This window comes from Nocardioides sp. (assembly GCF_044226305.1).
Lineage (GTDB): Bacteria > Actinomycetota > Actinomycetes > Propionibacteriales > Nocardioidaceae > Nocardioides.
This window is the reverse complement of the sequence record NZ_JBGAHF010000004.1, coordinates 1-223683: the sequence shown is the minus strand read 5'-3', so window position 1 is coordinate 223683 and position 223683 is coordinate 1. Positions and strand designations below refer to the sequence as shown.

Below are 223683 nucleotides of genomic sequence, written 5' to 3'. Positions count from 1 at the left end.
ATTCCTGGGCCGGCTGCACCACCTGATGCTGGACGCCGAGGACCCCGGTGACTGGGACCGCTTCCACGCCTTGCTCAAGGACCGGCCGCAGCCGGAGGAGGCCGTGCGGGTCTTCTACCTGGCGGTCTCCCCGACCCTGTTCGGCGCGATCTGCCAGCGGCTCGACGAGATCGGCGTCGTCGACGAGCGCGCCCGCGTCGTCATCGAGAAGCCGATCGGGCACGACCTGGCGTCCGCGCGCGAGGTCAACGAGTCGGTGGGGCGGGTCTTCGACGAGTCCCAGATCTTCCGCATCGACCACTACCTGGGCAAGGAGAGCGTCCAGAACCTGCTGGTCACCCGGTTCGCCAACACCTTCCTCGAGCCGCTCTGGAGCTCGCACTGGGTCGACCACGTGCAGATCACCGTCGCCGAGACCGTCGGCGTCGGCGGTCGCGGCGGCTACTACGACCACGCCGGCGCGCTGCGCGACATGGTGCAGAACCACCTGCTCCAGCTGCTCTGCCTCGTCGCGATGGAGCCGCCGACGTACGTCGGGCGCGAGACCGTGCGCGACGAGAAGCTCAAGGTGCTCCAGGCGCTCAAGCCGATGACGCCGGCCGACGTCGACCACGACACCGTCCGCGGCCGGTACGTCGCCGGGCTGGTCGACGGGGCCGAGGTGCCGTCGTACGCCGACGACCTCCGCCCCACGGTCGGGCACGGCCACGGGTCCAGCACGGAGACCTTCGTGGCGCTGCGCACCGAGGTGCAGAACTGGCGCTGGGCCGGCGTGCCGTTCTACCTGCGCACCGGCAAGCGGATGGACCGCCGGGCCTCGGAGATCGTGGTCGTCTTCAAGCACCCGCCGCACCCGATGTTCCCCAACGCGGAGGGCGTCACGACGCCGAACCGACTGCACATCCAGGTCCAGCCCGACGAGGGCATGCGCCTGCACCTGACCGCCAAGGAGCCGGGTCCCGGCGGGATCCGGTTGCGTCCGGTCTCCCTGGACCTCAGCTACGCGACCGCGTTCGAGCAGCGGCTCCCCGACGCCTACGAACGGCTGCTGATGGACGTGATCAAGGGCAACCCGACGCTGTTCATGCGTCGCGACGAGGTCGAGGCCGCCTGGACCTGGGCCGAGCCGATCCTCCAGCGCTGGTCTGCCTCGCCCGAGCGCCCCGAGCCCTACCCGGCCGGCACCGACGGGCCCACCGCCGCCACGACGCTCCTCGAGCGCGACGGCCGCTCCTGGCAGGAGCCCGACCGGTGAGCCCGCAGGTGCACCCGACCGTCGCCGCCGTCACCGAGCGGGTGGTCGAGCGCAGCGCGGCGAGCCGGCAGCCGTACCTGGCCCGGATCCGGGCGGCCGGCGAGGCCGGGCCGGCACGGGGCCGGCTGGCCTGCGCGAACCTCGCGCACGGCTTCGCGGCCTCCGGCGCCGACGACAAGCGCGCGCTGCGGGGCCGGACCAAGCCGAACCTCGCGATCGTCACCTCCTACAACGACATGCTCTCGGCCCACCAGCCGTACCGGGACTACCCCGAGGCGCTGAAGAAGGCCGTCGTGCGGGCCGGCGGCATCGCGCAGGTTGCCGGCGGCGTGCCGGCCATGTGCGACGGCATCACCCAGGGCCGCGACGGCATGCAGCTCTCGCTCTACAGCCGCGACGTGATCGCGATGTCGACGGCGATCGCGCTCTCGCACGACATGTTCGACGGCGCACTGATGCTCGGCGTCTGCGACAAGATCGTCCCGGGTCTGCTCATCGGCGCCCTGTCCTTCGGCCACCTGCCGACCGTCTTCGTGCCCGCGGGGCCGATGGCCTCCGGCCTGCCGAACGGCGAGAAGGCGAAGGTGCGCCAGCTGTACGCCGAGGGGAAGGTCGGTCGCGAGGAGCTGCTCGAGGCCGAGTCGGCGTCGTACCACTCGGCCGGGACGTGCACGTTCTACGGGACGGCCAACTCCAACCAGCTGCTGATGGAGGTGCTCGGGCTGCACCTGCCCGGGTCGTCGTTCGTCAACCCGGGCACACCGCTGCGCGAGGCCCTCACCGCGGCCGCCGGCCGCCGGGCGACCGAGCTGACCCGCGCCGGCGGCGAGCCCACGCCGATCGGCGAGGTGGTCGACGAGAAGGCGGTGGTCAACGCCTGCGTGGCCCTGCTCGCCAGCGGCGGCTCGACCAACCACACCATCCACCTCGTCGCGATCGCCCGGGCGGCCGGCATCACGCTGACGTGGGACGACCTGGCGGACCTGTCCGCGGTCGTGCCGCTGCTGTGCCGCATCTACCCCAACGGCGAGGCGGACGTGAACCACTTCCACGCCGCCGGCGGGATCGCCTACCTGGTGCACACGTTGCTCGGGGCCGGCCTGCTGCACGAGGACGTGCGCACGGTCGCCGGCCGGGGGCTGCACCACTACACGACCGAGCCGGTGCTGCGCGGCGACGCGACCACCGGCGCCCTGACCTGGGAGGAGGGGCCGAAGCGGTCCCTCGACACCTCGGTCCTGCGGCCGGCCACCGACCCCGTCCAGGCCGACGGCGGCCTGCGCGTGCTGCGCGGCCCGCTCGGACGTGCGGTCCTCAAGACCTCGGCCGTGCGGTCCGAGCACCGCCGGGTCACCGCGCCCGCCGTGGTCTTCGACGACCAGCACGACCTGCTCGCCGCGTTCGGCGCCGGCGAGCTCGACGGCCGCGACTTCGTCGCCGTGATCCGCTACCAGGGCCCCGCGGCCAACGGGATGCCCGAGCTGCACAAGCTCACGCCGGCCCTCGGGGTGCTGCAGGACCGGGGCCAGCGGGTCGCGATCGTCACCGACGGCCGGATGTCCGGGGCGTCGGGGAAGGTGCCCGCGGCGATCCACGTGACCCCCGAGGCCGCGCTCGGCGGCCCGCTGTCCCGGGTGCGGGACGGCGACCTGGTCACCGTGGACGCCGACGCCGGGGTCCTCGACCTGCACGTCGACCACGACGAGCTGGTGCGCCGGCCGGCCACCGGCCGCGCCCCCCAGGGTGCCGAGTGGGCGGGCACCGGCCGCGAGCTGTTCGCCGCCTTCCGCGCCACCGTCGGCTCCGCGGAGACCGGCGCCAGCGTGTTCCCGGGCGTCACCGTCCCGCCGCAGGAGGTCCCCGTTGTCGAGCCCGTCTGAGTCCTCGCTCCTCGACGTGGTGCCGGTGCTCCCGGTCGTCGTCGCGGAGGACGCCGCGCAGGGCGTCGCCATCGCCCGCGCCCTGGTGGCCGGCGGGCTGCCCGCCATCGAGCTCACGCTCCGCACCCCCGCCGCCCTCGAGGCGATCCGGGCGATCACGGCCGAGGTGCCCGAGATCCTGGTCGGTGCCGGCACGATCGTGGCCCCCCGCCAGGCCCGGCTCGCCGCCGACGCGGGCGCCCGGTTCCTGGTCTCCCCCGGCACCACCCGGTCGGTCCTGCACGCGATGCAGGAGACCGGGCTGCCGTTCCTGCCGGGCGTCGCCACCGTGTCGGAGGTGCTGGCCGCCCTCGAGGCGGGCTGCTCCGAGCTCAAGCTCTTCCCGGCCGAGGCGTCCGGTGGCACCGCGTTCCTGAAGGCGGTCGCCGGCCCGGTGCCGCAGGCCCGCTTCTGCCCGACCGGCGGGATCACGGCGACCAGCGCGCCGTCGTACCTCGCCCTGCCGAACGTCGGCTGCGTCGGCGGGTCCTGGCTCACGCCGGGCGACGCGGTGGCGTCCGGGGACTGGGAGCGCGTCGCGAAGCTCGCCGCGGAGGCCGCCGGTCTGCTTCGCTGACCGGGTGAGCCCAGCGCCGCGCGCGTACGACGTCAGCCTGCCGACCCACGCCGTCGGGGTCCTCGAGTGGGGACCTGCCGACGGCCCGCTCGTCGTCGCGCTGCACGGCTTCCCCGACACGGCGCAGACCTGGCGGCGGGTGGCGCCGCTGCTGGCGGACGCGGGCTGGCGGGTCGCGGCGCCGTACCTGCGCGGCTACGCGCCGTCGGGCATCCCGACCGACGGCGGCTGCTCGGTCCGCGCGCTGGTCGCCGACGCCCGGGCGCTTCACGGCCTGCTCGGCGGCGACGGCCGCGCGGTGCTGCTCGGCCACGACTGGGGCGCGATCACCACCAACGCGGTCGCGGGCGACCCCGCGTCGCCGTACGCACGGCACGTGGCGCTGTCGGTCCCGCCGTTCCCGGCGATGAACCCGTCCCCGCGCACGCTCGGCACCTGGGCGGGCGCGATGGTCCGCCAGCCGCTGCACTCGTGGTACATCGCCTTCAACCAGGTGCCCGGTCTGGCCGAGCGCGACTTCCACCGGCTGGCCGCCCGGCTGTGGCGGCAGTGGTCGCCCGGGTACGACGCCACGGAGGACCTCGCCCACCTGCGCGACGCGGTCCCGGACCGGGAGCACGCCAGGACCGTCGTCTCCTACTACCGGGCCCTGCTGGGACCGGGCATCACACCGGCGCTCGCGGAACCCGTGCACCCGCTGCTGCTGCTCCACGGCGACCGGGACCGGTGCCTGGAGCCGGGTCTGGCCCGGCTCGCCGGGGCCACCACCGTCGGCGGCGCCGGGCACTTCGTGCAGCTCGAGCAGCCGGAGAAGGTCGCGGCGTCGGTGCTCAGCTTCCTCTCCTGAAGCACCCGAGGAGGTGCGGGTCGAAGACCCCGATCGCCTCCATGAGCGCGTACATCGTCGTCGGGCCGACGAAGGCGAACCCGCGCCGCTTGAGCTCCTTGCTGAGCGCGGTCGACTCGGCCGAGGTGGTGGCCATCTCGGTGGTGTCGCGCCAGCCCGGAGGGTCCGCGGGCGCGAAGGACAGCACGAAGGCCTCCAGGCCCTCGGCGTCGCGGAGCGCGACCGTGGCGCGCGCGTTGGTGACGGCGGCCTCGATCTTCATCCGGTTGCGCACGATCCGCGGCTCCTGCATCAGCCGCTCGACGTCGTGAGGCCCGAAGGCCGCGACCGCGTCGGCGTCGAAGCCGTGGAAGACCTCGCGGAACGCCGGGCGCTTGGCCAGGATCGTCGACCAGGACAGGCCGGACTGGAACGCCTCCAGCGTCAGTCGCTCGAGGTACGCCGACTCGCCGCTGACCCGCCGGCCCCACTCGCGGTCGTGGTAGTCGCGCATCGCCCCCGGGCCGCCGGCCCAGGGGCAGCGGGCGACGCCGTCCTCGCCGGCCACCGGTCCCATGCAGCCATCCAAGCGCACCGCACCGACAGCCCCTGAACCGCGGAGCCGCCCCGGCCGTGTCTCCAGCAGGACCGATGAAGGGAGACACCATGTCGATCCACCTCCGCCGGCTGGCGGTCGCAGCGAGCGGTCTGGCGCTCGTCGCTGCAGGCGCCGGGGTCCTCAGCCCGACGCAGGCCGCACCCGCCCACCGGGCCGCGGTGCAGCGGCTCGAGGCGACCCTGCGGCCCAGCGGCGACCCCGACGGCTCGGGCGAGGCGCACTTCACGCTGAACAAGGCACGCCACAAGGTCTGCGCCACGGTGTCCTGGGAGCACATCGCCACCCCGGACTCCGCCCACATCCACCGGGTGTCGGACGGCGGGATCGTCGTCGACCTCGGCGGCTCCGTGACCGGCGGCCCGCACTGCGCCACCGGGGTGTCCAAGCGGGCGATCGCACGGATCCTGAACAACCCGGGGGCCTACTACTTCAACGTCCACAACTCGACCTACCCGGCGGGCGCGATCCAGGGGACCCTGCACCGCTGACGCTGGGTCCCCGGTCGGTCAGCGGTACTCGGGGTTCTCCCAGTCGAAACGGGTCCCGGCGTCCCACGCCGAGCGCTGGTTGCCGTACGCCGGGAAGCCGCCCTCGTCGCGCAGCATCCGCGCGAGGTGCATCAGGTTCCAGGTCATGAACGTCGTGTTGCGGTTGGTGAAGTCGTTCTCGGGGCCACCGCTGCCGGGGTCGAGGTAGGACGGCCCGGGTCCCGCCTCGCCGATCCAGCCGGCGTCGGCGTTCGGCGGGATGGAGTACCCGACGTGCTGGAGGCTGTAGAGCACGTTCTGCGCGCAGTGCTTGATGCCGTCCTCGTTGCCGGTGATGAGGCAGCCGGCGACGCGCCCGTAGAAGAGGTACTGGCCGGCGTCGTTGAGCATCCCGCTCAGCGAGTAGATCCGCTCGATGAACCGCTTGGTCACGCTGCTGTTGTCGCCGAGCCAGATCGGCCCGGCCACCACGAGGATCTGGCTGTCCAGGATCCCCGGGTAGAGGTCGGGCCAGGCGTCGGTCTCCCAGCCGTGGTCGCGCATGTCCGGGTACACGCCGGTCGCGACGTCATGGTCCACGAACCGGATCACGTCGACCTCGACGCCGTGGGCGCGCATGATCGCTGCGCTCGCATCGACGAGGCCCTGGGTGTGGCTGCGCTCCGGGCTGCGCTTCAACGTGCAGTTCACGAAGGTCGCACGCAGGGCGGTGAAGTCGGGGGCATCGGTCATGGCGACCACTGTCCTGCGCTGCGACGAAGGCGGCAACCGCCTCGTCGTGACGGTTCGGTGACGTCGCGTCAGCGGCGCTCCTTGAGCCGCGCGTTGGGCAGCGGCGGTGCCGGGATCGGCGGCAGGCGCTCGCCGACCGGGACGCCGAACCGCCCGTCGACCAGCCCCGCGTCGGTGATCTGCTGCTGCCACTCCGCGCGGAACCCGACGATCTCCTCGTGGCTGCGGCCCACGAAGTTCCACCACATGACGATCGGCTCGCCGAACGGCGGCCCGCCGAGCACCAGCAGACGCACCGGCTCGTCGTACGACGTCAGGGTGACGGTCGAGCGGCCGGGCGGGACGTAGGCGAGGTCGGCCGGCTTGGCGTCGGTGCCCGCGACACCGACGACGCCGGCGTCGACGAGGACGCCGTGCTCGTGGGCCGGGTCGACGGAGAGGGGCAACGTGGTGCCGGGCGCGAGCCGCAGCTCGGCCCCGACGAGCGGGGTGGCGGTGGGGACCGGCGAGGTGTCGCCGAGCAGCGACCCGAGGAAGACGCGCGCCTCCCACCCCTCGCCGGTCACCGGAGCCGGCGCGTGGTGGTCGAACCGCGGGGCCGTGTCCCGGTGGGAGTCCGGCAGCGCCACCCACAGCTGCGCACCGTGCAGGGTCGTCGTCGACGACGTCGACACCTCGGAGTGGCTGATGCCGCGACCGGCGGTCATCAGGTTGACCTCCCCGGGCCGCACCATCGCGTGGTGGCCGGCGCTGTCGCGGTGCTCGACCTCGCCGGTGAACAGCCAGCTGACGGTCTGGAGCCCGGTGTGCGGGTGCGGCGCCACGCGCATCCCGCCGGTGTCGCCGACGTCGTCCGGGCCGTAGTGGTCGACGAAGCACCAGGCGCCGACCAGCGAGCGCTGCCGCTGCGGGAGCGTCCGCCGCACCCGCATCGCCCGGGGGCCGCCGAGCGGCACGTCGCGGGGGGTCATGATCTCGACGCCCGGGGTCACCGCCGGTCCGGCGGTGACCTCCTCGGGCCGGTCCTCGAGGTTGCTCACCGGGACATTGTCCCGCGCGCACCCCAACCGCCCGCAGCAATAGCCCCATCGGACCCTGTCCGACCAGGCCGCTGAACCGCTAGGTTGCGAACGCCTTCCTTGGGACGAACAGGAGCATGGGATGTCAACGAACGAACCACCTCCCGAACAGCCTCCGGCCGGCGGAGCACCGCCACCGCCACCGCCACCGCCTCCCACGTACGGCGATCCCGCCGGCGGGTACGGCGGCGGCACCACGCCGCCCCCTCCCCCGGCCCCGCCGGGCGGGGGCAACCCGGGCGCCAACGGCTACAGCGTCGGCAACGCCTTCTCCTACGGCTGGAACAAGTTCACCGCCAACATCGGCCAGATCCTCATCGCGGTGCTGATCCTGGTCGCGGTGATCATCTTCTTCCAGGTCGTGGGCTTCTTCATCGGCCGCGCGGTGGCGTGCGACCCGAAGGTCGAGTTCACCGACAACGGCATCAAGACCGAGGACTGCGGCGGCATCTTCGTCGCGCAGAACATCGTCAGCTGGCTGTTCAGCCTGCTGACCTGGATCATCTCGATGATCATCGGGGCGGGCATCGTCCGCGCCGCGCTGGACATCACCGACGGCCGGCAGCTCGAGGGCACCTCGATCCTGAAGCCGCACAAGCTCGGTGACGTCATCCTCGCCTCGGTGCTGATCGGCATCGCGACCTTCGTCGGGTTCATCCTCTGCGTGATCCCAGGACTCCTGGTCGCGTTCTTCACGTCGTACACGCTGTACTTCCTGATGGACCGGCAGGAGCTCGGTGCGATCGATGCGATCAAGGCCAGCTTCGAGTTCACGAAGAACAACGCCGGCAACGTGATCCTCTGGTTCCTGATCAGCCTGGTCGCGTGGTTCGTCGGCGCGCTGTTGTGCGGCATCGGACTGATCGTGGCGCTGCCGGTGGTCCTCATCGGAACCGCGTACACGTACAAGACGCTCAGCAACCAGCCGGTCGCCCCGTAGCACCGTTCAGAGCAGCTCCAGCGTGACCCGCGCCGAGTCCCCCCCCTCGAGGGACTCGGCGCGGCGTACCGCCTTCTTGACCGGCAGGGCATAGCCGCGAGCGTCCGGGAACACCGAGGTGCGCCAGGTGGTGCCGCCGACGGTCACCTCGACCCGCACCGAGCCGAACCCGCGTGGCGGGCCTGACCGCAGCCGGATCTCCTCGGTCTCGTCGGGCGGCACGGTGACGAAGACCCACGACGTGCCGTCCTGCGCGGCGTCCCACTCCCAGAGCTCGGCGTCGAACGCGCAGGACCAGCCCATGGACCGATGGTCTCAGCTGTTCGAGAAGACCGCCGGGTCGTCGCCGCCGCGGCCGGCCCAGGTCCACGCGTACGCCGGGTGCTCGACCGCGAGGGCGCCTTCGCCGAGGTCGAGCGGGGCGAAGGTGTCGACCATCACCGCCGTCTCGTCGAACTCCTCGACGCCCAGCGACGCCTCGATCGCCGACGGCTGTGGGCCGTGCGCGTACCCGCCCGGGTGCAGCGAGATCGACCCGATCCCGATGCCCGAGCCCTTGCGTGCCTCGTAGTCCCCGCCGACGTAGAACATCACCTCGTCGCTGTCGACGTTGGAGTGGTAGTACGGCACCGGGATCGCCAGCGGGTGGTAGTCGACCTTGCGCGGCAGGAAGTTGCACACGACGAAGTTGTGGCCCTCGAAGACCTGGTGCACCGGCGGCGGCTGGTGGACCTTGCCGGTGATCGGCATGTAGTCCTCGAGGTTGAAGGTGTAGGGGTAGAGGCACCCGTCCCAGCCGACGACGTCGAACGGGTGGGTCGCGTAGGTCATCCGGGTGCCGACGATGCCGGCACTGGTGCGGTGCTTGACCAGCACGTCGACGTCGGCGCCGTCCGCGAGCAGGACGTCGTCCGGGCCGTGCAGGTCGCGCTCGCAGTACGGCGCGTGCTCGAGCAGCTGGCCGTAGCGGGAGAGGTAGCGCTTCGGCGGGGCGACGTGGCTGTTGGCCTCGATCGGGTAGAGCCGGCTCGGCTCGGCGGGGACCCAGCGGTGCGTGGTCGCCCGCGGGACGAGCACGTAGTCGCCGGTGCGGTAGCCGATGGCACCGAAGACGGTCTCGACGACGCCGCTGCCGGACTCGACGTAGACGCACTCGTCCCCGGTCGCGTTGCGGTAGAGCGGCGAGGGCTCGGTCCCGGTCACGACGTAGGAGATCCGTACGTCGTTGTTGCCGAGCACGAGGCGCCGGTCGGTGACGGCGTCCGGGCCGGTCTCGAGGTCGTGGAGCCGCAGGTGGCGGGGCTTGAGCGGGTGGTTCGGCGTCCGGGTCTGGTCGCGCAGCTCCCAGACCTCCGAGGCCACGATCGCCGAGGGCACCCCGCGGTGGTAGAGCAGCGAGGAGTCGGAGGAGAACCCCTCCTCGCCCATCAGCTCCTCGTAGTAGAGCCGGCCCTCGGCGTCCCGGTGCTGGGTGTGCCGCTTCGGGGGGACCGTGCCGATCCGTCGGTAGTGGACCATCTCCCGCTCCGTCCGATAGTCGAACGCTTACGTCCGTTATGCGCTTCGCGGCTACAGTAGCCCGCGTGTCAACGCACCCGCTCCCCGCCGCACTCCCTGCTGCGTGGCGGGGCCTCGTCGACGACGCCGCGATCTTCCCACCCGGCGACGCGCCGCTGCACGAGGCGTCGGCGGCACACGCCGAGCGCCGACACTCCCCCTACGCCGACCTGGTCGGCACGTTCGTCGTGCGCGACACCGACGTGCCGCTGCTGCGCGGCACGCCGCTCGCGCTCTCCGTGGTGCTCACCGGGGGCGCCGGCAACGTCGCCGGCCCGGCGGCGCTCGGCCGCAAGCTGCACGTCGCGGTGGAGGGGATCGAGGTTGCGCTGCGCGACCTCGACGACCTCGCCGGCAACGCCCGCCGGGTGGTCGCGGCCGTCGACGCCGCCCGCGCCGACGGCGTGCTCGACGAGCACGTCCCGGTCTACCTCGAGCTGCCCGCGATCGACCCCTCGGCCGGCTGGCGGGCCGCCGCCGACGTGGTGGCCGCGGCCGAGCTGCGGCTCAAGCTCCGCACCGGCGGGCTGACCGCCGACGCCTTCCCCACCGCCACCACGCTCGCGAGCTGGATCGACGCGGCGCTCGACCGCGAGACGCCGTACAAGTGCACCGCCGGCCTGCACCACGCGGTCCGGCACACCGGTGAAGACGGCTTCGAGCACCACGGGTTCCTCAACGTGCTGCTCGCCACCCGGCGCGCCTTCGACGGCGCGACCGCCGGCGAGGTGGTCGCGACGCTCGAGGACCGCGACGGCGCGTCGCTCGCTGCGGCGGCCGCGACCGAGGACCTGGACGGCGCCCGGCGCTGGTTCACGTCCTTCGGCTCCTGCTCGGTCAGCGAGCCGCTCGACGACCTGATCGCTCTCGGACTGCTGGAGGACCTGTGACGACCCTGCCGACCTGGGTGCCCGGAGCCGCGGGGACGCTCTTCGACGTCGACAACCTGCCGTACGGCGTGTTCTCGCTGCCCGGCGAGGGCCCGCGCGTCGGGGTCCGGATCGGCGACCACGTGCTCGACCTCGCGCCGGTGGCCGCGGCCGAGATGCTCGACGTCCACCACGTGTTCCAGGAGGGCTCGCTCAACGCCCTGATGGCCGAGGGCCACCGGGTCCGCAGCTCGGTCCGGACCTGGATCACCGGCCTGCTCACCGAGGAGCCGGAGCGCGACCTCGTGGAGCCGCACCTGGTCCCGCTGGCCGACGTCACGCTGCACCTGCCGGTCGAGGTCGCGGACTACGTGGACTTCTACGCCTCCGAGCACCACGCCTCGAACGTCGGCCGCATCTTCCGTCCCGACGCCGAGCCGCTGCTCGCCAACTGGAAGCACCTGCCGGTCGGCTACCACGGACGCGCCGGCACCGTCGTGGCGTCCGGCACGCCGGTCGTGCGACCGTCCGGGCAGCGCCGGGGCGACCCGGCACCGACGTACGGCCCGTCGACCCGGCTCGACATCGAGGCCGAGCTCGGCTTCGTGGTGGGGGTGGGGTCCGAGCTCGGCACCGCGGTCCCCCACGACGCGTTCGCCGACCACGTCTTCGGCGTCGTCGGCCTCAACGACTGGTCCGCGCGCGACATCCAGGCCTGGGAGTACGTGCCGCTCGGCCCGTTCCTCGGCAAGTCCTTCGCCACCTCCGTGTCGCACTGGGTCACGCCGCTCGAGGCGCTCGACGCCGCCTGGGTCGACCTCCCGGCGCAGGACCCCGAGCCGCTCCCCTACCTCGGGCCCGGGCAGGTGCAGGGCCTCGACATCGACGTCGAGGTCGTCGTCAACGGCGAGGTCGTCAGCCGGCCGCCGTACCGCACGATGTACTGGTCGCCCGCCCAGATGCTGGCGCACATGACGGTCAACGGGGCCTCGCTCCGCACCGGCGACCTCTTCGGGTCGGGCACGGTCAGCGGGCCGGCCGAGGACCAGCGCGGGTCGCTGCTCGAGGTGGGCTGGGGGGAGGAGTCGGCGTTCCTCGACGACGGCGACGAGGTCACGCTGCGCTACACCGCGCCCGGTACGGCGGGCGGCCGGATCGCCCTCGGCGACGTGGTCGGACGGGTCGAGCCCGCCCGCGGCTGAGCGCCGGCGGCGCTGCTCAGAGGAAGGTCTGGGCGCCCACGAAGGTGGTGACGGCGCCGGTGATCAGCGTGGTCGCCACGACGAACGCCGCGGCACCGCTCACGCCGAGCAGCTTGCGCCCGGCCGAACCGTCCTTCGGGAGGGTCTTCTCGCGGAGCCACGAGGCGCTGCGTCCACCGGCGGCCAGCACGGTCCGCGCCCACTCGTACTCGAGAGCCATCAGCGCCATCCCGAGCGCGATGACGACCAGGCCCGGACCGGGCAGCACGAGCATTGCGATCCCCGCGGCGATGACGAGGGGTCCACCGAGGGTCACCCCGACCTTGACCGCCACCGACCGCACCGGGCTCCGGTCGGCCCACGCGTCGATGCGGTCGAGGAGGGCCTGGGAGCGCGGGGACAGGTGCGGCATGGCTCCATCGTCCCGTGGCGGACTGAGAGGTTTCTGAACGTCGGGAACCGTCGCCGCCGGACGGTGCTCATCGCCGAGAAGGGCCGCCCAGCCAGGTCCAGGCATGGGTCTTACCCCGCCGGCCGTGGCCGGCGGGGTCCGGGTCAGCGGGTATGTCGCGCGGCGGGCTCGGGCGGTGGTTCGGTGACGAAGGAGGACACGTAGGTGCGGCCCATCGGGGTGGTCCACACGAACCCGACCCCGGCGATGCGCTGGTAGTCCCAGCCGGCGTGGGTCTTGAGGCGGTGGTGGGTCCGACAGGCGGGGGCCAGGTTGGAGGAGGCGGTGGGGCCCTCGGGCCACGGGACCTGGTGCTCGGCGTCGCAGCGCCGGGCGGGGCGGGCGCAGCCGGGGAAGCAGCACTGCCGGTCCCGCAGCCCGATCTGTTCCTTCATGAGCTCGGTCGGCTCGTAGCAGTCGGTGGACAGCTCGGCGTTCAGGTCGATGACGGGCCGGATCGTGACCTTGGTGCCGGCTTGCTGGCACCAGTCCTTCAGGTGGCCGGGGGTGACCGAGGACCTCGTGTTGTCGACGTCCACACTCGACTGCCCGGGACGGACGTGGGCGTAGACGACCACCTCACGAGTGGTCGCGTTGTCACCCTCCGTCGCGCCGAGGAGGCCCGCGGCCATCGACCGCCGCACGTCCAACGGCAGCTGCAGGTCCAGGGTCGCGGCCTTCGCCCGGATCTGCTCCTCCAGGGCGACCGCGTCCGCCAGGTCGAGCTCGCCCTCGACGTGCACCAGTCCGTCGGGGGTGGCGTGGTCGAGGTCGATGTCGAACCGGCGCTTCTCCAGCGCCGCGACCCGCCGCTCCTCCGCGGCGTCGGGGTCGTGCTCGGCGCGTGCCTTCTCGACCTGCCGCTCGATCTCGGCGAACGAGCACCGGTGCGCGCACCACGCCAACCGCTGGTCCACCGCGGCTGCCGCGTCGGGCGGGAGGCTGGTGGTGGCCTGGGCGACCTTCCTCGCCTTCCACACCGCCACCTCACCCGCGACCACCCGAGCCCACAGTCGCGGGAGCCGGTAGCAGAGCTCGACCGCGTCGCCGAGGTAGAGCCGACCGGCGTCGGTGGTCTTCCCGACCGCGAGCGCGAACTCCGCGACCGCAGCCTCGTCGATGGTCGGGGCGCCGTCGCCGGCGATCTGGAGGTCCCGCATCCCGAACTCGATCGAGGTGTCCACCTCCTCGCCCGGGTGCAGCGTGACCCAGTCGGTGGCCTGGATCAGCTGCTGGACCTCGAGGTCCGCGATCGCCTCCCGAGTCGCCGCAGCCGCGGTCAGCACCGACTCGACCGACGCCGCAGCGGCGAGTTCGCTGGTGTCGGTGCCGAGCTCGGTGGCGGTGCTGGTCATGGGTCTACTCAAGCACTCGCCACCGACAGTCAGAGGCGAGAATCCCCTGTATCCACAGGGATCTGAGAACTTCTTTGGTAAAGATTCCGAGACCGCTGGGTCACCGCCCTGCCTTGCCTTCCGGGGTCTCGACGACGCTCGCTGGCGCTCGCTGCTCGACCACCGGCGAAAGCGACCGTGAGTCGGGAGGCGACCGTGACCCGACGCACGCCGTACCCGGCGTTGCTGCCCGTCGGTCGCAACCCGAGACCACGGCGAGATGCCGACAGCACCGCCCTGCGCACCTCCCGGGGTCTCGACGACGCTCGCTGGCGCTCGCTGCTCGACCACCGGTGACGACGCTCGCTGGCGCTCGCTGCTCGACCACCGCAACACCGCCGACCGCGAACCGTGAGCCGGGAACCAGCCGCACTCAGAAGATTTGCCGCCCCTCGTTGCTGCCTGTCGGTCTCAACCCGAGACCACCGGCGAGCTGCCGACAGCACCGCCCTGCGGACCTCCCGGGGTCTCGACGACGCTCGCTGGCGCTCGCTGCTCGACCACCGGTGACGATGCTCGCTGACGCTCGCTGCTCGACCACCGGCGAACGCGACCGTGAGCCGGGAGGCAACCGCGACCCGCGCGCGCCGTATCCGCTATGCCGCCATATCGGTCGCAACCAGAGCCGACGGCAAGATGCCGGCAGTCAGCCCGAGGGCTACGCTCAGCGCCATGTACGACGGGCCGCCCGTGGTGGTCGTCGGGAACGGGCCGGTGGGGCAGACGACGGCGCTGCTGCTGGCCCGGTGGGAGATCCCGACCCTGGTCGTCGACGCCCACGAGCGTCGCGAGGTGGTCGGCTCGCGCTCGATCTGCCAGCAGCGGGACACCCTGGACATCTGGGACTCCGTCGGCGCGGGCCGGCGGATCGCGGAGGAAGGGGTCACCTGGCGGGTGGCGCGCACCTACTACCGCGAGCACGAGCTCTTCCACGTGGAGTTCAGCGACAGCGGCACGAGCCCCTTCCCGCCGTGGGTGAACATCGGGCAGGCGCGGGTCGAGCAGGTCCTCGACGAGCTGGTCGCGGAGCAGCCGGCCATCGAGGTCCGCTGGGGCACCACGGTGACCGACGTCGCCGACCACGGCGACCACGTGAGGGTCCGGACGGACGGCGGCACGGTCGAGACGCCGTACGTCGTCGGCTGCGCCGGCGCCCGCGGGGAGGTCGTCCGGCGGGCGATCGGCGCGGACTTCGCCGGCCGCACCTTCGACGACCGGTTCCTGATCTGCGACATCCGCTGCGACCTGCCCGACCGCGAGCTCGAGCGCCGCTTCCACTTCGACCCGGAGTGGAACCCTGGCCGCCAGGTGCTCATGCACCCCTGCCCGGACTCGACCTACCGGATCGACTGGCAGGTCGCGCCGGACTTCAACCTCGAGCGCGAGCGCGCGACCGGCGAGCTCGACGGTCGGGTCCGCCGGATCGTGGGCGACCGCCCCTACGAGGTCGTCTGGTGCACGGTCTACCGCTTCCACTCCCGCTGCGCCTCGACGATGGGCCGGGGCCGGGTGCTGCTCGCCGGCGACTGCGCGCACCTGGTGGCGCCGTTCGGGGCACGTGGGCTCAACTCCGGGGTCGCCGACGCCGAGAACGCCGCCTGGCGGATCGCGTTCGCCCTGCACGGCTGGGCCGGTCCGCGGGTCGTCGACGGCTACGACGCCGAGCGCCGCGCCGCCGCGCTCGACAACCTCGCGATCACGACGCGCACGATGGACTTCCTGGTGCCGCAGACGGAGGAGGGCTGGGCACACCGCCGCGCCGTCCTCGGCCGCGCGGTCACCGACCCCGCAGCCCGGGCCGAGATCGACTCCGGGAGGCTCTACGCCCCGTTCCGGTACGGCGACGCCGTCCATCCGGCCGTCGGCGCGATCCTCCCCGACCTGGCCGTCGACGGGACCCGTCTGCGGGAGCTGGCCCGGCGCCGGATGCTCGTCCTGTCGAACGAGCCGGTCGCCGTGCCCGACGGCGTCCGGGTCGCGCCGCTGCCGCCGGAGCTGTCGGTCGAGGAGGGTGAGGCCTGGCTGGTCCGCCCCGACGCCCACGTCGCCACGGTCGGCACGGTCGGCGAGGTCGAGACCGCTCTCCGGACGGAATGGGGTTGAGCCGCGGACCGGCCAGACGGTTGTCTGGACCCATGGGTGAGATCCGGGTGGACGTCGCGACCGACGCCGAGCGCTTCATTTTCACCGACACGGTCGTCTGGTTCCAGGAGGTGCTGCCGGCCCCCGCCGAGGACCAGCTGACGGGGCTGCCGACGGACCAGCGGTTTGCCGCGGAGGTGGAGGAGCCGAGCGACCCCACGACGTACCCCGGCGTCTACGGGGTCTACCCCCTCGAGCTCGCCGTGCCGGGCGACCGGCTGGTGCCGTGCGCCGGTCTGACCTGGGTCGGCGTGCACCCCGACCACCGGCGCCGCGGCGTCCTCTCGGCCATGCTGCGCCACCACCTCGAGCAGGTGCGGGACACCCCCGGCACCCACGTCTCCGCGCTGCACGCGAGCGAGCCGGCGATCTACGGCCGGTACGGCTACGGCCTGGCGTCGCTGGAGCTGCCGATCACGCTGTCGCGTGGCGCCACGCTGAGGGCGCCCGGTCTCGACGACGCCGCGGCCGCGGTCACGACCCGGATGGCGACCACCTCCGACCCCGGCACCGCGCAGCGGATGCACGCCGCCCACCGCGCGCACCCCGACGAAGGTGCGATCGTCGGGGCGCCGGCCTACTACGAGCGGATCTGTCGGTCGTTCCCCGAGTGGCTGCGCGACAAGGAGCCGTGGCGGGTCCTGTTCGCCCAGCGCGACGGCCAGGACCTCGGCTTCGCGATGTTCCGGCGCGAGCAGAAGTGGGAGTCCGCCCGCCCCAGCGGCACGCTCTCGGTCTTCGTGCTGGTCGGCGCGCCCGCCACCCGGCTCGCGCTGCTCCGCCGGCTGCTCGACTTCGACCTCGTCGGCAGCGTCACGCTCCGCACCGGCAGCGCCGACGACCCGGTCCTCGCCTGGGTCGGTGGTCCCCGGTCGACGTCCCGCGTCGAGACCTACGACAGCCTCTGGGTCCGCCTCGTCGACCTGCCGGAGGCGCTCGCGGCGCGCAGGTGGAGCGCTCCCTGCGACGCCGTCGTCGACGTCACCGACACCCACGCCCCCTGGAACGCCGGCCGCTGGCGGATCCACGCCGACGCCGACGGGGCGGCCGTGGTCGAGCGCACCGACGCCGACGCCGACCTGCAGCTGTCCGTCGACGCCCTGGGCGCGGCGTACCTCGGGGGCGGGAACCTGGTCGCCCTGGCCCGGGCCGGCCTCGTCACCGAGGCGCGTCTCGGCGCCGCGTCCGAGCTGTGGCGCGCGCTGCGCACCGACGTCGCGCCCGGCGCCTCGATGATGTTCTAGGCCTAGCCGGGGACCATCCAGCCCAGGACCGGGGTCGCCTGGAGACCGACGATCGCGCACATGAGCACGAGGAGCACCATGCTCCAGAGCAGCACCTTGCGCAGGATGTCGCCCTCGCGCCCGGCCATGCCGACGGCCGCCGCCGCGATCGCGAGGTTCTGCGGGCTGACCATCTTGCCGAGGACGCCGCCCGAGGAGTTGGCCGCCGCCATCAGCACCGGGTCGAGCCCGGCCTTGGCGGCCGTCTGCACCTGGAGCCCGCCGAACAGTGCGTTCGAGGACGTGTCCGACCCGGTCACGGCGACCCCGATCCACCCGAGGACCGGCGAGATCAGCGCGAAGGCGCCCCCCGCACCGGCCAGCCACGCCGCGATCGAGGACGTCTGCCCGGACAGGTTCATCACGTAGGCCAGGGCGAGCACCGCCATCACCGTGACGATCGCCGAGCGCAGCTCGACGTACGTCCGGCCGTAGGCGCGGACGGCGGTCGCCGGGGACACCCGCAGGATCACCGCCGTGATGACGCCGGCGAGCACCATCAGGGTGCCCGCGGCCGGCAGCCAGTTGAGCGCGAAGGTCGTGGTCGCGACGGGGTCGCCCGCGGGGTTGAGGACGTCGAGCCCCGGCCACGCGAACAGGTGGGTCCACGGCTCCTCGGCCAGCGCCTCCTTCACTGCGGTGATGTTGGTGATCGAGAAGATCGCGATGATCACGGCGTACGGCGCGTAGGCGCGGAGCACGTCGGCACGGCTGTCGGTGACCGGGCGGGTGCCGACCGCGACCGACCCGCGGCCGCCGACCGGCTCGCCGCTCCCCTGCCGGCTCCCCGTCCCGGCCGTTCCCGCACCCGCGCCGGGCGCGGCACCCGGCTCGCTGCCCGGCTCGGTCGGCGAGGTCGCGAGCAGCTCCTCGCTCGGCGACCAGACCTGGAGCAGCAGCACGACGGACGCGGCTGCGACGAGGGAGGCGACGATGTCGGCCAGCGGCACCGAGATGTAGTTGGCGGCGACGAACTGGGCCAGCCCGAAGGCGAGGCCGCACACCAGCGCCGGCAGCCAGGTGCGCCGCAGGCCGCGGGTGCCGTCGACCACCAGCACCAGGATCAACGGCACCACGACGGCGAGGATCGGGGTCTGCCGTCCCACCATCGCTCCCAGCGTGTCGACGTCGAGCCCCGGGTCGTTGCTCGCGCCGGAGGTGACGGTGGCGAGGGTGAGGATCGGGGTGGCCAGCGCGCCGAACGCGACCGGCGCGGTGTTGGCGATCAGCGCGACCGACGCGGCCTTGAGGGGCTCGAACCCGAGCGCCATCAGCATCACGACGGTGATCGCGACCGGCGTGCCGAAGCCGGCCAGCGCCTCGAGCAGCGCGCCGAAGCAGAACGCGATGATGATCGCCTGGATCCGCTGGTCGGCGCTGACCTTCTCGAAGGAGCGCCGCAGCACGTCGAAGTGCCCGGACTCGACGGTGAGGTTGTAGACCCAGATCGCGTTGATGACGATCCACAGGATCGGGAAGAACCCGAACGCCGCGCCCTCGGTGCCGGCGAGCAGCGCCTGCCCGAGCGGCATCTCGAAGAGGACCACCGCGACCGCCAGGGCGACCGCGAGCGCGACGAGCCCCGCGACCCAGGCCCGGACGCGGAGCCCGCCGAGGAGGACGAACAGCGTGAGCAGCGGGATCGCACCGCACAGCGCACTGAGGACGAGCGAGTCGCCGACCGGCTCGAGGTTCTGCTGGAACATCGTGACCACTTCCCGAGATGGATGTGCCGAGATGGATGTGACGGGGTCTAGAGGGGCCGCCCGCTGATGGAGGCGTCGAGGACCTCGACGGTGTGAGCGAGCCGCATCGGCCGGTCGCCCGCGGCCTCCGCGTGCCGCTCGACCGCCGCGGCGACCTGCATCAGGCAGCCGGGGTTCGCGGTGACCAGGACGTCGGCCCCGGTCGCCACGATGTTGCGCGCCTTGCGGTCCCCGAGCTCGCGGGCCGGCTCGGGGTGCAGCACGTTGTAGATGCCGGCCGACCCGCAGCACAGCTCGGCTTCGGCCACCTCGCGCAGCTCCAGGCCGGGGATGCCCTCGAGCAGCCGGCGCGGCGGCACCCGCACGCCCTGGGCGTGCCCGAGGTGGCAGGCGTCGTGGTAGGCGACGGTCACCTCCAGCGGGTGCCGCTCGGCGACCGGGCCGAGCTCGTCGAGCACCTCGCTGATGTCGCGGACCTTGTCCTGGAAGGCCTGCGCGCGGGCGGCGTACCCGGGGTCGTCGGCGAGCAGCGCGGCGTACTCCTTCATCGTCGACCCGCACCCTGCGGCGTTGACGACGATCCGCTCGACCTCGGTGCTCTCGAAGGTCTCGACCAGCCGTCGCGCGTAGCGCTTCGCCTCCTCCGCCCGCCCGTTGTGCACCGAGAGCGCGCCGCAGCACCCCTGCTCGGGCGGCACGACCACGTCGCAGCCCTCCGCCTGGAGCACCCGGGCGGTGGCGGCGTTCACGGCCGGGAAGAAGGCGCCCTGCACGCAGCCGGTCAGCATCCCGACGACGGCCCGGCGCTCGCCGGTGGCGGGCAGGCGTGCGGCCAGCGGCTCGGACCGGGAGAGCCGGGGCGCGAGCCGCTCCATCGCGGCGAGCGAGGGTGCCACCCGGTCGAGCAGGCCGGTACGCCGCAGGGCGCGGTCGAGCCCGGTGCGCTGGAGTCCGCGCAGCGGACCGGCGAGCAGGCGCAGCCGCTTCGGGTGCGGGAACAGCGCGAAGACCAGGCCGCGCAGGGCCCGCTCGGACGGCGAACGACGGTGCTCGCGCTCGACCTCCGCCCGGGTCTCCTCGATCAGCCGGTCGTACTGCACCCCGGACGGGCAGGCGGTCACGCAGGCCATGCAGCCGAGACAGGCGTCCCAGTGGGAGACCATCGCGTCGGTCATCGGCTCGCCGTCGGCGAGCTGCTGCATCAGCTGGATCCGGCCGCGCGGGCTGTCCATCTCCTCGCCCCACAGCACGTAGGTCGGGCAGGTCGGCAGGCAGAAGCCGCAGTGCACGCAGTCGTCGAGGAGCTCCTCCTTGGACTCGTGGTCGGCCACGTCAGATCCCTCCCACGAAGCGTCCCGGCGCGAGCCGCCGGTCGGGGTCGAACTGGTCCTTGACCCGGCGCATCAGGTCGAGCGCCGGCACCGGTCCCCACACGTCGACCGCGGCCTTCACCTCGTCGGGGGCGTCGACGACCACGACCGTGCCGCCGTGGCGGGCCGCGACCTCGCGCAGCCGCGCGAGGGCGTCCGGTACGGCGTCGGGGTCGGCGAGCGCGGCGTACAGGACCCCGGTCCCGGCGGACCCGCGCACCCGGGCGCCGACGTCGGCGGCGCAGGAGAGCACGTCGTGCAGGCCCGAGAGCACGCACGTGATCTTGAGGCCGGTCTCGGACGGCTCCCACGGGTAGCGACCCCAGCCCGCGGGCGCGGTGTCCGAGACGGTGCCACCGACGAGCTCCGCCACGGTCCGGGCGCGTGCCTCGACCCCGGCCGCCCGGCCGGCGAGGAGCACGGCGAGGGTGCCCCCGTCGACCTCGACGGCGCCGGGCACGGCCTGGGAGTGGACGACCGCGTGGACGAGGTCGTGCAGGCGACGCGGGTCGCCGGCCTCGACGCTCACCCATCGGCGGACCTCGGGCTCGGGGTGCAGCCGGAACAGCGCCTCGGTCACGACGGCGAGGGTCCCGAACGACCCGACCACCAGCTTGCCGACCTCGTAGCCGGCGACGTTCTTCACCACGCGCCCGCCGGCCTTCGCGACCACGCCGTCGGCGCGGACGACGGTCACGCCGATGAGCAGGTCGCGGGCGGTCCCCGTGGCCAGCCGCGAGGGGCCGGAGGCGTTGGTGGCGAGGGTGCCACCGACGCTGGCGCCGGGCACCGTCTCGTCGAGGGCGAGCCGCTGGCGTGCGGCCCCGACCGCGTCCTGCACGTCGACCAGCCGGGCGCCGGCCTGCACCTCGACGACGAGGTCGCCGGCCTGGTGGTCGAGCACCCGGTCCATGCCGGACAGGTCGACGACGAGGTCGGGTGCGACCGGGCACCCCCAGGACTGCTTGGTGCCCCGCCCCCGGGCGACGACGGTGCGACCCCGGGCCGCGGCGTCGCGCATCACGTCCGCCACCTCGGCGGTGGTCGTGGGGCGTGCGACGTCGGGCATCAGAACGCCTCCGCGAGGCCGGCCGCCTGCGCCGGGTGCACGCCCTGGCGCCGACCGGGCACCTCGCCGCAGAGCCGGGGCGTCGGGAAGACCTTGCCGGGGTTGGCGATGCCGTCCGGGTCGAACGCGCAGCGGACCAGCTGCATGGTGTCGAGGTCCTCGTCGCTGAACATCCGCGGCATGTACTTGGCCTTGTCCACCCCGACCCCGTGCTCGCCGGTGATGGAGCCGCCGTGGCTGATGCACAGGTCGAGGATGGCGCCGCTCACCTCCTCGGCCGCCTCGCCCTCGCCGTCCTTCGACTCGTCGAAGAGGACCAGCGGGTGCAGGTTGCCGTCGCCGGCGTGGAAGACGTTCGCGACCCGGACGCCCGAGGAGGTCGACAGCTCGGCGATCGCGCGCAGCACCTCCGGGAGCGCGGTCCGCGGGATCACGCCGTCCTGGACGATGTAGTCCGGGCTGATCCGGCCGACGGCGGCGAACGCCGACTTGCGGCCCTTCCAGATCAGCGCGCGGTCGAACGGGTCGGTGGCCAGCCGCTGCTCGAAGGAGCCGTTCTCCCGGCACAGCCGCTCGACCTCGTCGTACTCGGCGGCGACCTCGGCCGCCGGCCCGTCCAGCTCGATGACCAGCACGGCGCCGGCGCCGGCGGGGTAGTTGCAGTGCACCGCCTCCTCTGCGGCCTCGATCGCCAGGGCGTCCATCATCTCGATTGCCGCGGGGACGATGCCGGCGGCGATGATCGCCGAGACGGCGGCGCCCGCGGCATCGGTGGACTCGAAGCCCACGAGGACGGTGCGCACCTCCTCGGGCAGCCGCACCAGGCGCACGGTGACCGAGGTGACGATGCCGAGCGTGCCCTCCGAGCCGACGACCGCACCGAGCAGGTCGTAGCCGGGGGCGTCCGGCGCCGCGCCGCCGAGGGGGACGACGTCGCCGTCGGCCGTCACGAGGTCCGCGCCGAGCACGTGGTTGGTGGTGAAGCCGTACTTCAGGCAGTGCGCGCCGCCGGAGTTCTCGGCGACGTTGCCGCCGATCGAGCAGATCTGCTGGCTGGAGGGGTCGGGCGCGTAGTAGTAGCCGTGCGGCGTCGCAGCGCGGGTGACGTCGAGGTTGATGACCCCCGGGTCGACGACGGCCCGCTGGTCCTCGGGCCGGAGCTCGGTGATCGACCGCATCCGCGAGGTCACGACCAGGACGCCCTCGGCGTGGGGCAGCGCGCCGCCGGAGAGGCCGGTGCCGGAGCCGCGGGCGACGAACGGCACGCGGTGCTCGGCGCAGGCCCGCACCACCGCCGCCAGCTGGGCGGCGTCGTCCGGGATCACCACCAGCGCCGGGACGACGCGGTAGTGCGCGAGGCCGTCGCACTCGTAGGTCCGCAGCCGGGCGCGGTCGTCGATCACCGCCTCCGGGGGCAGCAGCTCCCGGGCGCGGGCGGCGACGGCATCGACCCCGGTCAAGGCATCTGCTCGTAGGCGGCGAGCGTGAGGAAGTCGGCGTACTCGTCGGAGAGCGCCATGTCGGAGTAGAGCGCGACGGCGTCGTCCCAGCGCCGCCCGTCCTCCCCGGCCTCGCCGCGCGCTCGCTCGAGCTCCTCGGCGATCACCTGCTCCACGAGCTCGCGGGTCACCTTCTCGCCCTCGGCGAGCACCACGCCGTTCGTCCGCCACTGCCAGACCTGGCTGCGGGAGATCTCGGCGGTCGCGGCGTCCTCCATCAGGTCGAAGATGCCGACCGCGCCGGAGCCGCGCAGCCACGACTCGAGGTAGCGCAGGCCGACCGCCACGTTGTTGCGCAGGCCCTTCTCGGTAGCCTCGCCGGGCGTGGAGCGCACGTCGAGAAGCTGGTCGGCGGTGACGTGCACGTCCTCGCGCAGCCGGTCGCGCTGGTTCGGCTTGTCGCCGAGCACCTCGTCGAAGGCCGCGCGGCAGGCCTCGACCATCCCGGGGTGGGCGACCCAGGAGCCGTCGAAGCCGTCGGTCGCCTCGCGGATCTTGTCCTCGGTGAGCTTCTCGAACGCGAAGGCGTTCTGCTTCTCGTCCTTGCTCGGGATGAAGGCCGCCATGCCGCCGATCGCGTGCGCACCCCGCTTGTGGCAGGTGCGCACCAGCAGCTCGGTGTAGGCACGCATGAACGGGACCGTCATCGTCACCGAGTTGCGGTCGGGCAGCACCCAGTCGTCACCGCGGGTGCGGAAGGTCTTGATCACGCTGAACATGTAGTCCCAGCGGCCGGCGTTGAGGCCGGCCGAGTGCTCGCGCAGCTCGTGGAGGATCTCCTCCATCTCGAAGGCCGCGGGGTAGGTCTCGATGAGGACCGTGGCACGGATCGTCCCGCGCGGGATGCCGAGGTGGTCCTGGGCCAGGAGGAACGCGTCGTTCCACAGCCGCGCCTCGAGGTGCGACTCCATCTTCGGCAGGTAGAAGTACGGGCCCTGCCCGCGGTCGATCTGCAGCTGCCCGCAGGTCGCGAGGTAGAGCGCGAAGTCCACGAGGCTGCCCGAGGTCTGCTCGCCGTCGACCAGGACGTGCTTCTCCGGCAGGTGCCAGCCCCGCGGCCGCACGACGATGGTCGCGTGCTCGCCGTCGTGGAGGTGGTACTCCTTGCCCTCCGGGCTGGTGAAGTCGATGTTGCCGGTGATCGCGTCCAGCAGGTTGAGCTGGCCGCCGACGACGTTCTCCCACAGCGGGGTGTTGGCGTCCTCGTGGTCGGCGAGCCAGACCTTCGCGCCGGAGTTCAGCGCGTTGATCGTCATCTTCCGGTCCGTCGGACCGGTGATCTCGACCCGCCGGTCGACCAGGCTCGGCGCGGGGTCGGCGACCCGCCACGAGTCGTCCTCGCGGACCGAGCGGGTCTCCTCGAGGAAGCCCAGCCCGCCACCGTCGGCGATCGCCCGCACCCGCTCGGCGCGCTTCGCGAGCAGCTCGCGGCGTCGTACGTCGAAGGCGCGGTGCAGCTCGGCGACGAGCCCCAGCGCGCGGTCGGTGAGCACCTCGTCGAAGCGCGCGTGCATCGGGCCGACGACCTCGACCCCGTCCGGCAGTGCCATCTGTCTCCACCTCGTCCCGAGAAGCTTGGACCCGGTGCGTACGCGACCGAGCCTTGCAGAGACAGTGACCGGCGTCACGTGCGTGGAAACCCCCTGATGCGGAGAGACTGCCGGCATGGGCCTGATGACACCCCTCGCGATCCGCATCGGCGCGATCCCCTGGATGCCCCGGCTGCTCCCCCAGATCGTCTGGACCGACCGCACCCTCCAACGCGTCACCCGGGGCCGCGTGAGCGTGCTCGACCTCGCCGGGCTGCCGAACCTGACCCTCACCGTCGTGGGCCGCAAGAGCGGCCTCCCGCGCTCGACGCCGCTGCTGTGCGTCCCCGACCAGGGGACCTGGCTGATCGCGGGCTCCTACTTCGGCGGGCCGGACATGCCGGTCTGGGTCCACAACCTCCGTGCGGCCGGGCAGGCCTCGATCACCTGGGAGCGCCGGCAGGTGCCGGTGACCGCCGAGGAGCTCGGACCCGAGGACCGGGCGGCGGCCTGGCAGGTGATGCTGCGCACCTGGCCCAACTTCGCCAAGTACGAGGAGCGCACCGACCGGCTGATCCCGGTCTTCCGGCTCACCCGGGCCTGACTGGCTCGCGGAGCGGACCGTTTCCGCGCAATTGCTGGGCGAGGTACCGATTACCGATGGGTAGGGGTGGCCGGACGGCGCAATTGAACGGAAACCAGCCGCCCGCCCACACACCCCGAGCGGGCCGCTAGCGTGTCCGCGTGCAGTTCGGCCAGTACCCCGCCCCTCGCCACGTGGTTGCGCACCTCAGCGACCCGCACCTCCTCGCGGGCGGCGCGAAGCAGTACGGCGCCATCGACACCGATGCCGGCCTCGAGCTCGCCCTCGCCCGGCTGAGCCGGCTCGACCCGCTCCCGCAGGCCCTGGTGTTCACCGGCGACCTCGCCGACAAGGCGGAGCCGGCCGCCTACGCCCGGCTCCGCGAGATCGTCGAGCCGGCAGCCGCCGCCATCGGCGCCGAGGTCGTCTGGGTGATGGGCAACCACGACGAGCGCACGGCGTACTCACGCGAGCTGTTCGGGGCGGAGTCCGACGCGGACCAGGACCGGGTGCACGACGTCGCGGGGCTGCGGATCGTGTCCCTCGACACCAGCGTGCCGGCGTACCACCACGGCGAGCTGAGCGACGCACAGCTGGAGTGGCTCGCCGACGTGCTCGGCACCCCGGCCCCGCACGGCACGCTGCTCGCGCTGCACCACCCGCCGATCCCGGTGCCGATGATGCCCGCCGCCGAGATCATCGAGCTGCTCGACCAGCAGCGGCTGGCCGACGTGCTCCTCGGCACCGACGTGCGGTGCATCCTCGGCGGGCACTTCCACTACTCGACGTACTCGACCTTCGCCGGCATCCCGGTGTCCGTCGCGTCCGCGACCTGCTACACCTCCGACCCCGCGCCGCTCGAGCGGTTCGTGTCGGGGGTCGACGCGCACCAGGCGTTCACGATGATGCACCTCTACGACGACCGCGTCGTGCACACGATCGTCCCGGTCGAGCCCGGGCCGGAGGTGAGCGGCTTCCCGTCCGACGTCCGGGCCCAGGTCGAGGCGTTGAGCCCCGAGGAGCGGCGCGAGCTGCTCTCCCGCAAGGACTCGCCCATCTACACCGGTGAGATCGAGGTGCCGGGCAAGATATGACCCAGGCGCTGCTCTGGGGCCTGGTCGCGGCGGGTTCCCTCCTCGTCGGGCAGCTGCTCGCCACGCCGCTCGGGAGGTCTACCAGGACCGTCGGCCTGATGATGGCGTTCGGCGCAGGCACGCTGATCAGCGCCGTCGGCTACGAGCTGATCCCCGAGGAGAACCTGCAGCTCGGCTGGGAGATCGGCGCGTCGTTCCTCCTCGGCGCCCTCATCTACTACGCCGGAGCCCGGATCGTCGACCGCGGCGGGAGCTCGGGCCGGGCGCTCTTCCTCGGTGCCCTGCTGGACGGGATCCCCGAGTCGTTCATCCTCGGCCTGGGTCTGGCGCTCGGCGGTTCGATCAGCGTGGCCTTCCTCGCCGCCGTGCTGCTCTCCAACATCCCCGAGGGCCTCGCCGGCACGACCGACCTGCGGGCCGCCGGGGTCACCGAGCGTCGGGTGACGCTGATGTGGTCGAGCCTCGCGGTGGTCTGCGGCTTCGTGTCCCTGGGGGGCTACCTCGTCGCCGACCACATCACCCGCGCCGGTGAGCTCGCCAGCGCCTTCGCCGGCGGCGCGGTGCTCACGATGCTGGCCGACTCGATGGTGCCGGAGTCCTACGAGCGGGCGGGGCGGGTCGCCGGGCTGCTCACGGTGCTCGGGTTCCTCGTCGCCGGCATCCTGTCGGCGCTGCAGTAGGCCCGTCCCGGCGACCCGTCAGGCGGGTTCCTGGCCGAGCGCCTCGTCGAGCACCTCGCCCCAGGTGCCGACGACCACCGGGCGGACGTCCCCGCGGGTGCCGACCCAGCCGACGCCGGGCTCGAAGCGACGGATGACGCGGGCCGGCGCCCCGCCGACGACGCTGTGGTCGGGGACGGGGCCACGCACGACCGACCCCGCGGCGACCACCACGTTGCGGCCGATGTCCGCGCCGGGCAGCACGATCGCGCCGTGGCCGAGCCAGGAGCCGGTCCCGATCCGCACCGGCTGGTGGCCGCCGAACTGCTCACCGATGGGCCGGCTCGGGTCCTGGTAGCCGTGGCCGGAGTCGGAGACGAAGACGTCCTGGCCGAACCAGACGTCGTCCTCGATGACGACCGAGGTGTGCGCCAGCACGGTCACCCGGGCACCGAGCACGCAGCGGTCCCCCACCACGAGACCGCGCTCGGGGAGGTTGGGATCGCCGGGCCCGTAGCCGACCGCGAGGGTCGCGTGCCGGCCGACGAGCGTGCCCGTGCCGATGTGGATCGAGCGGGTGCCCATCAGCGTGCCCGCCGGGAAGCCGATGCAGGCGTCGGCCCCGAAGCTGCCGAACCCGTCGGCGGCGCGGGTGCCGGGCACGATCTCACCGGCCCGGTCCAGCCACCGCCAACCGGCCAGCACGCCGGCGTTCAGGAGCCGCTTGAACCTCACGCCCGGAGGGTATCGGGGTCTCCGACCGGGCGTCCGGCGTATCGGCAGCTGTCCGGTCAGCCCGCGTCGGCCTCGGGGGCGAGCGCGGTGAGTGCCGCGATCTCCGCGGTCAGCCCGGCGACCAGCACCTGGGGGTCGGGAACGGCCGTGGAGTCGACCTTGAAGCCGACGTGCACCTCGCCGCCGTACCCGATGATCGAGGTCGAGAAGCTCTGGTCGGCCGACATCGGCGCCCAGCCCCAGAGCCGGGAGATCGGGAGCCCGGCCAGGTGCAGCGGCCGGTCGGGCCCGCGCACGCTGGTGGTCACGCCGGTCGCCTTGCGGGCGAAGAAGTCGGTGGCCAGGACGCGCACCCGCGGATGCAGGAACCCCATGCCCTGCAGCAAGGAGTAGGTGACCCAGGCCTCGGGCGAGTCCTTGATCGACCGCATCCGGGTGGAGGTCTCGACCAGCCGGCCCAACGGGCTGTCGACCGAGGTCGGCAGGTCGAGCAGGACCAGGGCGAACTGGTTGCCGAGCTCGTCGGGCCGCATCGCCGAGGAGCCACGCAGGTCGACCGGCACCATCGTCGGCACGTCAGCGGGGTCGGTGTCGCCGTGGACCGCGAGCCAGCTGCGCAGCGAGCCGGCCAGCGCCGACATGACCACGTCGGTGACCGTGGCCCCGGTCGCGCGGCGGAGCGGACGCAGGCTCGCGACGTCGATCCCGGGCGCCCAGACCGCGTGCTTGTCGTGGTGCGGGGCCACCGCCAGCGCCGACTCCGGCCGCCGGGCGAGCACGAGGTGCTCGGCGACGACCGGCGCGGTCACGAGGCGGCCGGCCGCGGGCAGCGCCTTCACGGCGTGGACGGCCGAGCGCAGCAGCGGGAAGGAGGTGCCCCCGGAGTCCTCCGGCACGACGCTGCCGAGGTCCTCGTCGGCCAGCGACATGATGACGCGGAAGAGCGCGGTCCCGTCCGCGAGGGCGTGGTGCAGCCTCGTGTAGACGGCGGTGCCGCCCTGGTAGCCGTGGATGAGGTGCGCCTCCCACGGCGGGTGCTGCTGGTCGAGGGCGCGGGACATGAAGCCCGAGACGTGGTCCTGCAGGGCCGCGTCGTCACCGGGCTCGGGCAGGGTCGCCTCGACGACGTGCCGCTCGATGTCGAAGTCGGGGTCCTCCTGCCACCACCGCGACGGCCACGGGAACCAGGACCACACCGCGCGCTGCTTGAACCGGGGGAAGCGTTCCGCGACCCGCTCGGCCAGCAGCCCGACGTACGTCTCGCGGTCGAGCTCGCCGTCCACGACCATGAGCCCCTCGACGACCATCAGGTTGTCGGGCTGATCCATCTCGAGCCATACGTCGTCAACCGGCCGTACGGCACTCCGGGTACCGGTCATGCCCTCACCGTGCCTGCGGGCGCGATCGGCGGGCAGGGCCGGAAGTCACGCACGCACGGGTCCTGCGCCTCCGGACTGGACCGCGGCCGCCCGGGAGACTGGCAACCGGAGGTGACCGATGGAGCGCCTGAGCCCACTTTCCTACGCGTTCCTCGCTGCCGAGGACGCCGACCCCGCAGCCTGCCTGGTGATCGGGTCGATGGCGGTGATCGACGGACCGATGCCCTCGGTCGAGGAGGTCCGCGACCTGGTCGCGGAGCGCCTGCCGTCCGTGCCGCGCTACACCCAGCGCCTCGAGCCGAGCCGCTTCGACCTGCGCGCGCCCGGCTGGGTCGACGTGCCGGACATCGACCTGTCGCAGCACGTGACCGCGCTCGCCGTACCCGCGCCGGCCGGGCGGACCGAGCTCGCGGCCCTCACCGCGGAGCTCCTGTCGCAGCGGATGGACCGCTCCCGCCCGTTGTGGGACATCACCCTCTGCGACGGCCTGCCCGAGGGCCGCTGGGGCCTGGTCATGCGCGTCCACCACACGCTGGCCGACGGCATCTCCGGGACCGGCCTCTACCACGTGGTCTTCGACTCCGACGGCGCCCGCGACGAGCCGCCGCCGGCCCCACCCCGGGCCGCGCCGGGCGTCACCCGGCAGGGCCTCCTGCGCACCGTCACCTCCACGGCACGCGGCGCGCTGGCGCTCGGTACGGCGATGTGGCCGACCTCGAGCGCCGGGCTGCTCGGGCCGCTGGACGGCAACCGTCGCTACGCCTGGGTCGAGGTGGACATCCCCTCGACCACCGCGGTGCGCCACCAGCTCGGGGTGAGCCTCAACGACCTCGTCCTCGCCGCGATCGCGGGCGGGCTCCGCGAGCTGCTGCTGGAACGCGGCCGTCAGCCGGACCCGCACGCCCTGCGCTCGCTGCTGCCGGTCTCGTCGCGGGCACCGGGCACGTCGGGATCCCCTGACAACCAGGTGACCCTGATGCTCTCGCTGCTCCCCGTCGAGGTCGCCGACCCCCTCGAGCGGGTCGCCGCGGTGCACGAGCGGGTCGCCGCCCTGCGGGCCTCCCACGAGCCCGAGGCGGGGGTGGCGATGCAGAGCCTCGCCGGGCTGCTGCCGTTCCCCCTCGTCAAGTGGGGCCTGCGGTCGATCTTCAGCCTGCCCCAGCAGCAGGTCTCGACGGTGACCACCAACGTCCCCGGCCCGCGCTCGCCGCTCAGCTGCCTGGGTCGGCCGGTCCGGCAGCTGCTCCCGGTCGTGCCGATCGCCGAGCGGGTGCAGCTCGGCTTCGCCGTCCTCAGCTACGTCGACAACCTGACCTTCGGCATCACCGCCGACGCGGCCAGCAGCCCCGACGTCGAGGCCCTCGCCGACCACATCGGGGCGTCCTGGGAGGCCGTCCTCGACGCCGCGCCGGTGGTCGGGTGACCCCGGGGACGGTCTACAGCACGGTCGCGCACCTCTAGCGGCAGGCGAGCACCCGGATCCGGCCGTCGGCGGCCGCGCCGGCGCTGAACCGCAGCACCCGGTCGCCCCGGTCGTAGCGGAACGGCACCTGCACCCCGTCCGCCTCGACGGAGCACGGCTTCCAGGCCGGGTCCAGCCCGGCGAGGGTCGCCTGGACGTCGTACGTGCGGGCCTGGTCGGCGTCCAGGGTGAGGGTCCACGAGCGCCCGGTCACCGCCGACGTCAGCGACTCCCCCGCACCGAGCGTGCCACGCCGGTCGCCGAGGGTCGGGGCCGCGAGCAGGCTGCGCTCGTCGGCGACGTCCCCGACGTGCACGACGCCGTCGCCGTAGTCGCTGAGGGTGTCGACCGACGTGGGCAGCATCGGCACGACGGCGCCGCCGCGCAGGAACAGCGGGATGGTCCGCAGCGGAGCTTTCGCGGTGACGGTCCGGCGACCCTGCCGCACCTCGGCGCGGCCCAGCGTGACGGTGCCGTCCCCGGCCAGCCGCCAGGCCCGGGCCAGCTCGATCCACCGGCCGCGGGGCAGGTACACGTCGCGCGAGGTGACGTCGGGCCTGGTCACCGGGGCGACCAGCAGGTCGCTGCCGAAGAGGTACTCGTCGTCGGTGGCCACGGCGGTCGGGTCGGTCGGGTCGACCAGCGCGAGGTGCCGCATCAGCGGCAGGCCCTGCGCCTGGTAGGCGTCCTGGCTGCCGGCGACGTAGGGGTAGAGCATGGTGCGCAGCCGGCTGTAGCGCTTCCAGACGGGTGCCACGTCCGGGTCGGTGACGAGCGGGATGTCCACCCCGGGGTGGATGCCGTCGGCCTCGGTCCGCATGACACCGGTGAAGGCGCCGTACTCGATCCAGCGGTTCAGCAGCTCCGCGGTCGGCTCGCCGTCCCCGGGCAGGGAGAAGAACCCGCCGATGTCGGGGCCCCAGACCGAGACGCCCGACAGTCCCATCCCGAGCCCCTGGCGCACCGATGAGGTCAGCCCGTCGAACCCCCAGGTCCGCGTGGGGTCGCCGCCCCACACGATCGAGGACTCCTTGATCGCGTCGGTCCACCCGGAGCGGTTGAAGCGCAGGAGGGGACGCGGCGCCTCGGCCTCGAAGGAGCGGGCGGCGGCGTGGTACTGCTCGACGTAGCGGTTGTGCATCGTCGGGCCGGGCGTCCCGTCGTCGGAGAAGGCGCTGTCCGGCGTGTACTCGCCGAAGTCCTCCATCCAGCCGTCGTAGCCGTCGGCCACGGCCTCGTCGAGCAGCCCCTGGAAGAGGTCGACGCCGGCACTGCCGGAGAAGTCGATCTGCGACACCACGAAGTGCGTGGCCGTGGAGTAGGGGTAGACGAGGGGCGAGCCGTCCTCGTTCTGCGTGTAGGCGCCGGTCGCCACCCCGTCGTCGTAGACGGGCTCGTAGGTCGTGCAGACCATCGGGTTGAAGTAGGTCGTGATGGCAGCGCCGCGGTCGTGGACGGCCGACGTCCTCGCCCGCTCGCGGGCGGAGTCCTGCGAGCCGCACGGGAGGTAGTGCGTGTAGGTCTGCACGACCGAGATCGGGACGCCTCGGGCGCGCTGGTCCTCCAGGTCGGCGACCGCGTCGTCCTGCGGCTGGAACCACACGCCGTAGAGGGCCGGCGTGGAGGGGGCCGGCTGACGTCCGACGGCCGCCGTCATCCGGGCGAGGGCCTGGGCCGGCGTCGGTCCGGCGAAGACCCGCAGGTCGAGGTGGTCGGACTCCACCAGCAGCCGGTTCACCCCCGGGTGGGCCGACGTGGCGAGCTCGAACCAGCTGTCCTCGTCGTCGTCGACGAGCACGCCGTAGCCGGAGGTCGAGAGGATCCACGGCACCGGGAAGTACGTCGAGTCGCGGCGCAGTCCGAGGCCGGGGGCCGGGACCACGCCGGTCACCGCGATCGCCTGCCGCTTGGTGTACGGGCCGTCGAGCACCCGGTTCTGGACGGTCCGCCCCCGGTGGTCGAGGACGTCGGAGCGCTCGCCCAGGCCGAGGTACCGCTCCCCGGCGGGTGCGCGGAGGTCGATCGACATCCCGGTGATCCCGCTGCCGTGGCCGACCGCCTGGACGGCGTACGCCCCGTCGCCGGCGGGCTGGACGCCGACGGTCACGGTGAGGTCCGGGTCGGGCGTGCCGACCTCCACGACGCCGTCGGTCACCGACACGACGTGGTCGGCGCGCACCCGGCCGCTCGCGGTGCGGAGCGCGAGCGCGTTCTCCGCGACGGTCGTCAGCACGGTCCCGCGCCCGTCGACGACGCGCACCGACCAGTCACCGCCGACGGGGGCGGTCACGATCGCCCGGAAGCCGTCGGACGACCCGGCCATCGGCGCGGTCGGAGGCGCGGTCGCGGCGGTGGGTGACGAGCCGCTCGAGAGGACTCCGCCGGCGAGGGCGAGGGCGGCGACGGAGACCAGCAGGCGGCGCATGGGCCGCATGCTGGCACGCGGGCGATCTCGTCCGGACCCTTTTCCGACCGGCCGCGACGGATTTAACCCGCGCGGTCCGGCACGTCGGTCCTGGGCGACAGCCGCCGGCCGTCGGCGTCTTCACCCGACTGGGGTGAGCCGACCGGCCGCCCGGCTGACCTAGGTTCTGGCGAGGCGGGATCACGGTTCGCGGGCACGAGACGTCGGGAGGCTCCGGTGGACATCAGTCAGCTCGACCTGTCGCGCCTGCAGTTCGCGACGACGACGATCTTCCACTTCCTCTTCGTCCCCGTGACGATCGGCCTGGCGTTCCTGGTCGCGATCCTCCAGACCTGGTGGCACCGCTCCGGGCACGAGGAGCTGCGCCGGCTGACGCGCTTCTTCGGAACCCTGCTGGTCATCAACATCGCGATCGGCGTGGTGACCGGGATCGTCCAGGAGTTCGAGTTCGGGATGAACTGGTCGCAGTACTCCCGGTTCGTCGGCGACGTCTTCGGCGCACCGCTGGCGATGGAGGGCCTGGTCGCGTTCTTCCTGGAGTCGACCTTCCTCGGCCTCTGGCTGTTCGGCTGGGACGTCCTGCCGAAGCGGGTCCACCTGGCCTGCATCTGGGCGCTGGCCATCGGGTCCGCGCTCTCGGCGGCGTTCATCATGGCCGCCAACTCGTGGATGCAGCACCCGGTCGGGATCGACACCGACCCGACCACCGGGCGGCCGGTGCTCACCGACATCGGGGCGCTCTTCACCAACCCGGTCTTCACCTGGGGCTACGCCCACGTCCTCCTCGCGTCGCTGGTCACCGGGAGCGTCCTGATGCTCGCCGTCTCGGCGTGGCACCTGCGGCGCGGGAGCAGCCCGGAGGCCTTCGTGCGGACGGCCAAGCTGTCGCTGCTCGTCCTGCTGCCGTCGTCGCTGCTGGTGCTCCACGTGGGGAGCCACCTGGGCATCGTCGAGACGACGTACCAGCCGATGAAGGTCGCGGCGATGGAGGCGCAGTGGGAGACCTGCTCGCCCTGCTCGTTCTCGGTCGCGCAGACCGGGGGGTGGACCAGCAGCGACCAGGACGCCACGAAGATCATCGAGGTGCCGCACCTGCTCTCCATCCTGGCGACCGGCTCCGCCGACGGCCAGGTGACCGGGCTGGACGAGCTCCAGTCGCAGTACGAGGAGAAGTACGGCCCGGGCGACTACACCCCCAACGTGCCCGTCCAGTACTGGTCGATGCGCACCATGGCCTACCTCGCCACCCTGCTCCCCCTGCTGGCCCTGTGGGGCGTCTGGCTGTGGTGGCGCAAGAAGCTCCTGACCGCGCGGGTGTTCCACTCCGTCGCGACCTGGTCGGTCCTCACGCCGTTCGTCATGAACACCGCCGGCTGGATGCTGACCGAGAACGGCCGGCAGCCGTGGATCGTCCAGGGCCTCCTGCTCACGAAGGACGGCAACTCGCCGTCGGTGAGCACCGGCGAGGTCCTGCTGACCCTGGTGGTGTTCTGGGTGATGTACCTCGTGCTCGGCGCGGTGTGGGTCCACCTGATGCGCCGCTACGCCCGCCGCGGGCTGGACGAGACCGGTGCCGGCGTCGACGACGACGGCGACCCGTCCGACAACCGACCCGTCGTCCTGACCTACTGAGCCGGGAGGTGCCCTCGTGAGTCTCGCCACCACCTGGTTCGTGGTCGTCGCCGTCTTCTGGGTCGGATTCTTCGTCCTCGAGGGCTTCGACTTCGGGGTCGGTGTCCTGCACCGGTTCCTGGGGCGGAACGAGGGCGAGCGCCGGCAGGCGATCGAGGCGATCGGCCCGGTGTGGGACGGCAACGAGGTGTGGCTGATCGTGGGCGGCGCGGCGATCTTCGCCGCGTTCCCGGACTGGTACGCGACCTGGTTCTCGGCCGGCTACCTGGCCCTGATGCTGGTCCTGGTGGCGCTGATCCTCCGCGGGATCTCCTTCGAGTGGCGCACCAAGCTCGACGGCGCGCGCTGGCGCTCCACGTTCACCTGGACGATGGTCGTCGGCTCGGCCCTGACCCCGCTGCTCCTCGGCGTCGCCCTCGGCGACCTGCTCGCGGGCCTGCCCATCGACTCCTCCGCCGAGTTCACCGGCGGCTTCGTCGACCTGCTGACGCCGTACGGGCTGCTGCTCGGGGTCACGCTGCTGGTGCTGTGCCTGGTGCACGGGGCGACGTTCCTGGCGCTGCGGACCGACGGCGCGGTGCGGCAGCGCGCGCACGGCTTCGCGCGCCGTGCGGTGTGGCTCGCGCTCGTGCTCGTCGTCGTCTGGGCGGTGTGGACCGTGACGATCTCGGACGGCGGACCGTGGCGGATCGCCGCGGCGTGCGTGTCACCCGTGGCGGCCGCCGTCGCGGTCGTGCTGCTGCGCGAGCAGCGGGACGGCCGGTCGTTCGCAGCCACCGCCGTCACGATCGGTGGCGTGGTCGGAGCGCTCTTCGCGAACCTCTACCCCACCGTCATGGTGTCCTCGACCAGCGCCGCGAACGACCTGACGGTCTCCGGGGCCGCCTCGGGCGACTACGCGCTCAAGGTGATGACGGTCGTGGCGCTCGTGATGCTCCCGGTCGTCCTGCTCTACCAGGGCTGGAGCTACTGGGTGTTCCGGCGCCGGGTCACCCTGCCGACGGCCGGCGCGCACGCCGGCTGACCCGGGCGGGGCGTCAGTCCGCTGCGCGCTCGACCAGGTCGACGACGTGCTCGGCGATGGCCAGGCTGGACGTGGCGGCCGGGGACGGTGCGTTGCGGACGCTGGTGACCCGGTCGTGTTGGTGGACGACGAAGTCGTCGACGAGCGACCCGTCCCGCTCGACGGCCTGGGCGCGCAGCCCGAGCCCGCTGCGCCGCACGTCGTCCGGGCCGATGTCCGGCACGTAGCGCTGCGCGGCGGCCATGTAGGCGCGGGTCGACAGCACCCCGCGGAGCTCGGTGAGGCCGGTGCGCCAGTGCTGCCTCGAGAACCGCCAGAAGCCGGGCCAGGCCAGCGTCCTGCCCAGGTCGGAGGGTGCGACGGACGCGCGGCCGTAGGCGCGGCGGCTCAGCGCCAGGAACGCGTTGGGTCCGACCTCCAGCCCGCCCCCGACCCGTCGGGTGAAGTGCACGCCGAGGAACGGGTACCGCGGGTCGGGCACCGGGTAGACCATGCCGCGCACGAGGTCCTGCTTGGCCGGGACGACGGACATGTACTCGCCGCGGAACGGCACGATCCGCGGTGCCGCCCCGCCGCCGACGAGCTCGCCGAGCCGGTCGGACTCCAGGCCGCCGCAGACCACCAGCCGGTCGAACCGGTGGCACTCCGACCCGGCCGTCACGAGGACACCACCCGGCTGCCGTCGTACGGCGGTCACGGGAGCGGACAGCAGCACCCGACCGCCCGCAGCCTCGATCTCCTCGCCCAGCCGTCGCGCGACCGCCACGTAGTCGGTGATCGCCGTGTGCGGGGAGTGCAGGGCGGCGAACCCGCGCGCGTGCGGCTCGATCTCGCCGATCGCGGACCCGTCGACCCGGCGCAGACCGGGGACCCCGTTCTGGCGGGCGGTCCGCTCCAGGGCGTCGAACCGGGCGGTCTCGGCGGCGTCGACGGCCACCACGAGCTTCCCGCACTCGTCGTAGGGCAGGTCGTGCTCGGCGCAGTAGTCCCGCAACAGGCCGCGGCCGCGCGCGCAGAGCTCGGCCTTGAGGCTGCCCGGCCGGTAGTAGAGGCCGGCATGGACCACGCCGGAGTTGTGGCCGGTCTGGTGGGCGGCGAGCCGGTCCTCCTTCTCGAGGACGACCACCCGCGTGCCCGGCCGGCGGCGCACCAGCTCACGACCCACCGCCAGGCCCAGGATCCCGCCGCCGACGACCCCGACGGTCTCCTCGCCCACGGCGGTCACGGCCGGCTGCCTCCTCCAGGTCCACGGTCGAACCCGACGGTAGGCCATGGCGAAGGTCCTCGGATCGTCGGTGCCGAGGTCCCTGGTGCCAGGCCCCGGCTCCCGCGAGCGTGGAGGTGGACGGCGACGTCGCCGCATCACCTCGCGTCCCGAGGAGGCCGCCATGAGGTCGAGCCACCAGTTGCACACGTCCACCGGGACCCGCCACGACCAGCTCGAGGAGTGGGTCGAGGCCGGTCTGATCTCCGCCGAGCAGGCCACCGGCATCCGGGCGCACGAGGAGGCGCGGCACTCGCGCCGGCGGCTGACCGTCGTCGAGCCGACGCACGCGCCCGCCGGGACCTCGTTGGTCGTCGAGGCACTCGGGTACCTCGGCGGCGTCATCATGCTGACCGGCGCCGGCATCCTCGTCGGCCTCTACTGGCAGGACATCGCCACCGCCGGCCGGCTGGTGCTCACCGGCGGCACCGCGGTCGCCCTGGTGGGTGCGGGGCTCGCCGTGCCCGACCGGTACGGCGAGGCGGCCGGCCGGCTGCGGTCGCTGCTCTGGGCGCTGGGCGTGGCGGCGACCGGCGCGTTCATGGCGGTCCTGACCGCCGACGTGCTGGACCGGCACGACGAGCAGGCCCTGATCGTGGTCTTCCCGCCGACCGCGCTCGTCGCGCTCACGCTCTGGTGGGTGCGCCGCACCTGGCTCCAGCAGCTCGCCCTGATCTTCCCCCTCGGGATGTCCGCCGCCGCCGTCGGTCTCCAGCTGAGCGACACCGACTCGGCGCCCGCGCTCGCGATGTGGGTGCTCGCCGCGGCCTGGACGGCCGTGGCGTGGACCGGCCGCCTCCAACCGCGTGCGAGCGGCCTGGTCCTCGGTGGCCTCGCCGCCGTCGTCGCGTCGATGACGGTGCCGGGCCAGCCCGGCGTCCTACTGGGGCTCGCCACCGCGCTGGCGGTCCTCGGGCTCGCCCTGGCCGAGCGGAGCCTGCCGTTGCTCGGCGTCGCCGCGCTCGGGCTGCTGCAGGCGACCCCGCGTGCGGTCGTGGAGTGGTTCCCCGGTCGGCTGTCGGCCTCGCTGACCCTGATCGCGGTCGGTGGCCTGCTCGTCGTGGCGGCCGTCTGGGTCGCCCGGCACCAGCGCGAGAAGGGGCCGAAGCCCGGCGGGACCGGCTGACCAGGACCCGCCGGACCTCAGGCCACGCCCTCCAGGGCATGGCGGGGCGTGGCGCGGCCGGCACCGATCCGCCACTCCAGGACCCGCCAGAGCGCCTCGACCGCGATGGCCGTCGACATCTTCGACCGACCGGCCCGGCGCTCGACGAAGGTGATCGGCTCCTCGGCGACCCGGAGCCCCGCCCGGGCGACGCACCAGGTCGTCTCGATCTGGAAGGAGTAGCCGTCGGCGTGGGTCCGGCCCTGGGCCAGCACGTCCAGGGCCGCCGGCCCGAAGGCCCGGAAGCCGGCCGTCGCGTCGTGGACCGGCAGCCCGAGCACCAGGCGCACGTAGGCGTTGCCGGCCCGCGAGACCAGCCGGCGGCGCCACGGCCAGTCGACCGTGCGACCCCCGGGCACGTAGCGCGAGCCGATCACCAGGTCGGCCTCGTCGAGGCGGGACAGCAGCCGCGGGACGGCGTCGACCGGGTGCGAGCCGTCGGCGTCCATCTGCACCACGGTCTCGAAGCCGTGGTCGCGCGCCCACCCGAAGCCCGCCCGGTACGCCGGGCCGAGTCCCTCCTTGGCCGGACGCTCCAGGAGGTGCACCCGGGTGCCGGCCTGGGCGTGTGACCGGACGATCGCGGCGGTCCCGTCCGGGCTGCCGTCGTCGACGACGAGCACGTGCGCACCGGCGAGCCCGGGTTCGGAGAGGAGCCGGTCGAGGAGGTCGCCGACGGTCAGCGCCTCGTCGTAGGTCGGGACGACGATCAGGGTCACGTCACCACGGTGCGGGCGCGGACCTGCACCCCACCTGACCGCCGGTCCCGCTCAGCGCAGGCCGAACGCCTGCAGCAGGGACGGAGCGTCCGCGGCGTTGCCGAGCGGCGGGAACCCGGCGGCCTCGGCGTAGGCGCGCGACAGCGAGTAGTGGTCGAGCCGGCGGGTGACGACCTCGTGGCGCAGTGCCGGGTGCGCGACCACCGTCAGCACGCGGTTGCCGTGGTGCTCGTCGTCCTCGTCCGCGGTGACGACGACCGCGAGGTGACCGGAGGCGAAGTCCGGTCCGGCGAGCACCGCCCCGACCTGGTCCTGGAGCCACGCGTCGGCCTGGGCCAGCGAGCAGTCGTGCGCGTCGTTGCAGGTGTCGGGCACGACGAGGCCGACCTGCGGGAGGCTGCCCGACCGGACGTCGCCGGCGAGCTCGGTCAGCGGCAGGTCGTGCTGCCGGCAGAGGTCCGCCTCGGACCGGACGTACGCCCACGGGTTGTGGCGGACGGCGTACCGGCCGCCGTTCACCTGCTGGCACGGCTCGGTCATGCCCTCGGCGTAGGTCGTGGCGGTGCCGCCGGCAGCGAGGGCCCGCCCGAAGACGCTCGGCCCCGGCACCGGGTGCGCCGCGGGCGGCAGGTCGTCGGTGACGCCGAACATGTCGCCGCCGGCGATCGCCAGGTAGTTGGGCAGCGAGGGGTGGGCGAGGGCGCGGTAGTCCGTGGCGTAGCCGTACCTGGTCGCGAGCCCCGCGAGCCAGGGCATCTCGGCGCGCATCTGCTCGAACGAGTGGTTCTCGACCACGAAGACCAGGAGCTCGGTGACGTCCGGTCGCGGCGCGGCGGACGTCGGGGCGGGCGTCGACTCCGGCGCGGTCGGTGAGCTCGGGGTCCCGGGCGAGGAGGACGGGGCGGACGTCGAGGGGCTGGCGCTTTCGCTGCCCGGCGTCGGCCGGCCGCCGGAGGCCGGCTCGCCGGGCGACGAGCCCGAGGAGCAGGCGGCGAGGACGGCGACGAGGACGACGGCGAGGACGGCCGCCGCGGCGACGACGGCGCCGCGGCGGGCCTGGACCCGAGGCATGAGCACCTCTCTCAGATCGGGAGCGGACCGAGGAGGGCCGCCCGCCACGATCGTCCCACCCGGGTGGTCACCGGTGCTCGTAGACGTGCCAGTCGCCGACCACCGTGACCTCGCGGTAGTGCTGCGCGAGCACGGCGTCCGCCTGGGTCGCATCGATGCCCCAGGTCGCGAGCGAGTCGCCGTCGACGACGATCCAGCGCGGCGCGTGCGCCGTGGTCATCAGGCCCGTCAGCTCCTGCAGCCGGGGGTCCCGGACCCGGGCGGTGAGGCTCCACAGGTGCTCGTACGGGCTCTGCAGGCCGGCGGCCCGGACGATGTCGGGGTGCCCGAAGGCGACGGCCATCGTGTCGGTGGGTCCGGAGCGGGCCCGGACGTAGTCGGCCACCGCGTTGTCGGACGCCATCCGGAGCGGGTGCGCCAGGGCGAGCACGAGCGTCAGCCCGGCACAGGCCACGGCGTAGCCCGTGGCGAGCCGCAGCCAGCGGCCGCTCCCCGTCGCGGACACCAGCAGCACCAGGCCCGGGACGAGCGCGATGAGGTAGTGCGGCCAGTAGCTGCCCCCGAGCAGCGCCCCGGCGGCCTCCCAGACGAGCACGACCACGGCGGCCGTCAGGACGGTCGGCTCCCGGAGCGGGCGCCGCAGGTCGGCCAGCGCGGCCGCGACCACCGCCGGCACCCCGGCGAGCAGGCCGGCCAGGAGCAACGTGTGGAACCGCTCCGGCGTCGAACCCGCAGCCGAGGCGTGGATGACGGCGGCGGCCTGGGCGCGGAACGTCACCAGCGCGTCCCAGAGGCCGCGCGGGCTGGTCCCGCGCCGGTCGGCGTACCCGAGGGCGAGGGCGGTGGCGGCGAGCGCGCCGGCACCGAAGGCGGCCGCCCGCGTCCCCGCGTCGCGCCACCGGCGCTGGAGCACGAGGCCCAGCAGGAGCACCGCGGCGACGACGACGCCGTCGACGATGTTCTGCTTCACCAGGGCGGCGGCCGCGGCGAGCAGACCGGCGGCGAACGGCGCGAGGTACCGGTCGGTCTCCGTGCGGCCACGCACCGAGCGCAGGACCAGCAGGAAGCTGCCGAGCACGAGCGGCACCGCGAGCAGCTCGCCGTCGATCTCCAGGCCGTCGAACAGCGGTGTCGACAGCAGCGCCGCGCACAGCACCGCGGCGGTCGTGCCGCCGAGCCGGCCGGCGAGCAGGACCGCGACGACCACCGCGGCGATCCCGAGGAGGCGGAGCGCGACGGTGCCGCCGAGCTGGTCGGCCAGCCCGAAGAGCGCGACCAGCAGCGGCGGGCGGTCCACGAAGTACGCCCCGTAGAGCGACCGGCCGGGCGACCACTGGGACGCGACGAGCAGGTAGCCGCCCTCGTCCGGTCCGAGCGGTCGCGTGAGGAACGGGACCCGGACCAGCGCCGCGACCAGGGCGGCCACGGCGGCCCACCGGACGCCGGGCACCGCGGCGGCGCGACCCGGTGCGGGCCGGACCTGCGCGACCGTGGTCATGGTGGCACTGTCCGCCGGTCCGCCTGCACGTCACCTGACCGCGCGGGCCCCGGTCGGGGCCGGCCTAGGCGAGCGCCGCGTCGATCGCCGCCTCGACGTGCAGGGCCGTGGTCGGCAGCACCGGGACCGGGCTGTCGGACGCCGCGATGAGGAGCTCGATCTCGGTGCACCCGAGGACGATCCCGTCGGCGCCCCGGCCGACGACGTCGCCGATCACCTCGCGCACCCGGTCACGCGAGGTCGCGCTGACGACGCCCCGGCACAGCTCGTCGTAGATGATCCGGTGGACGAGCGCCCGGTCGTCCGGGTCCGGGACCAGCACCTCGAGGCCGTGCGACTCGAGGCGCTCGCGGTAGAACGGCTGCTCCATCGTGAACGCCGTGGCGAGCAGCCCGAGGCGACGGGTCCCGGCGCGGCGGGCGGCGTCCGCGGTCACGTCGGCGATGTGCAGCAGCGGGATGTCGACGGCGGCCTGGATCTGCGGAGCGACCTTGTGCATGGTGTTGGTGCACAGCACCAGGAGCTCGGCACCGGCGCCCTCCAGCTCGCGCGCCTTGCCGGCCAGGTCCGCGGCCGCCTCGTCCCACCTCGACTCGGCCTGGAGCCGGGCCATGGGCGCGAAGTCGATCGACATGAGGACGCAGTCGGCGGAGTGGAGGCCGCCGAGGCGCTGGGCGACGCCCTCGTTGAGCAGCCGGTAGTAGAGCGCGGTGCTCTCCCAGCTCATCCCGCCGAGCAGGCCGATCCGCTTCACGTCAGCGCCCGCGGGCGACGGAGGTCCTCACCCCGGCACGGTACGGCGGACACCGCCTCGTCCGCACGAGGATCAGGCCCGCGCTCGGGCGACGGTGCCGCCGAGCACCGCGGTGACCAGGGCGACGCCGGCCGCCGCGGTGAACGCGGCAGCGAACCCGGCGCCCGGTCCGGCCGCGAGCGCGATCGCGGTGAAGGTGGCGGTCCCGAGCGCCGCGCCGACCTGGGTGGCCGAGCTGGCCAGCCCGGACGCCAGCCCGGCGTGGGTCGCGGGCGCTGCGGCGGCGATGACCATCGTCGTGGGCGTGAAGCTGAGCGCGACCCCGGTCGCCACGAGGAGCAGGCCCGGGAGCACCGCGACGGCGTACCCGAGGTCGTGGGGCGCCCAGGCCAGCCAGGTCTGGCCGGCGGCGAGGACGACCAGCCCCACGACCAGGCTGCGCCGCGGGCCGAGGACCCGCAGCACCCGGGGCAGCAGCGTCAGGGAGACCACGAACCCGGTCGCCGACGTGGGGACCATGGCCAGGCCGGCGTGCTCGGGCGACAGTCCGAGGGACTTCTGGAGGTAGAGGGCCACCAGGACGAAGCTCGAGGCCCGGGTGGACCCGCCGAGCACGGCGAGCGCCACACCGGTGCTGAGCACCCGCGAGCGGAAGAGACCGAGCGGGACGAGCGGGTCCCCCGCGCGGCGCTCGACCGCGACGAAGGCGGCGGCGAGCACGGCGGCGGCCCCCAGCGTGGCGAGCGTGGTCGGCGAGGTCCACCCGGACTCGGCCGCGCCGAGGGCACCGTGGACGAGGGCGACGACCGCGCCGGTGACGGTGACCGCGCCGGCGGCGTCGAACCGGCGGCGGCTGCCGCGCGGGCTCTCGTCGAGCAGGCGACGGGCCAGGAGGGCGGCGGCGGTCGTCGCGGGGACGGTCACGAGGAACACCGACGACCAGCCGAAGGTGCCGGCGAGCAGCCCACCCGCGAGCACCCCGGTCGCGCCCCCGACGGCGGAGGCCGCGCCCCACAGGCTCATCGCCCGGGCGCGCCCGTCACCCGGGAAGGTCAGCATCAGCAGGGACATCGCCGCCGGGCTGAGCGCCGCGGCACCGGCACCCTGGACCACCCGCGCCGCGACCAGCAGCCACTGGTCGGCCGCGGTCGCCGCGAGGAGCGTCCCGACGGTGAAGACCAGCGACCCGGTGACGAACATCCGTCGCCGGCCGACGAGGTCCCCGACCCGGCCGAACAGCAGGAGCAGCCCGCCGAACGCGAGGACGTAGGCGTTGACGACCCAGCTGAGGCCGGTGCCGCTCAGGGACAGGTCGGCCTGGATCGAGGGCAGGGCGACGTTGACGATCGAGGTGTCGAGCATGACGACGAACTGGGCCGACACCAGCAGGGCGAGCGCGGCCGTACGGCGGCGCGCGGTCACCACCCTGGAGGCGGGACGGACGGCGGGCTCGGGGCGGGCGGTCAGGGTGGTCATGCCTGCCACGGTCGCGCCGCGGGGCGGTCGCTCACACCGGGAGAACCGCCGGGATCCGCCCCCCGGGGATGCCTGACGGCGCCGTCGGCAGCCCCGGTCCGGGTCCGCCCGCGACCGGCCGCACCGTCCTCGACGCGCTCCGTCCCGCACGGCTCCCCCGGCGAAACCCGGTGATTTCACCGGCGCGGGCGACCCCCGGCACTCGACAGGCTCAGGACATCGCTGGTCACCACGGCCGGCACCCCGCCGTACCAGCCCCACCGACCCACCCGAACCGACCAGGAGGTCCGAGATGTCCACCGAGCTCCACTCCCCGCCCCCCACGGGCCAGCACCAGCCCCACGGCCACGGCCACGGCCACGGCCACGGCCACGGCCACGGCCACGGCCACGGTCACGGCCACCAGCCGGTGAGCGACGGGCCCAACGGGCCGCGCCGGCCCTGGACCGTGCTCGCCCTGATGCTCGCCGCGCAGGTGATGGTGGTCCTCGACGTCAGCGTCGTGAACGTCGCCCTGCCGAGCATCGGCGCCGACCTGCACCTGTCGTCGAGCGACTACCAGTGGGCGGTCAGCGCCTACGTCCTGCTCAGCGGCGGGTTCCTGCTCCTCGGCGGTCGGATGTCCGACCTGTTCGACCGCCGCCGGATGTTCCTGACCGGGCTCCTCGTGTTCACCCTCGGCTCGCTGGTCTCCGGGCTCGCCGGTTCCGCGCTCACCCTCATCGCCGCCCGCGGCGCCCAGGGTGCCGGCGCCGCCATGCTCACCCCGGCGGCGCTGTCGATCGTGATGACGAGCTACGCCGGGCGCCAGCGCGCCACCGCCCTCGCGCTCTGGGGCACCGTCGCCAGCATGGGCATCGCCGCCGGTGTGCTCTTCGGCGGCATCCTCACGACCGTCTTCGACTGGCGGGCCGTGTTCTTCATCAACGTCCCGATCGGCGCCGCGGTGCTCGCCGGGGTGCTCCACAAGATCCCGGCCATGCCGCGCACCGAGGCGCAGGGACGCCGCCGCCTGGACGCCTCCGGCGCCGTCCTCCTCGTCACCGGCCTGCTGAGCCTCGTCTTCGCGGTCGAGTCGACCACCAGCCACGGCTGGACCTCGACCCGGACGATCGTCGCGGCGGTCGCTGCCGCTGCCCTGCTCGTCGGGTTCCTCGTGAACGAGCGCAAGGTCGCCGACCCGATCGTCCCGCCCGCCACCTGGCGGATCCGGTCCCTGGTGTCGGCCTCGGTCGTCATGGCCGGTGTCACCGGCGCCGTGGTCGGCGCGATCTTCCTCAGCTCCCTGTACCTGCAGCAGGTGCTGGGCGCCTCCGCCCTGGTCGCCGGCCTGGAGTTCCTGCCGCTGGCCGCCTTCATCACCCTGGGCGCGGCGTTCGCGTCGAAGGCGCTGCCCCACGTCGGCGCCAAGCGGCTCATCGCCCTCGGCCTGGTGGTCGCGGCGGCCGGTGCCTACGTGCTGTCGGCCATCGACACCGACCCGAGCTACCTCACCGACGTGCTGCCGGGCTTCGCCCTGCTGGGCCTCGGGGTCGGCCCGATGTTCGTGGCCGTCTCGGTCGCCGCGATGGGTGACGTGCCGGAGGAGCAGGCCGGTCTCGCGTCCGGGCTGCTGATGACCGGGCACGAGATCGGCGCCGCCCTCGGCGTCGCCGCGCTGACCGCGATCGGCGGCGACCTCACCACCAGCGCCGGGATCGTCGACGGGAGCCAGGACGCGTTCCTCGCCGTCGCCATCGGCCTGGCCGCGCTGATGCTGCCCACGCTGCTGCTGCCGGCAGCCGACCCGGCCGCCGCTGCCGGCCACCCCCGGCCACTGACCGTCGTCGCCACCGAGGGGGTCCGGCCAGCCGGACCCCCCTCCTGCACCCCCCGATCCCCTGAAGGAGACCGCCATGCCCACCGCCGCCACCGCCGTCCGACCCACCGTCCGCCGGGCCGGCGTCGACGACGCCGCCACCGTCCACACCCTGCTCGTCGAGCTCGCCGAGCACGAGGGGACCGCGCACGCCGTCCGCGCCGGCGTCGACGACTGGCGCCGGATGCTCGCCGACCCGGACGTCGTCGTGCTGCTCGCCGACGTCGACGGAGCGCCGGCGGGCTACGTCAGCGGGGTCCGCCAGCTGAACCTCTGGTTGGGCCGCGACATCCTCGCGATGGACGACCTCTACGTCCGACCGGCAGCGCGCGACCGCGGGGTCGGCGGGCAGCTGATGGCCGCGCTCGCCGAGCACGTCGTCGACCTCGCGCGGGTCACCGGACAGGATCTCGTCGTGACCTGGGGCGTCCGCGCGGACAACGAGGCCGGGCAGCGCTTCTACCGGCGGCTGGGGGCCCGCCTCCGCACCAAGGTGGTCGCCTCGTGGCAACCCCGCGACTACCGCGACCACCTGCGTCGCGCCCGCGCGTGACCCGCCACCGAGCCGCCGTCCCCCGGCGCCCGGTCGGTGCCCCGGCGCCGGGCGGGGATGCGCGATGATGCGACAGACGCCGCGCACCTTCGTCGGACCGGTCGTCCTCCGGCTCGAGGAGGCGGTCCCGCCCGCCGTGGCCGCACGCGTCCGGCTGGCGGTCGCGGCGGTGCCCGGGGTCGCCTCGTGCGAGCTCGACGCGGACGCCGCGACGCTCGTCGTGTCGGCCGCTCGGCCCGTCGACCGCGCCGACCTGCTGGACCTCCTCGAACGCGTCGGGTGCCGGGTCCGGAGCTGACCGGTCCGGGCGACGTGCCCGCGCGGGACGGCGCGTCTCACTAGGGTGACCGACGTGCTGTGGGGCAGGGAGCGGGAGCAGGCGGCGCTGGCCGCCCTGGTCGACCGCGTCCGGCGCGGGGACGGCTCCGCGCTGCTGCTGCGGGGGCAGCCGGGTGCGGGCAAGTCCGCCCTCCTCGACGCCGCGGTCGCGGACGCCACCGGCCTGACCGTGCTCCGAACCCGCGGTGTGGAGTCCGAGGCCCCGTTGCCGTTCGCGGCCCTGCACCGGCTGTTGCGGCCCGTGCTCCGCGGGCTCGACGACGTGCCCGGACCCCAGGCGCGTGCCCTGCGGGCGGCGTTCGGGGAGAGCGACGAGGGTGCCGGCGACCGGCACCTGGTGTTCCTGGCCACCTTGAACCTGCTGTCCGAGACCGCCGGCGACCGGGGCGTGCTGGCCGTGGTCGACGACGCCCACTGGCTCGACGACGCGTCGGCGGCCGCGCTGCTGTTCGCGGCCCGACGGCTCGAGGGTGAGCCCGTCGCGCTCGTGTTCGCCGTCCGCGAGGGCGAGGACGCCGGGTTCGACTCGCGCGACCTCCCGGTCCTGACCGTCGGCGGGATCGACGAGGCGGCCGCGACCGCCCTGGTCGCCGCGCAGGCCGACACGCCGGTCGCGCCCGAGGTGCGCGCCGAGCTGGTCGCCGTCACCGGCGGCAACCCCCTGGGCCTGCTCGAGCTGACCCGGGCACTGACCCCTGACCAGCTCTCGGGTCGCGACCGGCTCCCGGACCGGCTCCCGGTGACCGAGGGCGTCGAGCGCGCCTTCCTCGACCGCTACCGGCGGCTCCCCGCAGCCGCGCAGACGGTGGTGCTCGTGGCCGCGGCCGACGACTCGGGCCACGCGGGCACGGTCACGCGCGCGGCGGCCGCCCTCGGCGCCGACGCCGCCGCGCTCGACGCTGCCGAGGAGTCCGGGCTGGTCACCGTCGACGGCACCGCCGTGTCGCTGCAGCACCCGCTGGTGAGGTCGGCCGTCTACGGCGCGGCCACCAGCTCGCGGCGGCGGCAGGCACACCGGGCGCTGGCCGAGGCCCTGGCCGGCACCCCGCAGGAGGACCGGCGCGCCTGGCACCTCGCCGCGTCCGTCGACGGGCCGGACCAGCAGGTCGTGGCAGCCCTGGACGAGACCGCCGAGCGGGCGCGACGGCGCGGCGGGCACGAGGCCGCGGCCGCGGCATGGACCCGGGCCGCCGAGCTCACGCTCGACCCGCAGGCCCGCGCGGTCCGGCTGTCCTCGGCCGCCGGGTCGAGCCTGGCCGCCGGCCGTCCCCTCGAGACCGAGCAGCTGGTCCGCGCCGCTCTCGTCGACGCCGCCGACCCGCTGCTGCGGGCCGACCTGCTGCAGCTCCAGGGTCAGGTGGAGTGGAACACCCGGTCGGTCGACGAGGGCTACCGCATCGTCGTCCAGGCCGCCGTCACCGCGGCGCCGCACGACCCTGCCCGCGCCCGGGTGCTGGCCATGCTGGCCGCCTCCCTGGCCGCCTTCGGCGCCCGCGCCGCCGACGCTCCCGACCCCGCCGGGATCGTCCCGCCGCCGGCTCCGGACGCCCCGGTCCAGGAGCAGGTGACCGGGTGGCTGCTGGACGGGTTCTCCGCCGTCCGCGCGGAGGACTGGCCGACCGCGGCCGGCGCGCTCCGGCGCGCGTGGGCGGCGCCGCTCGGACCGGCCACGCCGCCCCTGGTGCAGTCCAACCTGGCGATCGCGACGATGCACCTCGGCGACGACGAGCGCGCCATCGAGCTGCACGACCAGCAGCTGCGCCAGGCCCGCGACGCCGGCGCCGTGAACATGATCGAGCACGCGCTCACCCGCGGGGTCGTCTTCCGGATCGCGACGGGCGCCTGGAGCGAGGCGTCCGCGGCCGCGCAGGAGGCGGTCCTGCTGTGCCGCAACCTGGAGCTGCTCGAGCTGGTGGCGTTCCCGATGGCCGAGCTCGCCGTCGTCGCCGCCCTGCGCGGCGACCCGAGCGCCGCGACGCGGCTCCGCGAGCTGGAGGAGGTGCTGCGCGAGCACCCGCCCCGCGGCGTGGTCACCCGATTGGTCACCGGCCTGACCCACTGGGCCGCCGCCCGCCAGGCCGACACCCCGCCCGCGACCGCGCTGCACCACCTCGAGCAGATCGACCTGGCCGTCGTACGCGGGATGAGCGCGCTCGACCGCATCGAGACCGCCGTCCGCGCGGACCGCCGCGACCTGGCCGAGGAGTGGCTGGCCGAGCTGCGCACCTTCGCCGAGGGCACCGACATGGCGTGGGCGCGCGCCGCCGTGCACCACGGCCAGGGGGTCCTCGGCGGGCCCGGGACCGAGGAGGAGTTCCGGCGTGCCCTGGAGTGGCACGCCCGCTCGCCGCGCGTCCCGGCCCGGGCGCGCACCCAGCTCGCCCTGGGCGAGCACCTGCGCCGCCACCGGCGGCGTACCGATGCCCGCGTCCCGCTGCGCGACGCGCTGGACACCTTCGAGACGCTCGGCGCCGACCTCTGGGCCGAGCGCGCCCGCCAGGAGCTCCGCGCGTCCGGCGAGACCGCCCGCCGCGGCGACGACCTGGTCCCGACCGGGCTGACCGCCCAGGAGTCCCAGGTCGCCGGGCTGGTCCGGCAGGGCCTGTCGAACAAGGACGTCGCCGCGCGGCTCTTCATCAGCCCCCGCACGGTCGACTTCCACCTGCGCAACGTCTTCACCAAGCTCGGGATCTCCTCCCGCACCGAGCTCGCCGCGCTCGACCTCGACCCGGCCTGACACCGCCGGGGCCCGACCCGGCGACCGACCCGGCGAACTCACTGGCGAATTCACCGGCGCGACCACCCGGGGTCGCGCAGCACGCTGGCACTCCCGACGAACGAAGGAGAACGCCATGAACCCCAGCACCCGCGACCTGGCCCGCCACGAGATCGACCGCCGGCTGCGCGACGCCGCCGCCGACCACCGCCGCCGCGAGGCACGGACCCGCGCCACCCGTCTCCGCCTGCTCCCCAGCGTCGCACGGCGCTGAGCCCTCGCCTGCGGTCAGCGGATGCCCAGGCGCGTGACGAACTCGTTCACGAACCGGCGCTCGGGGTCCAGGCGCTGTGCCAGGTCCCGGAACTCGGGGAGCATCGGGTAGGTGCCCTCGACCTGGTCCCGGTCGAAGCCGAGGAAGTACTTGCCCCAGTGCGGCCGGGGCTCGAAGGGCGCCAGGACCCGCTCGAGCCGTTCGAGGGCAGGGCGGACCACGCGGAGGTCGGAGATCCAGGTGGCATGCACGGCGAGCGTCTCGCGACCCCGGAACGGGCTCAGCCACATGTCGTCGGCCGCGACCGTGCGGATCTCCATGACCTGCACCGCCGAGGAGAACTCGTCGGCCCTCTCCGCCACGGTGGACAACACCTCGGCGGCGCGGTCGATCGGGACGAAGAACTCCGACTGGATCTCCTCGCCCGCGCTGGGCGTGAACGACGGCTTGAAGTGGGGCAGGCGCTCGTGCCACGGACCGGAGGACCCCAGCTGGTCGGTGGCGGCCTCCGCGTCGATGCCGACGATCGGGTGCACCTTCGCCGGCGCGCGTCGGCCGCCCCACACGTCGCCGAGGTCGGCCGGCGAGGCGCCGCGGTGCTTCAACCACACCGAGTCGACGACCGCGCGGTCCCTGAACGAGATGAACAGGCTGACGCTGTACGCCGACCCGAGGACCTCCGCGACGTTCTCCACCACGGATCGGACCGGCACGTCCAGGACCACCTCCTGGCACACCTGGTAGGAGCGCTCGAGCTGCACCGCCAGCCTCGTCACGACCCCGAGCGACCCAAGGGCCAGGACCAGACCCGGGAAGTCCCGCTCTCCGGCACGACCGGTGACCAGGTCGCCGGTCCCGGCGACGAGCTCCACTGCGACCACGCGCGAGGCGAGACAGCCGTTGCCGACACCCGAACCGTGGGTCCCGGTCGAGCAGGCCCCGCCGACCGAGATGTGCGGCAGAGAACCCATGTTGTGCAGGGCCCAGCCGGCTGCGTCCAGGGACGGGACGACGTCCGCATAGGTGGCCGCAGCGGGGACCCAGGCGATCCCCGAGGTCTCGTCGATCTCGAGAGCAAGTCCCAGTCGTGCCGTGCTCACCAGGGCGCCGGTGGTGTCGACCACCGTCGAGAACGAGTGCCGCGTCCCGGTGGCACGCACCGGCGAGGTCCCCGCGACCAGCTCCTGCAGCTCCTCCAGCGTCGCCGGGGCCCGCACGTCGTCGGTCGAGTAGTCGACGTTGCCGGCCCAGTTCCGCATGGCGACGAATGTAGGCGACGCCGAGGGGCGGTGAGCTGGCCGACGGTCCCCAGGAACAGCACGAGGACCAGGCCCGCGACCGTCGACGAAGCGGGCGAGATGGTGGCGCAGCACAGAAGGCCCCGCACAGTGACCTGTGCGGGGCCTTCGGTCCCGTGTGGCAGGTGAAGGATTCGAACCTTCGAAGGCAAAGCCGACGGATTTACAGTCCGCTCCCATTGGCCGCTCGGGCAACCTGCCGGGGGGCTCCACGGCGGGCCGTTTGGTCCGCCGCCAGCAAGGCGAAACAATAGCGCAGGCAGGTCCGCATCTCGAAAATGGCCGGCACCGACCGGCGCACGCGAAGGAGCACTCCCCCATGGCCGACTCGTCGTTCGACATCGTCAGCAAGATCGACCGCCAGGAGGTCGACAACGCGCTGGGACAGACGGCGCGCGAGATCGCCACCCGGTTCGACTTCAAGGGCACCGGCGCCACGATCGAGTGGCAGGGCGAGCACGCGATCGAGATCTCGGCCTCGGCCGACGACCGGGCCACCGCCGTGCTCGACGTCTTCAAGACCAAGCTGGTCAAGCGCGACGTGAGCCTGAAGATCCTCGACGCCTCGGAGCCCCGCCAGTCCGGGCAGCAGAGCAAGATCTCGATCGCGCTGAAGGAGGGCATCTCCTCCGAGGACGCCAAGAAGGTCTCGAAGCTGATCCGCGACGAGGGACCCAAGGGCGTCAAGGCGCAGATCCAGGGCGACGAGCTCCGGGTGTCGTCGAAGAAGCGCGACGACCTCCAGGCGGTCATCGCCCTGGTGAAGGCCCAGGACTACGACTTCGCGGTGCAGTTCACGAACTACCGCTGACCGATGCCGCCTCGGGCCCGGTTCGTCTCGACTCTCGCCGTCCTCGTGCTGGCGGTGGCGGGGTGCAGCGACGACGGCCCCGGGCAGGCGGCCGCCCCGCCGCCGGAACCGGCGACGCCGTTCGACGCTGCGGCGCCACCTCCCGCAGGGTGGCAGGTCTCCCAGTGCTCGGACCTGCGCTCACGCAGCAGCAGCGGGCTGGCGACGCGCTTCGCGGTGCCGCCGTCGTTCGCCTGGCTCTACCGCGACGGCCCGACCTGCGAGTTCGGCGAGGGATTCTCCCGCGAGCTCTTCGTCACGCTCGAGCCCGCGACGACGCTCGCCGAGACGAAGGAACAGGACGTCGACCCCTACACGGCGCCCGGCCAGGGGGACGGACAGCTCGGCGAGGTCTCGTACGCCGCGGACGTGCCGGTCTTCGGGACCCGGACCGGTGAGCGCCTCGACTACTACTGCTTCTGCGACGGGCAGGAGCTCGACTACCGGATGCTGCAGGCGTCCGGGGTGCGCGTCACCTGGATCAGCCCGCACGGCCGCTCGCGCCACGCGGACGAGCTCACCGCCGTCACCGACACGATGGCGCTGCTCCGCAGCAGCCGCAGCACCTGCTCGGCGCGAGGCCTGGACCGCGCGGCGTCGTACGCGCCACCGATCCCCCAGACGGAGTCGATCGACAGCTCGGGCGACGGCTGCCACCTCTACCTGCAGCCCGGCCGGAGCTCCCTGCACCGGTACGCCGAGGTGGTGCCCGAGCCGCGCCACACCGTCGACCGGCTGGCTGCCGCCCTCCGGCACGACCGGCGCGCGAGCGACGTCCGGGTGACCCGCGACGCCGTCGAGCTGGACGGGCGGCGCGCCGACCGGCTCTCGTGGCACTACCGCGACAGGGGTCGCACCTGGCGGGGCGTCACCCTGGCGAGCCCGGCGCTCCAGGTGACCTGGAGCGCGACCCCGCGGCAGTGGCGGCAGGAGGCGGACCTCGTGCGACGGTTCGTCGGGTCCGTCCGCCTCCTGCGCTAGGGCGTCAGCCGGCGGTCGCGGCCATGGTCGGCACGGTCGCGCCGGTCACCGGGGTCACGAAGACCCGGATGCCCTCCTCGAGCTCGAGCTGGCGCGCGTGGGTCCGGGTCAGCACCACGTGCACCTCCTCGCCGTCGTCGGTCAGCACCGTCGCCCGCACCTCGAAGCCGACACGCAGCAGCCGCGAGATCGTGCCCTCCGAGGCACCGGCGAGCTGCGGCGTGCGCGAGATGTGCACGTCGTGCGGACGCACGGTGACACCGTTGACCGTCGTGGTCTCCCCGAGGAAGCCCATGACGAAGGCGTTCGCCGGCTCGTCGTAGAGCTGGTCGGGGGTCCCGACCTGCTCGACGCGGCCCTCGTTGATCACCACGATCTCGTCGGCGACCTCCATGGCCTCCTCCTGGTCGTGGGTCACGAAGACCGTGGTCACGTGCACCTCGTCGTGGAGGCGGCGCAGCCACTCGCGCAGCTCCTTGCGGACCTTGGCGTCGAGCGCACCGAACGGCTCGTCGAGCAGCAGCACCGACGGCTCCACCGCGAGCGCCCGGGCGAGCGCCATCCGCTGGCGCTGGCCGCCCGAGAGCTGCGCCGGCAGCCGGTGGGTGAACTGCGAGAGGTGCACGAGCCCGAGCAGCTCGTCGACCTTCGCCGCGATCTCCGCCTTCGGCCGCTTGCGGATCTCCAGCCCGAAGGCGACGTTCTTCGCCACCGTCATGTGCTTGAAGACCGCGTAGTGCTGGAACACGAAGCCGACGTTGCGCTTCTGGGGCGGCAGGTGCGTCGCCTCCGTGCCCTCGATGGTGACCGTGCCGGTGTCGGCGGAGTCGAGCCCCGCGATGATCCGCAGCAGCGTCGACTTGCCACCGCCGGAGGGTCCCAGCAGTGCGGTCAGCTGACCGGTCGGCAAGGAGACGTTGACGTCGTCGAGCGCGACGAAGTCCCCGAACTTCTTGCTGACTCCCTTGACCTCGATACTCATCTTTCCTGGCCCTCCTTCGGGCGGAGCAGCGCGACGACGACCAGGCACAGCACGGCCGCGAAGACCAGCAGGAACGCCACGGAGTACGCCGTCTGCTGCTCGAAGTTCTGGTACTTCTGCTGGACGAGGACGGTGGCGACCTGGGTCTCTCCGCCGACGTTGCCGGCGACGACCTTGATCGCCCCGAACTCACCGAGGGCGCGGGCGAGGCTCAGCACCACGCCATACACGACCGCCCACTTGATGCCGGGGAGGGTCACCCGCCAGAAGGTCTGCCACGCGTTCGCCCCGAGGCTGCGCGCGGCCTGCTCCTGGTCGTCACCGAGCTCCTCGAGCACGGGCACGACCTCGCGGATCACCAGCGGCAGGATGACGAAGCAGGTCGCCATCACCATGCCGGGCCGCGCGAAGACGACCTGGATGCCGTTGTCCTCCAACCACGGCCCGAACCAGCCGAACCGCCCGTTGTAGACGAGGACGAGCGCGAGGCCGACCACGACCGGCGACACGGCCAGCGGCAGGTCGATCAGCGCGGACAGGGCCCGCTTGCCGATGAAGTTGTAGCGGACCAGCAGGATGGACATGCCCACGCCGAAGACCGTCGTGATGATGACCGAGGCCACCGCCACCTGGACCGTCAGCGTGAGCGCGTGCACCACGTCGGGGTCCGACAGCGCCTCCTGGAGCCCGGTGAAGCCGTCCGCGAACGTGTGCTTGACGACGTACGCCGTGGGCCAGACGACCAGCATCACGAGGTAGCCGACGACCAGCGCGCGCAGGGTCCACTTGACGGCGACCGACCCGGTGCCGACTGCAGTGCTAGCCACGGCGCGCCACCCGCCTCTGGATCACGTCCAGCGACACGATCGCGAACAGGGCGACCAGCAGCATCAGCGTCGCCACCGCAGCCGCCGCCTCGGTGTTGCCGCCCTCGAGGAACGAGAACAGCCGGACCGAGACGACCTCGGTGCGGTTGGCGAGGTTGCCGCTGATGAGCACCAGGGCGCCGTACTCGCTGATGCCGCGCGCGAAGGACAGCGCCGCACCGGCGAAGATCGCGGGCACCAGGGCCGGCAGGATCACCCGCCGGAACGTCGTGAACCGGCTGGCGCCGAGGGACGCCGCGGCGTCCTCCACGTCGGTGTCGAGCTCCTCGAGCACGGGCTGCACGGTGCGCACCACGAAGGGCAGGGTCACGAAGGCGATCGCGAGATACACCGCGTAGCGGGTGTTGTTGACGTGCACGCCGATCGGGCTGTCCGGCCCGTAGAGCGAAAGCAGGACGAGGCCGGCGACGATCGTCGGCAGCGCGAACGGAATGTCGATCACCAGGTCGAGGATCGCCATGCCGGGGAACCGGTCGCGGACCAGCACCCAGGCGATGATCGTGCCCATCACCATGTTGACCAGGGTGATGGCGAACGACGAGACGACGGTGAGCTGGAGCGCCGAGCGGGTCTGCTCGTTCGACAGCACGTCGATGTACGTGCTCAGGCCGCCACCGGACGCCTTGACGACGATGGCGGAGAGCGGGATCAGGACCAGCAGGCTGAACCAGATCATGGCTACGCCCAGCCCGAAGGCGGGCCAAGCAGTCAGAGAACCGGACGAAGCCGACCGGCGCTTGCGCGCCGGCCGGCTCTCGACCGCAACGGATGCGGAAGCCATCTGCTACTAGCTCGCGTCAGCCTGGATCTGCGTCAGGATGCCCATCGGAGCGCCGTCCGTGCCGTCGCCGAAGAACTTGTCGTTCGCGACGCCCCAGCCCTCGAAGTCGTCGTCGATGGTGAGCAGCGTCTGCGGCTCCGGGAACGGGTTGCTCGGGTCGTTGGCGCCCTCGACGGTCACGTCGCCGACGTCGACGAGCGGGCGGTACCCGGTCTCGGCGTAGAGCTTCTGGCCGTCCTCGCTCTTCTGGAAGTCCATGAAGTCCTGGGCCTTGTCCGAGGCGTCCTCGGTCAGGGCACACGGGTTGTCGATGCGCAGGGTGGTGTCCGGGACGACGTAGTCGAAGTCCTGGCCGCTCTGCCGGGCGAGGATCGCCTCGTTCTCGTAGGAGAGCAGGACGTCACCGGTGCCGCTGGTGAAGGCCGTGGTCGCGTCGCGGCCGCTGTCGGGCAGCGCGGCGATGTTGCCGAAGAACTTGGTCATGTACTCCTTGGCGGCCGCCTCGTCGCCGCCGTCGGCGATGACCGAGCCGTACGCCGCGAGCAGGTTCCACTTCGCGGAGCCGGAGGAGGCCGGGTTGGGGGTGACGATGCCGACGCCCGGCTTGACCAGGTCGTCCCAGCTGTCGATGTTCTCGGGGTTGCCCTTGGGCACTACCATCACCACGACCGACGACGTGCAGATGCCGTTGGTGTCGTTGTCCTTCCAGTCCTTCGCCACGATGCCCTCGTCGACCAGACGGGTCACGTCGGGCTCGAGGGAGAGGTGGACCTCGTCGGCCTTCTGGCCGGCGACGACCGCCCGGCTCTGGTCGCCGGAGGCGCCGTAGGAGCCCTTGACGTCGACGCCCTTGCCGGCGTCGGTGTCGTTGAAGGAGCTGATGACCTCGGTGTTGGCCTGCTCGAGCACCGAGTAGCCCACCACGTTGATCGTGTCTTCACTGTCCGCGGACGAGTCGCCAGAGCACCCCGCCAAGGCCAGCACCCCGACAACCGAGACGGCTGCCGCAACCTTGAACGTCCTGTTCATCGTCTTCCTCTTCTGTCTCCGCGGGCTCCCGGTTGGAGCTCACGCTTCTGCCTTATAACCAGCAGACTACTCGACTTACCCGAGTCAATCCGAATTGAGGTCGCAATTCGGGCGCGTGTCTCGGGTCACAGGACCGGCAGGAGAGACGCCTCCGGTCCGCGGGGGGCGCCGACTATCGTGGGAAGCCGTGCCGGACCCGGCCCCGAGCAAACTGGAACGTGTTCCAGTTCGAGGCGTACCGCGAGTACGATCCGGGGGACGGCGGACCAGGACGAGGAGTGCGCAGGCAGTGTCGAAGCAGGTCAAGCAGCTGGACCGGGTGATCATCCGGTTCGCCGGTGACTCCGGGGACGGGATGCAGCTGACCGGGGACCGGTTCACCCAGCAGTCGGCGGTGTTCGGCAACGACCTCGTGACGCTGCCGAACTTCCCGGCCGAGATCCGGGCGCCCCAGGGGACGCTCCCGGGCGTGTCGTCCTTCCAGGTGCACCTGGCCGACCACGACGTGCTGACCCCCGGCGACGCACCGGACGTGCTGGTCGCGATGAACCCGGCCGCGCTCAAGGCGAACCTGGCGGACCTGCCCAAGGGCGCCACGATCATCGTGGACACCCACGACTTCACCGCACGCAACCTGGCCAAGGCCGGCTACGACACCAACCCGCTCGACCTCCTCGGCGACGCCGGCGACCCGCTCGGGGAGTACGCCGTGCACCCGGTCGACCTGACCGGGATGACCGTCGGCGCGGTGAAGGAGTTCGGGCTCTCGCGCAAGGACGCGGCCCGCGCCAAGAACATGTTCGCGCTGGGTCTGCTGTCGTGGATGTACGGCCGTCCGACCGACCCGACGGTGACCTTCCTCGAGAAGCGGTTCGCGAAGGTGGCCGACATCCGCGACGCCAACATCGCGGCGTTCAAGGCCGGCTGGAACTTCGGCGAGACCACCGAGTCGTTCGCGGTCTCCTACGAGATCAAGCCGGCCCCGATGGCGCCCGGCGTCTACCGCAACATCACCGGCAACCTGGCGCTGGCCTACGGCCTGGTCGCCGGCGGTGTCCGGTCGGGGCTCCCGGTGTTCCTGGGCTCCTACCCGATCACGCCGGCCTCCGACATCCTCCACGAGCTGTCGAAGCACAAGTCGTTCGGCGTCACCACGTTCCAGGCCGAGGACGAGATCGCCGGCATCGGCGCCGCGATCGGCGCGTCGTTCGGGGGCTCCTTGGGCGTCACCACGACCTCGGGTCCCGGGATCGCGCTGAAGTCCGAGGCGATCGGGCTCGCGGTGATGACCGAGCTGCCGCTGGTCGTCGTCGACGTCCAGCGCGGTGGCCCCTCCACCGGGTTGCCGACCAAGACCGAGCAGGCCGACCTGCTGCAGGCGATGTTCGGCCGCAACGGCGAGGCACCGGTCCCGATCGTCGCGCCCCAGTCCCCCGGCGACTGCTTCGACGCCGCCATCGAGGCTGTCCGGATCGCGGTCACCTACCGGACCCCGGTGATGCTGCTCTCCGACGGCTACCTCGCCAACGGCTCCGAGCCGTGGCGGATCCCCGAGGTCGACGACCTGCCCACCATCGACCCCGACTTCGCGAAGCCGCTGGCCGAGGGCGAGACGTTCCACCCCTACGCACGCGACCCCGAGACCCTCGCCCGGCCGTGGGCACCGCCCGGCGTGGCCGGCCTGGAGCACCGCATCGGCGGGCTGGAGAAGGCCGACATCACCGGCAACATCTCCTACGACCCCGCCAACCACGACTTCATGGTCCGGACCCGGCAGGCGAAGGTGGACCGGATCGCCGAGTCGCTGCCGCCGCTCGAGGTCGACGACCCCTCCGGGCAGGCCCGGGTGCTGGTGCTGGGCTGGGGCTCGACGTACGGGCCGATCGGCGCCGGCGTGCGCCGGGTCCGCAAGGCCGGCTACCACGTGGCCCAGGTCCACCTGCGCCACCTCAACCCGTTCCCGAAGGACCTCGGCGAGATCCTGAAGCGCTACGACAAGGTGCTCGTCCCCGAGATGAACCTCGGCCAGCTCTCGCTGCTGGTCCGCGGCACCTACCTCGTCGACGCGATCGGCTACAACCAGGTCAACGGCATGCCGATCAAGGCGGCCGACCTCGCCGAGGCGATCGGCGGCCTGGTCGCCGACGCCGAGGGCATCGAGGTCGACCTGACCGACACCCCTGCCGAGGAGGCACTCCAGTGAGCACCCCGACGAGCACCGAGCTGCCCTTCCCCGGGCTGCGCTCCGGCGTCGAGCTCGTCCCGGCGACCGACGAGCCGCAGACCGGGAAGGACTTCACCTCCGACCAGGAGGTGCGCTGGTGCCCCGGCTGCGGCGACTACGCCGTGCTCAAGGCCGTGCAGGGCTTCCTGCCCGACCTGGGGCTGCGCCGGGAGAACATCGTCTTCGTCTCCGGGATCGGCTGCTCCTCGCGGTTCCCCTACTACCTCGACACCTACGGCATGCACTCGATCCACGGCCGCGCGCCGTCGATCGCCACCGGGCTCGCGACCTCCCGCGAGGACCTCTCCGTGTGGGTCGTCACCGGCGACGGCGACGCGCTCTCGATCGGCGGCAACCACCTGATCCACGCCCTGCGCCGCAACGTCAACATGACGATCCTGCTGTTCAACAACCGCATCTACGGGCTGACCAAGGGTCAGTACTCCCCCACCTCCGAGACCGGCAAGATCACCAAGTCCACCCCGATGGGATCCCTGGACCACCCCTTCAACCCGGTGTCGCTCGCGATCGGGGCCGAGGGCACGTTCGTGGCCCGCACCATCGACTCCGACCGCAAGCACCTGACCTCGGTGCTGTCGGCGGCGGCGGCGCACCGCGGGACGTCGTTCGTGGAGATCTACCAGAACTGCCCGATCTTCAACGACGGCGCGTTCGACGCGATCAAGGACAACGACACCAAGGCCGACGCGATCATCCCGCTGGTGCACGGGGAGCCGATCCGGTTCGGGGCCCTCGACGAGACCGGGCAGGGCACCAAGGGCCTGGTCCGCGACAGCGCCACCGGCGGCGTACGGGTCGTCGAGGTCGGCTCCGACCACGGTCAGGTCGCCGCCGAGGCGCTCCTGGTCCACGACGCGCACCACGCCGACCCCACCACGGCGTTCGCGATCTCGCGGCTCACCGACTCGGGCTACCTCAACCGCTCGCCGATCGGGATCTTCCGCCAGGTCGAGCGCCCGACGTACGACGACCAGGCCCGCGAGCAGCTGGCCACCGCCCAGCAGGGTGCTGCCGGCGACCACGGCGAGCGGCTCGCCGCCCTCATCGGCGGCGGCGACACCTGGACGGTCGTCTGACCTGGGGGCCTCCGACAAGGGATCCCCGCCCGAGAGCGGGGACCCTCCGTCGACGGGGGTTCCAGACGGGGCTTACCCGCTGCGGGAGGGCCGCTAACCCGGTGTGGACCGCCCTTCCTATGCTGGTCGGGTGCCGGACGCGCGACGGGGTCTCCTCCTGGGCGCCGCGGCCTATCTGATGTGGGGGGCGTTCCCCCTCTACTGGCCGCTCCTCGAGCCGGCCGGGGCGGTCGAGATCCTCGGACACCGGGTGATCTGGTCCTGCCTGGTGATGGGGGTGCTGATCCTCCTGCTGCGCAGGCGCGAGCAGCTCGCCGCCATCTGGCGCGACCGGCGGGTCCGGCTGGTGCTCACCGTCGCCGCCGGCGTGATCTCGGTGAACTGGGCGACCTACATCTGGGGCGTCAACAACGACCGGGTCGTCGAGACGTCGTTGGGCTACTTCATCAACCCGCTGGTGACGGTGCTGATGGGGGTCGTCATCCTGCACGAGGTGCTGCGGCCGCTGCAGTGGGTGGCGCTCGGGATCGCGTCCGGCGCGGTCGTGGTGCTCACCGTGGACTACGGCCGGCCACCGTTGGTCGCGCTTGTCCTGGCCTTCTCGTTCGGCAGCTACGGGCTGTGCAAGAAGACCGCCGACGTCGGTGCGGTCGAGAGCCTGACCTACGAGACGGCGGTCATCGCACCGTTCGCGGCGGCGTACCTCGTCTGGCTCGGTGTCACCGGCGGGTCCGGCTTCGCCTCCCAGGGGGTCGGGCACTCGATGCTGTTCCTCACCACCGGCATCGTCACCGCGGTCCCGCTGATCTGCTTCGGCGCGGCCGCCACCCGGGTGTCGATGGTGAGCCTCGGGCTGCTGCAGTACCTCGCCCCGATCCTCCAGTTCGCCCTCGGCGTCCTCTACTTCCACGAGGCGATGCCGCCCGGCCGCTGGATCGGCTTCATCCTGGTGTGGATCGCCCTGATGATCTTCACCGTCGAGGCGATCAACCACCGGCGCCGCCAGCTGCGCCTCACCGTGGAGGCCAGCTCGGCCGCCTAGCGGGGACGCGCCAGCGGACCCGCTGACGGTGGTCGAGCAAGCCGCGCGACCGGGGAACGAGGTCGCGACCGGCGTGTCGAGACCCAGCGAGCCGGGAAGCTACGCCGTACGGCTCGCGACGACGTCGGCGAACGCCTCGAGGGCGGCGCGGACCGGGCCGGGCGGGACGACGGCCAGCTGGTCCTTCGCCTCCTGGGCGCGGGCGACGACGTAGGCGCGGGCCTCGTCGAGGGCGGGGTGCTTGCGGAGCAGCTCCAGCGCCTCGGCGTGTCGGCCGTCGTCGCTGAGGTCCCCGTCGAGGAGCTCGATCAGGCGGGCGTCGCCCGGGTCGCCGGCCGCGCGCGCCATCAGCACCGGCAGCGTCGGCACACCCTCGCGCAGGTCGGTGCCGGGGGTCTTGCCGGACTCCACGGAGTCCGAGGCGATGTCGAGGATGTCGTCGGAGAGCTGGAAGGCCGACCCGACGATCTCGCCGTACGCCGTCAGCGCCTCCTCGACCTCGCGGTCGGCGCCGCCGAAACGCGCGCCGTAGCGCGCCGAGGTCGCGATCAGCGAGCCGGTCTTGCCGGCCACCACGTCGAGGTAGTGGGCCAGGGGGTCCTCGCCCGGTCCGGGCGCCACGGTCTCCAGGATCTGGCCCTCGACCAGCCGGGTGAACGTCTCCGCCTGGATCCGGACCGCGTCCGCGCCGAGCGCGGCGGTCAGCTCGGAGGACTTGGAGAACAGGAAGTCGCCGGTGAGGATCGCGACGTGGTTGCCCCAGCGGGCGTGCGCGGTCTGCGCACCGCGGCGCAGGTCCGCCTCGTCCATCACGTCGTCGTGGTAGAGCGAGGCCAGGTGCGTCAGCTCGACCACGCAGGCCGCCCGGATGACCTCGTCGCTGCCGGGGGTGTCACCGGTCTCCGCGGCCAGGAGGACGAGCAGCGGCCGGAACCGCTTGCCGCCGGCGTCCATCAGGTGGCTGGCGGTCTCGGACACGAACGCCGCCCGGCTGCGGACGTGCTCGGCGAGCTCGCGCTCGACCACGGCGAGCCGCTCGCGCAGCCGTGCGGCCAGCGCCTCGTCCGTGACGGGGAGGGCCAGAGCGGTCGTACTCGTGGTCACCTGACGAATTGTCCCGCATTCGCCGCGAGATCGAGCACCGGGCCGGGCACGACGCCCAGGACCAGCGTCGCGGCCACACCGACGAGGATCGTCGCCGAGGTCAGCACCGACGGCTTGGTGACCGTGGCCACCTCGCCGCTGGTGTCGCCGTCGAGGAAGAACATCAGCACGATGACACGGACGTAGAAGAACACCGCCACGATGCTGCACAGGATCGCGGCGATCACCACCGGCCACGCGCCGGCGGAGAGGGCGACGGTGAAGACCGCCCACTTGCCGACGAACCCGGCCGTCAGCGGGATGCCCGCCATCGACAGCAGGAAGAAGGCGAACAGTCCTGCGACGAGGGGTGATCGACGGCCCAGGCCCTGCCAGCGGGCGAACGTCGTGGCCTCGCCGCCGGAGTCCCGCACCAGGGTGACCACGGCGAACGCACCGATCATCGCGAAGCCGTAGGTGGTCAGGTAGAACAGCACGGCCTGCAGCGACGTCACCTGGCCGTCCGACAGCTCCGAGGCCTGCTGCACGCCCAGCACGCCGGTGAGCAGGAAGCCCGTGTGCGCCACCGACGAGTAGGCGAGCATCCGCTTCATGTCGGTCTGCACGACCGCGAGGAGCGCGCCGACCACCATGGTGAGGATCGCGATCACCCAGAGCATCGGCTGCCACGACCAGCGGTCGGACCCGAACGCGACGTAGTAGAGCCGGAGGATCGCGCCGAACGCCGCGATCTTGGTGCCGGCCGCCATGAACGCCGTGACCGGCGTCGGGGCGCCCTGGTAGACGTCGGGCGTCCAGGAGTGGAACGGCGCGGCGCCGACCTTGAACAGCAGGCCGACGGAGATCATCCCGATGCCGAGCAGCAGCAGGGTCTGGTTGCCGATGTCGTCGCGGACGGCCTCGTTGATCTCCGAGTAGCCCATCGAGCCGGCGAACCCGTAGGTCAGCGCGACGCCGTAGATGAAGAAGCCCGACGAGAACGCACCGAGCATGAAGTACTTGAGCGCGGCCTCCTGGCTCAGCAGTCGGCGACGACGGGCCAGCCCGCACAGCAGGTAGAGCGGCAGCGACAGCACCTCGAGGGCGACGAAGAGCGTCAGCAGGTCGTTGGCCGCCGGGAACAGCAGCATGCCGCCCACCGCGAACATCAGGAGCGGGTAGACCTCGGTGTGCTCGAGGCCGCGGGTCGACGCCTGTCGCTCGGCCTCGGTGCCGGGGAGCGCCGCGGCCTGGCCGGCGAAGGCCGAGACCCCGCCCTCGAGCCGGCGCTCGGCGAACAGCAGGACGCCGCCGATCGCGAAGACGAGCAGGATGCCCCAGAAGAACACGGTCGGGCCGTCGACGACGATCGTCCCCTCCACGTCGACCGAGCCGCGGGCCGCGCCGTCGCCGAGCACGTCGAGGTCGCTCGCGACCCAGATCGTTCCGCCGAGGGCGACCACGAGGCCGACCAGGGCGAGCAGCGTCTGGACGCGGAAGCGCAGCTCACGCGGGACGAACGCCTCGACCACCACGCCGGCGCACGCGACGCCGTAGATCACGAGCAGCGGCCAGAGCTGGCTGTACTCGATGGTGGGCTTCACGAAGTCCATCAGGAATCGCCTTCCTCGGCAGTGTCGGCGGCCGGGACGGTCGGCGCGTCGTCGGAGACACCCACGTGGACGAGCAGCTGCTCCACGGTCGGGTTCGCGGCGTCGAGCAGCGGCATCGGGTAGAAGCCGAACAGCACCAGCCCCACCACGAGCGGTACGACGGCGACCAGCTCGCGCCGGTTCAGGTCGGTGACCACCGGGTCACCGGGCCGGGGCGGCCCGGTCATCGTGCGCTGGTAGAGCCAGAGCACGTAGATCGCCGCCAGGACGATGCCGGTGACGGCCACCGCACCGGCCCACCAGTGGTAGTCGAAGGCCGCGATCATGACCAGGATCTCGGAGACGAACTGGCTCAGGCCGGGCAGGCCGGCCGTGGCGAGCCCGGCGATGAGGAACAACCCGGCCAGGACCGGCGCGGTGCTCTCGACTCCGGTGATCTCGCTGATGAGCGAGGTGCCCTTGCGCCGGATGAGGTACCCGGCGATGAGGAACAGTGCCGCCGTGCCGACGCCGTGGTTGACCATGTAGAGGATCGACCCGGAGCCGCCCTGGGTGGTCAGCGCGAAGATGCCGAGGGTGATGAACCCGAAGTGGCTCAGCGACGTCAGACCGATCAGGCGCAGGATGTCGTCCTGGCCGATGGCGAGGAACGCGCCGTACACGATCGAGATCAGCGCGATCGTCACGACCACCGGCGTCGCCCACTGCGAGGCGCCGGGGAACAGGCCCAGGCAGTAGCGCAGCATCCCGAAGGTGCCGATCTTGTCGAGCACGCACACCAGCAGCACGCTCGTGCCCGGCGTGGCCTTCTCGGTCGTGTCGGCCAGCCAGGTGTGCAGCGGGAACAGCGGCGCCTTCACGGCGAACGCGATCATGAAGCCGACGAACAGCCAGCGCTCCCACGTCGTGCTCATGTCGACCTGCTGCAGGTCGGAGATCAGGTACGACGGCGTGCCGGCCCGGGCCGAGACGACGTAGAGACCGATCACGGCGGCGAGCAGCACCAGGCCGCCGCCGAGCTGGAACATGAGGAACTTCAGCGCGGCGAACGCCCGGCCCGGCCGGCCGAAGCGACCGATCATGAAGTACGCCGGGATCAGCGTCGCCTCGAACATGACGTAGAAGAGGAACACGTCGGTGGCGAGGAAGACGGCGAGCGCGAGCGACTCGAGGGCGAGGGCCCACGCGAAGAACACCGCGGGACCGCGGTCGTCGGCCTCGTGCCAGGACGCGATGACGACGATCGGCACCAGCGCGACGGTGAGCAGCACCAGCAGGAGGCCGAGGCCGTCGACGCCGAGCGCGTAGTGCACCCCGAACGCCGAGATCCAGTCGTGGGTCTCGGTCAGCTGCATGCCGTCGCCGGGGTCGAACTGCACGGCGACCGCGACACCGACGAGGAGGGTCAGCACCGAGAAGCCGAGGGCGACCTGCTTGGGGAGGGCGGCGCCGCGCGAGCCCGGAAGGAAGGCGGTGCCGACCGCTCCGACCAGCGGGACCACCCAGAGGACGGTGAGCCAGGGGAAGTCGTTCATGCGAGGTTCACCGCCAGCAGGGCCAGCGCGACGATGAGCGCGCCGACGAGGAGGGACAGGGCGTAGGAGCGGACGAAGCCGTTCTGGGCGCGCCGGGCGACGCCGGCGACACCACCGATGGCGACCGGCCCACCGGTGAGCACGCCGTCGACGACGTACCGGTCGGTGGCGAGCAGTCCCGTGGTGAGGTGCCGTCCGGGGCCGACGACCAGCGTGTCGTTGACCTGGTTGCCGTAGAGCTCCTCACGCGCGGCCCGGGTCGCGAACGAGACGTCCTGGGGCGCCGTGCGCGGCACGTCCCGCCGGCCGACGAGGAACCAGGCCAGGGCGACCCCGGAGAGTGCGACCGCCAGGATCAGCACCGTGGTGACCGCCACCGGGATCGCGGGCGTCTCGTGCTCGGCGACACCGACGACCGGCTGGAGGAAGTCGATGATCCAGTCGTTGACGATCATCAGGCCACCGAGCAGGGAGAGGGCCGCGAGCACGATCAGCGGGAAGGTCATCACCTTCGGTGACTCGTGCGGGTGGACGTCCTTCTCCCAGCGCTGGTCGGTGAAGAAGGTCATCAGCATCAGGCGCGTCATGTAGAAGCCGGTGATGCCGGCACCGATCAGCGCGAAGATGCCGGCCACGAGGTTCTGCTCGAGCGCGACCTCGATGATCTTGTCCTTGGAGAAGAACCCGGCGAACGGCGGGAAGCCGATGATCGCGAGGTAGCCGAAGGCGAAGGTCACGAAGGTCACCGGCATCGCCTTGCGCAGCAGCCCGTAGTGGCGCATCTCGACGTCGTCGTTCATGCCGTGCATGACCGAGCCGGCCCCGAGGAACATGTCGGCCTTGAAGAAGCCGTGCACCAGCAGCAGGAAGATCGCGAGCGGGTAGCCCGCGACACCCAGGCCGGCGCCGAGCATCATGTAGCCGATCTGGCTCATCGTGGAGCCGGCGAGCACCTTCTTGATGTCGTCCTTGGCGCACCCGATGATCGCGCCGTACAGCAGGGTGATCACGGCGATCACCACCACGACGGTCTGCGCGTCGGGTGCGCGCTCGAAGATGAAGTTCGAGCGGACGAGGAGGTACACGCCCGCGGTCACCATCGTGGCCGCGTGGATCAGGGCCGAGACCGGGGTCGGACCCTCCATGGCGTCGAGCAGCCACGCCTGGAGCGGGAACTGGGCCGACTTGCCGCAGGCACCGAGCAGGAGGAGCAGGCCGAGGATCGTCATCTGCGTCTCGGACGCGCCCCCGGCCGCGTTGCTGATCACGTGGAAGCTGGTCGAGCCGAAGAGGACGAAGAACATCATGATCGCGAGCGACAGCCCCATGTCGCCCACCCGGTTGATGACGAACGCCTTCTTCGCCGCGGCCGCCGCCGACGGCTTGTGCTGCCAGAACCCGATGAGCAGGTACGACGCGAGGCCGACGCCCTCCCAGCCGAGGAAGAGCACCAGGTAGTTCTCCGCCAGCACCAGCACCAGCATCGAGGCGACGAACAGGTTGAGGTAGCCGAAGAAGCGGCGACGGCGCGGGTCGTGCGCCATGTAGCCGATCGAGTAGATGTGGATCAGCGAGCCGACGCCGGTGATCAGCAGCAGGAAGAGCGCCGACAGCTGGTCGTAGAGCAGGTCCGCCCCGACGTCGAGGCGGCCGGTCTGGAACCAGGTGTAGAGGTGCTGCTGCACCTGGCGGTCGTCGTCGGACCGGCCGAGCAGCTGGATGAACATCACCAGCGAGATGACGAACGACCCGATCGGCAGGGCGGTGCCGAGCAGGTGTCCCCACCTGTCGGTGTGCCGACCGCCGATCAGCAGCACCGCGGCGCCGGCCAGCGGCAGCGCGATCACCAGCCACAGCAGGCTGAAGACGCCGTCGGCCGAGGTCGGGTCGATGACCGGGATGGTCTCGTGCAGTGCGTACATCAACCCGTCCTCAGTACTTCAGCAGACTGGCGTCGTCGACCGAGGCCGAGCGACGCGTCCGGAAGATGGTCATGATGATCGCCAGCCCGACCACGACCTCGGCTGCGGCGACCACCATCACGAAGAAGGCGGCGACCTGACCGTCGAGGTTGCCGTGCTGCCGCGAGAAGGCGACGAGTGCGAGGTTCGTGGCGTTGAGCATCAGCTCGATGCACATGAACACGACGATCGCGTTGCGGCGGGTGAGCACCCCGACGCAGCCGATCGTGAACAGGATCCCCGAGAGGACCACGTACGCCGTGATGTTCATCGGTGCTCGTCACCTCCGGTGGCCGGGGTCGTCTCGGTGGTGGTCACCGGGGCCTCCTGCTCGCCGCCCGCGTGGGTCGCCCCGCCGAGCTGCCGGTCGATGGCCTCGATGTCGTCGGCCAGGGCCGGACCCGAGCGCACCGTGCCGCGAGCGGCCAGCACCCGGGAGACCGAGGACTCCGCCGCCGTGCCGTCGGGCAGCAGGGCGGGCGTGTCGACCGCGTTGTGGCGGGCGTAGACACCCGGTGGCGGGAGCGGCCCGAGGTGCGTGCCCTTGTCGGCGTAGTCGCGGACCCGCTGGGCCGCGAGCGACGCCTGCGTGTCCTTGGGCGTGAGCCGCTCGCGGTGCGCGAGCACCATGGCACCGACCGCTGCGGTGATGAGCAGCGCGCTCGTGACCTCGAAGGCGAAGACGTACTTGGAGAACAGCAGGTTGGCGAGCGCCTGGATGTTGCCGGCGCCGTTGGCCTTGTCCAGCCCGACGGCCGTGCCGAGCGAGATCTGCCCGAGGCCGAGCACCAGCACCAGCCCGAGGGCGAGGCCACCGAGGGCGGCGAGCACCCGCTGGCCGCGGATCGTCTCGACCACGGAGTCGGACGCGTCGACGCCGACCAGCATCAGCACGAACAGGAAGAGCATCAAGATCGCGCCGGTGTAGACGATGATCTGCACCGCGAAGAGGAACGGGGCGTCGAGCGCGGCGTAGAGCACGGCCAGGCTGATCATGACGACGGCCAGCAGCAGCGCCGCGTGCACGGCCTTGCGCACGAAGAGGATGCCGAGCGCGGCGATCACCATGACCGGCGCGAGGATCCAGAAGACGGTCACTTCGAGGTCTCCTGTCCGGAGGGGGCAGGGGCACTGAACTCGCCCCGGTAGTAGGCGCCCTCGTCGTCACCGAGCCGCATCGGGTGCGGCGGCTGCTCCATGCCGGGCAGCAGCGGGGCCAGCAGGTCCTGCTTCTCGTAGATCAGGTCGGCGCGGTTGTTGTCGGCCAGCTCGTACTCGTTGGTCATCGTGAGCGCCCGGGTCGGACACGCCTCGATGCACAGGCCGCAGAGGATGCAGCGCAGGTAGTTGATCTGGTAGACGCGGCCGTACCGCTCACCGGGGCTGAACCGCTCGTCCTCGGTGTTGGACGCACCCTCGACGTAGATCGCGTCGGCCGGGCAGGCCCAGGCGCACAGCTCGCAGCCGACGCACTTCTCGAGGCCGTCGGGCCACCGGTTGAGCTGGTGCCGGCCGTGGAAGCGCGGGGCGGTCGGCATCTTCTCGAACGGGTACTGCTCGGTGACGACCTTGCGGAACATCGTCCGGAACGTCACGCCGAACCCGGCGACGGGGTCCCAGAACTGCTCCTTGAGGGACTTGGACTGGTCGTCGGCCATCAGATCTCCTCCCCAGCGCCGCGGGTCGCGGCTGCGGGCTCGGTCATCGGCGTGCGGGACTCGAAGGTGAGCGGCTTGGCCGCACCGCGGACCGCACCACCGGCGGGCATCGGCGGGACCGGGAAGCCACCGGTCGGAGCCGGCGGCTCGACCGCCGTCGGCTCCTCGCCGCGGTCACCGACGAAGAACAGCACCAGGAACAGCACCGCGAGGATGCCGATGCCGATCAGCAGGTAGCGGCGGTCGATGCCGCCCTCGAGCGAGACCGCCCGGATCGTCGCGACCGCGACGATCCACACCAGCGAGACCGGGATCAGCCGCTTCCAGCCGAACGCCATGAACTGGTCGTAGCGCAGCCGGGGCAGGGTGCCGCGCAGCCAGATGAAGAAGAAGATGAAGAACAGCAGCTTGCCGAAGAACCACAGCACCGGCCAGTAGCCCTCGTTGGCACCGGGCCAGATCTGGTCGATCCAGAACGGCGCCCGCCAGCCACCCAGGAACAGCGTCGTCGCGAGCGCGGACACCGTGGCCATGTTGATGTACTCGGCGAGGAAGAACAGCGCGAACTTCAGCGAGCTGTACTCGGTGTGGAACCCGCCGACCAGCTCGCCCTCGGCCTCGGGGAGGTCGAACGGCGCCCGGTTGGTCTCGCCGATCATCGCGATCACGTAGATCACGAACGAGGGCACCAGGATCAGCCCGAACCAGAGGTCCTTCTGGGCCGCCACGATCTCGGAGGTCGACATCGACCCGGCGTAGAGGAACACCGCGACCAGGGCCAGCCCCATCGCGACCTCGTAGGAGATCATCTGCGCGCTCGAGCGGAGGCCGCCGAGCAGGGAGTACGTCGACCCGCTGGACCAGCCGCCGAGCACGATGCCGTAGATGCCGACCGACGCGATCGCCATCACGAAGAGCACGGCGACCGGCATGTCGGTCAGCTGCAACGGCGTCTCGACGCCGAAGAAGTTCACGACCGGGCCGAAGGGGATCACCGCGAAGGTCACGAAGGCAGCGGTCGCCGAGATGATCGGCGCCAGGACGAACACGACCCGGTCCGCCGCGGTCGGGACGATGTCCTCCTTCAGCGCGAGCTTCACGCCGTCGGCCAGCGACTGGAGCAGGCCGAAGGGACCGTTCACGTTGGGGCCGATGCGGTGCTGCATCCGGGCCACGACCCGGCGCTCCCACCAGATGTTGAACAGCGTCAGCAGCACCAGGACCAGGAAGATGAGCAGCGTCTTGAGGCCGATCACCCACCACGGGTCGTGGCCGAACTCGGCCAGCGTGTCGTCGGCCATCGGCAGCACCATGGTCACTGGTCCGCTCCGTTCGTGACGGTCACCCGGCTGCCGGGCGAGGCCAGGTCGGCCAGCACGCCGTTGCCGAAGGAGTTGGCGGGCACCCACACCACGTCGTCGGCGAGGTCGGCGGGCTCCGCCGGCAGCGTCACCGAGCCGCGGTCACCGGTGAGGGTGACGGTCGGCCCGTGGGCGTCGTACACCGCCTGGCTGAGACGGGCCACCGGGGCCCGGCCGGTCGCGCGGTAGGGCTTGTCGCCGTCCTGCATCGACCCGTTGTCGACGAGGAGCTTCCAGGTCGACAGGGCGAAGTCGTCGGGTGCCGGGCGCGCCCAGCGCGGCTCGGGACGGGCCAGCGCGGCGCGCTCGCCGTCCCACGGGCCCATCTCCTCCATCTGGGCGCGAGCCTCCGCGACGGTCCGGAACCCGAGCGGACTGCCCGCGCCGAGCGCGCTCAGCTCCTCGGCGATCCCGGCGAGGATCCGCAGGTCGGGCAGCGACGCGGGGTTCGAGAACACCTGCTCGAAGGGCCGCGGGCGACCCTCCCAGGTGACGAACGTGCCGGCCTTGTCGGTCACCGGTGCGACCGGGAAGACGACGTCGGCGGCCCGGGTCACGTCGGTCTCGCGCAGCTCGAGCGAGACGACGAACGACGCCGCCTCGATCGCCGCGCGCGTCGCGGCCGGGTCGGCGGTGTCGTCGGGGTCCACGCCGCCGATGACGAGGCCGCCGAGCTCTCCGGACAGCAGCGCGGCGACGATGCCGTCGGCGTCCCGGCCAGCAGCCTCGGGGAGGTGGTCGACGCCCCAGGTGGCCGCGACGTCGACGCGGGCGCCGGCATCGGCCGCCGGCCGGCCGCCGGGCAGCAGGTTGGGCAGGCACCCGGTCTCGATCGCGCCCCGGTCGCCGGCACGGCGCGGGACCCAGGCGAGCCGGGCTCCGGTGCGGGCGGCGAGCCCGGCCGCGGCGGTGAGGGCACCGGGCGAGGTCGCCAGGCGCTCGCCGACCAGGATCACGGAGTCCTTGTCGACCCCGTGCTCGGCGTGCTCGACGAGGGACTCGAGGACCGCGGCCTCCTCGCCCGGCGCGGTGCGCAGCAGGTGGCCGTTCATCTTGGCCAGGCCGCGGGTCGTGCCCGGTGCGATCGCGACCACGCGCGTGGTGCCGTGGCGGGTCGCCTTGCGCAGCCGCAGGAAGACCATCCCGGCCTCGTCCTCGGGCTCGAGCCCGGCGAGCACCACCGTGGTGGCGCGCTCGAGGTCGGCGTAGGTCACCGTGCTGCGCAGCGCGACCTCGGCGGCCAGGAACGAGGTCTCCTCGGCCGAGAGCGGGCGCGAGCGGAAGTCGATGTCGTTGGTGCCGAGCGCCACGCGCGCGAACTTGCTGTAGGCGAACCCGTCCTCGGCCGTGATCCGGCCGCCGGTCAGCACGCCGGTGGCGCCGGCCGCGTGCAGGCCGCGCGCCGCGACCGCGAAGGCCTCCGGCCAGGACGCCGGACGCAGCTGGCCGTCACCGCCGTCCTCGACCCGGTCCCGCACCTGCGGGTAGGTGAGCCGGTCGGCCTCGGTCGCGTAGTGGAACGCGAACCGGTCCTTGTCGGTGATCCACTCCTCGTTGACCTCGGGGTCGTTGCCGGCGAGCCGGCGCATCACCTTGCCGCGCCGGTGGTCGATCCGGATGGCCGAGCCGCACGCGTCGTGCTCGGCCACACCCGGGGTCGAGACGAGGTCGAACGGGCGGGAGCGGAACCGGTAGTCCTCGCTGGTCAGCGCACCGACCGGGCAGATCTGGATCACGTTGCCGGAGAAGTAGGAGAGGAACGGCGCGTTCTCGGCGATGCCGATCTGCTGCATCGCGCCGCGCTCGACGAGCGAGATGAACGGGTCGCCGGGGATCTCCTCGGCGAAGCGGGTGCAGCGCTGGCACACGATGCAGCGCTCCCGGTCGAGCAGCACCTGCGGGGAGAGGTTGATCGGCTTGGGGAAGGTGCGCTTGTAGCCCTCGAAGCGGGTCTCGCCGCGGCCGTTGCTCATCGCCTGGTTCTGCAGCGGGCACTCGCCGCCCTTGTCGCACACGGGGCAGTCGAGCGGGTGGTTGATCAGGAGGAACTCCATGATCCCCTGCTGCGCCTTGTCGGCGACCTCGCTGGTGGCCTGGGTGTTGACGACCATGCCCTCGGCGACCGGCAGGGTGCAGGAGGCCTGCGGCTTGGGGAAGCCCCGGCCGTTGCCCGCGTCGGGGATGTCGACCAGGCACTGGCGGCACGCGCCCACCGGGGCGAGCAGCGGGTGGTCGCAGAACCGCGGGATCTGGACGCCGACCTGCTCGGCCGCCCGGATGACCAGGGTGTCCTTGGGGACGCTGACCTGCACCCCGTCGATCGTGAGCGTGACCAGATCGGTCCGCTCCGGCGCGGTCGTCATGCGGTGACCTCCTGTCCGGCCCAGGCGGTGGAGCGGGCGGGGTCGAACGGGCACCCGCCCTGGGTGAGGTGGGCGACGTACTCGTCGCGGAAGTACTGGATGGAGCTCGCGACCGGGCTGACGGCGCCGTCGGCGAGCGCGCAGAACGAGCGGCCGAGGATGTTGTCGCACTGGTCGAGCAGCAGGTCGAGGTCGGCCTCGTTGCCCTGGCCCTTCTCGAGCGCCGCGAGGGTCTGCACCAGCCACCAGGTGCCCTCGCGGCACGGGGTGCACTTGCCGCAGGACTCGTGCTTGTAGAACTCGGTCCACCGCAGCGTCGCGCGCACCACGCAGGTGCTGTCGTCGAAGATCTGCAGGGCCCGGGTGCCGAGCATCGAGCCGGCCGCGCCGACCGCCTCGAAGTCCAGCGGTACGTCGAGGTGCTCGGCGGTCAGCAGCGGCGTGCTGGACCCACCGGGCGTCCAGAACTTCAGCTCGTGGCCGTCACGCATGCCACCGGCCAGCATGATCAGCCGGCGCAGGGTGGTGCCGAGCGGCGCCTCGTACTGGCCCGGTCGCTTGACGTGGCCGGAGAGGGAGAAGATGCCGAATCCCTTGGACTTCTCGGTCCCCATCGACGCGAACCACTGCGGGCCGCGCCCGACGATGCTGGGGACGGACGCGATCGACTCGACGTTGTTGATCACCGTCGGGCAGGCGTAGAGGCCGGCGACGGCCGGGAACGGCGGGCGCAGCCGGGGCTGGCCACGACGGCCCTCGAGACCCTCCAGCAGCGCGGTCTCCTCGCCGCAGATGTAGGCGCCGGCACCGGAGTGCACGACCACGTCGAGGTCGAAGCCCGAGCCGTGGATGTCCGTGCCGAGGTGGCCGGCGAGGTAGGCCTCCTGCACGGCGCGCTGGACGCGGCGGATGACGTGCAGCACCTCGCCGCGGATGTAGATGAACGCCTTGTTGGCGCGGATCGCGTAGCTGCTGATGATCACGCCCTCGAGCAGGGTGTGCGGGCTGGCCATCATCAGGGGGATGTCCTTGCAGGTGCCCGGCTCCGACTCGTCGGCGTTCACGACGAGGTACTTCGGCCGCGGGTTGTCCTGCGGGATGAAGCCCCACTTCATGCCGGTCGGGAAGCCGGCGCCGCCGCGGCCGCGCAGCCCGGAGTCCTTGACCGCCTCGATGACGGCGTCGGGCGCCATCGCGAAGGCGGTGTCGAGCGCGGCGTAGCCCCCACGGGCCTCGTAGGACTCCAGGGTCCAGGCGCGCTCGTCGTCCCAGTTGTCGGTGAGGACCGGGGTCAGGGCGTCAGGCATCGCTGTCCTCCTGCTGGGTCTCGGTCTCGGCGCGACCCGTGTCGGCCTCGTCGACCGCGTCCTGCTTGGTGTCCGGCACCGCCTCGGCGCTGCCGCCGGTCAGGGCCCCGCCACCGGTGGGCGGTGCGGTCCAGCCGTTCGCGCGGGCCAGGCCGAGTCCGACCAGCGAGGCCGGGCCCGCGGCCGGGCCCTCGTCGGCGAGGTCGTCGGGGAACCCGGCGAGCACCCGCTCGGCCTCGCGCCAGGTGACGACGCGGGGACCGCGGGTGGAGTGGACCTCCCGGCCCTCCCGCAGGTCGTCGACGAGCTCGACGGCGGACTCCGGGGTCATGTTGTCCATGAACTCCCAGTTGACCATCATCACCGGCGCGTAGTCGCAGGCCGCGTTGCACTCGACGTGCTCGAGGGTGACCTTGCCGTCGGCGGTCAGCTCGTCGTTGCCGACGTCGAGGTGCTCCTTGAGCCGCTCGAAGATCACGTCGCCACCCATCACCGCGCACAGCGTGTTGGTGCAGACACCGACGTGGTAGTCGCCGACCGGCCGGCGCTTGTACATCGTGTAGAACGTCGCGACGCCGCTGACCTCGGCCGCGGAGATGCCCAGCACCTCCGCGCACGCCTCGATGCCCTCCGAGGTCACCCGGCCCTCGGAGGACTGCACCAGGTGCAGCATCGGCAGCAGTCCCGAGCGCGCCTCGGGGTAGCGGGCCGCGATCTCGCGGAGCTCGGCATACGTGGTCTCCGACAACGTCATCTGTCGACGCCTCCCATGACGGGGTCGATGGACGCGATCGCGACGATGACGTCGGCGACCATGCCGCCCTCGCTCATCACGCTCGTGGCCTGCAGGTTGGTGAACGACGGGTCGCGGAAGTGCGCCCGGAACGGGCGGGTGCCGCCGTCGGAGACGACGTGCGCGCCGAGCTCCCCGCGCGGGGACTCCACCGGCACGTACGCCTGGCCGGCCGGGACCCGGAAGCCCTCGGTCACCAGCTTGAAGTGGTGGATCAGCGCCTCCATCGACTCACCCATGATGTGGCGGATGTGGTCGAGGGAGTTGCCCATGCCGTCGCTGCCGATGGCCAGCTGGCTGGGCCAGGCGATCTTCTTGTCCCCGATCATGACCGGGGCGCCGTCGAGCTTCGCGAGCCGGTCGGCCGCCTGCTCGACGATGCGCAGCGACTCCCACATCTCGTTGAGGCGGACGCGGAACCGGCCGTAGGAGTCGGCGGTGTCCCACGTCTGCACGTCGAAGTCGTAGGTCTCGTAGCCGGAGTAGGGCTGGGTCTTGCGCAGGTCCCAGGGGTAGCCGGTGCTGCGGAGCACCGGGCCGGTGAGGCCGAGCGCCAGGCAGCCCTCGAGGTCGAGGTGGCCGACCCCCTCGAGCCGGGCCTTGAAGATCGGGTTGGCGTTGCACAGGTCGGCGTACTCGGGGAGCCGCTTGCGCATCAGCGCCACGAACCCCCGGATCTCGTCGAGGGCACCCGGCGGGAGGTCCTGGGCGACGCCGCCGGGGCGGATGAACGCGTGGTTCATGCGCAGGCCGGTGATCAGCTCGAAGAGGTCGAGGACCAGCTCGCGCTCGCGGAAGCCGATCGTCATCACGGTCAGCGCGCCGATCTCCATGCCGCCGGTCGCGATCGCGACGAGGTGGGAGGAGATCCGGTTCAGCTCCATGAGCAGGACCCGCATGACCTGGGCCTTCTCCGGCACCTGGTCCTCGATGTCGAGCAGCCGCTCGACGCCGAGCACGTAGGTCATCTCGTTGTAGAACGGCGAGAGGTAGTCCATCCGCGTGCAGAACGTGACGCCCTGCACCCAGGAGCGGAACTCCATGTTCTTCTCGATGCCGGTGTGGAGGTAGCCGATCCCGCACCGCGCCTCGGTGACGGTCTCGCCCTCGAGCTCGAGGATGAGCCGGAGCACGCCGTGGGTCGACGGGTGCTGCGGGCCCATGTTGACCACGACCCGCTCGTCGGACTCCTCCGAGAGCCCCTCGACGACGGAGTCCCAGTCCTGGCCGGTGACGGTGAAGACGCGGCCCTCGGTGGTGTCCGAGCCGCTCGCGTAGTAGTCCTGATCCGTTGTCATGCCACATCCCTCCGAAGGGGCGGGGTCCCCGCGGCGTTGTTCGACGGGGGAGCGAAGCGGAGGAGAAGAAGAACGTCGTGGGGTGCCATTAGTTGTAGCTCCTGCGCTGGTCAGGAGGCGGGATGGTGCCGCCCTTGTACTCCCCTGGGATGCCGCTCGGACGGCAGAGCGTCCTTGCGCCGCGCAAGGACCGCGAGCGAAGCGAGCGAACAGACGAAACGGTGCTCATCAGTTGTACGACCTCCGCTGGTCGGGCGGCGGGATGGTGCCGCCCTTGTACTCCACGGGGATGCCCCCCAGCGGGTAGTCCTTGCGCTGAGGGTGGCCGGGCCAGTCGTCCGGCATGAGGATGCGGGTGAGCGCCGGGTGGCCGTCGAAGACGATCCCGAACATGTCGAACGTCTCCCGCTCGTGCCAGTCGCTCGTCGGGTAGACCGCGACGATCGACGGGATGTGCGGGTCGGCGTCGGGGGCGGTGACCTCGAGCCGGATCCGTCGGTTGTGGGTCATCGAGAGCAGGTGGTAGACCGCGTGGAGCTCGCGCCCGGTGTCCTCGGGGTAGTGGACGCCGCTGACGCCCGAGAGGAGCTCGAAGCGCAGCCGCTCGTCGTCGCGGAGCAGCCGCACGACCGTGAGCAGGTCCTCGCGACGCACGTGGAAGGTGATCTCGCCGCGGTGGATGACCACGCGCGGCTCGGCGAGCTCGAGACCGCCGGCGGCCGCCGCGCTCACGAGCGCGTCCGCGACCTCGTCGTACCAGCCGCCGTACGGCCGCTGGGCCTCGCCGGGGTAGGTGATCGCCTGCGTGAGGCCGCCGTACCCGCTGGTGTCACCGGTGCCGTGGACGCCGAACATCCCCTGCCGGACGCCGACCTGCTGGACCTCGCCGGTCGGCGCCGGCACGTTCTCGGGCAGCTTGTCCGTGCTGTCGTTCTCCGTCATCGCAGCTGGCCCTTCATCGCCGAGGTGGGCAACGCCTTGAGGGCGGCCGACTCGAGCTCGACGATCTCCGCGGCACGGTTGCTGCCGAGCTTCATGTGCTGGATCTCGTCGTGCAGCTTGAGGATCGCGTCGATGAGCATCTCCGGCCGCGGCGGGCAGCCCGGGAGGTACATGTCGACGGGCACGACGTGGTCGACACCCTGGACGATCGCGTAGTTGTTGAACATGCCCCCGCTGCTCGCGCAGACGCCCATCGCCAGCACCCACTTGGGGTTCGGCATCTGGTCGTAGATCTGGCGCAGGACCGGTGCCATCTTCTGGCTGACCCGGCCGGCGACGATCATCAGGTCGGCCTGGCGCGGGCTGGCCCGGAAGACCTCCATGCCGAAGCGCGCGAGGTCGTACTTCGGGCCGCCGGTGGTCATCATCTCGATCGCGCAGCAGGCCAGGCCGAAGGTCGCCGGCCAGAAGGAGGCCTTGCGCATGTAGCCGGCGACGCCCTCGACGGTCGTCAGCAGCACCCCGCTCGGGAGCTTCTCCTCAATTCCCATGGACATCTCCTCCAGCTGAGGGTCGCGAGGTTCGTGTCATGCCAAGGCCGACGAGGGAACGCGGCCGTCGTGCGGAGCGCAGCGGAGCGGCCGTCGACCGAGGAGTACACCGGCAGGGCGCGGACATCGCGATCCTCAGTCCCACTCGAGGCCGCCGCGGCGCCAGACGTAGGCGTAGGCGACGAAGACGGTGGCGATGAAGAGGACCATCTCGACGAGCCCGAAGATCTTGAGCTGGTCGAACTGCACCGCCCACGGGTACAGGAAGATGATCTCGATGTCGAAGACGATGAAGAGCATCGCGGTGATGTAGTACTTCACCGGGAACCGGCCACCGCCGACCGGCTGGGGCGTCGGCTCGATGCCGCACTCGTAGGAGTCCAGGCGGGCCCGGTTGTAGCGGCGCGGCCCGACCAGCGAGCTCATGATCACCGAGAAGATCGCGAACGCCGCCGCCAGGACGATCAGCGCCAGCACGGGCGTGTAGAGCTCCATCCTTCGCCCCTCTTCCGAGCAGTCTTCGACAGCCGTGTTTGTGACCTTGTGAAACGAATCACGAAGTGGTCCGTCGCACATCTAACCACTCGCCCCGCCCCCTCGCACGCGGGGGGCGCGAATGCCTCCGTCAGGACTGCGGCCGACCGAAAATGACACCTGACCTGGGCATTTACATGAGGAAGGCGTGCCCTAAATCCCCGAGGGTCAAGGTCAGCGGACGGCGCGGTGCAGGGCGACGACGCCGCCCGAGAGGTTGCGCCACTCCGGGTGCTGCCACCCGGCACCGGCGACCATCGCCGCGAGCCCGGCCTGGTCCGGCCAGGCGCGGATCGACTCGGCAAGGTAGACGTAGGCGTCCGGGGAGGAGGAGACCGCCCGGGCGATCGGCGGGAGCGCCCGCATCAGGTACTCCAGGTACACCGTCCGGAACGGCGCCCACGTCGGGTGGCTGAACTCGCAGACGACGAGCCGGCCCCCGGGCCGGGTCACCCGCAGCATCTCGCGGAGCCCCGCGGCCGGGTCGACGATGTTGCGCAGGCCGAAGGAGATCGTCACCGCGTCGAAGGTGCCGTCGGCGAACGGGAGCCGGGTCCCGTCGCCGGCCGTGAACGGCAGGTGCGGCCGGGCCGCCTTCCCCACCTGCAGCATGCCGAGGGAGAAGTCGCACGGGACCACCTCGGCACCCCGCTCGACGAACGGCTGGCTCGACGTACCCGTGCCGGCGGCGAGGTCGAGCACCCGCTCCCCCGGCCGCGGGTCGACCGCAGCGAGCACGGCCGTGCGCCACTGCCGGTCCTGGCCGAGCGAGAGGACGTCGTTGGTGAGGTCGTAGCGGCGCGCGACCGCGTCGAACATGCGACGGACGTCGGAGGGCTGCTTGTCGAGCTCGGCGCGGACCACGGCGCAGACCTTACTGAGTGGTGGTCGCCGGAGGTTCATCGCGGACGGCCCGGGGGCGACTGCTCGGGTCGCAGGTCGGGTCGCAGGTCGGGTCGCGGGTCGGGTCGCAGGCCGGGTCACAGGTCGGGTCACAGGTTGGTCACGGAGACGGGGCGCGCCGGGCGAGGTGCAACCGAACGCGCCCGCCGAGCGTCACCCTCGTGTCCGGTACCTCCACCTTCCCCGGGAGTCCCCATGCTGATCGCGCGCCGTCTGGTGCTCGTCGTGGCCGTCGCCGCCCTGCTCGTCGGCGCCGCGTTCCTGACGGGGTACGCCGTCACCGACCGCGCCGACGACACCTCGACCGCGTCCGGAGCGGGTGCCGGCGGCGCCGGCGGGTCGGACCCGAGCCGCACGCCCACGCCCACCCCGGTCGCGACCCGGACCCCGGAGCCGACGCCGACGGTCACGCCGACGCCCTCCCGGACCCCCACGCCGAAGCCCACGCCCACGCTCGAGCCCGGCCCCCGGCTGCTCGGCCCCGGCGACGAGGGCGACGAGGTCCGCGACCTCCAGGCCCGGCTCAAGCAGATCTACTGGTTCAACACCGACGTGAGCGGCGTGTACGGCGACGTCACGACCGCGGCGGTCCGCGGGTTCCAGGCCAAGCGCGAGATCCCGGTGACCGGCGTCGTCGACCAGCGCACGCGGGACCGGCTGCTGGCCATGACGTCGGAGCCGACCGAGGCCGAGCTGCACAACCGGGCGAACCAGCCCGGTGCCCTGGACCCGCGGTGCCGGACCGGCCGGGTGCTCTGCGTGGACAAGACGAGCAGCACCCTGCGCTGGGTCGTCGACGGCCAGGTGCTGCAGACCCTGGACGTGCGCTTCGGAGCCTCGACGACGCCGACCCGCGAGGGCGTCTTCCACGTCTACCTCAAGGACGCCGACCACGTCTCGCGCCTCTACGGCTCGTCGATGCCGCTGTCGATGTTCTTCTCCGGCGGGCAGGCCGTGCACTACTCCTCGGACTTCGCCGCCGTGGGGTACGCCGGGGCCTCGCACGGCTGCGTCAACGTGCGCGACTACGACGGCCTGGCGCACCTGTTCGGGCAGGTCCGCGTCGGCGACACCGTGGTCGTCTACTGGTCCTGAGCCAGGTCCTCGATGATCCCGTCGGCGACGCCGACCAGGTCCTCGGCGGCCACCCCGCTGGACACGATCTGCACGGTGAGCCCGTCCTGCGACACCTGGCAGCGGCTGGAGGTCGGGTCCCCCGTGCTGCCGTCGGTGCCCTGGCCGTACTCGAGGATGCAGGCCCCGTCGCCGACCGCGGCCATCGTGGTGCCGCCCGCACCGTTGGTGGTCGCCGGGTCGGTCAGCGAGTCCGGGGAGAACGCGCCGCCGTCGGACTGGAACACCTGGACGAACACCGCGCTGGTGCCGTTGACGACGTAGCTGCGGGTGACCGCGGGCGTGCCCAGGACGTCGGGCAGCACCTCGTTGCCGTACTCGGTGCTCGCCGCCTGCTGCTTCGCGATGGTCTCGGCCTGCTGCGCCAGCTCGCCGTCGGCGAAGGAGGCGGGGTCGTCGGCCGCGAGGTAGCCGCCCGGCAACGTGTCCGGGAGGGACAGCTCGACGTCGGCCTCGGCGGCCGACGCCTCGTCCTTGGCGGCCTTGGGCAGCCCGATCGCGAACGCGGCGACCAGTCCCAGCAGGACCACGCCGACGGCGATCCCGACCCACGTGGAGGTGTGGCTGCGAGAGGTGGAGGTGCTCACGACCTGCGACGCTACTCGCCCGCCCGACGCCGGGAAGCGGGGGGTCCGTGGGTACGCTCGGCACGTGTCGCTCACCGTCCGCACCGTCCGGCTCGACCTCGAGGAGGCCACCCGGCTCCTCGATCTGGTCCCCGCCGACCGACCGGTGACCTGGCTCCGTCGCGGTGACGGGCTCGTCGGCTGGGGGGTCGCGGCCGAGGTCCGGACGCTCGGCGTGACCCGGTTCGCGGACGCCGCGAAGTGGTGGAGCGAGACCACCGTGCGGGCAGTCGTCCACGACGAGGTCAACGAGCCGGGCAGCGGGCTGGTGTCCTTCGGGACCTTCGCGTTCGCCGACGAGCCCGGGCACTCCGTGCTGGTGGTGCCGCGGGTCGTGGTCGGCCGCCGAGGCGACGTCGCGTGGCTGACGACCGTCGGCGACGGCGACGCGCCCGACCTGGTCCCCGCCGCGCCGCCGGCCGCGCCGGTCGGCGCCAGCTTCGCGGACGGTTCGCTCAACGGCGAGCAGTGGATGTCGGTCGTGGCGGACGCGGTCGGCCGGATCAACCGGGGCGACCTGGAGAAGGTCGTGCTCGCGCGCGACCTCGTGGTCACCGCCGACGAGCCGGTCGACGTCCGCTGGCCGCTGCACCGGCTCAGCGAGGGCTACCCGATGTGCTGGACCTTCCATGTCGACGGGATGTTCGGCGCGACGCCCGAGATGCTCGTCCGCCGGGAGCGCGGCCTGGTCACCTCCCGGGTGCTCGCGGGCACCATCCGGCGTACCGGCGACGACGACGGCGACCTCGCGCTGGCCGCGGCGCTGGCCCGCTCGTCGAAGGACCTCGAGGAGCACGAGTACGCCGTCCGCTCGGTCGCCGACGCCCTCGAGCCGCACTGCTCCTCGATGAACGTGCCCGAGGCGCCGTTCGTCCTCCACCTGCCCAACGTCATGCACCTCGCGACCGACGTCGCGGGCGTCGTGCACGACGCGGCCACCGTCTCCTCGCTCCAGCTGGCCGAGGCGCTGCACCCCTCGGCCGCGGTCGGCGGGACCCCCACCGGCACCGCGACCGACCTGATCGCCGAGATCGAGGGCATGGACCGGGGCCGCTACGCCGGCCCCGTCGGCTGGATGGACGCCTCCGGCGACGGCGAGTGGGGCATCGCGCTGCGCTCCGCGTCGGTCTCCGGCTCGACCGTGCGGCTGTTCGCCGGGTGCGGCATCGTCGCCGACTCCGACCCCGAGGCCGAGCTGGCCGAGGCCCAGGCGAAGTTCGTGCCGGTCCGGGACGCGCTCACCGCCGACTGACCCCTCGGCTCGGCCCGGGGGACGTCGCGCGGCCGGGGCGGGCGGGCGTTCGCGGTCACAGGTTCACCATGGTGAACCCGCACGGCACCCGCGCTACAGGTCCTCGCCGTCGGCGCGGCGGACGTACTCCAGCCCCTCCTTCGGGAGGAACGCGCCCATGTGGGTGTCGACGATGCCGAGCCCGGCCTCGCTGTAGACCCGGTCGTGGATGGCGAGGTTGCGCGGCGCGCGGACGGCGCGGGCGAAGTCGATCGCCTCCGAGACCCGCATCCACGGCGCCGAGACCGGGACGCAGAGCACGTCGACGGGCTCGCCGGGCGCGGTCAGCGCGTCGCCCGGGTGGTAGACCTTCGTGCCGCCGGCGTCGACGACGTACCCGCTGTTCGTGATCCTCGGGTACTCCGGGTGGATGACGGCGTGCAGCTCACCGACGGCCCGCACCGGCAGGCCGACGTCGAACGACGACCCGGGGGCGACCACCGTCAGCCGCTCGCCGACCGCCGGGGCGTCCACGCGGATCCGCGCCGCGACGGCCTCGATCGTGAAGACAGGCGCGGCGACCGCCGCGAGGTGGCTGGCGAGGTAGTGGTCGGGGTGCTCGTGGGTGATCAGCACCGCATCCGCGCCGTCGACCGCCTCGGGGTCGGTGAAGACCCCGGGGTCGAGCACCACCGTGGTGCCGTCGTGCTCGATCCGGACACAGGCATGACCGAACTTGGTGATCCGCATGGTCCCTACGATGCCACCGTGGCCAGCCCGGAGGTGATCAGCCCGGACGTGCTCGGCGCCGCCCTCTCCGGGCTCGTCACCGGCTGGGCGATCGCGATCCCGATCGGAGCGGTCGGGGCGTTCCTCGTCACGCTCTCCTCGCGCACGTCGTTCCGGGTCGGCGCGGCCGGCGCGCTCGGCATCGCCACCGTCGACGGCGGGTACGCCGCCGTCGCGGTCGTCGCCGGCTCGGCCGTCGCCGCGCTGCTGGAGCCGGCGGCCCGCGCCCTGACGATCGCGTCCGGCGTCGTGCTGCTCGTGATCGCGGCCGTGACCGCCACGCACGCGCTCGGCACTGCGGGGCGGGTCCGGGAGGTGCGGCCCGTGCGGCCCGCGACGGCGTACGCGATGTTCGTCGGGATCACCGCGGTCAACCCGACCACGGTCGTCTACTTCGCCGCGGTCGTGCTCGGCAACCAGCACCTCGTCTCCGGCCCCGTCGAGGGGGCGGTCTTCGTGCTCGCGGCCTTCGTCGCCAGCGCGTCCTGGCAGCTGCTGCTCGCCGGCGGCGGGGCGGCGCTCGGCCGGGTCGCGACCGGGCACCGGGCGCACACCGTCACCGGCCTGGTCTCGGCCGTCGTCATCGCCGGGCTCGCCGTCCATACGATGCTCACGTGATGCCCACGCTCCGGCTCGCCGTGCCCGCCGACGCCGTCGCCGGCGCCGCGATGCACGCCGCGTGCTGGCGCGAGGCCTACGCGCCGTACGTCGACGAGGAGCTGCTGGAGCGCCGGCTGGCCGACGTGGCGCGCTGGAACGCCGCCTGGTTGCGGCACATCGTCGACGGGCCGCCCCGCCTGCTGGCCGAGGCGGACGGCGAGCTGGTCGGGTTCGCGGCTGCGGGGCCGTCGCGCGACGACGACCCGCCCACGCCGCACGAGCTCTACGCGATCTACGTGCGGGCCTCCTGGTGGGGCACCGGGCTCGGCCAGACGCTGTGGGAAGCGGTCGCCCCCGACGGGCCGTGCTCGCTGTGGGTGCTCGAGGCCAACGCCAGGGCCCAGGGGTTCTACCGCCGCAACGGGTTCGTCGCCGACGGCGCCCGCGAGCACTACGCGGGGCTCGACGCCTCCGAGATCAGGATGGTGAAGACGTGACCCGCTTCGACCTCGCCGACCCGGCCTTCGACACCACGTCCCCCGAGGTGCACGCCGCCCGGGACGACGACTGGTACGTCGAGACCAACTGGGGCTGGGCGGTGCTGCGGCACGCCGAGGCCGGTGCGCTGCTCCGCGACCGGCGGTTCCGCCAGGGCAATGCACGCTGGCCCGAGCAGAACGGCATCACCTCCGGACCGTTCCCGGCCTGGTGGCGCGAGACCCTGCTGAGCCTCGAGGGCGACGACCACGCCCGCATCCGCCGCCTGCTCGTGCCGGCCTTCCGCAACAAGGCCATCGCCGCGATGCGGCCGCGCTTCCAGGCGCTCGCGAACGAGCTCGTCGACGGCTTCGCCGACCGCGGCACGGTCGAGCTGATCGGTGAGTTCGCCGAGCCGTACGCCGCCCGCATCATCTGCGTGCTCCTCGGGCTCCCCGAGGAGAGCTGGCACCAGGTGGCCCAGTGGGCCGACGACCTGGGGGCGTCGTTCTCGATCGACGTCGGCAACCAGGTGCCCCGGATCGAGGCGGCGCTCGCCGGCCTGACCGCGTACGTCGACGAGGTGGTCGCCGACCGCACCGCCCGTCCGGCCGACGACCTGGTGACGGCGCTGGTGCAGGCCACCGAGGACGGGGACCGGCTCTCGCGGCACGAGCTCGACGTGGCCCTGGTCTTCCTCGCGTTCGCCGGCATGGAGACCACCCGCAACCAGATCGGCCTCGCGGTGCAGACCCTGCTGCGACATCCCGACCAGTGGCGGCTGCTGGGCGAGCGGCCCGAGCTCGGCCCGGACGCCGTCGAGGAGGTGATGCGGGTCAACCCGACCGTCACCTGGGTGACCCGCGAGGCGCTCGAGGACGTCGAGCTGAACGGCCTGCACATCCCCCGGGGCGGCATCGTGCAGGTGCTCTCGCACAGCGCCGGCACCGACCCGCACGCGATGCCCGACCCGGCGTTCGACATCACCCAGCAGCGGCCGCCGCACCTCGGCTTCGGTGCCGGCATCCACCACTGCCTCGGCCACTTCGTCGCCCGCACGGACATGGCGGTCGCCCTGCCCCTGCTGGCCCGCCGGATGCCGGACGCCGTGCCCGAAGGTGCCGGCGAGTGGCTCCCGGTCTCCGGCAACACCGGAGCGGTGCGGTTCCCGATCCGCTTCACCCCCGGGCGTGCCGCGGAGGAGCGGCTCAGGCCGTGAGGTGGTGGACGTAGCACCAGCGCCAGTCCTCGCCGGGTTCGGCGGACTGCATCACGGGGTGCTGGGTCTCGTGGAAGTGGCGGGTGGCGTGCTGACGCGGCGAGGAGTCGCAGCAGGCGACGTTGCCGCACTCGAGGCACCGCCGCAGCGCCACCCACCGGGTGCCCTCGTCGAGGCAGGCCTGGCAGATCGTCGCCGGCTCCTCGGACACCACCGGGAAGCGCTCGAGGTCGGCGCAAACCTCGCCGATCGTCCACCGCCGGGACGCGTACGCCGCCGTCTCGTCCCGCTCCTCCTCGGCGTTGTCGAGCATCGACTCCTCGACGTCGAGACTGGCGAGCACGTCGGCGATCACCTCGGAGGCGACGTTGCCCGAGCGACGGATCTCGAGGATGCGCCGCCGCTCGGCGTCGATCATCTGGGTACGGATCCGGTAGTAGAGCGCCGCCGGCGACTCCTGGTCGGCGGTCGTGCCGAGTCGTTCCCACGCGGCGAAGTTGCGCTGGTCGAGGCGCTGGCGGATCAGGTCGCTGACGCCGGCGTGGTCGTCGTACTCGATCCTCTCGAGCTCCTCGATCGCGGCCTTCGAGGCCTGCTGCAGCAGGGTGGCCCGGGCGAGGGCGTCGTCGAGTGGATCGGGTGAGGGCACGTGCAGCCGACGCGCCAGCCACGGAAGGCTGAGGCCCTGGATCAGCAGCGTCCCGGCCACGACCGTGAACGCCGCCGTCAGCAGGACCTCCCGGTGCTCGGTGTCCTCCGGGATGATGAACGCGGCCGCGAGCGTGACGACGCCCCGCATACCCGCCCAGCCGAGCAGGAACGTGAACGACCAGGGCGGCGTGTGGCCGGTGACCTGGTCGGGTCCCGGTCGGACCAGCAGGTAGCGCGCGGGAAAGACCCAGACGAGCCGCAGCACGATCACGGCGACCAGGGTCGCGAGGCAGACCGTGGCGATCCGGGCGCCGGACAGGGTGCTGTCCGCGAGGTCCTGGAGGATCCACTGCGCCTGGAGGCCGATCAGGGCAAAGACGGTGTTCTCCAGCAGGAACGCGATCGTGCGCCAGTTGATCCGCTCGGCGATCCGCGACTGAGCCGTCTGCAGGATCGGCGACTTGTGGCCGAGCAGCAGGCCGGCGACGACGACGGCGACCACGCCGGAGGAGTGCAGCTCCTCCGCAACGAGGAAGCAGACGAACGGGATGACGAACGACAGCCCGACGTCGAGCACCGGGTCGGTGATGCGCCGGCGCATCCGGGCGACGACCACGAAGGCGACCACACCGATGAGCACGCCTCCGACCGACGCGACGAGGAAGTCGAGCCCGACGCGCCATGCCTCGACGCCGAGTCCGGCGGCCGCGATCGCCGTCCGGAGGGTGACCAGGGCGGTCGCGTCGTTGAAGAGCGACTCGCCCTCCAGGATCGTGACGATGCGGCGCGGCAGCCCGACCCGGCGGCCGATGGCCGTCGCCGCGACGGCGTCAGGCGGCGCGACGACGGCACCGACGGCGAGGGCGATCGCCCAGCTGACGTCCGGGACCAGGGCGTGGACGACGACGCCGACGCCGAAGGTTGTGAAGAGCACCAGGCCGACGGAGAGCAGCAGGATCGAGCGCCGGTTGGCGTTGAAGTCGACCAGCGACGAGCTGATCGCCGTCGAGTAGAGCAGCGGCGGCAGCAGCCCGAGCAGGACCACCTCCGGCTCGAGGTGCACCTGCGGGACGAACGGCAGGAACGACGCGGCGACCCCGGCGACCACCAGGAGCAGTGGTGCCGGGACGCCGATCCGGTCCGCGACGACCACGCCGGCGAGCACGCCGACGGCCAGGAGGACCAGGAAGAGTGCGATGTCCACCGGCCCATTGTCACCGGCGGGTGTGACGGGCCGGTTTCTCAGGCGGGTTGGGCCACCCAGAGCATCGGGTCGCCCCACCCCAGCTCGTCGACCCCGTGCCGGCCGAGCGCCAGCGCGACCAGGGTCCGTCGGTGCGCGGCGAAGGTGAGCACGTGGGCGATCATCCCGCCGTGCGTGAACACCTCCGCCGGCTCGCAGAGGGCGTCGACGAAGGTCTCGTTGAGGCGACCGTGGTCGACCACGTCGTGGACGTGGGCGAGGTACGCCGGGCCCTCGACCGCCAGCCGCTCGCGCATCGCGTCGAGCGGCTCGTGCTCCTCGACCGACCAGTCGTAGTCGCGGGTCGCGAGCGCCGCGTTCCACATGCCCATCTGGCCGACCAACCGCGACAGCAGCGAGCGGATGGTCTGCTCGTCCTCGTCGACGTCGAGCTCGATCGGCTGGTCCAGCTGCTCGTCGGAGAGCCGACCCGCGACGCGGATCATCTCCCCGGTCAGCCAGACGTGGTGCTCCACCATCTTGGTCAGCAGGTCCATCGGGTTCACCTTCGTCCGTGAGGGCAGCCGGAGGCTGCCGGGTGGGTGGAAGTGCACGCCGCTCGGTGCGGCGAGCTGGATGTGTCCGGGCCGGCGGCGCCACGCGGCCGGCGCGACGCCGTACGCCCGGGTGAAGGCGCGGGTGAACGCCTCGTGCGAGCCGTAGCCCGCCTCGACCGCCACGTCGATGAGCGGCGCGGAGGTCGTGACCATCCGGTACGCCGCCCGCTCGAGCAGCACCCGGCGCCGCATCGCCTGCGGCGGCTCCCCCGCCACCGCGCGGACCACACGGTCCAGGTGGAAGCGGGAGAAGTGCAACCGCGACGCCCGCGCGTCGGCGGACAGGTCGTGGTCGTCCAGCGCGTCGGCGAGGAGGTCGACGAACCGGGCGAACAGGTCCTCGTCGGCGGCTGCGGTCATAAGTCGATCATGCGCGACCGACTCCTGCCGGCGCTTGATCGCCGTTGCGCTGTCGGCGGTGGGTTGCGCTCGATCCCGACCCCGCGGACCGAGCCGGACCCACCGCTGGCCCGGGGCGCCCTCCCCGGCGGTGGGTTGCGCTCGATCCCGACCCCACAGACCGAGCCGGACCCACCGCCGGCCCGCGGCGCGCCCTCCCCGGCGGTGGGTTGCGCTCGATCCCGACCCCACAGACCGAGCCGGACCCACCGCCGGCCCGGCGCCGCAGCGCAGGCAGGCAGCCGTCAGGGGCGCAGCGCGTGGATCCGCTCGTCGAGCGCGCGCCGGTTGTCGCGGCGCACGACGGCCTCGACCACCTCGACCCCGCCGTTCGGGGACGTGAGCGCCTGCTCGAGCTCGGGCAGGCTGGTCACCCGCAGGTGGGGCGTCCGGGTCGCGGCGCACAGGCTGGCCAGGTCGACGCCGTGCGGCGTGCCGAAGAGCCGCTCGTACTGAGCGGCGTACTCCTCCGCGCCCTGCTCGAGCATGGTGAAGATCGAGCCGCCGTCGTCGTTGACGACCACGATCGTCAGGTCCGGGACCGGCTCCCCCGGCCCGACCACCAGGCCGTTGGCGTCGTGCAGGAACGTCACGTCGCCCATCAGCGCGAGCGCGCGGGTGCTTGACGGCCGGGCGAGCGCGGCGCCGATCGCGGTCGACACGGTGCCGTCGATGCCGGACAGGCCACGGTTGGCGAGCACCTTGCGGCGGGCGCCGACGCGGTAGCGCGGCACCATCAGGTCGAGGTCCCGGATCGGGCTCGACGCGCCGACGACGAGCAGGCCGCCCTCGGGGAGGGCGCGGGCGACGGCACCGGCCACCTCGTGCGGGGTCAGGTCGGGCTCGGCGGCGAGCAGCGCGTCCAGCCGACGCCCGACGGAGCGGTCCGCGGCGTGCCACTCCTCCAGCCAGGCGGGGTCGTCGGGTGCGTCGACCGACGGCACCGCGGGCAGTCGCTCGTCGACGGGGAACGGGCGGTCGTGCCAGACGCCGTACGCCGGGGTGTCGATGACCTGGACGTCGGGCCGCGCGAGCAGCCGGCTGACCGGGCGGGAGAGGGTGGGGTGGCCGCAGACGACGACGCGCTCGACCCGCTCGCCGAGCTCCGTGCCGAGCAGCAGGCGGTAGGTCCGGATCGCGTTCTCGCCGGTGCGCGAGCCGCTGGAGGGCTCCGCGAGCAGCGGCCAGCCGGCGCGCTCGGCCAGCACCCGCGCCGGCGGCCCGGCGTCGTCGCCGGCGACCACGACGGTCCGCGGCCCGACCGGGACGGTCAGGTGCACCGCGGGCCGGAGGTGCTGGACCGGCTCCCCGGGGGTGACGTGGGGCGTCCAGCGGTCCTCGGGCACCAGCGGCTCGTCGAGCGGCACGTTCACGTGCACCGGTCCGGACGTCCCGAGCTCCAGCGCCCCGGTCGCGTCCTGGGTCTCGACGAGCGGGCCGAAGACGCCGACCTGGTCGGTGGTCTGGTTCGCGCTGGTGCCGCGCAGCCGGGCCGGCCGGTCCGCGGTGACGACGACCAGGTCGACGTCGGCGTGCGCGGCCTCGAGGACGGCCGGGTGCAGGTTGGCGACCGCGGTGCCGGAGGTGCAGACGACCGCGGCGCGGCGGCCGTTGCGGGACAGCCCGAGCGCGAGGAACCCGGCGCTGCGCTCGTCGATCCGGGTGTGCAGCCGGACCAGGCCGGCGGCAGCGGCGTCGTACGCCGCGAACGACAGCGGCGCGTTGCGCGAGCCCGGCGCGACGACGACCTCGCTCACGCCCGCCTCGACGAGGGCGGTCAGCACGGACCGGGCGAGGGCGGTGGAGCTCACGGTCGTCGATCCTGCCGCACCTCGCGCACCGCGGCGAGGCGGGCCTCCCAGTGGGCCACCCGCGCGGGGGCCGCGTCGGGCAGGACCTCGTCGACCACCGGCACCCGCACCGGCAGCAGGCCGTCGACCGGGAGCAGCGGGTCGACGACGACGTCCCGCTCGAGCAGCTGCACCGTCGCGAGGCCGCACGCGTACGGCAGCTCGGGGAGCGCCGCAGCCAGGGCGACCCCGGCGGCGATGCCGACGCTCGTCTCCAGCGCCGACGACACGACGACGGGCAGCCCGATGTCCTCCGCGATCCGCAGGCAGGCGCGGACCCCGCCGAGCGGCTGGACCTTGAGCACCGCCACGTCGGCGGCCTCCAGGTCGCGCACCCGGTAGGGGTCGGCGGCGCGGCGGATCGACTCGTCGGCCGCGACCGGCACGTCGACCGCGCGTCGTACGGCGGCGAGCTCCTCGACGCTCGCGCACGGCTGCTCGACGTACTCCAGGCCGCCGGCCGCACGGTCGAGGACCCGCACCGCGGCGATCGCGGCGTCGACGTCCCAGGCACCGTTGGCGTCGATGCGGACCCGGCCGTCCGGCCCGATCGCGTCCCGCACCGCCTCGAGCCGGGCCTGGTCGTCCTCGAGGGACTGGCCCGGCTCGGCGACCTTGACCTTGGCGGTCCGGCAGCCGCCGGCGCGCACCACCGCGTGCGCCTGCTCGGGCCCGACGGCGGGGACGGTGACGTTGACCGGGACGCGGTCGCGCACCGGCGCCGGCCAGTCACCCGCGGCGGCCTCCTCGGCACAGCGCAGCCAGGGCTCGGCGACCACCGGGTCGTACTCCAGGAACGGGCTCCACTCGCCCCAGCCCGCCGGCCCCGCCAGCAGCACGCCCTCGCGGACGGTGATGCCGCGGAACCGGGTCCGCATCGGCACGCTGAAGATCCTCATGCGCCCACCATCGAGCGGAGGGCGACCCGGTCGGGCTTGCCGTTGCCGAGCAGCGGGATGGCGTCGAGGGCGACGACCTGCCGCGGCGCCCAGGAGCGCGGGTGCCTCGCCCCGACCCAGTCGCGCGCCTCGTCGGCACCGAGGTCGCCGACCACGAAGGCCACCACCCGGTTGCCCCACTCCTCGTCCGGGACGCCGAGCACCTCGGCGGCCGCGACGGCCGGGTGCTCGCGCAGCCGCGCGGCGACCGCGGGCGCCGGCACGTTGACCCCGCCGGTGACCACCACGTCATCCATCCGGCCGAGCACCTGCAGCCGCCCGTCCTCGTCGAGCCGGCCGGCGTCGGAGGTGAGGAACCACCCGTCGACGAGCACCTCGGCGGTCAGCGCCGGTTCGCCGTCGTATCCGGCGAAGAGCGTGGGCCCGCCGACGCGCACCCGGCCGTCGTCGCCGATCGCGACGGCGACCCCGTCCAGCGGGAGGCCGTCGTAGACGCACCCGCCCGCCGTCTCCGCCGAGCCGTAGGTCGCGACGACGTGGACGCCCGCGGCCGCGGCGCGCTCGCGCAGCGCCGGGTCGATCGGCCCGCCGCCGAGCAGCACGGTGTGGAAGGTGCGCAGCGACACGGTGTCGGTCTCGAGCAGCCGGTGCAGCTGGGTCGGCACCAGCGAGACGAAGCGGTCGCCCGGCCCGAGCGCCTCGGTCGCCGCCGCGAACCCGTCGTGGTCCTCGAGCAGCACGGGGGCGTGGCCGGCGACCAGCGAGCGGCACACGACCTGGAGCCCCGCGACGTACGACGCCGGCAGGGCCAGCAGCCACCGCCCCTGGGCCCCGAGGCGACGGGCGCTGGCGCCGACGGAGGCGAGCACGGCGGCCCGCGGCAGCACGACCCGCTTGGGTGCACCGGTCGACCCGGACGTCTCGACCACCCACGGGTCCGGGGCCTCCGCGGCGAGCCAGGCGTCGAGCGCGCGGACGGCGTTATTCACGCGACCGAGGCTAACCGGGCGTGATGGGATGCCGCGGCGCCCACCCGACTAGACCGGTTCCTCCCGCCGACCCCGCTGGCGCGCCGCCTGTCGCTGCAGTCGGTGCTGTTCGCCACCGGCGAGGGTGCCTTCATCACGGGCAGCGCGGTGTTCTTCACGCAGGTCGTCGGGCTCAGCGCGGCCCAGGTCGGGCTCGGTCTGACCGTCGCCGGCGTGGCGGCGTTCCTCTGCGCGGTTCCCCTCGGCAGGGCGGCCGACCGGATCGGCCCGAAGCGGTTGTGGTGGATGGGCGCAAGCGCTCAGGCGGCACTGTTCCTGGTCTGGCCGTTCATCGCGAGCTTCGCGGAGTTCCTCGTGATGATGGTCGTGCTCGAGGTCGTGCAGGTCGCGGCCTGGAACGGTCGCGGTGCCTACACGATCGACGTCTTCCCGCACGACGAGCGGGTCCGCTCGATGGCGTTCATGCGGGCCGCGCGCAACATCGGCTACACCCTGGGCGCGATGATCGGCGGACTGGCGCTGGCGTTCGACAGTGACGCGATCATCCGGGCAGTGCCGTGGGTGACCGCGGGGATCCTCTTCCTCAATGCCCTGCTGGTCAGCCGGCTGCCGAACGCCCAGCACGACGAGCTCCCGGCGACGCCCGTCGAGAAGGCGCTGAAGTCGGGCGCCCTGCGCAACCGCGGCTTCGTGCTGCTCAACGTCTGCGAGGGCGTGCTCGGGACCAACCAGGTGCTGCTCAACATCGTGATCCCGCTGTGGCTGGTGCAGGAGACCGACGCACCGCACGTGCTGCTGGCCTGGCTGTTCGGCACCAACACCGTGCTCGCCGTGCTCCTCCAGGTGCCGGCGGCCCGCGGCGTGAACTCCGTCGCGTCGTCCTTGCGCGCTGCCCGGATCTCCGCCGGCTTCTTCGTGCTCTCGTGCTGCATCGTGATGGTCACCCACGACACCATCGGCTGGACCACGATCCTCCTCGTCTGGATCGGCCACGTCACGGTGACCGGCGCGGAGCTGTTCCAGTCCGCCGGGCACTGGGGCTTCCTGTCGGAGCTGTCCGACCCGGAGCGACGCGGTGAGTACCAGGGCACCGCGCACCTCGGCGGGACCGTCGGCAGCGTCTGGGCGCCCGCGCTCTTCACCTACCTCGCGATGGAGCAGGGCACCCTCGGCTGGGTGACGATCGCGAGCATCGTCGTGGTCGCCACGGTCTTCATGAAGCCGACCGCGGCGGCGGCCGAGCAGTACCTGGCGCGCATCCAGCAACACGCTGCTGCTTGAATCTCCCCTCGTGGCAACTCCAGCACAGTGGCTCGCCGGCGCCCGGCCCCGCACCCTCCCGGCCGCCGTGTCCCCGGTGCTCGCCGGGACCGGCGTCGCGGCGTACGTCGACGCCGTCGTGTGGTGGAAGGCGCTGCTCGCCCTCGTGGTCGCGCTGGCGCTCCAGGTGGCGGTCAACTACGCCAACGACTACTCCGACGGCGTCCGCGGCACGGACGCCGACCGGGTCGGCCCGATGCGGCTGGTCGGCTCGGGCGCGGCCTCGCCGGGAGCGGTGAAGCGGGCGGCGTTCCTCGCATTCGGCGTCGCCGCCGTCGCCGGCCTGGTGCTGGCGGCCACCACGGCGTGGTGGCTGGTGCTGGTCGGGCTGGTCTCCGTGCTGGCCGCCTGGTTCTACACCGGCGGCACGCGCCCCTACGGCTACCTCGGTCTGGGCGAGGTGATGGTGTTCGTCTTCTTCGGGCTGGTGGCCGTCGTCGGCACCACCTACGTCCAGACCGAGACCTGGGAGTGGGCGGCGCTGTACGCCGCCGTCGGCGTCGGTGCGCTCGCCTGCGCGATCCTCGTGGCCAACAACCTGCGCGACATCCCGACCGACGCGGTCGCCGGCAAGACGACCCTCGCGGTCCGGCTCGGCGACCGCCGCACCCGCCGGTTCTACGTCGTGCTCGTCGTCCTCGCCGCGCTCGCCGTCGTCGCCGTCGCGCTGGTCACCTGCTGGTGGGCGCTCGCCGGGCTCGGGTTCCTGCTGCTCGCCGCCCCGGCGTGCCGCACGGTGCTGTCCGGGGCGGCCGGTCCGGGCCTGATCCCGGTCCTCCAGTCCACCGGGCTCGCCGAGCTGCTCTGGGCCGCCCTCGTGGCGGCAGCGCTCGTGGCCTGCGGCTGATCCGACGGCGACGCCGGCGCGACCGGCGCCGACGTACGCTCGCGGCATGCTGTGGATCCTGCTGCTCGTGGTCGTGCTGGGCGTGCTGGCCTACCGCTTCCGGGTGCCGCTGCTCGCCAAGGTGCTCGGGCAGTCGCCGGAGCGGGTCCAGCGGCAGCTGCAGCGCCGCCGGCGCTGACCGCCCGGACGGCTACGTCGAGGACGGCGAGGACGGCGACGGGTCGTCGTCGACGTCCTCCTTGGCCTTGATCTCCTCGAGCTTCGCGCTCATCCGCTCGGCACGGGTCTCGACCCTGCGGGCCAGCGCCTCGCGCTGCGGGTTGAGGACGAAGTAGGAGCCGATCCCGCTGAGGACCAGCGCGATCACGATCGACCAGAAGATCGGCACGGAGTCGGTGAAGAAGAACCAGATGCCGATGACGATCCCGAAGGACGCGGCGAACAGCAGCAGGCGCAGCGCGGTGTAGATCCAGAACTCCTTCACGCATTCAGGGTAGGCGCGACCAGGGCGCGCCTACTCTGGGGGTGTGCTGAAGTTCCTCCTGCTCGTGATCCTCGTCGCGGTCGCGGTCTACCTGACGACCCGCGCCCTCCAGCGCCGCGGCGAGATCCAGGCTCCGCGCGCGCAGCGGCGGCCCCGACCGGAGCCGCCGCGGGTGATCGGTCCCGACGACGACCCGGACTTCCTGCGCGACCTCGACCGGCGTCGCAAGCACCCGGAGGACCCGGACGTCTAGCCCACCTGCGCGGCGGACGAGCCGGTCTCCCCCGGCGTCACCTCGGCGGTCACGAGCGCGGGCGCGCCCCCGGCGTAGGAGTGCTGGGAGGTCGAGGAGAAGTAGTTGATCCCGATGAAGTTGAACCACAGCGTCGCGGTGCCGACGAGGGCGAGGATGGCCGCGTTGCGGCCCTTCCAGCCCGCCGTCGTGCGCGCGTGGAGGTAGGCGGCGTAGACCACCCAGGTGATGAACGCCCACACCTCCTTCGGGTCCCAGTTCCAGTACGACGACCAGGCCTGGTGCGCCCAGATCGGCCCGGTGATGAGCACCGCGAAGGTCCACACCGGGAAGCCGAAGGCGTGCAGGCGGTACGACACCCGGTCCAGCACCTCCGGCTTCGGCAGCCGGGCGACGTAGCCGGTGGTCTTGTCCGGGCGGCGCGCCTTGACCAGGTAGAGCGCCGAGGTGATGCCGCCGAGGGTGAACGCTCCGGTGGCGATGATCGCCGAGACGACGTGGATCACCAGCCAGTACGACGAGAGCGCCTCGGTGAGCGGCGCGACCGGGGCGTAGAGCCAGAGGACGGCCACCATCAGCACGGCGAGCACGAAGGTGAGGACGACCGGGGCCATCCAGGCCAGGTTCAGCCGCCGGTAGAGCACCACGTAGAGGAGCGCCACCACGAACGTGCCGGTGAGCGTGAACTCGTACATGTTGCCCCAGGGCACCCGGTTCGGGTCGGCGGCCATCCCGCGGGCCACGAGCGCGACCAGCTGGATCCCGACCGCCACGCAGGTGAGCAGGTAGCCGAGCCGGCCGAACATCGCCGTACGACGGGCGGTCGGCTCGTCGACGCCGACGTCGTCGGGCCCCGTGGCGATCGCGATCCCGCCGGGCACGTCGGCCGACGACATCGAGGCGGTCCCGGCCGCGACCGGGACCTTGCGCAGCGAGGCCCACTCCACGAGGTGGGCGAGCAGGGCCAGGAAGTACACCAGCCCGCAGGCCGCCACGGCCTGGTTGCTGAGGCTCTCCCACGCGGCGTCGTTCACGACTGGTCCTCCTTCGGCTCCGGGAGCCGTCGTTGCAGGTCCACCTGCAGGTCCTTCTGAAGGGCGGCCACGACCTCGTCGACCACCACGGCGGTGTCACCGCCGCCCGAGCGGTCGAGCGCCGCCACCTCCACCAGTGTGCCGTCCCCGTCCCTGCGGGCGCGAACCCAGACCCGTCGGGGACGGATGAACAGCGAGCCGAGCAGCCCGACCAGGGCCAGCACCACACCGACCAGCGCGACCCACTTGCCCGGCGTCTGGCTGATCTGGATCTTGTTCCACTGCTGGAGCCCGTCGAAGGTGACGGTGCCGAGGCCGTTGGGCAAGGTGGCCGTCTCCCCCGGCCGCAGGTCGAGCCGGAGCGGCGCCCCGTTCTTCTTGGTGAGCATCGTCGTGTGCGTCTTGTCGAGCGCGTAGATCGACTGCGGCGCACCGCTGTCCATGCCGAGGTCGCCGGTGTAGACGAGCATCGAGACCATCGGGTCCAGGGGCTTGCCGAGCAGCGAGAAGTAGCTGCCGGTCTGCTTCGAGAACGCGACCGTCGGGTAGAACTCGCCCTCCAGGCCGATCTGGGTGGGCTCGGCGTCCGGCGCCTTCACCACCCCGATCGACTGGAAGCTCTGGTTGACCGGCAGGAACGGCGTCGGCCCGCCGCCGACCGTCTCGCCCTTGCTGTTGCGGATCGTGATCACCGGGGCGTAGCCGTGCCCGATGAGGAACACGTCGGTGTTGCCGATGCTCAGCGGGTGGTTGACCTTGAGGTCGTAGGTCTTCTCCGGCGCGCCCGGCGACTCCTGGTAGCTCAGGTGCGACTCGAAGCCCCGGGCCATCCCGGCCCGGGGGCCGGTCGTCAGCCAGTCCACGTCGAAGTCGTCGATCGAGAACGAGAACGGCTCCATGTCGTCGGCGCGGAAGAGGCTGCCGGGGTTGAAGTCGTCGTACTGGGTCAGGTCGTTGGAGAAGCCGTAGTCGTCGCCGACCAGCAGGATCACGCCGCCCTTGTAGCCGAACAGCCCCCCGAGCGCGAAGCCCACGAGCACGACGAGCACGGACAGGTGGAAGACCAGGTTGCCGGCCTCACGGAGGTAGCCGCGCTCCGCGGACACCGCGTCGTCGCCGTCCGCGGTCGCGCGCAGCCGGTAGCGCCGGCGCCGGAGCAGCTGCCGGGCCTGCTCGAGCACTTCCTCCGGCGAGGCCGTCGTGCCGTACGACGCGTGGTCCGGGAGCCGGGTCAGGTTGCGGGGTGCTCGCGGGGGCTGGGCCCGCAGGCCCCGCGCGTAGTGGAAGGTGCGCGGCAGGATGCAGCCGACCAGCGAGAGCATCAGCAGCAGGTAGATCGCCGAGAACCACGGCGAGTCGTAGACCGAGAACAGCCCGAGCCGCTCGTAGACCGGCGTCAGCCTGGTGTGGTCGGCCTGCCAGTTGGAGGTCTTGAGGGAGTCGACGCCCTCCTGCGGGATGATCGACCCCGGGATCGCCGCGAGGGCGAGCAGGAGGAGCAGCACCAGCGCGGTGCGCATCGAGGTGACCTGCCGCCAGGTCCACCGGAGCAGCTCGCGGAAGGTGAGCTCACCGGCGCGCCGGTCGTCCTCGGCGGGACGGGTGCTCAGCGAGGAGCGCCGCTCCGCGGTCGGCTCCTCGACCGGCTCCTGGACCGGTGGGGTGGTCATACGACGGTCCCGGTGTCGGAGACCAGCCGGACCTGCAGCCAGGAGACCGCCTCGGCCCACCAGCCGGTGACGAGCAGGACGCCCACGGCGACCAGCATCAGCCCGCCGGTCCGCATCACCCAGACCTGGTGGCGGCGCACGAAACCGATGGTGGCCAGCGCCTTCTCGTAGGCGAGGCCGGCGACGATGAAGGGGACGCCGAGGCCGATGGCGTAGACCGCGGAGAGGAACGCGCCCCGGGCGGCGGTGCCCTCGTTGATGGCGAGCGTGCTGATCGCGGCGAGGGTCGGGCCGATGCACGGCGTCCAGCCGAGCCCGAAGAGGAACCCGAGCAGCGGCGCCGCGGCCAGGCCGACGGCGGGCACCTGGTGGACCCGCCACTCCCGGTTCAGGAACGGGAGCCAGCCCGCGAACGCCAGCCCGAGCAGGATCGTCACCACACCGAGCACGACCGCGAGCTCGCGGCTCCAGGTGACCAGCCAGGCGCCGAGGGCGCCGGTGACCGTCCCGAGGATCACGAAGACGACCGTGAAGCCGAGGACGAAGAGCAGGGAGCCGACGAACATCCGGCCGCGGCGGGTGCCGGCGACGCCGTTCGCGAGGTCGGCGCCGGAGAGTCCCGTGGCGTAGGAGAGGTAGCCGGGCAGCAACGGGATCACGCACGGCGAGAAGAACGACACGAGGCCGGCGACGAGCGCGACCGGCACCGCGAGGACCAGCGACCCGGACAGGGCGGTGTCGCGGAACCAGTCACCCATCGGTCGTCTGCTCCCCGGCCCCGGGACCCGGGCTCGCCGACTCCGCGGAGACGTCCGAGACCAGGTCGACCAGGGTCTGGGTCGAGGGCAGCGGGCCGAGGATGCTCGCCGCGACCCGGCCCTCGGCGTCGAGGACCACGAAGGACGGGATCGAGTTGGGGCCGATCGTGCCCCGGAACTGCAGCATCGCCTTGCCGTCCGGGGAGAAGACCGACGGGTACGGCACGTCGAAGCGGCGGACGAAGGCCTGGCTGCTCGTCGTCGACTGGTCGCGCAGGTTGAGGCCCACGAACTGCGCGCCGTCCCCGATCTCCTCCGCCGCGGCGACGACGTCCGGCGCCTCGGCACGGCACGGGCCGCACCACGAGCCCCACACCGGGACGACGACGGGCTTGCCGCGGTAGTCGGCGAGGTCGATCGGGTTGCCGTCGAGGTCCTCGCCCCGGAGGTCGACGGGGTCACCGCGGTCGACGGCCTCGACGACACGCACGGTGCCGTCACCCGTGACGAAGCCCTTGTCACCGGTGCCCTCCAGCGAGGAGCACCCGGTGAGCAGGAGCAGGCAGCCGAGGACGGCCGCGAGAGCGGTGCGCACGTCCTAGGGCCTCTTGTCCTCGGGTGCGTCGCCCGCGGAGAACGGCGCCTTCTTGTCCTTGACCGGGATCAGATCACCGGCGGGCTCGGAGTAGCTGACCCGGGTGAGCCGGTCGCCGGTGAAGTGCAGGGAGGTCAACGAGCACAGCGTGCACTGCCGCCGCCGCGGGTCGTGCACGAACGACCGGTCCTCGACGTGCAGCCGGGTGATCCAGATCGGCAGCTGGTGCGACACCACCACCGCCTCGTGGCCAGCCGCGGCCTCGCGGGCGTCGTGGACGGCGGCCATCATCCGGGCCACCACCTGCTTGTACGGCTCGCCCCACGAGGGCTTGAAGGGGTTCCAGAGGTAGCGCCAGGTGCGCGGGTTGCGCAGCGCGTTCTCGCCGCCGGCGAAGCGCTCGCCCTCGAAGACGTTCGTCGACTCGATGACCCGCGGGTCGGTGACGATGTCGAGCCCGCGGGCGGTGGCCAGCGGCCGCCCCGTCTCCTGGGCGCGCTCCAGCGGGGAGGAGCGGAGGTGGACGATGTCGCGGTCCTGGATGCTGTCGGCGACCTTCTCGGCCATCTGGCGCCCCAGGTCGGAGAGGTGGAACCCGTCGCGGCGGCCGTAGAGCACGCCCTCGGGGTTGTGCACCTCGCCGTGGCGCAGCAGGTGGACGATCGTGTCTGGGGTCTGGGTCACGCGGGGCTCCCGGTCGTCCGGTGGGCGGCGGCCGCGGCCTCCGCGGCTGAGGGCAGGGCGTCGAGCACGGTCTGCACGGCGCGGTCGTCGTGGGCGGCGGAGAGGAACCACGCCTCGAACGCGGACGGCGGGAGGTAGACACCGCGGTCCAGCATCGCGTGGAAGAACGCGGCGTACGCCGCCTGGTCGGTGCGCGAGGCGTCCTCGAAGTCGCGCACCGGCGCCCCGGTGAGGAACACCGAGAACATGGTGCCGGCCGACTGCACGACGTACGGGACGCCGGCTGCGGCGAGCGCCTCGGCGGCCGCCGACCGGATCGTGTCGGCCGCCGCGCCGACGTGCGCGTAGACCTCCTCGGTCGCCAGCCGCAGCGTGGCGAGCCCGGCCGTGGTCGCGATCGGGTTCCCCGACAGGGTGCCGGCCTGGTAGACCGGCCCCTCCGGCGCCAGCTGCGCCATCACGTCGGCCCGGCCGCCGAACGCGGCCGCCGGGAAGCCGCCGCCCATGACCTTGCCGAAGGTCACCAGGTCGGGACGCCAGCCCTCGACGGCGCCGTCGAGCCCCCACTGGCCCTGGCGGGAGGCCCGGAAGCCGGTCATCACCTCGTCGCTGACGAACAGCGCGCCGTGCCGGGTGCAGGTCTCGGCGAGGAACCGGTTGAAGCCGGGCTCCGGGGGGACGACCCCCATGTTGCCGGGCGCGGCCTCGGTGATCAGGCAGGCGATCCGGTCGCCGTGGTCGGCGAAGGCCTTCTCGACCGCCGCGCGGTCGTTGTAGGGCAGCACCAGGGTCAGCTCGGTCGAGGAGGCGGGCACGCCCGGAGTGCCGGGAAGTGCGAACGTCGCCAGGCCGGAGCCGGCCGAGGCCAGCAGCGAGTCGACGTGGCCGTGGTAGCAGCCGGCGAACTTCACGACCACGTCGCGGCCGGTGAAGCCCCGGGCCAGCCGGATCGCGGACATGGTGGCCTCGGTGCCCGAGGACACGAAGCGCACCCGGTCGACCGGCGCGCGGGCGACGATCTCCTCGGCGAGCTCGACCTCCGGCTCGGTCGGGGCGCCGTACGACGTGCCGCGGGCGACGGCGGCCGCGACGGAGGCCTGCACCTCGGGATGGGCGTGGCCGAGGAGCATCGGGCCCCAGGAGCAGATGAGGTCGACGTACTCGTTGCCGTCGACGTCGGTGAGCCACGCCCCCTGGGCGGAGCGGATGAACCGGGGCGTGCCGCCGACCGCGTTGAAGGCCCGCACCGGGGAGTTGACCCCGCCGGGGGTCACCGCGCGGGCGCGCTCGAAGAGGGCGCGGGACGCGGCGGTGCGGTCGGGCTCGGCGGGGCTCACCGGCCCATTGTCCCAAGCCCGTCCAACCGGGTCGCGGCGAGGTCGGACCCGGGTCGTGAGAGGGTGCTCCGGGCCACTCCGAGGTTTCGGTGAACGAGTGTTTCACCGTCATGACCTGCGGGAATAGTCGTCTCCGTGAACGACGGTCCGAGACACCGGGGCGCGCCGCCGCGTAACCGCAGGTCGATGCGCTCGTTGGATCGGATACCGCGTGACGAGGGACACGCGACTCGAGCGAGTCACCAGGGAGCAGGGAGACCGATCACGATGTCGACAGCGCGCTTCGGACGTGGGCAGCGGGCCATGGCCCTGGTCCCACTGGCCATCCTCTCCGCGGCGTGGACCGCGAGCATCGCCGGGGTGGGCACCGGCGTGGCGACCGCCGACGCCAGCACGGACACCCACCTCCCGGACGGCTCGACCGTCCCGACCCAGGCGATCAAGGCGCCGGCGAGCGTCTCGACCGCCGGCGGCCTCGCCCCCGCCGTGCACGGCGACGTCGGCAAGGTGGTCTCCACCGCGTCGACGTCCGGGATCCCCGCGGCCGCGCTGGCGGCCTACCAGCGGGCCGAGACCGTCATCGACGCCGCCGACCGCGGCTGCCACCTGTCGTGGCAGCTGGTCGCCGCCATCGGCCGGGTCGAGTCCGACCACGGCCGCACCAACGGCAACAGCCTCGACTCGCAGGGCGTGGCGCGGCCCGGCATCTTCGGCGTCCCCCTCGACGGGTCCGACGGCACCACGCGGATCGCCGACACCGACGCCGGGCAGTACGACTCCGACGCCAAGTTCGACCGGGCGATCGGCCCGATGCAGTTCATCCCCTCCACCTGGTCGGTGGTCGGGGTGGACGCCGACGGCGACGGCAAGCGCAACCCCCAGGACATCGACGACGCCGCCCTGGCGACCGCCGTCTACCTCTGCTCCGGCGACGACGACCTGTCGACCGTCGCCGGCCAGCGTGCGGCGGTCTACCGCTACAACCACAGCACGTCGTACGTCGACCTGGTGCTGCGGATCGCGCAGGCCTACACCGACGGTGAGTTCACCTCGGTCCCCAACGGCACCACCTCCGCCGGCTACGTCGTCCCGAACCCCGCTCCGGCGTTCCACGGCGGCGGTCACCACCCGCCGCAGCCGCACCCGCACCACCAGCCGCAGGGCGGCGGCGGAGACACCGGTGGCGGCACCACGACCGAGCCGACCGAGCAGCCCTCGTCGGAGCCGACCACGCCGGTCGGCGGCGTCACCGGCGGCGGTTCGGGCGGTGGCTCGGGCGGTGGCGGCGGCGGTGGCGGCGGCGTCCACGTCCCGGGCACCCCGGTCTCCGTGCCCCCCCTGCCCTCGACCTCCGTCCCGCCGGTCGACGACGTGCTGAGCCTCGCCCAGGCGATCGCCCAGTGCACCCTCGACGGCTACGTCGACAACCCGCTCAAGGACGACGACCCGTTCGACAAGTGCGTGTACAACTACACGCACTGACGAGCAGCACCGAGATCGGCGTCAGCGCGCCAGGAGCCGGGCGGCCTCGGCGGCCCAGTAGGTGAGCACCACGTCCGCGCCGGCGCGGTGGATCGCGGTCAGCGTCTCCAGGATCGCCGGCTCGCGGTCGATCCAGCCGTTGGCGGCGGCCGCCTCGAGCATGGCGTACTCGCCGGAGACGTTGTACGCCGCGACCGGGACGTCGACGGCGTCGCGGACCCGGCGCACCACGTCGAGGTAGGCCAGGGCCGGCTTCACCATCACGATGTCGGCGCCCTCGGCGACGTCGAGCAGCGCCTCGCGGACGCCCTCCACGGCGTTCGGGGAGTCCTGCTGGTAGGTGCGCCGGTCGCCGACCAGCGAGGAGTCCACGGCCTCGCGGAAGGGCCCGAAGAAGGCCGAGGCGTACTTCGCGGAGTAGGCCAGGATCGAGACGTCGGTGTGCTCGGCGGCGTCGAGCGCCTCGCGGACGACCGCGACCTGCCCGTCCATCATCCCGCTGGGGCCGACCATGTCGACGCCCGCGTGCGCCTGGGCACGGGCCATGTCGGCGTACGCCTCCAGGGTGCGGTCGTTGTCGACCCGGCCGTCCGCGGTGAGCACGCCGCAGTGGCCGTGGTCGGTGAACTCGTCGAGGCACAGGTCGCTCATCACGGTGAGCGCGTCGCCGACCTCGGCCACCACGTCGGTGATGGCCAGGTTGAGCACGCCGTTGGGGTCGGTCGCCCCGGAGCCGACGGCGTCCTTCTCCGCGGGGATGCCGAACAGCATCACCCCGCCCAGCCCGAGCTCGGCGGCCTCGGTGACCGCGCCGAGCAGCGAGGAGCGGGTGTGCTGGACGACGCCGGGCATCGAGGAGATCGGCTGCGGCTCGTCGATGCCCTCCCGGACGAACAGCGGCAGCACCAGCTGTCGCGGCTCGACCGAGGTCTCCGCGACCATCCGCCGCAGCGCCGGCGTGGTGCGCAGCCGCCGCGGCCGGATCGTCGGGCCGTGGACCGGCGGGACCTCGCTCATCTGACCTCACATGACGTGCTGACGGCTGCTTGTTGTCTCACTGGGTCTCGACACGGCCGTCGCTTCCTCGTGCCTCGGAAGCGGGCCTGCTCGACCCGTCCGCGGTTACGTCGCCATCCCCGCTTCACGGGTCCGGCGACGCGCGGACGGCTTGCGGTCCGACGGCTTGGTGACCGGCTGGCCGGCCTGGACCATCGCCAGCCGGCGCGCGGCCCCGAAGTCGGCGAGCGCGTCGACGAGCACGTCGACGTCCGGCGCCGGCGACAGCACGTCGACCCGCAGGCCGTGCTCCTCGGCGGTCTTCGCCGTGGCCGGGCCGATGACCGCGATCACCGTCGACGGGTGCGGCTTGCCGGCGATGCCGACCAGGTTGCGCACCGTGGACGAGGACGTGAACACGACGGCGTCGAACTTGCCGGTCTTGATCGCGTCCCGGGTCGGCGCCGGCGGCGGGGCCGCCCGGACGGTGCGGTAGGCCGTCACGTCGTCGCACTCCCAGCCCAGGTCGACCAGGCCCGCCACGAGGTTCTCGGTGGCGATGTCGGCGCGCGGCAGGAACACCCGGTTGATCGGGTCGAGCATCTCGTCGTACTCGGGCCAGTCGGCGAGCAGGCCGGCGGCGGACTGCTCGCCCGACGGCACCAGGTCGGCGCGCAGGCCCCAGTCGCCGATCGCCTGCGCGGTCTTGTCGCCGACCGCGGCGATCTTGAGGCCGGAGAACGCCCGCGCGTCGAGGCCGTACTCCTCGAACTTCTCCCGGACCGCCTTGACCGCGTTGACCGAGGTGAACGCGATCCACTCGTAGCGGCCCTCGACCAGGCCGCGGACGGCCTTGTCCATCTGCTGGGGGTTGCGCGGCGGCTCGACGGAGATCGTGGGGACCTCGTCGGGGACCGCGCCGTAGCTGCGCAGCCGCTGCGACACCGAGCCGGCCTGCTCCTTGGTGCGCGGCACCAGGACCCGCCAGCCGAAGAGCGGCTTGGTCTCGAACCAGGACAGCGTCTCGCGCAGGTCGACGACGTCGCCGACCACGGTGACCGCGGGCGGAGCCATCCGGGCGGCGCGCGCGTCGGCGCCGATCCGCTCCAGGGTCGAGGTGACCGTGGCCTGCTCGGTGGTGGTGCCGACCCGGGTCATCGCGACCGGGGTCTGCGGCGAGCGGCCCGCGGCGACCAGGCTCGCGGCGATGTCACCGATCTGGCCGACGGCCGAGAGGAGCACCAGCGTCCGCTTGTCGGCGTACTGGCTCCAGTCGACCTTCTCGCCGCAGGTGACGACCGCGACCTCACGGTGGTCCTTGGTGGTGAGCGGGATCCCGGCGTACGCCGGGACCGCGCTGACCGACGAGACGCCGGGGACGATCTCGAAGGCGAGGCCCGCCTTGACGCAGGCCTGCGCCTCCTCGGGGCCGGACGCGTAGACGAACGGGTCGCCGGACATCAGCCGGACCACGCGCACGCCGCGCTTGGCCTGCCGCACCACGACCTTCGCGCGGGCGGCGTGGGTCAGCGGCTGGCCGTCCTCACCGAAGCCGCCGTCGACGATCTCGGGACCGCCCTCGGTCGCGCCGCGCACGGCGCGGACCAGGTCGACGTGCTCGGGCAGCTCGGTCACCACGACGTCGGCCTGCTCCAGCAGGTCCACGGCGCGCACCGTCAGCAGTCCGGGGTCGCCCGGGCCGCTGCCGACGAACGACACCCAGCCCCGGGTGGAGCCCGAGCCGGCGGTGGTGGTCTTGCCTCGCGTCATGCGTTCTGCCTCTTGTCTGGTGGATCCATCGTCAGTTGTGCAGCCCCGTCGGCGAGCATCTCCTCGGCCAACCGGGTGCCGACGCCCTGAGCGTCGGCGGGCGCTCCGGAGGCGGACCTGCGGACCGCCAGCCCCCCGTCAGGGGAGAGAGCCACGGCCCGGACCCACAGCTCGTCCCCGTCCTCCCCCTCGACCACCTCGGCCAGTGCCCCGATCGGCGCCGAGCAGCCCCCCTCGAGGGTGGCCAGCACCGCACGCTCGGCCGTCACGGCCGCCCGGGCGGCCGGGTCGTCGATCGCCTCGCCGACCAGCTTGGCGAGGTCGTCGCCGGACCGGCACTCCACCGCGAGCGCTCCCTGCCCGGGGGCGGGCAGCACCTGCAGCGGGTCCAGCACCTCGGTCGCCTCGTCGAGACGGCCGAGCCGGGCCAGCCCGGCCCGGGCCAGCACGACGGCGTCGTACTCCCCGGAACGGACCTTGGCGATCCGGGTGTCGACGTTCCCACGAACGCCGACGAGGTCCAAACCGAGGCCGAGCGCGTGCAGCTGGGCGACGCGGCGGGGCGAGCCGGTGCCGACCCGGCTGCCGACCGGCAGCTCGCCCAGGGTGAGCCCGTCGCGGGCCACGACCACGTCGCGCGGGTCCTCCCGGGTGGGTACGGCGGCCAGGTCGATGCCGTCGGCCGGCGCGGTCGGGAGGTCCTTGAGCGAGTGCACGGCGACGTCGACGCGTCCGTCGAGCAGCGCGTCGCGCAGCGCCGAGACGAAGACCCCGGTCGAGGACGCCCCGGTGAGCGGCGTGCCCGCGGCCTGGGTGCGGTCGCCGTCGGTGGCGATCTCGACCAGCTCGACGGGGCGGCCCAGGCGCGCGCGCAGCAGCTCGGCCACCAGGCCGGACTGGGTGGTGGCCAGCACCGAGGCGCGGGTGCCGAGGCGGATCGCCGTGGTCGGGTCGCTCATCCCAGCCCCTCCGGACGGACCACGGCGTCGACCGCGTCCTGGTCGAGGGCGAAGAGCCGGGCGAGGGCGTCGGCGTAGGAGACGGCGCCATCCTCGTTGGCGAGCTCCTTGACCCGGACGGTGGGCTGGTGCAGCAGCTTGTCGGCCACCCGGCGCACGGCGTGCAGCACCTCGGCGCGGGACGCCTCGTCGAGGTCGGGGAGCCGGGTCTGGAGCCGCTCCATCTCGGCGTCGACGACCGAGGTGGCCATCGAGCGGAGGGCGACGACCGTGGGGGTGACGCTGGCCTGGCGGCGGGCCCCGAGGAAGGCCGCGACCTCCTGGGCGACGATCCGGCGGACCTGCTCGACCTCTCGGCCGGCGTCGCTGTCCCGCAGCTCCTCGGCGAGCTCGGCCAGGTTGACCAGGGTCACGCCCGGCACGTCCTCGACCGTCGGGTCGACGTCGTGGGGCAGGGCGAGGTCGAGGAGGACCAGCTCGCGACCGCCGGCGACGGCGCGCTCGACGGCCTGGCGGGAGACGACGACGCCGGTGGCGCCGGTGCACGACACGACGACGTCGGCGACCGCGAGCTCGGCGTCGAGGTCCGCGAGGGCGGCCGAGCGGGCGCCGTACTCCGCCGCGAGGCGGTCGGCGTTGCCGGCGGTCCGGTTGGCGACGGTGACGCTCGCCGCGCCGCGGCGCGCAGCGGTCGCGGTCGCCAGGCCGGCCATCGCGCCGGCGCCGAGCACGAGCACCCGCATGCCGGAGAGGTCGCCGACCGCGGCGTGGCTGCGGTCGAGGGCGGCGGTGACCAGCGAGGGAGCGGCGCGGTCGATGTCGGTCTCGGCGCGGGCGCGCTTGCCGACGCGCAGCGCCTGCTGGAAGAGGACGTTGAGCGCGGGACCGACGGTGCCGGTCTCCTGGCCCGAGCTGAGCGCCTCGCGGGCCTGCCCGAGGATCTGGCCCTCGCCGAGCGCCATCGAGTCGAGGCCGGCGACGACCTGGAACAGGTGCGAGACGGCGCCGTCGTCGTAGTGGACGTAGAGGTGCGGGAGCATCGACTCGGTGGACTCGCCGGCGCGCTCGACCAGCAGCCGCGAGACCTCCTCGACGCTGCCGTGGAAGCGGTCGACCTCGGCGTAGATCTCCAGCCGGTTGCAGGTCGCGATCACCGTGGCCTCGGTGACGTGCTCGCACGCCGCCACCTCGTCGATGAGCTTGTGCACCCCCGGGGTGTCCAGCGCGACCCGCTCGAGCAGCGAGACGGGGGCCGACTTGTGGGACATGCCGACGACCAGGACGCTCATGCCGTCACCTCCTGGGTCGCCCCCTGCGTCTTGCGCTGCTCGTGGTAGGCGAGGATCTGCAGCTCGATGGAGAGGTCGACCTTCCGGATGTCGACCTGCGGCGGCACGCTCAGCACGATCGGCGCGAAGTTCAAGATGCTGGTGATCCCGCAGGCGACCATCCGGTCGGCGACGTCCTGGGCGGCCAGCGCGGGGGTGGCGATGACCCCGATGGCGACCGAGTGCTCGTGCACGATCCGCTCGAGGTCGTCGAAGGGGCGTACGTCGAGGCCGGCCACGACCTCCTCGTGACGCGCGGGGTCGGCGTCGAGCAGCGCCACCACGCGGAACCCGCGGCTGCGGAAGCCGGAGTAGTTGGCGAGCGCCTGGCCCAGGTTGCCGATGCCGACGATGACGACCGGCCAGTCCTGGGTCACCCCGATCTCGCGGGCGATCTGGTAGCGCAGGTAGTCGACGTCGTAGCCCACGCCGCGGGTGCCGTAGCTGCCGAGGTAGGAGAGGTCTTTGCGGAGCTTGGCGCTGTTGACGCCGGCGGCGACCGCCAGCTCCTCGCTGGAGCAGGTGGCGGTGCCCTGCTCGGACAGCGTCACCAGGGCCCGGAGGTAGACGGGGAGTCGCGCGACGGTGGCCTCGGGGATGTCCCGGGCGCTGTCGGTCCGTGCGGTCACTGCGTCTCGTCTCCAAGCCGTCTCGCCATGGGCTGGGCCGTCGTCGGGCACGCGGCGGTGACGCCCTCCTGGAGGGCCGTCGTGCACCCGGCGGCGCGTTCACTGTAGGAGTTTGTGAACGGGAGAACAAACCGGCGAGGGCCCGTCCCGGGGTCCGCGCTATCACATGTGACATGAGCCACGTGCGCCGGGTCGGCCCAGCGCCGTCGGGGACTCCGCGACGACCGGGACGGTCAGCCGCCCAGGGCGGTGCGCAGGCGCTGCTCGTCGACCCGCCAGAAGTCGTGCTGCCGCCCGTCGACGAAGGTCACCGGGATCTCCTCGCCGAACCGCTCGAGCAGCTGCGGGTCGTCGTCGATCGACACCTCGTCGTACTCCTCGCCGAGGTCCGCGCACACGCGTGCGACGACCTCGCGGGCGTCGTCGCACAGGTGGCACCCGGGACGGGAGTAGAGGGTCACCCGGGGCACGGCGCTCACTCCAGCAGCCCCGAGCGGCGCCGGCGCTCGATGCCGCGCAGCCGGCCCTTCTGGACCTTGCCGGTCACGGTCTTGGGCAGCTCGTCGACCACCTCGACCCGTGACGGCTGCTTGAACCGGGCCAGCCGACGCGCGCAGTGCTCGCGCACGGCCGCGGCGAGCGCCTCGGGGTCGGGGGCGGACGCCGGGTCGGCGCGCACGTAGGCCACGACCGCCTCGCCGGTCTGCGGGTCCTCGACGCCGATGACACCGACGTCGTCGACCCCGACCACCTCGGCGATGACGTCCTCGACCTCGGTCGGGTAGACGTTGAAGCCGGAGACGATGACCAGCTCCTTGAGCCGGTCGACCAGGAACAGGTCACCGTCGTCGTCGAGGAAGCCCACGTCGCCGGTCGACCACCACCCCTCGGCGTCCGGACCGCCGGAGCCGTCGGGCCAGTAGCCGCTGAACAGGTTGGCGCCGCGCACCTGGATCTCGCCGCTGTCCTCCCCCTCCGGGCTCCGTCCGCCCTCGTCCACCAGACGGAGCTCCACCCCGGGGAGCGCGGCGCCGACGGACCCGGGCTCCGGCGCGGCGCTGCACAGCGTGCTCGTGACGACCGGGGCGGCCTCGGTGAGCCCGTACCCCTGGTGCACGGGGATCCCGGTGCGCGCACTGAACCGCTGGACCGCCTCCGCCGACAGGGGCGCCGAGCCCGAGAGCACGAGGCGCACCGACCGGAGCCGCTCGCGCAGGTCGGGCTGGTCCTCCCAGGTGGGGAAGACCGGCGGGGCCACCGGCAGCACGGTGCACTGCTCGGCCTCGACCAGCGCCAGCGTCCCGCTGGGGTCGAACCGCTCGGCGAGGACCAGCCGGGCCCGGCGCTGCATCGTTCCGCCGAGCACGGCGTTGAGGCCGTAGACATGGAACAGCGGCAGCACCGCGAGGACGACGTCGTCGCGGTGGATCATCGGCGGCTCGACCTGCGCGACCTGCTCGACGTTGGCCAGCAGGGCCCGGTGGGTCAGCATCGCCGCCCGGGGCCGGCCGGAGGTGCCGCTGGTGTAGAGCAGCGCCGCCAGCTTCTCGGGGTCCTGGAGCGGCGGGACCGGCTCGGCAGCAGCAGCGCGCAGGTCGTCGTACGACGGCTCGCCGACGACCACCACCCGCGGGGGTGCCGCGAGCGTGCCGGCGGCCTCGCGCACCGCCGCCGCCGTGGCCGGCTCCGCGACCGCGACCCGCGAGCCGGAGTCGTCGAGCATCCGCGCGAGCTCGTCGACGGTCGAGCGGGGGTTGACCGGGACGGCGACGGCCTGGGCCCGCAGCACCCCGAGGTACGTCGTCACGAACTCGAGCCGGTTGCCCATCGCGATCAGCACCCGCTGCCCGCCCACCACGCCTGCGAGGCCCAGCCCGGTCGCCAGCCGGGCCACCTCGTCCTCGAGCTGCGACCAGGTCGTCCGGCGGCCGCCTGGCTCGACGAGCGCGACCCGGTCGGGCTCCTCCGCAGCAGCGGCCGACACGAGCTCCGCGACGTCGCGCACTCCGGACATGGGCCGATCCTTCCACAGCGATCGGACCGGCCCGGCCGCCCCGGGGACCACTACGCTCGGCTCCGTGACCGAGAAGCGCCCGCGCCCGCGCAACCTGCAGGCGCGCTCCGTGCTCGCCGGCGAGGCCGCGGCGGCGGCGGCCGAGGTCGAGTCCGCGCTCACCCCGCCCACCGACGCGGAAGCGGCGGCGTTCTTCGACGTCGACAACACCGTGATGCAGGGCGCCAGCATCTTCCACCTGGCCCGCGGGCTGCACCGCCGGAAGTTCTTCACGACCCGCGAGATCCTCGGCGCGGCCTGGAAGCAGGCCTACTTCCGCGTGGTCGGCGTCGAGGACCCCGCCCACGTCGCCGACGCCCGCGCATCGGCGCTGGGCTTCATCGCCGGCCACACCGTCCAGGAGCTGCAGGACCTGGGCGAGGAGATCTTCGAGGAGGCGATGGCCGACCGGATCTGGCCCGGCACCCGCGCGCTCGCGCAGCTGCACCTCGACGAGGGGCAGCGGGTCTGGCTCGTCACCGCCGCGCCCATCGAGATCGCCCAGATCATCGCCCGGCGGCTCGGTCTCACCGGGGCGCTGGGCACCGTCGCCGAGCACGTCGACGGCGTCTACACCGGCCGGCTGGTGGGCGACATGCTGCACGGCCCGGCGAAGGGTGAGGCGGTGCGGGCGATCGCCGAGCGCGAGGGCCTCGACCTGCGGCGCTGCTCGGCGTACTCCGACTCCTACAACGACCTGCCGATGCTCTCGATGGTCGGCGACCCGTGCGCGATCAACCCCGACGCCAGGCTCCGCGCCCACGCCCGCGAGCAGGGCTGGCGGATCCGCGACTACCGCACCGGCCGCAAGGCGCTGCGGGCCGGCGCGTTCGTCGGCGCGGCCGCCGGGGCCGTCACCGGCGCCGTCGCCGCGGGTGCCACGCTCCGTCGCCGCCGCTGAGGCCTCCCCGGGCGGATCGCCGCAACCTTTGCGAAACACGTCGGTTCCCCGAGGAGTAACTCACGTTTACGATGGGGAAGGCTTCGGGGGAAGCATCGTCGGAGGGTGACACATGTCGTGGGAGGACGCTGACGTCGCGCGCGGGCTCGAGGGCCTGCGTCGGCTGGTCGCGCACGTCCTCCTCAGCGAGCAGCCGCGCTACGCCGGCATCCCCGGTCTGGTGGCGACCGAGGCTCTCACCAACGGCCGCGCGAACACGAGCACGGGCACCGGTGGCGGGGGCGGTGGCTACGACGACGCCGACCTGGCCGCCTCCTCCGAGGAGGACGAGGCCGACCGGTCGCGGCTGATCGCCCTGGTCGAGCTGGCCCGGGGCGGCGACGCCGACGCGTTCGGGATGCTCTACGACCACTACCAGCCCTCGGTCTACCGCTTCCTGTTCTACCGGACCCGCTCGAGCACCCTGGCCGAGGACCTCTGCTCGGAGACGTTCTTCCGGGCGCTGCGGAGCATGAACAACTTCCGGTGGCAGGGCAAGGACTTCGGCGCCTGGTTGATGACGATCGCCCGCAACCTGGCGACCGACCACTTCAAGGCCGGCCGCACCCGCCTCGAGATGACCACCGAGGACATGGCGCTCCACGACGACGCCACGGAGGGCCCCGAGTCCGCCGTGCTCGCCGGCCTCACCAACGAGATCCTCCTGCAGGCCCTGACCGAGCTGCCCCCGGAGCAGCGTGACTGCCTGGTGATGCGGTTCCTCCAGGGCATGAGCATCGCGGAGACCGCGCAGGTGCTCGGCCGCTCGGACGGCGCCGTCAAGCAGCTCCAGCTCCGCGGGGTGCGCAACCTCGCCAAGCTGATGCCGGAAGGGATCCGGGACTGATGGCACGGCCGGACGAAATCGTTTACCTCGGTGCCCCCGGAGCCGTAACTCCGCCGCCTCGCACCTCGTTGAGGTCGACATGACGTGGGGATTCCCGGCGCAGCGTCGCGCCGATGATTTCGACGCGCTGGTCGAGGCCGGCACGGCCGACTCACCGACGACCCGTGACGCCGACCTGCTCGAGCTCGTCGGCGCGCTGCGCGCGACCCCGAAGGTCACCGCGCGGCCCGAGTTCGTCGCCGACCTCCGGGCCGCGCTGCTCGCCGAGGCCGAGACGGCCCTCGCCCCGGCCGACACGTCGAAGCTGCGGCTGCCCGAGCGGCGCCCGGTCCGCGAGCGCCGGTTCGCCGCCGTCCTGGTCGGCGGGATCACGGCCGTCGGCGTGACCACCGGTGTCGCGGTGGCGTCCCAGGGCGCCCTGCCCGGCGAGGCGCTCTACCCCGTCAAGCGCGCGATCGAGAGCGCGCACGCCGGCCTGTCGGTCGGCGAGGGCAGCAAGGGGTCGACGATCCTCGCCAGCGCCTCCGACCGCCTCGACGAGGTCGACGCGCTCTCGCAGCAGGACGACTTCGGCGACGAGATCCGCATCGCCCAGACCCTCGACACCTTCACCGCGCAGGCGACCGAGGCCTCCGACCTGCTGCTGGCCGACTACGCCCACCACGGCGACGCCTCCTCGATCGCCGAGCTGCGCGACTTCGCCTCCTCCAGCCTCGACCAGCTGGCCGCCCTCGAGCCCCTGGTGCCGGCGTCGGCGCGCGACGAGCTGATCCGCGCAGCCCGCACCCTGGAGACCATCGACTCCGAGGCCGCCCAGCGCTGCCCCCAGTGCGGCGGCACGCCGATCGAGTCGATCCCGCCCGTGCTCGCCGCGGCGCAGGAGCAGATCTTCGTCCCGTCCGCCCCGCAGCCGAGCCCGCAGCCGGCCCGCGGCGGCAAGCACCAGCACCGGGGCGGCGGCGGTCCGCACCTGCCCCACGTCCAGCCCGGCGACGTCGGCCCGGCCAGTGTGACCGACGCGGGTGACGGCACGCCGACCCCCGGGGCCTCCGGGACCACCGACCCCGTCCAGGCGCTGACCCAGGGCCTGACCGACGCCCTCACCGGGGGCGGCAGCGGCACGCACACCGGCAACAACCCGACGCAGACCCCCTCGGTCCCGAGCGTCGGTGACGTCGTCGGCGGGGTCGGCGAGATCCTCGGCAGCGTCGTCGGCCCGCTCACCGGGCAGGACCAGTAGCCCCGTCCCCCGCCGCCGAGTCCCCGCGGGACGTCATACGTCCTGGGTGCTCCGGCGACCCCCTCGCATGACGCCCCCGGCGCCACCGCGAGACGTCATACGTCCTGGCAGCCCCGGCGACCACGCCGCATGACGCCCCGGGCCCTGGGGACGAGTCTTGTCGGCCGGCCGACGAGATCCGCGTCGGGACGACGAAGCTCTGTCGTCCCGACGCGAACTTCGTCGTCCCACGCTGCCCCGGAGCCCGGCGCGAGACGTCATACGACCCGGTCGCCCCCACGACCACCTCACATGACGTCCCCGAGGCCGCCGCGCAATGTCATACGACCCGGTCGCCCCCACGACCACCTCGCATGACGTCCCCGAGGCCGCCGCGCGAGACGTCATACGACCCGGTCGCCCCCACGACCACCTCGCATGACGTCCCCGAGGCCGCCGCGCAACGTCATACGGCCCGGTCGCCCCCACGACCACCTCGTATGACGCCTCCAGGGCCAGCCAGAGGGGGCGGGGCCGAGGTCAGCGGAAGACGGACTGGCGCTGCATCAGCAGCGTGTAGAGCGTCTGCTGGATCGTCTCGCGGACCTGGTCGGTCACGTTGAAGACGAGCATCGGGTCGTCGGCGGCCCCGGCGTCGAGCTCGTCGGTGCGGATCGGCTCGCCGAACTCCAGCAGCCACTTCGAGGGCAGGGGCACGAGCCCGAGCGGCCCGAGCAGCGGGAAGAACGGCGTGATCGGGATGTAGGGCAGTCCGAGGAGCCGGGCGAGCGAGGGGACGTTGCCGACGAGCGGGTAGATCTCCTCGGCACCGACCACCGACAGCGGGATGATCGGCACACCGGTGCGCAGGGCGGCGGAGACGAAGCCGCCGCGGCCGAACCGCTGGAGCTTGTAGCGCTGGGAGTAGGACTTGCCGATGCCCTTGAAGCCCTCGGGCCACACGCCCACCAGCTCGCCGCCGCGCAGCATCCTCTCGGCGTCCTCGGTGCAGGCGAGGGTCGCCCCGCTCTTGCGCGCCACCGAGCTGACCAGCGGCAGCCGGAAGACGAGGTCGGCGCCCAGCGGGCGGAGGAACCGACCGGTGGTGTCGTGGATCGACACCATCGTCATCAGGCCGTCGACCGGGATGGTGCCGGAGTGGTTGGAGACGACCAGCGCGCCGCCGTCCGCGGGGATGTTCTCGGCGCCGCGGACCTCGACGCGGAACCACTTCTCCGCGATCGGTCGCAGCGAGGCCATCAGGAACCGCTCGGTGACCTCGCGGTCGAAGCCGTACTCGTCGACCTGGTAGTCGCCGCTGACCCGGCGGCGGAGGAACGCCAGGAAGCGGGCCAGCTGCTGCTCCCACTCGTCCCCGAACACCTCGCGGGCGCCGTGCTGGATCGCGGCCAGCCAGTCCGCGGCGGGGATGCCACCGGACGGCTCGCGGTCGGCCGTCACGACCGGCGGACGCTCCGGCTCCGGCGCGGAGCCGGACGCGTCGTCGACCGGGGTGGTCCGGTGGGCCGGGGGTCGCCGGGTCGGCGCCGCCGCCTTGGCGGCGGTCCGGCCGCCGGCGAGCCCGCGGGCGGCCGACGACGGCTGGGTGCCGGTCGCGCGCCCGGGGCGGCCCCGGGTGCCGATCGGGATGATCTCCGCGTCACCCACGACGGCCACCTCCGGGCGCGGGGAGCACGGACAGGGCCGGCTCCGGGTCGGGCAGGGAGCGGGCCACGCGGTCGAGCACCCGCTGGGTGCGGCCACCGGTGACCGGGAGCGGCGCGGCGAAGTCGGCGAACGCCTCGGCGGTGGAGTACGCCGGCTCGAAGCCGAGGTCGTGGCGCATCCGGGTCGTGTCGACACCGCGACCGTAGGTCAGCAGCGCGACCAGCTCGGGCGAGAGGTCGGCGAGCCGGGAGGAGCGCAGCGCCGAGCCCAGCCCTCCGAGCGCGAACGTGGGCAGCGGGACCGTCGGCCGCTGCAGGCGGCGTACCGCCTGGGAGAGCGTGAGGACGCCGTCGCCGGCGACGTTGAACGTGCCGGCCAGGTCGGCGCTGGTCGCGTGCTCGAGCGCGCCGATCAGGTCCTGCTCGTGGAGGAACTGCAGCCGCGGGTCGAAGCCCAGGATCGTGGGCAGCACGGGGAGCCGGAAGTACGACGTCAGCGGGCTGACGACGTGCGCGCCGATCACGTTGGCGGGCCGGAGGATGGTGACCCGGACGTCGGGCCGGCGACGGGCGAAGCCGCGCACGTAGCCCTCGACCTCGGAGAGGTCCTTCGCGTAACCCGACCGGGCGGGACGGCGCGGCTCCATGTCCTCGGTGAACATGGCGGGGTCGCGGCTGCTGGCGCCGTAGACGGCCGTGGACGACTTCACGACCAGGGTGCGCAGCCCGGGCGCCTTCTGGCACGCTGCGAGCAGCTGCATGGTGCCGATGACGTTGAGCTCCTTCGCCGCGTTGCGCGCTCCGGCGGCGCCGGGCGTGGCGATGACGCTCATGTGGACGACGGTGTCGACGTCCTCCTTGACGATCACCTTGGCGATGACCGGGTTGCGGATGTCGGCGCGCACGAAGGAGACGTCGCCGATGTCACCGCGCGGTGGCATGGCGTCGACCCCCACGACCCGGGCGATGCCGGGCCGCGAGGCCAGCGCGCGCGCGAACCGCCGGCCGAGGTCGCGCGAGACCCCGGTGACCAGGACGACCCTGCCGGCGCTGCCCATCGGACCCGCGCTGGCCTTACTTGCCGAGCTTGCGACGCTGGACGCGCGTCTTCTTCAGCAGCTTGCGGTGCTTCTTCTTGGCCATGCGCTTGCGCCGCTTCTTGATGACAGAACCCACAGGAGAACCTTTCGACAGCAGTACTGCAGCCCCAGGACGGACCCCGAGGACCGACCCAGCCTATCCGGCAGGGAATCGGGTGCAGAATCGGCCGGTCCGCCCGTGGACGGCCGGCGTCTCAGCCGGCGCTGTAGAAGCTCTTCCGCAGGTAGTCGTCGACGTCCGTCTCGAGGACGCGGAACGATCGGCCGACCCGGACGGCAGGGAGCTCGCCGTTGTGGACGAGGCGATACACGGTCATCTTGGACACGCGCATCATCGCCGCCACCTCGGCAACGGTGAGGAACTTCGATTCGGAGATGTCCCCGGAGCTGGTAGCCATCGTGCACCGATACTTTCTGTCTGACGCGCCACCGGCTTCCCCGCCGGTGGTGCACGCGTCGCGCACGGTGAGAATAGAGCCTGGTGTGACTCGTGGGGAAGAGGTTGACCAAAGTAGCGGACGTGGTACGGCGTGTCCGCTTGCGCCCGACCGGTCCGGCGCTACGGCAACGGGTCGAGCCCGTGCAGCGGGAAGGTCTCCATCCGGGTGGCGTGGATGGCCCGGTCCAGCCAGGTGTCGGGGTCGTACCCCTCGCCCCAGTCACGGTACGCCGGCCGCCGCCCGTCGGTCATCCGGTGCGGTGCCACCCGGCCCAAGGAGGTCCGCACGTGGTCGCGCCAGCCGCCCGGGGTGTCGGTGTCCGGGTCCAGCGGCCGGCCGCCGACGATGGCGAGCAGGTGGGTCCACGCCCGCGGGACCACCTCGACCAGCGCGTAGCCACCGCCGCCGGTCGCGACCCAGCGCCCGCCGCTGACCTCGTGGGCCAGGTCGTGCAGGGCCAGGTAGGCCGCGCGCTGGCCGTCGACGGAGAGCATCAGGTGGGCGAGCGGGTCCTCGATGTGGGAGTCGCAGCCGTGCTGGGTGACGAGCACGTCGGGGGCGAACTCGCGCACCAGGGGCGGTACGACGGCGTGGAAGGCCCGGAGCCAGCCGCCGTCGCCCGTGCCGGGCGGGAGGGCGACGTTGACCGCCGACCCGAGGGCCGCCGGGCCACCGAGGTCGCGGGGGAACCCGGTGCCCGGGAAGAGCATCTGGCCGGTCTCGTGCAGCGAGATGGTGAGCACCCGCGGGTCGTCCCAGAAGATCTTCTCGACCCCGTCGCCGTGGTGGACGTCGACGTCGACGTAGGCGACCCGCTCCGCCCCCTGGTCGAGGAGGTACTGGATGCCGATGGCGACGTCGTTGTAGATGCAGAAGCCGCTGGCGCGGTCCCGCATCGCGTGGTGCAGCCCGCCGGTGATGTTCACCCCGTGCAGCGAGTCCCCCGACCAGACCTGCCGGAACGCCTCGAGGCTGGCGCCGACGATGTGCGCCGCGGCCTGGTGCATCCCGGGGAAGACCGGGTTGTCGTCGGTCCCGAGCCCGCGTCGCTCGAAGTAGGCGTTCGGCGTCGAGCCGGCCTTCATCACGGCCTCGATCAGCCCCGGCTCGTGCACGGTCGCGATCTGGTCCTCGCTCGCGATCGGCGCGTGCACCCGCTTCAGCCGGCCGCCCACGACGCCGAGCTCCTCGGCGAGACGCATGGTGAGGTCGACCCGGACCGGGGACATCGGGTGCGCCGGACCGAAGTCGTACTCGGTGAGGCTCGGGTCGAAGACCACCGTCGCCGGTCCGTCGCACGTGGGCATGATGCGACGCTACCGCTACTCTGGAGCGGTGCTGACGCGTTCCGAGTTCTGGTGGCTCGCCTGAGGGCGGACCACTCTCGTCGACGCGCACGCACGACACCCCACGGCCGCCCACGGGCGGCCGTTCTGCGTTCCTGACGCGTGCCGACCGTGGGCCCCTGACCAGGAGGACCCCATGGAACGAACGCTCTCGCTGCTCACCCCGAGCGGCCGGCTCACCCTCGGCAACCTGCTCGGCGCGCTGCGCCCGATGGTCGCCGCCCAGCGCGACGCCGACTGCTTCTACGGCATCGCGGACCTGCACGCGATGACCACGCCGCACGACCCCGGGCGCCTGCGCACCCTGGTGCGGGAGACCGCGACCCTGATGCTCGCGGCGGGCCTCGGCGACGCGACCGTCTTCACCCAGAGCCAGGTGCCGGCGCACGCCCAGCTCGCCTACCTGCTCGAGTGCACCGCGACCACCGGCGAGCTGAACCGGATGATCCAGTTCAAGGAGAAGGGCCGGGGCGTCGACTCCACCCGGGCCTCCCTCTACACCTATCCGGCCCTGATGGCGGCCGACATCCTGCTCTACCGTCCGCACCGGGTGCCGGTGGGCGCCGACCAGCGTCAGCACGTCGAGCTGACCCGGGACCTCGCGCTGCGCTTCAACCGGCTCTACGGCCCGGTCTTCACCGTGCCCGAGCTGACCCTGCCGGCCGCCGGCGCCCGGGTGATGCGGCTCGACGACCCCACCCGCAAGATGGGCAAGTCCGACGCGGACGCGGCTGGGGTCGTGCTGCTGCTCGACCCGCCCGACGTCGTACGACGCAAGGTCGGCCGCGCGGTGACGGACTCCGACACCGGCCCGGACGCGGTGCGCGCCGCGCCGGGCAAGCCCGGGGTGACCAACCTGCTCGAGGTGCTGGCCGCCTGCGGCGGGTCCGCGGAGGGGCTCACGACCTACGGCGCCCTCAAGCGTGCGGTCACCGACGCGGTCGTGGCCGTGCTCGAGCCGCTCCAGGAGCGGTACGCCGAGCTGGCCGACGACCCCGCGCACGTGACGACGGTCCTCGAGGCCGGCGCCGCCCGGTGCCGCGAGGTCACCGGCCCGGTCCTCGTCGCCGCCCAGGCGGCGATGGGTCTCTGAACACTCTTGAACATGTTCAAAACTTGCCCTACGGTGGAGACACCTACTTTTGAACACGTTCAAGAAAGCGAGACCGCCGTGACCTGGACCGTCGGCACCTACGTCGTCTACCTGCTCGTCACCATCCCCCTCACGATCTGGGTGGCGACCACCCTGTCGCGCAACGGACGGGTCTTCCTCGAGGACGTGTTCGCCGGGGACGAGCGGCTCGCCCACGCCGTGAACCGCCTGCTCGTCGTCGGCTTCTACCTGCTCAACCTCGGGTTCGTGATGCTCTACCTCCGGATCAGCGAGCCGGTCGCCGACCTCCGCGAGATGGTCGAGACGCTGAGCGTCAAGGTCGGGGTCGTGCTGCTGACCCTCGGCGTCCTGCACTTCCTCAACGTCTACGCGTTCAACGCCATCCGGCGCCGCAGCCGGCTCGAGCGCAACCGGGTGGCCCCCGTCCCGCCGCAGGCCTTCCTGCCGCCGACCCAGCCGGCGTACCCGTCATGACCACCCCGGCCGGGCTGACCGTCCTCACCGACCCGTCCTGCCCGCTGTGCCGGTCGTTCGCCGCCTGGCTGTGGTCGCAGCCGCTGCTGGTGCCGCTCGAGCTGGTCCCGGCGGGGTCCGACGAGGCGCGGCGCCGGTTCCCCGGGCTCGACCACGGCCGCACCCTCGAGGAGGTGACCGTCGTGGGGATCGACGGCGCGGTCTGGACCCACGAGCGCGCCTGGGTGATGTGCCTGTGGGCGACCCGCCCCTACCGCGGGCTGGCCGAGCGGCTGGCCAACCCGCGGCTGCTGCCCCTCGCCCGGGGTCTGGCCTACGGCGCCGCGGGACTGCGGCAGCTGACCCGCGACGGCTCGGACGGAGGTGAGCGAGGTGCCGACTACCCTGACCGCTGTGCCGGATCCTGCGCGCTCCCCCAAGGCTGAGCAGACCCGGCGGACGATCGTCGACGCCGCGATGCGGCTCTTCCGCGACGCCGGCTACGGGCGCACGACGATGCGCGCGATCGCGGCCGAGGCCGGGGTCTCGCTGGGCAACGCCTACTACTACTTCGGCTCCAAGGAGCACCTGGTCCAGGCGTTCTACGACCAGCTCCAGGTCGAGCACGCCGCCGCGGCCGGACGCGTCCTGGACGTCGAGACCGGCTTCGACCGACGGCTGCGCGGCGTCCTGCTGGCCTGGCTCGACGTCGCGGAGCCGCACCACGAGTTCGCCGGCCAGTTCTTCCGCAACGCCGCCGACCCGCACAGCCCGCTGTCGCCGTTCAGCCCGGAGTCGGCCCCGGCGCGCGAGGCGAGCATCGCGCTGTTCGCCCGGGTGCTCGAGGGCTCCGACGTCAAGCCGCTCCCGGCACTGCGCGGCGAGCTGCCCGAGCTGCTCTGGCTGCTCCAGATGGGCGTCGTGCTGTTCTGGGTGTACGACGACAGCCCCGGTCAGCGGCGCAGCCGGGAGCTCGTCGACCGCGCGGTGCCGGTGGTCGACCGGCTCGTGCGGCTCTCGCGCCTGCCCGTCATCCGCGGCGTCGTCGACGACGTGCTGGGCCTGCTCCGCGCCGTCCGGTCGCCGTCGTGACCGGCCGGGTCGTCGCCGCGGCCTACGTCGCCACCGTGGCGGGCCTGACCGCCGCCGCGTTCTCCAGCAGGGGCGACCTGTGGTGGGCCGAGGTGGCCGCCGGGGTCCTGACCCTGCCACTGGTGCTCGTGGCGCTGCCGGCCATCTACCTGCTCGGCGCCCTGGCCTGGAGCGTCGCCGACAGCCCCGCCACCGGCAGCCTGTCGTCGACCGACCCCGTCGTCGCCGACCCGTCGATCTGGCCGGTCACCCTGACCTTCACCGTCTTGATGACCCTGGTCGCCTGCGCGAACGTCGCCCTGGTCGGGTGGACGCTGCGGCGGGTGGCGCGCCGACGCAGCCGGCTCGCCTCAGGTTCACCATGGTGACCAGGTCAACCCTCACTTCCCACGGCGAGCAGAGCGTGGGAAGTGCAGGTTCGCCTGCATCCCATGGTGAACCTGTGACGACCGCGATCCCGCCAGGGCCGACCAGGCCGCCACCGGCTCATCCCCGCTCGGCGAGCTCCTTCAGGTTCAGCAGCTGGCGGCGCATCATCACCAGGTCGCCCCACGCGAGCAGCCGGGCCCACGCCCACCCGGCCGGACCCCGCTGGCCGGTCGTGATCCGGCAGACCAGGCGCGCGCCCGGCCCGGCCGGCTCCACGGCGTAGGTCACCGCGGTCCGGCCGAACACCCGGGGGATCGTCGTCCCCGTCCACTGTCGCCCGGGCTCGACGTCGGTCACGCGGAAGACCTGCACCCGCTGGCCGACCTCGACGTGGTCGGCGCCCGGGACCAGGTGCTGCGGGGACCGCCGACCCCGGTTGTCGATCCAGTCGTAGGAGTACGGCGCGACCGCGATCTGGCAGACCCAGCGCCAGACCCGCTCCGGCGGGGCGTCGACGGCAACGACGCGGGTCATCCGCAGCACCGACCCGCCCGACCCGCCGACCAGCTCCTCCACGCGGTCGTCGGCCGGGTAGCGCCGGGCGTGCTCGGCCGGCGTGCACCCCCACGCGAGCGGGATCGTCCCGGTGGCCACGGAGCTGCTGCCCTCGGTCGCTGTCCTCAGTCGCTTCCCTCGGCGAGCGCTCGCGACCGGTCGCGAGCGGCCTCCATGGCCGCCAGGAACGCAGCGCGCACCTTGTGGATCTCCAGCTCGCGGAGCGCGGCCGCGGTGGTGCCGGCGGGCGAGGTGACCTGCTCGCGGAGCACGACCGGGTGGGTGCCGGTCTCGCGCAGCATCTTGGCCGACCCGACGACGGTCTGCAGGACCAGCTCGGTGGCGGTCGCGCGCGGCAGGCCGAGGTGGACGCCGGCCTCGATCATCGACTCGACCACGTAGAAGATGTAGGCGGGGCCCGAGCCGGAGATCGCGGTGACCGCGTCCTGCTGGCGCTCGGGGATGCGCAGCACCCGGCCGACCGAGGCCATCAGCGACTCGGCCTCCGCGAGGTGCTCCTCGGAGCAGTGCGACCCGGGGGAGATCGCGGCCATGCCCTCGTCCACGAGCGCCGGCGTGTTGGGCATCACCCGGACCACCGCCACCCCCGCGGGCACCCGCGACTCGATGAAGGCGGTGGTGATGCCGGCCGCGAGCGAGACCACGAGCTGGCCCGCGCGCAGCTCACCGGCGATCTCCTCGAGCAGGTCGCCCATGTCCTGCGGCTTGACCACGAGCGCCAGGGTGTCGGCCTTGCGAGCCGCCTCGGCGTTGCCGACCACGGCGACGCCGTACCGCTCCTCGAGCTCGCGCGCCCGCTCGGCGCGCTTCTCCCCGACGAGGAGGTTGTCGACGCGACGGCCGGCGCGCACCAGGCCGGAGAGCAGGGTCTCCCCCATCACCCCGGCACCGAGGATCGCGGTCTGGGCCATGGGGAACTCCCTACTACTTGCTTACTTCTTGGAGACGAGGGACCTCAGGAAGAATGTCAGGTTCTGCGGACGCTCGGCGAGCCTTCTCATCAGGTAGCCGTACCACTCCTGGCCGTAGGGCACGTAGACCCGCACGGTCTCGCCGTCGGCCGCCAGCCGGCGCTGCTCGTCGGGCCGGATGCCGTAGAGCATCTGGTACTCGTAGGTGCCCTGCGTCCGGCCGTAGCGGCTGGCCAGGGACGAGGCGATCTCGACCATCCGCGGGTCGTGGGTGGCGATCATCGGGTAGCCGTCGCCGGCGAGCAGGACCTTGAGGCAGCGCACGTAGGACCGGTCGATGTCGAGCTTGTCCTGGAACGCGACGCTCTCGGGCTCGAGGTAGGCGCCCTTGCACAGGCGCACCCGCGACCCCTCGTGGGCGAGCGCCCGGCAGTCGGACTCGGTGCGGTGCAGCGCGGCCTGGAGCACGGCGCCGGTCTCGGGGAAGTCCTTGCGCAGCTCGCGCAGGATCGCCAGCGTCGAGTCGGTGGTGGTGTGGTCCTCCATGTCGAGGGTCACCGTGGTGCCGGCGTTGCGGGCCGCCCGGCAGATGGTGCGGGCGTTCTCGAGCGCGACCTTGTGGCCGTTGTCGGGCAGGAACTGACCGATCGCGCTGAGCTTGACCGAGACCTCGGCGTTGCGGGTCAGGCCGCGGGCGGCCAGCTGGCCGAGGACCTCGAGGTAGGCGGTGACCGTCGCGTCGGCCTGCTCGGCGTCCATCGTGTCCTCGCCGAGGTGGTCCAGGGTGACCCGGAGCCCGTCCTCGACCAGCGCCGCGGTCGCGTCGACGACCGACCCGGTGGTCTCACCGGGGACGTAGCTGCGGACGATGCCGGCGGACACGGGCATGCTGCTGACCAGCTTCTTGACCGCGGCGCTGCGGGCCAGGAGCAGGAGCGGCTGACGGAGGAGCGACATGGGTCTCAGGCTACGACGTGGGGCCCCCGGGACTCGACTCGCGGGCGTTCACTCGGTACGCCGGCGCAGGGTGGCCGCCCCCAGCGCGAGCCCGCCCACGGCGAAGGCCGCGACGATCGCGACGTCCTGCCAGACCTGGCCGGTGCTGGTCGAGACCGTCAGGTGCTGCATCGCGTCGACGGCGTACGAGAGCGGCAGCAGGTCGCTGACCGCGTGCAGGAAGCTCGGCAGCATGTCGCGCGGCACCAGGAGCCCGCACAGCAGCAGCTGCGGGATCACGATGGCCGGCATGAACTGCACGGCCTGGAACTCCGTCTGCGCGAAGGCCGAGACGAACAGGCCGAGCGCGCTGCCGAGGACCGCGTCGACGACCGCGACCACCGTCAGCAGCCACAGCGGACCGGCCACGTCGAGGCCGAGCAGCCCGACGCTGACCCCGACGGCGAGCACCGACTGGAGGGCGGCGACCAGGCCGAAGGCGATCGCGTAGCCGACGAGGAAGTCGAGCTTGCCCATCGGCATCGCGAGCAGCCGCTCGAGGGTCCCGCTGGAGCGCTCGCGCAGCGTGGTCACGCTGGTGACCAGGAACATCACGATGACCGGGAAGACGGCCAGGAGCGCCGGGCCGATGCTGTCGAAGAGCGTGGGGTCGGCGTCCTTGTAGATCCACCACAGCAGGGTGATGAGCAGGCAGGGCAGCACGAGCAGCATGGCCATCGTGCGCTTGTCGCGGCGCAGCTGGATGAGCACCCGGTGGGCGACGGCGAGGGTGATGCGGAGGTTCATTCGGGGTCCCCGTGGAGTCGTGACTGGAGGAGCGGAGCGGGGGAAGGCAGGACTTCATGGGGTGAGTTCATGCTGCGTCCCCCTGGTCCCCCTGGTCCGCGCGCACGATGGCGAGGAACGCGGCCTCGACGTCGGCGACGCCGGCCCGCTCCTTGATCTCGGCCGGCGTCCCGTCGGCGATGATCCGGCCCTCGCGCATCAGCAGCAGCCGGTCGCAGCGCTCGGCCTCGTCCATCACGTGGCTGGAGACGAACACCGCCACGCCCGAGTCGGCCAGGCCGTGGAAGAGGGTCCACAGGTCCTCGCGCAGGACCGGGTCGAGGCCCACCGTGGGCTCGTCGAGGACCAGCAGGTCGGGCTTGCCGAGCAGCGCGACCGCGAGGCTCGCCCGGGACCGCTGCCCGCCGCTCAGCTTGGCGACCACGTCGTCGGCGTACGCCGCCAGGTCGACCGAGCCGATCACGCGCTCGACCTCCTCGGCGCCGGTGCCCAGCGTCCGGGCGAAGAACCGGAGGTTCTCGGCGACCGTGAGGTCGTCGTACACGCTCACCGCCTGGGTGACGTAGCCGAGCCGGTCGCGGAGCGGGCGGCTGCCCGCCGGTTCCCCGAAGATCTCGACCGTCCCGCCGGCGACCCGCTGGACCCCGGCGAGGCAGCGCATCAGCGTGGACTTCCCGCAGCCGGACGGGCCGAGCAGGCCGGTCACGCCGCCGCCGATGGTCAGGTCGAGGCCGTCGAGGACCGTGTGCGGTCCGCGGACCACGTGCAGGTCACGGATCTCCACCGCGTTTTTCACCATGTGCTGAATTATGGTGGCGGACTGCGGCTCAGGCAAGTGCCGGAATCCCCGGTTCACCGGGGAAACGGTCACTTGATGGGTGGAACACCGCCGGAGAAGTGCCGGAATCCCCGGCTCACCGGGGATCCCTGCACGGGCGGCCCTACGGCAGCGGGCCGGTCAGGTACCGCTGGACCGTCGGCGCGTAGACCGCGACGAGGTCGTCGGCGGGCATCGAGGCCAGCGGCTCGACGCCGACCACGTAGCGCAGCAGCACCAGGCCGACGAGCTGCGACGCGACGAGCGGCAGCCGGCGGTCGGGGTCGTCGAGGCCGAGCCCGGCGCCGACCGGCCCGAGCACCATGCGGAGGAAACCGTCCTGGATCAGCTGCTGACCGCCCGGCTCCAGGATGCCGCGCACGAGCGCGAGCAGCGGCGTGCGGGTCTGCTCGTCGTCCCAGACCGAGACGAACAGCCGCATCAGCCGCTCCCCCGCCCCGTCGACGCCACCCTCCACCACCGGGCGGACGACGGACCGCGGGTCGACCGGCAGCTCGAGCGCGGCGATGAACAGGTCGTCCTTGGTGCCGAAGTAGTGGTGCACGAGCGCGGCGTCGACGCCGGCGGCCGACGCGACGGCGCGCACCGAGGTGCCGGCGTACCCCTGCTCGGCGAAGAGGGACCGGGCGGCCACGAGGATGGCGGCGCGGGTGTCCGGCGCCCCCGGACGGCGACCGCGACGGGGCGCCGCCGAGGTCACGGGGTGCCCACCGCCGAGTGCTCGCGCGCGAACTCCAGCGACTCGCGCAGGTCGACCTCGCGCTCCGCGACGTCGCGGCACCGCCGGGTGTTGATCTCGACGACGACCTCGCCGGCGAACCCGACCTTGGCCAGGTGCCGGAGGAACGGCGCGGCCCCCATCGACCCGCGACCGGGCACCAGGTGCTCGTCCTTCGCAGAGCCGGTGCCGTCGGTCAGGTGGATGTGCCGGAGCCGGTCGCCGAGCCGCTTGGCCATGAGGATCGGGTCGGACTGCGCGATCGCGGCGTGCGAGAGGTCGATGGTGGTGTTGGCGTAGGACTCCTCCGAGGGGTCCCAGCCCGGCAGGTACATCTCCATGCCACGCCGGGACGACGCCCGCCACGGGTACATGTTCTCGACCGCGAAGGCGATCCCGGTCGACGCCTCGAGGGCGGCGATGCCCTCGACGAAGCCGGCGGCATAGGTCTTCTGCCACCGGAACGGCGGGTGCACGACGACCACGTCCGCGCCGACGGCCGCGGCCATCTCGGCGGAGCGCTCGAGCTTGCCCCACGGCTCGGTCCCCCAGACCCGTTGGGTGAACAGCAGGCACGGAGCGTGCACGGCGGCGATCGGGATGCCGTGGTGCTCGGAGAGCTGCTTGACCGCCGACGTCTGCTGGCTGAGCGCGTCGATGCCGACCATCACCTCGACGGTGTCGTAGCCCAGCGACGAGGCGTAGGAGAACGCGTGAGCCGAGGACTCGGGGTAGACCGAGACCGTCGAGAGGCCGATGCGGGGGCTCACTCCAGGCCCGCCGTGATCTGGTCGAGCCGCTCGAGGATCACGCCCTCGCGCAGCGCCCAGGGGCAGATCTCGAGCGCCGGGAGCTCGAAGATGTCCATCACGGCCTCGGCGACGAGTGCGCCGGGCACCACCTGGTGGCTGCGGCTCGTGGACACGCCGGGGAGGCCCGCCAGCTCGGCCGGCGACATCGCCACCAGCTTCGGGATCCAGGCGGTGAGGGTGTCCAGCGGCAGCGTGCGGGGCACGAGCGGCCCCTCGACCGACGGGGCCGCGCCGCAGATCCGGGCCAGCGAGCGGAAGGTCTTCGACGTCGCCGCCGCGTGGTCCGGGGTCCCCGCGCGCAGCAGCCGCCCGGCGTCGCGGGCGATGTCGGCGCGGATCTGGCGGCGCAGCGCGCGCACGGTGTCCTCGTCGGGCGTGCCGGCCGCGAAGTGCTGCCGCGCCAGCCGGGCCGCCCCGAGCGGGAGCGACCACGCGACGTCGGGCTCCTCGTCGGCGCCGCCGGCGATCTCCAGCGACCCGCCGCCGATGTCGAAGACCGACAGCCGTCCCGCGGACCAGCCGAACCACCGGCGTACGGCGAGGAAGGTCAGCCGGGCCTCGTCCTCGCCCGACAGCACCGCGATCGCCTGGCCCGTGCGCTCGCGCACCTCGGCCAGCACCGCCTCGCTGTTGACGGCGTCGCGCACCGCCGACGTCGCGAACGCGAGCATGTCCTCGCTGCCCTTGTCCTCCGCGACGCGCAGCGCCTGGGTCGTGAAGGCGGCCAGGGCGTCCACGCCGGCGGGGGTCACCGACCCGGACTCGTCGAGGTGCTCGGCGAGGCGCAGCGGCTGCTTGTAGGAGTACGCCGGCAGCGGCGCCGCACCGCGGTGGGCGTCCACCACCAGCAGGTGTCCGGTGTTGGACCCGATGTCGAGCACGCCCAGGCGCATGGCTCAACGCTAGCCCGTACCTGCACGCCCCGTAGGGTTGGTCCGTGCCCGAGGTCGAGCTGGTGTTCCCGCGAGCGTTCGTCGAGTTCGTCAACCCGGCCGACGAGTCCGAGGTCCTGCGGTGCGACCTCACCTGGCTGACGTCGAGCTACAAGTGCATCTTCGGCGAGGGCTGCCAGGGGATCTACGCCGACGCCCCGGACGTCGGCTGCTGCACGCTCGGCGCGCACTTCGCCGACGGCGACGACGAGAAGCGGGTCGCCGGCTACGTCGCGATGCTCGACGAGAACCTCTGGCAGCAGAAGCCCGCGGGCAAGGTCCGCAAGAAGGACTGGATCGAGACCGACGAGGACGGCGAGCGCAAGACGCGGGTCACGACGGTGGACGGCCAGCAGGCCTGCGTGTTCCACAACCGCACCGACTTCGCCCCGCCGACCGGTGGCGGCGGCGCGGGCTGCGCCCTGCACGCACTGGCGTTCGTGCTCGGGAAGAACCCCGTCGAGACCAAGCCCGACGTCTGCTGGCAGCTGCCGATCCGCCGCACCTTCCGGGAGGTCGAGCGCCAGGACGGCTCGACCTACACCGAGGTCTCCATCGGCGAGTACGACCGGCGCGGCTGGGGCCCGGGTGGCCACGACCTCGACTGGTACTGCTCCGGCAACACCGAGGCGCACGTCGCGCCCGAGCCCGTCTTCCGCACGCACGTCGCCGAGCTCACCGAGCTGATGGGCCGGCCGGCGTACGACGAGCTGGTGCGGCACTGCGAGGCGCACCTGCGCTCGCGCTCCGCCCTGGCGCTCCACCCCGCCGATCCGCACTGACGCGCCCGTCGTCCACGCCGTCCTCCACGCCGTCCTACTCGTCTCGACGTCAAGAGACCCCGACCCCGGTGTCGCGGCTTCCTGAGAGAAAGCCGAGAATCAAGGCATGCGCCTGGACCATCTCTCTTTCGCAGCAGGACCGGATGGCCTCGCCAGCACTGCCCAGCGCATCGGGGGTCTGCTCGGCAAGGACTTCGTCGACGGTGGTGTCCACCCTCGATTCGGGACCCGCAACATGATCCTGCCGCTCGCCGGCAACACCTACCTCGAGATCGTCGAGGTGCTCGACCACCCCGCCTCGGACAAGGCGCCGTTCGGCCAGGCCGTGCGCGCCCGGTCCCTGCTCGGCGGAGGCTGGCTCGGGTGGGTCGTCGCGGTCGACGACATCGCCGTGGTGGAGCAGCGGCTCGGCCGGGAGGCCGCGCACGGCAACCGGCACCGCCCCGACGGCAGCGAGCTGTCGTGGAAGCAGATCGGCGTCAACGGCCTGCTCACCGACCCGCAGCTCCCCTTCTTCATCGAGTGGGAGTCCCCGGCCGAGATGCACCCGAGCAGCGGCGCGGACCCGGAGTTCTCCCTGGCCTGCCTGGAGATCGCCGGCGACCCGCAGCGGGTCAGCGAGTGGCTCGGCGAGACCGTCGAGGCGCCGCTGGAGGACGTCAAGGTCGAGTGGGTCGCGCCCAACGGCACGCCCGGCATCATCGCCGTGCAGGTGCAGACCCCGCGCGGCCTCGTCCGGATCTGAACGAGCGAGCAGCAGCTCGCGAGGGACGAGCGGTCTGCGTCGGGAGCGAAGATTGAGCAGGGCCCACGACCGAGGGACGAGGTCGTGACGTCCGAGTCGAGGTCCATCGTTGCCGGGGCACGGCCGAGCCCCAACATCTGGCACCACACGGCGACCTACGAGGTCGAGAACCGCGCCGTCGACCCCGATGGCGCGATCGAGGCCGCGATGCGCGCGGTGGACACCTGGGACGGCCGCACCGTGCTCGACGTCGGTTGCGGCACCGGCTTCCACCTGCCGCGCTTCGCGAGCACGGCGGCGCGCGTCGTCGGGGTCGAGCCGCACGGTGACCTGGTCGCCCTGGCCCGGCGCCGCACCCGGCGCCTCGAGCACGTGTCGGTGCTGCAGGGGACCGCGCAGGCGCTCCCGCTCCCGGACGCGTCCGTCGACGTCGCACACGCGCGGTGGGCGTACTTCTTCGGCCCGGGCTGCGAGCCGGGGCTGGCCGAGCTGGACCGCGTCGTACGACGGGGCGGGACGGCGTTCGTGATCGACAACGACCCGACCCGGTCGACCTGGGGGATATGGTTCCGGCGGGGCTACCCCGAGGTCGACCCGGTCGCGGTCGAGCGGTTCTGGTCCACCCACGGCTGGACGCGCACCCCCGTCGACATGCGCTGGGAGTTCTCCTCGCGGGCCGACCTCGAGGCCGTCGTACGCATCGAGCTGAACCCGGAGGTCGCCGACGACGTCCTGGCCGACCACGAGGGCACCGTCGTGGACTACGCCGTCAACCTCTGGTGGCGCCGGTTCTGAGCGGTGCGCTCCGTCGGCCGACGGATTGCCCTAGCCTTCGGGCCAGACCGAGCGGGGAGGCAGCGGGATGGACAGTCCGGCGAGGGCGGCGGGCCGGCAGAGCAACGCCTACGAGCTGTTCATCCTGGTGCTCACGGTCTACTCGCTGGTCATCATGGTCGCGCTGGTGCTGCCGCTGTCCGACTCGACGCTCCAGCTGCTGGGGATCTACGACAACGGGATCTGCCTGGTCTTCCTCGGCGACTTCGCGATGCGGCTGGCCAAGGCACCGTCGAAGCGGGGCTACTTCTTCGGCGAGCGCGGCTGGCTGGACCTCCTCGGCTCGGTCCCGAGCCTGGGGTTCTTCCGCTTCACCGCACTGCTGCGGCTGGCGCGGCTGAGCCGGCTGGCCCGGATCACCCGGCTGTTCCGCGGGCAGCGCAAGAGCGAGCTCGTCCGCGACCTCGTGGTCAACCGCGGGCAGTACGCCGGCTTCGTCACGTTCCTGGCGGCCTTCCTCGTCCTGTCCGTCTCGTCCGTCCTGGTCCTGCAGTTCGAGAGCGTCTCGCCCCAGGCGAACATCACGACCGGCGAGGAGTCGTTGTGGTGGTCGGCCGTCACGCTCACCACGGTCGGGTACGGCGACTACTACCCGGTCACGGCCGGCGGCCGGATCGTCGCCGCCGTGGTCATGCTGGTCGGCGTCGGCATCATCGCGTCGCTCGCGAGCATCCTGTCGCGCGTCATGGTCCCGACCGAGGAGAGCCCCGTGGACGCCCTCGGCGAGGTCACCCGGCAGCTCGACGAGCTCCGGCTCGAGGTCGCGCGGCTCCGCGAGGACCTGGCCGGAGCGTCGACGGACGGACCGGACGAGGGCTGACGAGGAGAGGGCTCGGTCTCCGCTCGCTAGCTCGAACCGCGCAGCGCCAGGGTCGGCGTGAGCATCACGCCGCCGCCGGGCAGCGGCGGGTGCGCGAGCAGTCCCTCGAGCGCGTTCACGATCTCGACGGCGACCTGCTCCAGCGGCTGGCGCACCGACGTCAGCCCGCGCGGCACCACCTGCGCGACCTGGGAGTCGTCGAAGCCGACGACCGCGACGTCGCGGCCGGCGACCAGGCCGCGCTCGGTGAGGGTGGTGAGGACGCCCATCGCCAGGGTGTCGGAGGCGCAGACGAACGCCGAGGGGTGGGCCTCGTCGAGCAGCACCGCGCTCGCCTCGCGGCCGCTCGCGACGGTGTCCTCGACCCGCGAGGCCAGGCCGGTCGTGGCGTGCCCGCGGGCGTGCATCGCGCGCGCCCAGCCCGAGCGGCGGTCCTCCCCGATGAACGAGTCCTTGCGCCAGCCGATCCAGGCGATCCGGGTGTGCCCGCGGTCGAGCAGGTGCGTGGTCGCGAGGTCGGTGCCGGCGGCGCCGTCGACGTCGACCCACGGGTGCGCGGCCGCCGGGATGTCCCAGGGCCGGCCGAACGCGACGAACGGCGCCCGGCGCTCCTCGAGCCAGGTCGCCTGCGGGTTCCCGAGGTAGGTGTCGGTGACGACGAAGGCGTCGACCGCGGTCGAGCGCAGCAGGTCCTCGTAGCCGGCCAGCGGGTCCTGCGGCTCCCCCGCGAACAGCAGCACGTGGTAGCCCGCCTCGCGCGAGGCCTCGACCAGCGAGTGCACGAACCGGTCCATGGTGGCGTTGGCCGTGCCCTCCTGGGCGGGGCTGATCCGCATCCCGATCAGGTGGGAGGCACGGGTGCGCAGGTTGCGGGCGGCACGGTTCGGCGAGTAGCCGAGGTCGTCGATCGCCTCGAGCACGCGGGCCAGGGTGTCGGAGCGGAGCAGGTCGGGGTTGTTGACCGCGTTCGAGACGGTCTGCCGCGAGACCCCGGCGCGCTCGGCGACGTCGGCCAGCGTCGGCGGGGCGAGCGGCAGCGAGGTCGTCGGACCGGCCGGCCTCCCGACGTTCTTCGACACGCCCGCCTCCTGGTACCGAGTGGAACGATCCAAGGAGACCATAACCGGCACTGTCGGCGCGGCCGATTAGCGTGGCCGCCATGGCGAAGCCCCCGCGTCCCGCGTTCCGCTGCTCCGAGTGCGGGTGGGAGACCACGAAGTGGGTCGGCCGGTGCGGCGAGTGCCAGGCGTGGGGATCGGTGGCCGAGACGGCCGCGGCGCCGAAGGGCCGGACTGCCGCCACCCCGGTCACCCGCCCCGCGGTGCCGATCGGGCAGGTCTCGGCGGAGGACTCGACCTTCCGCACCAGCGGCGTCCCCGAGCTCGACAGGGTGCTCGGCGGCGGGCTGGTCCCTGGCGCGGTGATCCTGCTCGCCGGCGAGCCCGGGGTCGGCAAGAGCACCCTGCTGCTCGAGGTGGCCGCCCAGACCGCGCGCTACCAGCACCGCACGCTCTACGTCACCGGCGAGGAGTCGGCCTCGCAGGTCCGGATGCGGGCCGACCGCACCGGCGGCGTCCACGACCAGCTCTACCTCGCCGCCGAGACCGACCTCGGGGCGGTGCTCACCCACATCGAGGAGGTCCGACCGACCCTGCTGGTCGTCGACTCCGTCCAGACGATCGGCGCCCCCGGCGCCGAGGGGGTCCCCGGCGGGGTCACCCAGGTCAAGGAGGTCGCGGCCGCCCTGGTCCGCGTCGCGAAGACCCGCAACATCACCACCGTGATGGTCGGCCACGTCACCAAGGACGGGTCGATCGCCGGGCCGCGGGTGCTCGAGCACGTCGTCGACGTGGTGCTGCACTTCGAGGGCGACCGTGAGTCCCGCTTCCGGATGGTGCGGGCGATGAAGAACCGCTTCGGTCCGGTCGACGAGGTCGGCTGCTTCGACCTCTCCGCCGACGGCATCAGCGCCGTCACCGACCCGACCGGCCTGTTCGTCGGCAACCACCAGGCGCAGGTGCCGGGCACCTGCATCGCCGTCAGCATGGAGGGCCGGCGGCCGCTCCCGGCCGAGGTCCAGGCGCTGGTCACCCACAGCGCGGCAGAGCGACCCCGGCGCACGACCTCGGGCCTGGACTCCTCGCGGGTCGCGATGGTGCTGGCCGTGCTCCAGCAGCACTGCGGCGTGCGGCTGCACACCAGCGACGTGTTCGCCTCGACGGTCGGCGGGGCCCGGGTCGTCGAGCCGGCCAGCGACCTCGCGGTGGCGGTCGCGCTCACCTCCGCGAGCCGCGGCGTGGCGGCGCCGCGCGGCGTGGTCGCGATCGGCGAGATCGGCCTGTCCGGCGAGCTGCGCCGGGTCCGCGACGTCCCGCAGCGGCTGGCCGAGGCCGCCCGGCTCGGCTTCCGGCTCGCGGTCGTGCCGACCGAGCCCGGACGCCCGGCGGCCAGGTCCCCCGAGTCCTGGACCGTCGACGGCATGCGGGTCCTCGACGTGCCCGACGTCGGCTCCGCCCTGCGGCTGCTCCAGCTGTTGCAGCCCGACCGGCCGCAGCGCCCACGGGCCGTCGAAGATCGGTGAGTGCCCTGCCGACCCCCTAGACTGCCGCCAGCGGCCACGGACTGCCGCGCACGGGGAGGACGACAGAGGTGGCGACCGATCGCTCGGACGAGACGCTCCGCCTGCGGGCGACCCTTGCGACCATCGCACCGGGCACCCCGCTGCGCGACGGCCTGGAACGCATCCTCCGGGGCCGCACCGGCGCGCTGATCGTGCTCGGCCACGACAAGGTGGTCGAGTCGATCTGCACGGGCGGCTTCACCCTCGACGTCCCGTTCACCGCCACCGGCCTGCGGGAGCTGGCGAAGATGGACGGCGCGATCATCATCGACCGTGACGTCACCCGGATCATCCGGGCCGCGGTCCACCTGATGCCCGACCACACGATCCCCTCCGAGGAGACCGGCACCCGGCACCGGACCGCCGACCGGGTCGCCCGACAGGCCGGCTTCCCGGTGATCTCGGTGTCGCAGTCGATGCAGATCATCGCGGCGTACGTTGGCGAGACCCGGCACGTGCTGGAGGACTCCGGCCAGATCCTCTCGCGCGCCAACCAGGCACTGGCGACCCTCGAGCGCTACAAGCTCCGCCTCGACGAGGTGGCGAGCACGCTGTCGGCGCTGGAGATCGAGGACCTGGTCACGGTCCGCGACGTCGCCGTGGTCGCCCAGCGGCTGGAGATGGTCACCCGGATCGCCAGCGAGATCGAGGACTACGTGCTCGAGCTCGGCACCGATGGCCGGCTGCTGTCGCTCCAGCTCGAGGAGCTGATCACCGGCGTCGACGCCGAGCGTGAGCTCGTGATCCGCGACTACCTGCCCGCCGGCCGCCGGGCCAAGAGCCCCGAGGCGCTGCTCAACCGGCTCGAGTCGCTCTCCTCGACCGAGCTCGTCGACCCGGCCGCGGCCGCGCGCGCCCTCGGCCTCGGGACCGGCGAGCACCTCGACGGCGCGGTGGCCCCCCGCGGCTACCGGCTGCTGGCCAAGGTGCCGCGGCTCCCGGGCACGGTCGTCGACCGGCTCGTCGAGCACTTCGGCACCCTCCAGAAGCTGCTCTCTGCGGGGGTCGACGACCTCCAGGCGGTCGAGGGCGTCGGCGAGCTGCGCGCCCGCAGCGTCCGCGAGGGCCTCTCCCGGCTCGCCGAGTCGACGATCCTCGAGCGCTACGTGTGACGTAGTCACACGCAGCGCTCATCGGTGGTCGAGCGAGCGGCGCGACCGAGCTAGCGAGGTCGCGACCCGCGTGTCGAGACCCGGCGAGGTGCCCGCCGCCCTCGACGACCTCAGTGCGCGGAGCCGGAGCCGGCAGGCGTGGTGGGGCGACCGCTGGAGTGCGCGCTGGGGCTCTGCGTGGGCTTCGCGGTCCTCGTGATGGTGGCCGCGGTCGGCGTCTCGAGCTCGAACTGGAGGTCGGAGGGCTCCCCGCCGAGGGAGGCGGCGGTCACGTGGTACCAGCCGGGCATCGCCCACGCGGTCAGCCGGGAGCAGGTGTCGTCGGAGCGGCGGGCGTCCCAGCTCACCCCGAGGTTGGTGGTCACGGCCTTGCGGACGACCACCTCCCGCACCGGGATCGCGCGCGGGCACTGACGGCTCGTCCAGATGTCGTCCGTGCCCGAGGTGATCGTCACGGTGAGCTGGTCGTGGCCGGTGCGCCAGGTGCACGCCTCGGACTCCAGGGTGCGCAGCTGCAGGACGATCATCACGTCACGACCGGCGACCGCGTCGGTGACCTTCGGCGTGACCGCGATGTCGGTGCCGTCGCACTCGCCCTGGGGCGCGGCCAGCGTCGGAGTCGGGTCCGGCGTGCTCGAGCGGTGCTTCTTGCCGTGCTTGGCACCACCCGTCCCCGTCGGCTCGGGGGTGGTGCCCGAGGTCAGGCCGGTGGTCGGCACGCCGGTCGTGGGCGTCGTGCCGGCGGCGGCCGGGGAGACGGCGCCCTCGTCGGAGGACGCGTCGCTGCCGTCGCCGAGGAGTCGCGCGATCCCGATCACGAGCAGGACCGCCGTGCCGAGCAGCATCAGCCGGCGGACCCAGTAGACCCGCGGCGGCAGCGGTCCCCGGGTCATCGCTGGCATGGGGCCACGCTAGTCAGCGCCCGGGTCCGGATCACGGTGCCACACCGGCGAGAATGTCTCCCGATGAGCGATCTCCACGAACCGGTCCTGCGCTGGTACGACGAGCACGCGCGCGACCTCCCGTGGCGCCGCCCGGACGCCTCCCCCTGGTCGGTGATGGTCTCGGAGTTCATGCTCCAGCAGACGCCGGTCAGCCGGGTGCTGCCGGTCCACGAGCAGTGGCTCGAGCGCTGGCCGACCCCGGCCGCCCTGGCCGCGGAGCCGAGCGGCGAGGCGGTCCGCGCCTGGGGCCGGCTGGGCTACCCTCGCCGAGCGCTGCGGCTGCACGCCGCCGCCACCGCGATCGTCGAACGGCACGGGGGCGAGGTGCCCGCGTCGTACGACGACCTGCTGGCCCTGCCCGGGATCGGTGACTACACCGCGGCCGCGATCGCCAGCTTCGCGCACGGTCGGCGGCACGTCGTGCTCGACACCAACGTGCGCCGGGTGCTGGCCCGGGCGGTGCAGGGCGTCGAGCTGCCCGGCGCCTCGGTCACCAAGGCCGAGCGGGAGGTCGCCCTCGAGCTGCTGCCCGAGGACGAGCCGACCGCCGCCACCTGGTCGGTGGCGGTGATGGAGCTCGGCGCGCTGGTGTGCACCGCGGCGAACCCGCGCTGCCCCGCCTGTCCGGTCCGCGACCGGTGCGCCTGGCGGGCGGCCGGCTCCCCGCCGTACGACGGGCCACCCCGGAAGGCGCAGACCTGGGCCGGGACCGACCGCCAGTGCCGGGGCCGGCTGCTGGCCGTGCTGCGCGACCGCGAGGGGCCGGTGCACCGCACCGCGCTCGACGCCGCCTGGTCCGAGGAGGTGCAGCGAGTGCGCTGCCTGGCCTCGCTGGTCGAGGACGGGCTGGTCGTGGCCGCCGGTCCGGAGACCTACGCGCTCCCCTGACCCGGGCCCCGGCGGGTGAACCTGAGGCACGGAAAGCACGACGTCCCGCCCGGGCGAGCCGGGACGGGCCGTCGTGGTGGTGCTGGGTGGCCTCAGTCGGCCTTCGGGACGTCCGAGCCGCTGTCGGAGTCGTCGGGGCCCTCGACGGCGTCCGGACCGCCGACCTCGGCGGTCTCGAACGGCGGGAGGTCCGGCAGCTCGCCGATCTTCTGGCCCTGGAAGGTGAAGGTCGCGGTCGGGCCCTCGCCCTCCACGCCGACCAGCACGATCTGGCCCGGGCCGACCTCGCCGTAGAGCATCTTCTCGGCGAGCACGTCCTCGATCTCGCGCTGGACCGTGCGCCGCAGCGGCCGGGCACCGAGCACCGGGTCGAAGCCCCGCTCGGCGAGCAGCTGCTTCGCGGGCTGGGTCAGCTCGATCCGCATGTCGCGGTCCTTCATCCGCAGCTCGACCGAGGCGATCATGTTGTCGACCATCGCCACGATCTGCTCCTGCGACAGCGGCGGGAAGACGATGATCTCGTCGACACGGTTGAGGAACTCGGGGCGGAAGTGTTGCTTGAGCTCCTCCGACACCTTGCTCTTCATCCGCTCGTAGGAGCCGGCGGCGTCACCGCTCTGCTGGAAGCCGAGGTTGATGCCCTTGGCGATGTCGCGGGTGCCGAGGTTGGTCGTCATGATGATGACGGTGTTCTTGAAGTCGACGACCCGGCCCTGGGAGTCGGTCAGGCGACCCTCCTCCAGGATCTGCAGCAGGCTGTTGAAGATGTCGGGGTGCGCCTTCTCGACCTCGTCGAAGAGCACGACCGAGAACGGCTTGCGCCGCACCTTCTCGGTCAGCTGGCCGCCCTCCTCGTAGCCGACGTAGCCCGGGGGCGAGCCGAAGAGGCGCGAGACCGTGTGCTTCTCGCCGAACTCCGACATGTCGAGCTGGATCAGGGCGTCCTCGTCACCGAAGAGGAACTCCGCGAGCGTCTTGGACAGCCACGTCTTGCCGACACCCGAGGGGCCGGCGAAGATGAACGACCCGCCGGGACGCTTGGGGTCCTTCAGGCCGGCACGGGTACGACGGATCGCCCGGCTGAGCGCCTTGACGGCCTCCTCCTGGCCGATGACCCGCTTGTGCAGCTCGTCCTCCATCTTGAGCAGCCGCGTCGACTCCTCCTCGGACAGCTTCACGATCGGGATGCCGGTCGCCACGGCGAGCACCTCGGCGATCAGCTCCTCGTCGACCTCGGCGACCTCGTCCATGTCGCCGGCGCGCCACTGCTTCTCGCGCTCGGACTTCTTGAGGATCAGCTGCTTCTCCTCGTCGCGCAGGCGCGCGGCCGCCTCGAAGTCCTGGCCGTCGATCGCGGCCTCCTTGCGCTGGCGCACCTCGCTGATCTTGTCGTCGTACTCGCGCAGGTCCGCGGGCGCCGTCATCCGGCGGATCCGCAGCCGGGAGCCGGCCTCGTCGATCAGGTCGATGGCCTTGTCGGGCAGGAAGCGGTCGGAGATGTAGCGGTCGGCCAGGGTCGCGGCCGAGACCAGCGCCTCGTCGGTGATCGTCACCCGGTGGTGCGCCTCGTAGCGGTCGCGCAGGCCCTTGAGCATCTCGATCGTGTGGGCGATCGACGGCTCCGCGACCTGGATCGGCTGGAACCGGCGCTCCAGCGCGGCGTCCTTCTCGAGGTACTTGCGGTACTCGTCGAGGGTGGTCGCCCCGATGGTCTGCAGCTCGCCGCGGGCCAGCATCGGCTTGAGGATGCTCGCCGCGTCGATCGCGCCCTCGGCCGCACCAGCACCGACGAGGGTGTGGATCTCGTCGATGAACAGCACGATGTCGCCGCGGGTGCGGATCTCCTTGAGCACCTTCTTCAGGCGCTCCTCGAAGTCACCGCGGTAGCGGGAGCCGGCGACCAGGGCACCGAGGTCGAGGGTGTAGATCTGCTTGTCCTTGAGCGTCTCGGGCACGTTGCCCTTGACGATGTCCTGGGCCAGGCCCTCGACGATCGTCGTCTTGCCGACGCCCGGCTCGCCGATGAGCACCGGGTTGTTCTTCGTCCGGCGGGACAGGATCTGCATGACCCGCTCGATCTCCTGCTCCCGGCCGATGACCGGGTCCAGCTTGCCCTCGCGGGCGTCCTGGGTGAGGTTGCGACCGAACTGGTCGAGCACCAGGGACGACGACGGCGCGTCGCTGGACGACGCGCCCGTGGTCGCGCCGGCACCGGCCGACTCCTTGCCCTGGAAGCCCGACAGCAGCTGGATGACCTGCTGGCGGACCCGGTTGAGGTCCGCGCCGAGCTTCTGCAGCACCTGGGCGGCGACGCCCTCGCCCTCGCGGATCAGGCCGAGCAGGATGTGCTCGGTCCCGATGTAGGAGTGGCCGAGCTGGAGCGCCTCGCGCAGGGACAGCTCGAGCACCTTCTTGGCGCGCGGGGTGAACGGGATGTGGCCGCTGGGGGCCTGCTGGCCCTGGCCGATGATCTCCTCGACCTGCGCCCGCACGGCCTCGAGGGAGATGTCGAGGCTCTCGAGCGCCTTCGCAGCGACGCCCTCGCCCTCGTGGATGAGGCCAAGCAGGATGTGCTCGGTCCCGATGTAGTTGTGGGAGAGCATGCGGGCCTCTTCCTGGGCCAGCACGACCACCCGGCGGGCTCGGTCAGTGAACCGCTCGAACATGCGCATCTCTCCTGGAGCTGTGGTGGGGCTACGAGTCGTTCAACCCCACGCACAGCCTACGCGTTCCCTCCGACCACCCCAGAGCGTCCGCTGAGAGCGAACATCAAGCGAGCAGCGGCGCGTGAGGGACGAACGCGTCGCGTGGGCGAGACGAGATTGAGCAAGGCCCACGGCTGAGGGACGAAGCCGTGACGGCGGCGTCGAAATCCGGTGAGACGAACGAGGGCGGTGACCACGGGGTCACCGCCCTGCCTCGTCTTGCTGGGTGTGCCCGCGTTCCGCGGGCTCACCCGTCAGTGCGCCTTGTCGTAGGCCTCACGGACCTCGGCGGAGACCCGGCCGCGGTCGGGCACGTCGTGCCCGTTCTCGCGGGCCCACTCGCGGATCTCCTTGGCGCTGGGGCCACCGGCGGCCGCGGCGGCCGACGTGCGACGGCCACCGCGTCGGGGGGCGGCACCGACCTTGCGGCCGTGGCCGACGTAGGTCGACAGGGCGTCGCGCAGCTTGGCGGCGTTCGCGTCGTTCAGGTCGATCTCGTAGGTCGTGCCGTCCAGCCCGAACGAGACGGTCTCGGCGGCCTCACTGCCGTCGATGTCGTCGACGAGCACGATGTTGACCTTCTGGGCCATCTTCTTGACCTCTTTCACTCGTATTCCGCGATTGACGCGTCGGGCAATTCGACATGCTGCCACAGAATCGCATATACGGATGAATTCGATAACGCCCGCGATTCACCTATTTCGGGTGAAAGCGAGCTCCAACCCGCGGAGCGTGAGCCACGGCGCGTGGTCGGTGAAGCAGGAACATTCGTCGATCACCAGCCCGGCCAGGTAACCGGTGGCGACCACGCGCACCTGCGCGGGGTCCACGCCGAGCTCGCCGATCACCCGCGCCACCATTCCCTCGACCTGGCTGGCGACCCCGAAAATCATTCCCGACTGCAACGCCTCGACGGTGTTCTTCGCAATCACCGACCGCGGACGCTGCAATTCGACCTTTCGCAGCTGCGCACCGCGGCGGCCGAGTGCTTCCAGCGAGATCTCGATCCCGAGCGTGATCGCGCCGCCGACGTACTGCCCGGCCGGGCTGACGACGTCGAAGGTGGTGGCGGTGCCGCCGAAGTCGACCACGACCGCGGGGCCGCCGTACTCGTGGACCGCGGCCAGGGCGTTGATGATCCGGTCGGTGCCGACCTCGCGGGGGTTGTCGGTGAGGACCGGGATGCCGGTGCGGACGCCCGGCTCGACCACCAGGCTCGGGACGTCGGCGAAGTGCCGGACCAGCATGTCGCGCCACTCGTGGAGGACGGCCGGGACCGTCGCGCACACGGCGACCCCGTCGACGTCGTCGAGGGCGTCCTCGAGCAGCCCGCGGAGCAGCACCGCCCAGTCGTCGGCGGTGTTGCGCTCGTCGGTCGCGACCCGCCAGTGCGCCGTGACCTCGCCGTCGATGAGCAGCCCGAGGATCGTGTGGCTGTTGCCGATGTCGGCGGCGAGGAGGGGCACGGCGCGTCCTACTGCTCGTCGAGGTCCAGGCCGAGGTCGAAGACCTTGACCGAGTGGGTGAGGGCACCGACCGAGATGAAGTCGACCCCGGTCGCCGCGACCTCCCGGGCCCGCTCGAGGGTGAGCCCGCCCGAGGCCTCGAGGGTGGCGCGGCCGGCGGTGAGGCGCACCGCCTCGGCCATGGTCGGGGTGTCCATGTTGTCGAGCAGGACCTCGGTGCAGCCTGCGTCGAGCAGCTCGCGCAGCTGGTCGAGGTCGGTCACCTCGACCTCGACCCGCAGGTCGGGGTACGCCGCGCGCACGGCGTGGTACGCGGGCACCACGCCGCCGGCGGCCACGACGTGGTTGTCCTTGACCATCGCCCGGTCGCTGAGGCTGAACCGGTGGTTGACCCCGCCGCCGCAGCGGACGGCGTACTTCTGGAGCGCTCGGAAGGTGGGGAGGGTCTTGCGGGTGTCGAGCACCTGCGCGCGGGTGCCGGCGAGCGCCGCGACCCAGTGCGCGGTAGCCGTGGCGACCCCGGAGAGGTGGCTGGCGTAGTTGAGGGCCGTGCGCTCCGCGGTCAGCAGGCCACGGGTGGGGCCGGCGACCCGCAGCACGAGGTCGCCCGGGCCGACCCGGGTGCCGTCCGGGACCCGGTCGGTGATCTCGACGGTGTCGCCCATCACCTCGTGGAAGACCAGGGCCGCGACGCCCAGGCCGGCCACGACCCCGGCCTCGCGGGCGGCGATGACGCCGCTGCCGTGCGCGTCGGGGGCGATGGTCGCCGTGCTCGTCACGTCACCGGCGGGCAGGTCCTCGGCGAGGGCGTGCAGCACCTGCTGGTGGACGGCGCCCGCGTCGAGCCCGGCGGCGCCGAGCTCCTCGAGCGCCGCGGTCAGGCCGATGCCGTGGGACGGGCTCATGCCGCACCGTCCGTGGCCGGTGCCGCGACGAAGGCCAGCGCGGTGCTGCCGTCGGCCATGATCGCGTCGAAGTGGCCCGCGAAGTCGTCGTCGTCGCGCTCGGGGAAGTCCTCGCGCCAGTGCGACCCGCGGGTCTCCTCGCGCAGCGCGGCCGCGTCGGCGAGCGCCGTGCCGATGGTGAGCAGGTTGGTGGTCTCCCAGGAGTCCTGGTCCACGACGGCGGTGGCGACGCCGGCCAGCTTGTCGAGGTGCTCGGACGCCTCGGCCAGCCCGGTCGCGGTCCGGAGCACCCCGACCCGCGAGGTCATCGTCTCCTGCAGCTCACGGCGCAGCTCGCCGGAGACCAGCCCGGCGGTGCGGCGGTCGGTGGCCGGCGGCTGCAGCGGGCGGAGCTCCCCGGGGAGCACCTGCGCGATCCGGCGCGAGAACACCAGGCCCTCGAGCAGCGAGTTGGACGCGAGCCGGTTGGCCCCGTGCACCCCCGAGCACGCGACCTCGCCGGTCGCGTAGAGACCCGGCAGGGTGCTGCGGCCCCACAGGTCGGTGAGCACCCCGCCCGAGGCGTAGTGGCAGGCCGGCGCGACGGGGATCAGCTCGGTCACCGGGTCGACCCCGTGGCTGCGGGTGGTGGCGAGGATCGTGGGGAACCGCCGCTCCCAAAAGTCCTGGCCCAGGTGCCGGGCGTCGAGCCACATGTGCGGCCGGCCGGTCTCCATCATCCGGCGCATGATCGCCTTCGCGACGACGTCGCGCGGCGCCAGGTCGGCCAGCTCGTGCACGCCCTGCATGAACCGGTTGCCCTCGAAGTCGACCAGGAACGCACCCTCGCCGCGCACCGCCTCGGAGATGAGCGGCTGCTGCCCGCGGGAGTCCGGGCCGAGGTACATGACGGTCGGGTGGAACTGCACGAACTCGAGGTCGCGCAGCACCGCGCCGGCCCGCAGCGCGACCGCCATGCCGTCGCCGGTCGACACCGCGGGGTTGGTGGTCTGGGAGAAGACCTGGCCCAGCCCGCCGCTGGCGAGCACGACGGCCCGGCACAGGACGGCGCCGACGCCGTCGCGCTGGCCCTCCCCCATCACGTGCAGGGTGAGCCCGGCGACGCCGCCGTCCTCGGCGAGCAGCAGGTCGACGGCGAGAGCGTGCTGGACGACCTCGATCTCCGACGCCTGCTCCACCGCGGCGATCAGCGCCCGCTGGATCTCGGCGCCCGTCGCGTCCCCGCCCGCGTGCGCGATCCGGTCGCGGTGGTGGCCGCCCTCCCGGGTCAGCGACAGCTCGCCGTCGGGGTCGTGGTCGAAGTTCGTGCCGAGCGCGATCAGCTCACGTACGGCGTCCGGCCCCTCGGTCACGAGGACCCGGACCGCCTCCCGGTCGCACGCCCCGGCGCCCGCGACCAGGGTGTCGACCTGGTGCTCCTCGGGGGTGTCCTCCGGGCCGAGAGCGGCGGCGATGCCGCCCTGCGCCCACTGGGTCGACCCGGCTGCGAGCACGTCCTTGGTGACCACCAGGACCTTCTCGACCTGGCCGCGCAGCCGGAGCGCGGCGGTCAGGCCCGCGATCCCGGAGCCGACGACGACGACGTCCGCGGTGGTCGTCCACCCGGGCTCCGGTGCGAGCAGTCGCGCGGGGAGCCGCCGCGACGCCTCGTGCAACGGCGCCTCGGGGACCTGCCGGCGGACCGGAGCGGTGGGCATTGCCGCAGGCTATCGCCCGGCGGTCCGGTCGCCCCGGACCAGGCCCGACCCCTCGACCGCCTCGGCCGGGTCGTAGCCGGTGGCGAGGATCTTGTTGTCGGCGTCGACGAAGACCACGTGCGGCTGGTGCTCGCGGGCCTCGGCGGTCTCCATCTGGCCGTAGCCGATGAGGATGACCAGGTCGCCGGGGTGCACCAGCCGGGCCGCCGCCCCGTTGATGCCGATGACGCCGGAACCCCGCTCGCCGGCGATCGTGTAGGTCTCCAGCCGCGCCCCGTTGGTGATGTCGACGATGTGCACGAGCTCGCCGGGCAGCAGGTCGGCGGCGTCGAGCAGGTCCTCGTCGACGGTCACCGAGCCGACGTAGTGCAGGTCGGCCTGGGTGACCGTGGCCCGGTGGATCTTGCTCTTCATCATGGTGCGGTACATCAGCGGTCCTCCAGGCGGCCGAGCAGGAGCGGGGCGTTGTCGATCAGGCGGGTGGTGCCGACGCGCGCGGCGATGAGCGCGCGGGCCTCGGTCCCGGACGGCGGGTCGGGGGGGAGCTGGCCCAGCTCGGGGTCGGTGACCACGAGGTAGTCGAGGTCGACGCCCGGTTGGGCGCGAAGCTCGGCCCGCGCCGCGCCGAGCGCCACGTCGACGCCGTACTCGGCGGTCTCCTGCGCGGCGCGGAGCGCGAGGTAGAGCCCGGTGGCCTGCTGCCGCTGCTCGGCGTCGAGGTAGCGGTTGCGGCTCGAGAGCGCGAGTCCGTCCGTCTCGCGGACCGTCTCGGCGCCGACCACCTCGACGCCCATGTTGAGGTCGAGCACCATCCGGCGCACCAGCACCAGCTGCTGGTAGTCCTTCTGGCCGAACACGGCGACGTCGGGGCGGACCAGGCCGAACAGCTTGGCGACCACGGTCAGCACCCCGCGGAAGTGGCCGGGCCGGATCTTGCCCTCGAGCACCTTCGCGAGCGGCCCCGGGCGCACCATCACCTGCGGCTCGCCGCCGGGGTAGACCTCCTCGACGCTCGGCGCGAAGACGACGTCGACGCCCTCCCGGGCGCACACCTCGAGGTCTGCCTCCAGCGTGCGCGGGTAGCGGTCGAGGTCCTCGCCGGGGCCGAACTGGAGCGGGTTGACGAAGATCGAGACGACCACCGGCCCGCCTTCGGCGCGCTCCTTCGCGACCCGCACCAGGCTGGCGTGCCCGTCGTGCAGCGCCCCCATCGTCGGGACGAACCCCACCCGCCGACCGCCCGAGCGGGCGTCCGAGAGCAGCGCTGCGAGCTCGCCACGGGTGCGGGCGAGGACCGGGCCTGCGGTCATCGGCGCCGGTGGTCGGTCGGGTGAGCGGTCCGCTGCCGGGTCCGGCCCGGGCCCTGCGTCTGTGCCTGCGCCTCGGCCGCGTCGACCACGCGCCGGATCGCGGCGGCGCGGATCGGCAGCACCCGACCGTCGGTGACGACCCGGTCGAGGGTGTCGCGCGCGAGGGCGAGGTACGACGGCAGGGTGTGCGGCGCGTTGAGCGCGATGTCCGCGAGGTGGGCGCGCACGGTGTTGACGTCGCCGCGCACGATCGGGCCGGTGAGGGCGGAGTCGCCCTGCTCGAGGGCGTTGTCCAGGGCCGCGGTGAGCAGGGGCCTCAGGGTGCCGGCGGGGTCGTCGGAGCCGGCCGCCTCCAGCAGCTCCATCGCCTGCGCGACCAGGGTGACCAGGTGGTTCGCGCCGTGGGCGAGGCCGGCGTGGTAGAGCGTGCGCATCTCCTCCGGGACCCAGGTCGCCCGGCCCCGGAGGTCGGCGACCAGCGACTCCGCGACCGCGCGCTCGGCGGGGCCGGCGGTCAGCCCGAAGACGCAGCCGGGGAGCCGCTCGAGGTCGAGGGCCGTCCCGGTGAAGGTCATCGCCGGGTGCATGGCGACGACGCGGGCGCCGACCCGGCGCGCGGGCTCGAGGACGGCCAGGCCGTGGCGGCCCGAGGTGTGCACGACGTACTGGCCGGGCCGGATGGCGCCACTGTCGCTGAGCACGGTGACGACGTTCTCGAGCATGTCGTCCGGCACGGTGAGCAGCAGCAGGTCACAGCTGCGCGCCACGTCGGAGGGCTTCGCCGGGGTGGCCCCCGGGAGGAGGGCGGCGATCCGCTGGCGGGTGGCGTCCGACTCGCCGGCGGCGGCGACCACGGGGTGGCCCGCGGCCTCGAGGGCGGCGGCCAGGACGGCGCCGACGCGACCCGCGCCGATCACGCCGACCCGCAGTCCGGTGGCCCGGGAAGGGTGCGTCATGTGCGTCGAACCTTTCGTTCCAGTCCCTCCGACCACCCCGCGCCGCGTCGCTGCGGTTCGGGGCCGGTGTGGGTACCGGACGGTGTGCTCGTCTGGTGTCCGTCTAGGTCGTCCACCGGGTTCCCCGGCGACGTCGAATGTACGCCTCGGGTCCCGAGCGCGTCACCGCGTCGGGGACGTGACCTATCCGACACCGCGACCGGCTTGCGGTCCGGGGCCGGTCGGGCTCAGCCGACGGCGAGCGGCCGCGGCGCGCGCGGGAGCCAGTCGTGGGTGACGTGGTCGACGATGTGGACGCCCGGTGGCGCGGTGATCTCGTGCACCCCGGGAAGCACCCGGCCCTCCTTGAGCGCGTGGAAGACCTCCCACTCCCGGCGCTTGCGCCGGTTGCGCCACGAGGTCGCGAACGACTCCGGGTCGGTCCAGTGCGCGAACTCCTCGCCGTCGAGGTACTTCAGCTCCACGCACAGCCCGTGCGGCAACGCGATCGAGCGGACCCCGACGGGGGTGGTGCGGATCTCCCACTCGAACGCCTTGGTGTAGACGAAGTCCGGCCCGATCGGGAAGCCCCACTCCTCGGCGTTGCGCCAGCCGAGGTCGAGGTAGCCCTTCGACCCGCTCTCCAGGTAGAGCCCGTGCCGCGGCACCCGGACGATCGTCTGCACGTCGCCGACCTGCCAGCCGAGGTCGGCGATCGAGACCTCGCCCTCGGTGGTGAGCACCATGTCCCCGTCCCACTTCCAGGAGTAGCGGGTGGTGACCTGGGAGAAGCACCAGTTGTAGAAGTAGGACAGCGAGTGCACCGAGAGCTCGTGCTGGGCGAGGTGCTCGGCCCCGGCCCGGGCGACCTGGAACGGGTACGACGTCACCGTCAGCCTGTCCGCCAGGCCCGCCCGCGCGGCGGTGTCGCGCGCGACGTCGGGCGTGCCGTCGTCGGAGCCGTTGTCGACGAGCAGCACCAGGTCGCAGGCGCGGAGCAGCGGCGGCAGCACGAACGGCAGCGAGGGCGCCTCGTTCTTGACCCGGAGCACCGCCGTCGAGCCCGGCCGCAGGCCCTCGGGGCGCAGCCAGGGCCAGGTGATGTCGTAGTCGGTGTGGCCCTCGAGGTTCTTCAGCCCGGCGGTGCCGAGGTGCGCGGTCATCGGACCCGCCTCATCGGCTGCGCCCGAGCATCTTGCGGACCCCGCGCCGCACCGGCCCGGGCACCGCGGCACGGACGCCGTGCGGGATCTTCTCGACCCGCGAGGGCGCCGGGACGGGAGCGCCCTTGTGCCCACCACCGCCGCCGCCGCCCTTGAGCTGCTTGCGGACCCGCTGCTCGGCGGCCACGACCGACGACCGCGAGATTGCCTCGGCCTCCTCGTAGAGGCCGACGTAGCCCTCGCGCAGCTGGTCGAGCGTCGCGTGCACCTCGGCGGTGTCGCCGCCGGGCTCGGCGAGCTTGTTGAGCTCCTCCCAGGTCTGGGCGGTGAGCTCGTGCAGGCGCGGCGGCAGCCCGAGGTCGTCCAGGGTCTGGGTCATCCGGCGCAGCGTCGGGTCGACGAACCGGTGGCCGTCGCGGATCGCCTCGCTGCGGGCGTGCAGGACGTGCTCGAGTCCGAGCTGCTCACCGGTGCGCATCACGATCCGCGTCCAGTCGTCCAGCAGGTCGGCGTACCGGACGAACACCCGGCCGCCGTCGGCGACCGACTCGCGGGTGGCCCTCTCGGTGTGCAGCAGCATGTTGAGCCAGGACGCGGCGAGGTGCGCCGAGCCGAGGCGGTTCTGGTAGTAGGCCTGCTTGCTGCCGACCACCTCCGCCGGCGGGCGGAGCATCGTCGCGAACACCGGGGTCGCGCCGGTGCGGATCGCGGCGACCCGCCACAGCGAGAGGAACCAGCTCAGCCGGGGGTCCTTGACCACCAGCTCGGAGCCGACCGCGAAGTGCCCCTCGAGCCACTCGGTCGCGCGGATCCGCTCCGGCTCGCGGGCCGAGACCCGGCCGGTCTCGAACCAGGCGTCCGGGCGGGCGTCGCTCACCTGGACGCCGGCCTCCTTGAGCAGCCGGTCGTGGTTCTCGACGACCCACCGCGGCTCACCGAAGCCCTTGGGGTTGGTCTCGTCGGCGGCCACCTCGGGCTGCGGCACGTGCAGGCCCATGATCTGCATCAGGCCGGCCATCGTGCTGGTGCCGCTGCGGCCGGCGCCGGCGACGAAGAGGACCTTGCGGGGGTAGTCGGACGGGTCGACCTCGCTGCGGTCCACGGCGGCTGGCTCGGCGCTCACGGACCCTGACTCTACGGTCGATACGGTTCGGGCATGAAGTTCGGGCGTCGGTCACCGCTGGTCAGCGTGGTCGTCCCGGTGTTCGACGTCGAGGCCTACCTCCCCGAGACCCTCGACAGCGTGCTGGCGCAGTCCCACCGCGAGCTCGACGTCGTGGTCGTGGACGACGGCTCGACCGACGGGTCCGGCGCGATCGCCGACGAGTACGCCGCGCGCGACCCCCGGGTCCGCGTCGTCCACATCGCCAACCGCGGGCTGGGCGGCGCGCGCAACGAGGGCCTGCGCCACGTCCGCGGTGAGCTGCTCGCGTTCGCCGACTCCGACGACGTGGTGCCGCCGGACGCCTACCGCGTGCTGCACCGGCAGCTGCGCCGCACCGGCGCCGACTTCGTGACCGGCTCGGTGGCGCGCTGGGAGGGCGAGCGGCTGGTCGAGCCCCCGTGGATGCGCCGGATGCACCAGCGGCGCACGGCCGAGGTCATCGAGGACCACCCCGAGATCCTGGGCGACGTGTTCGCCTGGAACAAGCTGTTCCGCCGCGACTTCTGGGAGGGCGTCGGGCTGACCTGGCCGGAGGGGATCCGCTACGAGGACCAGCCCACGACGACCCGTGCCTACGTCTCGGCCCGCCTGTTCGGTGTCGTCCCCGAGGTCGTCTACCACTGGCGGATCCGGACGGACGGCTCGTCGATCACCCAGCAGCGTGCCTCGCTCGACGACCTGCGCGACCGCTGGACGACCAAGCGGCAGTCGCTGGCGACCGTGACCGCGTTCGGCTCGGACAAGGTGACGAAGGTGTTCGTCGACCAGGTGCTGGCCGGCGACATGCCCCGCTACTTCGTCGAGATCCCCGGCTGCTCCGACGCCTGGTGGGACCTCCTGGTGGCCGGCGTCCGCGAGTTCTGGGGCGCCCGGCCGCTGGTGCAGTCCGGGTTGCCGCCCGTGCAGCGGCTGACCGGCTGGCTGGTCCAGATGGGGCGCCGCGACGACGCCGTCACCGTCATGGAGTACGTCGCCCGCCACGGCGGCCCGGTCCCCCAGGTGCGGTCGCCGCAGGGGCCGCGGATCGACGTCCCCGGCCTCGACCCGAGCAGCGTCGTCCCCGAGGCGCTCGCCCTGCGGAACCACGAGGTGCGGATCTGACCCGGGTCGTTTGGGAACGGCGGCGGTGGGGGACATCCCGCCCATGACCTCTGCACGTCGCCCGGCCGGCCTGGCCGTCGTCCTCGCCACCCTGACCGCCGTGACCCTCCCCTCCGCGGGAGTGCTCCCGAGCGCGGAGGCCGCCCCCGCGGCGTCTCGTGCGGCGGGCACCAGCGCGAGGATGCCGCACTGCAACCACGACCAGATCGAGAACGGCGCGGTGATGCGGGAGGTGCAGCTGCGGGACCGCGACTTCCGAGTCACCCACTCCGTCCGCAAGCGGGTGGCTCGCGGCACCGAGTTCAGCCGCACGGTGACGATGGGCAGCACCGACCAGGTGACGGCGTCGATCTCGGGGACGACCACCGTCAAGGCCGACGCCGGGGCGTTCTTCGCCAAGGCGTCCGCCGAGGCGTCGGTGACGCTCGCGGGCAACAAGCAGAAGACCACGAACGAGTCGCTCGAGGAGCGCTTCACCATCCCGCCGAAGCCCCGCGACCGGCTCTTCGTGTTCTACGAGGGCGTCGCCGTCTACGCCTTCAAGGCCCACCAGCGGGTGTGCAACCGGGGCGGCGAGCGCGACTATTTCGGCAAGCTCCGGAGCTGGGAGAAGACCTACGAGAGCGGCAACGTGCTGTGCCCGCACTCGCGCTACCGCACCGGGTCGCCCAAGTACCAGATCGCGCTCTCGGGCGGCTGCTGAGGCCGCGGGGTCGGCGACCAGGGGTAGCGTCAGCACGTGCTCGCTCTCGTGGACGACGTGCCGCAGTGCTACGTCGACAACGACTGGATCTGCCCGCAGTACTGGAGCGACTACCGTCCCGAGCTGGTCGACGCCTTCGTCGAGCACCTCTGGCTCACGGTGGTCTCCGTGCTCGCCGGGCTGGTCGTCGCGGTGCCCCTGGCCCTGCTCGCCCGGCGCCGGGGCGCGGTGGAGAGCACGGTCGTGAGCGCGACGACCGTGATCTACACGATCCCGTCGCTGGCGCTGTTCTCGCTGCTGCTGCCCTTCACCGGGCTGACGCCGACGACGGTCGTGGTGGGGCTCGCGCTCTACTCGCTGACGGTCCTGGTCCGCAACATCATCGCCGGGTTGCAGGGGGTGCCGGCCCCGGTGGTCGAGGCCGCTCGCGGGGTCGGGTACTCCCGGACCCGGCTGCTGCTGCGGGTCGAGGTCCCGCTCGCGCTGCCCGTGATCATGGCCGGCATCCGGGTCGCCACGGTCTCGACGGTCGCCCTGGTGACGATCGGCTCGATCGTGTCGTACGGCGGCCTCGGCAACCTGCTGCTGCTCGCGGTCGGCAACCAGTTCAAGGCCCAGATCTTCGCGGCCAGCGTCCTGTGCGTGGCGCTCGCCGTGGTCCTCGACCTCCTGCTGGTCGGCCTCCAGCGCCTCCTCACCCCCTGGACCCGCCGTGCTCGCTGACGTCTTCTCCTACCTCACCGACGGGTCGACCTGGTCGGGTCCGAACGGCGTCGCCGCGTTCCTGGTCCAGCAGCTGCTGCTGACGGTCACCGCGCTGGTCGTCGCCGTCGTCGTCGGCCTCCCACCGGCCCTCTACTTCGGCCACCGCCGCCGCGGCGGTGTCGTCGCGGTGAACGTGTCGAACGTCGGCCGCGCCGTCCCGGTCTTCGCGGTCCTGCTCGTGCTCGCGCTCGGGCCGGTCGGGTCCGAGGAGTTCGGGCCCTACGGCCGCGCCGGCCTGGCCACGCTCATCGCGCTGATCCTCTTCGCGCTGCCGCCGATCATCACCAACGGCTACACCGGGGTGCTGGAGGTCGACCGAGGTGCGGTGGAGGCGGCCCGGGGCATGGGGATGAGCGAGCGCAAGGTCTTCAGCTCCGTGGAGCTGCCGCTCGCGATGCCGATCGTGCTCACCGGCGTCCGGCTCGCCCTCGTGCAGGTCTGGGCGACCGCGACCATCGCGGCCCTGGTGGCCGGCCCCGGCCTGGGTCGCATCATCACCCGCGGCTTCGCGAACCACCGCACGTACGAGGTGGTGGCCGGCGCCCTGCTCGTCGCCGTCGGCGCGCTGGTGCTGGAGGGCGTGGCCGTGCTGGTGGAGCGGTACGCCGACCCGATGCGCCGCGCCCGCCGCAGCGACCGCCGGGCCCGGACCCGGGCCGCCACGGCGTCGTCCGGTCCGGTTGTCGGTGGCGCGAGTTAGGGTTTGGTCGCGGGTGCCGTCGGGTGCCCATCGGACACGCGCGGGACGAGGGTCCCGCGGGACACAGAAGGTGGTAGCACCCATGCGAATCGTTCGCGTCATCGGGCTGGCCGCGGCCGGCGCCCTCCTGCTCGGCGCTGCGGGCTGCGGCAGCAGCGACTCCCTGGAGGACCAGGCCTCGGGCGGCAGCAGCGACAGCGCCGACAAGGGCACCGTCGTGGTCGGCGGCCAGGACTTCACCGAGAGCCAGATCATGGCCGCGATCTACCAGAAGCTGCTGGAGAACGCCGGCTACACGGTCCAGACCAAGCTGGTCACGACCCGCGACGTCTACCTGCCCGAGCTGAGCAAGGGATCGGTCGACATCGTGCCCGACTACCTCGCCGGGATCACCGACTACCTCAACGCGGAGAAGAACGGTCCCGACGCCCCGCTGGTGTCGAGCAACGACCCCGACGAGACGCTGGCGGCGCTCGAGCCGCTCGCGAAGGCCGAGGACATCTCGATCCTGCCGCCCTCGGAGGCGACCGACCAGAACGCCTTCTTCGTGACCAAGGACTTCGCGGAGCAGAACGACCTCACGACGCTCTCGGACTTCGCCGCCCTGGGCCAGACGATCAAGCTCGGCGCCCCGCCCGACTGCGAGGGCCGTTCGGACTGCGAGGCCGGCCTGACCAAGACCTACGGCTTCGACATCAGCCAGATCGTGCCGCTGGACTTCGCCAGCGCCCAGGTCAAGGACGCGGTCAAGAGCGGCGAGGTGCAGATGGGCGAGACCGGCACCACCGACGGCACGCTCGAGGACCTCGGTCTGGTGATCCTCGAGGACGACAAGGGCATCCAGCCCGCGCAGAACCTCACGCCGGCGGTCAACTCCGGCTTCCTCGCCGACAACCCCGACATCGAGGACATGTTCAACCAGCTGTCCGAGACGCTCACCACCGAGGACCTGGCGGCCATGAACGTGCAGGTCGACCTCGAGCGCAAGAAGCCCGAGGACGTGGCCCAGCAGTTCCTCCAGGACCAGGGGCTGCTCTGAACGACGCGATGATCCGGCTCTCGGGAGTCGGGAAGACCTACGACGACGGGACCGTCGCCGTGCAGCACCTCGACCTCGAGGTGCGGCGCGGCGAGCTGGTCTGCCTCGTCGGGCCCTCCGGGTGCGGCAAGTCGACCACGCTGAAGATGATCAACCGGATGATCGAGCCCAGCGCGGGCACGATCGAGATCGACGGGCAGGACGTCACGGGCCGCGACCCGGTCGAGCTGCGGCGCGGGATCGGCTACGTCATCCAGGAGGTCGGGCTCTTCCCGCACCAGAAGGTCATCACCAACGTGATGACGGTGCCGTTGCTCTACGGCGAGCCGAAGCAGAAGGCGCGCGAGCGCGCCCGCGAGCTGCTCGAGCTGGTCGGGCTCGACCCGGCGACGTACGGCGACCGCTACCCGCACCAGCTCTCCGGCGGCCAGCAGCAGCGGGTCGGCGTCGCCCGGGCGCTCGCGGCGCACCCGCCGGTGCTGCTGATGGACGAGCCGTTCGGCGCGGTCGACCCGCTGGTCCGGCTCCGGCTGCAGGACGAGTTCCTGCGGCTGCAGGACGAGCTCGGCGTCACGGTCGTCTTCGTCACCCACGACATCGACGAGGCGGTGCGGCTCGGTGACCGGGTCGCGGTGTTCGCGACCGGGGGCCGGCTGGCGCAGTACGACACCCCGGCCCGGCTGCTCGGCCGCCCGGCGGACGACTTCGTGGCCGACTTCGTCGGGTCGACGACCGGCCTGCGTCGCCTGCAGGTGATCCCGCTCGACCCGGCCCACGTCGAGCCGCTCGACGGGGTCCGGGCCGGTGACCTCGGCGCGGCCATCGACGTCGACAGCACGCTCGGCGAGGCCCTCACCGTGCTGCTGCGCGAGGACCGCGGGATGGTCGGGGTGAAGCAGGGCGCACAGTTCGTCGGCGTGCTGACCCCCAACGGCATCCATCGCGCGCTCCGGGCGGCGCTGGCCGAGATGGCCGAGGCCGGTCCGCCCTCCTAGCCCTCGTAGGGCCCTGGAGCGGCCCTGGAGCGGCCCCGGGCCGTCGGCGGGGGCTACGCCACGGGGACGTCGCGGTGCCAGGACTCGGTGACGTACTTCGTCTTCCAGTCCATGGAGGTGTAGAGGCCAGCGGCCCCGGTCGGGGAGTCGGCGTCCACCTCGAGCCCGACGCGGTTCCGGCCGCGGCGTGCGGCGTCGGCGATGATCGTGCGCAGCAGGCCCTTGGCGACGCCCCGGCCGCGCGCGGCCTCGAGGACGCCGAGGTAGGACACGTAGGAGCCGTCGGGCCCGCTGGTGCTCTCCGACTCGGTCCCGACGAGCGCACCGACCGGCTGGGCCACCTCGCCGTCGACGAGCTCGGCGAGCCACCAGTGGTCCCAGCGGTGCCCGGGGTCCTCCCGCAACCGGTGCAGGAACTCCTCGAAGGTCTCCTCGCTGGAGTTGAAGTGGTCGACGAAGGCGCCCTCGAGCACCTCGTGGACCTCGCGCAGGTCGTCCTCGTCGGGCATCCCGGCGCCGGTGCGGCGCACCAGCCGGAACACCACGCCGCCGTCCTCCCAGTGCTCGGGGTCCGGCACCAGGTCACCCTCCTCCGGTGCGACCGGCCGGCTCATCTGCCACCAGCGGCGGACCCGCTCGAACCCGCCGTCGGACAGCCACCGCGCCTGCCGCTCGTCGCCCTCGAAGGCGCCGGTGTCGATCTGCTGGGTCTCCAGGCCGCGGGCGGCCCCGACGGCTCTCGCCTGGCCCTCCGCCCACTCGAGCAGGACGTCGGAGCACGCGTCGGCGACCGGGTCGGGCAGCTCGCGCTGGACGATGTGGACGAAGAGCATCCGGCCCAGGGACCGGTCGTGGACGCTGCCCCAGGCCTGGATCTCCCCCTCGGGGTCGCGCACCACGAGGTTCTCGCGGGTCCGCAGCCCGCGCTCGGACACCTCGACGAGCACGTCGTCGACGCCGGACGCCGCCCAGCCCCGGCCGCGCCGCTCGTGGGCCCGCAGCAGGTGCGTCAGCCGGGCGACGTCGAACCGGTCCGCGGGGTCCGGCGTCCCCACCGTCCACCCCTCCGGCAGCGGAGGCCGCTCGATCAGCTGCTCGGGGTCGCTCTCGAACCGGTTCTGGTCGGTGGTCACGACCGGTGATTCTGCCGCACGGCGGCAGCGCGGAAACGTGTCGAGGGCCTCAGCCGACCCCGAGCGGCTCGGTCAGGCCCGGCGGCGCTGGGCCGCCTCGGCCTCGTGCCAGGCGCTGGTGACGACGTCGAGCTCGGCGCGGAGCACCTCGAGGTGCTGCTCGAGCTCGACGACCTTGAGCTCGGCCTCGGCGGCGCGCTGCTCGGCCTCGACCAGGCGCGCGGACACCGCGGCGCCCTCGCGCTCGGCGCTCTCGGCGCGGCGGGCCTCGGCGTTCAGCTTGCGGGTCGCCTCCGCGGCACGCTTCTGCGCGGCCGTGAGCGCGTCCTCGAGGTCGTGGATCGAGGCCTCCTGGACGGCGACCTTGTTGTGCATGGTCTGGGCGAACGCCAGGTTCTCGGCGGTCCGCGCGTCGGTGATCTCGCGGTAGGCCCGGGCCTGCTCGGCGCGGTCCCGGGCGGCCTCGCGACGGGCGGTGGCCAGCTCGGCGTGGGTGATCCGGGTGGCGGCGGCGCCGAGCACGACCGCGGCGACGGCAGCCACCGCGACCAGGGCCAGCGAGCCCGTCGTGATCGCCGCGACGACGAGCAGCGCGGCGGTGAGCAGGAGGACGACGGCGACCGTCAGGCGGGTGCTGCGCTGACGCCGCCGCCCGGCGGCAGGTGCCTGGGGGGAAGCCATGGAACGAGACTAGGACTCTTCGTCGTCGGACCGGACGCGACACGCGCGCTCGAGCAGCACCGACGTGACGACGATCGCCACCCCGGCGAGCGCCGCGACCGCCGATCGCCACATCCGCTGCGAGGCCAGGTCGGAGTCGATGCCGATCCAGCTGACGGCGTACCCGGCGTAGCCGCCGGCCAGCAGCGCTCCGGCGAGCGCGCACGCGCGGGCCAGCACGAGGCGGTTGACCGCCTGGTGCGGCTCCAGGCGCTCGTGGTGGACGTGCACCGTGCGCCACGTGAGGTACGCCGTGGCGCCGAGGATCGCGGCGACCAGGACGAGCGCGAGCGGCTGGGCCCAGCTGACCAGCGGGGCGGAGCCGGTCCACCGGTCCGACAGCGCATGGAGCAGCCAGCCGCCGACCAGCCCGACGACCGCCCAGAGGCAGATCGTGGCCGCGGAGGTCGGGCGCAGGCGTCCGACCGGTGGCGGCTCCTCGCCGGGAGGCCCGGCGCTCACCGCGACCTCACGGGGTCACTGGTTCTCGAGGACCAGGTCGTCGCGCAGCTTGACGCCGCTCTGGTCGGTGTTCTCCAGGAGGTCGGCGACCGGGCCGCGCTCGGGGAGCTCCGCGGACGGGTCCACGTCGAGCCACGGCCGGAGGACGAACGCGCGGTCGCCCGCGCGCGGGTGCGGGAGCCGCAGCGAGGGCTCGTCGCTGCGGCGGTCGCCGACGACGATGAGGTCGATGTCCAGCGTGCGCGGCGCGTTGCGCACCTCGCTGCGCTCGCGCGCGTAGGCGTCCTCGATCGCCAGGGCCCGCTCCATCAGCCGGCTGGCGGCGAGGGTCGTGTCGATCAGCACCACGGCGTTCAGGTAGTTCTTCGCCTCGGGCGGGGAGTCGACCGGCTCGGTCTCGTAGACCGGGGAGACCGCCGTGATCCACACGTCCGGGGTGTCCGCGAGAGCGTTGACCGCGCCCTGGAGGCTGGCCATCCGCTCGCCGAGGTTGGACCCCAGCGCCAGCACCGCACGCCGGATCGGCCGCATCTCGCCGGTCAGGGTGTCGGTGTCGACGATGTGCGGGTTGGGGGTCTCAGTCACGGGCAGACCTCGCGTTTCCGGGTGATCGTGAGCGCGACGTCCGAGAACGACGCGTCGATGGGCGCGTCCGGCTTGTGGACCGTCACCCGCGCCCATTCAACACGGTCGTCCAAGAGACAGACGTCCGCGATCCGCTGGGCGAGGGTCTCGATCAGGTCGACCGGATCCTTCTCCGTGGCGGCTTTCACCGACGCGACGAGACTTCCGTAGTCGACCGTGTCTTGCAAGTCGTCGGACGCCGCCGCCGGGGCGGTGTCGATGCCCAGGACGAGGTCGATCACGAAGACCTGGCCCTCGCGCCGCTCGAACTCGAAGACCCCGTGGTGCCCGAAGCACTCGATCCCCGTCACGGCCAGCTCGTCGCTCATCCGCCTGCTCCTCGTCCCGTCGTCCCCCTGGTCTGCGCCGCCGGCGTACTGCCCAGCCGCTCCACGACGCGCAGCGCGTCCCGGGCGGCGCGGACGTCGTGCACCCGCAGCCCCCAGACGCCCCGCTGCGCGAGGAGCACCGTGATCGCCGTGTTCGCGTGCTCGCGCTGGTCGACCGGGCGGGCCGTGCCCGACGGGTCGGCCAGGAGCCGGCCGAGGAAGGACTTGCGGCTGGCACCGACCAGCACGGGGTAGCCCAGCGCGGTCAGCGGCCCGAGGTCCTGCAGCAGCTCCCAGCTGTGGCCCGCCTTCTTGGCGAAGCCCAGACCCGGGTCCAGCACGATGCGGTCCGGCGCGACGCCGGCGGCGAGGATCGCCTCGACCCGCGTCGCGAGCTCGTCGCGCACCGCCGCCACGACCCCGCCCGGGCCGTCGTACACGGCGAAGTCGCGCATGTGGTCGGCGTGGGCGCGCCAGTGCATGGCGACGTACCGCACCCCGGCCTCGGCGACCACCTCGAGGATCCGGGGGTCGGCGAGGCCGCCGGAGACGTCGTTGACGACGGTCGCGCCGGCCGCGACCGCGGCGGCGGCGACCTCGGCGCGCATCGTGTCGACCGAGACGGTCGCGCCGTCCTGGGCGAGTGCCGCGATCACCGGGACGACGCGCCCCAGCTCCTCCTCGACGAGGGGGCGGGTCGCGCCCGGCCGGGTCGACTCACCGCCGATGTCGAGGATGTCCGCCCCGTCGGCGAGCAGCTCGCGCCCGTGCGCGATGGCGGCGTCCGGCGCCAGCCAGCGGCCGCCGTCGGAGAAGGAGTCGGGGGTGACGTTGACGACGCCCATGAGCACCGGGGTCCTCGCCATGGGGTGACCCTATCGGCGGCGGCCGGGCAGGCCGTCCGCGCTACCCGTTGCGGTGGATGAGGGCCATCGCCTCGGCGCGGGTGGCGGCGTTGGAGCGCATCGACCCGCGCACGGCCGAGGTGATCGTGCGGGCACCGGCCTTCTTCACGCCGCGCATCGTCATGCACAGGTGCTCGGCCTCGATCACGACGATGACGCCGCGGGCGTCGAGGATCCGCATCAGGGAGTCGGCGACCTGCGTGGTGAGCCGCTCCTGGACCTGGGGTCGCTTCGCGTAGACGTCGACCAGCCGCGCCAGCTTGGAGATCCCGGTGATCTTGCCGGACGTCGCCGGGATGTAGCCGACGTGGGCCACCCCGGTGAACGGCACCAGGTGGTGCTCGCACATCGACCAGAGCTCGATGTCGCGCACCAGCACCATCTCGTCGTGACCGAGGTCGAACGTCGTCGTCAGCACGTCCTCGGCCTGCATCCGCAGCCCGCTGGTGACCTCGGCGTACGCCCGCGCGACGCGCGCCGGCGTCTCCCGGAGCCCCTCGCGGTCGGGGTCCTCCCCGATCGCGATCAGCAGCTCGCGCACCGCCGCCTCCGCGCGGGCGTGGTCGAACGGCGGCACGTCGGCCGGGTCGCGCTGGTCGAACCCGATCGGGTCGGTCATCGCGGCCTCAGTGGGGCGGGAGCCCGGGGGCCGAGCCGCCCTCGATGCCGGGGTCGCCGTGCACGTCGCCGCCGGCGCCCGGCGGGGTCAGCACCGCACCGGCCTCCTTCTCGGGGACGTGGCCGTTCACCGCGGCGCGGTCCTTGATCCACTGCGGGATCTCGACCGGCGGCAGGGTGGACGGGTGGCGCTGGTCCGACCCGGTCCAGGCGGGGCGCTCGGGACGGCGGCGCAGCGCCTCGAAGATCCGGGCCACCTGCTCCTTGTCGAGGGTCTCCTTGTCGAAGAGCTCGAGCACCAGGGCGTCGAGGACGTCGCGGTTCTCCTCCAGGATCTCGAACGCCTCCTGGTGGGCCGTGGCGAGGAGCTTCTTGGTCTCCTCGTCGACGATCGCAGCGATCTCCTCGGAGTAGTTGCGCGAGTGGCCCAGGTCGCGACCCAGGAACGGCTCGGAGTTGGACTCTCCGAGCTTGATCGCGCCGAGCCGCTCGGTCATGCCGTACTGGGTGACCATCGCGCGGGCCAGGTTGGTCGCCTTCTCGATGTCGTTGCCGGCACCCGTCGTCGGGTCGTGGAAGACCATCTCCTCGGCGGCCCGGCCACCGAGCATGTAGGCGAGGGTGTCGAGCATCTGCGAGCGGGTCTGGGAGTACTTGTCCTCGTCGGGCAGCACCATCGTGTAGCCGAGGGCGCGCCCGCGCGGCAGGATCGTGATCTTGTGCACCGGGTCGTTGCCGGGCAGGGCGGCGGCGACGAGGGCGTGGCCGCCCTCGTGGTAGGCCGTGATCAGCTTCTCCTTGTCGCTCATCAGGCGGGTCCGCCGCTGCGGGCCGGCGATGACGCGGTCGATCGCCTCGTCGAGGGCCTCGCTGGTGATCAGCTTCTGGTTGCCCCGGGCGGTGAGCAGCGCGGCCTCGTTGAGCACGTTCGCGAGGTCTGCGCCGCTGAAGCCCGGCGTCCGCCGGGCGACGTTCAGCAGGTTGACGTCCTGGGCGAGCGGCTTGCCGCGGGCGTGGACCTGGAGGATGTGCTCGCGACCGGTGAGGTCGGGGGCGTCGACCTGGATCTGTCGGTCGAAGCGGCCCGGGCGCAGCAGCGCGGGGTCGAGCACGTCGGGGCGGTTGGTGGCCGCGATCAGGATGACGCCGCCGCGGACGTCGAAGCCGTCCATCTCGACCAGCAGCTGGTTGAGGGTCTGCTCGCGCTCGTCGTGACCGCCGCCCATGCCGGCGCCGCGGTGGCGGCCGACGGCGTCGATCTCGTCGATGAAGACGATGGCCGGCGCGTTCTCCTTGGCCTGCTCGAACAGGTCGCGCACGCGGCTGGCGCCGACGCCGACGAACATCTCGACGAAGTCCGAGCCGGAGATCGAGTAGAACGGCACCCCGGCCTCGCCGGCGACGGCGCGGGCGAGCAGCGTCTTGCCGGTGCCCGGCTGGCCGTAGAGCAGCACGCCCTTGGGGATCTTGGCGCCGACGGCCTGGAACTTGGCGGGCTCCTGGAGGAACTCCTTGATCTCCTGGAGCTCCTCGACGGCCTCGTCCGCGCCGGCGACGTCGGCGAACGTCGTCTTCGGCATGTCCTTGGTGATCAGCTTGGCGCGCGACTTGGCGAACTGCATGACGCCGCGGCCGCCGCCGCCCTGGACCTGGTTCATCAGGAACAGGAAGAGCAGGATGATGAGCGCGAAGGGCAGCAGGGTGGCGAGGATCGACCCGATCAGGCTGGGCTTGGGGACCTCGACGTTGTACTGCTCGATGTCACCCTTGTCGACCTGGGTCTGCACCTGGTCCTCGAGGGACGCCTGGGTCCCGTCCAGCCAGAAGGCGGTCACCTTCTTGCCGTCGTCGAGGGTCGCCTTCATCTGCTGGTCGCCGTCGACGAAGGTGATCTCCTTCACCTCGCCGGTGGTGATGTACTTCGTCATCGTCGAGGCCTCGACCTCGTCGTACCCGCCGTTGGGCGTGAGGTACTGCAGGGCGAGGAGCACCCCGACCACCGCGAGGACGATCCACAACCACGGACCCTTGAATATGCGCTTCACAGGCTTCTCTCGGACGAACTCATCTGAACGGTCGACGGTACACGGGACGACGACCGCTCCCATTGTCGCAGGCGACCCCAGGAATGCCCCGTCCCGGGCGATCCGTGGACCCGGTCCCACCGCTCATGGCCGCGGCGAGGGTCCGCGGGACGACGAGTTCCGATCCGGGACGACGAAGCTTCGTCGTCCCGGCGCGGTTTCGTCGGCCGGCCGACAAACTCGCCGCGCCCCGGGATCGGCGGAGCGTCCCAGCCGACGTGCCGGGGAGACACGTCCGTAGGAGTAGACGTCCCTCAGGAGTAGACGTGCGGGGCGAGGGTGCCGATGTCGCGCAGGTTGCGGTAGCGCTCGCGGTAGTCGAGGCCGTAGCCGACGACGAACTCGTTGGGGATGTCCCAGCCGACGTACTTGACCTCGACCGGCATGGTGAGGGCCTCGGGCTTGCGGAGCAGGGTGCAGATCTCGACGCTGGCCGGGCTGCGCGAGGAGAGGTTCGAGGTGAGCCAGGACAGGGTCAGCCCGGTGTCGATGATCTCGTCGACGATGATCACGTGGCGCCCGGAGATGTCGGTGTCGAGGTCCTTGAGGATCCGGACCACGCCGCTGGACTTGGTGCCGGAGCCGTAGGACGAGACCGCCATCCAGTCCATCTCCAGGTGGCGGGTGAAGCTGCGGGCCAGGTCGGCCATCACCATCACGGCGCCGCGCAGGATGCCGACGATGAGCAGGTCCTTGCCCTCGTAGTCGCCCTCGATCTCGGCGGCGAGCTCGCGCAGCCGTTCCTGGATCTGCGCCTCGGTGAAGAGGACGTTGACGAGGTCGTTCTCCACGTGGGACGCGTCCATGGCGCTGACTCTAGGTCAGTGCCGCCGCTTCACCACGTGGAGGGTGATCACCTTCGAGCTCGACCCCTTCCAGGACGAGGAGCCGAGGAAGAACGCCCGCAGGTCGTGGTCGCCGCGGCCGAGCCGGTCGAGGGTCACCGTCACCTTGCCGTGGTCGGACCGGGCGACGGTCGCGCCGCCGACCACGTCTCCGCGCTCGCGGACCTCCACCTGGCCGGTCGGCCGCCCGGCGTGGCTCGACACGACGACGCCGACGAGGCCGCGCTGGCGGGTCGTGACGGTCGCGTCCTCGAGCGATCCCGAGGTCGTGGTGCGGGGCGCGATCTTGACGATCTCGAGCTCGCCCATGCTGATCCGCTGGCCGCGCCTGGTGACGGTGCCGGCGTCGTACTCGACGGTGCGGTAGCCGTCCTTCGAGAGGGTGAGCGTGAAGGTGCCCTTCGTGACGTCGAGGAAGAAGTAGCCGTGCTGGGGGCTGTCGGGCCGGTCGCTCGCGTAGGTCAGCGCCGAGGCCTGCTCGGTGTCGTCGTCCTGGGTGGCCTGCACCTCGACGTCGTCGACGGGGTCCCCGTCCTGGTCGACGACGACGCCCTGGATGAGCGGGTGCGCGGCGACCCGGCTCGGAGCGGCGGCCCGGTCGTGCGTGCCGGCGGCCCGGGCGGGCAGCGCGTGCGGCGCGACCAGGACGGTGAGGGCCGCGGCGAGCACGGCGGCGGCGGTACGTCGGCGGGACATGGGCGAGCTCCTTGCGGATTCGAGGTGCCGCCTGGCGGCCGGCGTCTCGAGTGTGCGCCAGGGCGACCCGTTCGTACGCCGGTCGTCGTCCTCACGAACGCGGGTCGAAGGTCCTCTCGAGCATGAGCTGTTCGGCTACCCGGCGGCAGCGCAGCCCACCCGGCAGGTCGACCCACTTCTGGCCGTGCCAGTCGGTGAGCAGCGCGTCCATCGCGAGCACGTGCTCGTGGAACAGCTCCGAGGGCGGGCTCCCCGCGTCGAGCGCCGCCAGCCGGAGCACCCGCCGGCGCAGCGGGGCTGGCTGCGCGAGCAGCCCCTCGACGGGGAGGCCGTCGAGGCCGGCGTACGCCGCCTCGGCGACGTCGTCGAGCAGGTCCATGTCACCGCGCAGCTGCTCGGCGGTCCGGGCCAGCGCCTCCGCGACACCCGGCCCGAGCTGGTCCTCGAGCACCGGCAGCACGGTGCGGCGCACCCGGACCCGGGCATAGCCGGGGTCCTCGTTGTGAGGGTCGTCCCAGTAGTGGATGCCCTCGACCTGGCACGCGGTCACGGTGTCGTCCCGCGCGACGTCGAGCAGCGGGCGGACGAACCTGTCGAAGGAGCGCCGCATGCCCGCCAGCGACCGACCACCGGAGCCGCGGGCCAGGCCGAGCAGCACGGTCTCCGCCTGGTCGTCCCGGGTGTGCCCGAGCAGCACGGCGGCCGCGTCCAGACGCTCGCCGACCTCCTCGAGGACGGCGTAGCGGGCGCGGCGGGCGGCCGCCTCGGGGCCGAGCCCCGGGGCGTCGACGGTGACGGCGGCGGAGAACGTCTCGTCGGCACCGAGGTCCGCCATCTGCCGGACCACCCGGGCCGCCTGCTCCGCGGAGCCCGGCTGGAGCCCGTGGTCGACGGTCGCGCCGACCACGCGCCACCCCGCCTTCCTGCCCTCGAAGACCGTGGCCGCCAGCAGCGCGAGGGAGTCCGCGCCGCCCGAGCACGCGACGACGACGGCCCGGCCGGGATCGACGTCGGCGAGGGAGCGGCGCACCGCCCGGCGGACGGCGGCGACCGCCGGGTGGAGGCTCACGGCGTGGTCACAGGACGCGGGCGGTCCAGGCCGACGGGTCGGCGATCTCGCTCTTCGACGGGAGGTTCTCGGGCCGCTCCCAGACGGCGTTGAGCTCGGCCATGCCGGCGTGGTCGACGACGTGGCGGACGAACTTCGCGCCGTCGCGGTACTGGGCCATCTTGGCGTCGAGGCCGAGCAGCCGCCGCAGGATCTTGTCGAGCGACCCGGCGCCCTTGCGGCGCTGGTTGAACTTGCGCCGGATGCTGGCGACGGAGGGGATGACCCCGGGTCCGACGCCGTCCATCACCACGTCGGCATGGCCCTCCAACAGGGACATCACGCCGGTCACCCGGTCGATGATCTCCTTCTGCTCCGGGCTGCTGACGGCGTCGAGCAGGCTGCCGTGGCCGCGGACCGCCTCCGAGATCCGGCTGAGGCCGTCCTCGAGCAGCCCGGCCGGCTCCAGGGTGTCGGCGAGCGCGTGCATCTCGCCGAGCAGGTGGTCGGCCAGCCACGGCGTCGCGGTGAACTGCACCCGGTGCGTCTCCTCGTGGAGGCAGACCCAGAGGCGGAAGTCGTGGGGGTCGACGTCGAGCTCCCGCTCGACGTGGACCACGTTGGGGGCGACGAGGAGGAGGCGCCCGTTCGGCTCGTGGAACGGGTCGAACTGGCCCAGCACCTTGCCGGCGAGGAAGCCGAGCAGGGCGCCGACCTCCACCCCGGTCACCCGGGAGCCGACGGCGAGCGACCAGCCGGACGGCGCGCCCTTGCCCGCTGTCAGCTTGTCGACCACCGGCGCGAGCACCGTGGAGAACCCGTCGGCGTTGGCCGCCACCCACCCCGCCCGGTCGACGACCAGGACCGGCGCGGTGCGCTCGGCGGCCGCGAGCCCGGTGAAGTCCCGCACCAGCCCGGTCGACCGGTCGGCACCGGCGCGCAGCTCGGCGACGACCTCGTCGGCCTCGGTGCGGGAGATGCGAGGACCCTCGCCGGCGATCCGGGACCCCAGCGAGACGGCCAGGGTCCAGTCGACCATGCCGGCGCCGCCTGAAGTCATGGAGCGACCGTACCCGCGGTCCCACAACGGCAGGCCGCGAGCGCGTTCGTCACGTCGTCGAGCGCGCTCCGGGCACCGAGGGTGTCGATCGGGTCGATGCGGTCGGCGAGGAACGCGAAGAGCAGCGGGGTGCCGGTGCGGTCGGTGACGATCCCGGCGAGCCCGCTCACACCGGTCAGCGTGCCGGTCTTGGCCTGCACGAAGCCGCGGCCGGGGTCGGTGGCGTCGAAGCGGACCTCCAGGGACCCGGTGAAGCCGGCGACCGGCAGCCCGGTCAGCACCGAGCGGAGCGCGGGCTGCTCCGCCGCCCCGGCGGTCTCGAGGACCGAGGTCAGCGTGGCGGGGTCGAGCCGGTCCTCGCGGGAGAGGCCGCTGCCGTCGTACGTGACCGCGCCGCGGGTCGGGACGCCGAGCGCTGCGAGCGTGTCGAGCACCCCGCGCGCGCCGCCCTCGAAGGAGCCCTGGCCCGACGTCGCGAGGCCGACGTGGCGGCTCAGCACCTCGGCGGCCTCGTTGTCGCTGGTCTCCAGGGTGTGCTCGACGATCCGGGAGAGCGGCTGGCTCGCCAGGGTCGCGAGCGGCTGGGCGCCGGCGCGGGCGGTCGTCGCGGCCGGCGCCCCGCTGACCGGGACGCCGGCCTTGGCCAGGGCGGCCGCGAACACGGCAGCGGCCGTGGCGGCCGGGTCGGGCACCCGGCCGTAGCCGTCGGGGTCACGCCCCTCGTCGACCCAGAGCGACTGGATCGGGGACACCACCCCCTCCGGGACGTAGGTCGGCGGCCAGTGCGGGCTGACGTCCGGGCCGGTGAAGAGGCTGGTGTCGTAGCCGAGGCGGACCGGCCGGGCACCGGCGCCGAGGGCCGCCGCGGTGCGGGTCGCCAGGGTGCGCAGCCCCCCGGCCGAGAGCAGCGGGTCGCCGCCGCCGACGAGCACGACCCGGTTGCGGCCGTCGCGCACGACGGAGGTGTCGAAGGTGTGGTCGGGGCCGAGGACCTGCAGGGCGGCGGTCGCCGTCAGGAGCTTGAGGGTGGACGCCGGGGTCACCGTGCCCGAGCCGTCCTGGTAGACGGGGGTGCCGTCGAGGGCCGCCACCACGGCCACCACGTGGGGGCCGAGGTCGGCGTCCGCGAGCGGACCGGCCACGGCCCGTCGTACGGCGCGGGGGTCGGGCGTCCCGGACGCGGGCTCGGCCACCGGGGCCGGCGTGCGCACGGCGGGCAGCACCAGGCCGGCCGGCGGCGGGATGGCGGCCGGGCCCGGGGGCGGCTCGTCGCCCCGGTCGAGGAGGTACGCAGTCGAGGCGGCCGCCAGGATCGCGAGCACCAGCCCGACGGGCAGCCAGAACCACAGGCGCCCACGGTGGCGTGCGTCACGTCCGGCCACAGCTCACCCCTCGTCGACTGCACGAACGAGGCCATTGTGCGCGAGACTGACTCCGGCCCGTCGCACGGGCCGTCTCGTGACGACGACGATCCCGGAGGAAGACGTGCTCGAGTTCGACGTGCTGGTGGAGATCCCCAAGGGGCAGCGCAACAAGTACGAGGTCGACCACGAGTCCGGCCGGATCCGTCTCGACCGGACGCTCTTCACGTCGACGCAGTACCCCGCCGACTACGGCTACATCGAGAACACCCTCGGCCTCGACGGCGACCCGCTCGACGCCATGGTGATCCTCCAGGAGCCCACCTTCCCCGGCTGCCTGATCCGCTGCCGCGCGATCGGCATGTTCCGGATGACCGACGAGGCCGGCGGCGACGACAAGGTCCTCTGCGTGCCGGCCACCGACCCGCGCCTGGAGCACCTGCGCGACATCTCCCACGTGTCGAAGTTCGACCGGCTCGAGATCCAGCACTTCTTCGAGGTCTACAAGGACCTCGAGCCCGGCAAGTCCGTCGAGGGCGCCGAGTGGGTGGGCCGCACCGAGGCCGAGGCCGAGGTCGAGGCGTCGTTCAAGCGGCTCGAGACCGAGGGTCACTAGCCGACAGGCAGGCCTCCGTCTCACCGGGTCTCGACACGCCGGTCGCTCGCTCGACCACCATCAGCGGATCGGCTGACGCGTCTCCGCTAGCCCAGCAGGTCTGGTGAGCGGAGCATCTCGGGCGGGACCGCCCAGGCGTCGACGAGGTCGACGGCGATCGGGCGGACCTTGCGGCACAGGCCGGTCACCTCGCGGCTGATCGCCTTCGACCGCTGCACGGTGAGCCGCCCGTGCTCCATGAACCAGGCCCGGTCGGACTCGATCGTGGCGAGCGCGAACAGGTCGCAGAGCAGCGTCAGCGCGACCCGGTTGTCGCCCTCGGGCAGGTTGCGGACCTGGTCCACGAACGCCTCGAGCACCAGCCGCTCGACGTGGGCGTTCGCGGCGGCGACCACGTGGTCCTGGACCCGCGAGAAGACCTCGCCGGGGTTCATGTCCTGGTCGATGCCGCGCTTGAGCCGACGTGCGACCCCGGCGAGCATGTGCTCCTCGCGGAACCGGAGCATCGCGAGCTGGTAGTCGGGGTCGAGGAGCCCCGCCTCCTGGTCCCACTCGTCCCCGCCGGGCAGCAGGTCCTTGACCCGCTCGAGCAGCTTGTGGACCGACGTCTTCTCGATGACGGTCTCGACCGCGAGGTTGGTGACGAACCGGACCGTGCCGAGCTGGTCGAGGTCCTCGAACTCGCTGGCGTAGTCGGTGAGCAGGCCCTTGGCCACGAGCTGGAGGAGCACGTGGTTGTCGCCCTCGAAGGTCGTGAAGATGTCGCTGTCGGCCTTGAGGGCCGCGAACCGGTTGACGGCGAGGTAGCCCGCGCCGCCACAGGCCTCGCGGCACTCCTGGATGGTCCGGGTCGCGTGCCAGGTGCCGAGGGCCTTGGTGCCGGCGGCCCGCGACTCGAGCTCGCGGCGGGTGTGCTCGTCGTCGGCGATGCCGGAGAAGACGTCGTGCAGCTGGGAGGCGACCACCTGCTGCGCGAAGTGCAGGGCGTAGGTGCGCGCGACCAGGGGCAGCAGCCGGCGCTGGTGCAGGCCGTAGTCGAGCAGCAGCTCCTCCTCGACGTCCGAGGTCGCCTCGAACTGGCGCCGGCGCACGGCGTACTTCACGGCGATGGCCAGGGCGACCTTGGCGGCGTTGATGCCCGCGCCACCCACGCACACCCGACCCTGGACGAGCGTGCCGAGCATGGTGAAGAAGCGCCGGTTGGGGTTCTCGATCGGGCTCTCGTAGACGCCCTCGGGGGTCACGTCGGCGAACCGGTTGAGCAGCGCGGTGCGGGGAACCCGCACGTGGTCGAACCAGAGCCGGCCGTTGTCGACGCCGTTGAGCCCCATCTTGCGGCCGTCGTCCTCGATGCGTACGCCGGCGCACGGCTCGTCTCCGTCGCGGATCGGCACCACGAAGGCGTGCACGCCCTCGGACGTGCCGCCGACCTCGAGCTGGGCGAACACGACGGCGACCTCGGCGTGCTTCGCGGCGTTGCCGATGTAGTCCTTGCGGGCGTCCTCGCGGGTCGTCGTGATGACGAACTCCTGCGCCTCGGGGTCGTAGGTCGCGACCGTGCCGAGCGCCTGCACGTTGGAGCCGTGGCCCGACTCGGTCATCGCGAAGCAGCCCATCACCCGGCCGCTGACCAGGTCGGCGAGGTAGGCGTCGTGGTGGTGCTTGCTCCCGAGCTGGAGGATCGCGCCCCCGAAGAGGCCGAACTGCACCCCGACCTTCACCAGGACCGACAGGTCGCCGTACGCGAGGGTCTCGAAGGCGGCGATCGACGCGCCGATGTCACCGCCGCCGCCGTACTCCTCGGGGAAGCCCATCCCGGTCTGGCCGGTGGCGGCCATCTCGACGACCACCTCGCGCACCCGCTCGCGGAAGTCGTCGACGGACAGCTCCTCGGCCTGCTCGAGGATGTCGGCGTACTTCGCCAGGTTGGTGCGGACCAGGTCGCGCACGTCGGCGTACTTCCCGTCGAGGACGGCGGTGAGCGCCGGTACGTCGACCTCGGGCTGGACGTAGCCGGTCGCCGCCGGCGCCGCGGTGTCGGTGGCCATGCCTGCTGGTTACCCAGCGCACCGCCGGCTCAAGCGGTGATCTGGACCGCTCCGCCGGCAGCCCGGGCGCGGTGCGTGGCTCAGGGGCGGGCGTAGAAGTTCGGCGCGATCCAGTAGTACATCGAGACCTGCTCGACGTCGCGACCCGTCCGGGGTGCCTGGATGATCTGGCCGTTCCCGACGTAGAGCGCCACGTGGTAGATCGAGGACGGGCTGCTCGAGGACCCCCAGAAGACGAGGTCGCCGGGCTGCAGCTGGCTCGCCGAGATCGGGGTCGACTGCTCGTACTGCGCGACCGAGTAGTGCGGCAGCGACTTCCCGCCGGCCCGCCAGGCCCCCATCGTCAGGCCGGAGCAGTCCCACGAGCTCGGCCCCGCCGCGCCCCACACGTACGGGTCCCCGATCTGGGCGCGGGCGAAGGCGATCGCGGCGGCGACCCCCGACGCCGGGCTCGGCGGGGTCGACGTCGGGGTGGAGGTCGGGGGCGCGGCCGTCGGGGTGCTCGTCGGCTCCGACGTCGGGTCCGAGGTCGGCTCCGGGGTCGGCTCCGGCGAGGACGTCGCGCCGTCCTGCTCCTGCTGGGCCTCCTGCTGGGCCTCCTGCTGGGCCTGCTGGGCCTGCTGCTCGGCCTCCTGCTCGCGCTCCTTCTCGGCGGCAGCGGCCGCCGCGGCGGCGGCCTGCTGCTCGAGCGCCGTCTGCCGGCGCTCGGCCAGGTCGACGCTGATGTGCTGCAGCTCGGCGAGCCGCGCGACCAGCGCGGCCTTCTCGTCGGCGATGGCCGCAGCCTGGCCGGCGGCCTGGTCGGCGGCCTCCTGTGCCGCCACCTTCGCCTCGCGGGCCTGCGCCGCGGCGGCGACGGCCCGCTTCTCGGCGGCGTCGGCCTGCTCCGAGGCGACCTGGGCCAGCGTGTTGGACGCACGGAACCGGTCGTAGTTGTCGTCCAGCGCGGTCTCGGCGTTGCGCAGCGAGGTGGTCCGGTCGACGACGGTCCCGATGCCGTCGGACTGCACGATCGCGGCGAGCGCGGTGAGGCCGGGCGACATCTCGTAGGACGACACCAGCGCGTCGCCGTACGCCTGCTGCTGGCGGCGTACGTCGGCCGCGGCGATCGCCGCGCGCTGGCGGGCCTCCCGCGCCTCGCGCCGGGCCTCGGACGCCCGCCACCGGGCGCCGTTGTAGGCCTCGGCCGCCTGCGCCGCGGCGATCGAGGACTGCTGCAGCTCCTGGTTGGCGACCACCAGCCGGGCCTGGACGGCGGCGACGGTGTCCGCCGCCTGGCCGACCGCGGCACGGGCGGCGCGGACGTCGTGCCGGGTGGGCACGCCGTGGTCGTCCGCAGCCGCCGTGCCGGTGACGACACCGCCGGTCATGAGGGTCAGGGCGAGGGCCGCAGCCACCCTGCTCGTCCGCACGTGTCGTCTCCTCTGGTCCCAGTCGCCACATGCGACCCGCAGAGCACGCTAGACAACATTCGTCACATTGGGAACGACTTTCTCGACTTTTCTCAGATTCATCGGCGTGTCGGCTTGCGAATTACAACGATGTCATTCTCGCGACGGCCGGGGTGGTCCGGGTCGTCAGGACCCGCCGGAGACCCTTCGGACGTCAGGGACCACCGCTCCCACCCGGCAGGCGGAGCGCGCGTTGGCGGAGGTCAGCGCTCGACGGGGACGGCGGAGGTCGTGGTCGTCGGGTGCGAGTGCAGGCTGTGCTTGTCGAACTTCTGTCCGCTGGCGACCCCGCCGACGTAGAAGGAGACGAACGCGATCATCACCCCGGCGATGTCGTCGGCGATGTAGTGCCAGCCGAAGTAGAGGGTGGCGACGACGGTGAGCCCGAAGTTGACCCAGAAGACGATCTTCAGCCAGCGCATCTGGGTCGTGTACTGCACCATCAGCGCCACGAGCAGGGTGATCGCGACGTGCAGGCTGGCGAACCCGGCGACCGACTGCACGGCGTCCTGGTTCACGCCCCAGTAGACGTAGTTGCGGCCGTAGGAGAGCGACTCCATGAGCTGGCTGGTCGGGGTGTCGGGCAGGCCCTCGTAGAGCCACACGTACTTCAGGCCCGGGCCGAGGGTGGGCAGCGCGTAGTACGACGCGGTGCCGAGCGTCCAGGCCAGGCACTGGGAGGTGACGAACCAGTAGCCGTAGGAGAGGTTGCGCGACCAGACCAGCCACGCGGTCACCGCGAGCGGGACCAGCGGGAGGAACCAGAGGTAGACGAACGACAGCGGCCACGCGACGAAGCCCTCACCCAGCAGCGAGTGCAGCACCGTGGCGGGATCGTGGCCGAACAGCAGGGCGCGGTCGAGCATGTGCAGCTCGCGGTCGTACTTCACGTCGCGCACGAACGGCAGGAAGGACTTGAGGTTGCGGTAGCTCACGTAGACGACGTAGAAGCAGACGACGCCCAGCGCGACGAGCGTCAGCCGCTCGCGGTCCCAGTGCGTGCGCCAGCGCTCCTTGGCGATCCCGCCCCACAGCGTCGGTCGGCCGCGGGAGAGCCAGAGCGTCCGCGGCACGAAGTCCAGCGCGAGCGCCATGCCGAGCAGCAGGGGCAGCCGCAGCCAGGACGGGCCGAGGAAGCTGCCTTCGGGGTCCACGAGCCGCTTGTCGTAGACGACCGCGACCAGGATCGCCAGCGCGCCCATGAGGATGGCGTTCCCCACGAGGAGGGCGTAGGCGCGGCGATACACGGACGCCAGTGTAGGGAAGGTTCGACGAAGGCCCCCACCTCGGCACCTCAGCCGCCGGACGACCCGGGACCGGGCGGGGTGGTCGCCAGCCGGGAGGGGTCCACCACCATCGCGACCCGGTCCCCGGCCGCGGGGTGGGTGTCGAGCCGTGCGACCGCGTCGACCTCGCCGATGCCGTCGGCGTCGACGACCAGCCGCACCAGCTCGGGCGTGAGCCGGGCCGAGACCACCGTGCCCGTGAGCGGCCCGGACGGCGCCACGACCAGCGCCGACCGACGTACGGCGACCGCCCCCGCCTCGGGCAGCCCCGCCGCCCGCAGCAGCACGTCGGCGGCCGGCCCGGTCAGCGCCCGGGCGTAGCCCAGGAACAGCGCGGTCTCGGCGTCGGCGGGCGCCCGCCAGACCGCGGCGATGTCGCCCTCCTGGACCACCCGTCCCGCACGCATCACCGCCAGCCGGTCGGCCACCGTGAAGGCCTCGTCCTGGTCGTGGGTGACCATCAGCGCCGTCGTGCCGGACGCCCGCAGGATGTCGCGGAGGTCGCCGGCGAGCCGTTCGCGCAGCCCGGCGTCCAGCGCCGACAGCGGCTCGTCGAGCAGCAGCAGCCGCGGCTGCACCGCCAGGGAGCGGGCCAGCGCGACCCGCTGCCGCTCGCCGCCGGACAGGGTCGCGGGCAGCCGCTCGCCGTACCCCTCGAGCCCGACCAGATCGAGCAGCTCACGGACCCGCCGGTCCGCGTCCGGCACCCGCCGCAGCCGCAGCGCGTAGCCGACGTTGCGCGCCACGGTCAGGTGCCCGAAGAGCTGGCCGTCCTGGAACATCAGCGCGAACCCGCGCTTGTGGGTCGGTACGCCGGCCAGGTCGGCGTCGTCCCAGCGGATCCGGCCGGCCGCGGTGGGCTCGAGGCCTGCGATCGCCCGCAGCAGCGTGGACTTCCCCGAGCCGCTGGGCCCCAGCACGGCGAGCACCTGGCCGTCGCCGAGGGTCAGCGAGGCGTCCAGGACGGCCGGCACGCCGTCGTACGCGACGGTGACGTCCTCGACCGCGAGCATCAGCGCACCTCCGTCACAAGGCACCCACCGACGGGACGCGGAGCCGCTCGACGACGAGCAGCACCGCCGCGGTCGTAGCGGCGAGGACCACGGATGCGGCCAGGGCCATGCCGTAGTTCATCGCACCCGGGTGCCCGATCAGCCGGAAGATGACGATCGGCAGCGTCGGGTGGTCCTCCCGGGCGAGGAACGAGGTCGCCCCGAACTCCCCCAGCGAGATCGCGAAGCAGAAGCCGGCGGCTGCCAGGAGCGGTTTCCACAGCGCCGGCAGGTCGACGGTCGCGAACGTGCGCAGCGGGCCCGCACCCAGGGACGCCGCGGCCTGGCGCTGCCGGTCGTCGACGCCCCCGAGCACCGGCGCGAGGGTACGCACGACCAGCGGCAGGGCGACCAGCGCCTGGGCGATCGGCACCAGGAGCAGCGAGTCGCGGAGGTCGACGGGCGGCCGGTCGAGGGTGATGAGGAACCCGAATCCGAGCGTCACGGCGGACACCCCGAGCGGGAGCAGGAACAGCCCGTCGAGCAGGCCGCGGGCCCGACGCTCGGCCCGGGAGTGCGACCGGCGCGAGACGACCACCGCCACGAGCAGCCCGAGCGAGAGCGCCATCCAGGTGGCGTCGACGGCCGTGCGCAGGGAGGTGACCAGGGCGTCGGTGGCCGGCACCAGGAGCGCCTGTCGCGAGCCCTCGGTGGTCAGCGCCCGGTAGTTCGCCAGCCCCCACCCGTCGCCGACCCGCAGGGACCCGACGACGAGGGCCGCCAGCGGCAGCCCGACGAGGACGAGGACGAGCCCGGTGGCGAGGACGCCCGGCCAGTCGCCGCGTGAGGGCCGCGGGGCACGAGCGGTCGACCGGGCCTGGGTCGGGTCGGGCACGGCGCGCAGCCGGCTGGTCAGCAGCAGCAGCGCGACGATCGCGAGCAGCTGCACGATCGAGAGCGCGGCGGCGGCCTGGAGGTCGAGCAGGTTCGTGGTGAGCAGGTAGATCTCGGTCTCGACCGAGGAGTACCGGAGACCCCCGAGGGTCAGCACCACGCCGAACGCGGTCGCGCAGAAGAGGAACACGACGCTGGCGGCCGAGACGATCGCGGGCCGCAGCGCCGGCAGGGTCACCGTGCGCAGGACGTACGCCGGGCTCGCCCCCAGCGCCGCCGCGGCCTCCGCCGGCCGCGGGTCCAGGGTCTCCCAGGACGCCCCGACGGCGCGGATCACGACCGACACGTTGAAGAAGACCAGGCCGGCGACGATCGCGGCCGCGGACCCGTCGAGCCCGAGGAAGCCGAGCGGGCCCGCCTCGCCGATCAGCTCGCGGAAGGCCACGCCCACCACCACCGTCGGCAGCACGAACGGCACCAGCAGCAGCGCCCGCAGCACGCGCCGGCCCGGGAACGAGCGGCGGTGGAGCAGGTGCGCCGCCGGCACGCCGAGCAGCACCGCGAGCACGGTGCCGGCCACCGACGACCACACCGTGAACCAGACGACCCGGTGCACCCGCGGCCGGGCCAGGACCTCGGCGACACCCGCGGGGTCGAAGTGCCCGTCGACGAAGAAGCCCTCGGAGACCATCCCCAGCACCGGCAGCACGAAGAACACGCCGAGCACCGCCAGCGGCACGGCCGCGAGCCCGGCGAGGGTGAGGCCGCGCCTCATCGTCGGGACCTCATCGTTCGGGCCTCATCGCGAGGTGACGTCGCTCCACTCGCGCAGCCACTCGTCCCGGTGCTCATCGACCTGCGCCGGGTCGACCTGGTAGGGGTCGGTCGGCTGCTCCGCGAACCTCGCCCACTCCTGTGGCAGCTCCACGGAGGAGTCCACCGGGAAGACGTACATGCTCTCCGGGAGCGCGGCCTGCACCTCGGGGGTGAGCAGGAAGTCGACCAGGGCTCGCGCCCCGTCCGGGTTCTGCGCCCCGGCCAGCACGCCGGCGTACTCGACCTGGCGGAAGCAGGTGTCGAGCAGCGCACTGGTGCTCGAGCGGCCGCCCGAGACGGTGAACGCCGGGGAGGAGTCGTAGGAGAGCACGATCGGCCGGACGCCCGAGCCGCCGCCCTGCGTGAAGTCGACCTCGTAGGCCTGCGACCAGCCGTCGACGAGCTTGGCGCCGTTGTCCATCAGGCGCGCCCACCAGTCCTGCCAGCCGTCGCCGTACGCCGCGATCGTCGCGAGCAGGAACGCCATGCCCGGCGAGCTCGTGGCCGCGCCGGGGGTGACGAAGAGGTCGCGGTAGGCCGGGTCGACGAGGTCGTCGAGGGTCGTCGGCGGCGCGAGGTCGTGGTCGGCGAACCAGGTGTCGTCCACGTTGACGCAGACACTCGCGTCGTCGACCGGGGTGAGCTCGTGGTCGTCGTCGCCGGGCAGACGGTACTGCTCGGCGCCCGCGGGCAGGTCCGCGTCGTACGGCGTGAACACGCCGGCGTCGAGCGCCCGGGACGCGAAGGTGTTGTCGACGCCGAAGGCGACGTCGCCGAGCGGGTCGTCCTGGGTGAGCACCAGCTTGTTCGTGAGCGTGCCGGCGTCACCTGAGCCGCGGACGACCAGGTCGTAGCCCGACTCCTCCTCGAACCGGCGCTCGAGCGGCTTGGGCAGCCCGAACGAGTCGTGCGTGACGAGCACGACCCGGTCCGAGGCGGGCGCCTCGCCGCCGCCGTCGTCGCCGACGAGCGAGCAGCCCGCCGACGCGGTCAGGAGGGCTGCCGCCAGGGCAGCGCCGTACACACGGATGGATCTCACTCCGACTCCCTTCGCCGGTGCTAACCGGATCAGGTTCCGAGGGTCTGCGGCCGTTCCGCACTCTCAGCACGTTGTGAGGCGTGCTCCCCTGTCTGTGGAACTGAGAGTAGTACGTCGCCGGCGGCCACGCTCGTCGGTGGCTCTCAGCGCGTGAGCGTGACGACGGCGTCCAGGCGGGCCAGCTTGGCCGGGTTGCGCACCACGTAGAGCCCGGTCACCTGGCCGTCCTCGACCACCATCGACGCCACCGTGTCGAGCTCGCCGTCGACGACCACGCGCAGGGCCGGCGCACCGTTGACCACGACCACGTCGACGTCGGCCGCGACACCGCCGGTGACGCCGTCGAGGAACCGGATCACCTTGTCGCGCCCGAGGATCGGCCGCAGCGCCGCCTTCTTCACGCCGCCACCGTCGGTGATGAGGACGACGTCGGGCGCCAGCACGTCCATCAGGCTCTGGATGTCCCCGGTCGAGACGGCGGCGAGGAAGCCCCGCATCGCGCGGTCGTGCTCGGTGGGACTCGGCTCGCGTCGCGGCCGCCGCTCCTCGACGTGGGCGCGCGACCGGTGGGCGATCTGCCGGACGGCGGCCGGCGTCTTGTCGACCGACGCCGCGATCTCGTCGTACCCGAGGTCGAAGACCTCGCGCAGCACGAACACCGCCCGCTCGGTGGGTGCGAGCGTCTCCAGCACGGTGAGCATCGCCAGCGACACGCTGTCGGCGAGCTCGACGTCCTCGGCCACGTCGGGGGTGGTCAGCAGCGGCTCGGGCAGCCACGGACCGACGTACTGCTCGCGCCGGCGGGCGTTGCTGCGCATCCGGTTGAGCGCCAGCCGGGTGGCGATCCGCACCAGGTAGGCACGGTCGTCGCGCACCTGCGACCGGTCGACCTCGGCCCACCGGAGCCAGGTCTCCTGGAGCACGTCCTCGGCGTCCACGGCCGACCCGAGCATCTCGTAGGCGACGGTGAAGAGGAGGTTGCGGTGCTCGACGAAGGCGTCGGTGGCGGTCGCGCTCATGCCTGCTGCCCACCGGTCCTCATGACGGTCGACGGTACGGCGAGCGGCAGCTCGCACACATCCGAATATCCCTGGCTCTGCAGGCCGGCGGCGGCGTTGAAGCGCGACCGCATGTTCTCGATCGCCACCATCTGGGTGAGCTCGACGACGGCGGCGGCGCCGAGCTGCGCGACCAGGCTCGCGGTCATCTCGTCGGTGACGGTGAGCGGCGTCGTGCTCATCGCCTCGGCGTAGGCGAGCACCTCCCGCTCGAGAGGCGTGAACAGGTCGGACTCGCGCCAGCGCGGCACCTCGCGCACCTTGCTCTCGTCCAGGCCCTCGCCGTGGGCGAGGAAGTAGCCGAAGTCGAGGCACCAGCTGCAGCCGATGACGGCGGCGCTGGCCATCTGGGCGTACGACTTCAGGTGCGGGTCGAGCTCGCGCCACTTCGCCACCTTGCCCTCGAAGGAGAGCACGGCCTTGAGCAGCGGCTTGTGGTGGAAGTAGACGTGCACCCCGTCCGGGACCTGTCCGTAGGTCCGACGGGCGTAAGCGGTGAGGAACCTGCCGTAGAGGCCGGTGATCGGTGCCTTCGGGATGCGGAACGTGCTGGCCATGTCGCTCTCCTCGGTTCGTGGGGTCGTGCACCAGACACCGACCGGGTCCGATCTGTGACACTCCACCCATGACGAGTCCGAGCCGGCGCCACCAGCTGCTCGCCTGGGCGGTGCCCCGGCTGCGCGGCAGCTCGGAGCTCGAGAGCCTGGAGACCGAGCGCGCCCGGCTGGTCGAGGCGCACTCGTCGTACCGCGCCGGGCTGCCCACGCGGCTGGTGCCGCGGTTCGACAAGCGCTTCTCGGTCGTCACCGAGGTGCTGAAGGGGGCGGCCGGCGAGTTCCCGTCGTACGTCGTGACGCCGCGCGGCGCCGACCCGCGCCGCACCGTGGTCTACGTCCACGGGGGCGGGTTCGTCTCGGGGATCGACGCGTTCCACGTGCGCTACCTGGCCTGGCTGGCCACGGCGCTCGGGGCGCGGGTGGTGCTGCCGGACTACCCGCTGACGCCCGAGCACACCTGGCGCGACTCCCACGACCAGCTGGCCGACCTGGTCGCCCGCTGGACCGCGGACTCCGGGGAGCTGGTGCTCGCCGGCGACTCGGCCGGTGGCGGCTACGCGCTCGCGCTGGCCCTCACGCTCCGCGACCGCGGCGGCCCGCAGCCGTCGCGCCTCGTCCTGCACTCCCCCTGGGTCGACCTGACGACCAGCACCCCCGAGACGCCCGCCTTCTCGGCGGCCGACCCGTGGCTGCACCTCGGCAAGATCGAGGCGTACGCCGGCTGGTGGGCCGGCTCCCCCGACGACCTCGGCCGGCCCGAGGTGTCGCCCGCTCTCGGCGACCTCGCGGGACTACCGCCGGCGCTGATGTTCTGCGGCACCCGCGACACCCTCGCCCCCGGCTGCCGGCTGCTCGCCCGGCGGGCGGAGGATGCCGGCTGGGACCTCACCTACGTCGAGCGACCGGGCCTGATCCACGTCTACCCGCTGCTCCCCCTCGTGCCCGAGGCGGGCGAGGCGCGCCGGCAGACGCTGGAGTTCCTCCGGTGAACATCACGGCGACCACCTTCGACCAGCTCTCGTCGGCGACGGCGTACGCCGTGTGGCGGCTGCGCCAGGACGTGTTCGTCGTCGAGCAGCAGTGTCCGTACCCGGACCTCGACGGCCGCGACCCGGAGCCGGGGACCCGGCACGTGGTGATGGAGGACGACGGCGGGCAGGTCGTCGGCTACGCCCGGGTGCTCGATGACGGCACGGTCTGGCGCATCGGTCGGGTCGTGCTGGCCCGCGCCGCGCGAGGTGGCGGTCGGGGGTGGTCGGACCGGCTGATGACGACCGCGCTCGTGCTGTGCGAGGGCAAGGACGTCGTGCTGGACGCCCAGTCCCCGCTGGCGTCGTGGTACGCGACGTTCGGGTTCGAGGTCGACGGCCCGGAGTTCCTCGAGGACGGGATCCCGCACACCCCGATGCGCCGCGGGCCATGGGTGCGGTCCGCGGACCCCGACTGGTTCATCGGGTCGCTCGACGACTGAGGGCAGGGTGCCCCAGGGGACGTCGTACGACCCGGTCGCCCCCGCACCCGGGCCGCATGACCTTGCAGCCGCCGACCCCGGGACGTCATGCGACCCGGTCGCCCCCGCACCCGGGCCGTATGACCTCGCAGCCGACGACCCCGCGACGTCATGCGACCCGGTCGCCCCCGCACCCGGGTCGTATGACCTTGCAGCCGCCGACGAAACTCACGCCTGGACGATGAACCTTTGTCGTCCGAGCATGAGTTTCATCGGCCGGCCGATGAACCTTCACGGCGCCGGCAGGACCGCCTCGAACAGCACCCCGCCGGAGGTCTCCTCGCGCGTCGCGCGGCCCTGGGCGACGAGCAGCTCCAGGTGCGCCTTGGTCTCCATCGACGCCATGCCCTGGGCGAACGGGTCGAGCTCGTCGTAGGGCTTCTCGTGGCGGGTCCACCCGAGGTGGTGGGCGACCTGGTGCGCGGTCAGCGGACCGCCGGCCAGCGCGCGGAGGCTCTGCGCGAGCCGGTCCTCGTGGTGGGTGAGCAGCTCGTCGACCCGGGCGTGCGACGACGGCGCGACGGGACCGTGGGCGGGGAGCACGGTCAGGTCCGGGAGCGCGCGGACCTTGGTGAGCGAGGCCATGAAGTCGCCGAGCGGGTCGGGCACCGGCGGGACCGTGAAGCCGATCGACGGCGTGATCGTCGGCAGCACGTGATCACCGGCGAACAGCAGCCCGGCGGTCTGGTCGGCGAAGACGAAGTGGCCGGGCGTGTGGCCGGGCGTGTGTACGGCGTCGAGGGTGCGGGTGCCGACGGCGAGCTCCTGGTCGCCGGCCAGCCAGGTGTGCGGGTACTGCCACCACTCCGGGTCCGGGAGCTCGGTGGGACCGCCGGCCGCCCACAGGTCGGCGATCTCGTGCGCGCCCGCGGTGCGCAGCACCTCGAGGAACGGGTTGCCCTCGAAGTCGTGGGCGCCGGAGAGCGCGTCGTTGAGCAGGTCGAGCCCCGGCTTCTCGCCGAGCCCGAGCGAGACGTCGGCGCCGTACTCGTGACCCAGCACGGTCGCGAGCGTGTAGTGGTCGCGGTGGATGTGGGTGACCAGGAACCGGCGGATGTCGCCGAAGCCGTATCCGATGTCGCCCAGACAGCGCTCCAGCAGGTCGCGCGCGACCTGGATCGACCAGCCGCCGTCGATCAGCGTGAGCCCGTCGCCGGTCTCGAGGACGTAGACGTTGACCGCCTTGAGCCCGTCCATCGGCAGCGGCAGCGGGACCCGGTGGATGCCGTCGGCCACCTGCCAGGCGCCCTCGGCCGACCAGTGCTCGCCGGAGTCCGGCGAGACGGCGTACGCCGTGGGCGTGCTCGACGAGGTCACCTGCCGGACCCTACGGGGTGAGGTCGGGCAGGTTGAGGTCGAGGTTGGGCTCCTGGATGCCGCCGTCGACCTCGATGACCTTGCCGGTGACGTACTGCCCGGCCCGCGAGCTGAGGTAGAGCGCGGCCGCAGCGATGTCCTCGGCCTCCCCGACCCGGCCGAGCGGGGTCTTCGTCTCGAGCTGCTCCATCATCTCCGGCACGCCGGCGACGAACTCCAGCGCGCTGGTCATCACCGACCCGACCGCGATCGCGTTCACCCGGATCCGCGGCGCCAGGTCACGGGCCGCGAGGCGGGCCCAGTGCGCCAACGCGGCCTTCGCCGTCCCGTAGGCCAGGTAGCCGCGGCCGGACGCGCGCCCCATCATCGAGCCGATGTTGACGATGCTCTGCTGACCGTCCGGAGACCTCAGCATCAGTGGCACCGCGGCGACGCTGAGCGCGTGCGCGGTCATCACGTTGAAGTGGAAGGCCTCCGCGAGGTAGTCCGTGCTCGTGTCGAGGAAGGCGTTCGGGATCGTGCCGCCGACGTTGTTGACGACCGTGTCGAGCCGGCCGAGCTCGTCGTACGCCGTCTGCGCGAGACCGGCGACCGCGTCGAGGTCGTCGAGGTTCGCCGGTACGACGACCGCCCGGCGTCCGGCGGCCCGGATCCGCTCGGCGACCTGCTCGAGCTGGCTCTCCGTCCGGCTGGAGATCAGGACGTCCGCGCCCGCCTCGGCGAACGCCACCGCGCAGGCGGCTCCGATGCCGCGTCCGGCGCCGGTGACGACCGCGACCTGGCCGTCGAGGGAGAACCGGTCGAGGATGCCGCTCATCGCGCGACCAGCCCGCGGCCGGTGACCAGCGGCAGGTCGAGGGCCGTGACCAGCCCGCCGGGGGACGCGACGACCGCCGGGACGGCGTTCACGATCCGCTGCGCGGTGACGATCATCCCGGAGACGTTGTGGTCGCCGTGCTCGCCGTGGTGGGTGAAGTCGCACTGCATGAAGGGCTCCCCCTTGATCACCACCCGGTAGCAGCCGTCACCCTCGGGCGGGGTCGGCCACTCGGGCACCTGGTCGGGGGCGGTGCGCGTGTAGTGCTCGAGGACGACTCGCGGTACGCCGTTGACCTTGCCGATCAGCTGGAAGTGCACCGCTCCCATGGTGCCGGCGGCGACGTCGCCGGAGACGCTGGGCGTGTCCACCTCGGCGGCACGCCGGTCGACCTCCTCGGTCAGCGGCTCGTCCAGGACGATGTCGAGGCCGGCGGCGATCTGGCGGACCACGCTGCCCCAGGCCATGGTGAGGATGCCGGGCTCCCAGAGGAACGCCCGGTAGTCCATCGGCCGGCCGAAGCCGAACAGGTCGCCCATCACCACCGGCTGGTAGTAGGTCGAGTAGTCGCAGATCTCCATCACCCGCACCTCGTCGATGCGCTGGGAGAGGCTGGTCAGAGACAGCGGCAGCACGTCGTTCGCGAACCCGGGGTCGATCCCGTTGACGTGGAGGCTCGCGCCGGTGCGCTCGCCGGCCTTCGCGATCCTCTCCATCGTCTCCGGCGGCAGGATCTTCTCCGGCCACTGGAGGAGCACCGGGCCGCTCGAGGTGACGTTGACGCCGGCCTCGAGGAACTCGACGAGGTCCTCGATCGCCTCGAAGACCCGGTCGTCGGTCATCGCGGTGTGCACGATCGCGTCGGGCCGCATCGCCAGCAGCGCCTGCTTGTCGGTGGTCGCGGCGACGCCGAGCTCGCGCCCGAGCCCCGCCAGCTCACCGGCGTCCTTGCCGTCCTTGTCGGGGTTGGACACCCACACCCCGACGAGCTCGAGGTCCGGGTGGGCGTCGATGCCCGTGATCGCGTGCCGGCCGACGGTCCCCGTGGACCAGACGACGACCTTCAGTGGGTCTCCCATGCCCGGCAATCTAGAACACGTTCTACTCCGGTGGGAAGGGTCGGGCGAGGGCGTCGACGAGGGGGCGCGGGTCCGGGGCGTCGCCCGGGGCCTGGAGGACGACGGTGTCGGCCCCTGCCGCGCCGAGCCGGGCGACCCAACGCCCGAGGTCGCGGAGGCCGCCCCGGGGGTCCACCTCCGTGTAGACGCAGAGGTGGGCGGCGCCACCGACCGCCTCCCGCGCGCGTCGTACGACGTCGGGGTCGGTCACCGAGTCGAGGAGGACCCCGTCGGCGACCTCGCCGCCGAGCGCGACGGTGCGCGGCCCGCGGGCGCCGACCAGCAGCCGCGGCGCCGTCGGGGGTGGCCAGTCGAGCGCGACGCCGTCGAGGTGGACGTACCGGCCGGACACGGACACCGTCTCGCCCGCCAGCAGCGCCCGCACCGCGCTGACGTGCTCGCGCAGGAGGGTCATCGGCGACTCCACCCGGGCACCCACCTGCTCCATCCAGGGCTGCACGCCGTGCCCGAGCGCGACGACGAGGCGGTCCGGGAACATCCGCGCCAGGGTGGCGATCTCCATCGCCGCCAGGGCCGGGTTGCGCAGCGGGACCGGGAGCAGGCCGATCCCGACCCGCAGCCGGGTCGACCAGGCCAGCGCGGCCGCCGCGGTCGTGAGCCCGCCCTCGAGGAAGCAGTCCTCCCAGAGCCACAGCTCGGCCACCCCGGCTGCCTCCGCGTGCTCGACCACGGCGCGGAGCTCCTCGGGAGGGGACTGCGGACGGAAGACGACACCGGTCACGGGAGCCATGCGGCCACAGTGCCACGGTCGGCCGCCGGCGTGTCGTGCGGGTTTCACCGGTCAGCCGGTAAAGGCCGCACGACACGCCGTGCCCCGCCGGCGTGTCGTGCGGGAGTCACCGGTCAGCCGGTGAAGCCCGACGTGTCGCCCGCCTCCTCGACCACCACGCACCGCGTCCCGGAGTAGATGGTCGGCATGCAGCGGTTGCAGTGGATGCACACCCCGGCGTCGGCCTCGCCGGCGGCGAGCCGGTTGACGAGGTCGGGCTCGCGGAGCAGCGCCCGGCCCATCGCGACGAAGTCGAACCCGTCGGCCATCGCCTGCTCCATGGTCTCGCGCCGGTTGATGCCGCCGAGCAGCATCAGCGGCATCGAGAGCTCCGAGCGGAACCGCAGCGCCTTCTCGCGGAAGTAGCCCTCCTCGAACGGGTAGCTCTTGAGGAAGCTCCGGCCCACCGGCGTCCGCATCCCCATCCGGATCACCCACGGCATCGTCGCCGCGAAGTCCGCCACCGGCGCCTCGCCGCGGAAGAGGTACATCGGGTTCATCAGGGACGAGCCGCCGCTGAGCTGCAGCGCGTCGAGGCAGCCGTCGGACTCGAGCAGCCGGGCGTACGCCAGGCCCTCGTCGGTCGTGACGCCGCCCTTGAAGCCGTCGGACACCGAGACCTTCGCGGTCACGGCCACCTCGTCCCCGACCTCGTCGCGGACCGCGCGGGCGACCTGGCGGCCCAGGCGGGCCCGGTTCTCCAGCGACCCGCCCCAGTCGTCGCGCCGCCGGTTGAGGCCGGGGGCCAGGAAGGACGAGACGAGGTAGCTGTGCGCCATGTGCAGCTCGAGGACGTCGAAGCCGGCCCGCACCAGGGTCCGCGCGGCCGCGACGTAGAGGCGGGTGACGCGGGTCAGGTCCGCCTCGGTCGCCGCGCGGATCATCTGCATCGACAGCGGGCTGGGCATCCGCGACGCGCTGATCGCCTTGACCCCGTTGGAGCGCCCGTTGGCGACCGGCCCCGCGTGGCCCACCTGACCGGCGATCGCGGCACCCTCGGCGTGCACCGCCTCGGCCAGCCGGGCGAGCCCGGCGAGCGAGTGCTCCCCGACGACGACCTGCTCGCGGTGCGTGCGGCCCTCGGGGGCGACCGACAGGTAGGCGACGGTCGTCAGTCCCACGCCGCCGCGCGCCACCGCGAGGTGGTAGTCGACGAGCCCGTCGGTGACCTGGCCCTCCGGCGTGCGCCCCTCGAAGGTCGCCGCCTTCACGGTCCGGTTGCGCAGCCGGACGGGTCCGAGGGTGGCGGGGGCGAAGACGTCGGTCACGCCCGAAATCTAGAACACGTTACAGATCGGCGCGAGTGGTCCGCTTCTGCCGCCGCAGCCAGAGCAGACCGGCGACCGGCAGCACCGCGGGCACGAACCCGTAGCCGATCCCGTAGTCGGACCACACCGACGCGTCCGGGAACCACCGGTCGACCACGATCGACAGCGTCCCGACCGTCAGGACGCCGGCGAGCTCGATCCAGAGCATCACGCTCGCGAACCCGGTGTGCCCCACGGACGCCTGCCGGATCGCCCACCAGCCGAGCGCGTAGGTCACGGCGGCCGCGAGCGAGAGCCAGTAGGCGACCGGCGCCTCGTCGTACTGCGTCGTCAGCTGCACGATCGCCCGGGCGCCGGCAGCCAGCGTGAACAGCGCGTAGAACGCCAGCAGCACCTTGTGCGGGCCGGAGCGGGGCGCGGTGGTCACGCCGTCATCTCCAGACGTACGGCGACCACGGCGATCGCCAGCGCCGCGACCGCGACCACGGCCGACGACCACACGGCACGGTCGTCGCGCACCGACTGCATCGCGATCGGCAGCACGCACACCGACGCGACGAGGTAGCCGACGTACGTCGAGGTCGAGTCGGGTGGGTCGTCCCCCACCAGCGGTCCGAGCCCGGCGAGGGCGCGCACCACCAGCAGCAGCTCGAGCATCCAGGCCATCTGGTCCAGCCAGCGGGGGCGCCCCTGGCGACGCCCCGCCGTGACCAGTGCAAGGACGAAGACCAGCAGCGCGTATCCGACCACGATCCAGGTGATCTGGGTGCTGACGCTCGGCATGGGAGCATCATCGACCATGGCTCCCGACGACCTGGTGGCCGCCCTCCGCGCCGCCGGCTGCGTCTACGCCGAGGACGAGGCCCGGCTGCTGAGCTCGGCCGCGCCGGACGAGGACACCCTCGCCGCGATGCTCGAGCGCCGGGTCGCGGGCGAGCCGCTCGAGCAGGTCGTCGGCTTCGCCGAGTTCTGCGGGCTGCGGGTCGCGGTGGCGCCCGGGGTGTTCGTGCCCCGCCTCCGCTCGTCCGCGCTGGTGCGGCACGCGGCCGCCGGCCTCCGACCCGGCGCCGTCGTCGTCGACCTGTGCTGCGGCACGGGCGCGGTCGGCGCGGCGCTGGCCGCCGCCGTGCCGGGCCTGGAGGTGCACGGCGCCGACCTCGACCCGGCCGCGGTCGCCTGCGCCCGCCGCAACCTGCCGCCGGACCGGGTCCACGAGGGCGACCTGTACGACGCCCTCCCGCCCCGCCTGCGTGGCCGGCTGGCTGCGGTCGTCGCCAACGCGCCGTACGTGCCGACCGCGGCGATCGCCACGATGCCGCCCGAGGCCCGCGACCACGAGCACCGCGTCGCGCTCGACGGCGGCGGTGACGGCCTCGACGTGCAGCGGCGGGTCGTCGCCGGCGCACCGGAGTGGCTCACCCCCGGCGGCCGGCTCCTCGTCGAGACCAGCGTCGCCCAGGCGTCCGGCACCGTGGCGCTGATGGCGGCTGCCGGCCTGGTCGCCGAGGTCACACGCGACGATGACGTGGACGGCACCGTGGCCACGGGTCGTCGCCCTACGCTGCACCCGTGAGCACCGGCGACCTCGCGATGACCTGGTGGGGGCACGCGTCGACGACCGTCGAGATCGGCGGCGCCCGGGTCGCCACGGACCCGCTGCTCGGCGACCGGCTCTTCCACCTGCGCCGGTACGGCGCCAGCCCGGCCGCCCGCGCCTACGAGGCGGACGTCGTGCTGATCTCGCACCTGCACCACGACCACCTGCACCTGCCGTCCCTGCGCCGCTTCGGCACCGACGTGCCGATCCTCGTGCCCCGCGGCGGCGAGTCGCTGCTGCGGGCCCTCGGGTCGCACCGGGTCCGACCGGTGGGACCGGGCGAGGTCGTGGAGGTCGCCGGCGTCACGGTCCGGGTGCTCCCCGCGACCCACGACGGCGGCCGCGGCCCGCACACCCGCGTGACCGGGCCGCCGCTGGGGTTCCGCGTCGACGGGGGCGGTCGCTCGTTCTGGTTCCCCGGCGACACCGAGCTGCGCGAGGACATGCGGTCCGTCGGCGCGGTCGACCTGGCGCTGGTCCCGATCGGCGGCTGGGGCCCCACGCTCGAGGACGGTCACATGAACCCGCTCGACGGGGCGAGCGCCGTGCTGACCGTCGGCGCGACCACGGCGGTCCCGGTGCACTGGGGGACCTTCTGGCCGCTCGGGCTGCGCCGGATCGCCCGTGACAACCACCACCGGCTGTTCACCACGCCCGGCCGGCGCTTCGTCGACGCGCTCGCCGGCCAGCCCGTCGACGCCGTGCTCGCCGAGCCCGGGCGCCGGCTCGAGCTCTGACGCTCAGCCCCGGCACGACCCGTCTGTGGGGTGCGGCGGGGTCCGGGGTGCTCGTTCTCGTTCAATTGCGCCGCCAGGTCGGTGCTACCCGTCGGTAACCCGGACTTCTGCCAGCAATTGAACGGAAACGGTCCGCTCACCAGTCGGGAACCGGCAACGCTCAGCCCCGGCAGGCCGCGACCGCGAGCCGGTCGACGAAGTCGTTCATGGTGTGGCCCGAGTGGCCCTTCACCCAGCTGAACGCGACGTCCCCGCGGGCGTCGACCAGCTCGACCAGCGGCTCCCAGAGGTCCCGGTTGGCGACCGGCTGCCGGGCGGAGTTCGTCCAGCCGCGCGCGAGCCAGCCGCGCCACCAGCCGTCACGGAAGCAGTTGACGACGTACGTCGAGTCGCTGACCACCAGCAGCGGCCCGTCGAGGGCGCGGACCGCCTCGAGCGCGGCCCGGACCTCCATCCGCTGGTTGGTCGAGGGGGCCTCGCGGCCGGACGCGTGGACCGAGGTGTCCAGCGCCCAGGCCCAGCCGCCGGGGCCGGGGTTGCCGGCGCAGGCGCCGTCGGTGAAGACCTCGCGGGCACCGGGAGGGACGGGCATCGCGGGTCGGGGGGCGCGCTTGCGGGGTGGCACGGGAGCACCCTCGCACAGGCCGGACGGGTAGCGTCCGGGGCATGGTCGGGAACGACGGGGTGCCGGTCAGCCCGGTCGACCTGCTCGGGGCCTGGGAGCTGCGGCGGGTCGTGGACGACCGCCTGGCGGGCCGCCGGCGCGACGTGCGCGGCACCGCGGTGCTGGAGCTGGAGTCACCCGACCGGGTCCGCTGGAGCGAGACCGGGACGATGAGCTGGGACGGGCGCGAGGTCGCGGTCGGGCGGACGCTGTTCGTCGTGCGCGCGAGCGACGCGTGGTTCGTGGAGTTCTCCGACGGGCGGCCGTTCCACCCGTGGGCGGTCGGTCGCCGGGTCGAGCACCCCTGCGCGCCGGACCACTACGTGGGGCTGATCGAGCTGGTCGAGGACGGCTGGACGGTCGAGTGGCGGGCGACCGGGCCGGAGAAGGACTACGTGATGACGACGATCCACTCCGGTCACCGGCCGGCCCACCACCTCGGTGGAGGTCCCGCCTGACCGGGTCATGCGGTCAGGCGGCCGAGCGGCTGGGGGCGGGAGCCGCGGGCTCCAGGTGCGCCAGCGAGGCCACCGGCTGCGTGCCTCGGCGGGCCTGGGCGACGAACCCGAGGACCGCGTCGACGATGACGACGGTCGCGATGACCGCGGCGACGGTCGCGACGACGATGAAGGCGAGGGCGAAGGGGGTGAGGCTCTGGTCGATCATGGTGCTCTCCTGGGGTGAGGTGCCGGTCCCGGCACTGGTATGCATTGAATGATTACTACGCTAGTAATCGCCTGATTACTTGTCAAGGGGTCAGGCGGCGCGGCCGGCGACGGCAGCGACGGCCGGGTGCGCGGCGTGCAGCGGCACGACCGTCTGCGACGAGCGGCGGCCCTCGGTGGCGACGGCGGCGATCGCGGCGAGCGCGAGCGCGGTGGCCACGGCGGCGAAGACGAGGAAGCCGACGGCGAACGGCAGCAGCGAGGTGTCGATCATGGTGCTCTCCTGGGGGTGGTGGTCCCGGGCATCTCCCGGTGCCCCTACGCTCCCGCGCACCTCTTGGGGGCGACTGGGAGCGAACTGGAGGGTGACTGGAGGTCGCCGGCGGAGCAGGGAGAACGTGTTCCACTTTTCCCGGTGGAGCCCTACAGTCCCGGCATGAGCACCCCCTGGCCGCGCGCGGAGCTCGAGGCGGCCTTCCAGCACTACCAGGACGAGGTCGACCGGATCGCCGGCTCCGGCGACTGGGCACGGTTCGCGGACCTCTTCACCGAGGACGCGACGTACCGCGAGCACGCGTACGGCGACTTCAGCGGCCGTGAGCAGATCCGCGGCTGGATCGTCGAGACGATGACGACCTTCCCCGGCAGCGAGATGCCCCGGTTCCCGATCGCGTGGCACGTGGTCGACGAGGAGCGCGGCCGGATCGTCTGCGAGGTCTGGAACGACCTGGTGGACCCCGGCGACGGCGAGCGGCACGGGGCGAGCAACATCACCATCCTCACCTACGCCAGTGACGGGCTGTGGTCGTGCGAGGAGGACGTCTACAACCCCGCGACGTTCCTGCGGGCGACCCGGCGCTGGGCGCGCGTCGCCGACACCCACGGCCGGCTCTCCGACGAGGGCCGCGCCTGGCTGGCCGCGTTCGCCTGAGCGGTCCTCGACGTCCGGCCGTCAGCGGCGCGAGCCGCGGGCGGTCGCGTACGACGGCTCGCGGAGCCGCTCCACCCAGTCGTACTGCTCGAGACCCGGCAGCTGCCGGCGCACCGGGTCGAAGGACACCTCGAGGTCCGCGCCGGCGGCGGCGAGGTCGAGGGTCGCGAACGGCCGCCACTCCCCCAGCCCGACCGCGCAGGCGAGCTCGAAGCGGTCCTCGCCCTGCGCTCGGGCCCCGACGAGCAGCGGGCCCGCCGGGGTCCGGTAGGGCAGCAGCGTGGTGAGCGGCCGACCCTCGGGGCGGCGGCTCACGGTCAGCAGGAAGCGGGTGGCGCGACCCCAGCCCGTGGACGCGAGGAGCAGGTCGCCGTGGTCGTCGGGCCCGAGCGGGACGCGGACGGCCAGCCCGTGGATGTCGGGCAGCGGTGCCGGCAGCCCGACCGCGCGCGAGCGGCGGACGAGCACCTCGTCCTCCCCCACCTCGTCGAGCCAGGCGACCCCGGTCGGCGGACGCAGCCCGGTCCGCCGCAGCCGACCGGTCACGACCCGGCCCTGCGGGTGCAGCGGCTTGCGCGCGGGACGCAGGGCGGCGACAGTGCGGGTGGTCCGGGCGAGGGCGGATCCGACGAGGGCGTCGAGCACACCCCCGACGTACCCGATCGGGGTGGCCCGAAGGCACGGCTCGAGCCACAGGAACGTCACAGGCACGGCACAGAGCCCGGCCAGACCCGCTTCCTACCGTCTCGACCATGACCGACGCACCGCTTCCCACCAGCACCCGCCAACGCCGTCGCTGGCGGCGGATCCTCGCCGGCAGCGTGATGGCCGGGTCGCTCGCGCTCACCGCGGCGTGCGGCGTCGCCGCGGCCGACCCCGGCTCGCAGTTCTCGGGCAACGGCACGTCCAGCTCCTCCTCGCAGTCCTCGGGCGGCGGCACGACGCTGAGCCAGGGCTCGGCGACGAGCAGCCACGCGACCTCGCAGGGCTCCTGAGATGACCGCTGCCCACGAGTGGAGCCTGTGGACCACGACCGCCCGGCTCGTCGTCACCGAGCCGGCCCTCCTCGACCGGGCCGTGGCGCTCACGACCTCCCTCCTCGACGAGGTCGACGTCGCCGCAAGCCGGTTCCGGGGGGACAGCGAGCTGCGCCAGCTGCCGGCGCGGCTCGCCCAGGGCGGTGGCCGGGCCCGGGTCTCGCCGCTGCTCGAGCACCTGGTCGCGGTCGCGCTCGACGCGGCCGCCTGGACCGACGGCGCCGTCGACCCCACGCTCGGCCGGGCGCTGGCCGACGTCGGCTACGACCGCGACCTGAGCCGGCTGCCGGCGTACGACGACCGGCCGATCGTGACCCGCAGCCGGCCGGGCTGGGACCGGGTGCACGTCGCCGGCGGATGGCTGACGGCGCCGCCTGGTCTCGAGCTGGACCTCGGCGCCACCGCGAAGGCCGCGGCCGCCGACCTGGCCGCGCGCCGGGTCACCGAGGAGCTCGGGACCGGGGTGCTGGTCAGCCTCGGCGGCGACATCGCCACGGCCGGGCCGGGGCCGGAGGGCGGCTGGCAGGTCACCGTCCGCGACGGTGAGGACCAGCCCGCGGCGCACGTCACGCTGCCGGCCGGCTCCGCGCTCGCGACCTCCAGCACGCTGCACCGCACCTGGCGCCGCGACGGCCGGACCGTGCACCACATCCTCGACCCGGCGACCGCCCTCCCTGCGGCGTCCGTGTGGCGCACGGTCTCGGTCGCGGCCCCCCGCTGTGCCGAGGCCAACGCGGCCACCACGGCCGTCGTGGTCAAGGGCAGCGCCGGCCGGCGCTGGCTGCGGGAGCACGGCCTCACCGCGCGCCTCGTCGACGACGCGGGCACCGTCCACCTCGTGGGCGGCTGGCCGGAGGAGCGGGACCAGGCGGCCTGAGGCCGACGACCGGGTGGGTCAGGCGTACGCCGGCGTCCGGCCGTGCAACGCGGCCCACTGGAACGGGAAGAAGACCAGCACCGGCACCAGGAAGTAGCCGACCCGGCTGTACGGGACGAGCAGGAACGCCAGGCACAGCCCGAGCGCGATCCGGGACGCGGCCCAGCTGACGTCCGGCGAGGAGCGCACGACGCACCAGACCGCGAACGCCGCCCCGGCGACCAGCACCAGGGCGAGCGACGCCCAGGCCGGCACCCCGGCCAGGCGGAGCAGCACCCCCGGCAGCGGCGACGCGGCGGGGGACTGCACGAGCGACTCCCCGGAGGGGAACTCCACGACGTTGGCCCACATCGCCCGCGGGTCGGTGCGGGCCACCGGCAGCACCGTGACCAGCGCGGTCGCCCCGGACACCCCGGCGAACCGCAGCGCCGCCGCCAGCCCGTCGCGACGGTAGATGCACACGACCAGGACGAACGCAGCGCAGGCGCCGGTCGGCTTGATCGCCATCGTCAGCCCGATCGCGACCGCGCTCCAGGCGTACCGGTGCCGGGCCACAAGGGCGATCGCCAGCACGGTCAGGGCCGCCTGCGGCACGTCGACACCGCTGACCGCGATCGCCGCCGCCACCAGGGGGCAGGCGACCAGGAGCGCCAGGCGGGTGTCCAGCGCGGCGCGGTGGTCCACCGGCCCGGCCGGGACCCGCCTCGACCAGAACCGCACGGCGACGAGGGCCGCCACCAGCAGCGCGAGCGCGGGCAGCCGCAGGTCGCCGCCGGTGGCCGGGACGACGCCGAAGGCGTAGAGCGCCGGCAGGTAGGGGCGGTACTCGTAGACCGACGAGGGGTCGGGCAGGTACGGGCTGCCCGCCGACATCAGCTGGACCGCGCCGCTGTGCACCACCCGGATCTCCGGCTGGCCCATCCCGCGCACGACGAGCAGAACCGTCGGCACCACCACCGACCCGACGGCGGCGACCAGGCAGGACCGGCGAGGCCCGAGCCCGACGGACAGGCCGACCAGGGCGGCGGCGTACCCGATCGCGGCGACGGTCGCCCACACCCGCTGGGTCTCCCGGCTCGGGTCGACCAGGACCCACACGGTGAAGGCCAGGTACGCCACGAGCACGACCCGCTCCGTGCCGAGCCGTCGGACGGTCGCGGCCGCCCGGGCCCTGATCGTGCCCACGCCGCATCGTTGCACCCCGGCGTCCCTGGTGGCGCCGGGGGTTCCGGCCGGTGGAACGGTGTGCCGACCCCGGCACGGCGTGCCGGGGTCGGCGTACCGGTCCGGACGTACTAGTCGCGGGAGGACCACGTCGGCGGGCGGCGGGCCGTTCGGCCCTGCACCCGGCACCCCGACGTCGAGCACGCTGGTGCTGCCGCCCGTCGGGTGACGCCAGGACACCTTCCGGGTGACCGACACTCACACCGCACCGCGCCGGCCAGGCCCTCTCCGCCTCCCCCGATGGACGAGGGCCTGTTTCTTCCCGCACCTGCCCTCCGGCACCGACCAGGCCGGAGGGCGGGGCGGGCTCAGTCGACCGGCTCTCCGGCGAGCGCCTTGGCGGCCAGCCGCTCCTCCTCGCTGACCTCCCAGACCTCGTAGGCCGCGTGCAGCGCGATCAGGATGATGAAGCAGCCCAGGACGAGGTCCGGCCAGCCCGAGCCGCTCCAGAGCGTCACCAGGGCCATGCCGATGATGGCCAGGTTGACGAGCACGTCGTTGCGCGCGGAGAGGAACGCCGCCGTGCTCAGCGAGCCGCCGTGGTGACGCACGCGGACGAGCAGCCACGCGCTCGTCCCGTTGACCGCGATCGCGCCGAGCGACGCCAGCACCACCGGCAGCACCTCGGGCGGGACCGGGTCGGTGAAGCGCCGGACGGCCTCCACGGCCGCGACCGACGCCGGGACGAGGATCACGAGCGCCATCAGCTTGCCCATCGCGGCCCGCCGGGCCAGCGGCCAGCCGAGCGCGACGAAGATCAGCAGGTTGACCGCGGTGTCCTCGAGGAAGTCCACGCTGTCGGCCAGGAGCGACACCGACCCCGCCGCCACGGCCACCGTGATCTCGACGAAGAAGTACGAGAGGTTCAACAGCGCGACCACGAGGACGACCCGTCGCAGGCGGCGGGCGTCGGCGTCGGACGGTGGCGGTCGTTCGTCGGTCATCGCGTTGATAGTGTCCGGCACCATGACGCTCGGGACCGTTCGCCACCCCGCCGTGCAGTGCCCCTGCACCGGGCTGACGCTCTCTCCCGAGCCCGCCTGCTGACCGGCATGACGGAGTCTCGCGCCGGACAGCTGAAGCAGGCCGTCGCCTTCACGGCGGGCCTGTACGGCACCCGTGCGCGCGGGCTGGTCGACGTGCACGTACGCCGCAACGAGTTCGCCCGGCTGCGCTCGGTGGTCGACCCGTACCCGGTGTACGACCGGATCCGGGCCGCCGGCCCGTTCGTCGAGACCCCGGCCGGGCACCTCGCGACCGCGGACCACGAGACCTGCCGCGAGGTGCTGCGCAGCCGGAGGTTCGGCGTCGCACCCGAGGCGGCGACCAAGGTGGACCCGGCGTACGACCGCTCGTTCCTCACCAGGAACCCGCCCGACCACACCCGGCTGCGTCGCCTCGTCGCACCCGCGTTCGCGCCGCACCGGCTCGCTGCCTTCGAGGTCCTGGTCGAGGACACGGTGGCGACCCTGGTGGACCGGGCCGCGAGCAGCGGGACCTTCGACCTGATGGAGGGCCTCGCGAACCCGCTCCCCGTCGCCGTGATCAGCAGCCTCCTCGGCCTCGAGGAGGACGAGGGCACCGCCCTGGCGGCGTACGGCGCCGTGCTCGGCACCGCCGCACCCGGGTTCAGCTCGCTGCGCCACGCCCAGAAGGTGCTGCTCGCCGCCCGGCACCTCAACCGGGCGCTCGAGGGCGTGCTCGAGGAACGCCGGCGCAACCCGGGCGACGACCTGGTCAGCGCCCTCGTCGCCCGTGAGGGCGACGGCGACGCGCCGATCCGCACGGCCGAGCTGGTGCCGCTGTGCCGGATGCTGCTGATCGCCGGGTTCGAGACGACGGTCGGGCTGATCGGCAACGCCGTCGACGCGTTCCTCGACCACCCCGGCCAGTGGGAGCTCCTGGTGGCCGACCCCGGCCTCGCCGGCGCTGCGGTCCAGGAGGCGCTGCGCTTCGACCCGCCGGTGCAGCGCACCGGCCGGGTCTCGTTCGACGACACCGAGGTCGCCGGTCGGCCGGTCGCGGCCGGCCAGTGGGTCAACGTGCTGATCGGCGGCGCGAACCGGGACCCGGCCGTCTTCGACGACCCCGCGACCTTCGACATCACCCGCACCGACGGCGCCGAGCACCTCGCCTTCTCCAGCGGCATCCACCGCTGCATCGGCCGGCCGCTCGCCGAGCTCGAGGGGACCGTCGCCCTCCGGGTGCTCGCCGAGCGCCTGCCCGGGCTGACCCGGGCGGGCGTCGTACGACGCGGCAACGCGACGCTGGTCCGCGCCCCGCTGGCCCTGCCGGTCCGAGCCGGCTAGCCGCGCCTCACCGGGAGGTCGGGGACGGCGGAGGCCAGAGCAGCTCGGCGACGGGCCGGCGCTCCCGCGCACCGCCGGCCTGCGACCGTCCCTGGTCCAGCGGCCGCCCGACCGCCATCAGCGTGGTGACCTCCCAGTGCGGAGGAACGCCGAAGTCCTGCTGCAGGCCGTCGCGGTCGAAGGCCCGGAACTGCCGGACGAACAGGCCCAGGGCGCGGGCCTGGACCGTCAGGTGCGCGACCGCCTGCCCGAGGTCGTACTGGGCGAACTCGGAGAACTCCCAGTCGGTGCCCTCCACGAACCGGTGGCTGAGGTTCGCGACGAGGAGGCTGGCGGACGGCGCCCACCGCCGGGAGCCGGGGGTGAGCCGGCCGACGAGGCCGGCGTGGTCGGCGTCGCCGCGACGACCGACGATGAAGGCCCAGGGTTGGGAGTTGCCGGCGGACGGCGCCCAGCGGGCGGCCTCGAGCAGGAGCGTGACCTCGTCCGGGTCGACGACGTGCTCCCCGTCGAAGGCGGCCGGGCTCCAGCGGCTGGCCAGGAGCGGGTGGAGCCGGGGCGGGTGCGGCGAGCTCATGGACCCAGCATGACCGGCCGCCCACACTGGGCCCATGGCGCGCGGACCCGACGACACCGTCGCGTTCCGGCTCTGGCCGCCGGTCGCGATCGGCGCCCCCCTGGTCGCGGGCTGGGTCGCGACGGTGGTGTGGGGCGACCCGGTCGATCTCGGTGGGTGGCGGGTCCCGGTCGGCTGGGCGCTGGTGCTGGCGTGCGCCGGCTGGAACGGCTGGTCGCTGTGGCTGTTCCGGCGCCATCGGACCGGGCTGCTGCCCGGCCAGGCCACGCACGCGATGATCGAGGAGGGGCCGTACCGGCTCTCCCGCAACCCGCTCTACGTGGGGCTGCTGGCGCTCTACCTCGGTCTGGCGCTGCTGGCGCCGACGTTCTGGGGCCTGCTGCTCGCGCCGGCCGCCGTGCAACTCGTCCTCTGGGGGGCGATCCGACCGGAGGAGCGGTTCCTGCACGAGCGGTTCGGGGCGGCGTACGACGACTACGCGCGACGGGTGCGTCGCTGGCTGTGACGCCCCCGTCGACGGTGGATCAGGCGAGCGTGGCCGAGCGTGAGCGCCGGACGAACGTCGCGAGCAGGAGCACCAGGAGGGCCATCACCGACAGCGCGAGCAGCCCGGCCTGGTAGTCGCCAGAGTGGCCGAAGATCGAGCCCATCACCAGCGGGGGCACGAAACCACCGAGGCCAGGTAGAGCACGGGGATCGGGGTCAGGAGCGAGATCGCCGGGAACATGACCCGACCGCCGAACCCCGCCACCCGGGACCCGCGGCTCTACGAGTGGGGCATCTAGCCGGGCGTTGCGCTTCGTGCGGGCGTCGGTGTCGGCGGGTCACGGGTGGTCTCGTGGTTGCGACCGACAGGCAGCAAGAGCGGGTACAGCGGCTTCGGGTCGCGGCTGTCTCCCGGGTCACAGCGCCACGTGAGCTCCCCTCCACAGGCTCGTTCCGGGCGGCGGTTCACCATGGGACCCAGGTGAACCCGCACTTCCCACGCCGTGCCCACCATGGGAAGTGACGGTTCAACGACAGACCATGGTGAACCTGCGGCGGATGGGGAAGGGCTGACGCGCGCCAGGGCCGCTGCCAGCATGTGCCCATGGGCACCCCATCTCCGGAGGAGATCAAGGCGGGCGTGGCCGGCGTCTTCGACCGCGCGGCCGCGACCTACGACCAGGTGGGCGTGGAGTTCTTCCAGCCGATCGGTCGGTTCCTGGTGAGCCGGACCGGCCCCCGGCCGGGCGAGCGGGTGCTGGACGTCGGCTGCGGCCGGGGCGCCAGTGCGATCCCGGCAGCCGAGGCCGTCGGGCCGACCGGCAGCGTGTTGGCGACCGACCTCGCCCCCGCGATGGTCGAGGAGGTACGACGGACGGCCGGCGCCCTGCCCTGGCTGACCGTCGAGGTCGGCGATGCCGAGCAGCCACCCGAGGGGACCTTCGACATCGTCCAGGCCGGCCTGGTCCTGTTCTTCCTGCCGTCGCTCGACACCGCGCTCGCCCGCTACCGGGACCGGCTGGCGCCGGGCGGTCGGCTCGGCTTCACGTGGTTCGGTGAGCCGGACACCCGCTGGGAACCCGTGTTCGGGGCGCTGGTCGCCGACCTGCCGGAGGGCGAGCGGCAGTCGCGCACACCCGGGGACGGTCCGTTCTCGTCCGTGGCGGCGATGCACGACCACCTGTCCGGGCAGGGCTGGTCGGAGGTGAGCACCGAGTCGCTGGTGCACGAGGTCCGGGTGCGCGACGCCGACCACTGGTTCGAGTGGTCGTGGTCCCAGGGCTACCGGACGGTCCTCGAGAAGCTCGAGGCGCGCGGCCTGCTGGCCGCCGCCCGTGCCCGGGTCGGGCGGCTGCTCGAGGAGATGGCGGCCCGCGACGGCGGGCTGACGTGGCGGGCCGAGGTGCACGCCACGCTCGCCCGCGGCTGAATGCCCGGCCCGAGCGGGCCATTCGAAGACGCGTCGCCGGACCCCAACCGTCGGGACCTAAGTCTCCGGCGCCACGGGCCCGAGACGCCGATGCTGGAGGACATGACTCCCGAGGTCCGACCTCCCTCACCGTGCGCCGACGGCGTGCCGAGCGACCTGCTGCGCCGCACCGTGGCCGACGGGATGCTCGTCGCCCCGACCGTCTTCGGCGAGGACACCCGCGTCGCGGACCTGGCCGCCTTCTTCGAGGACGACCACGTCCACGCGGCCCTGGTGGTCGACGGGTCCGGCCGGCTGGTCACCGTCGTCGACCCGGCGGACCTCATGGGTCGCCCGGCGACGGACCTCGCGGCCACCCTCGGCCGCCTGACGGACCGCACGATCCCGAGCACGCTCGACCTCGCCACCACCTGGTGGTCGATGCGGCACAGCGGCCGGCGCCGGCTCGCCGTGGTCGACGCCGAGGGACACCTGCTCGGTCTGCTCTGCCTCACGAGGTCGGGCCGCGGCTTCTGCTCCGACGCCGACGTCGAGGCGCGGCGCCGCGAGCGGGCGTCGGTCCTCACTCCCGCCTAGGGCGCCAGCGGCGTCCGTCGCACCAACCGGCCACTACCGGGGCTCGGGCCGGCCGGCTCGCCCGCAGCGCACGCGGTCGCGACATGTCCGGATCTCAGGCGGCGGTGCGCTGTCCACCTTCTCGCGGAGTAGATCGGTGGACAGCCCACCGGCGGTCGGCGCCGACACGATCCAGCGGTGAGTGTTCCACCAAACCCAACGCTTGAAAGGTGGCTCACCCACCGCTGCGTTGCGACATCCACAACTCGGCACGAGCGGATGACGCGCTCGCGACACCGACGCCGTGAGTGGTGGCGCACGCCACCGCTCACCCGACCTCCGACGCCCCGCCGCCGCAGAGGTCGCGGTGGTGACACCGACGTCTTTCGGAGCGACGCACCCGAGCCGGTACGGTCCGGGACGCAACCTTCGCGGCGCGGCCGGCGTCAGGGGTGCGAAGGGGGTGCTCGATGGTGGTCGCGAGCCAGAGACACGCGCAGGATGCGCCGACGTTCGAGGAGTACGCCGCTTCCGCGTGGCCGCGGTTGTACCGAACGGCCTACTTGCTCGCCGGCAGCCACGCCGACGCCGAGGACCTCGCCCAGCAGACGTTGGTGCAGGCCTTCCGCACCTGGGACAAGGTCAGCCGGGCCGACCACCCGGCGGCGTACCTGCGCCGCATGATGACCAACCTCTACATCTCGGGACGGCGGCCGAGGTCACGCAGGTTCGAGCTGTTGACCGACACCCCACCCGAGCCGCGAACAGGCGGCGGCTCCGGGCACGAGGACCGGCTCGAGCTGTGGCCGCACGTGGCGTCGCTGCCACCGCGGCAGCGAGCGGTGATCGTGCTGCGGTACTACGAGCAGCTCAGTGAGCGCGAGATCGCGGAGACGCTGGGCTGCTCGACCGGCAACGTCAAGTCCACCGCGCACCGCGCGCTGAGAAGCCTGCGGGCCGCGATCGGGTCCGACGCGCACGACGGAGAGGAGGCCTGAGATGGGGATCGAGATGGAGGAGACCCTGAGCCGCGAGCTGCACGAGGTGGCCGACCGGCTGGCCGTGCCGCCGATGCCGGCGTTGCCTTCCCACGCGTCCTACGCCGAGCGCCCGGCGAGCCCTCGAGCCTGGCAGCCGCCGCTGCTCGTCGCCGCGGCCACGATCGTGGTGCTCGCTCTCGTGGGCCTGCTGGCCGTGCAGGAAGGCCGGCACGACCTGCAGCCGGCACCTCCCACCGGGCCGGCCGGCTCTCCGACGCCGTCCAGCCGAGCCGACGACTCCGACGGGCAGCGCCACCAGCGCCGGATCGACGATCCCGCTGGGATGGTGCCGCACACCGGCCCGGGGGTGACGGTGACCCTCTCCGACGCCCCGGAGGAGGTCATCAGCTCCACCACCCTCGACCTGAACGCCCTCGTGGTCCACCAGCAGGACATCCGCTCGGTGATCAACGCGATGTGGAAGGCCGGCGCGATCGCGGTCACGGTGCAGGGCCATCGGGTGGTCAGCACGACCGAGATCAAGTGCGAGGGCGACGCCGTGATCCTCCAGGGCGTGCCGTACCCCCAGCCTTTCCGGATCTCCGCGGTCGGCGACCAGGCCTCGCTCCTGGCCGCGATCGACAGCGACCCCGACCTGAAGGTCTACCGGCAGCAGGCTGCCGACCCCGAGATCTCGGTCGGTTGGGACGTCCAGCTCGAGCCGAGCATCACCGCTCCCGCGTACGACGGCCAGTTCGACCTCAACGAGGGCGATCCTCGCGGCTGACGGCTCTGCCCGGCTGGTCGGCCCCGCCCGCCGTGATCCCTCGACGTGGAGCCGTCGCCAGCGGCGTCCGTCGCACGAACCGGCCACGCCCGGGGGTCGGGTCCGTCGGCTCGCCGCCGACGGCGACCACCTCGCCCCGGCTGATCGTCACGGCCGGCCAACCGGTGACGACCAGGTCCGCGTAGGGGCTGTGGTCGCTGCGCGAGTGCAGGTGTGACGCGTCGAGGCGGCGGGTCGCACCCGGGTCGAACACCACCAGGTCGGCGTCGAGCCCGACGCGGACCGACCCCTTGACGCCGTCGAGGCCGAAGAGGCGCGCGGGCGCCGCCGAGGTCGCGTCCACCCACCGCTCCAGCGACAGCCGGCCGGTGGTCACGCCCTGGTAGACGAGCGAGAGCCGGGTCTCGACCCCGCCCAGCCCTCCCGGGATCCCGGTGAAGTCCGCCCACCCGGTCCCGCCGGTCCCCCGCCGGCGGTCGGTCGTCGTGAAGGGGCAGTGGTCGGTGGCGACCACCTCGACGTCCCCCACGCCCAGCGCGTCCCACAGGGCCACGCGGTCGGACGCGCGGCGCAACGGCGGGGCGCACACGAAGTCCGGGTCGCCGGCCTCGAGGTGCGACTGCTCGAGGTGCAGGTAGTGCGGGCAGGTCTCGGTGTGGACGTCGACGCCCGCGGCGCGCGCGGCCCGGACCGCCTGGAGGCCCGCCTCGCTGGACAGGTGGACGACGTACAGCCACGAGCCGGCCGCACCCGCGAGCGCCGCCGCCCGGCGGATCGCCTCCGCCTCCACCGACGGCGGGCGCGCGGACGGGATCGCGTCCGGCCCGGTGCGCCCGGCCGCGAGCACCTCCGCCACCAGGGCCTCGACGGTCGCCCCGTCCTCGGCGTGCACGCAGACCCGCACGCCGGTACGACGGGACGCCACCAGCGCGCGCCCGAGGGTCTCGTCGTCGACCATGAGCCGGTCGGGGTAGGCCAGGTAGAGCTTCACGCTCGTGACGCCCTGCTCGGCGAACGCGGTGAACCGCTGCGCGGCGGCCTCGGGGTCGGTCGGCAGCTCGGTGACCGTCAGGTGGAACCCGTAGTCGACCACCGCCCGGCCGCGGGCCCGGTCGTGCCAGGTCGCCAGCGCCTCCTCCCACGGCTCGCGACCGGCGCCGGCGAAGTCGACGACGCACGTGGTGCCGCCGCAGGCCGCCGCCAGGGTGCCGGAGCCGAAGTCGTCGGCGGAGGTGACGGCCCCGACCGGGAGGGCGAAGTGGGTGTGCACGTCGATGCCGCCCGGCACGACGTACGCGCCGTCCGCCTCCACGATCCGGGCGCCGCCGTGCTCGAGCTCCTCGCCCACGTCGACGATGCGGCCGTCCCGGACCAGCACGTCGGCACGGCGTGCTCCGTCCCCGTCGACGACCGTGCCGCCGCGCACCACCAGGTCGTCCACCATCGCGGCCGGCTAGGCGTGGAGCGCGCGCCACACCCGCTCGGGCGTGAGCGGGAGCTCGTTGACCGTGACCCCGGTGGCGTCGACGATCGCGTTGCGGACGGCGGGCGCCACCCCGTCGATGGCGATCTCGCCGACCGACTTGGCGCCGAACGGGCCGCTCGGCTCCATCGTCTGCACGAGGAACACCTCCATCGGTGGCGTGTCGTCGGACCGGAAGATCCAGTACGGGCCGAAGCGGGCGTTGACCGCGCGGCCGTCCTCGTCGAGCACGAGGTCCTCCGTGAGCGCGTAGCCCAGGGCCTGCACCATGGCGCCCTCGACCTGGCCGCTGGCCGTGGTCGGGTTGATCACCACGCCGCAGTCGACGGCCATGACGAGCCGGACGACGGTGACCTGGCCGGTCTCGACGTCCACCTCGACCTCGGCGACCTGGGCGGCGAACGGCGGCGGCGACTCGGGAGAGACGTACGACGCCGTGGCCATGATCTGCTCCTGGTCCTCCAGGTGCAGCGCGTGGAGCGCCACGTCCTCCAGCGACACCGAGCGCTTGCCCGCCCACGCGTGCCCGCCGCGCAGCTCGATCTCCCCGGGGTCGTCCACGTCGAGCAGCCGGGCGGCCCGGAGCACGATCCGCTCCCGGACGGCCTCGGCCGCCCTCTTCACGGCCGTGCCCGAGATGTAGGTCGTGCTGTCGGCGTAGGCGCCGACGTCGAACGGCGTCATGTCGGTGTCCGCGGCGTAGACGATGACGTCGTCGGACCCGACGCCCAGCACCTCGGCCGCGATCTGGGCCAGCACGGTGTCGGCCCCGGTGCCGAGGTCGGTCGCGCCGACCAGCAGGTTGAACGACCCGTCGTCGTTCATCTTGATCGAGGCACCGCCCATGTCGAGGTTCGGGATGCTCGTCGCCTGCATGCACAGGGCGAACCCGAGACCCCGCCGGATCTGCGGCCGGTCCGGGGGCTGCTTCCACCCCGGGTCCTGGCGCCGCTCCCAGCCGATCGCGCGCACCGCCTGCGCGACGCACTCGTCGGTGGCGCAGCTGGTCACCAGGGGCAGCTCGCCGGCGATCTCCGCGGCACCCCGCTCGCCGAGCGCCGGCAGGATGTCCAGCGGGTCGCCGGTGCGCACCCAGTTCCTCCGCCGCAGCTCGATCGGGTCGAGGCCGAGGCTGCGCGCGATGTCGTCCATGTGGGACTCGAGGGCGAACAGCGCCTGCGGTGCGCCGTACCCGCGGAACGCGCCGGCCACCGGCCGGTTGGTGTACGCGACGTCGGCGGTGTACCGCTTGGCCGGGCAGTTGTACTGCGACAGCCCGCGCTGCCCGGAGACCGACTGCACGGTGAAGCCGTGGGTCGCGTAGGCGCCGGTGTTGCCGACGACGTGGTGGTCCTGCGCCAGCAGCCGGCCCTCGCCGTCCACGGCGGACCGGAAGGTGACGGTCTGGGCGTGCCGGATGCGGGAGGAGACGAACTCCTCCTCGCGGGTCAGCTCCAGGCGGACCGGTCGCCGCGTCGCGAGCACGAGGTGGCCGACGACGTCCTCGAGCAGCATCTCCTGCTTGCCGCCGAACCCGCCGCCCAGGCGCGGCTTGACGACCCGGATCCGCTTGACCGGCAGCCCGAGGAGCGGCGCGACCATGCGGCGCGCGTGGAAGGGCACCTGCGTGGAGCTGCGCAGCACCAGCCGCTCGTCCGCGTCGAGCCAGCCGATGGTGATGTGCGGCTCGATCGGCGTCTGCTGCTGCTGCTGGACGTGGAAGGTCTGCTCGAAGACGTGCTCGGCGCCGGCGAACACCGCCTCGATCTCGTCGTCGCTCACCGTCTGGCCGTTGACGCGGCGCGGGATGTTGCGGGCGGCGTCGTGGATGCCCTCGGTGTCGGCCTCGTCGTGGATGACGGGAGCGCCGGGGCTGATCGCCTCCACCTCGTCGAAGACGGCCGGCAGGACGTCGTACGTCACCTCGATCAGCCGGCACGCCTCCTCGGCGACCTCCGGCGACTCGGCGGCGACCGCGGCGACCCGGTCGCCGACGTGGCGGACCTTGTCGTCGAAGCTGACCTGGTCCCAGGGCCGCGGGTTCGGCCAGCTCTGGCCACCCGAGGCGTACTTCACCCGCGGGGTGTTGAACGTGTGCAGGACGGCGTGGACGCCGGGCAGGGCGCGGGCCGCGGAGTCGTCGATGGCCACGATGCGGGCGTGGGCGTGCGGGCTGCGCAGCACCTTGGCGTACAGCATCCCGCGCAGCTCGATGTCGTCGACGAACGCCGGGTTGCCCTTGACCAGCTTGAGGGCGTCCACCTTCGGCACCCCCTTGCCGACCACGCTGGTGTGCGGCACGTCGGCGGACGGCACCAGGCGTGGCATGGCGAGCGGCGCCTCGGGCACGGGCGCGCCTCCCCCGTCGGTGAGCCGCTCGACCAGCACCGGCGCCATCGGGTCCGGCTTCTCGCCGCGCAGCAGCGCGGCGGCCCGCTGCACCGCGTCGACCACCTTCGCGTAGCCCGTCTCGCGGTCGAGGATGCCGGAGAACGCGTCGCGGACCTCCCACTCCGTCGGGTCGGGGAGCCGCTCGAGGAGGGCCTTGGTCGCCAGCACCATGGCGCCGGCCGAGTAGCCGGACTGCAGGGCGCCGGACTCGACGAACGCCGCCTGGATCGGGTGGAGCTCGCCGGTGGCCACGTTCAGCGACTCCACGGTCGTCACCTCGTGGCCGCCGGCCTGGGCGGCGAGCAGCACGTCCGCCGACACCAGCCGGCCGTCGACGAGCACCGCCGCGGCGCCCGTCTCGCCGGTCTCGGACCCGTACCGGACGCTGAAGCACCCGAGCCGGCGCAGCACGACCAGCAGCGAGTCCCCCGGCTCGCAGGTGACCTGCTGCGGCACGCCGTTGAGGACGAGCTCGATGTCCATCAGGAGACCTCCTCCACCACCCGTGCGACCAGGACGTCGACCAGGGCCCGGCGGTACTCGCTCGAGCCGCGGAAGTCGCCTGCGGGGTGCAGCTCGTCACCGGGCTGCACCAGGACCGGACGTGGCCCGACCCCGGTCACCGCGACCCGTCGTACGCCGTCGGCGACCCGGCCGACCGCGGCGACGATCGCCGTGTCGGCGGGCGTGCGTGCGGTGCGCGCGGCAGCCGCGGTCCCCGCGGTGCGGAACGACACCGCGGCCACGACGCGGTCGCCTCCGAGCGGGAGGCCCGCCAGGAAGGTCCCCAGCGCGACCGCCTCGCGGCCGTGGCCCGAGTCGACGAGGACCACCGCCTCGTGCACCAGCAGCGCCGCGAGCAGCTCGCTCTCGCCGGACCCGGTGGCGACGCACCCGCCGACGGTGCCCTGCGCCCGCAGGGTGCTCGGCCGCTCGCGGCGCGCGGCCTCACGCACCACGGCCGGGACGTCCGGGTGGTCGGCGAGCTGCTGCAACGTCAGCATCGCCCCGACCCGCAGCAGGTCACCGGTCTCGTGGACGACGCCGTCGAGGTGGAGGTCCTGCAGGTCCACGACCTCGACCGGGGCGTGCGAGGGATCAGCGTTCAGCCGGGTCCCCCCGGCGAGCACGACCGCACCAGGCCGCGCCAGGATCTCGAGCGCCTCCGCTGTCGTCGAGGGTCGCCAGTAGGCGATCGCTGTCACCATGCACCCCAGCGTCGTCCCGACCCGGGGGACGTTCCAGAGGCGAAGGTCCGCTGTCCGGTCCCACTCACGACCGGGTCACCGCCCCGGAGGCGCGAGGCCCGTCAGCCCATCGTCAGCGCCATGACGGCCTTCTGGCCGTGCAGCCGGTTCTCGGCCTGGTCGTAGACGACGCTCTGCGGCCCGTCGATGACGCCGTCGGTGACCTCGACGCCCCGCTCGGCGGGGAGCGGGTGCATGTAGACGGCGTCCTCGCTGGCCGTGGCCAGGCGACGCTCGTCGGCGATCCACGACCCGTAGCCGTCGACCAGGCGGGCCTCCTCGTCCGGGTCGGTGGTCGTGAGCACGGCGCCCCAGCTCTTGGCGTAGACGACGTCGGTGCCGCGGATGCCCTCGTCGAAGTCGTCGAGCATCTCGAAGGAGGCCCGGCCCAGGCGCGCGTTCTCCCGGGCCTGCTCGAGCATCTCCGGCATCAGCGCGAACTCGGGCGGGTGCACCAGCCGCACGTTCATCCCGAACCGCGGCAGCAGCATGATCAGGCTCTGGGGCACGCTGAGCGGCTTGGAGTAGGTCTTCGCGCAGGCCCAGCTCACCGTCGCCGTGCGCCCCCGCGGGTCGCCGAAGCGCTCGATGATCGTCATCAGGTCCGCGAGCGCCTGGTGCGGGTGGAAGTGGTCGCACTGCATGTTGAGGACGGGCACCCGGCTGGCCGCGGCGACGTCCCGGATGTAGGCGTTGCCGACGCCCCAGTCGACGTTGCGGATCGCGATGCCGTCGTTGTAGCGGCCCAGGATCTCGCCGATCTCCTTGGCGGTGTCGCCGTGGGCGATCTGGGTCGAGCGGCTCTCGATGAACTGGGCGTGCCCGCCGAGCTGGGCCATCCCGGCCTCGAACGACGCCCGGGTCCGGGTGCTGGCGAAGAAGAAGAGCATCGCCAGCACCTTGTCCCGCAGGTAGGGGTGCGGCTGCCCGAGCGCCCGGTCCCGCTTGAGCGCGAACGCGACGTCGAGCACCGTGTCGATCTCGTCCTTGGTCCAGTCCTGGAAGTCGATGACGTCGCGGCCACGCAGGTCGGTCTGCATCCCGCCCCCCTACTCGATCGCGCCGAGGATCAGCGACAGCAGCGACATCCTGAGCACGACGCCGTTCGCCGCCTCGGCCCAGTAGCGGGCGTGCCGGGTGCTGTCGACGTCGGTCGTCAGCTCGTCCATCCGGGGCAGGGAGTGCAGGACGATCGCGTCCCGCTTGGCCAGGGCGTGCAGCAGCTGCCGGGTGACGCGGTACGCCTCCGGCGTGGTGCCGTGCTCGGCCGTCGGGTCGACCCGCGACTGGGTGTAGTCGGCCTGGACGACCGGCTCCATGTAGATGACGTCGGCGTCGGCGATGCAGTCCTCCACGGACTCGACCTCGCGGTAGCGGACGCTCCGCTCGTCGAGCTCGGCCTTGAACTCGTCGAGCAGCGACAGCTCCGGGGGCGAGACCACCATCGCCTCGATGTCGAACTGGGACGAGGCGTAGAGGATCGAGTGCATGGTGCGCATCCGCATGTCGCCGACGCACAGGATCTGGAGGCCGTCGAGGGAGCCCCGGTCGCGCCAGATCGTGTAGAGGTCGGTGAGCACCTGGGTGGGGTGCTCGCCCCAGCCGTCGCCGCAGTTGATCACCGGCACCGAGGCCCAGCGCGCGGCCTCGTGCGGAGCGCCCTGGACGTGGTGGCGCATCGCGATCACGTCGCCGTAGTACTCCAGCATCTTCACGGTGTCCTTGATCGACTCCTGGTAGAAGTCGCCGGCCCGGGTCATCTTGGCGTCGGAGAAGCCGAGGACGTGGCCACCGAGGCGGTGCATCGCCGCCTCGGTCGACAGCCGGGTGCGGGTGCTGGGCTGGTAGAACGCGGTGAGCAGCGTCTTGTGCTTCAGCAGGTCGCCGTTGCGCCGGTTCTCGGCGAACGGCCGCAGCTCCTCGGCGACCTCGAAGATGCGGACGTAGTCGTCCCGCTCGACGTCCTTGAGCGAGAGGATGTCCCGTCCCAGGAAGCTTCTCATCGTGTTCCCTCCTCCTCAGACACCGAAGGTGTCGATCATCAGTCGGACGTCGTCACCGAGCGGGTAGAGGATCGGGCAGGTCGCGCCCGCCTCGACGTACTCCGCCACCTTCGCGCGGCACTCCTCCGGGCTCCCGGAGGCGGTGATCTGCTGCACCACGTCGTCGGGGACCAGCCGCATCGCCCGGTGGATCTCCTCCGGCCCGGCCGGCCAGGTCAGGACCTTGCCGATCTCCTCGATCAGCGCGGGGTCCACGCCGCTGGCCTTCATGATGTGCGGCTGCTGGCCGAGGTACTGCGTGAGCAGCTCGCGTGACCGGTCGAGCGCGAGGTCCCGGTCACGGTCGACCGAGCAGACCACGAGCTGCGGCCGGTCGATGTCGTCGACCGTGCGGCCGGCCTTCGCGGCTCCGGCCGCCAGCGCGGCCATCGCCTGGGCGTCGTACGACGGGCCGACCATGTAGTTGAGCAGCACCCCGTCGGCGATCTCGCCGGCGAGCTCCATCATCTGCATCCCGGTGGCGCCGATGTAGATCGGCACCTGCTTCGGGGAGCGGTCGCCGTGGACGATGTCGATCTCCACGTCGTCGAGGTGCACGAACTCGCCGTGGTAGGTCACCCGCTCCATCGCCAGCAGACGCCGGGTCGCCTCGACGGTCTCCCGCATCGCCCTCAGCGGCCTGCGGCGGTCGACCCCGACCTTGGTGGCCAGCGGCTCCCACCAGGCGCCGAGGCCGAGCATCACCCGGCCGGGCGCGAGGTCGTCGAGGGTGGAGAAGGTCGCGGCCAGCAGCCCGACGTTGCGGGTCCAGATCGGCACGATCCCGGAGCCGACCTTGATCCGGCTCGTCACGGCGGCGTACGCCGCCATGGGGACGGTCGCCTCGCGGACCAGGCGGCTCTCCGCCTGCCAGACGGCCTCGAAGCCACGCTCCTCGGCGTAGCGCGCGTGCTCCATGCCCTCGCGGATCGGGTGGAGGTCCTGGAGGTAGAGCGCCACTCTCGTCGGCTGTGTCATGGCCCGCTCCTCTGTGGTTCGAAGTCGTGCGGGGGGATCGTGTCCATGCGGGCCCAGAGGCGCGCGGCCTCCCGGGACCCGGAGGCGGCCACGTCGAGCTCGTCCACGCGCGTCGACCGGCGGTCGGCCACGACCAGCTCGCCGGCGACGAGGACGTCCCGCACCTGGGCGGCCGAGAGCCCGAAGACCCAGTGGCCGGCCAGGTTGTCGGCGGTGAGCGGGGTCGGGGTCGGGTAGTCGAGGACGACGAGGTCGGCCGGCGCCCCCGGCCGCAGCGTCCCGAGCAGCGGCTCGCCGTGGACCCGGCCGGCGAACCGCGCGCCGTCGGCCAGGCGCGCGAGGGGCCAGTCGGCGGCGGTGTCGCCGTCGGCCTCGCGGGCGCGGAGCCAGCCGACCTGGGACTCGGTGAACATGTCCCCGCCGATGCCGTCGGTGCCGAGCGCGACGCCGCTGCCGGCCCGGGGGCGGACGTGGTTGAAGGGCGAGTGGCCCACCACGTTGTTCATGTTGCTGCGGGCGTTGCAGGCCACGGTCGCGCCGCTGTCGACCACGGCGTGGATCTCGGCCGGGACGACGTGCACGCAGTGCGCCAGCAGCGCCCGGTCGGTGAGGACCCCGGCCCGGTCGAGCCGCTCCACCACGCCGATGCCGTGGCGGGCGTGCGCGTCGTGCTGGTCGGCCGCGTCCTCGGCGACGTGGATGTGCACGCCGGCGCCACCGTGCCGCGCGGCCTCGACGACGGCCGCGAGGGTGTCGTCGGCCATCGTGAACGACGCGTGCGCGCCCACCATCCCCCTCGCCAGACCCACCGACCTGGTGAGGAAGCGACGGTTCTCGGCGATGCCGGCAGCCGCGGTCGCCGGCCCGTCCCGGTCCGAGACCTCGTAGCAGAGGACGCTGCGGATCCCGAGCTCGGCCAGCGCGTCCGCGATGACGTCGAGCGAGCCGTCGATCGCGTGCGGCGAGGCGTGGTGGTCGACGATCGTCGTCGTCCCCGCCCGCAGCGCGTCCAGCCCGCCGCGGAGCGCCGAGGCGCGGACGGCCTGCTCGTCGAGCGCCCGGTCGAGGCGCCACCAGACCCGCTGCAGGATCTCGGTGAAGGTCGTCGGTGGGGGGAGGCGGTAGGGCATGCCCCGGCTCAGCGCCGAGTAGAGGTGGTGGTGCGCGCAGACGTTGCCGGGCACGACGACGGTGCCCGAGCAGTCCCGGCGCGGCACGCCCGCCGGAGCGGTCCCGACGGCCACGACGCGGTCACCCGCCAGCACGACGTCCGCAGCGACGACCTCCGGCGGATCCAGGGCGACCACCACGGTCGCTCCGCACAGCGCGAGCGAGGGCGCAACGTCGACTCGGTCGGCCTCCACCGTCCCCGCTCCTCTTGCTCGTGCTCCTCCCTCACGTTCCTCGGCGGCTGGACAGCTCGCCAGGGTCCTTCGGCCCGGGGCGCGGCTACCGATCGACCCCGGTGAACAGGATCCCCACGCGGTCGCCCGGACCGACGTCGCCGGCCTCGAGCAGGTCGAGCAGGCCGGCCAGGCCGGCGGAGCCGGTGGGGTCGACGGCGTACCCGGCCGCGTGGCCGAGGTCGTGCGCGCGTGCCAGCTGCTCCTCGCCCACGACGAGCGGGCGGCCACCGGTGGTGAGCATCCCGGCCACGACCGCCCGCCAGTCGTAGGTCTCGTCGTCCAGGATCCCCGTGGCGATGCTGTGCGGCTCCTCCTCCCAGGGCCACATGTACGCCGACCGGTGGGTCGCGGCCCGGCGCAGCGCAGCCTCGACGTCCGCGGCTCCGGGCGACGCCGGCAGGTCGGCCCGGACCCGCCGGTACGCCCGTTCCAGAGGGTGGCCGCCCATGGTCTGCACCGTGTGGATCCGTGGACCGTGGTCGAGTGCGCCGAGGTCGACCGCCTCGGCGAACCCCGCGATGCAGGCGCTGGCCAGCGCCCCGCCGCCCACCTGGACGACGAGGTGGTCCAGGTCGGTGCCCGTTGCGCGCAGCTCGGAGACGACCTCGTACGCCAGCGTCTCGCCGCCCTCGATGACCAGCCCGTTCTCGTTGCCCTGGCAGGTGAAGGGCACGGCCCCGGCGGCGAGCGCCGCCCGCAGGCCCGCGTACGCGGGGTCGCCGGCCGCGCCCGGTCGCCGGTCGCACGTCACGACGTCGGCGCCCAGCTCGTGCAGGGCGCGGAGGACCACCGGGTCGGCGTCGACGGGGACGAAGACCCGGAGCCGCCGCTCGGCCGCACGCGCCACCACCGCGGCCGCGAGGGCCGCGTTGCCGCAGCTGGCGATCGCCAGGTCCGGGCGGGCGCCGGGGTCGGCGAGCCCGAGCCGCTCGGCGACCTCGAGGTGCAGCAGCACGCCCATCAGGTGCCGACCCTTGTGCGACCCGGAGACGTTGCCGGTCTCGTCCTTGACCCACACGCCCCCCGCGGCGCCGAACCCGAGCCGGTCCGACAGCACGGGGTCCCGGCCGAACGGCGTCACCCGGAAGCCGCTGCCCGCCACGGTCGCCACGCGGTCGTCGAGGCGCGCCACCAGCTCGACGACCTCGTCGTCGCTCATCCCTCCGGCGATCGCGCGGTGGTGGCTGTGCAGCAGTCCGCGGTAGTGCACGAACGGGGACGCGCTGCCGGCCGTCCCGTCCGGGAAGCGGACGTCGTCGGGGTCGAGGACGCGCACGAGCACGTGGTCGACGTCGTCGCCGTCGGCCCGGGGGCACCGGAACGGGTAGGGATCCCGTGGGTCAGGGGTGGCGCCGCAGGCCCCGCACACCAGGCGGCTGGCCGGCGCCCCCACGGCCTCTCACCCGACCCGGGCGCCCGTGCGGGCGTTGAAGTCGGCGATCATCTCGTCCCACGCCGCGAGCCGCGAGCACAGGCCGGTCCAGAACGCCTGGTCGCGCCGCGCGACGAAGTCCTCGATCGAGGTCCCGCGCTGCTCGACCCAGGTGTAGTAGCCGAGGTCGAAGATCCGGTCGCGGTCCCGCGTCGTCGTCTCGAGCAGGTCGCTCGTGTCCGCCCCGAGCATCCAGCGGCCGAACACCTCGGCCGCCGCAGCCTCGTCGAACCCGCCGGGGAAGTCGCGTGCCCGGATCATCTCGCGCTCGCTCTCGTACATCGACGCCCCGTCCGTGGCGACCGTGACCACGACGTCCTCGGGCCCGAGGTCGAGGTGCTTGGCGAGCTTCACGGCGGCGACCACGTTGCAGATGCTCGAGAGGCCGAACGACGGCAGCGCGGCCAGCGTCGCGTCGGGCACGCCCCGACGGTCGGCGAGGTGGGCCAGGCCGGCCGGGTCGCTGAACAGCACCGACAGCTGGTCGGTCGCCCGGTCGGTGACGTCGACGACGACATCGGTGTTGTGGACGTGGTGGATCAGCGGGATGTGCTTGTCGCCGATGCCCTGGATGTTGTGCGAGCCGAAGCCGTTGCGCAGCATGGTCGGGCACTCCAGGGCCTCGACGGCGACCACCGCGGCGCCGTACGCCTCCTTCAGGTGGTCGCCGGCGCCGAGCGTCCCCGCGGAGCCGGACGCGGAGACGAAGGCGCGCAGGCGCAGATGCCTGTCGGCGTCGTGCAGGTGGTCGAACACGGCGCCCAGCGCCTGCCCGGTGCAGAGCCGGTGGGCCAGGTGGTTGCCGAACTCGGAGAACTGGTTGATGACCACGTTGCGCGGGTCCTGGGCGAGCTCGTCGCAGGCCTCGTAGATCTCCCGCACGTTGCTCTCCGTACCGGGGGTCGTGAGGATGTCGTCCGGCGAGGTCACCCATCGCCGCAGCCAGGCGAACCGCTCCTGGCTCATCCCCTCGGGGAGGACGGCGACGCCGTGGCAGCCCAGGATCCGGGAGATCGCCACACCGCCACGGCAGTAGTTGCCGGTCGACGGCCACACCGCGCGCTGCGTGCTGGGGTCGAACGCGCCGGTGACGATCCGCGGCACCAGGCAGGCGTAGGCGGCGAGCACCTTGTGGGCGCGGATCATCGGGAACCGGTCACCGAGCACGACCACGATCCGGGCGTCGACCCCGGTGAGCTCCTTCGGCAGCACCACGTGCTCGGGCACCGCCACCCGGCCGGTGCGCGACGCGTCGTTGAACCAGTGGATCCGGAACAGGTTGAGCGGGTCGGCGTCGTCGGGTCCGACGTGGGTGAGGGCCGCGGTCACCGCTGCGGGGATCCGGGTCGGGTCGGCGAGCTCCGCCAGCGTGGGCAGGACGATGCCCGCGGACCTGAAGTGCTCGACGGCGCGGTCCCGCGCGGCAGGCTCGACGACGTCGGTTCCGACTCCGAGTGAGGACATGTGAGCTCCGATCCCCTCAGGCCGGTCGCTGCAGACGACCGGCGGCCGCCCGGTGGCGGCGAAGCATCTCCTCGAGGCCGGGGTGCACGAGCGCGCCGTCCTCGACGACCGCACGGCCGGCGACCACGGTGTGGCGGGCGGCGACCGGGGCGCACCGCAGCCAGGCCTCCACCGGGTCCGTGAGCGCCCCCGCGAACGCGATCCCGGTCAACGGCCAGCAGACGAGGTCGCCCGCCGCGCCGGGCGTGAGCGTGCCGAGCTCGCCGGCGCGGCCCAGGCACGCGGCCGAGCCGCGGGTGGCGATGTCGAGCGCGTCGCGAGCGGTCATGCCGGTCGGCCCCTTGCGCTGGTGGCCCAGCAGCAGGGCCATCCGGGCCTCCAGCCACAGCGACGCGTGGTCGGTCGAGGCGGACCCGTCGCAGCCGAGCCCGACAGGCACGCCCGCGGCGCGCATCTCGGCCACCGGGGCCATCCCGCCGCCGCCGATCATCATGTTCGACGAGGGGCAGTGCGCGACGCCGACGCCGGCCGCGCCGAGCCGGCTCACCTCGTCCTGGTCGGGGTAGATGCAATGGGCCACCCAGGTGCGGTCCGACATCCACCCGACGTCCTCGAAGTGGTCGATGGTGCGCTTGCCGAAGGCCTTCGCCGCGAAGCGGTCCTCGTCGGGGTCCTCGGCCAGGTGCGTGTGCAGCCGGACGTCGAGCCGCTCGGCGAGCTCGGCCGTGCGCCGCATCAGGTCGGAGGACACCGAGAACGGCGAGCAGGGCGCCAGGGCGATGCGCACCATCGCTCCCCAGGACCGGTCGTGGTGCAGCCCGACGAGCCGCTCGCTGTCGGCGAGGATCTCGTCGTCGTCCTGCACCACGGAGTCGGGCGGCAGGCCGCCGTCCTTGGCCGACAGGCTCATCGATCCCCGGGTGGGGTGGAACCGGACCCCGAGCTCGCGGGCCGCGGTGATCTCGGCGGAGACGAGGTCGCCGCCGTGGCGCGGGTGGACGTAGAGGTGGTCGGTCGTCGTCGTGCACCCGCCGAGGGCGAGCTCGGCCAGCCCCACCCACGCCGAGAGGTACGCCGCCTCCTCGTCGAGCCCCGCCCACAGCGGGTAGAGCGTGGTCAGCCACGTGAACAGCGACGTGTTGACCGCGGGCCGGTAGGCCCGGGTGAGGTTCTGGAAGATGTGGTGGTGGGTGTTGACCAGGCCCGGCGTGACGAGGCACCCGTCCGCCCGGAGCACCCGTGCCGCGGCCGGCCGCTCGTCGCCCGGTCCGCCCACCGCCGCCACCAGGCCACCGTCGAGGGCGACCCACCCTCCCGGGATCTCACGGTCGTCGGCGTCGAGTGTTGCCACCAGCTCGGCCCCGTCGATCAACAGCTCGACGGTCACCCTTCGACGTTAGCCACCTGCCCGCGGCCGTGTGGCCGAACCGTGCAGGTCGTCCTCGACCAGCAGTACGATCGCGTGACCGACGCCACTTCCGGAGCTGATAGATGACGACCGCGTCCACGACCGACCGGGCCGCGCTGGTCAGCGCGATCGCGACGGCGCACCTGACGGACCGGGGGCCGTTGATGCCGGTGCTCCACGACGTGGTCGAGGAGCTCGGCCACGTGGCCCGCGAGGATGTGGAGACGATCGCCGCCGTGCTCAACCTCTCGGTCGCCGAGGTGCACGGCGTGGTGAGCTTCTACCGCGACTTCCGCACCGAGCCGCCGGCCACCCACACCGTCGCCCTGTGCCGCGGCGAGGCCTGTCAGGCGGTGGGCGCCGAGGCCCTGCACGACGCCACCGTGGCCCGCGCCGGCAGCCTGGGCGACGACGTGGAGGTCGCGGAGGTCTTCTGCCTCGGCAACTGCGCGCTCGGCCCGTCCGGCACCGTCGACGGGCGGCTGCACGGCCGACTGTCGACCCAGCGCCTGGACGCCCTGACGGAGGGGTGGCGATGAGCACCGGCCCGGTCCGGGTGTTCGTCCCCGCCGACGCCGCCGCGGTGTCCGTCGGGTCGGACGAGGTGGCCGCGGCCCTCGCCGCGGCCGGCGCCGAGGTCGTCCGCACCGGTTCGCGCGGCATGCTCTGGCTGGAGCCGCTGGTCGAGGTCGACACCGCGGCGGGCCGGGTGGGCTACGCGAACGTGACCCCCGCGGACGTCCCCGCCGTCCTCACGGGTGGCGCGACCGGCATCGGCGTGGTCGACGAGCACCCGTGGCTGACGTCGCAGCACCGGGTGACCTTCACCCGGGTCGGGGTCGTCGACCCGGCCTCGATCGGCGACTACGAGGCCCACGGCGGCTGGGCCGGCCTGCGCCGGGCGCTCACGCTCTCCCCGGCGGAGGTGGTCCAGGAGGTCACCGAATCCGGGCTCCGCGGTCGCGGCGGCGCCGGCTTCCCGGCCGGGCTGAAGTGGCAGACCGTCCTGGCGACCGAGGCCGACCAGAAGTTCGTGGCCTGCAACTTCGACGAGGGCGACTCCGGCACGTTCGCCGATCGGATGCTCGTGGAGGGCGACCCGTTCACCCTGGTCGAGGGCATGGCGATCGCCGCCCACGCCGTCGGAGCCACCGAGGGCTACGTCTACGTCCGCTCCGAGTACCCGCACGCCGTCGCTGCCCTGCGGCGGGCGGTCGACACGGCGTACACCCACGGCTACCTCGGCCGGGACGTCCTCGGCTCCGGGCTGACCTTCGACCTGCACGTCCGCGTCGGGGCGGGCGCCTACATCTGCGGCGAGGAGTCCTCGATGCTCGAGAGCCTCGAGGGTCGCCGCGGCGAGGTCCGGGCCCGACCGCCGATCCCGGCCGTCCGGGGCCTGTGGGGCCGCCCGACCGCCGTCAACAACGTGCTGACGCTGGCCACCGTGCCGATGGTCCTCGCCGACGGCGGCGCGGCGTACGCCTCCCTCGGCACCGGCCGCTCCCGCGGCACCCAGGTCTTCCAGCTCGCCGGCAACGTCCGGCGGGGCGGCATCGTCGAGCTGCCCTTCGGGGTGTCCTTGCGCGAGCTCGTCGAGGAGTACGGCGGCGGCAGCCTCTCCGGGCGCCCGGTCCGTGCGGCGCAGGTCGGTGGCCCGCTCGGCGCCTACGTGCCGGCGTCCGGCTTCGACGTGCCGATGGACTACGAGGCGCTGGCCGACGCCGGGGCGATGCTCGGGCACGGCGGCGTCGTGGTGTTCGACGACACCGTCGACATGGCGCGGATGGCACGGTTCGCGATGGAGTTCTGCTCCCACGAGTCGTGCGGCAAGTGCACACCGTGCCGGATCGGGTCGGTGCGCGGCGTGGAGACCATCGACCGGATCATCGCCGCCCGAGACGGGCAGAGCGACGTCGACGCCGGCCTGGTGCTGCTCGACGAGCTCTGCACGACGATGATCAAGGGCTCGCTGTGCGCGATGGGCGGGCTGACCCCGGTGCCGGTGCAGAGCGCCCTGCGGCACTTCCCCGAGGACTTCGAGGTGCACCGATGAGCGGCGACGGCTGGGCACCCGAGGCCGACCTCGGCACGCCGGCCGTCCCCGGCGCCCCGGCGGTGACGGTCACCGTCGACGGACGGCAGCTGGAGGTGCCGGCCGGCACGTCGGTCCTCCGCGCCGCGACCGAGGCCGGCGTGCACCTCCCCAAGCTGTGCGCGACCGACTCGCTCGCCGCCTTCGGCTCGTGCCGGATGTGCCTGGTCGAGGTCGACGGGGTGAAGGGCGTCCCCGCCTCCTGCACGACACCCTGCACCGACGGCATGGTCGTCAGCACGCAGACCGAGACGGTGCGCACCCTGCGGCGCAACGTCATGGAGCTCTACCTCTCCGACCACCCCGAGGACTGCGACGGCTGCGCCCGCGGCAGCTGCGAGATCCAGGCGATGGCGGCCACCGTCGGCGCCGCCGAGGTCCGCTACGGACGGCCGGCCTCCCGCGAGGAGGTCGCCCACCCGGCCCCGGTCGACCTCAGCAACCCCTACTTCGCCTTCGACCCCGCCTCGTGCATCGTCTGCTCCCGCTGCGTCCGCGCGTGCGCCGACATCCAGGGCACCTTCGCGCTCACCGTCGAGGGCCGCGGCTTCGACTCCCGGATCAGCGCCGGCGGTGCCGACCTCCTCTCCTCCGAGTGCGTCTCGTGCGGAGCCTGCGTGCAGGCCTGCCCGACCTCCGCGCTGCAGGAGCACTCCCTCGTCGAGCTCGGCATGCCGACGCGTGCGGTGGAGACCACCTGCGCCTACTGCGGCGTCGGGTGCTCGTTCCGCGCCGAGGTCTCGGGCGAGGGCCCCGACACCCGGGTGGTGCGGATGGTGCCGTCGAAGAAGGGCGCCGCCAACGAGGGCCACAGCTGCGTCAAGGGCCGGTTCGCCTACGGCTACGCCTCCCACCGGGACCGCCAGCTGTCCCCGATGGTGCGCGACACGATCGACGACGAGTGGCGCCAGGTCTCCTGGGACGAGGCCGTGGCCCGGGTCGCCGCGGGGTTCGCCGCCCTCCAGGCCGAGCACGGCGTCGACGCCATCGGCGGCATCTCGTCGAGCCGGTGCACCAACGAGGAGGTGTACGTCGTCCAGAAGCTGGTGCGGGCGGCGTTCGGCAACAACAACATCGACACCTGTGCGCGGGTGTGCCACTCCCCCACCGGCTACGGCCTGAAGCAGACCTTCGGCACCTCGGCGGGCACCCAGGACTTCCGCTCGGTCGCCGAGGCCGACGTGATCCTCCTGATCGGCGCGAACCCCACCGACGCCCACCCGGTCTTCGCCTCCCGGATGAAGCGGCGGCTGCGGGAGGGCGCCCGGCTGATCGTGTGCGACCCCCGCCGGATCGACCTGGTGCGCAGCCCGCACGTCGAGGCGGCGTACCACCTGCCCGTCCTGCCCGGCGCCAACGTCGCCCTCATCAACGCGCTGGCCCACGTGGTCGTGACCGAGGGACTCCACGACGAGGAGTTCGTGCGCGAGCGCTGCGAGGACGCCGACGACTACCTCGCCTTCATCGCGGACCCGGTCAACTCGCCGGAGTCCGTGGCCGCGGCCACCGGCGTCGACCCCGAGGAGCTGCGCGCGGCCGCCCGGCTCTACGCCCACGGTCCGAACTCCGCGATCTACTACGGCCTGGGCGTCACCGAGCACTCCCAGGGCTCGACGATGGTGATGGGGATGGCCAACCTGGCCATGCTCACCGGCAACATCGGTCGTGAGGGTGTGGGCGTGAACCCGCTCCGCGGGCAGAACAACGTCCAGGGCTCGTGCGACATGGGGTCCTTCCCGCACGAGCTCCCGGGCTACCGGCACGTCTCCGACGACGCCGTCCGCGGGATCTACGAGCGGCTGTGGGGTCGCACCCTCGACCCGGAGCCGGGGCTGCGGATCCCCAACATGCTCGACGCGGCCCTGGCGGGGACGTTCCGTGGGCTCTACGTCCAGGGCGAGGACATCGCCCAGTCCGACCCCAACACCCAGCACGTGCAGGCGGCGCTGCGGGCGATGGACCTCGTCGTCGTCCAGGACCTCTTCCTCAACGAGACCGCCCGGTTCGCGCACGTCTTCCTGCCCGGCACGTCGTTCCTGGAGAAGGACGGCACGTTCACCAACGCCGAGCGGCGCCTCAACCGCGTCCGGCCCGTCTTCGACTCGCTGGTCGGCATGGACGAGTGGGAGGTCACCTGCGCGATCGGGCGGGCGATGGGCTTCGACATGTCCTACGGCGACGCGTCGGAGATCATGGACGAGATCGCGGCGACCACCCCGACCTTCGCGGGTGTCTCGTTCGCGCGGCTCGACGAGGTCGGCTCGATGCAGTGGCCGGTCTACGACACCGACTCGACCGGGACGCCGGTGATGCACGTCGGCGAGTTCGTGCGGGGCAAGGGCAGGCTCGTCGAGACGGTCTTCGTGCCGACGACCGAGCGGTCGACCCGCCGGTACCCGTTGATCCTCACCACCGGCCGGATCCTCAGCCAGTACAACGTCGGCGCCCAGACACGGCGGACCGCCAACAACCTCTGGCACCCCGAGGACGTCCTGGAGATCCACCCCGCCGACGCCGAGCTGCGCGGCATCTCGACCGGCGACCTCGTCGACCTGTCGAGCCGCGTCGGGTCGACCACGCTGCACGCGCTCGTGACCGAGCGGATGCCCCCGGGCGTCGTCTACACGACCTTCCACCACCCGGTCACCGGCGCCAACGTCGTCACGACGGAGAACTCCGACTGGGCCACCAACTGCCCGGAGTACAAGGTGACGGCGGTGCAGGTCGGCGTCGCCAACGCGCGGGGCGACCAGGCCGTCGCCGCGGCACGCGGCGCCGCGGAGACGCACGCATGAGCACCACGGTCCCGCCAGAGGCGCGCCTGGGCAACGACATCGCCCGTCAGTTCGCGCACCTGCCGGCCGACCAGGCGGCCGAGGCCGTCGCCCGGCACATCGAGGCGTTCTGGCACCCGCAGATGCGTCGCGCGCTCGAGGCCCTCGCGGCCGCCCAGGACCCGTCGCTCGACCCGCTCCTCGTCGACGCGGTCGGCCGCCTGGCCGCGCACGGGTCCCACGGGGCGTAGGCCGCACCACCGTCGCTAAGGAAGGCCACATGAAGACGACTCCGCCCACGGCCGAGCTGCACGTCCACCTGGAGGGCACCCTGGAGCCGGCGACCATCTTCGCGGCCGCACGGGCGAACGGGCTGCCGACGCCCGCCGACAGCATCGAGGAGCTCGCGGCCCGCTACGACTTCACCGACCTCCAGTCGTTCCTCGACATCTACTACGCGAACCTCGTGGTGATGCGGACGGTCGAGGACTTCTACGCGATGACGGAGCAGTACCTGCTCCGAGCACGAGCGGCCGACGTACGCCGCGCGGAGCTGTTCCTCGACACCCAGACCCACACGGACAACGGGATCGACCCGGCCGTCGTCATGGAGGGGGTGACCGCGGCGATGGCCGCCCACCCCGAGGTGTCCACGGGTCTGATCGTGTGCTTCCTGCGCCACCTCGGCCCGGACGCGGCCATGGCGGCGTACGACGCACTGCGGCCGTACCGCGACTCCCTCCTCGGGGTGGGCCTGGACTCGACCGAGGTGGGGTTCCCGAACCGGGACTTCGCGGACGTCTTCCGCAGGGCAGGGGCAGACGGCCTCCGGCGGGTGGCGCACGCCGGCGAGGAGGGCGGCCCGGACAACATCATCGACTCGCTGGACCTGCTGGGGGCCGAGCGGATCGACCACGGCGTGCGCTGCCTCGAGGACCCCGACCTGGTGGCGCGGCTGGCCCGGGACCGGGTGCCCCTGACCGTCTGCCCGCAGTCCAACGTCCGGCTCCGGGTCGTCGACGAGATGCGGGACCACCCGCTGCGCACGCTGCTCGACCGCGACCTGCTCGTGAGCGTCCACAGCGACGACCCGGCGTACTTCGGCGGCTACGTCGACGACAACTACCGCGCGGTCGCGACGGCCCTCGACCTCGCGAAGGAGGACCTGCGGCGCCTCGCCGACAACTCGTTCGAGGCGGCGTTCATCGAGCCCGCGGATCGGAGGTCGTTCCAGGCCGAGGTCGAGGCCTGGGCCGCCGCCGACCACTAGCGCGTACCCGCCTTCACGAATTTACTGGAACGGCATTGTATCGAAAGCACTGTCGTTCTAGCATTGACGTGGAGGTGAGCCCCATGACCCGTCCCGAGGACCCGGCTGACACCCGGATGATGGCGATCATCCACAACGCCTTGAAGCGTGACCTGGTCCGCGTGCATCGCGTGCTGACCGAGACCCCGGCTCCCCGGGGCCGGCAGCGCGTGGCCCTCGGCGAGCACGTCACGTGGATGCTCGAGTTCCTGCACGCCCACCACACCAGCGAGGACACCCACCTGTGGCCGCTGGTGCGCAGCCGCAACCCGGGTTCGGCCGAGCTGCTGGACTCGATGGAGGCCGACCACGCGCGGATCGCTCCGGCCGCCGACGCGGCTGCCGCAGCGGCGCAGGAGTACGCGACCACCACGGACGACCACGCACGGGTCGCGCTCGCCGAGGCCCTCGACCGCCTTCTGGAGGTGCTGGTGCCCCACCTGGACCGCGAGGTGGCCGAGGCGATGCCGGTGGTGTCGGCCAGCATCACCAACGGCGAGTGGGACGCGATGGAGCAGGAGCACAACATCAAGTCGAAGACCATGCGACAGCTGGCGGCGGAGGGCAACTGGCTGCTGGAGGACATCGACCCGGAGGGGTACGACGTCGTCGTCCACAAGGTGCCGGCCGTGATCAGGTTCGTCCTGGTGCAGGGCTTCGGACCCGGCTACCGTCGCCGGGCTCGGGTCCGATGGACGCCGGACGGGTCCCGTACGGCGGCGGCCGCGGCCTCGTGACGGCTGCCCCGTCGGACCGGGCGAGACGGCCGTACCGTTCGGCTCGGCGCCAGCAGCAGGCAGCCGAGACGCGCGCGCTCGTGCTCGCGGCCGCGACCTCGCAGTTCGCCGACCGCGGCTGGTCGGCGACCGGGATGCGCGACATCGCCAAGCAAGCAGGTGTTTCTGTCGAGACGGTGTACGCGAGCTTCGGTTCGAAGACCGACCTGCTGCTCGCCGCCATCGACGTCGGCGTCGTGGGTGACGCCGAGCCGGTGCCCCTGTCGCAGCGGCCGGAGTTCGCCGCCCTGGCGACGGGTCCGGTCGGCGACCGCATCGACGCGGCCGCCCGGTTGGTCAGCGGGATCAACCGGCGCGTCTGGGGGTTGCGGCGGGCACTCGCGGAGGCAGCCGGCAGCGAACCGCAGCTGGCGGCGAAGCTGCAGGAGCTCGAGCACCAGCGGCGCGAGAACACCCGCGAGGGGGCGGAGATGCTGACCGGCCGGCCGGTCGACGACGACGTGCTCGACGGGCTGTGGGTGACCATGGGCACCGACGCCTTCTGGCTGATGACCCAGGTCGGCGGCCGGCCGGTCGAGGACTACGAGCGGTGGCTGGCGAGCACGGTCCGCCGCCTGCTGCACCACGGCGAGGCCTGAGACGTGCCGGCCGGTCCCGACCGCAGGAGGTGACGATGATGCAGGTCCAGAAGCAGTCCCACGTCGAGGTCGTCGTGGACGCGACGGTGCCGCAGGTCTGGGAGGTGGTCTCCGACGTCACCCGGGTCGGCGAGTGGAGCCACGAGTGCCACAGTGCACGCTGGCTCGACGAAGCAACCGGGCCCGCTCCGGGCGTGCGGTTCCGTGGACGCAACCGAGCGGGCTGGGTGCGCTGGGGCCGTACCTGCCAGATCGTCGAGGTGCACCCTCCGCACCGGCTCGTCTGGCGGACCGTGTCGACCCTGCTCGTCCCCGACATGACCGAGTGGCGCATCCAGCTCGAGGAGACGAACGACGGTCGCACGCTGATCACGCAGTCCTTCACCGTGCTGCGCGCACCCTGGCTGCTCGATCGCATCTACGCCCGGCTGGTCCCCAACCACCGGGACCGGGACGCACGGCTGACCGAGGACCTCGTCCGCGTAGGAGCGGTCGCCCGTCACGGTGGCCAGGCATGAGCCGACGACTCACCCGAGCCGGGAACCGCATCGGCGTCTGGCTCTACCAGAGGCTGGACGGCCGGCTGAGCAGCGGCAGCAAGAGCGTGACCGTCCTGCTGATCACCGTCCCCGGCCGACGCACGGGGCTTCCGCGCTCCACCTGCGTCCGCTTCCTCGACACCCCCGACGGCCCGGTCGTCTGGGGCACCGGATCCGGGGCGAAGAGCGATCCCGACTGGTTCCGAAACCTCCGCGCCGCCGAGCTCGCCGAGGTGCAGATCCGCCGGGACCGGCTCCGGCTGCGTCCGCGCGAGCTCACCGGCGCCGACCGCGACGCGATGTGGACCGACACCATCCTCGAGCGCGCGCCCGGAGTGGCCAGGTACGCCCGCAAGGCGGGCCGACCCATCCCGGTCGCGGTCCTCCAACCTCTCGACGGACCCGGGAACTGACGGACTCCCACCGATCCCGCGCGGTGTGATGGAGGGGGCGACGACGGTGGCGAGGATGGCCGTGCGCCCGGGCCCAGACCGCAGGTGTCGGTGATCGGGGAGCTGCCCGGGGTGACGCTGACGATGATGACGATCTCGCCGCCGGCCGTTGCCGGATCGCGCGCCGCTCGTCGTCCCTCACGTCGGTCAGAGCGGTGACATCTCGTCGTCGTCCACGGCGACATCCTTGCTCCGACGCCCCCGGCTCCGGTCGATGACCCGTGCGACCACCTCGGCAACCAGGAACAACACGAGCATCGGCAGCCCGAGCATCAGCATGGAGAACGGGTCGGTCGAGGGCGTCGCCACGGCGGCGAAGACGAACGTGCCGATGATGATCCAGGCTCGGTGCCGGCCCAGCGCCTTGCCGGACACCACACCGGCCAGGTTGAGCATGATCACGAACAGCGGGATCTCGAAGGCGACGCCGAACACGAGCAGCATCCTGGTCAGGAACGAGAAGTACTCGCCGAACTCGACCAGGTTCTCCAGCCCGGCGGGCGTGAATCCGATGAGGACCGCGAGACCCTTCGGGAGCACGTAGTACCCCGTGGCGACCCCGGCGATGAACAACGGCCCGGCGACCGCGGCGAAGACGTGCGACCACCGGCGTTCTTCCCGCCGCAGGCCCGGGACGACGAACGCCCAGATCTGGTAGAGCCAATAGGGGCTGGAGGCGACGACGGCGGCCACGCCGCACAGCTTCAGCTGCAACATCAGGGGGCCGGTGGCACCGGCGACGTACGCCGTGGTCTGCGTGCTCGCCCCGAGCGTCTCCCGAGCCTGGTTGTACGGCGCGAGCACCAGGTCGAGGAGCTGGTCGTAGAAGAAGAGCGCCACGCCGAACGCGACCACCAGGCTCAGGGTGGAGCGCACCAGACGCCCGCGCAGCTCGCGGAGGTGGTCGCCGATGGCCATCCGGCCGTCTGCACCCGGCGGTTGGCTCGGCCTGATGCTGAGGATCCCCCAGGGGACGCTGATCGACATGGCGCCCTCTCAGCGGGTCGAGTCGCGGCGCTGCGCCTCGACGACGTCGACGGTCGGATCAGTGACGACCGGCTCGACCACCGGGTGCGCGATCGGGTCGATGGCGACCGCGTCCTCGTCGTCGTCGTGACCGAGGTGGCTGGTCTCGGCCTTGAAGATGCGTAGCGCGCGCCCGCTGCCGCGGGCCAGCTCCGGCAGCTTGGAGGCACCGAAGAGGAGGACGAGCACGGCGAGGACGATGAGCAGCTCGGGGGCGCCGAGCCCGCCGATGGCGAGTGCTTGCATGGTGGAACCTCAGTTCTCGTTGGTCGTGGACCGCGCCGGGGCGCGGCGGGTGGTCGGAGGGTCGTCGAGCTGGTCACGCTCGTCGTCCTCCAGCGCGGAGGCGACGTGCCGGCGTACGACGACCCGGGGGTCGAGGTCGCGCAGCTCGAGGTCCGCGTAGTCCGGGCCGAGCTGCGTGCGCAGCTCGTCGCGGGCGCCGTCCGCGAAGCGCTTGACCCCGCGGACCAGTCGGGCCGCCTGGCGTGCCAGGTCGGGGAGCTTGTCGGGTCCGAGGACGAGCGCGCCGATCATGGCGAGCACGGCGAGCTCGGGGAGTCCGATGCCGAACATGGTCATTCCCTTCTCACGACGGCCGGAGGACCGGGGTCGGGCGTCGGACGCCCGGCCCCGATCACTCCGGACCTCACCTGCTGTGCATCGGAACCGACCGCTTGTGGCGCGGATGTACGAGCATCCAGGCCAGGCGGACGTAGACGAGCGCCATCACGACGGCGCCCAGGTACTCCTGCCAGATCACGGCGAGACCTACTTCGAGCCGCCGCTGACGGCGATCGAGCCGTTCACACCGCGCGGGTAGAAGCCGCCCTTGTCGACCCTCTTCGGGTTGAGGTAGACGACGTTGAGGACCCGGTCCGGGGTCCTGCTGTAGGCGATGGAGTTCTTGTCGGCCGGGACCAGGTTCGCCCACATGCCCTTCTTGACCACACCTTGGTCGTCGTTGCTGTGACCGTCGAGGGAGTCGCGGGCCTTGCTGATCTTGTTGGCGGCCGCACCGAGGTCCTTGTCGTAGAGCGAGGTGCGGACCACGCCGGCGTGGTACGCCTCGACCGCGAGGATCCCGGCGGCCGCCTCGAGGTAGGTCTTGTTGTCGATCAGCGGGGCGGCGCCCTTGTACGCCGTCACACCGACGTCCTCGAAGATGAACGCCGCGAGGAGGAAGTTGTTCTCGTTGGCGTACGGGTCGAAGGTCTCGCTCTTGCCGATCAGCCCCGCCGCCTGGGCGGCCGCGGTGAAGCTGTGCTTCAGGTCGATCTGCGGGCGCGCGACCTTCGCGCCACCGAGCGCCGACCGCAGGAACTTCACGTGAGCGACCTCGTCGTGAGCGATCTCGCGGGCGATCTTGGCGATCTTCGGGCTGGAGAAGTTGACCTTGCGGCCGCCCACGACGCCTCCGTGCCGACCCTTGCCGCTGGTCAGGGCGCCGTCGAGGCCGTGCCCCAGCGCGGCGTGCGAGTAGAACTCCGCCTCGAGGTACTCGAGGTTGAGGGCGAAGTTCAAGATCGCCCCGTCGCTGGGGCCGGCGGCGAGCGCCGGAGCGATGCCGGTCCCGGTGAGGGCTGCTCCTCCGACGACGCCGAGCCCCGCCACGCCGGCCGACTTCAAGAAGATGCGGCGGTCGGTCTCGTTCTCTGCACTGCGGTTGATCATGTCGCGAACGACAGTCTTTCCGAACATGTCATCTCCAAAGATGTCATTTGAATCTCGTGGACATGACGCACGACATCTGGCCGTACGTCGGAAACGCTGGCAAGAAAGAGCGATCAGCCCCTTTCACAACAGGAACGCGACCATTTCACAGCGGGTTCTCACCCGTCGTCCTCGGCAGCCGCGAGCTTCATCTACGGTGCTGCATGCCGTCCCGAAACACTGTCAAACACAGGCGGACATGATCCAGAACGTACCTCCGGCAGCTGGTGATGAGAATGCCTGGAGGCGAATTCTCAGGAACTAAATTCAATCCGATCCGGCGATGCCTACGAATCACTAAATGGAGTGGTAGAGCATCATTTCTCCGCTCTTGAACAATGCCCGAAAATAAGGTTCGGTGACAATTCGACATTCTCCGACGATTCCGGCGAAATGGGGTTCGACCCATGTATCTCGAGCGCCGACGACTGCTCGCTCGGCCGAGCACCGGCCCCCGGGGATCGCTCCCCCTGCTCGGCCCGGCCTTCGTCACCGCGATCGCCTATGTCGACCCCGGGAACTTCGCGACGAACCTCAACGCCGGATCGAGGTACGGCTACCTGCTCGTGTGGGTCGTCGTCGCCAGCAACCTGATGGCGATGCTGATCCAGTACCTCTCGGCGAAGACCGGCATTGCGACCGGACGCAGCCTGCCGGCCCTGTGCCGAGACGAGCTTCCGCGACCCGTGGTCCTGGGCCTGTGGTTGCAGGCGGAGCTGGTGGCCGTCGCCACCGACCTCGCCGAGGTCGTCGGCGGCGCGATCGCGCTGCAGCTGCTTTTCGACCTGCCCCTGGTCGTCGGGGGCGTGATCACCGCCGCCGTCGCCTTCGCGCTGCTCGGACTCGAGTCACGCGGGCACCGGCCGTTCGAGGCCGCGATCACCGGGCTCCTCGGCGTGATCCTGGTCGGCTTCGTGTACGACGTCCTGCTCAGCGGACCCGACCCGGTCGCGGTCGCGGGCGGACTGACACCCCGGTTCGACGGCGCCGACTCGGTGCTGCTGGCGGCGGGCATGATCGGCGCGACCGTGATGCCGCACGCCATCTACCTCCACAGCAGCCTGACCGCCGGCCGTGACGTCCGCACCACCGAGGCGCAGCGCCAGTCGCTGCTGCGGAGCCAGCGGATCGACGTGGTGTCCGCGATGACGGTCGCCGGGCTGATGAACCTGGCGCTCCTGCTCATCGCGGCGAGCGCCCTGCACGGGGGGTCGGCGGCGACAGCATCGCGAGCGCTCACCGCGCTCTGGGCGCCGCTCTCGGCCAGGGGACGGCCCTGCTCCTCGCCCTGGGGCTGCTCGCCTCCGGGTTCGCGGCGTCCAGCGTGGGCACGCTCTCCGGTCAGATCGTGATGGAAGGCTTCAACCGTCGCCAGGTCCCCCTCGTGCTCCGGCGTGCGCTCACGCTGGCGCCGGCGCTCGTGGTCCTCGCCGCCGGGATCGATCCGACCCGGGCACTCGTGGCCTCTCAGGTCGTGCTGTCCTTCGGCATCCCTTTCGCGCTGGTCCCCTGGTCCTCTTCACCCGGCAGGTCGCCGTCATGGGCAGCATGGTCAACCGACGGACCACGACGGCGGCAGCCTCCCTCATCGCGGTGGTGATCATCGCGCTCAACGTCGCCCTCGTCGGGCTCACCCTCACGTGAGCCCGTTCTTCGGCCCCTACTCCAAGGACACACTGCCGGCCAGACTGGCCCCGCCGGACCCGGCGCACCCGCCGGTGTCGTCCACAGCCCTGGTTTGTATCGGTCGAGAGGGGTTCGTGGATCGTGACCTCATCGTGACCGGATCCCCTGTGCACACAGGGGATTCTCGGCCCTGACTGTCGGTGGTCGGTGCTGGGATGGGGACATGACGGCGATCGCGACTCCCCAGCACCGGGTCAGTGTCGCGACCGCGCACCTGCACGCCGAGCTCGACGCCGTCGCCGACGCATCGGTGTGGTCGATGGACCCGAGCGAGACGGGCCGGACCCTGGTCGAGCTGACGCGCGCCGAGGCGAAGCTCACCGAGCTCAAGGCACGGGTCGCCGCTCACGCCGACGACATCCACCTCGGCCAGGAGGTCGGCGCCTCCTCGGCGGCGAACTGGCTCGCGCACCAGACGAGGCTGACGCGGACCGCCTCCTACGCCGCCGTGCGGCTCGGCCGCGACCTCGACGCCCACCCCGGCACCCGCGAGGCACTCGCCTCCGGCGACCTGACCACCGAACAGGCCCGAGTGGTCGTCCGGTGGGTCGACCAGCTCCCCGACATCGTCCCGACTGCGCTGGTGTCGAGGGCCGAGGCGCACCTGATCGGCGAGGCGCGCCACCACGACGCCAAGGCCCTCAACCGCATCGGGAAGCACCTGTTCGAGGTGATCGCGCCCGACGAGGCCGACGCCCGCGAGGCCGCCCTGCTCGCGAAAGAGGAGGCGGCTGCCGCGAAGTCCTGCCGGCTCTCGATGGTCGACGACGGCGAAGGCATCACCCGGGGCCGCTTCACGATCCCCACCTACCACGGCGCCGCGCTGCGCAAGATGCTCGGCGCCGTCGCCGCACCCCGGCACGTGGCTGCCACGCAGGGCGCCGGCGCCGTCGCCGAGCGGCCGCCCACACCA

Annotated in this window: 220 protein-coding genes, 1 tRNA gene, 2 pseudogenes and 1 riboswitch (1 of these 224 only partly in view); of the genes and pseudogenes, 84 read left to right on the top strand and 139 right to left on the bottom strand. The window is 72.9% G+C overall.

The window, feature by feature from the left end:
* The 4 genes in view from zwf to ACILQ5_RS06500 are tightly spaced (at most 8 nt apart) and all read left to right on the top strand, a layout consistent with a single transcriptional unit that may run on beyond the window.
* On the top strand, positions 1-1255 hold the 3' portion of the coding sequence (zwf, locus tag ACILQ5_RS06515) for a glucose-6-phosphate dehydrogenase (protein WP_395657168.1). It extends 257 nt beyond the left edge of the window; only the last 1255 of its 1512 coding nucleotides appear in the window; its start codon lies beyond the left edge, outside the window; its stop codon occupies positions 1253-1255.
* A gap of 8 nt (positions 1256-1263) precedes the next feature.
* Positions 1264-3135, top strand: a complete 1872-nt coding sequence (gene edd / locus ACILQ5_RS06510) for a phosphogluconate dehydratase (RefSeq protein ID WP_395657188.1) — start codon at positions 1264-1266, stop codon at positions 3133-3135.
* Positions 3119-3751, top strand: coding sequence for a bifunctional 4-hydroxy-2-oxoglutarate aldolase/2-dehydro-3-deoxy-phosphogluconate aldolase (eda, locus tag ACILQ5_RS06505; protein WP_395657167.1), 633 nt, complete (start codon positions 3119-3121; stop codon positions 3749-3751). The genes edd and eda overlap by 17 nt, the downstream gene beginning before the upstream one ends.
* A 4-nt stretch (positions 3752-3755) precedes the next feature.
* Positions 3756-4598, top strand: coding sequence for an alpha/beta fold hydrolase (locus ACILQ5_RS06500; RefSeq protein ID WP_395657166.1), 843 nt, complete (start codon positions 3756-3758; stop codon positions 4596-4598).
* Here the strand turns inward: ACILQ5_RS06500 and ACILQ5_RS06495 are convergent.
* Positions 4582-5154 carry a DNA-3-methyladenine glycosylase I gene (locus tag ACILQ5_RS06495; RefSeq protein ID WP_395657165.1) on the bottom strand — a complete coding sequence of 191 codons (573 nt, stop codon included), beginning with the start codon at positions 5152-5154 and terminating at the stop codon, positions 4582-4584. The genes ACILQ5_RS06500 and ACILQ5_RS06495 overlap by 17 nt on opposite strands.
* 89 nt (positions 5155-5243) lie before the next feature.
* Here ACILQ5_RS06495 and ACILQ5_RS06490 point away from each other — a divergent pair, with 89 nt between their 5' ends.
* A complete protein-coding gene (locus ACILQ5_RS06490; RefSeq protein WP_395657164.1) occupies positions 5244-5684 on the top strand; it encodes a CHRD domain-containing protein in 441 nt (146 codons plus the stop codon).
* A gap of 18 nt (positions 5685-5702) precedes the next feature.
* Here ACILQ5_RS06490 and ACILQ5_RS06485 read toward each other — a convergent pair whose 3' ends face one another.
* Entirely contained in the window at positions 5703-6416 is a 714-nt protein-coding gene (locus ACILQ5_RS06485) for a flavodoxin family protein (RefSeq protein WP_395657163.1), read from the bottom strand.
* A gap of 68 nt (positions 6417-6484) precedes the next feature.
* Entirely contained in the window at positions 6485-7456 is a 972-nt protein-coding gene (locus tag ACILQ5_RS06480) for a pirin family protein (RefSeq protein ID WP_395657162.1), read from the bottom strand.
* Positions 7457-7577: 121 nt separating this feature from the next.
* Here ACILQ5_RS06480 and ACILQ5_RS06475 point away from each other — a divergent pair, with 121 nt between their 5' ends.
* Positions 7578-8435 carry a hypothetical protein gene (locus tag ACILQ5_RS06475; RefSeq protein WP_395657161.1) on the top strand — a complete coding sequence of 286 codons (858 nt, stop codon included), beginning with the start codon at positions 7578-7580 and terminating at the stop codon, positions 8433-8435.
* A 6-nt stretch (positions 8436-8441) separates the two neighbouring features.
* Here the strand turns inward: ACILQ5_RS06475 and ACILQ5_RS06470 are convergent, their stop codons facing one another.
* Together ACILQ5_RS06470 and ACILQ5_RS06465 are read right to left on the bottom strand one after the other, a co-directional pair.
* The gene (locus tag ACILQ5_RS06470) at positions 8442-8738 is read right to left on the bottom strand and encodes a DUF1905 domain-containing protein (RefSeq protein ID WP_395657160.1); all 297 of its coding nucleotides are present in this window, start codon (positions 8736-8738) and stop codon (positions 8442-8444) included.
* A 12-nt stretch (positions 8739-8750) separates the two neighbouring features.
* Entirely contained in the window at positions 8751-9953 is a 1203-nt protein-coding gene (locus ACILQ5_RS06465; protein WP_395657159.1) for a homogentisate 1,2-dioxygenase, read from the bottom strand.
* Positions 9954-10018: 65 nt separating this feature from the next.
* Between ACILQ5_RS06465 and ACILQ5_RS06460 the strand changes: the two genes are divergently transcribed.
* Together ACILQ5_RS06460 and fahA are read left to right on the top strand one after the other, a co-directional pair.
* Positions 10019-10882, top strand: a complete 864-nt coding sequence (locus tag ACILQ5_RS06460) for a hypothetical protein (RefSeq protein WP_395657158.1) — start codon at positions 10019-10021, stop codon at positions 10880-10882.
* 5 nt (positions 10883-10887) lie between these two features.
* Entirely contained in the window at positions 10888-12063 is a 1176-nt protein-coding gene (gene fahA, locus ACILQ5_RS06455; RefSeq protein ID WP_395657187.1) for a fumarylacetoacetase, read from the top strand.
* A gap of 16 nt (positions 12064-12079) precedes the next feature.
* On the opposite strand, the gene ACILQ5_RS06450 is transcribed toward fahA, so the two are convergent.
* A complete protein-coding gene (locus tag ACILQ5_RS06450; protein ID WP_395657157.1) occupies positions 12080-12475 on the bottom strand; it encodes a PGPGW domain-containing protein in 396 nt (131 codons plus the stop codon).
* A 143-nt stretch (positions 12476-12618) separates the two neighbouring features.
* Positions 12619-13869 (bottom strand): HNH endonuclease, encoded by a 1251-nt coding sequence (locus tag ACILQ5_RS06445; RefSeq protein ID WP_395657156.1) that lies wholly within the window; start codon positions 13867-13869, stop codon positions 12619-12621.
* 711 nt (positions 13870-14580) lie between these two features.
* Between ACILQ5_RS06445 and ACILQ5_RS06440 the strand changes: the two genes are divergently transcribed.
* The gene (locus tag ACILQ5_RS06440; protein ID WP_395657155.1) at positions 14581-16011 is read left to right on the top strand and encodes an FAD-dependent monooxygenase; all 1431 of its coding nucleotides are present in this window, start codon (positions 14581-14583) and stop codon (positions 16009-16011) included.
* Positions 16012-16043: 32 nt separating this feature from the next.
* Positions 16044-17294 carry a GNAT family N-acetyltransferase gene (locus ACILQ5_RS06435; protein WP_395657154.1) on the top strand — a complete coding sequence of 417 codons (1251 nt, stop codon included), beginning with the start codon at positions 16044-16046 and terminating at the stop codon, positions 17292-17294.
* A gap of 2 nt (positions 17295-17296) precedes the next feature.
* Here the strand turns inward: ACILQ5_RS06435 and ACILQ5_RS06430 are convergent, their stop codons facing one another.
* Genes ACILQ5_RS06430 through aceB form a run of 5 tightly spaced genes read right to left on the bottom strand, consistent with a single transcriptional unit; the run spans position 17297 to position 24527 of the window.
* Positions 17297-19039: an L-lactate permease gene (locus tag ACILQ5_RS06430; protein ID WP_395657153.1), complete on the bottom strand. Its 1743-nt coding sequence runs from the start codon at positions 19037-19039 to the stop codon at positions 17297-17299.
* Positions 19040-19086: 47 nt separating this feature from the next.
* Positions 19087-20370, bottom strand: coding sequence for a (Fe-S)-binding protein (locus tag ACILQ5_RS06425; protein WP_395657152.1), 1284 nt, complete (start codon positions 20368-20370; stop codon positions 19087-19089).
* Between the two features lies 1 nt (position 20371).
* Entirely contained in the window at positions 20372-21478 is a 1107-nt protein-coding gene (locus ACILQ5_RS06420) for an FAD-binding oxidoreductase (protein WP_395657151.1), read from the bottom strand.
* Positions 21478-22938 (bottom strand): FAD-linked oxidase C-terminal domain-containing protein, encoded by a 1461-nt coding sequence (locus tag ACILQ5_RS06415; protein ID WP_395657150.1) that lies wholly within the window; start codon positions 22936-22938, stop codon positions 21478-21480. Before ACILQ5_RS06415 ends, ACILQ5_RS06420 begins: the two co-directional genes overlap by 1 nt.
* Positions 22935-24527 carry a malate synthase A gene (aceB, locus tag ACILQ5_RS06410; protein WP_395657149.1) on the bottom strand — a complete coding sequence of 531 codons (1593 nt, stop codon included), beginning with the start codon at positions 24525-24527 and terminating at the stop codon, positions 22935-22937. Before aceB ends, ACILQ5_RS06415 begins: the two co-directional genes overlap by 4 nt.
* 115 nt (positions 24528-24642) lie before the next feature.
* Here aceB and ACILQ5_RS06405 point away from each other — a divergent pair, with 115 nt between their 5' ends.
* From ACILQ5_RS06405 to ACILQ5_RS06395, 3 genes are all read left to right on the top strand, one after another.
* Positions 24643-25110 (top strand): nitroreductase family deazaflavin-dependent oxidoreductase, encoded by a 468-nt coding sequence (locus tag ACILQ5_RS06405; RefSeq protein ID WP_395657148.1) that lies wholly within the window; start codon positions 24643-24645, stop codon positions 25108-25110.
* Positions 25111-25250: 140 nt separating this feature from the next.
* Positions 25251-26183 carry a phosphodiesterase gene (locus tag ACILQ5_RS06400; RefSeq protein ID WP_395657147.1) on the top strand — a complete coding sequence of 311 codons (933 nt, stop codon included), beginning with the start codon at positions 25251-25253 and terminating at the stop codon, positions 26181-26183.
* Positions 26180-26863: a ZIP family metal transporter gene (locus ACILQ5_RS06395; RefSeq protein ID WP_395657146.1), complete on the top strand. Its 684-nt coding sequence runs from the start codon at positions 26180-26182 to the stop codon at positions 26861-26863. The genes ACILQ5_RS06400 and ACILQ5_RS06395 overlap by 4 nt, the downstream gene beginning before the upstream one ends.
* A gap of 18 nt (positions 26864-26881) precedes the next feature.
* Here ACILQ5_RS06395 and ACILQ5_RS06390 read toward each other — a convergent pair whose 3' ends face one another.
* Both ACILQ5_RS06390 and ACILQ5_RS06385 read right to left on the bottom strand, forming a co-directional pair.
* Positions 26882-27577 (bottom strand): acyltransferase, encoded by a 696-nt coding sequence (locus ACILQ5_RS06390; protein ID WP_395657145.1) that lies wholly within the window; start codon positions 27575-27577, stop codon positions 26882-26884.
* A gap of 56 nt (positions 27578-27633) precedes the next feature.
* Entirely contained in the window at positions 27634-28956 is a 1323-nt protein-coding gene (locus tag ACILQ5_RS06385; RefSeq protein WP_395657144.1) for a wax ester/triacylglycerol synthase domain-containing protein, read from the bottom strand.
* 118 nt (positions 28957-29074) lie between these two features.
* On the opposite strand from ACILQ5_RS06385, the gene ACILQ5_RS06380 reads away from it, so the two are divergent.
* Positions 29075-30379 (top strand): wax ester/triacylglycerol synthase family O-acyltransferase, encoded by a 1305-nt coding sequence (locus tag ACILQ5_RS06380; RefSeq protein WP_395657143.1) that lies wholly within the window; start codon positions 29075-29077, stop codon positions 30377-30379.
* A 34-nt stretch (positions 30380-30413) separates the two neighbouring features.
* Here the strand turns inward: ACILQ5_RS06380 and ACILQ5_RS06375 are convergent, their stop codons facing one another.
* Positions 30414-32843, bottom strand: coding sequence for a TIM-barrel domain-containing protein (locus ACILQ5_RS06375; protein ID WP_395657142.1), 2430 nt, complete (start codon positions 32841-32843; stop codon positions 30414-30416).
* Between the two features lie 216 nt (positions 32844-33059).
* Between ACILQ5_RS06375 and ACILQ5_RS06370 the strand changes: the two genes are divergently transcribed.
* On the top strand, positions 33060-34475 hold the full coding sequence (locus ACILQ5_RS06370; protein ID WP_395657141.1) for a cytochrome ubiquinol oxidase subunit I: 1416 nt from the start codon (positions 33060-33062) through the stop codon (positions 34473-34475).
* 16 nt (positions 34476-34491) lie between these two features.
* A complete protein-coding gene (gene cydB / locus ACILQ5_RS06365; RefSeq protein ID WP_395657140.1) occupies positions 34492-35499 on the top strand; it encodes a cytochrome d ubiquinol oxidase subunit II in 1008 nt (335 codons plus the stop codon).
* A 13-nt stretch (positions 35500-35512) separates the two neighbouring features.
* Here cydB and lhgO read toward each other — a convergent pair whose 3' ends face one another.
* The gene (lhgO, locus tag ACILQ5_RS06360; protein ID WP_395657139.1) at positions 35513-36724 is read right to left on the bottom strand and encodes an L-2-hydroxyglutarate oxidase; all 1212 of its coding nucleotides are present in this window, start codon (positions 36722-36724) and stop codon (positions 35513-35515) included.
* 163 nt (positions 36725-36887) lie between these two features.
* Between lhgO and ACILQ5_RS06355 the strand changes: the two genes are divergently transcribed.
* Positions 36888-37889 carry a DUF2157 domain-containing protein gene (locus ACILQ5_RS06355; RefSeq protein WP_395657138.1) on the top strand — a complete coding sequence of 334 codons (1002 nt, stop codon included), beginning with the start codon at positions 36888-36890 and terminating at the stop codon, positions 37887-37889.
* A gap of 17 nt (positions 37890-37906) precedes the next feature.
* Here the strand turns inward: ACILQ5_RS06355 and ACILQ5_RS06350 are convergent, their stop codons facing one another.
* The 5 genes from ACILQ5_RS06350 to ACILQ5_RS06330 all read right to left on the bottom strand — a co-directional run bounded on the left by ACILQ5_RS06350 (position 37907) and on the right by ACILQ5_RS06330 (position 43446).
* Positions 37907-38647, bottom strand: coding sequence for a polyprenol monophosphomannose synthase (locus ACILQ5_RS06350; protein WP_395657137.1), 741 nt, complete (start codon positions 38645-38647; stop codon positions 37907-37909).
* Between the two features lie 51 nt (positions 38648-38698).
* Entirely contained in the window at positions 38699-39718 is a 1020-nt protein-coding gene (locus ACILQ5_RS06345) for an alkaline phosphatase family protein (protein WP_395657136.1), read from the bottom strand.
* Positions 39719-39785: 67 nt separating this feature from the next.
* Positions 39786-41216: a hypothetical protein gene (locus ACILQ5_RS06340; protein ID WP_395657135.1), complete on the bottom strand. Its 1431-nt coding sequence runs from the start codon at positions 41214-41216 to the stop codon at positions 39786-39788.
* A gap of 64 nt (positions 41217-41280) precedes the next feature.
* Positions 41281-41970 (bottom strand): aspartate/glutamate racemase family protein, encoded by a 690-nt coding sequence (locus ACILQ5_RS06335; protein WP_395657134.1) that lies wholly within the window; start codon positions 41968-41970, stop codon positions 41281-41283.
* A gap of 72 nt (positions 41971-42042) precedes the next feature.
* On the bottom strand, positions 42043-43446 hold the full coding sequence (locus ACILQ5_RS06330; RefSeq protein WP_395657133.1) for an MFS transporter: 1404 nt from the start codon (positions 43444-43446) through the stop codon (positions 42043-42045).
* Positions 43447-43738: 292 nt separating this feature from the next.
* Here ACILQ5_RS06330 and ACILQ5_RS06325 point away from each other — a divergent pair.
* From ACILQ5_RS06325 to ACILQ5_RS06305, 5 genes and pseudogenes are all read left to right on the top strand, one after another.
* Positions 43739-45103: pseudogene (locus tag ACILQ5_RS06325) on the top strand (DHA2 family efflux MFS transporter permease subunit); the annotation flags it as partial.
* A gap of 238 nt (positions 45104-45341) precedes the next feature.
* Positions 45342-45857, top strand: coding sequence for a GNAT family N-acetyltransferase (locus ACILQ5_RS06320; RefSeq protein WP_395657186.1), 516 nt, complete (start codon positions 45342-45344; stop codon positions 45855-45857).
* A gap of 64 nt (positions 45858-45921) precedes the next feature.
* A complete protein-coding gene (locus ACILQ5_RS06315; RefSeq protein ID WP_395657132.1) occupies positions 45922-46155 on the top strand; it encodes a hypothetical protein in 234 nt (77 codons plus the stop codon).
* Between the two features lie 54 nt (positions 46156-46209).
* Positions 46210-48933, top strand: coding sequence for an AAA family ATPase (locus ACILQ5_RS06310; protein ID WP_395657131.1), 2724 nt, complete (start codon positions 46210-46212; stop codon positions 48931-48933).
* Between the two features lie 115 nt (positions 48934-49048).
* The gene (locus ACILQ5_RS06305) at positions 49049-49186 is read left to right on the top strand and encodes a hypothetical protein (protein ID WP_395657130.1); all 138 of its coding nucleotides are present in this window, start codon (positions 49049-49051) and stop codon (positions 49184-49186) included.
* 14 nt (positions 49187-49200) lie between these two features.
* On the opposite strand, the gene ACILQ5_RS06300 is transcribed toward ACILQ5_RS06305, so the two are convergent.
* Positions 49201-50445, bottom strand: a complete 1245-nt coding sequence (locus tag ACILQ5_RS06300; RefSeq protein WP_395657129.1) for a D-arabinono-1,4-lactone oxidase — start codon at positions 50443-50445, stop codon at positions 49201-49203.
* A 158-nt stretch (positions 50446-50603) separates the two neighbouring features.
* Positions 50604-50685 (bottom strand) — tRNA-Tyr (locus ACILQ5_RS06295).
* Between the two features lie 118 nt (positions 50686-50803).
* On the opposite strand from ACILQ5_RS06295, the gene ACILQ5_RS06290 reads away from it, so the two are divergent.
* Complete coding sequence (locus ACILQ5_RS06290) at positions 50804-51295, top strand: YajQ family cyclic di-GMP-binding protein (protein WP_395657128.1); 492 nt, start codon at positions 50804-50806, stop codon at positions 51293-51295.
* A gap of 3 nt (positions 51296-51298) precedes the next feature.
* On the top strand, positions 51299-52315 hold the full coding sequence (locus ACILQ5_RS06285; RefSeq protein ID WP_395657127.1) for a hypothetical protein: 1017 nt from the start codon (positions 51299-51301) through the stop codon (positions 52313-52315).
* Positions 52316-52319: 4 nt separating this feature from the next.
* On the opposite strand, the gene ACILQ5_RS06280 is transcribed toward ACILQ5_RS06285, so the two are convergent.
* From ACILQ5_RS06280 to ACILQ5_RS06265, 4 genes are read right to left on the bottom strand one after another with little or no spacing between them, the layout of a single operon-like run.
* The gene (locus ACILQ5_RS06280) at positions 52320-53297 is read right to left on the bottom strand and encodes a sulfate/molybdate ABC transporter ATP-binding protein (RefSeq protein WP_395657126.1); all 978 of its coding nucleotides are present in this window, start codon (positions 53295-53297) and stop codon (positions 52320-52322) included.
* The gene (locus ACILQ5_RS06275; protein ID WP_395657125.1) at positions 53294-54124 is read right to left on the bottom strand and encodes a sulfate ABC transporter permease; all 831 of its coding nucleotides are present in this window, start codon (positions 54122-54124) and stop codon (positions 53294-53296) included. Before ACILQ5_RS06275 ends, ACILQ5_RS06280 begins: the two co-directional genes overlap by 4 nt.
* Positions 54117-54965 carry a sulfate ABC transporter permease subunit CysT gene (gene cysT / locus ACILQ5_RS06270; protein ID WP_395657124.1) on the bottom strand — a complete coding sequence of 283 codons (849 nt, stop codon included), beginning with the start codon at positions 54963-54965 and terminating at the stop codon, positions 54117-54119. The genes ACILQ5_RS06275 and cysT overlap by 8 nt, the downstream gene beginning before the upstream one ends.
* A gap of 6 nt (positions 54966-54971) precedes the next feature.
* A complete protein-coding gene (locus ACILQ5_RS06265) occupies positions 54972-55886 on the bottom strand; it encodes a sulfate ABC transporter substrate-binding protein (RefSeq protein WP_395657123.1) in 915 nt (304 codons plus the stop codon).
* 397 nt (positions 55887-56283) lie between these two features.
* On the opposite strand from ACILQ5_RS06265, the gene ACILQ5_RS06260 reads away from it, so the two are divergent.
* The 3 genes from ACILQ5_RS06260 (at position 56284) to rarD (ending at position 60357) form a co-directional block, all read left to right on the top strand.
* On the top strand, positions 56284-58197 hold the full coding sequence (locus ACILQ5_RS06260; RefSeq protein ID WP_395657122.1) for a 2-oxoacid:acceptor oxidoreductase subunit alpha: 1914 nt from the start codon (positions 56284-56286) through the stop codon (positions 58195-58197).
* Positions 58194-59315, top strand: a complete 1122-nt coding sequence (locus ACILQ5_RS06255; protein ID WP_395657121.1) for a 2-oxoacid:ferredoxin oxidoreductase subunit beta — start codon at positions 58194-58196, stop codon at positions 59313-59315. The genes ACILQ5_RS06260 and ACILQ5_RS06255 overlap by 4 nt, the downstream gene beginning before the upstream one ends.
* Before the next feature lie 130 nt (positions 59316-59445).
* A complete protein-coding gene (rarD, locus tag ACILQ5_RS06250; RefSeq protein ID WP_395657120.1) occupies positions 59446-60357 on the top strand; it encodes an EamA family transporter RarD in 912 nt (303 codons plus the stop codon).
* A gap of 99 nt (positions 60358-60456) precedes the next feature.
* On the opposite strand, the gene ACILQ5_RS06245 is transcribed toward rarD, so the two are convergent.
* From ACILQ5_RS06245 to ACILQ5_RS06170, 16 genes are all read right to left on the bottom strand, one after another.
* Positions 60457-61461: a polyprenyl synthetase family protein gene (locus tag ACILQ5_RS06245; RefSeq protein ID WP_395657119.1), complete on the bottom strand. Its 1005-nt coding sequence runs from the start codon at positions 61459-61461 to the stop codon at positions 60457-60459.
* The gene (gene nuoN / locus ACILQ5_RS06240; protein ID WP_395657118.1) at positions 61458-63053 is read right to left on the bottom strand and encodes an NADH-quinone oxidoreductase subunit NuoN; all 1596 of its coding nucleotides are present in this window, start codon (positions 63051-63053) and stop codon (positions 61458-61460) included. The genes ACILQ5_RS06245 and nuoN overlap by 4 nt, the downstream gene beginning before the upstream one ends.
* A complete protein-coding gene (locus tag ACILQ5_RS06235) occupies positions 63053-64588 on the bottom strand; it encodes an NADH-quinone oxidoreductase subunit M (RefSeq protein ID WP_395657117.1) in 1536 nt (511 codons plus the stop codon). The genes nuoN and ACILQ5_RS06235 overlap by 1 nt, the downstream gene beginning before the upstream one ends.
* Positions 64585-66510: an NADH-quinone oxidoreductase subunit L gene (gene nuoL / locus ACILQ5_RS06230; RefSeq protein WP_395657116.1), complete on the bottom strand. Its 1926-nt coding sequence runs from the start codon at positions 66508-66510 to the stop codon at positions 64585-64587. Before nuoL ends, ACILQ5_RS06235 begins: the two co-directional genes overlap by 4 nt.
* Positions 66511-66520: 10 nt before the next feature.
* Positions 66521-66820, bottom strand: a complete 300-nt coding sequence (gene nuoK / locus ACILQ5_RS06225) for an NADH-quinone oxidoreductase subunit NuoK (RefSeq protein ID WP_395657115.1) — start codon at positions 66818-66820, stop codon at positions 66521-66523.
* The gene (locus ACILQ5_RS06220) at positions 66817-67647 is read right to left on the bottom strand and encodes an NADH-quinone oxidoreductase subunit J (protein ID WP_395657114.1); all 831 of its coding nucleotides are present in this window, start codon (positions 67645-67647) and stop codon (positions 66817-66819) included. The genes nuoK and ACILQ5_RS06220 overlap by 4 nt, the downstream gene beginning before the upstream one ends.
* Entirely contained in the window at positions 67644-68207 is a 564-nt protein-coding gene (gene nuoI, locus ACILQ5_RS06215) for an NADH-quinone oxidoreductase subunit NuoI (RefSeq protein ID WP_395657113.1), read from the bottom strand. The genes ACILQ5_RS06220 and nuoI overlap by 4 nt, the downstream gene beginning before the upstream one ends.
* A complete protein-coding gene (gene nuoH / locus ACILQ5_RS06210; protein ID WP_395657112.1) occupies positions 68207-69508 on the bottom strand; it encodes an NADH-quinone oxidoreductase subunit NuoH in 1302 nt (433 codons plus the stop codon). Before nuoH ends, nuoI begins: the two co-directional genes overlap by 1 nt.
* A 14-nt stretch (positions 69509-69522) precedes the next feature.
* Positions 69523-71931 carry an NADH-quinone oxidoreductase subunit G gene (locus ACILQ5_RS06205; protein WP_395657111.1) on the bottom strand — a complete coding sequence of 803 codons (2409 nt, stop codon included), beginning with the start codon at positions 71929-71931 and terminating at the stop codon, positions 69523-69525.
* Positions 71928-73238 carry an NADH-quinone oxidoreductase subunit NuoF gene (gene nuoF / locus ACILQ5_RS06200; RefSeq protein WP_395657110.1) on the bottom strand — a complete coding sequence of 437 codons (1311 nt, stop codon included), beginning with the start codon at positions 73236-73238 and terminating at the stop codon, positions 71928-71930. The genes ACILQ5_RS06205 and nuoF overlap by 4 nt, the downstream gene beginning before the upstream one ends.
* Positions 73231-73992: an NADH-quinone oxidoreductase subunit NuoE gene (nuoE, locus tag ACILQ5_RS06195; protein ID WP_395657109.1), complete on the bottom strand. Its 762-nt coding sequence runs from the start codon at positions 73990-73992 to the stop codon at positions 73231-73233. The genes nuoF and nuoE overlap by 8 nt, the downstream gene beginning before the upstream one ends.
* Positions 73989-75329: an NADH-quinone oxidoreductase subunit D gene (locus tag ACILQ5_RS06190; RefSeq protein ID WP_395657108.1), complete on the bottom strand. Its 1341-nt coding sequence runs from the start codon at positions 75327-75329 to the stop codon at positions 73989-73991. Before ACILQ5_RS06190 ends, nuoE begins: the two co-directional genes overlap by 4 nt.
* A gap of 228 nt (positions 75330-75557) precedes the next feature.
* Positions 75558-76271: an NADH-quinone oxidoreductase subunit C gene (locus ACILQ5_RS06185; RefSeq protein WP_395657107.1), complete on the bottom strand. Its 714-nt coding sequence runs from the start codon at positions 76269-76271 to the stop codon at positions 75558-75560.
* Positions 76268-76822: a NuoB/complex I 20 kDa subunit family protein gene (locus tag ACILQ5_RS06180; protein WP_395657106.1), complete on the bottom strand. Its 555-nt coding sequence runs from the start codon at positions 76820-76822 to the stop codon at positions 76268-76270. The genes ACILQ5_RS06185 and ACILQ5_RS06180 overlap by 4 nt, the downstream gene beginning before the upstream one ends.
* Positions 76823-76957: 135 nt before the next feature.
* Complete coding sequence (locus tag ACILQ5_RS06175) at positions 76958-77317, bottom strand: NADH-quinone oxidoreductase subunit A (RefSeq protein WP_395657105.1); 360 nt, start codon at positions 77315-77317, stop codon at positions 76958-76960.
* Positions 77318-77530: 213 nt separating this feature from the next.
* Positions 77531-78220, bottom strand: coding sequence for a demethylmenaquinone methyltransferase (locus tag ACILQ5_RS06170; RefSeq protein WP_395657104.1), 690 nt, complete (start codon positions 78218-78220; stop codon positions 77531-77533).
* A gap of 234 nt (positions 78221-78454) precedes the next feature.
* On the opposite strand from ACILQ5_RS06170, the gene ACILQ5_RS06165 reads away from it, so the two are divergent.
* On the top strand, positions 78455-79354 hold the full coding sequence (locus tag ACILQ5_RS06165; RefSeq protein WP_395657103.1) for a peptidoglycan-binding protein: 900 nt from the start codon (positions 78455-78457) through the stop codon (positions 79352-79354).
* On the opposite strand, the gene ACILQ5_RS06160 is transcribed toward ACILQ5_RS06165, so the two are convergent.
* Positions 79342-79980, bottom strand: a complete 639-nt coding sequence (locus tag ACILQ5_RS06160; protein WP_395657102.1) for a hypothetical protein — start codon at positions 79978-79980, stop codon at positions 79342-79344. The genes ACILQ5_RS06165 and ACILQ5_RS06160 overlap by 13 nt on opposite strands.
* A gap of 64 nt (positions 79981-80044) precedes the next feature.
* Between ACILQ5_RS06160 and ACILQ5_RS06155 the strand changes: the two genes are divergently transcribed.
* A complete protein-coding gene (locus ACILQ5_RS06155; RefSeq protein WP_395657101.1) occupies positions 80045-81271 on the top strand; it encodes an isochorismate synthase MenF in 1227 nt (408 codons plus the stop codon).
* A 93-nt stretch (positions 81272-81364) separates the two neighbouring features.
* On the opposite strand, the gene ACILQ5_RS06150 is transcribed toward ACILQ5_RS06155, so the two are convergent.
* Positions 81365-82000 (bottom strand): MBL fold metallo-hydrolase, encoded by a 636-nt coding sequence (locus ACILQ5_RS06150; RefSeq protein ID WP_395657100.1) that lies wholly within the window; start codon positions 81998-82000, stop codon positions 81365-81367.
* Between the two features lie 18 nt (positions 82001-82018).
* On the opposite strand from ACILQ5_RS06150, the gene ACILQ5_RS06145 reads away from it, so the two are divergent.
* From ACILQ5_RS06145 to ACILQ5_RS06135, 3 genes are read left to right on the top strand one after another with little or no spacing between them, the layout of a single operon-like run.
* Positions 82019-82657, top strand: a complete 639-nt coding sequence (locus ACILQ5_RS06145) for a LysE family transporter (RefSeq protein ID WP_395657099.1) — start codon at positions 82019-82021, stop codon at positions 82655-82657.
* Positions 82657-83136, top strand: coding sequence for a GNAT family N-acetyltransferase (locus ACILQ5_RS06140; protein ID WP_395657185.1), 480 nt, complete (start codon positions 82657-82659; stop codon positions 83134-83136). The genes ACILQ5_RS06145 and ACILQ5_RS06140 overlap by 1 nt, the downstream gene beginning before the upstream one ends.
* Entirely contained in the window at positions 83133-84335 is a 1203-nt protein-coding gene (locus ACILQ5_RS06135) for a cytochrome P450 (RefSeq protein ID WP_395657098.1), read from the top strand. The genes ACILQ5_RS06140 and ACILQ5_RS06135 overlap by 4 nt, the downstream gene beginning before the upstream one ends.
* On the opposite strand, the gene ACILQ5_RS06130 is transcribed toward ACILQ5_RS06135, so the two are convergent.
* The 5 genes from ACILQ5_RS06130 to ACILQ5_RS06110 form a co-directional block, all read right to left on the bottom strand.
* A complete protein-coding gene (locus ACILQ5_RS06130; protein WP_395657097.1) occupies positions 84325-86190 on the bottom strand; it encodes a cation:proton antiporter in 1866 nt (621 codons plus the stop codon). The genes ACILQ5_RS06135 and ACILQ5_RS06130 overlap by 11 nt on opposite strands.
* Before the next feature lie 38 nt (positions 86191-86228).
* Complete coding sequence (locus tag ACILQ5_RS06125; protein ID WP_395657096.1) at positions 86229-87146, bottom strand: helix-turn-helix domain-containing protein; 918 nt, start codon at positions 87144-87146, stop codon at positions 86229-86231.
* A gap of 284 nt (positions 87147-87430) precedes the next feature.
* Entirely contained in the window at positions 87431-88996 is a 1566-nt protein-coding gene (menD, locus tag ACILQ5_RS06120; RefSeq protein ID WP_395657095.1) for a 2-succinyl-5-enolpyruvyl-6-hydroxy-3-cyclohexene-1-carboxylate synthase, read from the bottom strand.
* Positions 88993-89934, bottom strand: a complete 942-nt coding sequence (locus ACILQ5_RS06115) for an o-succinylbenzoate synthase (RefSeq protein WP_395657094.1) — start codon at positions 89932-89934, stop codon at positions 88993-88995. The genes menD and ACILQ5_RS06115 overlap by 4 nt, the downstream gene beginning before the upstream one ends.
* Positions 89931-90923 carry an AMP-binding protein gene (locus tag ACILQ5_RS06110; RefSeq protein ID WP_395657093.1) on the bottom strand — a complete coding sequence of 331 codons (993 nt, stop codon included), beginning with the start codon at positions 90921-90923 and terminating at the stop codon, positions 89931-89933. The genes ACILQ5_RS06115 and ACILQ5_RS06110 overlap by 4 nt, the downstream gene beginning before the upstream one ends.
* 102 nt (positions 90924-91025) lie before the next feature.
* Here ACILQ5_RS06110 and ACILQ5_RS06105 point away from each other — a divergent pair, with 102 nt between their 5' ends.
* The 3 genes from ACILQ5_RS06105 to ACILQ5_RS06095 are packed head-to-tail and all read left to right on the top strand — an operon-like array spanning position 91026 to position 93268.
* Complete coding sequence (locus ACILQ5_RS06105) at positions 91026-92204, top strand: MFS transporter (protein ID WP_395657092.1); 1179 nt, start codon at positions 91026-91028, stop codon at positions 92202-92204.
* A gap of 10 nt (positions 92205-92214) precedes the next feature.
* A complete protein-coding gene (locus ACILQ5_RS06100) occupies positions 92215-93090 on the top strand; it encodes a 1,4-dihydroxy-2-naphthoate polyprenyltransferase (protein ID WP_395657091.1) in 876 nt (291 codons plus the stop codon).
* A gap of 46 nt (positions 93091-93136) precedes the next feature.
* Positions 93137-93268, top strand: coding sequence for a hypothetical protein (locus ACILQ5_RS06095; protein WP_395657090.1), 132 nt, complete (start codon positions 93137-93139; stop codon positions 93266-93268).
* A gap of 12 nt (positions 93269-93280) precedes the next feature.
* Here the strand turns inward: ACILQ5_RS06095 and ACILQ5_RS06090 are convergent, their stop codons facing one another.
* Positions 93281-93574 carry a DUF4229 domain-containing protein gene (locus ACILQ5_RS06090; RefSeq protein ID WP_395657089.1) on the bottom strand — a complete coding sequence of 98 codons (294 nt, stop codon included), beginning with the start codon at positions 93572-93574 and terminating at the stop codon, positions 93281-93283.
* A gap of 43 nt (positions 93575-93617) precedes the next feature.
* Here ACILQ5_RS06090 and ACILQ5_RS06085 point away from each other — a divergent pair, with 43 nt between their 5' ends.
* Complete coding sequence (locus ACILQ5_RS06085) at positions 93618-93827, top strand: hypothetical protein (RefSeq protein WP_395657088.1); 210 nt, start codon at positions 93618-93620, stop codon at positions 93825-93827.
* Here ACILQ5_RS06085 and ccsB read toward each other — a convergent pair.
* The 6 genes from ccsB to hemL are packed head-to-tail and all read right to left on the bottom strand — an operon-like array spanning position 93824 to position 99905.
* Positions 93824-94861, bottom strand: a complete 1038-nt coding sequence (ccsB, locus tag ACILQ5_RS06080; RefSeq protein ID WP_395657087.1) for a c-type cytochrome biogenesis protein CcsB — start codon at positions 94859-94861, stop codon at positions 93824-93826. The genes ACILQ5_RS06085 and ccsB overlap by 4 nt on opposite strands.
* On the bottom strand, positions 94858-96531 hold the full coding sequence (locus tag ACILQ5_RS06075) for a cytochrome c biogenesis protein ResB (RefSeq protein ID WP_395657086.1): 1674 nt from the start codon (positions 96529-96531) through the stop codon (positions 94858-94860). Before ACILQ5_RS06075 ends, ccsB begins: the two co-directional genes overlap by 4 nt.
* Positions 96528-97289 (bottom strand): cytochrome c biogenesis CcdA family protein, encoded by a 762-nt coding sequence (locus ACILQ5_RS06070; RefSeq protein WP_395657085.1) that lies wholly within the window; start codon positions 97287-97289, stop codon positions 96528-96530. Before ACILQ5_RS06070 ends, ACILQ5_RS06075 begins: the two co-directional genes overlap by 4 nt.
* On the bottom strand, positions 97282-97884 hold the full coding sequence (locus ACILQ5_RS06065; RefSeq protein WP_395657084.1) for a TlpA family protein disulfide reductase: 603 nt from the start codon (positions 97882-97884) through the stop codon (positions 97282-97284). The genes ACILQ5_RS06070 and ACILQ5_RS06065 overlap by 8 nt, the downstream gene beginning before the upstream one ends.
* 3 nt (positions 97885-97887) lie before the next feature.
* Positions 97888-98568 (bottom strand): histidine phosphatase family protein, encoded by a 681-nt coding sequence (locus ACILQ5_RS06060; protein ID WP_395657083.1) that lies wholly within the window; start codon positions 98566-98568, stop codon positions 97888-97890.
* Entirely contained in the window at positions 98565-99905 is a 1341-nt protein-coding gene (gene hemL / locus ACILQ5_RS06055; RefSeq protein WP_395657082.1) for a glutamate-1-semialdehyde 2,1-aminomutase, read from the bottom strand. The genes ACILQ5_RS06060 and hemL overlap by 4 nt, the downstream gene beginning before the upstream one ends.
* A gap of 303 nt (positions 99906-100208) precedes the next feature.
* Here hemL and ACILQ5_RS06050 point away from each other — a divergent pair, with 303 nt between their 5' ends.
* Positions 100209-101387, top strand: a complete 1179-nt coding sequence (locus ACILQ5_RS06050; RefSeq protein WP_395657081.1) for a lytic transglycosylase domain-containing protein — start codon at positions 100209-100211, stop codon at positions 101385-101387.
* 21 nt (positions 101388-101408) lie between these two features.
* Here ACILQ5_RS06050 and hemB read toward each other — a convergent pair whose 3' ends face one another.
* The 7 genes from hemB to ACILQ5_RS06015 form a co-directional block, all read right to left on the bottom strand.
* The gene (gene hemB, locus ACILQ5_RS06045) at positions 101409-102404 is read right to left on the bottom strand and encodes a porphobilinogen synthase (protein ID WP_395657080.1); all 996 of its coding nucleotides are present in this window, start codon (positions 102402-102404) and stop codon (positions 101409-101411) included.
* 105 nt (positions 102405-102509) lie between these two features.
* The gene (locus ACILQ5_RS06040; protein WP_395657079.1) at positions 102510-104153 is read right to left on the bottom strand and encodes a uroporphyrinogen-III synthase; all 1644 of its coding nucleotides are present in this window, start codon (positions 104151-104153) and stop codon (positions 102510-102512) included.
* Complete coding sequence (gene hemC / locus ACILQ5_RS06035; RefSeq protein WP_395657078.1) at positions 104150-105112, bottom strand: hydroxymethylbilane synthase; 963 nt, start codon at positions 105110-105112, stop codon at positions 104150-104152. The genes ACILQ5_RS06040 and hemC overlap by 4 nt, the downstream gene beginning before the upstream one ends.
* Entirely contained in the window at positions 105109-106401 is a 1293-nt protein-coding gene (locus tag ACILQ5_RS06030; protein ID WP_395657077.1) for a glutamyl-tRNA reductase, read from the bottom strand. The genes hemC and ACILQ5_RS06030 overlap by 4 nt, the downstream gene beginning before the upstream one ends.
* Positions 106398-107069, bottom strand: coding sequence for a redox-sensing transcriptional repressor Rex (locus ACILQ5_RS06025; RefSeq protein ID WP_395657076.1), 672 nt, complete (start codon positions 107067-107069; stop codon positions 106398-106400). Before ACILQ5_RS06025 ends, ACILQ5_RS06030 begins: the two co-directional genes overlap by 4 nt.
* 233 nt (positions 107070-107302) lie before the next feature.
* Positions 107303-107539: a glutaredoxin family protein gene (locus tag ACILQ5_RS06020; RefSeq protein WP_395657184.1), complete on the bottom strand. Its 237-nt coding sequence runs from the start codon at positions 107537-107539 to the stop codon at positions 107303-107305.
* Positions 107540-107544: 5 nt separating this feature from the next.
* A complete protein-coding gene (locus ACILQ5_RS06015; RefSeq protein WP_395657075.1) occupies positions 107545-109083 on the bottom strand; it encodes a class I adenylate-forming enzyme family protein in 1539 nt (512 codons plus the stop codon).
* A gap of 64 nt (positions 109084-109147) precedes the next feature.
* Here ACILQ5_RS06015 and ACILQ5_RS06010 point away from each other — a divergent pair, with 64 nt between their 5' ends.
* From ACILQ5_RS06010 to ACILQ5_RS06000, 3 genes are all read left to right on the top strand, one after another.
* On the top strand, positions 109148-110023 hold the full coding sequence (locus tag ACILQ5_RS06010) for an HAD family hydrolase (RefSeq protein ID WP_395657074.1): 876 nt from the start codon (positions 109148-109150) through the stop codon (positions 110021-110023).
* Between the two features lie 112 nt (positions 110024-110135).
* A complete protein-coding gene (locus ACILQ5_RS06005) occupies positions 110136-110909 on the top strand; it encodes a sigma-70 family RNA polymerase sigma factor (RefSeq protein WP_395657073.1) in 774 nt (257 codons plus the stop codon).
* Between the two features lie 79 nt (positions 110910-110988).
* A complete protein-coding gene (locus ACILQ5_RS06000; RefSeq protein ID WP_395657072.1) occupies positions 110989-112149 on the top strand; it encodes a DUF5667 domain-containing protein in 1161 nt (386 codons plus the stop codon).
* Between the two features lie 519 nt (positions 112150-112668).
* Here the strand turns inward: ACILQ5_RS06000 and ACILQ5_RS05995 are convergent.
* The 5 genes from ACILQ5_RS05995 to ACILQ5_RS05975 all read right to left on the bottom strand — a co-directional run bounded on the left by ACILQ5_RS05995 (position 112669) and on the right by ACILQ5_RS05975 (position 116642).
* The gene (locus ACILQ5_RS05995) at positions 112669-113796 is read right to left on the bottom strand and encodes a lysophospholipid acyltransferase family protein (RefSeq protein WP_395657071.1); all 1128 of its coding nucleotides are present in this window, start codon (positions 113794-113796) and stop codon (positions 112669-112671) included.
* Complete coding sequence (locus ACILQ5_RS05990) at positions 113789-114853, bottom strand: NAD-dependent epimerase/dehydratase family protein (RefSeq protein WP_395657070.1); 1065 nt, start codon at positions 114851-114853, stop codon at positions 113789-113791. Before ACILQ5_RS05990 ends, ACILQ5_RS05995 begins: the two co-directional genes overlap by 8 nt.
* A gap of 16 nt (positions 114854-114869) precedes the next feature.
* A complete protein-coding gene (locus ACILQ5_RS05985; RefSeq protein WP_008356322.1) occupies positions 114870-114971 on the bottom strand; it encodes a 30S ribosomal protein bS22 in 102 nt (33 codons plus the stop codon).
* A gap of 118 nt (positions 114972-115089) precedes the next feature.
* Positions 115090-115293 carry a helix-turn-helix domain-containing protein gene (locus tag ACILQ5_RS05980; RefSeq protein ID WP_395657069.1) on the bottom strand — a complete coding sequence of 68 codons (204 nt, stop codon included), beginning with the start codon at positions 115291-115293 and terminating at the stop codon, positions 115090-115092.
* Between the two features lie 161 nt (positions 115294-115454).
* Positions 115455-116642: an acetoin utilization protein AcuC gene (locus ACILQ5_RS05975; protein WP_395657068.1), complete on the bottom strand. Its 1188-nt coding sequence runs from the start codon at positions 116640-116642 to the stop codon at positions 115455-115457.
* Positions 116643-116817: 175 nt separating this feature from the next.
* On the opposite strand from ACILQ5_RS05975, the gene trpS reads away from it, so the two are divergent.
* The 5 genes from trpS (at position 116818) to ACILQ5_RS05950 (ending at position 119708) form a co-directional block, all read left to right on the top strand.
* Positions 116818-117774, top strand: coding sequence for a tryptophan--tRNA ligase (gene trpS, locus ACILQ5_RS05970; RefSeq protein WP_395657067.1), 957 nt, complete (start codon positions 116818-116820; stop codon positions 117772-117774).
* Between the two features lie 78 nt (positions 117775-117852).
* Positions 117853-118269: a hypothetical protein gene (locus ACILQ5_RS05965; protein WP_395657066.1), complete on the top strand. Its 417-nt coding sequence runs from the start codon at positions 117853-117855 to the stop codon at positions 118267-118269.
* The gene (locus ACILQ5_RS05960; RefSeq protein ID WP_395657065.1) at positions 118266-118694 is read left to right on the top strand and encodes a hypothetical protein; all 429 of its coding nucleotides are present in this window, start codon (positions 118266-118268) and stop codon (positions 118692-118694) included. Before ACILQ5_RS05965 ends, ACILQ5_RS05960 begins: the two co-directional genes overlap by 4 nt.
* Positions 118663-119340 carry a TetR family transcriptional regulator gene (locus ACILQ5_RS05955; protein ID WP_395657064.1) on the top strand — a complete coding sequence of 226 codons (678 nt, stop codon included), beginning with the start codon at positions 118663-118665 and terminating at the stop codon, positions 119338-119340. The genes ACILQ5_RS05960 and ACILQ5_RS05955 overlap by 32 nt, the downstream gene beginning before the upstream one ends.
* Positions 119337-119708 (top strand): hypothetical protein, encoded by a 372-nt coding sequence (locus ACILQ5_RS05950; protein WP_395657063.1) that lies wholly within the window; start codon positions 119337-119339, stop codon positions 119706-119708. Before ACILQ5_RS05955 ends, ACILQ5_RS05950 begins: the two co-directional genes overlap by 4 nt.
* A gap of 118 nt (positions 119709-119826) precedes the next feature.
* Here the strand turns inward: ACILQ5_RS05950 and ACILQ5_RS05945 are convergent, their stop codons facing one another.
* The 8 genes from ACILQ5_RS05945 to ACILQ5_RS05910 form a co-directional block, all read right to left on the bottom strand.
* Positions 119827-120363: an SRPBCC family protein gene (locus ACILQ5_RS05945; RefSeq protein ID WP_395657062.1), complete on the bottom strand. Its 537-nt coding sequence runs from the start codon at positions 120361-120363 to the stop codon at positions 119827-119829.
* Between the two features lie 26 nt (positions 120364-120389).
* On the bottom strand, positions 120390-121196 hold the full coding sequence (gene proC, locus ACILQ5_RS05940; protein WP_395657061.1) for a pyrroline-5-carboxylate reductase: 807 nt from the start codon (positions 121194-121196) through the stop codon (positions 120390-120392).
* Positions 121197-121217: 21 nt separating this feature from the next.
* Entirely contained in the window at positions 121218-122153 is a 936-nt protein-coding gene (locus ACILQ5_RS05935; RefSeq protein WP_395657060.1) for a proline dehydrogenase family protein, read from the bottom strand.
* 48 nt (positions 122154-122201) lie between these two features.
* Positions 122202-122939 (bottom strand): ABC transporter permease, encoded by a 738-nt coding sequence (locus ACILQ5_RS05930; RefSeq protein ID WP_395657059.1) that lies wholly within the window; start codon positions 122937-122939, stop codon positions 122202-122204.
* Between the two features lie 67 nt (positions 122940-123006).
* Positions 123007-123738 (bottom strand): ABC transporter ATP-binding protein, encoded by a 732-nt coding sequence (locus ACILQ5_RS05925; RefSeq protein ID WP_395657058.1) that lies wholly within the window; start codon positions 123736-123738, stop codon positions 123007-123009.
* Between the two features lie 142 nt (positions 123739-123880).
* Entirely contained in the window at positions 123881-124477 is a 597-nt protein-coding gene (locus ACILQ5_RS05920) for a TetR family transcriptional regulator (protein WP_395657057.1), read from the bottom strand.
* On the bottom strand, positions 124474-125265 hold the full coding sequence (locus ACILQ5_RS05915; protein WP_395657056.1) for a sugar phosphate isomerase/epimerase family protein: 792 nt from the start codon (positions 125263-125265) through the stop codon (positions 124474-124476). Before ACILQ5_RS05915 ends, ACILQ5_RS05920 begins: the two co-directional genes overlap by 4 nt.
* Positions 125262-126200 (bottom strand): Ppx/GppA family phosphatase, encoded by a 939-nt coding sequence (locus ACILQ5_RS05910; protein WP_395657055.1) that lies wholly within the window; start codon positions 126198-126200, stop codon positions 125262-125264. The genes ACILQ5_RS05915 and ACILQ5_RS05910 overlap by 4 nt, the downstream gene beginning before the upstream one ends.
* Before the next feature lie 44 nt (positions 126201-126244).
* Here ACILQ5_RS05910 and ACILQ5_RS05905 point away from each other — a divergent pair, with 44 nt between their 5' ends.
* The 4 genes from ACILQ5_RS05905 to ACILQ5_RS05890 all read left to right on the top strand — a co-directional run bounded on the left by ACILQ5_RS05905 (position 126245) and on the right by ACILQ5_RS05890 (position 129420).
* Positions 126245-127021, top strand: coding sequence for a hypothetical protein (locus ACILQ5_RS05905; RefSeq protein ID WP_395657054.1), 777 nt, complete (start codon positions 126245-126247; stop codon positions 127019-127021).
* A gap of 106 nt (positions 127022-127127) precedes the next feature.
* Positions 127128-127766, top strand: coding sequence for a VOC family protein (locus ACILQ5_RS05900; protein WP_395657053.1), 639 nt, complete (start codon positions 127128-127130; stop codon positions 127764-127766).
* Between the two features lie 84 nt (positions 127767-127850).
* Positions 127851-128561: a class I SAM-dependent methyltransferase gene (locus ACILQ5_RS05895; protein WP_395657052.1), complete on the top strand. Its 711-nt coding sequence runs from the start codon at positions 127851-127853 to the stop codon at positions 128559-128561.
* Between the two features lie 67 nt (positions 128562-128628).
* Positions 128629-129420 carry a potassium channel family protein gene (locus tag ACILQ5_RS05890; RefSeq protein WP_395657051.1) on the top strand — a complete coding sequence of 264 codons (792 nt, stop codon included), beginning with the start codon at positions 128629-128631 and terminating at the stop codon, positions 129418-129420.
* A 26-nt stretch (positions 129421-129446) separates the two neighbouring features.
* Here the strand turns inward: ACILQ5_RS05890 and ACILQ5_RS05885 are convergent, their stop codons facing one another.
* Complete coding sequence (locus tag ACILQ5_RS05885) at positions 129447-130499, bottom strand: LacI family DNA-binding transcriptional regulator (RefSeq protein ID WP_395657050.1); 1053 nt, start codon at positions 130497-130499, stop codon at positions 129447-129449.
* Positions 130500-130579: 80 nt separating this feature from the next.
* Between ACILQ5_RS05885 and radA the strand changes: the two genes are divergently transcribed.
* Together radA and disA are read left to right on the top strand one after the other, a co-directional pair.
* A complete protein-coding gene (gene radA, locus ACILQ5_RS05880; protein WP_395657049.1) occupies positions 130580-132001 on the top strand; it encodes a DNA repair protein RadA in 1422 nt (473 codons plus the stop codon).
* Positions 132002-132069: 68 nt separating this feature from the next.
* On the top strand, positions 132070-133152 hold the full coding sequence (gene disA / locus ACILQ5_RS05875; RefSeq protein WP_395657048.1) for a DNA integrity scanning diadenylate cyclase DisA: 1083 nt from the start codon (positions 132070-132072) through the stop codon (positions 133150-133152).
* A 110-nt stretch (positions 133153-133262) separates the two neighbouring features.
* Here disA and ACILQ5_RS05870 read toward each other — a convergent pair whose 3' ends face one another.
* Positions 133263-134054 carry a hypothetical protein gene (locus ACILQ5_RS05870; protein ID WP_395657047.1) on the bottom strand — a complete coding sequence of 264 codons (792 nt, stop codon included), beginning with the start codon at positions 134052-134054 and terminating at the stop codon, positions 133263-133265.
* 63 nt (positions 134055-134117) lie between these two features.
* Here ACILQ5_RS05870 and ACILQ5_RS05865 point away from each other — a divergent pair, with 63 nt between their 5' ends.
* A complete protein-coding gene (locus ACILQ5_RS05865; RefSeq protein ID WP_395657046.1) occupies positions 134118-134984 on the top strand; it encodes an A/G-specific adenine glycosylase in 867 nt (288 codons plus the stop codon).
* Positions 134985-135076: 92 nt separating this feature from the next.
* On the opposite strand, the gene ACILQ5_RS05860 is transcribed toward ACILQ5_RS05865, so the two are convergent.
* From ACILQ5_RS05860 to ACILQ5_RS05815, 10 genes are all read right to left on the bottom strand, one after another.
* Positions 135077-137650: an ATP-dependent Clp protease ATP-binding subunit gene (locus tag ACILQ5_RS05860; protein ID WP_395657045.1), complete on the bottom strand. Its 2574-nt coding sequence runs from the start codon at positions 137648-137650 to the stop codon at positions 135077-135079.
* A 293-nt stretch (positions 137651-137943) separates the two neighbouring features.
* On the bottom strand, positions 137944-138279 hold the full coding sequence (locus tag ACILQ5_RS05855) for an Lsr2 family protein (RefSeq protein WP_395657044.1): 336 nt from the start codon (positions 138277-138279) through the stop codon (positions 137944-137946).
* 102 nt (positions 138280-138381) lie between these two features.
* Positions 138382-139155 (bottom strand): type III pantothenate kinase, encoded by a 774-nt coding sequence (locus ACILQ5_RS05850; RefSeq protein ID WP_395657043.1) that lies wholly within the window; start codon positions 139153-139155, stop codon positions 138382-138384.
* Between the two features lie 8 nt (positions 139156-139163).
* On the bottom strand, positions 139164-140060 hold the full coding sequence (gene nadC, locus ACILQ5_RS05845) for a carboxylating nicotinate-nucleotide diphosphorylase (RefSeq protein WP_395657042.1): 897 nt from the start codon (positions 140058-140060) through the stop codon (positions 139164-139166).
* Positions 140057-141757: an L-aspartate oxidase gene (locus ACILQ5_RS05840; RefSeq protein ID WP_395657041.1), complete on the bottom strand. Its 1701-nt coding sequence runs from the start codon at positions 141755-141757 to the stop codon at positions 140057-140059. Before ACILQ5_RS05840 ends, nadC begins: the two co-directional genes overlap by 4 nt.
* A 9-nt stretch (positions 141758-141766) precedes the next feature.
* Positions 141767-142186 (bottom strand): aspartate 1-decarboxylase, encoded by a 420-nt coding sequence (panD, locus tag ACILQ5_RS05835; protein ID WP_395657040.1) that lies wholly within the window; start codon positions 142184-142186, stop codon positions 141767-141769.
* Positions 142186-143067, bottom strand: a complete 882-nt coding sequence (panC, locus tag ACILQ5_RS05830; protein WP_395657039.1) for a pantoate--beta-alanine ligase — start codon at positions 143065-143067, stop codon at positions 142186-142188. The genes panD and panC overlap by 1 nt, the downstream gene beginning before the upstream one ends.
* Positions 143064-144023 carry a Rossmann-like and DUF2520 domain-containing protein gene (locus ACILQ5_RS05825; protein WP_395657038.1) on the bottom strand — a complete coding sequence of 320 codons (960 nt, stop codon included), beginning with the start codon at positions 144021-144023 and terminating at the stop codon, positions 143064-143066. The genes panC and ACILQ5_RS05825 overlap by 4 nt, the downstream gene beginning before the upstream one ends.
* Positions 144024-144250: 227 nt before the next feature.
* Positions 144251-145165: a hypothetical protein gene (locus ACILQ5_RS05820; RefSeq protein WP_395657037.1), complete on the bottom strand. Its 915-nt coding sequence runs from the start codon at positions 145163-145165 to the stop codon at positions 144251-144253.
* A gap of 10 nt (positions 145166-145175) precedes the next feature.
* Positions 145176-146288 (bottom strand): sulfotransferase family protein, encoded by a 1113-nt coding sequence (locus ACILQ5_RS05815; RefSeq protein ID WP_395657036.1) that lies wholly within the window; start codon positions 146286-146288, stop codon positions 145176-145178.
* A gap of 33 nt (positions 146289-146321) precedes the next feature.
* Here ACILQ5_RS05815 and ACILQ5_RS05810 point away from each other — a divergent pair, with 33 nt between their 5' ends.
* From ACILQ5_RS05810 to ACILQ5_RS05785, 6 genes are all read left to right on the top strand, one after another.
* Positions 146322-147431 (top strand): glycosyltransferase family 2 protein, encoded by a 1110-nt coding sequence (locus tag ACILQ5_RS05810; protein ID WP_395657035.1) that lies wholly within the window; start codon positions 146322-146324, stop codon positions 147429-147431.
* 43 nt (positions 147432-147474) lie between these two features.
* Complete coding sequence (locus ACILQ5_RS05805) at positions 147475-148134, top strand: hypothetical protein (RefSeq protein WP_395657034.1); 660 nt, start codon at positions 147475-147477, stop codon at positions 148132-148134.
* Between the two features lie 36 nt (positions 148135-148170).
* Positions 148171-148857, top strand: a complete 687-nt coding sequence (locus ACILQ5_RS05800) for an ABC transporter permease (RefSeq protein ID WP_395657033.1) — start codon at positions 148171-148173, stop codon at positions 148855-148857.
* Positions 148847-149599, top strand: coding sequence for an ABC transporter permease (locus ACILQ5_RS05795; protein WP_395657032.1), 753 nt, complete (start codon positions 148847-148849; stop codon positions 149597-149599). The genes ACILQ5_RS05800 and ACILQ5_RS05795 overlap by 11 nt, the downstream gene beginning before the upstream one ends.
* Before the next feature lie 82 nt (positions 149600-149681).
* Entirely contained in the window at positions 149682-150638 is a 957-nt protein-coding gene (locus ACILQ5_RS05790) for a glycine betaine ABC transporter substrate-binding protein (RefSeq protein WP_395657031.1), read from the top strand.
* Positions 150639-150646: 8 nt separating this feature from the next.
* The gene (locus ACILQ5_RS05785; protein WP_395657030.1) at positions 150647-151633 is read left to right on the top strand and encodes an ABC transporter ATP-binding protein; all 987 of its coding nucleotides are present in this window, start codon (positions 150647-150649) and stop codon (positions 151631-151633) included.
* Between the two features lie 53 nt (positions 151634-151686).
* Here the strand turns inward: ACILQ5_RS05785 and ACILQ5_RS05780 are convergent, their stop codons facing one another.
* From ACILQ5_RS05780 to dacB, 13 genes are all read right to left on the bottom strand, one after another.
* Positions 151687-152766, bottom strand: coding sequence for a GNAT family N-acetyltransferase (locus tag ACILQ5_RS05780; protein WP_395657029.1), 1080 nt, complete (start codon positions 152764-152766; stop codon positions 151687-151689).
* A gap of 72 nt (positions 152767-152838) precedes the next feature.
* Positions 152839-153447 carry a hypothetical protein gene (locus tag ACILQ5_RS05775; RefSeq protein ID WP_395657028.1) on the bottom strand — a complete coding sequence of 203 codons (609 nt, stop codon included), beginning with the start codon at positions 153445-153447 and terminating at the stop codon, positions 152839-152841.
* 9 nt (positions 153448-153456) lie between these two features.
* A complete protein-coding gene (locus ACILQ5_RS05770) occupies positions 153457-153948 on the bottom strand; it encodes a DUF3180 domain-containing protein (RefSeq protein ID WP_395657027.1) in 492 nt (163 codons plus the stop codon).
* A gap of 15 nt (positions 153949-153963) precedes the next feature.
* Positions 153964-154533: a 2-amino-4-hydroxy-6-hydroxymethyldihydropteridine diphosphokinase gene (gene folK / locus ACILQ5_RS05765; RefSeq protein WP_395657026.1), complete on the bottom strand. Its 570-nt coding sequence runs from the start codon at positions 154531-154533 to the stop codon at positions 153964-153966.
* Positions 154530-154901 carry a dihydroneopterin aldolase gene (folB, locus tag ACILQ5_RS05760; protein ID WP_395657025.1) on the bottom strand — a complete coding sequence of 124 codons (372 nt, stop codon included), beginning with the start codon at positions 154899-154901 and terminating at the stop codon, positions 154530-154532. Before folB ends, folK begins: the two co-directional genes overlap by 4 nt.
* Positions 154898-155767 (bottom strand): dihydropteroate synthase, encoded by an 870-nt coding sequence (gene folP / locus ACILQ5_RS05755; RefSeq protein WP_395657024.1) that lies wholly within the window; start codon positions 155765-155767, stop codon positions 154898-154900. The genes folB and folP overlap by 4 nt, the downstream gene beginning before the upstream one ends.
* Before the next feature lie 40 nt (positions 155768-155807).
* Positions 155808-156425, bottom strand: coding sequence for a GTP cyclohydrolase I FolE (folE, locus tag ACILQ5_RS05750; RefSeq protein WP_395657023.1), 618 nt, complete (start codon positions 156423-156425; stop codon positions 155808-155810).
* A 7-nt stretch (positions 156426-156432) separates the two neighbouring features.
* On the bottom strand, positions 156433-158469 hold the full coding sequence (gene ftsH / locus ACILQ5_RS05745) for an ATP-dependent zinc metalloprotease FtsH (protein ID WP_395657022.1): 2037 nt from the start codon (positions 158467-158469) through the stop codon (positions 156433-156435).
* 293 nt (positions 158470-158762) lie between these two features.
* Positions 158763-159314 (bottom strand): hypoxanthine phosphoribosyltransferase, encoded by a 552-nt coding sequence (gene hpt, locus ACILQ5_RS05740; RefSeq protein WP_395657021.1) that lies wholly within the window; start codon positions 159312-159314, stop codon positions 158763-158765.
* A 15-nt stretch (positions 159315-159329) separates the two neighbouring features.
* Positions 159330-160049, bottom strand: a complete 720-nt coding sequence (locus ACILQ5_RS05735) for a carboxypeptidase-like regulatory domain-containing protein (protein ID WP_395657020.1) — start codon at positions 160047-160049, stop codon at positions 159330-159332.
* A 91-nt stretch (positions 160050-160140) separates the two neighbouring features.
* Positions 160141-161118: a tRNA lysidine(34) synthetase TilS gene (tilS, locus tag ACILQ5_RS05730; protein ID WP_395657019.1), complete on the bottom strand. Its 978-nt coding sequence runs from the start codon at positions 161116-161118 to the stop codon at positions 160141-160143.
* A 7-nt stretch (positions 161119-161125) separates the two neighbouring features.
* Entirely contained in the window at positions 161126-162157 is a 1032-nt protein-coding gene (locus ACILQ5_RS05725) for a zinc-dependent metalloprotease (RefSeq protein ID WP_395657018.1), read from the bottom strand.
* Complete coding sequence (gene dacB / locus ACILQ5_RS05720; protein WP_395657017.1) at positions 162154-163539, bottom strand: D-alanyl-D-alanine carboxypeptidase/D-alanyl-D-alanine-endopeptidase; 1386 nt, start codon at positions 163537-163539, stop codon at positions 162154-162156. Before dacB ends, ACILQ5_RS05725 begins: the two co-directional genes overlap by 4 nt.
* Positions 163540-163615: 76 nt before the next feature.
* On the opposite strand from dacB, the gene ACILQ5_RS05715 reads away from it, so the two are divergent.
* A complete protein-coding gene (locus ACILQ5_RS05715) occupies positions 163616-164134 on the top strand; it encodes an inorganic diphosphatase (protein ID WP_395657016.1) in 519 nt (172 codons plus the stop codon).
* Positions 164135-164220: 86 nt separating this feature from the next.
* Here ACILQ5_RS05715 and ACILQ5_RS05710 read toward each other — a convergent pair whose 3' ends face one another.
* From ACILQ5_RS05710 to ACILQ5_RS05675, 8 genes are all read right to left on the bottom strand, one after another.
* Positions 164221-166182, bottom strand: coding sequence for an acyl-CoA dehydrogenase family protein (locus tag ACILQ5_RS05710; protein ID WP_395657015.1), 1962 nt, complete (start codon positions 166180-166182; stop codon positions 164221-164223).
* Positions 166183-166262: 80 nt separating this feature from the next.
* Positions 166263-167594 (bottom strand): C40 family peptidase, encoded by a 1332-nt coding sequence (locus ACILQ5_RS05705; protein WP_395657014.1) that lies wholly within the window; start codon positions 167592-167594, stop codon positions 166263-166265.
* 242 nt (positions 167595-167836) lie between these two features.
* The gene (locus ACILQ5_RS05700) at positions 167837-168880 is read right to left on the bottom strand and encodes a phosphatase PAP2 family protein (protein WP_395657013.1); all 1044 of its coding nucleotides are present in this window, start codon (positions 168878-168880) and stop codon (positions 167837-167839) included.
* Between the two features lie 47 nt (positions 168881-168927).
* Positions 168928-169956, bottom strand: coding sequence for an ABC transporter ATP-binding protein (locus ACILQ5_RS05695; RefSeq protein ID WP_395657012.1), 1029 nt, complete (start codon positions 169954-169956; stop codon positions 168928-168930).
* Positions 169946-171580, bottom strand: coding sequence for an ABC transporter permease (locus tag ACILQ5_RS05690; RefSeq protein WP_395657011.1), 1635 nt, complete (start codon positions 171578-171580; stop codon positions 169946-169948). Before ACILQ5_RS05690 ends, ACILQ5_RS05695 begins: the two co-directional genes overlap by 11 nt.
* A gap of 24 nt (positions 171581-171604) precedes the next feature.
* Positions 171605-172660: a thiamine ABC transporter substrate binding subunit gene (locus ACILQ5_RS05685; RefSeq protein WP_395657010.1), complete on the bottom strand. Its 1056-nt coding sequence runs from the start codon at positions 172658-172660 to the stop codon at positions 171605-171607.
* A riboswitch (TPP riboswitch) is annotated at positions 172650-172760 on the bottom strand. It overlaps the preceding gene by 11 nt.
* A gap of 43 nt (positions 172761-172803) precedes the next feature.
* Complete coding sequence (locus ACILQ5_RS05680) at positions 172804-173679, bottom strand: RNA polymerase sigma-70 factor (protein WP_395657009.1); 876 nt, start codon at positions 173677-173679, stop codon at positions 172804-172806.
* Positions 173676-174275 (bottom strand): carboxymuconolactone decarboxylase family protein, encoded by a 600-nt coding sequence (locus tag ACILQ5_RS05675; RefSeq protein ID WP_395657008.1) that lies wholly within the window; start codon positions 174273-174275, stop codon positions 173676-173678. The genes ACILQ5_RS05680 and ACILQ5_RS05675 overlap by 4 nt, the downstream gene beginning before the upstream one ends.
* Positions 174276-174343: 68 nt before the next feature.
* On the opposite strand from ACILQ5_RS05675, the gene ACILQ5_RS05670 reads away from it, so the two are divergent.
* Together ACILQ5_RS05670 and ACILQ5_RS05665 are read left to right on the top strand one after the other, a co-directional pair.
* Positions 174344-175264 carry an alpha/beta hydrolase gene (locus tag ACILQ5_RS05670; RefSeq protein ID WP_395657007.1) on the top strand — a complete coding sequence of 307 codons (921 nt, stop codon included), beginning with the start codon at positions 174344-174346 and terminating at the stop codon, positions 175262-175264.
* Entirely contained in the window at positions 175261-175746 is a 486-nt protein-coding gene (locus ACILQ5_RS05665) for a GNAT family N-acetyltransferase (protein ID WP_395657006.1), read from the top strand. Before ACILQ5_RS05670 ends, ACILQ5_RS05665 begins: the two co-directional genes overlap by 4 nt.
* Positions 175747-176016: 270 nt before the next feature.
* Here the strand turns inward: ACILQ5_RS05665 and ACILQ5_RS05660 are convergent, their stop codons facing one another.
* The 7 genes from ACILQ5_RS05660 to ACILQ5_RS05630 form a co-directional block, all read right to left on the bottom strand.
* Positions 176017-177102 (bottom strand): MBL fold metallo-hydrolase, encoded by a 1086-nt coding sequence (locus tag ACILQ5_RS05660; RefSeq protein ID WP_395657005.1) that lies wholly within the window; start codon positions 177100-177102, stop codon positions 176017-176019.
* Between the two features lie 10 nt (positions 177103-177112).
* Complete coding sequence (locus tag ACILQ5_RS05655; protein WP_395657004.1) at positions 177113-177919, bottom strand: SDR family oxidoreductase; 807 nt, start codon at positions 177917-177919, stop codon at positions 177113-177115.
* On the bottom strand, positions 177916-178998 hold the full coding sequence (locus ACILQ5_RS05650; protein WP_395657003.1) for a diacylglycerol kinase: 1083 nt from the start codon (positions 178996-178998) through the stop codon (positions 177916-177918). The genes ACILQ5_RS05655 and ACILQ5_RS05650 overlap by 4 nt, the downstream gene beginning before the upstream one ends.
* Before the next feature lie 22 nt (positions 178999-179020).
* Positions 179021-179788: an LLM class flavin-dependent oxidoreductase gene (locus ACILQ5_RS05645; protein WP_395657002.1), complete on the bottom strand. Its 768-nt coding sequence runs from the start codon at positions 179786-179788 to the stop codon at positions 179021-179023.
* Between the two features lie 113 nt (positions 179789-179901).
* Entirely contained in the window at positions 179902-181095 is a 1194-nt protein-coding gene (locus ACILQ5_RS05640; protein ID WP_395657001.1) for an NADH:flavin oxidoreductase, read from the bottom strand.
* Positions 181096-181114: 19 nt separating this feature from the next.
* Entirely contained in the window at positions 181115-181522 is a 408-nt protein-coding gene (locus ACILQ5_RS05635; protein ID WP_395657000.1) for a hypothetical protein, read from the bottom strand.
* On the bottom strand, positions 181519-181878 hold the full coding sequence (locus ACILQ5_RS05630) for a hypothetical protein (RefSeq protein WP_395656999.1): 360 nt from the start codon (positions 181876-181878) through the stop codon (positions 181519-181521). The genes ACILQ5_RS05635 and ACILQ5_RS05630 overlap by 4 nt, the downstream gene beginning before the upstream one ends.
* Before the next feature lie 16 nt (positions 181879-181894).
* Here ACILQ5_RS05630 and ACILQ5_RS05625 point away from each other — a divergent pair, with 16 nt between their 5' ends.
* Both ACILQ5_RS05625 and ACILQ5_RS05620 read left to right on the top strand, forming a co-directional pair.
* Positions 181895-182668, top strand: a complete 774-nt coding sequence (locus ACILQ5_RS05625; protein ID WP_395656998.1) for a putative protein N(5)-glutamine methyltransferase — start codon at positions 181895-181897, stop codon at positions 182666-182668.
* The gene (locus tag ACILQ5_RS05620; RefSeq protein ID WP_395656997.1) at positions 182665-183429 is read left to right on the top strand and encodes an MBL fold metallo-hydrolase; all 765 of its coding nucleotides are present in this window, start codon (positions 182665-182667) and stop codon (positions 183427-183429) included. Before ACILQ5_RS05625 ends, ACILQ5_RS05620 begins: the two co-directional genes overlap by 4 nt.
* A 160-nt stretch (positions 183430-183589) precedes the next feature.
* Here ACILQ5_RS05620 and ACILQ5_RS05615 read toward each other — a convergent pair whose 3' ends face one another.
* The gene (locus ACILQ5_RS05615; RefSeq protein WP_395656996.1) at positions 183590-184054 is read right to left on the bottom strand and encodes a ribonuclease H; all 465 of its coding nucleotides are present in this window, start codon (positions 184052-184054) and stop codon (positions 183590-183592) included.
* 41 nt (positions 184055-184095) lie between these two features.
* On the opposite strand from ACILQ5_RS05615, the gene ACILQ5_RS05610 reads away from it, so the two are divergent.
* Positions 184096-184551 carry a DUF6314 family protein gene (locus tag ACILQ5_RS05610; protein WP_395656995.1) on the top strand — a complete coding sequence of 152 codons (456 nt, stop codon included), beginning with the start codon at positions 184096-184098 and terminating at the stop codon, positions 184549-184551.
* A 13-nt stretch (positions 184552-184564) separates the two neighbouring features.
* Here ACILQ5_RS05610 and ACILQ5_RS05605 read toward each other — a convergent pair whose 3' ends face one another.
* Both ACILQ5_RS05605 and ACILQ5_RS05600 read right to left on the bottom strand, forming a co-directional pair.
* Entirely contained in the window at positions 184565-184759 is a 195-nt protein-coding gene (locus tag ACILQ5_RS05605) for a hypothetical protein (protein ID WP_395656994.1), read from the bottom strand.
* Positions 184760-184849: 90 nt separating this feature from the next.
* On the bottom strand, positions 184850-185032 hold the full coding sequence (locus ACILQ5_RS05600) for a hypothetical protein (protein WP_395656993.1): 183 nt from the start codon (positions 185030-185032) through the stop codon (positions 184850-184852).
* A 162-nt stretch (positions 185033-185194) separates the two neighbouring features.
* Between ACILQ5_RS05600 and ACILQ5_RS05595 the strand changes: the two genes are divergently transcribed.
* A complete protein-coding gene (locus ACILQ5_RS05595; RefSeq protein WP_395656992.1) occupies positions 185195-185689 on the top strand; it encodes a nuclear transport factor 2 family protein in 495 nt (164 codons plus the stop codon).
* A gap of 21 nt (positions 185690-185710) precedes the next feature.
* On the opposite strand, the gene ACILQ5_RS05590 is transcribed toward ACILQ5_RS05595, so the two are convergent.
* Positions 185711-186400, bottom strand: coding sequence for a hypothetical protein (locus ACILQ5_RS05590; protein WP_395656991.1), 690 nt, complete (start codon positions 186398-186400; stop codon positions 185711-185713).
* A gap of 41 nt (positions 186401-186441) precedes the next feature.
* Between ACILQ5_RS05590 and ACILQ5_RS05585 the strand changes: the two genes are divergently transcribed.
* Positions 186442-186684 carry a hypothetical protein gene (locus tag ACILQ5_RS05585; protein ID WP_395656990.1) on the top strand — a complete coding sequence of 81 codons (243 nt, stop codon included), beginning with the start codon at positions 186442-186444 and terminating at the stop codon, positions 186682-186684.
* 1 nt (position 186685) lies between these two features.
* Positions 186686-187603: an FAD:protein FMN transferase gene (locus ACILQ5_RS05580; RefSeq protein WP_395656989.1), complete on the top strand. Its 918-nt coding sequence runs from the start codon at positions 186686-186688 to the stop codon at positions 187601-187603.
* Positions 187604-187621: 18 nt separating this feature from the next.
* Here ACILQ5_RS05580 and ACILQ5_RS05575 read toward each other — a convergent pair whose 3' ends face one another.
* Positions 187622-188788, bottom strand: a complete 1167-nt coding sequence (locus ACILQ5_RS05575) for a glycosyltransferase family 87 protein (RefSeq protein WP_395656988.1) — start codon at positions 188786-188788, stop codon at positions 187622-187624.
* A gap of 347 nt (positions 188789-189135) precedes the next feature.
* Positions 189136-189771 carry a cation transporter gene (locus tag ACILQ5_RS05570; RefSeq protein WP_395656987.1) on the bottom strand — a complete coding sequence of 212 codons (636 nt, stop codon included), beginning with the start codon at positions 189769-189771 and terminating at the stop codon, positions 189136-189138.
* 108 nt (positions 189772-189879) lie between these two features.
* Between ACILQ5_RS05570 and ACILQ5_RS05565 the strand changes: the two genes are divergently transcribed.
* A complete protein-coding gene (locus ACILQ5_RS05565; RefSeq protein WP_395656986.1) occupies positions 189880-191136 on the top strand; it encodes a cytochrome P450 in 1257 nt (418 codons plus the stop codon).
* A 7-nt stretch (positions 191137-191143) separates the two neighbouring features.
* Here ACILQ5_RS05565 and ACILQ5_RS05560 read toward each other — a convergent pair whose 3' ends face one another.
* Entirely contained in the window at positions 191144-191713 is a 570-nt protein-coding gene (locus ACILQ5_RS05560) for a nitroreductase family protein (RefSeq protein WP_395656985.1), read from the bottom strand.
* 34 nt (positions 191714-191747) lie between these two features.
* Here ACILQ5_RS05560 and ACILQ5_RS05555 point away from each other — a divergent pair, with 34 nt between their 5' ends.
* Positions 191748-192218, top strand: coding sequence for a methyltransferase family protein (locus ACILQ5_RS05555; RefSeq protein ID WP_395656984.1), 471 nt, complete (start codon positions 191748-191750; stop codon positions 192216-192218).
* 19 nt (positions 192219-192237) lie between these two features.
* Here ACILQ5_RS05555 and ACILQ5_RS05550 read toward each other — a convergent pair whose 3' ends face one another.
* Entirely contained in the window at positions 192238-192378 is a 141-nt protein-coding gene (locus ACILQ5_RS05550) for a hypothetical protein (protein WP_395656983.1), read from the bottom strand.
* 425 nt (positions 192379-192803) lie between these two features.
* On the opposite strand from ACILQ5_RS05550, the gene ACILQ5_RS05545 reads away from it, so the two are divergent.
* From ACILQ5_RS05545 to ACILQ5_RS05530, 4 genes are all read left to right on the top strand, one after another.
* Complete coding sequence (locus ACILQ5_RS05545) at positions 192804-193628, top strand: class I SAM-dependent methyltransferase (RefSeq protein WP_395656982.1); 825 nt, start codon at positions 192804-192806, stop codon at positions 193626-193628.
* Between the two features lie 102 nt (positions 193629-193730).
* Positions 193731-194204: a CBS domain-containing protein gene (locus ACILQ5_RS05540; RefSeq protein WP_395656981.1), complete on the top strand. Its 474-nt coding sequence runs from the start codon at positions 193731-193733 to the stop codon at positions 194202-194204.
* 449 nt (positions 194205-194653) lie between these two features.
* A complete protein-coding gene (locus ACILQ5_RS05535; protein ID WP_395656980.1) occupies positions 194654-195181 on the top strand; it encodes a SigE family RNA polymerase sigma factor in 528 nt (175 codons plus the stop codon).
* Between the two features lies 1 nt (position 195182).
* Positions 195183-195950 (top strand): DUF881 domain-containing protein, encoded by a 768-nt coding sequence (locus ACILQ5_RS05530; RefSeq protein WP_395656979.1) that lies wholly within the window; start codon positions 195183-195185, stop codon positions 195948-195950.
* Here ACILQ5_RS05530 and hydA read toward each other — a convergent pair.
* The 10 genes from hydA to ACILQ5_RS05480 form a co-directional block, all read right to left on the bottom strand.
* Entirely contained in the window at positions 195925-197394 is a 1470-nt protein-coding gene (gene hydA, locus ACILQ5_RS05525; RefSeq protein ID WP_395656978.1) for a dihydropyrimidinase, read from the bottom strand. The two genes, ACILQ5_RS05530 and hydA, sit on opposite strands and share 26 nt — an antisense overlap.
* 9 nt (positions 197395-197403) lie before the next feature.
* On the bottom strand, positions 197404-200307 hold the full coding sequence (locus tag ACILQ5_RS05520) for a molybdopterin-dependent oxidoreductase (protein WP_395656977.1): 2904 nt from the start codon (positions 200305-200307) through the stop codon (positions 197404-197406).
* A complete protein-coding gene (locus ACILQ5_RS05515; RefSeq protein WP_395656976.1) occupies positions 200307-201032 on the bottom strand; it encodes an FAD binding domain-containing protein in 726 nt (241 codons plus the stop codon). The genes ACILQ5_RS05520 and ACILQ5_RS05515 overlap by 1 nt, the downstream gene beginning before the upstream one ends.
* A gap of 101 nt (positions 201033-201133) precedes the next feature.
* The gene (locus ACILQ5_RS05510) at positions 201134-202111 is read right to left on the bottom strand and encodes an ornithine carbamoyltransferase (protein WP_395656975.1); all 978 of its coding nucleotides are present in this window, start codon (positions 202109-202111) and stop codon (positions 201134-201136) included.
* A 9-nt stretch (positions 202112-202120) separates the two neighbouring features.
* Positions 202121-203074 carry an aspartate carbamoyltransferase gene (gene pyrB / locus ACILQ5_RS05505; RefSeq protein ID WP_395656974.1) on the bottom strand — a complete coding sequence of 318 codons (954 nt, stop codon included), beginning with the start codon at positions 203072-203074 and terminating at the stop codon, positions 202121-202123.
* 15 nt (positions 203075-203089) lie between these two features.
* Positions 203090-204091 (bottom strand): LLM class flavin-dependent oxidoreductase, encoded by a 1002-nt coding sequence (locus ACILQ5_RS05500; RefSeq protein ID WP_395656973.1) that lies wholly within the window; start codon positions 204089-204091, stop codon positions 203090-203092.
* Positions 204088-205455: an amidohydrolase family protein gene (locus ACILQ5_RS05495; RefSeq protein ID WP_395656972.1), complete on the bottom strand. Its 1368-nt coding sequence runs from the start codon at positions 205453-205455 to the stop codon at positions 204088-204090. Before ACILQ5_RS05495 ends, ACILQ5_RS05500 begins: the two co-directional genes overlap by 4 nt.
* Positions 205456-205540: 85 nt before the next feature.
* Positions 205541-206890 carry a pyridoxal-phosphate dependent enzyme gene (locus ACILQ5_RS05490; protein WP_395656971.1) on the bottom strand — a complete coding sequence of 450 codons (1350 nt, stop codon included), beginning with the start codon at positions 206888-206890 and terminating at the stop codon, positions 205541-205543.
* 6 nt (positions 206891-206896) lie between these two features.
* Positions 206897-208393: a pyridoxal-phosphate dependent enzyme gene (locus ACILQ5_RS05485; protein WP_395656970.1), complete on the bottom strand. Its 1497-nt coding sequence runs from the start codon at positions 208391-208393 to the stop codon at positions 206897-206899.
* A 16-nt stretch (positions 208394-208409) separates the two neighbouring features.
* The gene (locus tag ACILQ5_RS05480; RefSeq protein ID WP_395656969.1) at positions 208410-209780 is read right to left on the bottom strand and encodes an 8-oxoguanine deaminase; all 1371 of its coding nucleotides are present in this window, start codon (positions 209778-209780) and stop codon (positions 208410-208412) included.
* A gap of 104 nt (positions 209781-209884) precedes the next feature.
* Here ACILQ5_RS05480 and ACILQ5_RS05475 point away from each other — a divergent pair, with 104 nt between their 5' ends.
* The 9 genes from ACILQ5_RS05475 to ACILQ5_RS05435 all read left to right on the top strand — a co-directional run bounded on the left by ACILQ5_RS05475 (position 209885) and on the right by ACILQ5_RS05435 (position 218306).
* Positions 209885-210340, top strand: coding sequence for an NAD(P)H-dependent oxidoreductase subunit E (locus tag ACILQ5_RS05475; protein WP_395656968.1), 456 nt, complete (start codon positions 209885-209887; stop codon positions 210338-210340).
* On the top strand, positions 210337-211857 hold the full coding sequence (locus ACILQ5_RS05470) for an NADH-ubiquinone oxidoreductase-F iron-sulfur binding region domain-containing protein (RefSeq protein WP_395656967.1): 1521 nt from the start codon (positions 210337-210339) through the stop codon (positions 211855-211857). The genes ACILQ5_RS05475 and ACILQ5_RS05470 overlap by 4 nt, the downstream gene beginning before the upstream one ends.
* The gene (gene fdhF / locus ACILQ5_RS05465) at positions 211854-214691 is read left to right on the top strand and encodes a formate dehydrogenase subunit alpha (protein WP_395656966.1); all 2838 of its coding nucleotides are present in this window, start codon (positions 211854-211856) and stop codon (positions 214689-214691) included. The genes ACILQ5_RS05470 and fdhF overlap by 4 nt, the downstream gene beginning before the upstream one ends.
* On the top strand, positions 214688-214921 hold the full coding sequence (locus tag ACILQ5_RS05460) for a formate dehydrogenase subunit delta (RefSeq protein ID WP_395656965.1): 234 nt from the start codon (positions 214688-214690) through the stop codon (positions 214919-214921). Before fdhF ends, ACILQ5_RS05460 begins: the two co-directional genes overlap by 4 nt.
* A gap of 29 nt (positions 214922-214950) precedes the next feature.
* On the top strand, positions 214951-215940 hold the full coding sequence (locus ACILQ5_RS05455) for an adenosine deaminase (protein WP_395656964.1): 990 nt from the start codon (positions 214951-214953) through the stop codon (positions 215938-215940).
* 83 nt (positions 215941-216023) lie between these two features.
* Positions 216024-216716, top strand: a complete 693-nt coding sequence (locus ACILQ5_RS05450; protein WP_395656963.1) for a hemerythrin domain-containing protein — start codon at positions 216024-216026, stop codon at positions 216714-216716.
* Positions 216717-216796: 80 nt separating this feature from the next.
* The gene (locus ACILQ5_RS05445; RefSeq protein ID WP_395656962.1) at positions 216797-217354 is read left to right on the top strand and encodes a TetR/AcrR family transcriptional regulator; all 558 of its coding nucleotides are present in this window, start codon (positions 216797-216799) and stop codon (positions 217352-217354) included.
* A gap of 35 nt (positions 217355-217389) precedes the next feature.
* Entirely contained in the window at positions 217390-217872 is a 483-nt protein-coding gene (locus ACILQ5_RS05440) for an SRPBCC family protein (RefSeq protein ID WP_395656961.1), read from the top strand.
* Positions 217869-218306 carry a nitroreductase/quinone reductase family protein gene (locus tag ACILQ5_RS05435; protein ID WP_395656960.1) on the top strand — a complete coding sequence of 146 codons (438 nt, stop codon included), beginning with the start codon at positions 217869-217871 and terminating at the stop codon, positions 218304-218306. The genes ACILQ5_RS05440 and ACILQ5_RS05435 overlap by 4 nt, the downstream gene beginning before the upstream one ends.
* 186 nt (positions 218307-218492) lie before the next feature.
* Here ACILQ5_RS05435 and tatC read toward each other — a convergent pair whose 3' ends face one another.
* The 4 genes from tatC to ACILQ5_RS05415 all read right to left on the bottom strand — a co-directional run bounded on the left by tatC (position 218493) and on the right by ACILQ5_RS05415 (position 221045).
* Positions 218493-219332 carry a twin-arginine translocase subunit TatC gene (gene tatC, locus ACILQ5_RS05430; RefSeq protein ID WP_395656959.1) on the bottom strand — a complete coding sequence of 280 codons (840 nt, stop codon included), beginning with the start codon at positions 219330-219332 and terminating at the stop codon, positions 218493-218495.
* A gap of 9 nt (positions 219333-219341) precedes the next feature.
* Complete coding sequence (gene tatA / locus ACILQ5_RS05425; protein ID WP_395656958.1) at positions 219342-219617, bottom strand: twin-arginine translocase TatA/TatE family subunit; 276 nt, start codon at positions 219615-219617, stop codon at positions 219342-219344.
* A gap of 9 nt (positions 219618-219626) precedes the next feature.
* The gene (locus tag ACILQ5_RS05420; protein WP_395656957.1) at positions 219627-219947 is read right to left on the bottom strand and encodes a sec-independent translocase; all 321 of its coding nucleotides are present in this window, start codon (positions 219945-219947) and stop codon (positions 219627-219629) included.
* A gap of 195 nt (positions 219948-220142) precedes the next feature.
* Positions 220143-221045: a ferritin-like domain-containing protein gene (locus ACILQ5_RS05415; RefSeq protein WP_395656956.1), complete on the bottom strand. Its 903-nt coding sequence runs from the start codon at positions 221043-221045 to the stop codon at positions 220143-220145.
* 446 nt (positions 221046-221491) lie between these two features.
* Between ACILQ5_RS05415 and ACILQ5_RS05410 the strand changes: the two are divergent.
* A pseudogene (locus ACILQ5_RS05410) lies at positions 221492-222534 on the top strand (Nramp family divalent metal transporter); the annotation flags it as partial.
* A 399-nt stretch (positions 222535-222933) separates the two neighbouring features.
* The coding region (locus tag ACILQ5_RS05405; RefSeq protein ID WP_395656955.1) for a DUF222 domain-containing protein at positions 222934-223683 on the top strand (750 nt) is incomplete at its 3' end.

Excerpts from the sequence above, each read along its gene's own strand:
- nuoI (WP_395657113.1), bottom strand. The coding sequence starts at position 68,207 with ATGGCCGACGACCAGTCCAAGTCCCTCAAGGAGCAGTTCTGGGACCCC.
- ACILQ5_RS06430 (WP_395657153.1), bottom strand. The coding sequence starts at position 19,039 with ATGTTCCAGCAGAACCTCGAGCCGGTCGGCGACTCGCTCGTCCTCAGT.
- ACILQ5_RS05645 (WP_395657002.1), bottom strand. The coding sequence starts at position 179,788 with ATGGCTCCCGTGACCGGTGTCGTCTTCCGTCCGCAGTCCCCTCCCGAG.
- ACILQ5_RS05670 (WP_395657007.1), top strand. The coding sequence starts at position 174,344 with ATGACGAGTCCGAGCCGGCGCCACCAGCTGCTCGCCTGGGCGGTGCCC.
- ACILQ5_RS05785 (WP_395657030.1), top strand. The coding sequence starts at position 150,647 with ATGATCCGGCTCTCGGGAGTCGGGAAGACCTACGACGACGGGACCGTC.
- ACILQ5_RS06280 (WP_395657126.1), bottom strand. The coding sequence starts at position 53,297 with ATGAGTATCGAGGTCAAGGGAGTCAGCAAGAAGTTCGGGGACTTCGTC.
- ACILQ5_RS05870 (WP_395657047.1), bottom strand. The coding sequence starts at position 134,054 with ATGCCAGCGATGACCCGGGGACCGCTGCCGCCGCGGGTCTACTGGGTC.
- ACILQ5_RS06075 (WP_395657086.1), bottom strand. The coding sequence starts at position 96,531 with ATGACCACCCCACCGGTCCAGGAGCCGGTCGAGGAGCCGACCGCGGAG.
- ACILQ5_RS06185 (WP_395657107.1), bottom strand. The coding sequence starts at position 76,271 with ATGACGGAGAACGACAGCACGGACAAGCTGCCCGAGAACGTGCCGGCG.
- ACILQ5_RS06485 (WP_395657163.1), bottom strand. The coding sequence starts at position 6,416 with ATGACCGATGCCCCCGACTTCACCGCCCTGCGTGCGACCTTCGTGAAC.
- ACILQ5_RS05460 (WP_395656965.1), top strand. The coding sequence starts at position 214,688 with ATGAGCACCACGGTCCCGCCAGAGGCGCGCCTGGGCAACGACATCGCC.
- tatA (WP_395656958.1), bottom strand. The coding sequence starts at position 219,617 with ATGCAAGCACTCGCCATCGGCGGGCTCGGCGCCCCCGAGCTGCTCATC.
- ACILQ5_RS06440 (WP_395657155.1), top strand. The coding sequence starts at position 14,581 with ATGTACGACGGGCCGCCCGTGGTGGTCGTCGGGAACGGGCCGGTGGGG.
- nuoE (WP_395657109.1), bottom strand. The coding sequence starts at position 73,992 with ATGACGTTGTCGGAGACCACGTATGCCGAGCTCCGCGAGATCGCGGCC.
- ACILQ5_RS05570 (WP_395656987.1), bottom strand. The coding sequence starts at position 189,771 with ATGACCGACGAACGACCGCCACCGTCCGACGCCGACGCCCGCCGCCTG.
- ACILQ5_RS05625 (WP_395656998.1), top strand. The coding sequence starts at position 181,895 with ATGGCTCCCGACGACCTGGTGGCCGCCCTCCGCGCCGCCGGCTGCGTC.
- ACILQ5_RS05415 (WP_395656956.1), bottom strand. The coding sequence starts at position 221,045 with ATGATCAACCGCAGTGCAGAGAACGAGACCGACCGCCGCATCTTCTTG.
- ACILQ5_RS05980 (WP_395657069.1), bottom strand. The coding sequence starts at position 115,293 with ATGGCTACCAGCTCCGGGGACATCTCCGAATCGAAGTTCCTCACCGTT.
- proC (WP_395657061.1), bottom strand. The coding sequence starts at position 121,196 with ATGGCCCAGACCGCGATCCTCGGTGCCGGGGTGATGGGGGAGACCCTG.
- ACILQ5_RS06180 (WP_395657106.1), bottom strand. The coding sequence starts at position 76,822 with ATGGGAATTGAGGAGAAGCTCCCGAGCGGGGTGCTGCTGACGACCGTC.
- ACILQ5_RS06125 (WP_395657096.1), bottom strand. The coding sequence starts at position 87,146 with ATGACCGCAGCCGCCGACGAGGACCTGTTCGCCCGGTTCGTCGACCTC.
- hydA (WP_395656978.1), bottom strand. The coding sequence starts at position 197,394 with ATGGTGGACGACCTGGTGGTGCGCGGCGGCACGGTCGTCGACGGGGAC.
- ACILQ5_RS06465 (WP_395657159.1), bottom strand. The coding sequence starts at position 9,953 with ATGGTCCACTACCGACGGATCGGCACGGTCCCCCCGAAGCGGCACACC.
- ACILQ5_RS05630 (WP_395656999.1), bottom strand. The coding sequence starts at position 181,878 with ATGCCGAGCGTCAGCACCCAGATCACCTGGATCGTGGTCGGATACGCG.
- ACILQ5_RS06235 (WP_395657117.1), bottom strand. The coding sequence starts at position 64,588 with ATGAACGACTTCCCCTGGCTCACCGTCCTCTGGGTGGTCCCGCTGGTC.
- ACILQ5_RS05520 (WP_395656977.1), bottom strand. The coding sequence starts at position 200,307 with ATGGACATCGAGCTCGTCCTCAACGGCGTGCCGCAGCAGGTCACCTGC.
- ACILQ5_RS05610 (WP_395656995.1), top strand. The coding sequence starts at position 184,096 with ATGGTCGGGAACGACGGGGTGCCGGTCAGCCCGGTCGACCTGCTCGGG.
- ACILQ5_RS06115 (WP_395657094.1), bottom strand. The coding sequence starts at position 89,934 with ATGAGGATCTTCAGCGTGCCGATGCGGACCCGGTTCCGCGGCATCACC.
- panC (WP_395657039.1), bottom strand. The coding sequence starts at position 143,067 with ATGACCGCAGGCCCGGTCCTCGCCCGCACCCGTGGCGAGCTCGCAGCG.
- ACILQ5_RS05925 (WP_395657058.1), bottom strand. The coding sequence starts at position 123,738 with ATGGTGAAAAACGCGGTGGAGATCCGTGACCTGCACGTGGTCCGCGGA.
- ACILQ5_RS05840 (WP_395657041.1), bottom strand. The coding sequence starts at position 141,757 with ATGCCCACCGCTCCGGTCCGCCGGCAGGTCCCCGAGGCGCCGTTGCAC.
- ACILQ5_RS05475 (WP_395656968.1), top strand. The coding sequence starts at position 209,885 with ATGACGACCGCGTCCACGACCGACCGGGCCGCGCTGGTCAGCGCGATC.
- ACILQ5_RS05605 (WP_395656994.1), bottom strand. The coding sequence starts at position 184,759 with ATGATCGACCAGAGCCTCACCCCCTTCGCCCTCGCCTTCATCGTCGTC.
- cysT (WP_395657124.1), bottom strand. The coding sequence starts at position 54,965 with ATGGCTTCCGCATCCGTTGCGGTCGAGAGCCGGCCGGCGCGCAAGCGC.
- ACILQ5_RS06140 (WP_395657185.1), top strand. The coding sequence starts at position 82,657 with ATGCCCACGCTCCGGCTCGCCGTGCCCGCCGACGCCGTCGCCGGCGCC.
- ACILQ5_RS05555 (WP_395656984.1), top strand. The coding sequence starts at position 191,748 with ATGGCGCGCGGACCCGACGACACCGTCGCGTTCCGGCTCTGGCCGCCG.
- folB (WP_395657025.1), bottom strand. The coding sequence starts at position 154,901 with ATGAGCGACGAGCTGGCCGTGACGGGGATCGAGTGCTTCGGGCACCAC.
- ACILQ5_RS06030 (WP_395657077.1), bottom strand. The coding sequence starts at position 106,401 with ATGAGCGTCCTGGTCGTCGGCATGTCCCACAAGTCGGCCCCCGTCTCG.
- ACILQ5_RS06015 (WP_395657075.1), bottom strand. The coding sequence starts at position 109,083 with ATGTCCGGAGTGCGCGACGTCGCGGAGCTCGTGTCGGCCGCTGCTGCG.
- ACILQ5_RS06040 (WP_395657079.1), bottom strand. The coding sequence starts at position 104,153 with ATGACGCGAGGCAAGACCACCACCGCCGGCTCGGGCTCCACCCGGGGC.
- ACILQ5_RS05900 (WP_395657053.1), top strand. The coding sequence starts at position 127,128 with ATGCGCCTGGACCATCTCTCTTTCGCAGCAGGACCGGATGGCCTCGCC.
- ACILQ5_RS05655 (WP_395657004.1), bottom strand. The coding sequence starts at position 177,919 with ATGAGCGGCATCCTCGACCGGTTCTCCCTCGACGGCCAGGTCGCGGTC.
- ACILQ5_RS05510 (WP_395656975.1), bottom strand. The coding sequence starts at position 202,111 with ATGCAGACCGACCTGCGTGGCCGCGACGTCATCGACTTCCAGGACTGG.
- ACILQ5_RS06190 (WP_395657108.1), bottom strand. The coding sequence starts at position 75,329 with ATGACAACGGATCAGGACTACTACGCGAGCGGCTCGGACACCACCGAG.
- folP (WP_395657024.1), bottom strand. The coding sequence starts at position 155,767 with ATGGCGAGGACCCCGGTGCTCATGGGCGTCGTCAACGTCACCCCCGAC.
- ACILQ5_RS05680 (WP_395657009.1), bottom strand. The coding sequence starts at position 173,679 with ATGAGCGCGACCGCCACCGACGCCTTCGTCGAGCACCGCAACCTCCTC.
- ACILQ5_RS05435 (WP_395656960.1), top strand. The coding sequence starts at position 217,869 with ATGAGCCGACGACTCACCCGAGCCGGGAACCGCATCGGCGTCTGGCTC.
- ACILQ5_RS05725 (WP_395657018.1), bottom strand. The coding sequence starts at position 162,157 with ATGACTTCAGGCGGCGCCGGCATGGTCGACTGGACCCTGGCCGTCTCG.
- ACILQ5_RS06305 (WP_395657130.1), top strand. The coding sequence starts at position 49,049 with ATGAACCCCAGCACCCGCGACCTGGCCCGCCACGAGATCGACCGCCGG.
- nuoH (WP_395657112.1), bottom strand. The coding sequence starts at position 69,508 with ATGGCCGACGACACGCTGGCCGAGTTCGGCCACGACCCGTGGTGGGTG.
- ACILQ5_RS05560 (WP_395656985.1), bottom strand. The coding sequence starts at position 191,713 with ATGAGCTCGCCGCACCCGCCCCGGCTCCACCCGCTCCTGGCCAGCCGC.
- ACILQ5_RS05825 (WP_395657038.1), bottom strand. The coding sequence starts at position 144,023 with ATGACGCACCCTTCCCGGGCCACCGGACTGCGGGTCGGCGTGATCGGC.
- ACILQ5_RS06380 (WP_395657143.1), top strand. The coding sequence starts at position 29,075 with ATGGAGCGCCTGAGCCCACTTTCCTACGCGTTCCTCGCTGCCGAGGAC.
- ACILQ5_RS05810 (WP_395657035.1), top strand. The coding sequence starts at position 146,322 with ATGAAGTTCGGGCGTCGGTCACCGCTGGTCAGCGTGGTCGTCCCGGTG.
- ACILQ5_RS05450 (WP_395656963.1), top strand. The coding sequence starts at position 216,024 with ATGACCCGTCCCGAGGACCCGGCTGACACCCGGATGATGGCGATCATC.
- ACILQ5_RS05580 (WP_395656989.1), top strand. The coding sequence starts at position 186,686 with ATGACCGCTGCCCACGAGTGGAGCCTGTGGACCACGACCGCCCGGCTC.
- ACILQ5_RS05565 (WP_395656986.1), top strand. The coding sequence starts at position 189,880 with ATGACGGAGTCTCGCGCCGGACAGCTGAAGCAGGCCGTCGCCTTCACG.
- ACILQ5_RS06395 (WP_395657146.1), top strand. The coding sequence starts at position 26,180 with ATGACCCAGGCGCTGCTCTGGGGCCTGGTCGCGGCGGGTTCCCTCCTC.
- ACILQ5_RS06005 (WP_395657073.1), top strand. The coding sequence starts at position 110,136 with ATGTCGTGGGAGGACGCTGACGTCGCGCGCGGGCTCGAGGGCCTGCGT.
- ACILQ5_RS05910 (WP_395657055.1), bottom strand. The coding sequence starts at position 126,200 with ATGCGCCTGGGCGTGCTCGACATCGGGTCCAACACCGGACACCTGCTG.
- ACILQ5_RS05960 (WP_395657065.1), top strand. The coding sequence starts at position 118,266 with ATGACCACCCCGGCCGGGCTGACCGTCCTCACCGACCCGTCCTGCCCG.
- fdhF (WP_395656966.1), top strand. The coding sequence starts at position 211,854 with ATGAGCGGCGACGGCTGGGCACCCGAGGCCGACCTCGGCACGCCGGCC.
- ACILQ5_RS06470 (WP_395657160.1), bottom strand. The coding sequence starts at position 8,738 with ATGGGCTGGTCCTGCGCGTTCGACGCCGAGCTCTGGGAGTGGGACGCC.
- ACILQ5_RS06175 (WP_395657105.1), bottom strand. The coding sequence starts at position 77,317 with ATGGAGCTCTACACGCCCGTGCTGGCGCTGATCGTCCTGGCGGCGGCG.
- radA (WP_395657049.1), top strand. The coding sequence starts at position 130,580 with ATGGCGAAGCCCCCGCGTCCCGCGTTCCGCTGCTCCGAGTGCGGGTGG.
- ACILQ5_RS06330 (WP_395657133.1), bottom strand. The coding sequence starts at position 43,446 with ATGACCACCCTGACCGCCCGCCCCGAGCCCGCCGTCCGTCCCGCCTCC.
- ACILQ5_RS05775 (WP_395657028.1), bottom strand. The coding sequence starts at position 153,447 with ATGGCTTCCCCCCAGGCACCTGCCGCCGGGCGGCGGCGTCAGCGCAGC.
- ACILQ5_RS05820 (WP_395657037.1), bottom strand. The coding sequence starts at position 145,165 with ATGACCGCGCACCTCGGCACCGCCGGGCTGAAGAACCTCGAGGGCCAC.
- ACILQ5_RS06475 (WP_395657161.1), top strand. The coding sequence starts at position 7,578 with ATGTCAACGAACGAACCACCTCCCGAACAGCCTCCGGCCGGCGGAGCA.
- ACILQ5_RS06375 (WP_395657142.1), bottom strand. The coding sequence starts at position 32,843 with ATGCGCCGCCTGCTGGTCTCCGTCGCCGCCCTCGCCCTCGCCGGCGGA.
- ACILQ5_RS06495 (WP_395657165.1), bottom strand. The coding sequence starts at position 5,154 with ATGGGACCGGTGGCCGGCGAGGACGGCGTCGCCCGCTGCCCCTGGGCC.
- ACILQ5_RS05860 (WP_395657045.1), bottom strand. The coding sequence starts at position 137,650 with ATGTTCGAGCGGTTCACTGACCGAGCCCGCCGGGTGGTCGTGCTGGCC.
- ACILQ5_RS06315 (WP_395657132.1), top strand. The coding sequence starts at position 45,922 with ATGATGCGACAGACGCCGCGCACCTTCGTCGGACCGGTCGTCCTCCGG.
- ACILQ5_RS06340 (WP_395657135.1), bottom strand. The coding sequence starts at position 41,216 with ATGACCACGGTCGCGCAGGTCCGGCCCGCACCGGGTCGCGCCGCCGCG.
- ACILQ5_RS05485 (WP_395656970.1), bottom strand. The coding sequence starts at position 208,393 with ATGTCCTCACTCGGAGTCGGAACCGACGTCGTCGAGCCTGCCGCGCGG.
- ACILQ5_RS06345 (WP_395657136.1), bottom strand. The coding sequence starts at position 39,718 with ATGCCTCGGGTCCAGGCCCGCCGCGGCGCCGTCGTCGCCGCGGCGGCC.
- nuoL (WP_395657116.1), bottom strand. The coding sequence starts at position 66,510 with ATGTACGCACTGCACGAGACCATCCCGGTCATCGACCCGACCTCGGCC.
- ACILQ5_RS05650 (WP_395657003.1), bottom strand. The coding sequence starts at position 178,998 with ATGGGAGACCCACTGAAGGTCGTCGTCTGGTCCACGGGGACCGTCGGC.
- hemC (WP_395657078.1), bottom strand. The coding sequence starts at position 105,112 with ATGAGCGACCCGACCACGGCGATCCGCCTCGGCACCCGCGCCTCGGTG.
- ACILQ5_RS05890 (WP_395657051.1), top strand. The coding sequence starts at position 128,629 with ATGGACAGTCCGGCGAGGGCGGCGGGCCGGCAGAGCAACGCCTACGAG.
- ACILQ5_RS05530 (WP_395656979.1), top strand. The coding sequence starts at position 195,183 with ATGGGGATCGAGATGGAGGAGACCCTGAGCCGCGAGCTGCACGAGGTG.
- ACILQ5_RS05865 (WP_395657046.1), top strand. The coding sequence starts at position 134,118 with ATGAGCGATCTCCACGAACCGGTCCTGCGCTGGTACGACGAGCACGCG.
- hpt (WP_395657021.1), bottom strand. The coding sequence starts at position 159,314 with ATGGACGCGTCCCACGTGGAGAACGACCTCGTCAACGTCCTCTTCACC.
- ACILQ5_RS06320 (WP_395657186.1), top strand. The coding sequence starts at position 45,342 with ATGCCCACCGCCGCCACCGCCGTCCGACCCACCGTCCGCCGGGCCGGC.
- ACILQ5_RS05500 (WP_395656973.1), bottom strand. The coding sequence starts at position 204,091 with ATGACACAGCCGACGAGAGTGGCGCTCTACCTCCAGGACCTCCACCCG.
- ACILQ5_RS05470 (WP_395656967.1), top strand. The coding sequence starts at position 210,337 with ATGAGCACCGGCCCGGTCCGGGTGTTCGTCCCCGCCGACGCCGCCGCG.
- ACILQ5_RS06420 (WP_395657151.1), bottom strand. The coding sequence starts at position 21,478 with ATGCCCGACGTCGCACGCCCCACGACCACCGCCGAGGTGGCGGACGTG.
- ACILQ5_RS05515 (WP_395656976.1), bottom strand. The coding sequence starts at position 201,032 with ATGGTGACAGCGATCGCCTACTGGCGACCCTCGACGACAGCGGAGGCG.
- ACILQ5_RS05735 (WP_395657020.1), bottom strand. The coding sequence starts at position 160,049 with ATGTCCCGCCGACGTACCGCCGCCGCCGTGCTCGCCGCGGCCCTCACC.
- ACILQ5_RS05585 (WP_395656990.1), top strand. The coding sequence starts at position 186,442 with ATGACCGACGCACCGCTTCCCACCAGCACCCGCCAACGCCGTCGCTGG.
- ACILQ5_RS05600 (WP_395656993.1), bottom strand. The coding sequence starts at position 185,032 with ATGATCGACACCTCGCTGCTGCCGTTCGCCGTCGGCTTCCTCGTCTTC.
- ACILQ5_RS05595 (WP_395656992.1), top strand. The coding sequence starts at position 185,195 with ATGAGCACCCCCTGGCCGCGCGCGGAGCTCGAGGCGGCCTTCCAGCAC.
- ACILQ5_RS05440 (WP_395656961.1), top strand. The coding sequence starts at position 217,390 with ATGATGCAGGTCCAGAAGCAGTCCCACGTCGAGGTCGTCGTGGACGCG.
- folE (WP_395657023.1), bottom strand. The coding sequence starts at position 156,425 with ATGACCGACCCGATCGGGTTCGACCAGCGCGACCCGGCCGACGTGCCG.
- hemB (WP_395657080.1), bottom strand. The coding sequence starts at position 102,404 with ATGAGCGAGGTCCCGCCGGTCCACGGCCCGACGATCCGGCCGCGGCGG.
- ACILQ5_RS05930 (WP_395657059.1), bottom strand. The coding sequence starts at position 122,939 with ATGAACCTCCGCATCACCCTCGCCGTCGCCCACCGGGTGCTCATCCAG.
- ACILQ5_RS05935 (WP_395657060.1), bottom strand. The coding sequence starts at position 122,153 with ATGTCGCTCCTCCGTCAGCCGCTCCTGCTCCTGGCCCGCAGCGCCGCG.
- nuoK (WP_395657115.1), bottom strand. The coding sequence starts at position 66,820 with ATGAACATCACGGCGTACGTGGTCCTCTCGGGGATCCTGTTCACGATC.
- ACILQ5_RS05675 (WP_395657008.1), bottom strand. The coding sequence starts at position 174,275 with ATGGCCAGCACGTTCCGCATCCCGAAGGCACCGATCACCGGCCTCTAC.
- pyrB (WP_395656974.1), bottom strand. The coding sequence starts at position 203,074 with ATGAGAAGCTTCCTGGGACGGGACATCCTCTCGCTCAAGGACGTCGAG.
- ACILQ5_RS05540 (WP_395656981.1), top strand. The coding sequence starts at position 193,731 with ATGACTCCCGAGGTCCGACCTCCCTCACCGTGCGCCGACGGCGTGCCG.
- trpS (WP_395657067.1), top strand. The coding sequence starts at position 116,818 with ATGGAACGAACGCTCTCGCTGCTCACCCCGAGCGGCCGGCTCACCCTC.
- ACILQ5_RS06285 (WP_395657127.1), top strand. The coding sequence starts at position 51,299 with ATGCCGCCTCGGGCCCGGTTCGTCTCGACTCTCGCCGTCCTCGTGCTG.
- ACILQ5_RS06385 (WP_395657144.1), bottom strand. The coding sequence starts at position 28,956 with ATGACCGGTACCCGGAGTGCCGTACGGCCGGTTGACGACGTATGGCTC.
- ACILQ5_RS06165 (WP_395657103.1), top strand. The coding sequence starts at position 78,455 with ATGCTGATCGCGCGCCGTCTGGTGCTCGTCGTGGCCGTCGCCGCCCTG.
- ACILQ5_RS05420 (WP_395656957.1), bottom strand. The coding sequence starts at position 219,947 with ATGTTCGGCATCGGACTCCCCGAGCTCGCCGTGCTCGCCATGATCGGC.
- ACILQ5_RS06450 (WP_395657157.1), bottom strand. The coding sequence starts at position 12,475 with ATGCCGCACCTGTCCCCGCGCTCCCAGGCCCTCCTCGACCGCATCGAC.
- tatC (WP_395656959.1), bottom strand. The coding sequence starts at position 219,332 with ATGTCGATCAGCGTCCCCTGGGGGATCCTCAGCATCAGGCCGAGCCAA.
- ACILQ5_RS05855 (WP_395657044.1), bottom strand. The coding sequence starts at position 138,279 with ATGGCCCAGAAGGTCAACATCGTGCTCGTCGACGACATCGACGGCAGT.
- ACILQ5_RS05805 (WP_395657034.1), top strand. The coding sequence starts at position 147,475 with ATGACCTCTGCACGTCGCCCGGCCGGCCTGGCCGTCGTCCTCGCCACC.
- ACILQ5_RS05535 (WP_395656980.1), top strand. The coding sequence starts at position 194,654 with ATGGTGGTCGCGAGCCAGAGACACGCGCAGGATGCGCCGACGTTCGAG.
- ACILQ5_RS05710 (WP_395657015.1), bottom strand. The coding sequence starts at position 166,182 with ATGGCCACCGACACCGCGGCGCCGGCGGCGACCGGCTACGTCCAGCCC.
- ACILQ5_RS06490 (WP_395657164.1), top strand. The coding sequence starts at position 5,244 with ATGTCGATCCACCTCCGCCGGCTGGCGGTCGCAGCGAGCGGTCTGGCG.
- nuoF (WP_395657110.1), bottom strand. The coding sequence starts at position 73,238 with ATGCCTGACGCCCTGACCCCGGTCCTCACCGACAACTGGGACGACGAG.
- ACILQ5_RS06290 (WP_395657128.1), top strand. The coding sequence starts at position 50,804 with ATGGCCGACTCGTCGTTCGACATCGTCAGCAAGATCGACCGCCAGGAG.
- ACILQ5_RS05455 (WP_395656964.1), top strand. The coding sequence starts at position 214,951 with ATGAAGACGACTCCGCCCACGGCCGAGCTGCACGTCCACCTGGAGGGC.
- aceB (WP_395657149.1), bottom strand. The coding sequence starts at position 24,527 with ATGGCACTGCCGGACGGGGTCGAGGTCGTCGGCCCGATGCACGCGCGC.
- ACILQ5_RS05690 (WP_395657011.1), bottom strand. The coding sequence starts at position 171,580 with ATGAGGCGCGGCCTCACCCTCGCCGGGCTCGCGGCCGTGCCGCTGGCG.
- ACILQ5_RS06000 (WP_395657072.1), top strand. The coding sequence starts at position 110,989 with ATGACGTGGGGATTCCCGGCGCAGCGTCGCGCCGATGATTTCGACGCG.
- ACILQ5_RS06150 (WP_395657100.1), bottom strand. The coding sequence starts at position 82,000 with ATGCGGATCACCAAGTTCGGTCATGCCTGTGTCCGGATCGAGCACGAC.
- ACILQ5_RS06445 (WP_395657156.1), bottom strand. The coding sequence starts at position 13,869 with ATGACCAGCACCGCCACCGAGCTCGGCACCGACACCAGCGAACTCGCC.
- ACILQ5_RS05790 (WP_395657031.1), top strand. The coding sequence starts at position 149,682 with ATGCGAATCGTTCGCGTCATCGGGCTGGCCGCGGCCGGCGCCCTCCTG.
- ACILQ5_RS06355 (WP_395657138.1), top strand. The coding sequence starts at position 36,888 with ATGAGGTCGAGCCACCAGTTGCACACGTCCACCGGGACCCGCCACGAC.
- ACILQ5_RS05990 (WP_395657070.1), bottom strand. The coding sequence starts at position 114,853 with ATGGGCAGCGCCGGCAGGGTCGTCCTGGTCACCGGGGTCTCGCGCGAC.
- nadC (WP_395657042.1), bottom strand. The coding sequence starts at position 140,060 with ATGAGCCCGTCCCACGGCATCGGCCTGACCGCGGCGCTCGAGGAGCTC.
- ACILQ5_RS06095 (WP_395657090.1), top strand. The coding sequence starts at position 93,137 with ATGCTGTGGATCCTGCTGCTCGTGGTCGTGCTGGGCGTGCTGGCCTAC.
- nuoN (WP_395657118.1), bottom strand. The coding sequence starts at position 63,053 with ATGGACTTCGTGAAGCCCACCATCGAGTACAGCCAGCTCTGGCCGCTG.
- ACILQ5_RS05545 (WP_395656982.1), top strand. The coding sequence starts at position 192,804 with ATGGGCACCCCATCTCCGGAGGAGATCAAGGCGGGCGTGGCCGGCGTC.
- ACILQ5_RS06205 (WP_395657111.1), bottom strand. The coding sequence starts at position 71,931 with ATGACGACCGCGCCGGAGCGGACCGATCTGGTCACGCTCACGATCGAC.
- panD (WP_395657040.1), bottom strand. The coding sequence starts at position 142,186 with ATGTACCGCACCATGATGAAGAGCAAGATCCACCGGGCCACGGTCACC.
- ACILQ5_RS06435 (WP_395657154.1), top strand. The coding sequence starts at position 16,044 with ATGGGTGAGATCCGGGTGGACGTCGCGACCGACGCCGAGCGCTTCATT.
- ACILQ5_RS06300 (WP_395657129.1), bottom strand. The coding sequence starts at position 50,445 with ATGCGGAACTGGGCCGGCAACGTCGACTACTCGACCGACGACGTGCGG.
- ACILQ5_RS06070 (WP_395657085.1), bottom strand. The coding sequence starts at position 97,289 with ATGGGTGACTGGTTCCGCGACACCGCCCTGTCCGGGTCGCTGGTCCTC.
- ACILQ5_RS06405 (WP_395657148.1), top strand. The coding sequence starts at position 24,643 with ATGGGCCTGATGACACCCCTCGCGATCCGCATCGGCGCGATCCCCTGG.
- ACILQ5_RS05975 (WP_395657068.1), bottom strand. The coding sequence starts at position 116,642 with ATGCCCACGTGCGACGGACCGGCGACGGTGGTCTTCGACCCGAGCCTC.
- ACILQ5_RS06050 (WP_395657081.1), top strand. The coding sequence starts at position 100,209 with ATGGCCCTGGTCCCACTGGCCATCCTCTCCGCGGCGTGGACCGCGAGC.